General features: G+C 69.3%; 228 protein-coding genes and 3 pseudogenes (2 of these 231 only partly in view). 104 read left to right on the top strand and 127 right to left on the bottom strand.

Features of this window, described 5'->3' with window-relative positions:
- On the bottom strand, positions 1 to 322 hold the beginning of the coding sequence (locus tag AORI_RS46855; protein ID WP_016331570.1) for a DUF4142 domain-containing protein. The gene continues 329 nt to the left of window position 1, outside the view; only the first 322 of its 651 coding nucleotides appear in the window; it begins with the start codon at positions 320 to 322; its stop codon lies beyond the left edge, outside the window.
- A 246-nt stretch (positions 323 to 568) separates the two neighbouring features.
- On the opposite strand from AORI_RS46855, the gene AORI_RS46850 reads away from it, so the two are divergent.
- From AORI_RS46850 to sfnG, 4 genes are read left to right on the top strand one after another with little or no spacing between them, the layout of a single operon-like run.
- Positions 569 to 1123, top strand: a complete 555-nt coding sequence (locus AORI_RS46850) for a sigma-70 family RNA polymerase sigma factor (RefSeq protein ID WP_016331569.1) — start codon at positions 569 to 571, stop codon at positions 1121 to 1123.
- Between the two features lie 11 nt (positions 1124 to 1134).
- The gene (locus AORI_RS46845) at positions 1135 to 1494 is read left to right on the top strand and encodes an anti-sigma factor family protein (RefSeq protein WP_228688304.1); all 360 of its coding nucleotides are present in this window, start codon (positions 1135 to 1137) and stop codon (positions 1492 to 1494) included.
- A gap of 31 nt (positions 1495 to 1525) precedes the next feature.
- Positions 1526 to 4351, top strand: coding sequence for a BREX system ATP-binding domain-containing protein (locus AORI_RS46840; protein ID WP_016331567.1), 2826 nt, complete (start codon positions 1526 to 1528; stop codon positions 4349 to 4351).
- Positions 4352 to 4384: 33 nt separating this feature from the next.
- Positions 4385 to 5476 carry a dimethylsulfone monooxygenase SfnG gene (gene sfnG / locus AORI_RS46835; RefSeq protein WP_016331566.1) on the top strand — a complete coding sequence of 364 codons (1092 nt, stop codon included), beginning with the start codon at positions 4385 to 4387 and terminating at the stop codon, positions 5474 to 5476.
- Here sfnG and AORI_RS46830 read toward each other — a convergent pair.
- From AORI_RS46830 to AORI_RS46815, 4 genes are all read right to left on the bottom strand, one after another.
- On the bottom strand, positions 5473 to 7209 hold the full coding sequence (locus AORI_RS46830; protein WP_016331565.1) for a hypothetical protein: 1737 nt from the start codon (positions 7207 to 7209) through the stop codon (positions 5473 to 5475). The two genes, sfnG and AORI_RS46830, sit on opposite strands and share 4 nt — an antisense overlap.
- A 112-nt stretch (positions 7210 to 7321) precedes the next feature.
- Positions 7322 to 8431: a bifunctional RNase H/acid phosphatase gene (locus tag AORI_RS46825; RefSeq protein ID WP_016331564.1), complete on the bottom strand. Its 1110-nt coding sequence runs from the start codon at positions 8429 to 8431 to the stop codon at positions 7322 to 7324.
- Positions 8428 to 9165 carry a zinc ribbon domain-containing protein gene (locus tag AORI_RS46820; RefSeq protein ID WP_016331563.1) on the bottom strand — a complete coding sequence of 246 codons (738 nt, stop codon included), beginning with the start codon at positions 9163 to 9165 and terminating at the stop codon, positions 8428 to 8430. The genes AORI_RS46825 and AORI_RS46820 overlap by 4 nt, the downstream gene beginning before the upstream one ends.
- A gap of 17 nt (positions 9166 to 9182) precedes the next feature.
- Positions 9183 to 10004: a Nif3-like dinuclear metal center hexameric protein gene (locus AORI_RS46815; protein WP_016331562.1), complete on the bottom strand. Its 822-nt coding sequence runs from the start codon at positions 10002 to 10004 to the stop codon at positions 9183 to 9185.
- Between the two features lie 31 nt (positions 10005 to 10035).
- On the opposite strand from AORI_RS46815, the gene AORI_RS46810 reads away from it, so the two are divergent.
- A complete protein-coding gene (locus AORI_RS46810) occupies positions 10036 to 10590 on the top strand; it encodes a chorismate mutase (protein ID WP_016331561.1) in 555 nt (184 codons plus the stop codon).
- Positions 10591 to 10631: 41 nt separating this feature from the next.
- Here the strand turns inward: AORI_RS46810 and AORI_RS46805 are convergent, their stop codons facing one another.
- Positions 10632 to 10952 carry a hypothetical protein gene (locus AORI_RS46805; protein WP_016331560.1) on the bottom strand — a complete coding sequence of 107 codons (321 nt, stop codon included), beginning with the start codon at positions 10950 to 10952 and terminating at the stop codon, positions 10632 to 10634.
- A 130-nt stretch (positions 10953 to 11082) separates the two neighbouring features.
- Here AORI_RS46805 and AORI_RS46800 point away from each other — a divergent pair, with 130 nt between their 5' ends.
- From AORI_RS46800 to AORI_RS46790, 3 genes are read left to right on the top strand one after another with little or no spacing between them, the layout of a single operon-like run.
- Positions 11083 to 11544 (top strand): low molecular weight protein-tyrosine-phosphatase, encoded by a 462-nt coding sequence (locus tag AORI_RS46800; RefSeq protein ID WP_016331559.1) that lies wholly within the window; start codon positions 11083 to 11085, stop codon positions 11542 to 11544.
- Positions 11545 to 11567: 23 nt separating this feature from the next.
- Positions 11568 to 12389: an SURF1 family cytochrome oxidase biogenesis protein gene (locus tag AORI_RS46795; protein WP_016331558.1), complete on the top strand. Its 822-nt coding sequence runs from the start codon at positions 11568 to 11570 to the stop codon at positions 12387 to 12389.
- 54 nt (positions 12390 to 12443) lie between these two features.
- The gene (locus AORI_RS46790) at positions 12444 to 13064 is read left to right on the top strand and encodes an FMN-binding negative transcriptional regulator (protein WP_043848588.1); all 621 of its coding nucleotides are present in this window, start codon (positions 12444 to 12446) and stop codon (positions 13062 to 13064) included.
- A gap of 282 nt (positions 13065 to 13346) precedes the next feature.
- Here the strand turns inward: AORI_RS46790 and AORI_RS46785 are convergent, their stop codons facing one another.
- Together AORI_RS46785 and AORI_RS46780 are read right to left on the bottom strand one after the other, a co-directional pair.
- Positions 13347 to 14300, bottom strand: coding sequence for a cobalamin biosynthesis protein CobD/CbiB (locus AORI_RS46785; protein WP_016331556.1), 954 nt, complete (start codon positions 14298 to 14300; stop codon positions 13347 to 13349).
- A gap of 38 nt (positions 14301 to 14338) precedes the next feature.
- Complete coding sequence (locus AORI_RS46780; protein ID WP_016331555.1) at positions 14339 to 15034, bottom strand: FadR/GntR family transcriptional regulator; 696 nt, start codon at positions 15032 to 15034, stop codon at positions 14339 to 14341.
- 103 nt (positions 15035 to 15137) lie between these two features.
- On the opposite strand from AORI_RS46780, the gene AORI_RS46775 reads away from it, so the two are divergent.
- The 4 genes from AORI_RS46775 to AORI_RS46760 are packed head-to-tail and all read left to right on the top strand — an operon-like array spanning position 15138 to position 17872.
- Positions 15138 to 15629 carry a gluconokinase gene (locus tag AORI_RS46775; RefSeq protein WP_016331554.1) on the top strand — a complete coding sequence of 164 codons (492 nt, stop codon included), beginning with the start codon at positions 15138 to 15140 and terminating at the stop codon, positions 15627 to 15629.
- A complete protein-coding gene (locus AORI_RS46770) occupies positions 15629 to 16996 on the top strand; it encodes a GntT/GntP/DsdX family permease (RefSeq protein WP_016331553.1) in 1368 nt (455 codons plus the stop codon). The genes AORI_RS46775 and AORI_RS46770 overlap by 1 nt, the downstream gene beginning before the upstream one ends.
- A gap of 43 nt (positions 16997 to 17039) precedes the next feature.
- Entirely contained in the window at positions 17040 to 17366 is a 327-nt protein-coding gene (locus AORI_RS46765; RefSeq protein WP_016331552.1) for an ArsR/SmtB family transcription factor, read from the top strand.
- A complete protein-coding gene (locus AORI_RS46760) occupies positions 17363 to 17872 on the top strand; it encodes an SRPBCC family protein (protein WP_016331551.1) in 510 nt (169 codons plus the stop codon). Before AORI_RS46765 ends, AORI_RS46760 begins: the two co-directional genes overlap by 4 nt.
- 63 nt (positions 17873 to 17935) lie before the next feature.
- Here AORI_RS46760 and AORI_RS46755 read toward each other — a convergent pair whose 3' ends face one another.
- From AORI_RS46755 to AORI_RS46725, 7 genes are all read right to left on the bottom strand, one after another.
- Entirely contained in the window at positions 17936 to 18940 is a 1005-nt protein-coding gene (locus tag AORI_RS46755) for an N-acetylglucosamine kinase (protein WP_016331550.1), read from the bottom strand.
- Complete coding sequence (locus AORI_RS46750; protein WP_016331549.1) at positions 18925 to 20190, bottom strand: 6-phospho-beta-glucosidase; 1266 nt, start codon at positions 20188 to 20190, stop codon at positions 18925 to 18927. Before AORI_RS46750 ends, AORI_RS46755 begins: the two co-directional genes overlap by 16 nt.
- The gene (locus AORI_RS46745) at positions 20187 to 21080 is read right to left on the bottom strand and encodes a carbohydrate ABC transporter permease (protein WP_016331548.1); all 894 of its coding nucleotides are present in this window, start codon (positions 21078 to 21080) and stop codon (positions 20187 to 20189) included. The genes AORI_RS46750 and AORI_RS46745 overlap by 4 nt, the downstream gene beginning before the upstream one ends.
- Entirely contained in the window at positions 21077 to 22066 is a 990-nt protein-coding gene (locus tag AORI_RS46740; protein WP_016331547.1) for a carbohydrate ABC transporter permease, read from the bottom strand. The genes AORI_RS46745 and AORI_RS46740 overlap by 4 nt, the downstream gene beginning before the upstream one ends.
- Positions 22067 to 22070: 4 nt before the next feature.
- Complete coding sequence (locus AORI_RS46735; RefSeq protein ID WP_043847917.1) at positions 22071 to 23453, bottom strand: extracellular solute-binding protein; 1383 nt, start codon at positions 23451 to 23453, stop codon at positions 22071 to 22073.
- A gap of 10 nt (positions 23454 to 23463) precedes the next feature.
- Positions 23464 to 24714: an ROK family transcriptional regulator gene (locus AORI_RS46730; protein WP_016331545.1), complete on the bottom strand. Its 1251-nt coding sequence runs from the start codon at positions 24712 to 24714 to the stop codon at positions 23464 to 23466.
- 277 nt (positions 24715 to 24991) lie between these two features.
- The gene (locus AORI_RS46725) at positions 24992 to 25237 is read right to left on the bottom strand and encodes a hypothetical protein (protein WP_016331544.1); all 246 of its coding nucleotides are present in this window, start codon (positions 25235 to 25237) and stop codon (positions 24992 to 24994) included.
- A 140-nt stretch (positions 25238 to 25377) separates the two neighbouring features.
- On the opposite strand from AORI_RS46725, the gene AORI_RS46720 reads away from it, so the two are divergent.
- Together AORI_RS46720 and AORI_RS46715 are read left to right on the top strand one after the other, a co-directional pair.
- Positions 25378 to 25755: a TetR/AcrR family transcriptional regulator gene (locus AORI_RS46720; protein WP_016331543.1), complete on the top strand. Its 378-nt coding sequence runs from the start codon at positions 25378 to 25380 to the stop codon at positions 25753 to 25755.
- Positions 25752 to 26108 (top strand): hypothetical protein, encoded by a 357-nt coding sequence (locus AORI_RS46715; protein WP_016331542.1) that lies wholly within the window; start codon positions 25752 to 25754, stop codon positions 26106 to 26108. Before AORI_RS46720 ends, AORI_RS46715 begins: the two co-directional genes overlap by 4 nt.
- Positions 26109 to 26214: 106 nt before the next feature.
- Here the strand turns inward: AORI_RS46715 and nudC are convergent, their stop codons facing one another.
- The 5 genes from nudC to AORI_RS46690 are packed head-to-tail and all read right to left on the bottom strand — an operon-like array spanning position 26215 to position 33239.
- The gene (gene nudC / locus AORI_RS46710) at positions 26215 to 27228 is read right to left on the bottom strand and encodes an NAD(+) diphosphatase (protein ID WP_016331541.1); all 1014 of its coding nucleotides are present in this window, start codon (positions 27226 to 27228) and stop codon (positions 26215 to 26217) included.
- Positions 27228 to 28604: a M16 family metallopeptidase gene (locus AORI_RS46705; RefSeq protein ID WP_016331540.1), complete on the bottom strand. Its 1377-nt coding sequence runs from the start codon at positions 28602 to 28604 to the stop codon at positions 27228 to 27230. The genes nudC and AORI_RS46705 overlap by 1 nt, the downstream gene beginning before the upstream one ends.
- Complete coding sequence (locus tag AORI_RS46700) at positions 28601 to 29905, bottom strand: M16 family metallopeptidase (RefSeq protein ID WP_016331539.1); 1305 nt, start codon at positions 29903 to 29905, stop codon at positions 28601 to 28603. Before AORI_RS46700 ends, AORI_RS46705 begins: the two co-directional genes overlap by 4 nt.
- Positions 29906 to 29926: 21 nt before the next feature.
- Positions 29927 to 31510 (bottom strand): DUF2207 family protein, encoded by a 1584-nt coding sequence (locus AORI_RS46695; RefSeq protein WP_228688303.1) that lies wholly within the window; start codon positions 31508 to 31510, stop codon positions 29927 to 29929.
- Positions 31511 to 31523: 13 nt separating this feature from the next.
- The gene (locus tag AORI_RS46690) at positions 31524 to 33239 is read right to left on the bottom strand and encodes a DUF2207 domain-containing protein (protein ID WP_476692325.1); all 1716 of its coding nucleotides are present in this window, start codon (positions 33237 to 33239) and stop codon (positions 31524 to 31526) included.
- Positions 33240 to 33549: 310 nt separating this feature from the next.
- On the opposite strand from AORI_RS46690, the gene AORI_RS46680 reads away from it, so the two are divergent.
- Entirely contained in the window at positions 33550 to 34809 is a 1260-nt protein-coding gene (locus AORI_RS46680) for a neutral zinc metallopeptidase (RefSeq protein WP_016331536.1), read from the top strand.
- A gap of 578 nt (positions 34810 to 35387) precedes the next feature.
- On the opposite strand, the gene AORI_RS46675 is transcribed toward AORI_RS46680, so the two are convergent.
- Complete coding sequence (locus AORI_RS46675) at positions 35388 to 36269, bottom strand: RDD family protein (protein ID WP_016331535.1); 882 nt, start codon at positions 36267 to 36269, stop codon at positions 35388 to 35390.
- Positions 36270 to 36330: 61 nt separating this feature from the next.
- Between AORI_RS46675 and AORI_RS46670 the strand changes: the two genes are divergently transcribed.
- Positions 36331 to 37338: a stage II sporulation protein M gene (locus AORI_RS46670; protein WP_016331534.1), complete on the top strand. Its 1008-nt coding sequence runs from the start codon at positions 36331 to 36333 to the stop codon at positions 37336 to 37338.
- A 17-nt stretch (positions 37339 to 37355) separates the two neighbouring features.
- On the top strand, positions 37356 to 38429 hold the full coding sequence (locus AORI_RS46665; protein ID WP_016331533.1) for a hypothetical protein: 1074 nt from the start codon (positions 37356 to 37358) through the stop codon (positions 38427 to 38429).
- 71 nt (positions 38430 to 38500) lie between these two features.
- On the opposite strand, the gene AORI_RS46660 is transcribed toward AORI_RS46665, so the two are convergent.
- The 6 genes from AORI_RS46660 to AORI_RS46635 all read right to left on the bottom strand — a co-directional run bounded on the left by AORI_RS46660 (position 38501) and on the right by AORI_RS46635 (position 44500).
- Complete coding sequence (locus AORI_RS46660) at positions 38501 to 39283, bottom strand: hypothetical protein (RefSeq protein ID WP_016331532.1); 783 nt, start codon at positions 39281 to 39283, stop codon at positions 38501 to 38503.
- Positions 39284 to 39371: 88 nt separating this feature from the next.
- Complete coding sequence (locus AORI_RS46655) at positions 39372 to 40658, bottom strand: DUF58 domain-containing protein (protein WP_016331531.1); 1287 nt, start codon at positions 40656 to 40658, stop codon at positions 39372 to 39374.
- Positions 40658 to 41617, bottom strand: coding sequence for an AAA family ATPase (locus tag AORI_RS46650; protein WP_016331530.1), 960 nt, complete (start codon positions 41615 to 41617; stop codon positions 40658 to 40660). Before AORI_RS46650 ends, AORI_RS46655 begins: the two co-directional genes overlap by 1 nt.
- 17 nt (positions 41618 to 41634) lie before the next feature.
- Positions 41635 to 42759: a DUF4350 domain-containing protein gene (locus AORI_RS46645; protein ID WP_016331529.1), complete on the bottom strand. Its 1125-nt coding sequence runs from the start codon at positions 42757 to 42759 to the stop codon at positions 41635 to 41637.
- A complete protein-coding gene (locus AORI_RS46640; RefSeq protein ID WP_016331528.1) occupies positions 42756 to 43397 on the bottom strand; it encodes a DUF4129 domain-containing protein in 642 nt (213 codons plus the stop codon). Before AORI_RS46640 ends, AORI_RS46645 begins: the two co-directional genes overlap by 4 nt.
- Entirely contained in the window at positions 43391 to 44500 is a 1110-nt protein-coding gene (locus AORI_RS46635; RefSeq protein WP_016331527.1) for an integral membrane protein, read from the bottom strand. Before AORI_RS46635 ends, AORI_RS46640 begins: the two co-directional genes overlap by 7 nt.
- 216 nt (positions 44501 to 44716) lie before the next feature.
- Between AORI_RS46635 and AORI_RS46630 the strand changes: the two genes are divergently transcribed.
- Positions 44717 to 45802 carry a neutral zinc metallopeptidase gene (locus tag AORI_RS46630; RefSeq protein ID WP_016331526.1) on the top strand — a complete coding sequence of 362 codons (1086 nt, stop codon included), beginning with the start codon at positions 44717 to 44719 and terminating at the stop codon, positions 45800 to 45802.
- A gap of 151 nt (positions 45803 to 45953) precedes the next feature.
- Here AORI_RS46630 and AORI_RS46625 read toward each other — a convergent pair whose 3' ends face one another.
- Both AORI_RS46625 and AORI_RS46620 read right to left on the bottom strand, forming a co-directional pair.
- The gene (locus AORI_RS46625) at positions 45954 to 46358 is read right to left on the bottom strand and encodes a hypothetical protein (protein ID WP_016331525.1); all 405 of its coding nucleotides are present in this window, start codon (positions 46356 to 46358) and stop codon (positions 45954 to 45956) included.
- Positions 46359 to 46529: 171 nt separating this feature from the next.
- On the bottom strand, positions 46530 to 47606 hold the full coding sequence (locus AORI_RS46620) for a potassium channel family protein (RefSeq protein WP_016331524.1): 1077 nt from the start codon (positions 47604 to 47606) through the stop codon (positions 46530 to 46532).
- Positions 47607 to 47694: 88 nt separating this feature from the next.
- Between AORI_RS46620 and AORI_RS46615 the strand changes: the two genes are divergently transcribed.
- Positions 47695 to 48081 carry a DoxX family protein gene (locus tag AORI_RS46615; protein WP_016331523.1) on the top strand — a complete coding sequence of 129 codons (387 nt, stop codon included), beginning with the start codon at positions 47695 to 47697 and terminating at the stop codon, positions 48079 to 48081.
- On the opposite strand, the gene AORI_RS46610 is transcribed toward AORI_RS46615, so the two are convergent.
- Both AORI_RS46610 and AORI_RS46605 read right to left on the bottom strand, forming a co-directional pair.
- Positions 48078 to 51335, bottom strand: a complete 3258-nt coding sequence (locus tag AORI_RS46610; RefSeq protein ID WP_016331522.1) for an ATP-dependent helicase — start codon at positions 51333 to 51335, stop codon at positions 48078 to 48080. The two genes, AORI_RS46615 and AORI_RS46610, sit on opposite strands and share 4 nt — an antisense overlap.
- The gene (locus AORI_RS46605) at positions 51332 to 54556 is read right to left on the bottom strand and encodes an ATP-dependent helicase (protein WP_200870957.1); all 3225 of its coding nucleotides are present in this window, start codon (positions 54554 to 54556) and stop codon (positions 51332 to 51334) included. The genes AORI_RS46610 and AORI_RS46605 overlap by 4 nt, the downstream gene beginning before the upstream one ends.
- 54 nt (positions 54557 to 54610) lie before the next feature.
- On the opposite strand from AORI_RS46605, the gene AORI_RS46600 reads away from it, so the two are divergent.
- Together AORI_RS46600 and AORI_RS46595 are read left to right on the top strand one after the other, a co-directional pair.
- A complete protein-coding gene (locus AORI_RS46600; RefSeq protein WP_016331520.1) occupies positions 54611 to 54934 on the top strand; it encodes an MGMT family protein in 324 nt (107 codons plus the stop codon).
- A gap of 14 nt (positions 54935 to 54948) precedes the next feature.
- Positions 54949 to 55776, top strand: coding sequence for a siderophore-interacting protein (locus AORI_RS46595; protein WP_016331519.1), 828 nt, complete (start codon positions 54949 to 54951; stop codon positions 55774 to 55776).
- Positions 55777 to 56129: 353 nt separating this feature from the next.
- Here the strand turns inward: AORI_RS46595 and AORI_RS46590 are convergent, their stop codons facing one another.
- The 3 genes from AORI_RS46590 to AORI_RS46580 are packed head-to-tail and all read right to left on the bottom strand — an operon-like array spanning position 56130 to position 59244.
- Positions 56130 to 57419: a sensor histidine kinase gene (locus AORI_RS46590; protein ID WP_016331518.1), complete on the bottom strand. Its 1290-nt coding sequence runs from the start codon at positions 57417 to 57419 to the stop codon at positions 56130 to 56132.
- 54 nt (positions 57420 to 57473) lie between these two features.
- Positions 57474 to 58283 carry a uroporphyrinogen-III synthase gene (locus AORI_RS46585; protein ID WP_016331517.1) on the bottom strand — a complete coding sequence of 270 codons (810 nt, stop codon included), beginning with the start codon at positions 58281 to 58283 and terminating at the stop codon, positions 57474 to 57476.
- Positions 58276 to 59244, bottom strand: coding sequence for a helix-turn-helix transcriptional regulator (locus AORI_RS46580; protein ID WP_016331516.1), 969 nt, complete (start codon positions 59242 to 59244; stop codon positions 58276 to 58278). Before AORI_RS46580 ends, AORI_RS46585 begins: the two co-directional genes overlap by 8 nt.
- Positions 59245 to 59304: 60 nt before the next feature.
- Between AORI_RS46580 and AORI_RS46575 the strand changes: the two genes are divergently transcribed.
- The 3 genes from AORI_RS46575 (at position 59305) to AORI_RS46565 (ending at position 62103) form a co-directional block, all read left to right on the top strand.
- Positions 59305 to 59700 carry a DUF3224 domain-containing protein gene (locus tag AORI_RS46575; RefSeq protein WP_016331515.1) on the top strand — a complete coding sequence of 132 codons (396 nt, stop codon included), beginning with the start codon at positions 59305 to 59307 and terminating at the stop codon, positions 59698 to 59700.
- A gap of 9 nt (positions 59701 to 59709) precedes the next feature.
- The gene (locus tag AORI_RS46570; RefSeq protein ID WP_016331514.1) at positions 59710 to 60828 is read left to right on the top strand and encodes a DNA glycosylase AlkZ-like family protein; all 1119 of its coding nucleotides are present in this window, start codon (positions 59710 to 59712) and stop codon (positions 60826 to 60828) included.
- 93 nt (positions 60829 to 60921) lie between these two features.
- Entirely contained in the window at positions 60922 to 62103 is a 1182-nt protein-coding gene (locus AORI_RS46565; RefSeq protein WP_167337760.1) for a Kelch repeat-containing protein, read from the top strand.
- Positions 62104 to 62165: 62 nt separating this feature from the next.
- Here the strand turns inward: AORI_RS46565 and AORI_RS46560 are convergent, their stop codons facing one another.
- The 6 genes from AORI_RS46560 to AORI_RS46535 are packed head-to-tail and all read right to left on the bottom strand — an operon-like array spanning position 62166 to position 70995.
- Positions 62166 to 63269: a uroporphyrinogen-III synthase gene (locus AORI_RS46560; protein WP_016331512.1), complete on the bottom strand. Its 1104-nt coding sequence runs from the start codon at positions 63267 to 63269 to the stop codon at positions 62166 to 62168.
- Complete coding sequence (gene nirD, locus AORI_RS46555; RefSeq protein WP_016331511.1) at positions 63266 to 63613, bottom strand: nitrite reductase small subunit NirD; 348 nt, start codon at positions 63611 to 63613, stop codon at positions 63266 to 63268. Before nirD ends, AORI_RS46560 begins: the two co-directional genes overlap by 4 nt.
- Positions 63610 to 66114: a nitrite reductase large subunit NirB gene (nirB, locus tag AORI_RS46550; protein WP_016331510.1), complete on the bottom strand. Its 2505-nt coding sequence runs from the start codon at positions 66112 to 66114 to the stop codon at positions 63610 to 63612. Before nirB ends, nirD begins: the two co-directional genes overlap by 4 nt.
- Complete coding sequence (locus tag AORI_RS46545) at positions 66114 to 67472, bottom strand: nitrate/nitrite transporter (protein ID WP_016331509.1); 1359 nt, start codon at positions 67470 to 67472, stop codon at positions 66114 to 66116. The genes nirB and AORI_RS46545 overlap by 1 nt, the downstream gene beginning before the upstream one ends.
- A 29-nt stretch (positions 67473 to 67501) precedes the next feature.
- On the bottom strand, positions 67502 to 68929 hold the full coding sequence (locus tag AORI_RS46540) for an FAD-dependent oxidoreductase (protein ID WP_016331508.1): 1428 nt from the start codon (positions 68927 to 68929) through the stop codon (positions 67502 to 67504).
- On the bottom strand, positions 68926 to 70995 hold the full coding sequence (locus AORI_RS46535) for a molybdopterin oxidoreductase family protein (RefSeq protein WP_016331507.1): 2070 nt from the start codon (positions 70993 to 70995) through the stop codon (positions 68926 to 68928). The genes AORI_RS46540 and AORI_RS46535 overlap by 4 nt, the downstream gene beginning before the upstream one ends.
- Positions 70996 to 71268: 273 nt before the next feature.
- Here AORI_RS46535 and AORI_RS46530 point away from each other — a divergent pair, with 273 nt between their 5' ends.
- The 3 genes from AORI_RS46530 to AORI_RS46520 are packed head-to-tail and all read left to right on the top strand — an operon-like array spanning position 71269 to position 74729.
- Entirely contained in the window at positions 71269 to 71793 is a 525-nt protein-coding gene (locus AORI_RS46530) for a PadR family transcriptional regulator (RefSeq protein WP_016331506.1), read from the top strand.
- Positions 71794 to 71808: 15 nt separating this feature from the next.
- The gene (locus tag AORI_RS46525) at positions 71809 to 72489 is read left to right on the top strand and encodes an ABC transporter ATP-binding protein (RefSeq protein WP_016331505.1); all 681 of its coding nucleotides are present in this window, start codon (positions 71809 to 71811) and stop codon (positions 72487 to 72489) included.
- Entirely contained in the window at positions 72486 to 74729 is a 2244-nt protein-coding gene (locus AORI_RS46520) for an ABC transporter permease (protein WP_016331504.1), read from the top strand. Before AORI_RS46525 ends, AORI_RS46520 begins: the two co-directional genes overlap by 4 nt.
- Position 74730: 1 nt before the next feature.
- On the opposite strand, the gene AORI_RS46515 is transcribed toward AORI_RS46520, so the two are convergent.
- On the bottom strand, positions 74731 to 75528 hold the full coding sequence (locus AORI_RS46515) for a TIGR02569 family protein (RefSeq protein ID WP_016331503.1): 798 nt from the start codon (positions 75526 to 75528) through the stop codon (positions 74731 to 74733).
- Positions 75529 to 75633: 105 nt separating this feature from the next.
- Here AORI_RS46515 and AORI_RS46510 point away from each other — a divergent pair, with 105 nt between their 5' ends.
- Positions 75634 to 76602 carry a hypothetical protein gene (locus tag AORI_RS46510; protein WP_123798295.1) on the top strand — a complete coding sequence of 323 codons (969 nt, stop codon included), beginning with the start codon at positions 75634 to 75636 and terminating at the stop codon, positions 76600 to 76602.
- Positions 76603 to 76713: 111 nt separating this feature from the next.
- On the opposite strand, the gene moeZ is transcribed toward AORI_RS46510, so the two are convergent.
- From moeZ to AORI_RS46495, 3 genes are all read right to left on the bottom strand, one after another.
- Entirely contained in the window at positions 76714 to 77892 is a 1179-nt protein-coding gene (moeZ, locus tag AORI_RS46505; RefSeq protein WP_016331501.1) for an adenylyltransferase/sulfurtransferase MoeZ, read from the bottom strand.
- Positions 77893 to 78010: 118 nt separating this feature from the next.
- Complete coding sequence (locus tag AORI_RS46500) at positions 78011 to 79183, bottom strand: DUF3152 domain-containing protein (RefSeq protein ID WP_043848582.1); 1173 nt, start codon at positions 79181 to 79183, stop codon at positions 78011 to 78013.
- An 81-nt stretch (positions 79184 to 79264) separates the two neighbouring features.
- A complete protein-coding gene (locus AORI_RS46495; RefSeq protein WP_016331499.1) occupies positions 79265 to 80122 on the bottom strand; it encodes an alpha/beta fold hydrolase in 858 nt (285 codons plus the stop codon).
- Between the two features lie 244 nt (positions 80123 to 80366).
- On the opposite strand from AORI_RS46495, the gene AORI_RS46490 reads away from it, so the two are divergent.
- Entirely contained in the window at positions 80367 to 80990 is a 624-nt protein-coding gene (locus AORI_RS46490; RefSeq protein WP_037332079.1) for a TetR/AcrR family transcriptional regulator, read from the top strand.
- A 72-nt stretch (positions 80991 to 81062) separates the two neighbouring features.
- Here AORI_RS46490 and AORI_RS46485 read toward each other — a convergent pair whose 3' ends face one another.
- Positions 81063 to 82484 (bottom strand): amidohydrolase family protein, encoded by a 1422-nt coding sequence (locus tag AORI_RS46485; protein WP_123798293.1) that lies wholly within the window; start codon positions 82482 to 82484, stop codon positions 81063 to 81065.
- A 35-nt stretch (positions 82485 to 82519) separates the two neighbouring features.
- A complete protein-coding gene (locus tag AORI_RS46480; protein ID WP_016331496.1) occupies positions 82520 to 83560 on the bottom strand; it encodes an amidohydrolase family protein in 1041 nt (346 codons plus the stop codon).
- 97 nt (positions 83561 to 83657) lie between these two features.
- Between AORI_RS46480 and AORI_RS46475 the strand changes: the two genes are divergently transcribed.
- Positions 83658 to 84194, top strand: a complete 537-nt coding sequence (locus tag AORI_RS46475) for a carboxymuconolactone decarboxylase family protein (RefSeq protein ID WP_016331495.1) — start codon at positions 83658 to 83660, stop codon at positions 84192 to 84194.
- A gap of 277 nt (positions 84195 to 84471) precedes the next feature.
- Here AORI_RS46475 and AORI_RS46470 read toward each other — a convergent pair whose 3' ends face one another.
- Both AORI_RS46470 and AORI_RS46465 read right to left on the bottom strand, forming a co-directional pair.
- Entirely contained in the window at positions 84472 to 85395 is a 924-nt protein-coding gene (locus AORI_RS46470) for an alpha/beta fold hydrolase (RefSeq protein WP_016331494.1), read from the bottom strand.
- Positions 85392 to 86300 (bottom strand): AurF N-oxygenase family protein, encoded by a 909-nt coding sequence (locus tag AORI_RS46465; RefSeq protein ID WP_016331493.1) that lies wholly within the window; start codon positions 86298 to 86300, stop codon positions 85392 to 85394. The genes AORI_RS46470 and AORI_RS46465 overlap by 4 nt, the downstream gene beginning before the upstream one ends.
- Before the next feature lie 50 nt (positions 86301 to 86350).
- Here AORI_RS46465 and AORI_RS46460 point away from each other — a divergent pair, with 50 nt between their 5' ends.
- Both AORI_RS46460 and AORI_RS46455 read left to right on the top strand, forming a co-directional pair.
- Positions 86351 to 87118 (top strand): TetR/AcrR family transcriptional regulator, encoded by a 768-nt coding sequence (locus AORI_RS46460; RefSeq protein ID WP_038519016.1) that lies wholly within the window; start codon positions 86351 to 86353, stop codon positions 87116 to 87118.
- A complete protein-coding gene (locus AORI_RS46455; RefSeq protein ID WP_016331491.1) occupies positions 87115 to 87441 on the top strand; it encodes a DUF4873 domain-containing protein in 327 nt (108 codons plus the stop codon). The genes AORI_RS46460 and AORI_RS46455 overlap by 4 nt, the downstream gene beginning before the upstream one ends.
- A 73-nt stretch (positions 87442 to 87514) precedes the next feature.
- Here the strand turns inward: AORI_RS46455 and AORI_RS46450 are convergent, their stop codons facing one another.
- The 3 genes from AORI_RS46450 to AORI_RS46440 form a co-directional block, all read right to left on the bottom strand.
- On the bottom strand, positions 87515 to 88795 hold the full coding sequence (locus AORI_RS46450; protein ID WP_016331490.1) for a heparan-alpha-glucosaminide N-acetyltransferase domain-containing protein: 1281 nt from the start codon (positions 88793 to 88795) through the stop codon (positions 87515 to 87517).
- Between the two features lie 114 nt (positions 88796 to 88909).
- Entirely contained in the window at positions 88910 to 89140 is a 231-nt protein-coding gene (locus AORI_RS46445; RefSeq protein ID WP_016331489.1) for a DUF3107 domain-containing protein, read from the bottom strand.
- A gap of 60 nt (positions 89141 to 89200) precedes the next feature.
- On the bottom strand, positions 89201 to 89854 hold the full coding sequence (locus AORI_RS46440; protein WP_043848581.1) for a ferritin-like fold-containing protein: 654 nt from the start codon (positions 89852 to 89854) through the stop codon (positions 89201 to 89203).
- Between the two features lie 464 nt (positions 89855 to 90318).
- Here AORI_RS46440 and AORI_RS46435 point away from each other — a divergent pair, with 464 nt between their 5' ends.
- The gene (locus AORI_RS46435; protein ID WP_016331486.1) at positions 90319 to 91917 is read left to right on the top strand and encodes a DEAD/DEAH box helicase; all 1599 of its coding nucleotides are present in this window, start codon (positions 90319 to 90321) and stop codon (positions 91915 to 91917) included.
- 35 nt (positions 91918 to 91952) lie between these two features.
- Positions 91953 to 93347, top strand: coding sequence for an Rv3212 family protein (locus tag AORI_RS46430; protein ID WP_016331485.1), 1395 nt, complete (start codon positions 91953 to 91955; stop codon positions 93345 to 93347).
- A gap of 41 nt (positions 93348 to 93388) precedes the next feature.
- Here AORI_RS46430 and AORI_RS46425 read toward each other — a convergent pair whose 3' ends face one another.
- The 7 genes from AORI_RS46425 to AORI_RS83825 all read right to left on the bottom strand — a co-directional run bounded on the left by AORI_RS46425 (position 93389) and on the right by AORI_RS83825 (position 97992).
- Positions 93389 to 94072: a hypothetical protein gene (locus AORI_RS46425; RefSeq protein ID WP_016331484.1), complete on the bottom strand. Its 684-nt coding sequence runs from the start codon at positions 94070 to 94072 to the stop codon at positions 93389 to 93391.
- A 118-nt stretch (positions 94073 to 94190) separates the two neighbouring features.
- Positions 94191 to 94529: a hypothetical protein gene (locus AORI_RS46420; protein ID WP_016331483.1), complete on the bottom strand. Its 339-nt coding sequence runs from the start codon at positions 94527 to 94529 to the stop codon at positions 94191 to 94193.
- A gap of 34 nt (positions 94530 to 94563) precedes the next feature.
- Positions 94564 to 95424 carry a RecB family exonuclease gene (locus tag AORI_RS46415; protein ID WP_016331482.1) on the bottom strand — a complete coding sequence of 287 codons (861 nt, stop codon included), beginning with the start codon at positions 95422 to 95424 and terminating at the stop codon, positions 94564 to 94566.
- A gap of 281 nt (positions 95425 to 95705) precedes the next feature.
- Positions 95706 to 96335: a MarC family protein gene (locus AORI_RS46410; protein WP_016331481.1), complete on the bottom strand. Its 630-nt coding sequence runs from the start codon at positions 96333 to 96335 to the stop codon at positions 95706 to 95708.
- Complete coding sequence (locus tag AORI_RS46405) at positions 96332 to 97195, bottom strand: PHP domain-containing protein (protein ID WP_016331480.1); 864 nt, start codon at positions 97193 to 97195, stop codon at positions 96332 to 96334. Before AORI_RS46405 ends, AORI_RS46410 begins: the two co-directional genes overlap by 4 nt.
- 51 nt (positions 97196 to 97246) lie before the next feature.
- The gene (locus AORI_RS46400) at positions 97247 to 97807 is read right to left on the bottom strand and encodes a PH domain-containing protein (RefSeq protein ID WP_016331479.1); all 561 of its coding nucleotides are present in this window, start codon (positions 97805 to 97807) and stop codon (positions 97247 to 97249) included.
- Positions 97808 to 97830: 23 nt separating this feature from the next.
- Positions 97831 to 97992, bottom strand: a complete 162-nt coding sequence (locus AORI_RS83825; protein ID WP_005167589.1) for a hypothetical protein — start codon at positions 97990 to 97992, stop codon at positions 97831 to 97833.
- Between the two features lie 186 nt (positions 97993 to 98178).
- Between AORI_RS83825 and AORI_RS46395 the strand changes: the two genes are divergently transcribed.
- Entirely contained in the window at positions 98179 to 98592 is a 414-nt protein-coding gene (locus AORI_RS46395; protein ID WP_016331478.1) for an NUDIX hydrolase, read from the top strand.
- A gap of 607 nt (positions 98593 to 99199) precedes the next feature.
- Here AORI_RS46395 and AORI_RS46390 read toward each other — a convergent pair.
- Both AORI_RS46390 and AORI_RS46385 read right to left on the bottom strand, forming a co-directional pair.
- Complete coding sequence (locus AORI_RS46390) at positions 99200 to 100303, bottom strand: DUF2332 domain-containing protein (protein WP_016331477.1); 1104 nt, start codon at positions 100301 to 100303, stop codon at positions 99200 to 99202.
- A 33-nt stretch (positions 100304 to 100336) separates the two neighbouring features.
- Positions 100337 to 100915, bottom strand: a complete 579-nt coding sequence (locus tag AORI_RS46385) for a MaoC family dehydratase (RefSeq protein WP_016331476.1) — start codon at positions 100913 to 100915, stop codon at positions 100337 to 100339.
- A 250-nt stretch (positions 100916 to 101165) separates the two neighbouring features.
- On the opposite strand from AORI_RS46385, the gene corA reads away from it, so the two are divergent.
- The 3 genes from corA to AORI_RS46370 all read left to right on the top strand — a co-directional run bounded on the left by corA (position 101166) and on the right by AORI_RS46370 (position 103916).
- The gene (corA, locus tag AORI_RS46380) at positions 101166 to 102254 is read left to right on the top strand and encodes a magnesium/cobalt transporter CorA (protein WP_016331475.1); all 1089 of its coding nucleotides are present in this window, start codon (positions 101166 to 101168) and stop codon (positions 102252 to 102254) included.
- A 178-nt stretch (positions 102255 to 102432) separates the two neighbouring features.
- Entirely contained in the window at positions 102433 to 103080 is a 648-nt protein-coding gene (locus tag AORI_RS46375) for a metallophosphoesterase family protein (RefSeq protein ID WP_016331474.1), read from the top strand.
- The gene (locus AORI_RS46370) at positions 103077 to 103916 is read left to right on the top strand and encodes a ParB N-terminal domain-containing protein (protein ID WP_016331473.1); all 840 of its coding nucleotides are present in this window, start codon (positions 103077 to 103079) and stop codon (positions 103914 to 103916) included. Before AORI_RS46375 ends, AORI_RS46370 begins: the two co-directional genes overlap by 4 nt.
- A 139-nt stretch (positions 103917 to 104055) precedes the next feature.
- Here AORI_RS46370 and AORI_RS46365 read toward each other — a convergent pair whose 3' ends face one another.
- Entirely contained in the window at positions 104056 to 105579 is a 1524-nt protein-coding gene (locus AORI_RS46365) for an MFS transporter (protein WP_016331472.1), read from the bottom strand.
- Positions 105580 to 105701: 122 nt separating this feature from the next.
- Here AORI_RS46365 and AORI_RS46360 point away from each other — a divergent pair, with 122 nt between their 5' ends.
- The gene (locus AORI_RS46360; protein ID WP_016331471.1) at positions 105702 to 106382 is read left to right on the top strand and encodes a TetR/AcrR family transcriptional regulator; all 681 of its coding nucleotides are present in this window, start codon (positions 105702 to 105704) and stop codon (positions 106380 to 106382) included.
- A 284-nt stretch (positions 106383 to 106666) separates the two neighbouring features.
- On the opposite strand, the gene AORI_RS46355 is transcribed toward AORI_RS46360, so the two are convergent.
- The gene (locus tag AORI_RS46355; RefSeq protein WP_016331470.1) at positions 106667 to 107593 is read right to left on the bottom strand and encodes a hypothetical protein; all 927 of its coding nucleotides are present in this window, start codon (positions 107591 to 107593) and stop codon (positions 106667 to 106669) included.
- Between the two features lie 199 nt (positions 107594 to 107792).
- Here AORI_RS46355 and AORI_RS46350 point away from each other — a divergent pair, with 199 nt between their 5' ends.
- Positions 107793 to 107993 (top strand): PspC domain-containing protein, encoded by a 201-nt coding sequence (locus tag AORI_RS46350; protein ID WP_034313416.1) that lies wholly within the window; start codon positions 107793 to 107795, stop codon positions 107991 to 107993.
- A gap of 3 nt (positions 107994 to 107996) precedes the next feature.
- On the opposite strand, the gene AORI_RS46345 is transcribed toward AORI_RS46350, so the two are convergent.
- From AORI_RS46345 to AORI_RS46315, 7 genes are all read right to left on the bottom strand, one after another.
- The gene (locus tag AORI_RS46345) at positions 107997 to 108758 is read right to left on the bottom strand and encodes an NPP1 family protein (RefSeq protein ID WP_016331468.1); all 762 of its coding nucleotides are present in this window, start codon (positions 108756 to 108758) and stop codon (positions 107997 to 107999) included.
- 278 nt (positions 108759 to 109036) lie between these two features.
- Positions 109037 to 110215 (bottom strand): ABC transporter ATP-binding protein, encoded by a 1179-nt coding sequence (locus tag AORI_RS46340; RefSeq protein ID WP_016331467.1) that lies wholly within the window; start codon positions 110213 to 110215, stop codon positions 109037 to 109039.
- Positions 110216 to 110218: 3 nt separating this feature from the next.
- A complete protein-coding gene (locus AORI_RS46335) occupies positions 110219 to 111061 on the bottom strand; it encodes a carbohydrate ABC transporter permease (protein WP_016331466.1) in 843 nt (280 codons plus the stop codon).
- A complete protein-coding gene (locus AORI_RS46330) occupies positions 111061 to 112011 on the bottom strand; it encodes a carbohydrate ABC transporter permease (RefSeq protein ID WP_016331465.1) in 951 nt (316 codons plus the stop codon). Before AORI_RS46330 ends, AORI_RS46335 begins: the two co-directional genes overlap by 1 nt.
- Entirely contained in the window at positions 112008 to 113330 is a 1323-nt protein-coding gene (locus AORI_RS46325; protein ID WP_016331464.1) for an ABC transporter substrate-binding protein, read from the bottom strand. Before AORI_RS46325 ends, AORI_RS46330 begins: the two co-directional genes overlap by 4 nt.
- Positions 113331 to 113555: 225 nt before the next feature.
- Positions 113556 to 114071, bottom strand: coding sequence for a YflT domain-containing protein (locus AORI_RS46320; protein ID WP_016331463.1), 516 nt, complete (start codon positions 114069 to 114071; stop codon positions 113556 to 113558).
- A gap of 60 nt (positions 114072 to 114131) precedes the next feature.
- Positions 114132 to 115328 (bottom strand): acyl-CoA dehydrogenase family protein, encoded by a 1197-nt coding sequence (locus AORI_RS46315; protein WP_016331462.1) that lies wholly within the window; start codon positions 115326 to 115328, stop codon positions 114132 to 114134.
- 193 nt (positions 115329 to 115521) lie between these two features.
- Between AORI_RS46315 and AORI_RS46310 the strand changes: the two genes are divergently transcribed.
- Together AORI_RS46310 and AORI_RS46305 are read left to right on the top strand one after the other, a co-directional pair.
- On the top strand, positions 115522 to 115896 hold the full coding sequence (locus tag AORI_RS46310; RefSeq protein ID WP_016331461.1) for a DUF4190 domain-containing protein: 375 nt from the start codon (positions 115522 to 115524) through the stop codon (positions 115894 to 115896).
- Between the two features lie 49 nt (positions 115897 to 115945).
- Positions 115946 to 116584 (top strand): DUF4190 domain-containing protein, encoded by a 639-nt coding sequence (locus AORI_RS46305; RefSeq protein ID WP_043847914.1) that lies wholly within the window; start codon positions 115946 to 115948, stop codon positions 116582 to 116584.
- Positions 116585 to 116602: 18 nt separating this feature from the next.
- On the opposite strand, the gene AORI_RS46300 is transcribed toward AORI_RS46305, so the two are convergent.
- Both AORI_RS46300 and AORI_RS46295 read right to left on the bottom strand, forming a co-directional pair.
- The gene (locus tag AORI_RS46300) at positions 116603 to 117691 is read right to left on the bottom strand and encodes a hypothetical protein (RefSeq protein WP_016331459.1); all 1089 of its coding nucleotides are present in this window, start codon (positions 117689 to 117691) and stop codon (positions 116603 to 116605) included.
- A gap of 74 nt (positions 117692 to 117765) precedes the next feature.
- Entirely contained in the window at positions 117766 to 118596 is an 831-nt protein-coding gene (locus AORI_RS46295) for a slipin family protein (RefSeq protein WP_016331458.1), read from the bottom strand.
- Positions 118597 to 118684: 88 nt separating this feature from the next.
- Between AORI_RS46295 and AORI_RS46290 the strand changes: the two genes are divergently transcribed.
- The 4 genes from AORI_RS46290 to AORI_RS46275 all read left to right on the top strand — a co-directional run bounded on the left by AORI_RS46290 (position 118685) and on the right by AORI_RS46275 (position 122746).
- Positions 118685 to 119596: an aminoglycoside phosphotransferase family protein gene (locus tag AORI_RS46290; RefSeq protein ID WP_016331457.1), complete on the top strand. Its 912-nt coding sequence runs from the start codon at positions 118685 to 118687 to the stop codon at positions 119594 to 119596.
- Positions 119597 to 119640: 44 nt separating this feature from the next.
- Positions 119641 to 120939 carry a magnesium transporter MgtE N-terminal domain-containing protein gene (locus AORI_RS46285; RefSeq protein ID WP_016331456.1) on the top strand — a complete coding sequence of 433 codons (1299 nt, stop codon included), beginning with the start codon at positions 119641 to 119643 and terminating at the stop codon, positions 120937 to 120939.
- Complete coding sequence (locus AORI_RS46280; protein WP_005155380.1) at positions 120932 to 121441, top strand: DUF1003 domain-containing protein; 510 nt, start codon at positions 120932 to 120934, stop codon at positions 121439 to 121441. Before AORI_RS46285 ends, AORI_RS46280 begins: the two co-directional genes overlap by 8 nt.
- Before the next feature lie 159 nt (positions 121442 to 121600).
- On the top strand, positions 121601 to 122746 hold the full coding sequence (locus AORI_RS46275) for an Mrp/NBP35 family ATP-binding protein (protein ID WP_016331455.1): 1146 nt from the start codon (positions 121601 to 121603) through the stop codon (positions 122744 to 122746).
- 89 nt (positions 122747 to 122835) lie between these two features.
- Here AORI_RS46275 and tatB read toward each other — a convergent pair whose 3' ends face one another.
- Entirely contained in the window at positions 122836 to 123246 is a 411-nt protein-coding gene (tatB, locus tag AORI_RS46270) for a Sec-independent protein translocase protein TatB (RefSeq protein ID WP_016331454.1), read from the bottom strand.
- Between the two features lie 55 nt (positions 123247 to 123301).
- The gene (locus tag AORI_RS46265; RefSeq protein ID WP_043848579.1) at positions 123302 to 124843 is read right to left on the bottom strand and encodes a S1C family serine protease; all 1542 of its coding nucleotides are present in this window, start codon (positions 124841 to 124843) and stop codon (positions 123302 to 123304) included.
- Between the two features lie 161 nt (positions 124844 to 125004).
- Here AORI_RS46265 and AORI_RS46260 point away from each other — a divergent pair, with 161 nt between their 5' ends.
- The gene (locus tag AORI_RS46260; RefSeq protein WP_043847913.1) at positions 125005 to 125661 is read left to right on the top strand and encodes an LppU/SCO3897 family protein; all 657 of its coding nucleotides are present in this window, start codon (positions 125005 to 125007) and stop codon (positions 125659 to 125661) included.
- Positions 125662 to 125670: 9 nt separating this feature from the next.
- Here AORI_RS46260 and AORI_RS46255 read toward each other — a convergent pair whose 3' ends face one another.
- Entirely contained in the window at positions 125671 to 126348 is a 678-nt protein-coding gene (locus AORI_RS46255; RefSeq protein ID WP_016331451.1) for an anti-sigma factor family protein, read from the bottom strand.
- Positions 126345 to 126965, bottom strand: coding sequence for an RNA polymerase sigma factor SigE (gene sigE, locus AORI_RS46250; protein ID WP_034313360.1), 621 nt, complete (start codon positions 126963 to 126965; stop codon positions 126345 to 126347). The genes AORI_RS46255 and sigE overlap by 4 nt, the downstream gene beginning before the upstream one ends.
- Positions 126966 to 127143: 178 nt before the next feature.
- Here sigE and AORI_RS82760 point away from each other — a divergent pair, with 178 nt between their 5' ends.
- Positions 127144 to 127794, top strand: a complete 651-nt coding sequence (locus AORI_RS82760) for an O-methyltransferase (RefSeq protein ID WP_038519085.1) — start codon at positions 127144 to 127146, stop codon at positions 127792 to 127794.
- Positions 127795 to 127817: 23 nt separating this feature from the next.
- Here AORI_RS82760 and AORI_RS84700 read toward each other — a convergent pair.
- Positions 127818 to 128987: pseudogene (locus AORI_RS84700) on the bottom strand (MFS transporter); the annotation flags it as partial.
- 105 nt (positions 128988 to 129092) lie between these two features.
- Between AORI_RS84700 and AORI_RS46240 the strand changes: the two are divergent.
- Together AORI_RS46240 and AORI_RS46235 are read left to right on the top strand one after the other, a co-directional pair.
- Entirely contained in the window at positions 129093 to 129977 is an 885-nt protein-coding gene (locus tag AORI_RS46240) for a LysR family transcriptional regulator (RefSeq protein ID WP_016331448.1), read from the top strand.
- Positions 129978 to 130046: 69 nt separating this feature from the next.
- Entirely contained in the window at positions 130047 to 130658 is a 612-nt protein-coding gene (locus tag AORI_RS46235; protein ID WP_016331447.1) for a phosphatase PAP2 family protein, read from the top strand.
- A 7-nt stretch (positions 130659 to 130665) separates the two neighbouring features.
- Here AORI_RS46235 and AORI_RS46230 read toward each other — a convergent pair whose 3' ends face one another.
- Complete coding sequence (locus AORI_RS46230; protein WP_016331446.1) at positions 130666 to 132129, bottom strand: leucyl aminopeptidase family protein; 1464 nt, start codon at positions 132127 to 132129, stop codon at positions 130666 to 130668.
- Positions 132130 to 132219: 90 nt separating this feature from the next.
- The gene (locus AORI_RS82755; RefSeq protein WP_005155393.1) at positions 132220 to 132387 is read right to left on the bottom strand and encodes a DUF3117 domain-containing protein; all 168 of its coding nucleotides are present in this window, start codon (positions 132385 to 132387) and stop codon (positions 132220 to 132222) included.
- 195 nt (positions 132388 to 132582) lie between these two features.
- On the opposite strand from AORI_RS82755, the gene AORI_RS46225 reads away from it, so the two are divergent.
- Positions 132583 to 133377: an enoyl-CoA hydratase/isomerase family protein gene (locus AORI_RS46225; RefSeq protein ID WP_016331445.1), complete on the top strand. Its 795-nt coding sequence runs from the start codon at positions 132583 to 132585 to the stop codon at positions 133375 to 133377.
- 288 nt (positions 133378 to 133665) lie between these two features.
- Here the strand turns inward: AORI_RS46225 and AORI_RS46215 are convergent, their stop codons facing one another.
- Genes AORI_RS46215 through AORI_RS46185 form a run of 7 tightly spaced genes read right to left on the bottom strand, consistent with a single transcriptional unit; the run spans position 133666 to position 137282 of the window.
- Complete coding sequence (locus AORI_RS46215) at positions 133666 to 134238, bottom strand: DNA-3-methyladenine glycosylase I (protein WP_016331443.1); 573 nt, start codon at positions 134236 to 134238, stop codon at positions 133666 to 133668.
- Complete coding sequence (locus tag AORI_RS46210; protein ID WP_016331442.1) at positions 134231 to 134680, bottom strand: SRPBCC family protein; 450 nt, start codon at positions 134678 to 134680, stop codon at positions 134231 to 134233. The genes AORI_RS46215 and AORI_RS46210 overlap by 8 nt, the downstream gene beginning before the upstream one ends.
- Entirely contained in the window at positions 134677 to 134979 is a 303-nt protein-coding gene (locus AORI_RS46205; RefSeq protein ID WP_043847912.1) for a DivIVA domain-containing protein, read from the bottom strand. Before AORI_RS46205 ends, AORI_RS46210 begins: the two co-directional genes overlap by 4 nt.
- Positions 134976 to 135650: a permease prefix domain 1-containing protein gene (locus AORI_RS46200; RefSeq protein WP_016331440.1), complete on the bottom strand. Its 675-nt coding sequence runs from the start codon at positions 135648 to 135650 to the stop codon at positions 134976 to 134978. The genes AORI_RS46205 and AORI_RS46200 overlap by 4 nt, the downstream gene beginning before the upstream one ends.
- Positions 135647 to 136297 carry a permease prefix domain 1-containing protein gene (locus AORI_RS46195; RefSeq protein WP_016331439.1) on the bottom strand — a complete coding sequence of 217 codons (651 nt, stop codon included), beginning with the start codon at positions 136295 to 136297 and terminating at the stop codon, positions 135647 to 135649. The genes AORI_RS46200 and AORI_RS46195 overlap by 4 nt, the downstream gene beginning before the upstream one ends.
- Positions 136294 to 136959 (bottom strand): permease prefix domain 1-containing protein, encoded by a 666-nt coding sequence (locus AORI_RS46190; RefSeq protein WP_016331438.1) that lies wholly within the window; start codon positions 136957 to 136959, stop codon positions 136294 to 136296. Before AORI_RS46190 ends, AORI_RS46195 begins: the two co-directional genes overlap by 4 nt.
- Positions 136956 to 137282, bottom strand: coding sequence for a helix-turn-helix transcriptional regulator (locus AORI_RS46185; RefSeq protein ID WP_016331437.1), 327 nt, complete (start codon positions 137280 to 137282; stop codon positions 136956 to 136958). The genes AORI_RS46190 and AORI_RS46185 overlap by 4 nt, the downstream gene beginning before the upstream one ends.
- A 140-nt stretch (positions 137283 to 137422) precedes the next feature.
- Between AORI_RS46185 and AORI_RS46180 the strand changes: the two genes are divergently transcribed.
- The 4 genes from AORI_RS46180 to cydC are packed head-to-tail and all read left to right on the top strand — an operon-like array spanning position 137423 to position 142713.
- On the top strand, positions 137423 to 138601 hold the full coding sequence (locus AORI_RS46180) for a cytochrome ubiquinol oxidase subunit I (RefSeq protein ID WP_016331436.1): 1179 nt from the start codon (positions 137423 to 137425) through the stop codon (positions 138599 to 138601).
- 3 nt (positions 138602 to 138604) lie between these two features.
- Complete coding sequence (locus tag AORI_RS46175; protein ID WP_016331435.1) at positions 138605 to 139597, top strand: cytochrome d ubiquinol oxidase subunit II; 993 nt, start codon at positions 138605 to 138607, stop codon at positions 139595 to 139597.
- 9 nt (positions 139598 to 139606) lie between these two features.
- Entirely contained in the window at positions 139607 to 141166 is a 1560-nt protein-coding gene (gene cydD / locus AORI_RS46170; protein ID WP_016331434.1) for a thiol reductant ABC exporter subunit CydD, read from the top strand.
- On the top strand, positions 141163 to 142713 hold the full coding sequence (cydC, locus tag AORI_RS46165) for a thiol reductant ABC exporter subunit CydC (protein ID WP_016331433.1): 1551 nt from the start codon (positions 141163 to 141165) through the stop codon (positions 142711 to 142713). The genes cydD and cydC overlap by 4 nt, the downstream gene beginning before the upstream one ends.
- On the opposite strand, the gene AORI_RS46160 is transcribed toward cydC, so the two are convergent.
- Positions 142702 to 143604 carry a glucosyl-3-phosphoglycerate synthase gene (locus AORI_RS46160; RefSeq protein ID WP_016331432.1) on the bottom strand — a complete coding sequence of 301 codons (903 nt, stop codon included), beginning with the start codon at positions 143602 to 143604 and terminating at the stop codon, positions 142702 to 142704. The genes cydC and AORI_RS46160 overlap by 12 nt on opposite strands.
- A 51-nt stretch (positions 143605 to 143655) precedes the next feature.
- Here AORI_RS46160 and AORI_RS46155 point away from each other — a divergent pair, with 51 nt between their 5' ends.
- Positions 143656 to 144330 (top strand): lysophospholipid acyltransferase family protein, encoded by a 675-nt coding sequence (locus AORI_RS46155; protein WP_016331431.1) that lies wholly within the window; start codon positions 143656 to 143658, stop codon positions 144328 to 144330.
- 364 nt (positions 144331 to 144694) lie between these two features.
- On the opposite strand, the gene AORI_RS46150 is transcribed toward AORI_RS46155, so the two are convergent.
- From AORI_RS46150 to AORI_RS46140, 3 genes are all read right to left on the bottom strand, one after another.
- Entirely contained in the window at positions 144695 to 145273 is a 579-nt protein-coding gene (locus tag AORI_RS46150; RefSeq protein WP_016331430.1) for an LOG family protein, read from the bottom strand.
- Complete coding sequence (locus tag AORI_RS46145; protein WP_016331429.1) at positions 145273 to 146058, bottom strand: LOG family protein; 786 nt, start codon at positions 146056 to 146058, stop codon at positions 145273 to 145275. Before AORI_RS46145 ends, AORI_RS46150 begins: the two co-directional genes overlap by 1 nt.
- A gap of 112 nt (positions 146059 to 146170) precedes the next feature.
- Positions 146171 to 148033, bottom strand: a complete 1863-nt coding sequence (locus tag AORI_RS46140) for a glycoside hydrolase family 9 protein (protein WP_043847910.1) — start codon at positions 148031 to 148033, stop codon at positions 146171 to 146173.
- A 176-nt stretch (positions 148034 to 148209) separates the two neighbouring features.
- Between AORI_RS46140 and AORI_RS46135 the strand changes: the two genes are divergently transcribed.
- The 4 genes from AORI_RS46135 to AORI_RS46120 all read left to right on the top strand — a co-directional run bounded on the left by AORI_RS46135 (position 148210) and on the right by AORI_RS46120 (position 155014).
- On the top strand, positions 148210 to 149535 hold the full coding sequence (locus tag AORI_RS46135; protein WP_016331427.1) for a helix-turn-helix domain-containing protein: 1326 nt from the start codon (positions 148210 to 148212) through the stop codon (positions 149533 to 149535).
- Between the two features lie 277 nt (positions 149536 to 149812).
- Positions 149813 to 152080: a M4 family metallopeptidase gene (locus AORI_RS46130; RefSeq protein WP_016331426.1), complete on the top strand. Its 2268-nt coding sequence runs from the start codon at positions 149813 to 149815 to the stop codon at positions 152078 to 152080.
- Between the two features lie 88 nt (positions 152081 to 152168).
- Positions 152169 to 153755 (top strand): M28 family peptidase, encoded by a 1587-nt coding sequence (locus AORI_RS46125; RefSeq protein WP_016331425.1) that lies wholly within the window; start codon positions 152169 to 152171, stop codon positions 153753 to 153755.
- Between the two features lie 203 nt (positions 153756 to 153958).
- Complete coding sequence (locus AORI_RS46120) at positions 153959 to 155014, top strand: chitinase (RefSeq protein WP_016331424.1); 1056 nt, start codon at positions 153959 to 153961, stop codon at positions 155012 to 155014.
- Between the two features lie 187 nt (positions 155015 to 155201).
- Here AORI_RS46120 and AORI_RS46115 read toward each other — a convergent pair whose 3' ends face one another.
- Entirely contained in the window at positions 155202 to 155963 is a 762-nt protein-coding gene (locus AORI_RS46115) for a DUF3152 domain-containing protein (protein ID WP_016331423.1), read from the bottom strand.
- 111 nt (positions 155964 to 156074) lie between these two features.
- Here AORI_RS46115 and AORI_RS46110 point away from each other — a divergent pair, with 111 nt between their 5' ends.
- On the top strand, positions 156075 to 157328 hold the full coding sequence (locus AORI_RS46110) for a helix-turn-helix domain-containing protein (RefSeq protein ID WP_043848575.1): 1254 nt from the start codon (positions 156075 to 156077) through the stop codon (positions 157326 to 157328).
- Positions 157325 to 158212, top strand: coding sequence for an aminoglycoside phosphotransferase family protein (locus tag AORI_RS46105; protein ID WP_016331421.1), 888 nt, complete (start codon positions 157325 to 157327; stop codon positions 158210 to 158212). The genes AORI_RS46110 and AORI_RS46105 overlap by 4 nt, the downstream gene beginning before the upstream one ends.
- Here the strand turns inward: AORI_RS46105 and dapE are convergent.
- Positions 158205 to 159278, bottom strand: a complete 1074-nt coding sequence (gene dapE, locus AORI_RS46100) for a succinyl-diaminopimelate desuccinylase (RefSeq protein WP_016331420.1) — start codon at positions 159276 to 159278, stop codon at positions 158205 to 158207. The two genes, AORI_RS46105 and dapE, sit on opposite strands and share 8 nt — an antisense overlap.
- A 48-nt stretch (positions 159279 to 159326) precedes the next feature.
- Here dapE and AORI_RS46095 point away from each other — a divergent pair, with 48 nt between their 5' ends.
- From AORI_RS46095 to AORI_RS46085, 3 genes are all read left to right on the top strand, one after another.
- On the top strand, positions 159327 to 159716 hold the full coding sequence (locus AORI_RS46095) for a hypothetical protein (RefSeq protein WP_016331419.1): 390 nt from the start codon (positions 159327 to 159329) through the stop codon (positions 159714 to 159716).
- 28 nt (positions 159717 to 159744) lie between these two features.
- Positions 159745 to 160731, top strand: coding sequence for a 2,3,4,5-tetrahydropyridine-2,6-dicarboxylate N-succinyltransferase (gene dapD, locus AORI_RS46090; protein WP_016331418.1), 987 nt, complete (start codon positions 159745 to 159747; stop codon positions 160729 to 160731).
- Between the two features lie 117 nt (positions 160732 to 160848).
- Entirely contained in the window at positions 160849 to 161817 is a 969-nt protein-coding gene (locus AORI_RS46085) for a CHAD domain-containing protein (protein WP_016331417.1), read from the top strand.
- Here the strand turns inward: AORI_RS46085 and AORI_RS46080 are convergent.
- On the bottom strand, positions 161793 to 163196 hold the full coding sequence (locus AORI_RS46080) for an FAD-dependent monooxygenase (protein ID WP_016331416.1): 1404 nt from the start codon (positions 163194 to 163196) through the stop codon (positions 161793 to 161795). The two genes, AORI_RS46085 and AORI_RS46080, sit on opposite strands and share 25 nt — an antisense overlap.
- A gap of 81 nt (positions 163197 to 163277) precedes the next feature.
- Here AORI_RS46080 and AORI_RS46075 point away from each other — a divergent pair, with 81 nt between their 5' ends.
- The gene (locus AORI_RS46075; RefSeq protein ID WP_016331415.1) at positions 163278 to 163886 is read left to right on the top strand and encodes a TetR/AcrR family transcriptional regulator; all 609 of its coding nucleotides are present in this window, start codon (positions 163278 to 163280) and stop codon (positions 163884 to 163886) included.
- A gap of 1 nt (position 163887) precedes the next feature.
- On the opposite strand, the gene dapC is transcribed toward AORI_RS46075, so the two are convergent.
- The 3 genes from dapC to AORI_RS46060 form a co-directional block, all read right to left on the bottom strand.
- Positions 163888 to 164979, bottom strand: a complete 1092-nt coding sequence (gene dapC, locus AORI_RS46070; protein WP_016331414.1) for a succinyldiaminopimelate transaminase — start codon at positions 164977 to 164979, stop codon at positions 163888 to 163890.
- The gene (fdxA, locus tag AORI_RS46065; protein ID WP_016331413.1) at positions 164976 to 165296 is read right to left on the bottom strand and encodes a ferredoxin; all 321 of its coding nucleotides are present in this window, start codon (positions 165294 to 165296) and stop codon (positions 164976 to 164978) included. Before fdxA ends, dapC begins: the two co-directional genes overlap by 4 nt.
- 110 nt (positions 165297 to 165406) lie before the next feature.
- The gene (locus tag AORI_RS46060) at positions 165407 to 165598 is read right to left on the bottom strand and encodes a hypothetical protein (RefSeq protein ID WP_016331412.1); all 192 of its coding nucleotides are present in this window, start codon (positions 165596 to 165598) and stop codon (positions 165407 to 165409) included.
- A gap of 53 nt (positions 165599 to 165651) precedes the next feature.
- On the opposite strand from AORI_RS46060, the gene AORI_RS46055 reads away from it, so the two are divergent.
- From AORI_RS46055 to AORI_RS46020, 8 genes are all read left to right on the top strand, one after another.
- Positions 165652 to 166386 carry a GNAT family N-acetyltransferase gene (locus AORI_RS46055; protein ID WP_016331411.1) on the top strand — a complete coding sequence of 245 codons (735 nt, stop codon included), beginning with the start codon at positions 165652 to 165654 and terminating at the stop codon, positions 166384 to 166386.
- A complete protein-coding gene (gene cofD / locus AORI_RS46050; RefSeq protein ID WP_016331410.1) occupies positions 166383 to 167381 on the top strand; it encodes a 2-phospho-L-lactate transferase in 999 nt (332 codons plus the stop codon). The genes AORI_RS46055 and cofD overlap by 4 nt, the downstream gene beginning before the upstream one ends.
- Complete coding sequence (locus tag AORI_RS46045) at positions 167374 to 168711, top strand: coenzyme F420-0:L-glutamate ligase (protein WP_043848573.1); 1338 nt, start codon at positions 167374 to 167376, stop codon at positions 168709 to 168711. The genes cofD and AORI_RS46045 overlap by 8 nt, the downstream gene beginning before the upstream one ends.
- On the top strand, positions 168708 to 169253 hold the full coding sequence (locus AORI_RS46040) for an NUDIX hydrolase (protein ID WP_016331408.1): 546 nt from the start codon (positions 168708 to 168710) through the stop codon (positions 169251 to 169253). Before AORI_RS46045 ends, AORI_RS46040 begins: the two co-directional genes overlap by 4 nt.
- Positions 169254 to 169283: 30 nt before the next feature.
- Positions 169284 to 169946, top strand: coding sequence for a hypothetical protein (locus AORI_RS46035; RefSeq protein WP_228688301.1), 663 nt, complete (start codon positions 169284 to 169286; stop codon positions 169944 to 169946).
- A 74-nt stretch (positions 169947 to 170020) separates the two neighbouring features.
- Positions 170021 to 170803 (top strand): hypothetical protein, encoded by a 783-nt coding sequence (locus AORI_RS46030; protein ID WP_043847909.1) that lies wholly within the window; start codon positions 170021 to 170023, stop codon positions 170801 to 170803.
- 33 nt (positions 170804 to 170836) lie between these two features.
- A complete protein-coding gene (locus tag AORI_RS46025; protein WP_016331405.1) occupies positions 170837 to 171238 on the top strand; it encodes a GntR family transcriptional regulator in 402 nt (133 codons plus the stop codon).
- Positions 171239 to 171292: 54 nt separating this feature from the next.
- On the top strand, positions 171293 to 171481 hold the full coding sequence (locus AORI_RS46020; protein WP_016331404.1) for a hypothetical protein: 189 nt from the start codon (positions 171293 to 171295) through the stop codon (positions 171479 to 171481).
- A gap of 1 nt (position 171482) precedes the next feature.
- On the opposite strand, the gene AORI_RS46015 is transcribed toward AORI_RS46020, so the two are convergent.
- On the bottom strand, positions 171483 to 172379 hold the full coding sequence (locus AORI_RS46015; RefSeq protein ID WP_016331403.1) for a DNA-3-methyladenine glycosylase family protein: 897 nt from the start codon (positions 172377 to 172379) through the stop codon (positions 171483 to 171485).
- Positions 172380 to 172453: 74 nt separating this feature from the next.
- Here AORI_RS46015 and AORI_RS46010 point away from each other — a divergent pair, with 74 nt between their 5' ends.
- Both AORI_RS46010 and AORI_RS46005 read left to right on the top strand, forming a co-directional pair.
- Positions 172454 to 172906 carry an HldE family cytidylyltransferase gene (locus AORI_RS46010; RefSeq protein WP_016331402.1) on the top strand — a complete coding sequence of 151 codons (453 nt, stop codon included), beginning with the start codon at positions 172454 to 172456 and terminating at the stop codon, positions 172904 to 172906.
- Positions 172907 to 173094: 188 nt separating this feature from the next.
- A complete protein-coding gene (locus AORI_RS46005; RefSeq protein WP_016331401.1) occupies positions 173095 to 173532 on the top strand; it encodes a hypothetical protein in 438 nt (145 codons plus the stop codon).
- A gap of 81 nt (positions 173533 to 173613) precedes the next feature.
- Here the strand turns inward: AORI_RS46005 and AORI_RS46000 are convergent, their stop codons facing one another.
- Positions 173614 to 174654, bottom strand: coding sequence for a serine hydrolase domain-containing protein (locus AORI_RS46000; RefSeq protein WP_016331400.1), 1041 nt, complete (start codon positions 174652 to 174654; stop codon positions 173614 to 173616).
- Positions 174655 to 174712: 58 nt separating this feature from the next.
- On the bottom strand, positions 174713 to 175576 hold the full coding sequence (locus AORI_RS45995; RefSeq protein WP_016331399.1) for a glycosyltransferase family 2 protein: 864 nt from the start codon (positions 175574 to 175576) through the stop codon (positions 174713 to 174715).
- A gap of 128 nt (positions 175577 to 175704) precedes the next feature.
- Here AORI_RS45995 and AORI_RS45990 point away from each other — a divergent pair, with 128 nt between their 5' ends.
- Positions 175705 to 176238, top strand: coding sequence for a hypothetical protein (locus AORI_RS45990; protein WP_016331398.1), 534 nt, complete (start codon positions 175705 to 175707; stop codon positions 176236 to 176238).
- Positions 176239 to 176364: 126 nt separating this feature from the next.
- Here the strand turns inward: AORI_RS45990 and AORI_RS45985 are convergent, their stop codons facing one another.
- Together AORI_RS45985 and AORI_RS45980 are read right to left on the bottom strand one after the other, a co-directional pair.
- On the bottom strand, positions 176365 to 177501 hold the full coding sequence (locus AORI_RS45985) for a glycosyltransferase family 4 protein (RefSeq protein ID WP_016331397.1): 1137 nt from the start codon (positions 177499 to 177501) through the stop codon (positions 176365 to 176367).
- 70 nt (positions 177502 to 177571) lie between these two features.
- On the bottom strand, positions 177572 to 178627 hold the full coding sequence (locus AORI_RS45980) for a glycosyltransferase family 4 protein (RefSeq protein ID WP_016331396.1): 1056 nt from the start codon (positions 178625 to 178627) through the stop codon (positions 177572 to 177574).
- A 19-nt stretch (positions 178628 to 178646) separates the two neighbouring features.
- On the opposite strand from AORI_RS45980, the gene AORI_RS45975 reads away from it, so the two are divergent.
- From AORI_RS45975 to AORI_RS45965, 3 genes are read left to right on the top strand one after another with little or no spacing between them, the layout of a single operon-like run.
- Positions 178647 to 179558: a glycosyltransferase family 2 protein gene (locus AORI_RS45975; RefSeq protein WP_016331395.1), complete on the top strand. Its 912-nt coding sequence runs from the start codon at positions 178647 to 178649 to the stop codon at positions 179556 to 179558.
- Positions 179559 to 179590: 32 nt separating this feature from the next.
- Positions 179591 to 182104 carry a glycosyltransferase gene (locus AORI_RS45970; RefSeq protein ID WP_016331394.1) on the top strand — a complete coding sequence of 838 codons (2514 nt, stop codon included), beginning with the start codon at positions 179591 to 179593 and terminating at the stop codon, positions 182102 to 182104.
- The gene (locus AORI_RS45965) at positions 182097 to 183185 is read left to right on the top strand and encodes a glycosyltransferase family 4 protein (protein WP_016331393.1); all 1089 of its coding nucleotides are present in this window, start codon (positions 182097 to 182099) and stop codon (positions 183183 to 183185) included. Before AORI_RS45970 ends, AORI_RS45965 begins: the two co-directional genes overlap by 8 nt.
- A 58-nt stretch (positions 183186 to 183243) precedes the next feature.
- Here the strand turns inward: AORI_RS45965 and rfbD are convergent, their stop codons facing one another.
- Both rfbD and rfbB read right to left on the bottom strand, forming a co-directional pair.
- A complete protein-coding gene (gene rfbD, locus AORI_RS45960) occupies positions 183244 to 184116 on the bottom strand; it encodes a dTDP-4-dehydrorhamnose reductase (RefSeq protein WP_043848571.1) in 873 nt (290 codons plus the stop codon).
- Positions 184117 to 184120: 4 nt separating this feature from the next.
- Entirely contained in the window at positions 184121 to 185104 is a 984-nt protein-coding gene (gene rfbB, locus AORI_RS45955; protein ID WP_016331391.1) for a dTDP-glucose 4,6-dehydratase, read from the bottom strand.
- A gap of 151 nt (positions 185105 to 185255) precedes the next feature.
- Between rfbB and AORI_RS45950 the strand changes: the two genes are divergently transcribed.
- From AORI_RS45950 to AORI_RS45940, 3 genes are all read left to right on the top strand, one after another.
- Positions 185256 to 186785 carry an LCP family protein gene (locus AORI_RS45950; protein ID WP_016331390.1) on the top strand — a complete coding sequence of 510 codons (1530 nt, stop codon included), beginning with the start codon at positions 185256 to 185258 and terminating at the stop codon, positions 186783 to 186785.
- 88 nt (positions 186786 to 186873) lie between these two features.
- Complete coding sequence (locus AORI_RS45945) at positions 186874 to 188199, top strand: LCP family protein (protein ID WP_016331389.1); 1326 nt, start codon at positions 186874 to 186876, stop codon at positions 188197 to 188199.
- Positions 188200 to 188209: 10 nt separating this feature from the next.
- On the top strand, positions 188210 to 188917 hold the full coding sequence (locus AORI_RS45940; RefSeq protein WP_016331388.1) for a TIGR03089 family protein: 708 nt from the start codon (positions 188210 to 188212) through the stop codon (positions 188915 to 188917).
- A 64-nt stretch (positions 188918 to 188981) separates the two neighbouring features.
- On the opposite strand, the gene AORI_RS45935 is transcribed toward AORI_RS45940, so the two are convergent.
- Positions 188982 to 189407 (bottom strand): DoxX family protein, encoded by a 426-nt coding sequence (locus tag AORI_RS45935; protein ID WP_016331387.1) that lies wholly within the window; start codon positions 189405 to 189407, stop codon positions 188982 to 188984.
- A gap of 134 nt (positions 189408 to 189541) precedes the next feature.
- On the opposite strand from AORI_RS45935, the gene AORI_RS45930 reads away from it, so the two are divergent.
- Complete coding sequence (locus tag AORI_RS45930) at positions 189542 to 189994, top strand: hypothetical protein (RefSeq protein WP_043847907.1); 453 nt, start codon at positions 189542 to 189544, stop codon at positions 189992 to 189994.
- Here the strand turns inward: AORI_RS45930 and AORI_RS45925 are convergent.
- Together AORI_RS45925 and AORI_RS45920 are read right to left on the bottom strand one after the other, a co-directional pair.
- Positions 189942 to 190370 carry a hypothetical protein gene (locus AORI_RS45925; protein WP_016331386.1) on the bottom strand — a complete coding sequence of 143 codons (429 nt, stop codon included), beginning with the start codon at positions 190368 to 190370 and terminating at the stop codon, positions 189942 to 189944. The genes AORI_RS45930 and AORI_RS45925 overlap by 53 nt on opposite strands.
- A 169-nt stretch (positions 190371 to 190539) precedes the next feature.
- Entirely contained in the window at positions 190540 to 191712 is a 1173-nt protein-coding gene (locus AORI_RS45920; protein ID WP_016331385.1) for an acyl-CoA dehydrogenase family protein, read from the bottom strand.
- Positions 191713 to 191817: 105 nt separating this feature from the next.
- Between AORI_RS45920 and AORI_RS45915 the strand changes: the two genes are divergently transcribed.
- Positions 191818 to 193467: a class I adenylate-forming enzyme family protein gene (locus tag AORI_RS45915; RefSeq protein WP_016331384.1), complete on the top strand. Its 1650-nt coding sequence runs from the start codon at positions 191818 to 191820 to the stop codon at positions 193465 to 193467.
- Positions 193468 to 193470: 3 nt separating this feature from the next.
- Here the strand turns inward: AORI_RS45915 and AORI_RS45910 are convergent, their stop codons facing one another.
- From AORI_RS45910 to AORI_RS45880, 7 genes are all read right to left on the bottom strand, one after another.
- A complete protein-coding gene (locus AORI_RS45910; protein WP_081809638.1) occupies positions 193471 to 194094 on the bottom strand; it encodes a DUF3558 family protein in 624 nt (207 codons plus the stop codon).
- A gap of 28 nt (positions 194095 to 194122) precedes the next feature.
- A complete protein-coding gene (locus tag AORI_RS45905) occupies positions 194123 to 194740 on the bottom strand; it encodes a DUF3558 domain-containing protein (protein WP_123798281.1) in 618 nt (205 codons plus the stop codon).
- A 188-nt stretch (positions 194741 to 194928) separates the two neighbouring features.
- Positions 194929 to 195426: a 5-(carboxyamino)imidazole ribonucleotide mutase gene (gene purE, locus AORI_RS45900; protein ID WP_016331381.1), complete on the bottom strand. Its 498-nt coding sequence runs from the start codon at positions 195424 to 195426 to the stop codon at positions 194929 to 194931.
- Between the two features lie 12 nt (positions 195427 to 195438).
- Positions 195439 to 196623, bottom strand: coding sequence for a 5-(carboxyamino)imidazole ribonucleotide synthase (locus AORI_RS45895; protein ID WP_016331380.1), 1185 nt, complete (start codon positions 196621 to 196623; stop codon positions 195439 to 195441).
- A gap of 13 nt (positions 196624 to 196636) precedes the next feature.
- Complete coding sequence (locus AORI_RS45890) at positions 196637 to 197842, bottom strand: glycosyltransferase 87 family protein (RefSeq protein WP_016331379.1); 1206 nt, start codon at positions 197840 to 197842, stop codon at positions 196637 to 196639.
- Positions 197817 to 199169 carry a glycosyltransferase 87 family protein gene (locus AORI_RS45885; RefSeq protein ID WP_016331378.1) on the bottom strand — a complete coding sequence of 451 codons (1353 nt, stop codon included), beginning with the start codon at positions 199167 to 199169 and terminating at the stop codon, positions 197817 to 197819. The genes AORI_RS45890 and AORI_RS45885 overlap by 26 nt, the downstream gene beginning before the upstream one ends.
- 81 nt (positions 199170 to 199250) lie before the next feature.
- Complete coding sequence (locus AORI_RS45880) at positions 199251 to 200123, bottom strand: nucleotidyl cyclase domain-containing protein (protein ID WP_016331377.1); 873 nt, start codon at positions 200121 to 200123, stop codon at positions 199251 to 199253.
- Between the two features lie 257 nt (positions 200124 to 200380).
- Between AORI_RS45880 and AORI_RS82615 the strand changes: the two are divergent.
- The 9 genes and pseudogenes from AORI_RS82615 to AORI_RS45835 all read left to right on the top strand — a co-directional run bounded on the left by AORI_RS82615 (position 200381) and on the right by AORI_RS45835 (position 208381).
- A pseudogene (locus AORI_RS82615) lies at positions 200381 to 202633 on the top strand (sigma-70 family RNA polymerase sigma factor).
- A 10-nt stretch (positions 202634 to 202643) separates the two neighbouring features.
- Positions 202644 to 203159, top strand: coding sequence for a GtrA family protein (locus AORI_RS45865; RefSeq protein ID WP_016331374.1), 516 nt, complete (start codon positions 202644 to 202646; stop codon positions 203157 to 203159).
- 179 nt (positions 203160 to 203338) lie between these two features.
- A complete protein-coding gene (locus AORI_RS45860; RefSeq protein ID WP_016331373.1) occupies positions 203339 to 203878 on the top strand; it encodes a GtrA family protein in 540 nt (179 codons plus the stop codon).
- A 237-nt stretch (positions 203879 to 204115) separates the two neighbouring features.
- Positions 204116 to 205474 (top strand): MDR family MFS transporter, encoded by a 1359-nt coding sequence (locus AORI_RS45855; protein ID WP_016331372.1) that lies wholly within the window; start codon positions 204116 to 204118, stop codon positions 205472 to 205474.
- Between the two features lie 11 nt (positions 205475 to 205485).
- Positions 205486 to 205803: pseudogene (locus AORI_RS84135) on the top strand (SDR family oxidoreductase); the annotation flags it as partial.
- A gap of 68 nt (positions 205804 to 205871) precedes the next feature.
- Positions 205872 to 206327: a Rossmann-fold NAD(P)-binding domain-containing protein gene (locus tag AORI_RS84130; protein WP_228688438.1), complete on the top strand. Its 456-nt coding sequence runs from the start codon at positions 205872 to 205874 to the stop codon at positions 206325 to 206327.
- A 220-nt stretch (positions 206328 to 206547) separates the two neighbouring features.
- Entirely contained in the window at positions 206548 to 207195 is a 648-nt protein-coding gene (locus AORI_RS45845) for a response regulator (RefSeq protein ID WP_016331369.1), read from the top strand.
- Positions 207196 to 207330: 135 nt separating this feature from the next.
- A complete protein-coding gene (locus AORI_RS45840) occupies positions 207331 to 207963 on the top strand; it encodes a helix-turn-helix transcriptional regulator (RefSeq protein ID WP_016331368.1) in 633 nt (210 codons plus the stop codon).
- Between the two features lie 4 nt (positions 207964 to 207967).
- On the top strand, positions 207968 to 208381 hold the full coding sequence (locus AORI_RS45835) for a Pvc16 family protein (protein ID WP_016331367.1): 414 nt from the start codon (positions 207968 to 207970) through the stop codon (positions 208379 to 208381).
- Here AORI_RS45835 and AORI_RS45830 read toward each other — a convergent pair.
- The 3 genes from AORI_RS45830 to AORI_RS45820 all read right to left on the bottom strand — a co-directional run bounded on the left by AORI_RS45830 (position 208359) and on the right by AORI_RS45820 (position 210926).
- Positions 208359 to 208829, bottom strand: a complete 471-nt coding sequence (locus tag AORI_RS45830) for a hypothetical protein (RefSeq protein ID WP_016331366.1) — start codon at positions 208827 to 208829, stop codon at positions 208359 to 208361. The two genes, AORI_RS45835 and AORI_RS45830, sit on opposite strands and share 23 nt — an antisense overlap.
- A gap of 107 nt (positions 208830 to 208936) precedes the next feature.
- Entirely contained in the window at positions 208937 to 210220 is a 1284-nt protein-coding gene (locus tag AORI_RS45825) for an ATP-binding protein (protein ID WP_016331365.1), read from the bottom strand.
- A gap of 1 nt (position 210221) precedes the next feature.
- On the bottom strand, positions 210222 to 210926 hold the full coding sequence (locus tag AORI_RS45820) for a response regulator transcription factor (protein ID WP_016331364.1): 705 nt from the start codon (positions 210924 to 210926) through the stop codon (positions 210222 to 210224).
- Between the two features lie 42 nt (positions 210927 to 210968).
- Here AORI_RS45820 and hisN point away from each other — a divergent pair, with 42 nt between their 5' ends.
- Positions 210969 to 211754 (top strand): histidinol-phosphatase, encoded by a 786-nt coding sequence (gene hisN, locus AORI_RS45815; RefSeq protein ID WP_016331363.1) that lies wholly within the window; start codon positions 210969 to 210971, stop codon positions 211752 to 211754.
- Between the two features lie 224 nt (positions 211755 to 211978).
- Here hisN and AORI_RS45810 read toward each other — a convergent pair whose 3' ends face one another.
- The 6 genes from AORI_RS45810 to AORI_RS45785 all read right to left on the bottom strand — a co-directional run bounded on the left by AORI_RS45810 (position 211979) and on the right by AORI_RS45785 (position 215851).
- Entirely contained in the window at positions 211979 to 212254 is a 276-nt protein-coding gene (locus AORI_RS45810) for a hypothetical protein (protein WP_016331362.1), read from the bottom strand.
- Positions 212251 to 213051, bottom strand: a complete 801-nt coding sequence (locus AORI_RS45805; RefSeq protein WP_016331361.1) for a TNT domain-containing protein — start codon at positions 213049 to 213051, stop codon at positions 212251 to 212253. Before AORI_RS45805 ends, AORI_RS45810 begins: the two co-directional genes overlap by 4 nt.
- A gap of 69 nt (positions 213052 to 213120) precedes the next feature.
- Complete coding sequence (locus AORI_RS45800; RefSeq protein WP_016331360.1) at positions 213121 to 213342, bottom strand: hypothetical protein; 222 nt, start codon at positions 213340 to 213342, stop codon at positions 213121 to 213123.
- 82 nt (positions 213343 to 213424) lie between these two features.
- Positions 213425 to 214357 (bottom strand): hydroxymethylglutaryl-CoA lyase, encoded by a 933-nt coding sequence (locus AORI_RS45795; RefSeq protein ID WP_016331359.1) that lies wholly within the window; start codon positions 214355 to 214357, stop codon positions 213425 to 213427.
- Positions 214357 to 214929, bottom strand: a complete 573-nt coding sequence (locus AORI_RS45790; RefSeq protein ID WP_016331358.1) for a PH domain-containing protein — start codon at positions 214927 to 214929, stop codon at positions 214357 to 214359. Before AORI_RS45790 ends, AORI_RS45795 begins: the two co-directional genes overlap by 1 nt.
- A 97-nt stretch (positions 214930 to 215026) precedes the next feature.
- Complete coding sequence (locus tag AORI_RS45785; protein ID WP_016331357.1) at positions 215027 to 215851, bottom strand: biotin--[acetyl-CoA-carboxylase] ligase; 825 nt, start codon at positions 215849 to 215851, stop codon at positions 215027 to 215029.
- Positions 215852 to 215931: 80 nt separating this feature from the next.
- On the opposite strand from AORI_RS45785, the gene AORI_RS45780 reads away from it, so the two are divergent.
- The gene (locus tag AORI_RS45780) at positions 215932 to 217047 is read left to right on the top strand and encodes a C40 family peptidase (protein WP_016331356.1); all 1116 of its coding nucleotides are present in this window, start codon (positions 215932 to 215934) and stop codon (positions 217045 to 217047) included.
- 119 nt (positions 217048 to 217166) lie between these two features.
- Here the strand turns inward: AORI_RS45780 and AORI_RS45775 are convergent, their stop codons facing one another.
- Positions 217167 to 217997 carry an alpha/beta fold hydrolase gene (locus AORI_RS45775; protein ID WP_043847905.1) on the bottom strand — a complete coding sequence of 277 codons (831 nt, stop codon included), beginning with the start codon at positions 217995 to 217997 and terminating at the stop codon, positions 217167 to 217169.
- Positions 217998 to 218024: 27 nt separating this feature from the next.
- On the opposite strand from AORI_RS45775, the gene AORI_RS45770 reads away from it, so the two are divergent.
- The 5 genes from AORI_RS45770 to AORI_RS45750 all read left to right on the top strand — a co-directional run bounded on the left by AORI_RS45770 (position 218025) and on the right by AORI_RS45750 (position 220493).
- The gene (locus tag AORI_RS45770; RefSeq protein ID WP_016331354.1) at positions 218025 to 218420 is read left to right on the top strand and encodes a nitroreductase/quinone reductase family protein; all 396 of its coding nucleotides are present in this window, start codon (positions 218025 to 218027) and stop codon (positions 218418 to 218420) included.
- Positions 218421 to 218462: 42 nt separating this feature from the next.
- Positions 218463 to 218858: a MerR family transcriptional regulator gene (locus AORI_RS45765; RefSeq protein WP_016331353.1), complete on the top strand. Its 396-nt coding sequence runs from the start codon at positions 218463 to 218465 to the stop codon at positions 218856 to 218858.
- On the top strand, positions 218859 to 219194 hold the full coding sequence (trxA, locus tag AORI_RS45760) for a thioredoxin (RefSeq protein ID WP_016331352.1): 336 nt from the start codon (positions 218859 to 218861) through the stop codon (positions 219192 to 219194).
- Between the two features lie 203 nt (positions 219195 to 219397).
- Complete coding sequence (locus tag AORI_RS45755) at positions 219398 to 220021, top strand: LysE/ArgO family amino acid transporter (RefSeq protein ID WP_043848567.1); 624 nt, start codon at positions 219398 to 219400, stop codon at positions 220019 to 220021.
- A 46-nt stretch (positions 220022 to 220067) separates the two neighbouring features.
- Complete coding sequence (locus AORI_RS45750; protein ID WP_016331350.1) at positions 220068 to 220493, top strand: VOC family protein; 426 nt, start codon at positions 220068 to 220070, stop codon at positions 220491 to 220493.
- On the opposite strand, the gene AORI_RS45745 is transcribed toward AORI_RS45750, so the two are convergent.
- From AORI_RS45745 to AORI_RS45725, 5 genes are read right to left on the bottom strand one after another with little or no spacing between them, the layout of a single operon-like run.
- Positions 220490 to 222250 carry a S9 family peptidase gene (locus AORI_RS45745; protein WP_016331349.1) on the bottom strand — a complete coding sequence of 587 codons (1761 nt, stop codon included), beginning with the start codon at positions 222248 to 222250 and terminating at the stop codon, positions 220490 to 220492. The two genes, AORI_RS45750 and AORI_RS45745, sit on opposite strands and share 4 nt — an antisense overlap.
- Before the next feature lie 4 nt (positions 222251 to 222254).
- Positions 222255 to 222695, bottom strand: a complete 441-nt coding sequence (locus tag AORI_RS45740; RefSeq protein WP_016331348.1) for an SRPBCC domain-containing protein — start codon at positions 222693 to 222695, stop codon at positions 222255 to 222257.
- Positions 222692 to 223009, bottom strand: a complete 318-nt coding sequence (locus AORI_RS45735) for an ArsR/SmtB family transcription factor (RefSeq protein WP_016331347.1) — start codon at positions 223007 to 223009, stop codon at positions 222692 to 222694. The genes AORI_RS45740 and AORI_RS45735 overlap by 4 nt, the downstream gene beginning before the upstream one ends.
- Before the next feature lie 59 nt (positions 223010 to 223068).
- Complete coding sequence (locus tag AORI_RS45730) at positions 223069 to 223767, bottom strand: lysoplasmalogenase family protein (RefSeq protein WP_016331346.1); 699 nt, start codon at positions 223765 to 223767, stop codon at positions 223069 to 223071.
- 52 nt (positions 223768 to 223819) lie between these two features.
- Positions 223820 to 224830 carry a GlxA family transcriptional regulator gene (locus AORI_RS45725; RefSeq protein ID WP_016331345.1) on the bottom strand — a complete coding sequence of 337 codons (1011 nt, stop codon included), beginning with the start codon at positions 224828 to 224830 and terminating at the stop codon, positions 223820 to 223822.
- A gap of 43 nt (positions 224831 to 224873) precedes the next feature.
- Here AORI_RS45725 and AORI_RS45720 point away from each other — a divergent pair, with 43 nt between their 5' ends.
- From AORI_RS45720 to AORI_RS45710, 3 genes are all read left to right on the top strand, one after another.
- On the top strand, positions 224874 to 225644 hold the full coding sequence (locus tag AORI_RS45720; protein WP_043847904.1) for an NAD(P)H-dependent oxidoreductase: 771 nt from the start codon (positions 224874 to 224876) through the stop codon (positions 225642 to 225644).
- A gap of 52 nt (positions 225645 to 225696) precedes the next feature.
- Positions 225697 to 226515, top strand: a complete 819-nt coding sequence (locus AORI_RS45715) for an SRPBCC family protein (protein WP_016331343.1) — start codon at positions 225697 to 225699, stop codon at positions 226513 to 226515.
- Between the two features lie 68 nt (positions 226516 to 226583).
- Positions 226584 to 227050 carry the 5' portion of a sensor histidine kinase gene (locus tag AORI_RS45710; protein WP_016331342.1) on the top strand. 685 nt of this gene lie beyond the right edge of the window, so only the first 467 of its 1152 coding nucleotides appear in the window; it begins with the start codon at positions 226584 to 226586; its stop codon lies off the right edge, out of view.

Below are 227050 nucleotides of genomic sequence, written 5' to 3'. Positions count from 1 at the left end.
CTCCGGTGATCTCGTCGCTCCAGGAACGCTGTTCCTCGGTGGGCTCGGCGGGGAGTTCGACGCGGACCTTCGAAGCGAGCGCGCGGACCTGGGCGTCGAGCCGGTCGTGGTCGTCGGCGAGTTTCCGCCCGACCTCCCGTACCCGCTGCCCGCTCCCGCGCTGTTCCGCCTGACGACTGATCGGCCCTTCCCACAAACTCCCTTGGCGGACCCGCACGAGCAGTTCCCGGTCATGGGCGTCGATTTCCGCGAAGGCGTGGGTGGGCGTTCCAGCCCATATCACCAAGCAGGCGATCACCAGTCCGAACAGTCGATAGATCATTTCACCCGTCCCCGTCCTCGAAGTGCCTCACTGGGAGTACGGCGAACCGGAGCGGCCGGTTCGATCTAGCCGGAGCAGGCCAGTGTGATGTGCATCACACAACATATTTAGAACCGTTTATCACCGCGATACGTACCGGCCGGCTAAATGTAAACGAATCACTACTGCACATGGCTCACGGCGATAGTCTGCGCTACGGTGTACGAACCCGTGAAATCCTCCACCGCCGGGGAGGTGGCGAACTTTATGGAAGCAGTGGGCAGAGGATGCCGGTTCGATGGCGGCCATCGGCCGGGCGAGGTTCCAGACGAGTTCATTTCGGTGCTGTACAAGGATTTCCGGGACACCCTGTTCGGGCAGGTGATGTACCTGACGGGCCATGATCAACAATGGACGGAAGACGTCGTCCAGGAAACACTGATCCGCGCCTGGCAGCATTCGGACACGTTGAACCGCGAGCCGGGAATGTTACGTGGCTGGCTGCTCACGGTCGCCAAGCGGATCGTGATCGACGGCTGGCGAAACCGGCGTGCCCGGCCACAGGAGGTCGAGCTGGACAGTTCCGAAAACGCCGAAATAGCGGACCGGACCGAACAGTCACTGTCCGCACTCGTCATTTCCGAGGCGCTGCGTTATCTGGACAGCAAATATCAGGCTGTCATCTACGAGACGTATCTGACCGGGCATACGGTCCGGGAGGCGGCGGTGATATTGGGGATCCCGGAGGGAACGGTCAAATCACGGCTGTACGCGGCCATGAAGACATTGCGACGGTCGTTAGGAGAACTGGGGTCCCGATGAGGAAGCGAAAGGTGAAACACACCGATGTGGCGGCGTACGTACTCGGTGTGCTCGACCGAGCGGAGGCACACGCCTTCGAAAGGCATTTGAAGGGTTGCGCGCGATGTGGACGGCAGGTCGCGGAATTCGCGTCGGTGGAAGACGCGCTGGCGAGGGCCGATCTGCGCTACCTGTCCCCCGTCGCCGCGCGATGTCGCGGCCGGCTGTCGATGATCACGGCCAACCTGGTCGTGCTCTTCCTGGCGTGCGTCGTCGCGGCCTTGATGTCGTCGCAACGATCGTCCCGGCGGATCTCGTCGGATGCGGACATCCCGGCTCCTGCTCCCCTCGACGACCAGCGATCACTCCCGTTACCGCTTACATGCGAGTAGTCTGCCGCAAGCCGACACGAAGGTCTCTACGGTGCATACCGAAGTAAATCCCGAGAGTCCCTTCGGCGGGCCTTCGGTACCGAAGCGCCGCGCCGCCGGGTTACTGGGTCGAGACGGCGAACTCGACACGATCACCGGCCTGTGCCGCGCCGCCCGGCAGGGCCGCGCCGTCAGCGCGGTGGTGGTCGGCGAGTTCGGGATGGGCAAGTCGTCGATGCTCACCGCGGCCGGTGAGCTCGCCGAAGCGGCCGGATTCACCGTCGCGATCGCCACCGCGTCCCGGCTGGAAACCCACCTGACCGGAGGTGTCGGCCGTCAGCTGGTCGAAGGGCTCACCCACGCGCCCGCCGAGCCCGGATCGCCGCGGCCGCGCACGCCGCACGCGACCGAAATCCTGCCGGATCACCCGCCCCGGACCGAGCGGGAACAGACGGAGGCGCTCGACGCCTTCTTCCACACCGTCCGCCACGCCGCCGAACAGGGACCGGTCTTCCTCGGCATCGACAACATCCACCTCGCCGACCCGTGGTCGATGCGCTGTCTCGCCTACATCCGGCATCGGGTCGAGCAGTTGCCGGTGCTGGTGGTGCTGACCTCGTTGATCGGGCACTTGCAGACCGGCGAGGTCGCCCTGCTGGAGATGTCCGGCTGCACCCCGGCGACGATCCGGCTGCGCGGCCTCGGGACCCGGCACGTCGCCGAGTTCCTCCGGGTCTCCGCCGGGCGGTTCGCCGAGGAATGCCGCGAGGTCACCGGCGGCAACCCGTTCCTGCTCGGCGCGCTGCGCCGCCGCCTGGTCCCGGGGATGGACCTGGCCACCGCGGGATCGGCGATGATCGGCGAGGTGCTGCGGGTCCGCATGCACGAGTACACCGCCGCGCCGAAAGTGCTCGAAGCCGTCGCGATCCTCGGCGAGGACGCGAGTTTCGACCTGCTGGCACAACTGGCCGGGGTCGACGAGAGCACGGCGCTGGAGGCCATCGACACGATGGTGCGCGTGCACCTGCTGACCAACAGCCACCGGCCGTCGCTGACGTACCGGTTCGTCCGCAACTCGGTGCTCGCCGACATGCCGCTCACCACCAGGGCCGTCACCCAGGCACGGGCGGCGCGGCTCCTCCACGACGCGGGTGCCGCGCCGGAACGGGTCGGCGTCCATCTCCTGGAGGCGACCGCGATCAGGATCCCGTGGGCGGTCGACGTCCTGCGGCTGGCCGCGCGGCATTCGGTGATCGAGGGCGACCCGGAGCTGTCCGTCCGGTTCCTTTCGCGTGCGCTCGAAGAACGGCTCAGCGAACGCAAGCGGATGGCGATCCTGCTCCAGCTCGCGCACGCGGAATTCCACTGCGACCCGGATTCGGCGCCGGCCAGGGTGCGCGAGGCCGTCGACCACATCGACGACCGGGACACCGCGGCCTTCGTCGCGACGGCCATGATCCTTTCGCTGTGCTGCGGCCCGGACGCGCGGCTGGCGATCAACTCCGCCGGCCAGTTCGCCGCGCGGCTCGACGCGGGCGGGCGCGACGCCGTCTGGCCGCTGCTGTGCATGACCTATCTCGCCGAAGCCGGCAGCAGGCTCGGGCCACCGCCGGACTTCCGCGACTTCGAACAGCAATGGGCGCCGCTGAACGATCCCGCCGCGCAACAGAGCCGATCCGGTCTGCTCGCGCTCGACACGGTGCGCGAGGGGAAGTCGTCGGCGAACGCCGTCCGGCATTTCGGGGAGGCGTTGTCCGGAGAGCAGCCCGAACTGTTCGAACAGCCGTATTTCTTCACGCTCGCGACGGCCGCGCTCGCCGACGAACCCGCGCTCACCGACAAGCTCTGCCAGGTGCTCGACACCGAACGCCTGCCGTGGGACTTCCACGTGCCGAAAGGCGCCCTCGCCACCCTCGCCCGCGGGATCGCCCTGCAGGCGGGCGGCGACCTGGTGCGCGCGAGTGTCCACTTCGAATCGCTGGTGCGGCAGTTCGACGAACGCGGGGTCACCAGCCGATGCCCGATCGCGGTGCTCTGCGCGGCGAGACTGATCGAGGTCTCGGTCGACCTCGGCCGCCACGACATCGCGAAAACCCTGCTGGACCGCATCGATTTCGGGGCCACACAAGCACTTTTCACGCACAACTACCTGCTCTACGCCCGTGGCAGGCTCCGTGCGGCCACCGGCGAACCGGAGCTCGGGTACGAAGACCTGCGTGGCTGCGGCCGCCGTCTGGAGCACCACGGCATGCGCTTCCCCGGCTTCGCCCCTTGGCGGGCGCACGCCGCCCGCACCGCGCTGGCGCTCGGCCGCACCGACGCGGCGGCCCGGCTCGCCGAAGAGGATCTCGAGGCCGCGGAACGCTGGGGAGCGCCGAGGATCCTCGGCGGCGCGCTGACCACGGCAGGCCTCGTCCGCGAGGACGAAGAGGGCGAACGCCTGCTCACCAAGGCCGTCGACGTCCTCGGCGAGTCGACCGCCAAACTCGCGTTGGCCGAGGCGCTCACCGAACTCGGCGTGCTGCAGGCCCGGCACGGGCAGGCCGAGAAGGCGGTCGGCACGCTGCGGATGGCCGCGCGGTCGAGCAAGCACTGCGGGGCGCGGCCGCTCGCGCGACGGGCCGCCGAGGCGCTGCGGGACGCGCGGACGAGTCTCGCCACGGCGAAGGACAACGAACACGGTCTCACCAAACAGGAGTACCGCGTCGCGCTGATGGCGTCACAAGGTCTCACCAACCGGGAGATCGCCGAAGCACTGCACCTGACCCGCCGCACCGTCGAACTGCATTTGTCCGGCGCCTACCGGAAACTGGGGATCACCGGGCGCACCGAATTGAGTTCCGCGCTCGGGCGGTCTCAGCGCGTGGACGCCGATTGACGGTATCCGGGGGCAGCGGGTTCACTCCGCCGCATGCCGGAAATCGCATCCGAACCACTCAAATTCGCCTATTGGGTCCCCAATGTGAGCGGCGGTCTGGTCACCAGCGACATCGAGCAGCGCACCGACTGGGGATACGAGTACAACCGGGATCTCGCCGTCCTCGCGGAGAACAGCGGCTTCGAGTACGCGCTGAGCCAGGTCCGCTACACGGCCAGCTACGGTGCCGCCTACCAGCACGAATCGACCGGCTTCAGCCTCGCGCTGCTGCTCGCGACGCAGCGGCTGAAGGTGATCGCGGCCGTCCATCCCGGACTGTGGCATCCCGGCGTGCTCGCGAAGTTCATCGCGAGCGCGGACGTGATCTCCGGCGGGCGCGCGGCGGTCAACGTGGTCAGCGGCTGGTTCAAGGACGAATTCACGAACCTCGGCGAACCGTGGCTGGAACACGACGAACGGTACCGTCGCTCGGAAGAATTCATTCGCGTGCTGAAGGAACTCTGGACGAACGACCACGCCGAATTCACCGGCGATTTCTATCGGATCCACGATTTCGACATCAAGCCCAAACCGGTCGGGCGGCCGCATCCGGAGATCTTCCAGGGCGGCAACTCCACCGCGGCGAGGAAGCTCGCGGGCCGGGTCTCCGACTGGTACTTCAGCAACGGCAAGGACTTCGACGGGTTCAGCGAGCAGGTCGAGGAGGTCCGCGGCTACGCGGCCGCGAACGACCACGCCGTCCGCTTCGGGCTCAACGGCTTCGTGATCGCGCGGGAGACCGAGAGCGAGGCGAAGGCCGTGCTGCGCGAGATCGTCGAGAAGGCGAACACCGAGGCCGTCGAAGGCTTCCGCGGCGCCGTCAAGCAGGCGGGAAGCTCCACATCGGACAAGAAGGGGATGTGGGCCGACTCGGAGTTCAAGGATCTGGTGCAGTACAACGACGGCTTCCGCACCGGGCTCATCGGCACGCCGGAGCAGATCGCGGACCGGGCCATCGAGTACAAGAAGCGCGGGGCGAACCTGCTGCTGCTCGGCTTCCTGCACTACCTGGAGGACGTCGAGCACTTCGGGAAGCACGTGCTGCCCGTGATCCGGGAGAAGGAGGCCGCCCTCGAACGCGTTTAGTGGACGTAGACGGTCTGGCCCGGGTGCATGGTCGGGCCGCAGTCCTTGAGCGGGCCGCCGAAACGCGCCTTCTCCACGTCAGGCATGGTCTTCGCTGCGTAGTCCCGCACGGCCTTCAGCTTCTCCGGACTGGAGACGGCGTCCTTGCGCACGAAGTCGCCGTTACGCGGCCCGCTGCCCGGGTACACGAAGATCGGCTCGTAGTCACGATCGACCCGCGGGTCGACCGTGATGCCGTTGCCCGCGGCCCATGGGCCCCACGAGTGGATGAAAGTCGGCTTGACCTTGTCGAACACGTAGTCGCGCAGCCCCGGCAGGTCGCCCTTCTTGAGGAAGTCCGCGACGTCCGCCTCGACCAGCCCGGCCATGTCGACCAGGTGCAGGCGGCTGGTCATCGACGAGCCGCCGAGGTCCGGCAGCAGCAGCGACGCCTGCTGCAGGCCCAGGATGTCGGCCATGGTGTTGAAACCGCGGCCGAAGCGGTCGGCGATCAGGCACGCGGGCACCGTCGGGACCTCTTGGAACTTCTTCGACGCCGACGCGAAGCCCATCCCGGACGGGATCGCGGCCGCCACCAGCACGAGCACCACGACGATCCGCAGCACCGCCCGCGAACGACGCATCAGTTCACCGGCGGCCAGCGTCCCCGCCAGCACGGAGAGGATCCAGATCGGGGTCGCGAACCGGTGCTGGCCCATCCAGTCCGGGACCATCACGCCGTACGCGATGATGCCCAGCGCCAGCGGCACCAGCAGCGCGATCAGCGCGCGCCGCCATTCCGCGCGGACCAGCGCGTACCCGATGGTCAGCGCCAGCAGGATCGTGCCGGCGACACCGGCGTAGCCGACCAGCTCGAACGGCTGCTTCAGCGCCGAAAGCCCGGGCAGCCCCTGTCCCTTGGCGATGGACGGGTTCGCCAGCAGCCTGCCGAACTCCGTGATCCGCCAGGCGAGGTACGCCCCGAACGGGATCGCGAACGCGACCACGGACACCACGACGAGTTTGACGCTCTGCCCCAGCAGCGGCTTCCGCAGCTGGAACAGGACGACGAGCGGGTACGCGCCGCCGTAGATCAGGCCTTCGGGGCGGGTCAGCGCGGCGAACGCGACCAGGATCCCGGACCAGACGGCGACCTTCGCGGTGAGCAGGGTGTCCTTGCGCACGGCCACGAACAGCAGCGCGGCGAGCCAGGCGACGGCCATCCCGAACAGCGAGTTCTCCAGGCCGGAGATCGTCCAGATGACGAACGACGGGATCGCGGCCAGCGTCAGCCCGACGACCAGCGTCGCCAGCCACGCGAAGCGCGCGAAGATCTGCTTCGCCGCGATGTGGCAGGCGGCCAGCGTCCCGGCGGTGAACAGGAGCCCCAGCAGCTTCGGGAACAGCACGTAGTCGGGAAGGCCGAACAGCATGCCGCTGTCGAAGACGCCGACGAGCTTGCCGAGCACCAACGCCACCAGCCACGTCGAGTTCGACCAGCCTTCGACCGACGGCTGCCCTTGCTGCAGCACCGGCCCGAGGCCGTCGGCGAAGCTGCGCGCGTAGGAGAAGGTGATGGCCGCGTCGTCGACGATCCAGTGGCCGTAGAGGGTGGCGTGCCAGGCGACGGCCGCGACACCGGCGAGAACCGCCAGGTACGGCGCGACACGGGCGGCCAGGCCACGACGGGCCGGCGTCTCCGCCGGGTCGGGCACGTCTTGTTCGGAAGCTTCGCTGAGTGCGCTCGCCGTCATGTCCCCGTCTTTGCCTTTTCGCTCACGTGCCGTCGCCGAAACTGTAGCCAATACCCCATCGGCCGCCCGCGACACGTCATATCCAGGCGTGATCCGCGCCACATTCTCCAGGCTAGGAGAGGTGCGAAATGTCGTTCACCAGCCGGACCGAGGCGTTGCCGTCCGGATAGAACTCGACGATCGACAACGAGGCCAGGTCCAGGTGCAGCCGGAACAGCAGCGACGGCCCGGCGTCCAGGCCCATCCGCAGCAGCGCCTTGATCGGCGTGACATGGCTGACCAGCACCAGCGTCCGGCCGCCGTACTTCGCGATCAGCTCGTCGCGGGCCTTGCGGACCCGCCGGTGGACGCCGTCGAAGCTCTCCCCGCCCGGCGCCGCGATCGAGGTGTCGGAAAGCCAGCTGGTCTGGAATTCGGGGTCGCGGTCCATGGCCTCCTTGAAGGTGAGGCCCTCCCAGTCGCCGAAATCGGTCTCGATCAGCCCGGGGTGGGTCTCGACCCGGCCGCCGAGCGCGTCCGCGATCGCCTGCGCGGTCTGCTGGGTGCGGATCAGCGGCGAGGCGATGATCGGGGCGACCTCGCCGTCGACGACCAGGCCCTCCATCGCGCCGAGGCGTTTCGCGGCGGCGGCCGCCTGCTGCTTGCCGTGCTCGGTGAGGGGCACGTCGCCGCGGCCGGAGTACCGCTTCTCGACCGACATCGCCGTCTGGCCGTGCCGCACGAGGAGCAGTTTGGTCGGGGTGCCGGTCGCGCCGGTCCAGCCGACGGGGCTGACCCTGTCCTGTTTCACGGTCTTCTTCGGCGCTTCCGCCTGCTTCCCGGCGTCCATCGCCTCGTTCGCGAGCCCGTCCGCGTGGGAGTTCTCCGCGCGCGGGATCCACTCGTAGCGCACGCGCGAGAACCGCGCCGCCAGCTCCTTGGCCTCGGCGTTCAGCGGCTGCATCGACGGGTGCTTGACCTTCCAGCGCCCGGACATCTGCTCCACCACGAGCTTCGAGTCCATCCGGACGTCCACTGTGGACGCTCCGAGCTCGGCGGCCGCGGCGAGCCCGGCGATCAGGCCGCCGTACTCGGCGACGTTGTTGGTCGCGATGCCGACGTAGGCCTTGCGCTCGGCGAGCACCTCGCCGGTGGCCGCGTCCTTCACGACCGCGCCGTACCCGGCGGGCCCCGGGTTGCCCCGCGAACCGCCGTCGGCCTCGACGAGCACGTGGTCGGTCACAGGCCGGACTCCAGCGTGCGCACCAGGATGGCGCCGCAGTTCTCGCACTGGATGACGTTGTCCTCCGGGGCCGCCTTGATCTCGGCGATCTCACGGCGGTCGATGTCGAGCTGGCAGGCACCGCAGCGGCGGGCCCGCAGCAGCGCCGCGCCGATGCCCTTGTGCGCGCGGACGCGCTCGTAAAGCTTCAGCAGGTCTTCCGGGAAGCGCGGCAGGAGCTTGGCGCGGTCTTCGTCGCGGCGTGCCTTCGTGGTGTCGAGGTCGGTGAAGTGCTCGTCGCGGCGGCTGACGGCTTCGGCGACCTCGCCCTCGGCCTTCGCGACCTCGGCGCTGGTGCGCTGGGCGTCGAGTTCGAGCGCCTCACGGCGTTCCATCAGCTCCAGCAGGTCGTCCTCCAGCGCGGACTGACGACGGCTGAGGCTGTTCAGCTCGTGCTCGATGTCGGTCATCTGCTTCGCCGCGACGGAACCGGATTCGAGGAGTTTGCGGTCGCGGTCTCCGCGAGCGCGCACCGACTCGATCTCCTTCTCCTGGCGGGCGATCTCGCGGTCGAGGTCGGACGCCGCCGTCTGGACCGAGACCAGCGCGTCACGTCGTTCGCGCACCGTCTTCTCGCCCGCGTCGATCTCGGCGATCTCCGGCAGGGTGCGGCGACGGTGGGCGGTACGCGCGAGTTCCGCGTCCACCTTCGCGAGTTCGAGCAGCTGGCGCTGGACGGCGGGGTCGGCCTTCACGGTGCTCCTTGGAGTTCTTAGTGCTCGGTTCGGGTGGCCCGTAGCGTCCACGGGTCGGTGCACCGCGTGGAGACGTGAACGTCGACGTTACCCGCAAACGCGGCACGGACGACGCCCGAGGCTTGCTCGCACCACGGCCACTCGCTCGCCCAGTGGGTGACGCCGACCAGGGCGGGGACTTCGGCGATGTCGGCGAGGTGCTCGCCGGCGGGATGATGCCGGAGATCGGCGGTGACGTACGCGTCGACCCCGGCGGCAGTGGCGCGCTTGAGATAGCTGTCGCCGGAACCGCCGGAAACGGCGACGCGGCGGATCGGCCGGGCCGGATCGCCCGCGCCGTAGACGCCGGGCTCCGTGCGGGGCAAGGCGTTCGCGACGCGTTCGACGAAAGCGGAGAACGGTTCGGGCGCGGGCAACTCGCCGATGCGGCCGATGCCGGTGACCCCGTCTTCGCGCGGGTCGAGCGGGCCGAGAACGGTCAGGCCGATGGCGTCGGCGAGCGCGTCGGAGACGCCGGGGGACGCGGAATCGGCGTTGGTGTGCGCGCAGTAGAGGGCGACGCCCGCGCGGATCAGGCGGTGCACGAGGCGCCCCTTCGTGCTGTCCGCCGGCACGCCGTGGACTCCGCGCAGCAGCAGCGGATGGTGCGCGACGATCAGCTGCGCGCCCCCGGCGATCGCCTCGTCGACGGTCTCGTCGACCGGGTCGACACAGAACAGGACCTTGTCCACGTGCTCGGCCGGGTCGCCGCAGACGAGCCCGACGGCGTCCCACGATTCGGCGAGTTCGGGCGGATACGCCTGCTCCAGGGCGGCGATGACTTCGGCTAGCGCGGGCACCCGGGGATTTTCGCATGTAGCGTTTACGGGCATGCGACTTCGGGTGCTCTGTGCCGCTTCGCTGCTTCTCGTGGCGCTACCCGCGCCGGCCTCGGCGTCTCCGGGCCTCTGGGAACTGACCGACCTGGCCGCTCAGCGCGTGCAGATCGCGGACAAGGTCGCGGCCGCGAAATTCGGCACGCCGTCGCCGATCGACGACCCGGTGCGCGAACAGCAGATCCTCGACTCGGTCGCCGCGAAGGCACCCGGCCTCGGCCTCGACCCGGCCGGGGTGGTGCGGTTCTTCCGCGACCAGATCGAGGCGAACAAGGTCGTGCAGCGCGGCCTGTACGCGCGATGGACCGAGCACCCCGGCACGCGGCCGCCCGGACGACCCGATCTGGGGACCGAGGTGCGGCCGGTGATCGACCGGCTCAACACCGGGCTGCTCGCCGAACTCGCGGAGACCCGGGCCGCGCGGGCGCGGCGGTCGTGCGACGTGCGGCTCGCGGTCACGGTGCGGCTGACCGACGCGCGGCGCGGGCTGGACCGGCTGCACTCCGGGGCGCTTTCGGAGGCCGTGCGGTCGGCCTGCTCACGCTCCTGACCTGGGGATAAGGAGCAAGGGACCTTTGCTACCACCCCGACTCAGTCCAGGGCCTTCGCATCCTTGCTGATCGCCCAGCGGCCGGCCGCGCGCATCACGCGCCCCGTCCACAGCACCGCGCGATAGGCCTTCGTCGTCTGGTCGGGGATGTCGGGCCGGACGACCTGGTACGGCGCGACGGACGCGCTCGACCGCACGTGCAGCGGCATCCTGGTCATCGCCTCTTTCGGCGATCTCGCCTGGACGAAGTGGTGCTCCGACAGGATCCGCCCGACCTCGTAGGGGTGCGGAAGCTTGACGGTGATGCGGTACCAGCGGAGCCCGGTTGCCGGCGACTCGACGCTGGGTGTTGGTGCGCTCATACGCGACCTTCCTGCGTGTTTCCCTCCAGGAGGTCTACTCCCGCTTCGTCCCGGCTTTCCAGCTTCGCGCGCCCGGTAGCCGTTCGGAGCCGGTGAGCGGTCGATCTCCACCGGCCTTCACACTGATCAGGTGCTGCACATCGTCTTCGTCTGTTCCGGCAACATCTGCCGCTCCCCGATGGCCGAGCTCGTCTTCCGCGCGAAGGCCGAGGAGGCGGGTCTCGATCACCTCGTGCAGGTGTCCAGCGCGGGCACCGGCGGCTGGCACGTGGGCGAGGCCGCGGACAAGCGGGCCCGCGCGAAGCTGGCCGAACACGGGTACCCGACCGGCCATGTCGCGGCCGAGGTCGACCGCGGACATCTGGCCGCCGACCTGCTGCTCGCGGCGGACGCAGGGCACCTGGCGTTCCTGAAGCGCAAGGTGTCGGATCCGGCGAAGGTCCGCCTGCTGCGCGAGTTCGATCCGGCCGCGCCCGAGGGCGCCGAGGTCCCGGACCCGTACTACGGCGAAGACGACGGTTTCGAGGACGTCCTCGGCATGATCGAGCGGGCCGTTCCGGGCCTGCTCGACTGGGTGCGCGCACACGCCTGAGGCCGACCGCTTACCGTGGTGGGGTGCGGTTGAAGTTCCTGCTGAAGCCCGGGTGGCTGGCATTGACGTTGGTGGTGTTCACCTTCGCCATCACTTGCTTCACCCTGCTGGCGCCGTGGCAGTTCTCCCGCAACACCGAACGCGAGCACCAGAACGCGGCGCTGCGGGAGTCGTTCTCCGGGCAGCCGCGCTCGCTGGAGGAGCTGCTGCCCAATGGAGCCGTGCCTGATCAGCGCACCGAATGGCATCTGGTCGCGATGAAGGGCACGTACCTGCCCGAGGGCGAGGTCATGGCGCGTCTGCGCTCCGTACAGGGCGAAGCGGCCTTCGAGGTCCTGACGCCGTTCCGGACCGTCGAGGGCACGATCGTGCTGGTCGACCGCGGGTACGTCCGGCTCGACGACAAATCGCGCGCGCTCCCCTTCGCCCCGCCTCCCGCCGGAACGGTCGACATCGTCACGCGGGCGCGTCACGACGAGAAGGACGGGAAGAACCGCGACGCCTTCGCCGACGAGTCGACCGGCGGGAAGCTGCAGAGCTACGTCGTCGATTCCCAGGTCGTCGCGCGGGCCGCGAAGCTGGACATCCGTCCGGGTTACTTCCAGCTCGACGTGAACCAGCCCGGCGTGCTGGGCGCGCTGCCGCTGCCGCAGACCGACGCCGGACCGTTCTTCTCCTACGCCCTGCAGTGGATCGCGTTCGGCGCGATGGCACTGATGGGATGGCTGTACTTCACCGTCCGCGAGCTGAAACCGGGCGGCGCGCTGGCCACGGAGCGGCCACAGCGGCGCAAGAGCGTCGCCGAGATGCTGGCCGAGGATGAACGTTCCGAAGTGGCCACCTGATTCGACCCGAAAATGGACCTTTCGCAGGTCCATTTCTCGTGTTCCGCTTCGGGCATGCTGATTCACCCGTGGGACGCCGCCCACGACGACGCCGAATGGCGGGCCTGGCTCTCGACGCACGACTTCGGCCAGCTGATCGCCGGCGGCGCGGGCCGTGACCTGCCGATCGTCAACCCGGTGCATTTCGTCTATGACGGCGACCGAACGGTCCTGCTGCACCTCGCCCGCCCCAACCCGGTCTGGCCACTGCTGGAGGAACACCCGCGCGCGCTGCTCGCGGTGATCGACGACCACACCTACATCCGCTCCGGCTGGAACACCCCGGCCGACCCGCCGCACGGGGTGCCGACGTCGTATTACTCGTCGGTCCAGCTCGAATGCGACGTCCGGCTGATCGACGACGCCGCGGAGAAGGCCGCGCTCCTGGACCGGCAGCTCGCGCATTTCGAGCCCGGTTCGGACAGGCTGGGGGTAAGCGTGACCGAGGCACCGGACAAGCGGCTGCTCCCCGGCATCCGCGGGGTCGAACTGACCGTGACCGGGGTGCGGGCGAAGTTCAAGTTCGGCGGGAACAAGCAGCCGGCCGACCGGTCACGGATCGACGCGGAGCTCGCGCGGCGCGACGGGCCGATGGACGCACGGGCGCGGGCGCAGCTGGCGCGGCGGGAGCGGTAGCAAAGGTCCCTTGCTCCCTTTTGCGTCACGCCGCCAGGATTGCCCACGGCACCGTGTGGATTTTGGGACGTCAGATGTCCCAAAATCCACACGGTGACAGCAAGGGTCCCTTGCTCCCCGTCTCAGCGACTGTGTGGATTTCGGGTCACCCAACGCAACAAAATCCACACGGTCACCACCCCGCAGTAGCGCGTGTGCGGAAATAGGGACACTCAACGTCCCTAATTCCACACACCCCCGCCCCAAAGTGGTAGCAAAGGTCCCCTGCTCTCTTTCCGCAGGTCAGCACCGTCGCCGCAGCCCGACGAGACCCGCCAGCACCACCGAGCTGATCGCGCCCAGCCACCCGACCACCCGCGAGAGCTCCACGGCCCGCGTCACGTGCCCGGCGTCCGGGTTGCGCCCGATGCCGAGCACCGGCAGTTCCTCGACCCCGTGCGGATACACCGTCCGCCCGCCGACCCGGATCTCCAGCGCCCCGGCGAAAGCGGCCTCGACGCGGCCGGCGTTCGGGCTCGGGTGCGCGGTGGTGTCCCGCCGCCACGCCCGCCACGCGCCGCCGGCCGAGCCGCCGACGACCGGGGCCGCGAGCACGGTCAGCCCGGCCGCGACCCGCGTGGGCACGAGATGGACGATTTCATCCAGCCGGGCGACGAGCCACCGGTACCGCTCGGGGCGCCCGCGGCCGATGCCGCGCAGCAGGCTGATCGCGCGCGAGCCCAGCAGGCCGGGGACACCGGCCAGCGCTCCCCACACCAGCGGCGCGATGACGACGTCCGCGGTGTTCTCGGCGAGGGTCTCCACCGAAGCACGCGAGAGGCCGATGACGCCGAGGTCGTCGGCGACCCGAGGGTCCAGTGTGGACAGTGTGCCGCGCGCGGTCTCGAGTTCGCCTTCTTCGAGGTCCCTGGCCAGTGAGGTGCCGTGCGCGGCCAGTCCGGCGGCGCCGAGGACGGCCCAGGTGGTCACCGCGGTCGTGGTCGCCTGGAGGACGGGACTGCGCCGCCCCGCCCGCTCGGCGAGCACGCCCGCCAGCACGGCGGAGCCCGCGAGGCCGCCGGTCCACAGGACACCGGCCACCGGGTGTTTCGACCGGACCTTCGCGTCCACCGCCGAAGCCGCCCTGGCGAACGCCGTCACCGGACGCCGCGACCGAGGGTCCCCGATCGCCCCGTCCGCGGCCACCCCCAACACCAAGCCGATCGCGCGCGCCGCGCTCACCGTCGCCCCCTGCATGCAGTATCCCTCGAAGACCTGCAGAGATTACTCGAAGATCATCCGTCCAGAAGGACGGCCATCTCGTCACGCGCCTGGATGACGATGTCCCGCATCGCGCGTTCGGCCCGGTCGGGGTCACCGGCGTCGACGGCCACCGCGACCTCGACGTGCAGGGCGACAGCCTCGGGCTGCGGCTCCTCGGGCATCAGCCCGTGCCCGGTGCGCCCGGCGAGCACTTCGGCGACGACCGCCGAAAGCTGCGCGAACATCGGATTCCGCGACGAGGACAGCAGCAGATCGTGGAAAGCGACGTCGTGCCCGAGGAACGTGTCGAGGTCCCGCCGGTGCGCCGTCTCCTCAAGCCGCTTCGCCAAAGCCCGGAGACGGCCGCCCTCCTCCGGCGTCGCCCGCAGCGCGGCGTACCGGGCGGCGCACGGCTCCACGCCGGAACGCAGTTCGGTCAGGGTGCGCAACGCGGTCTTCCGCTCGGAGCCGTCGAGTTGCCAGCGGAGCAGCCTCGGGTCGTAATGGTTCCACTCGCTCGGCTCGCGCACGATCACCCCGACCCGGCGTTTGCTGCTGGTCAGGCACATGGTTTCGAGGACGCGCACCACCTCGCGCGCGACCGTGCGCGAGGCGCCGAACCGCTCTTGGAGCTCCTCCGAGCGCAGTACGGAGCCCGGCGGGAGCTCCCCGTTCGCGATCGCGGAGCCGAGCGCGTCGAGCACCTCGGCATGCCTGTCGTTGCCCACCAGGCGACTCTAACGTTCTGACTCGATTAAGTAGTACTTGATGTTGCTTAAGTAGTACTTTTGAGCTGTACTCGTCCCGGCTACAACGACGTGGGAGGTACGGATGACCGTCATCGTGGTGATGGGCGTTTCCGGCTCGGGGAAGACGACCGTGGGCACGGCACTCGCCGAACGCCTCGGCGTCGACTACGCCGAAGCGGACACGTTCCATCCGAAGGCGAACATCGACAAGATGAGCTCCGGCCACCCGCTGAACGACGAAGACCGGCACCCCTGGCTCGAAGCCATCGCCACCTGGATCCGGGACCACCAGTGCTCCGGCGGCGTCGTCACGTCTTCCGCGCTCAAGTATCGCTACCGCGACATCCTGCGCAGCGGCGGGAAAGTCTGGTTCCTGCACCTCCACGGCGACCGCGACCTGCTCGCCAATCGGATGAAGACCCGCTCCGGCCACTTCATGCCGGTGTCCCTTTTGGACTCCCAGCTCGCCGACCTCGAACCGCTTCAGCCGGACGAGCACGGCCTCGTCGCCGACATCGCGAAGAAGCCGGCAGAGATCGTCGAAACCGCCCTTTCCGTTTTCAAGGACCGCTGATGACCACCACCCTCGCCGCCGCCTGGACCGGACACGACACCCGCCTCATCGGCGCGACGGTGCTCGCCATCGCCGTGATCGTCGTCCTGATCACCAAGGCGAAGCAGCATCCGTTCCTGGCCCTCATCCTCGGCTCCGGCGTGCTCGGGCTCGTCGGCGGCATGCCGGTGGACAAGCTGATCAAGAGCTTCAGTTCCGGCGTCGGCTCCACCGTCGCGTCGGTCGGCGTGCTGATCGCGCTCGGCGCGATGCTCGGCAAGCTGCTCGCCGATTCGGGCGGCGCGGACCAGATCGTCGATACCATCCTGCGCCGCGCGGGCGACCGCGCCCTGCCCTGGGCGATGGCGCTGGTCGCCGCGCTGATCGGGCTGCCGATGTTCTTCGAGATCGGCCTGGTCATGCTCATCCCGGTGATCCTGCTAGTCGCCAAGCGCACCGGGAAACCGTTGCTGATGCTGGGAATCCCCGCGCTCGCCGGGCTTTCGGTGCTGCACGGCCTCGTCCCGCCGCACCCCGGCCCGCTCGCCGCCGCGGGCGCGCTGAACGCGAACGTCGGCCTCACCCTGGCCTTCGGCCTGCTCGTCGCGATCCCGACGGTGATCATCGCCGGACCGCTGTTCGGCAGGCTGGCCGCGAAGATGGTCCCGGACGCCGTCGCGCCGGAGCGCCTCATCCCGGAATCGTCCTCTTCGGACGGACGGCGGCCGGGTTTCCTCGCGACGCTGTCCACGGTGCTGCTGCCGGTCGTGCTGATGATGGGCAAGGCGCTCGCGGACATCCTGCTGGAGAAGGAGAACCACGTCCGCCGCGTGCTCGATTTCATCGGCGACCCGCTGGTGGCGCTGCTCGCCGCGGTCCTGCTCGGCATGCTCACCCTCGGCAAATCCGCGGGCTTCACGCGGGACAAGCTGTCGTCCACGGTGGCCGATTCGCTGCCGCCGATCGCCGGCATCCTGCTCATCGTCGGCGCGGGCGGCGGGTTCAAGCAGACCCTGGTCGACGCCGGGGTCGGCAACGTCATCACCAGCCTGGCCACCGGCGCGAACCTGTCGCCGCTGCTCCTCGGCTGGCTGGTCGCGGTCGCGATCCGGCTCGCCACCGGCTCCGCGACGGTCGCCACCGTATCCGCCGCGGGCATCGTGGCGCCGCTCGCGGCGACCATGGATCCGTCGCACAGCGCCCTGCTGGTGCTGGCGATCGGCGCGGGTTCGCTGTTCTTCTCCCACGTCAACGACGCCGGGTTCTGGCTGGTCAAGGAGTACTTCGGGCTTTCGGTCGGGCAGACGCTGAAGAGCTGGTCGATCATGGAGACGGTGATCTCGGTGGTCGCGATCGCGCTGATCCTGCCGCTCGGTGCCTTGTTGTAGCTCCGGCTTGACACGTGACCTTTTAGTCACCTATTCTTCCGACGTGCCCGACGACGACCTGGTTTTCAAGGCCCTGGCGGATCCGACTCGCCGGTTCCTGCTCGACCAGCTGTTCGCACGTGACGGCCGGACGCTGACCGAGCTCGAGTCCGAAGTGGACATGAGCCGGTTCGGCGTGATGAAGCATTTGAAGCTGCTGGAAGAAGCCGGACTTGTCGTCACGCGCAAGGAGGGCCGGGAGAAGAAACATTTCCTCAACCCGGTGCCGATCCGGCAGATCCACGACAGGTGGATCGACAAGTTCACGGAGCGCAACGTGACCGCGTTGCTCGACCTCAAAGCCGAACTCGAGACCGAGGAGCCCTCATGACCGACACCCAGGTCTACCGCGTGTACATCAAGGCCACCCCGGAGAAGATCTGGGACGCCATCACGAAGCCCGAGTGGTCGCGGAAGTACGGCTACACCGGCCTGGTCGACTTCGACCTGCGGCCGGGCGGCAAGCACGTCACCCATCCGACGCCGGAGTACGTCGAAGCGGGCTTCACCAACGATTTGGTCGACGGCGAGGTCCTGGAGGTCGACCCACCTCGCAAGCTGGTCATCACCTGGAAGCTCCTGATGGACCCGTCCTTCGACAAGGAGCCCTACACCAAGCTCACCTACGAGATCGAAGAGACGAAGACCGCGGGCACCCGGCTGACCGTCACCCACGACGTCACCGACGCGCCCACGACGGCCGCCCTGGTCAACGGCTCGCAGGAGGACATCAACGCCGGGCCGGGCGAGAACGCCGGCGGTGGCTGGGCCTGGATCCTGTCGGACCTCAAGACGCTGCTGGAGACGGACGAGCCGCTCGTCCCCGCCGCCTCCTGAGCCGTTGTCCGTGAAGGCCTCCTTCCCTACGCTCAAGGTAGGGAAGGAGGCCTTCACGGACTTTCAGACCCGCTTCGTGGCGGCCTTCAGGGCGACTTTGGCGGCGGTGGTAGCGCCGATGGTGTCCAGCCCGAACAGCGCCGCACCCACCACCGGGGCCACGTCGACCACCTGGATCGAAGCCTGCGGAGCCACTTTCAGGCACCGCCGTTCGATCTCCGCGATCACCTGTGCGCCGACCCCGGTCAGCACTCCCCCGCCGAGGATCACTTCGGGTGCCTCCTCGGTGAGTTCGAGCCGCCGCAGGATGACCGAGACCAGCAGGGCGACCTCTTCGACGAACCGGTCGACCACGTCCTGCGCCACCTCGTCGCCGTCCGCCGCGACGGCGAACAGCAGCGGGCACAGGCCGTGGATCGAATCGGAGTGCAGATCCTGGAAATGCAGGCGCTGCACGACTTCCAGCACCGAGGACGCCTCGAAATGCGCGGTGACAGCCGCCTGCAGAGCCGTACTCGGACCGCGGCCGTCCTCGGCGCGGACGGCCCACCACAAGGCCTCCTCACCGAGCCGGTAGCCGCCGCCCCAGTCGCCGGAGATCTTGCCCAGCGCGGGAAACCGGTGCTCACGGCCGTCGGCGCTGACGCCGGCGCCGTTGATCCCGGCGCCGCACACCACCGCCACGCCCGTCCCGTCGGAACTGCCCGCGCGCAGCAGCGCGAGCGTGTCGTTGCCGACGATCAGCGTGTCGCTCCAGCCGCGTGCCGCCAGCGCGGCGTGCAGGATCGCTTCCTCCCGCGGGAAATCCAGCCCCGCGAGATAGGCCGACGTATGTGTCGCGAAAGGACGTTCGTCGGGAAGCCCTGCCCCGCGAAGGGCTTCCAGGACCAGCTTCTCCAGCGCCTGGACGCTGCCGTCGACCCCGATGTTCTGCGGGGACGCGCCCGGTCCTCGCGACTGCCCGAGCACCCGTCCGTCCCGCGAGACGATCAGGACGTCGGTCTTGCTGTTGCCGCCGTCGATCGCGACGACGACGTCCTGTGAGCCGGCCGTCATGCCCCCGCCCACGGCAGGAACTCACGGTTGATCTTCACCAGCGAGTCGGCGAGCTGATCGGCCTTCGTGTACTGGCCGACCAGCGGATGCGCGAGCAACGCGTCGGCCACCCGGTCCCGGCCGCCCTTGATCGCCGCCTCCAGCGCGAGATGTTCGTACGCGGTCACCCCGGCGATGAGCCCGGCGAACCGCTGCTCCACCGGCGGCTGCGCGATCGGGCGCGGGCCGTTTCCGTCCACAAGGGACGGAACCTCGATGACCGCGTCGTCCGGCAGGAAGTCGAAAGTGCCTTCGTTGCGGACGTTGACGACGTGCTCCTCCGCGGGACCGCCCGAGGTGAGCGCGTGCACGAGCTGTACCGCGGCCTCGGAATAGTAGGCACCGCCCCGCTTTTCCAGCTGCTCCGGTTTGGTCACCACCTCCGGGTCGAGGTACACCTTGAGCAGTTCCTCCTCGACGTCGCTCACGACGTCCGCGCGCGGCCGCTCCGTGCGCTGCTTGGAGACCTGCTCGTCGTGCCCGTAGTAGTACTTCAGGTAGTACGACGGCACGACGTTCATCCGCCGCATCCATTCCACCGGCGCGGTGACGTGCTCGCCGAGGAATTCCGCGTGCTCCGCCAGCAGTTCCGGCAGGCGGTCCTCGCCGTTGACGAGCACCTTCCGTTCCCAGCTCAGGTGGTTCAGTCCGGTGTGGACGAGTTTGACCTCGTCGATCCCGGCGCCGAGCAGATGTGCGAACGTGCGCTGGAGGTGGATCGCGACGTTGCAGAGGCCGACGGCGCGGTGGCCCTCGTTCAGCAGCGCGCGCGTGACGATGCCGACGGGGTTGGTGAAGTTGACGATCCACGTGTCGTCCCCGGCGATCTTCCGCACCCGGTCGGCGATGTCGAGCACCACCGGCACGGTGCGCAACGCCTTCGCGAGGCCGCCTGCGCCCGTGGTCTCCTGCCCCACACAACCGCAGGCGTGCGGGAACGTCTCGTCCCCGCGGCGGGCGCGCTGCCCGCCGACCCGCAGCTGGATCAGCACCGCCGACGCTCCGTCGACGCCCTCTTCGAGGCTCGATGTGGTGCGCACCCGCGCCGGATGCCCGGCGTGGCTCAGCAACCGGTTGCTGAAGTCCCCGACCGCCTCCACCCGGTACGCGTCCGGATCGATCAGCACGATCTCGTCGACGTCCAAAGTGGACCGCCGCCCGGCGATCCCGTCGATCAGCTCGGGCGTGTAAGTGGACCCACCACCGACGACTGCCAGTTTCATCCCTTGACCCCTGTGAATGTGATGCCCTTGACGAAGGACTTCTGCGCGAACACGAACAGCACGATCACCGGCAGCATGATCAGCGCGGTGGCCGCCATGGTGAGGTTCCATTCCACGTGGTGCATCCCGCGGAACGACGCGATCGCCAGCGAGAGCGGCCAGTTGTCGCGGGTCTCACCGGTGTAGAGCAGCGGACCGAAATAGTCGTTCCAGGTGAACAGGAAGCAGAACATCGCGGTGGCCGCGATACCCGGCTTCGCCATCGGGATCAGCACCTTGACCATCGCCTGGAACTCGTTGCAGCCGTCGATCTTCGCGGCTTCGAGGTAGTCCTTCGGAATGGTGAGGAAGAACTGCCGCAGCAGGAAGATCGAGAACGCGTCGAAGAAGAAGTACGGCACGATCAGCGGGACCAGGGTCCCGGTGAACCCGAGCCGCACCCACAGGTCGTACAACGGCACGACGGTGACCTGCGGGGGCAGCATCATCGCGGCCATTGTCAGCATGAAGAACAGGTTCTGCCCGCGGAACTTCAGCTTCGAAAGCGCGTACGCCGCCGGGATCGCCGAAACGAGCGCCCCGACGGTGGCCAGCGTCGAATACAGGATGCTGTTGCCGAAGTACTGCAGCAGCGGTGCCTTCTCGAACACCTCGATGAAGTTCTCGAAGTGCCATTCCTTCGGCCAGAAGTTCGACGACAGCGCCTGATCGCTGGACATCACCGCGGTGAGGAACACGAACAGGATGGGCAGCATGAAGATCACGCCCATCGCGATGCCCACGCTGTGCGTCGCGATCCAGTACAGCTTCTTGTCCCATTGGCGCCGCACCCGCACCTTCGGCGGTTCGGACGCCGGGGCGGTGTGCCTGGGCTCGGCCAGTGTGGTCATCCGCCCTCCTCCTGGTGCTGGGTCTTGCGCAGCTGCCGGACCAGGATCCAGGTGAACCCGGCCGACACGATGAACAGCAGGACCGCCATCGCCGCCGCGTAACCCATGTTGAAGTACCGAAATCCCTGGACGTACAGCCAAACCGGATAGGTCAGCGTCGAATTCTGTGGTGCGCCGATGAATCTCGTGTTGCCCGCGACGTCGGCCGCGCCCGCGGCCGCCGATCCCGCGACGATCGCCTGCGTGAAGAACTGCAACGCGAAGATCATCGAGTTGACGATGCCGAACAGCAGCACCGGCGAGATCGACGGGAGCGTGACGTGCCAGAACCGGCGGACCGGCCCGGCGCCGTCGAGTTCGGCGGCCTCGTACTGCTCCTGCGGCACGTCGAGCAGCGCCGCCAGGATGATGATCATCAGCTCGCCCGAACCCCACATCACCAGCAGGGTCAGCGCGGGCTTCGACATCGCCGGGTCGTTGAACCACAGGCCGCCGTCGATGCCGACCGCCCGAAGGAACGCGTTGACCGGCCCGTATTCCGGGTTGAACAGGAACACGAACGCCAGGGTCGCCGCGGCGGGCGGGGCCAGCGAGGGCAGATAGCAGAGCGTCCGCACCAGGCCGACGCCCGATTTCAGCCGCGAGATGATCGACGCCACGCCGAGCGAGAACACGACCCGGCAAAACGTCAGCACGATCACCAGCCACAACGTGTTGTACGCGGCGGTGCCGACCAGCTGTTCGCTGGTGAACATGCGGATGTAGTTGTCGAAGCCGATGAACTCGGGCGCGTTGATCAGGTCGTAGCGGGTGAACGAGTAGTAGACCGTGGCGATCAGCGGGTACCCGAAGAAGATCAGGAAACCGAGCGTCGCCGGTGCGATGAAGTAGAAGACGGTGCGACGGCGGCGCGCTGCGTTCCCCTTCCGCGTCCGGGTGGACGCGGAAGGGGAGGCGACCGCCCTGGAATCCAGGGTCGAAGTCATGCGATCAGCCGCCGGCGCGTTTCTGGGCCAGCTCGTCGTTGATCTGAGCGTCGACCTGCTTGAGTCCCGCGATCATGTCGGGGACGTTGCCCGCCTGCCACTTCTCCGCGAAGTCGTTGACGGCCTTGAGGTGCGCGTCACCGATCGGGGTCGACGGGTTGGGCATGAGCTTTCCGCCGTTGTACAGATCGAGGAACGTCTTGAACTCCGGCGTGACCTCGAGCTTCGGGTCGCTCAGCGCGGCCTTGGTGCTCGGGACGTTCTTCAGGCCGTTCGACAGCTCGACCAGCGTCGAGGTGTCGAGGGTGACCTGCTTGATCAATTCCCAAGCCGCGCCGGGGTTCTTGGCGCCCTTGGGGATCGCGATGATCGTGCCCGTGGTGAACGCGCCGCCGTAGCGGTCCGGCTTGCTGTCGAGCACCGGCGGGGCCGCGGTGCCGAACTTGAGCTCCGGTGCCTGGTCCTTGATGAACGCGGTGCGGTACTCGCCGTCGATCATCATCGCGAGCTTGCCGCGCTGGAAACCGTGGTCCGCCGAGTACTCCTCACCGAGACCGGCCTTGAACTGCTCGACCTTGGCGTGGCCGCCGTAGAAGTCCACGAGCTGCTTCTGGAAGTCGAACATCGCCTTCCACTCGGGGCTGTCGGCGAGGTGGGACTGACCGTCGGGGCCGATGTAGGTGGCGCCGAAGTTCGGGGCCCAGTACTGCGCCATGTTGGCGTAGAACGGCATCGACGGCAGGAAGCCGGCGACCTTGATGGAGCCGTCCGCGTTGAACTCGGTCAGCTTCTTGGTGGCCTCGAACAGTTCCGAAGTCGTCTTCGGCGGCGACGTGATGCCCTTCGCCGCGAACATGTCCTTGTTGTAGTAGAAGCCGTAGACGTCCGCGAGCAGCGGCATGGCACAGCGCTTGCCCTGGTATTCGGTGTAGCTGCGGACGGCGTCCGGGATCTGGTTCAGGTCGATCTTGTCGCGGTCGATGTAGGGCTTGAGGTCCTGGAAGCTGCCCGTCGAGCACCACGCGCCGAGGTTGTCGGTGAAGAACGAGATCGCCACGTCCGGCGGGTTGCCACCGCGGATGGACTGGGTGATCTTGTCGTCGTCCTGCTGGCCTTCGTGCTTGATCTCGATGTTCGGGAACTTCGCCTTGAGCTTGTTGAGCCCGGCGGTGACCACGTTGTACTCGCGGTCGGTGAACTTGCTGTAGACGGTCAGCGTGAGCTTCGCGTCCGCGGCGGGGGCGGCCGCCGCGTCGCCCGACCCGCCGTTCGGGCCGCTTGCGGCGCCCGAACAGGCGGACACCAGCGCGGCGACGGTGACCGCGCCGAGCACTATCGAGCCGCGCCAACGGCGGCCGCTTCTCCGAACCTGGGTCGTGGAACTCATGACCCTCCTCCTAGTTGGTTGGGGCGGGAGACGGTGGTTCTGTTCGTGATTCCGGGACAGCCACGATCGGGTTCGGCTCTCCCGCCCCGGACCGTCTCGGCCCGAGGAGCGAAGGGGTGTTGACGCCGAAGACGTCCCTGCGCACGGTGGCGAGCGCCGATTGGAGCGCGCCCGCGCGGACCGCGTTGCCCTGCACCGAAGCGACCCCGACCGGGGTGCGGGGCAGGACCAGTTCGTGCAGCCTTTTCGCGACCAGTGCGGCGAATTCGTCGCCACCGGCCCGGCTGGTGTCGCCGGAAAGAAGCACGAGTTCGGGGTCGACGACCGCGATCAGGCTGGCCGCTCCGCCCGCGACACGACGGGCGAGGTCGTCGAGGAAGGCTTCGTTCCCGCTTTCGCGGGCCTTGGCGACGGCGTCCGCGCCGGTCTCGGCCTCGAAGCCGTGCGCGGCGGCCAGCTCGACGACGGCCGGCGACGCGACAAGGTCACCGAAACGATCTCCCCCGCGCGCCGTTTCCTTCCGCGTGGCAACGGAAACCGGATCGGGGACACGCATCCAGTCGATCTCGCCGCCACCGCCGGTCGCACCGCGCAACAGCCGGCGGCCGACCACCACCGCGCCGCCGACGCCGTCGCTGAGCCAGATCATCACGAAGTCGTCGAGCCCGACGGCCTGGCCGACCGTCATCTCCACGATCGCGACGAGGTTGACGTCGTTCTCGATGGTGACCTCGACGCCGAGCTCCCGGCTGAGCCTGCCCGGCACGTCGAACCCGAGCCAGCCGGGGATGTGCGGCGCGGAGGAGAGCAGGCCGGTGCGCGGATCGAAGGCGCCCTGCGCGCCGATGACGACGTGGCGGAGATCGGTGGCGGCGAGCCCGGCGCTGTTCGCGACGTGGGTGAGCGCCGCGCCGAACGAGCCGACGACGTCCGCGCCCTCGTGGACCGGCAGCGGGACCTGGTACTCGGCGAGCACCGCGCCCGTGACGTCGGAAACGACGAAGTCGGCCTTCTGCGGGGTCAGATCCACGGCCGCGACGTAGGCGACGCCGCCGTTGACCTGCCAAAGCTGCGCCCTCGGGCCGCGGCCTCCGCCACGCACCCCGGCCTTGGTGACGATGTCGTCCTGTTCGAGGCGGGTGAGCAGTTGCGCCGTCGCGGGCTTGGACAGGCCAATCGCGACTTCGAGCTCGGAGCGCGTCAGCGGGCCGTCCCTGAGGAGGACCTCGATGGCCGCGCGATCGTTGATCTCGCGCAGCATTCGCGGACTGCCGGCTCGCACTGGAGGTCACTCCCGACTTCGTTAGGAAACTTTACAGACGGTTTCCGGGGACTGTAGTGAGCCGAGCCACAGCCGTCAACGGGGTCGGGAAACGGGGAGGTAACGCTTGCCGTGTTCCGCACAGCGGGTATGCGTACCGGCGCGGAGGGTGTCCGTTCGAGCGGACCTGCCTGGCGAGTGGTACGCGCCGAACGACGAAGGGCCGCTCAGGAGGTTCGAAGCCTCCCGAGCGACCCTTCGGCGACGCGGTGGTGGATCAGAAGTTGGGCTGCACGTACAGGTCGTACACCCAGGGGAACGTGGGCGAGGGGTAGCACATCCACCCGTTCCAGTCCCCGGCGATCTGGCCGTGGTGGCCGGTGATCCCGCAGTCCTCCTGGCTGTACGAACCGAAGTACTCGTAGTCCGAGGCCTGCGCCGCCCCCGCGGTCACGGCGCTGATGGAGGCGAAGGCCGCCACGGCGGCTCCGGCTACGGCGAATCGCCGCAAGGTGTTCTTCATGTTTTCCCCAGTGTCCTAACTCGATGGTCCTGGAAACGGACAGCAGGAGGATAGCGGGCACGGCACCGCCTTGAGGGCGAATCACCAACCTTCGCCGGGAGTTCTTGACTGGTCATTCTTGAATGACTATTCTCAAACCCATGGCCCGACCACGCCAGTTCGACGAGACGACAGCGATCGAAGCCGCGGCGGCGGTCTTCCGGCAGCGGGGATACAACGCGACTTCGGTCGATCACCTCGTCGAAGCGACGGGTGTCCACCGGGGAAGCCTGTACGGCGCGTTCGGCAGCAAGCACGGCTTGTTCGCCCGGGTGCTGGAACACGGCACCGCGGACCGCGACGAGCAACTCGACCTGCTGCTGGTCGCACTGCTCGAACTCGCGCCCACCGACGAGCGGCTGCGCGCCCGGGCCCGGGCCGTCATCCAGGACCTCGGGACGGCCCCCGACGAGCTGGGACGACGGCTGCTGGCCCGCGCCCGTGTGCAGGACATCGACGACGAAGGAGAAAAGACATGAGCAACAACCGGGTCACCATCAGCGGCGACCGGCTCGTGGTCGAACCCGTGGGGATCGACAAGGTCTGGTCGTTCACCCGGCGCCTCGAATTCCCGCTCGCCCACGTTCGCGGCGCGACACACGATCCGGGCATGCGCGACGAACCGAAGGGCTGGCGCGGGCCGGGTCTCCGGATCCCCGGCAAACTCTCCGGCACCTTTCACGCCGACGGCGACCGGCAGTTCTGGAACGTCTCCGGGTACGACCGCACGGTCGTCATCACCCTCGACGAGGCCGAGGACTTCAACCGGCTCGTGCTCACGGTCGACGATCCCGCCGAGATCGTCACCGCGGTCAACAACGCGATCGCGTGACGACCCGCTCGAATCCGTGAAGGCCTCCTTGAGGGACCCAGATTCCCTCAAGGAGGCCTTCACGGAAAGAGTCGGAAAAGTGGTAGCAAAGGTCCCTTGCTACTCGTCAGACCCCGGCCCAGGCCGCCAGCATCACGCGCGCGATCGACGAGTTCCCCGGCAGCACCAGCTGCCGCGTTCCGCCGGCGATCGGGGTCGGCACGGCGCCCGCGTTCCGCAGCTGACTGTTCGCGAAGGCGGCCCGCACCTCCTCGCGCGAAACCCAGAACGCCTCTTCGATCTCGCCCTCCGCGGGCACGATCGTCGAAGAGATGTCCGCCCGCGCGGTGAAGCCGAGCATGATCGACCGCGGGAACGGCCACGGCTGGCTGCCGAGATAACGCACGTCGCGCACCTCGACGCCGACCTCTTCGCGGATCTCCCGCTCGACACACCCTTCGAGCGACTCCCCCGCCTCGACGAAACCGGCGAGGATCGAGTACCGGTCCGGCGGCCAGATCGGCTGCCGCGCCAGCAGGACGTGCTCGCCGTTGACGCCGGCGTCGTCGTGCACGAGGCAGATCACCGCCGGGTCGGTGCGCGGGTATTCCTCCCGGCCGCAGCCGGTGCACTTGCTCGCCCAGCCCAGCTGGATCAGTTCGGTCAAGCTGCCGCAGCGCGTGCAGAACTTCGCCTGCCGCCGCCAGGCCTGCAGCGCCTGCGCGGTGGTGAACAGCCCGGCCGACGTGTCGTCGAGCAGGTCGCCGTAGCCACGCAGGTCGACCCAGATCTCGCCTTCGTGGCGGGCGACCTGTTCGATGACGCCCCAGCTGCCCGCCATTTCGACGGTCTCCGTCTCCCCGGCGGGGCGGCCGGGCATCGACCAGTAGTCGGTGCCCTGCCACTCCCCCAGGAAGACCGCCTCGGCGGGCGGCGCGGTGCCGAACTCCTGCGACTTGCGGGTCGCGAGCGTGCCGGAACCCTCCACCACCGGGGTGCGCGCGTGCTCGTCGAGCAGCACGATCCGGGCGTTCGGCCAGCGCTCGGCGAGCCTGTCCGGGTTGGTGCGCAAGGATTCCTGACGGTCCGCCGTGGAGCGCGAAAGCGTCGGGAGCGCCCCTAACCCGAACGGCGTCTCCATCAGGCTGGCTCCCCGACAGTCACGTCGCCCAGCGCCGTCAGCTTCGGCGCGAGGACATCGGCGTCGCCGACGACGACCCCGGTGAACCGCTTGGGCGCGAAGAACTCCAGCGCCGCGTTCGCGACGTCCTCGGCGGTGACCGCGGCGAGACGCTCCGGATGCCCGGCCAGCCATTCGACGCCCAGCCCCGTCGCGGCGAGCGCGGAGAGCTGCGCGGCCAGGCCGCCTTGCGACGACGCGGCCGTGACCAGCGAACCGATCGCGTACTGGCGCACCGACTCGACCTCTTCGGCGGTCGGCGGCACGAGGCCGAGCCTGGCCAGCTCGTACCGCGTCTCCATGAGCGCGGCGGCGGTCGCGTCGGTCGCGGTGTCCGCGTCGACATTCACCACGGCGGTCTGGTCGGTGAACTCGAATCCGGAGTGCGCGCTGTAGGTGTAACCCTTGTCCTCACGGATGTTCTCGACCAGCCGCGACGAGAAGTACCCGCCGTAGACCAGGTTCGCCAGCTGCAGCGCCGGGTACCGCGGGTCCGTGCGCGACACGGTCTGCGCGGACAGCCGGATCTGCGACTGCACGGCGCCTGCCCGCGGCACCAGCAGGACGTTGCCGCCGGTGAGCTCGGGCAGCGCGGGCAGGCGGACGGCGGAGCGGTCCGAAGCCCAGCCGCCGAACGCCTTCTCCAGGTCGCCGATGACGGTCTCGGGGTCGATGTCGCCGACGATCACCAGCACGGATCCCCGCGGCAGCACCGAAGCCCGGTGCAGCGCGCGAACCTGTTCCGGCGTCACGACGGCGACGTCTTCGGCCTGCGGGACCTCGCGCACCGCCGGGTGGTCGCCGTAGCGGTGCTTCTGCAGCGCCTCACGGGCGATCGTCCTCGGCTGCGTGCGGGACACGGCGATCCGCTCGATGAGCCGCTCGCGTTCCCGCTCGACCTCGGCGTCCGCGTACGACGCGCCGGTGAGCGCGTCGGCGAGGACGTCGAGCATCGTCGGGAGGCCGTCGGCCAGCGAGGTGCCGGTGACGACCAGGCGCTCCGGGTCGACGCCGGACGCGAGGTCGCCGCCGATCAGCGCCAGATCCGCGTCGATCTCGATGCGGTCGCGGCGGGCGGTTCCGGTCAGCAGGGTCTCGGCCAGCACTTCGGCGGTGGCCGGGTGCAGCTTGTCCTCACCGGCGAACGGGATCCAGACGCGCAGCTCGACCAACGGCACAGTCGGCTTCCGGACGGCGAGCACGCGCAGCCCGTTGCTCAGCGTGGTGTCCACATGGGACAGATCCGCGGCGGCGCGCTGCGTCCCCAGCGACGGGACCGGACGCGGCCCGGCGGCCGTGCGGCCGATCTCCTCGGCGGTGCGGTGCGGTGCGCTCACTGCTCGGAACCTTCCTGATCGGAATCGGCACTACCGGGGCGGACGACGAGGACGGCCCGCGAGTCCGGCCGCAGCGCCTTCGCCGCCGCCGAAACGGCTTCCGCGGTGACCGCCGACATCTTCTCGGCGAGCCGGTACACCAGTGACGCGTCGCCGTAGAGCAGCTCGAACGAGCCGAGGGCCAGCGTGCGGGACACCAGCTTGTCGTGCTCGGAGTGCAGGCTCGCGGCCCAGCGCGCGGTGACCTTCTTGAGTTCCTGGTCCTCCGGCGGCGTGGCCGCCAGCTTCTCCAGCTCCTCGTCCAGCGCGGCGAGGACCTGGTCGGTGCTCACCTCGTGCGGGTGGATCGCGGTGATGGTGAAGGTGTCCGGGTCGCGCGCCTCGAACGGGCCGAACAGCCCGGCGCCCGCGCCGATGTCGACGACCAGCGGCTCACGGTGCACCAGCCGCTGCTGGAGCCGGGAGCCGTCGCCGTCGGTCAGCACGCCGGCGAGCACGAGGTTCGCCAGGTAACCGTCGAGGTCGTTGATCGGGTCCGGCATGCGGTAGCCGACGCCGACCGCGGGCAGCGGGGCGTGCGGGTCCACGTGCTCGCCGCGCAGTTCGCCCTCGGGGGCGGGCTCGGCGAACGACGGACGCTGCGGCGCGGGCCGGTGCGGCACGTCGCCGAAGTGCTTCTCGATCAGCTCGCGGGCCTCCTCGACGGTGAAGTCACCGGCGACGGTCAGCACCGCGTTCGCGGGCGAGTAGTAGGTGTCGAAGAAGGCCGCGCAGTCGTCCAAGGTGGCCTGTTCGAGATCCTCGAAACCGCCGTAACCGTTGTGCGCGTTGGGGAACGTGGAGTACAGCACCGGCGGGAGCAGGATCCACGGGAACCCGCCGTACGGCCGGTTCAGCACGTTGAGGCGGATCTCCTCCTTGACCACGTCGATCTGGTTGGCCAGGTTCTCCTGCGTCAGCTTCGGCGCCCGCATCCTGTCCGCTTCGAGGAACAGGGCGCGCTCGAGAGCCGCGGCGGGGAGGACCTCGAAGTAGTCCGTGTAGTCCGGATGGGTGGAGCCGTTGAAGCTGCCACCACTCGACTGGACGTACCGGAAGTGCGCGAGCTTCTCCAGGCTCTCGCTCCCCTGGAACATCAAATGCTCGAAGAGGTGCGCGAAACCGGTGCGCCCTTCGGGCTCGGAACGGAAGCCCACGTCGTAGTGGACGCTGACACCCACCACCGGAGCGGTCGCGTCGGGCGCGAGCACCACGCGCAGACCGTTGTCGAGGGTGAATCGGACAAGCTCGGGATCGGCCATGCGCACCACCCTACGGGCTACTCAGGCCTCCAGGCGACGACCCTGGCGGGTCGCGGCGAAGGTTCCCACTAGCGCGGCGGTGAAGTCGCCCACCCGCGCGATCGGGACCTCGCCGTCGTCTTCCTTGCCGTACCAGTAGATCTTGGGCGGACCCTTCAGCTCGGCGAATCCGGCGACCCACCGTTCTTGTTCGCCGAGAGCGAGCGCGTACGGCAGCGCCCGGGAAAGGAGCACCTCGCGTTCGAGCTTCGGGACGTCCGCCGCCTTGGTCGCCAGCAGCGCCTCGCGGACGCCGAGCAGCCGCCGGTGCAGCACCACGCCGGCGCCGGTGCGCACCGGCAGCCACCGGGCGGCGACGGCGAGTACCGCGCCCGCGGCGATGACGATCAGCCCGAGCTGGGCGTAGCCGACGGTCAACGCCAGCAGCACGGTGAGGAACAGGCCGTAGAGGCAGATCCGCAGGCCGGCGCGGGGCAGCCTGCCCGGCAGCCGCGAATACCAGCGGCGCTCGACAACGCTGTCGTCCAGCGCCTCCCGCACAGATTCGACGCCGATCCGCGCGGCCTGGATCTCCGACAGCAGCACTGACTCGCTTTCGCCGGGCAGGAGGAGATCGAACACGGCGCGCTCGTAAGTGGTCAGCTGCTCGTCCGGCGGGTTGCGGCGGACGAGCCGCCAGGTGGTCAGCTCGCCGGGCACCTCGCTCACCCAGAGGTAGTTCCGGACGGCGAGGTCGACGACCGTCGCGGCCAGGTCGACGGCGTCGGCTCGGCCCGAGAGGACGGTTCCGACCTGTCCGGGAAGCACACCGTCGGGTGACGAGAACGCCTTCCCGGCGAGCAAGCGGACCGGGAGCGCATCACCCGGGTGCCTGTCCCGCCTCCGCAGGAGGGCCAGCCCGACGGCGGCCGCGATCAGCGCGAGCACGAAGCCGCCCCATGCCCAGCCGACCGGGGCGGTGAGCACGAACGCTCCGGCGAAGGTCTTCGACGGCTCCAGGCGCGCGTTCGCCGGGACGGTGCCGCCCGGCAGTTCGACCGAGATCTCCATCCGCTGACCCGGTGCGAGGTTCTGCTGACTGAACCGGGTCAGTCCGGAATGCGCGATCTGGGCGGTCGCGCAGTGCGCGCGCGAGGCCTCGGGCCCGGCGTAGCAGGTGACCGCGTTCGGGATCGACGGCGCGGCGAAGCTCGCCCGCACGAGTTCGAGCCGGGCGTCCCAGCCGCCCGCGAGCTGCCAGCTCACCCTGGTCAAGCCGTCGGCTTCGGCGACCGCACCGTCCACTGTGTACCGGACGATCGAGGTGCCGCCCTTGAGCTTGACGGTGAACTCGTCATCGGTCAGTTCGGAGTTGCCCGCGCCCTCGATGACGACGTCACGGATGCCGATGATCCGGTCGCGGTCGCGCGGGGCGGCCGTGCGGAGCGGGATCCGGCGGGTCATCGTCGCCTCGCTCGGCACGGACACCGCCTCGACGACCGTGAGCGCGCCGTCGCGTTCCACCTTGAGCGAGATCTCCGCGCTGTTCGGCAATGCGGGCAGTTGCGGTTCGCTCTGCGCTCCCGCCGGTGCCGCGCCCAGCACCAGCAGGAGACCGACCAGCAAGCAGATCTTCACGTCAGGCGGGGACCGGTTCCGGGCGCAGCGAACGCAGGTGACCGGATTCGGCGAGCAGACCGTCCAAAGCGGACAGGAACGACGGCAGATGCGCGGCGAAGCGGCGCAGATCCCGATCGCCCTCGAGCCCGCCGAACCAGTACAGCCCGGCCGAACCGTCCGCCGACGGGTCGAGCGCCTCGAACGTCCGGAGCCAGTGCTCGGTGTCGCCGAGCACGATGGCGTACGGCAGCGACCGGGAGAACACCATCTCCCGGTCCCCCAACGGAATGTCGGCGACCTTGACGGTGTGCAGGTATTCGAGCAGCCCGCGCACCTGGCCGACCAGACGCCTGCCGCGCGTAGTCCTCGGCGGCACCCAGGAGGCGCCCAGCAGCGTCGCGATCCCGGCGAGCGCGACCGCGACACCGAGCAGCGCGTGGCCGGCCGTGAAGGTCAGGACGACCGTCGCCACGAGTCCGAGCGCGATCAGGCCGACACCCGCCCACGTGAGTTTGCTCTTGCCCTTGTCCGGGCGCCGGGAGAACCAGCCCTTGCGCACGACGTCGGCGTACATCGCCTCGCCCGCGACACGGAGGTCGACGGTGCCGCGGCCGCGGAGTTCCGACAGCAGCACGGAATCGGTGCCCTCGGGCAGGAGCGCGGTGTAGATCTCGCGCTCGAACGCGGCGAGGTGCTCGTCCGGCGCGTTGCGGCGCGCGATCTGCCAATCGACCGTCCCGGCGCCGCGGACTTCGGCGATCCACAGGTAGTTGCGGACCGCGAGGTCGACCACCGTTCCGCTGACGTCCACGACGTCGACCGTCTCGTCGACGACCGTCCCGACCTGTCCGGGCAGGACACCGTCGGGTGAGGCGAACGAGACCCGGCCTCCTTCCCGCATGAGGACGTCGACCGGACCGGTGCCCGCGGTGAGCGCGCCCCGGTCACGACGGCGCAGCAGCCAGACGGCGAGCACGCCGAGGACGAGGAACAGGGCCAGCGCCCCGAATCCGAGGCCGGCGAGGGTGGTGAGGGCGAAGGCGCCGCCGACCGAGGCGATCTGCTCGAACCGCGCGTTCGCGGGCACCGTGCCGGCCGGGAGCTGGACGGCGAGGTCGACCCGTTCGCCCGGCGCGAGCTTGTCCTGCTCGATGCGGACGACGCCGCTGTGGTCGGTCTCCGCGAGCGAACACTGCTTGTCCGAACCGAGCGGCCCGGCGAAACAGTCCACTGTGGGCATTTCGCGCGTCGGCGCGCTGAACGAAGCGGACACGCGGGACAGTTCGCCGTCCCAGCCGCTCGCGACCTGCCAGCGCACCTGCTGGGCGCCGTTGACGTCCGCGACCGCGCCGTCCACTTTGTACTTGAGGGTGGACGCGCCACCGTCGAAGGTGGCGACCAGCTGTTCGCCGTTCGGCTCCGTCTTGCCCGCACCCTCGACCGAAACGTCACGGATCCCGTAGACGCGGTCCTGTTCCTCGCCCGCGGGCACCTTGAACGGGATCCGGCGCACCAGATGCTGTCCACCCGGGACGGTCACCTGCTCGGTGATCGACAGCGAACCGTCGCGTTCCACCTTCACCGCGACGTTCGTGAACGCTCCGCTCGGCGGCTGGAGCAGCCCGAGCTGACCGCGCGCGCCCAGCGGCGGCGGCTTCGGCAGCTGTGGCGCGTTGGTCAGCGAAGGGCCCGCTCCGGGCGCCTCCGGCACGTTCGTATCCGACGGCGGGGCCATCAAGGCCGAGCTCGCCGCGACGGCCACGACCGCCGTCCCCCATTTCGTCAACACAGCCACACACTCTAGGGCAGCCGATCTATGCTGACCGCCGAAACGCCGAATCCGCCACCTGGGCGAACGGCGTTGCCGAACAGCATGGGGGATCCACTCGATGAACCAGCAGCCGCCCGGCCCGCCTGATCCGCGGCGCCGGCCGACTCCGCCACCACCCCGGCCGCCGCAGGGTGGCCGACCGCTCCCACCGCAGGGTGGGCGTCCGCTCCCGCCGCCGGGAGCACGTCCGCTTCCGCCGCGCGGGGGCCCGCCGATGCCGCCGCCGAACCGGCCGGGCCCCGTCCCGCCCGGTCGTCCGCCGATTTCCCGGCCGACGCCGGTTCCGCCGCCGTTCCGGCCGGGTCCGCCGAGCGGCGGCCTGCCGCTGCCCCCGCCGGGCGCGGCACCGCTGCCGCCGCCGCAGATCGGCGCGCCGGTCCCGTTCCGGCCCGGTGCCGTCGGCCCGCCGCAGCTTCCGTACGGACCGCGTTTCGCTCAGCCCGCTTTCGCGCCCTACGGCGGATATCAAGCCAAGAAGTCGAACGGCGGGGTGATCGCGGCGATCGCGATCGTGGCGGTGATGGCGGTCATGGGCGGACTGCTGATGGTGATCACCATCGCGAACGGCAAGTCGAAACACGTCGCGGACGTCGGCTACTCCAGCTATTCGGAAACCTCCACTTCGGACTACACGACGACCAGCGACACGACGTCGTCGACGACGACCACCAGCTCGCGGGACTCGACCGGCACACGTGAGACGTCGACCGGCTCCACCCGGGAGACCTCCGCCAGCCGTGCCCCGTCCGGCCCGCAACCACACCACAAGCTGGCGGACAACCCGCTGTGGCTCGATTCCCAGGTCGGCCTGCCGAACCAGCCGTGCAACCTCTCGCGCTGGGCGAACAATCCGGACGCGGCGGCAGCGTTCTTCGAGAGCGCGCGGCCCTGTCTGGACAGCGTCTGGCAGCAGGTCATGAACTACACGAAACTGCCGTTCCGGGTCCCGACCGTGAAGTACCCGTCCGGCAAGAACTGGTCAAGCCCGTGCGGTGACGCCAGCGGCGGCTCGGTGGCGGCGTTCTACTGCTCGCAGAACGAGACGTTGTACATGCCGTACGAAGGCCTTCAGGTGCCGCAGTACGGCAACCGGCCCGGGGTCTATCTGGCGGTCTTCGCCCACGAGTACGCGCATCACATTCAGGCGCTTTCGGGGATCTCGGAGGCCTACTGGGACGCACGGTACGAAGCGGGCACCGACTCGGAGGCGGGCCTGGAGATGTCGCGGCGCAACGAGCTTTCGGCGCAGTGTCTTTCCGGGACGTTCCTGGGGTCGACGGTGGGACGCGGCGGCTCGGTCGATCAGGCGATGTACCGCGATGCCTGGCAGACCCAGGACCGCGGCGACCACAACGGCGGCCCGCGCGACCACGGCTCCGACGCGCACGCGTCCTCGTGGTGGCAGCACGGCGCGCAGAAGAACCGGATGTTCCAGTGCAACACGTGGGCGGCGAAATCGGCCGACGTTTCCTGATTCGCGACTGTCCGACGGGCGAGTACGGCGGCGGGTTCGCGTGACCAGCGGGACGACACGCGTGACTGGACGGACGGCACAAGGCGGCACCCCGGCCGCGCGAGTGTCGTCCGCCTGGCCACGTGTGTCGTCCGTCTGATCACACGTGCCGTCCACTCAGTCACGCGCGAGTGCCGACCTGGGCCGCGTGGGTCACGAGTGGCAACTGTCGTTCTATTGAGGGGTAAGTCAGAGGTGGCGTGATGGAGTCGGCGGTGCGAGCTCGTCATCGAGACCCGGCCCCGTGCCCTCAGACTGTCCCGAAAGGACAATTTCCGAAATCAAGGCGTCCGATTTGAGTACTTTGCGCAGTATTGCCCCGGGTCGTGAGTGGAAATGGTCGTTCTAACCCTCTTTACCACTCACGACCTCCCGCGAAAACGGACTTACAGACATAAAGCGGGCGCATGCTGCCCGGGAAGTGACCACTGTGGACACCAATGCCTCAGACGGCACAACGCGCCGCATCTGGCTTACCCCTCAATAACCCTCTTTACCACTCACGACCCACCCGAGCGGCGGCTATGCGACGTTGCCGATCAGCCCGGAGGCGCGAAGGGGTTTTCCGGGGCCGGTTCCGCCGGCGGCTGGGGTTGGGCGACTGGGGCGGGTGCGGTCGGCTGCGGGTAGGACTGCACGACAGGCGGCCCGTACTGGACCGCGGGCTGCAACTTCGCCTGATCCCGCTGCCGCCGCTCGGCCAGCACCGCCGACAGGTACGCCCACGACGGCACCCCCGGCGGCACCGGCGCCCCGATCGCCGCCGCGACCTGCTGCGCGAGCCCGTACCCGAGCGCTTCGGCCGCTTCGGGGCGAAGCTCGCTCGTGCGGCTCAGGTACTGACGGACGGCCAGCGCGAGATCGTTCGGCAGCCGGGTCAGGTCCAGCTGCGAAGCCCAGTACGCCAGCTGCGGCGGCATCCCGACGTACGGCGCCCGCGCCGCGGGCATGCGTTCCCGGATCACCAGCGTGCCGGCCAGGTAGTCGCCGACGCGGCGGCCGTTGGGCGACAGCAGCGACGTGACCACCGCCACGACGCCGAGCATGCCCAGCGCCCAGAAGTCGATGAAGAACCCGGCGAGCCCGCGGACCAGCGCGTGCCGGAACCGCACGGGGCCGCCGTCGGTGCGGACCACCCGCAGCCCCAGCGCCATCTTCCCGAGCGTGCGGCCGCGGCTCAGTGTCTCGCAGATCACCGGGTAGCCGACCATGATCAGCACGAGGGTCACCAGGAACAGCGTCAGTGCCAGCGCCTCGTCACCGAAGGCGGCGACCTGGCTGAGCACCAGCATCGCGACGATCAGGGCGACCAGCTGGAGGGCGACGTCGAGCATCATGGCGAGCCCGCGGCTGGCCAGTTTCGCCGCGCGCACGTCCAGGACGACGGCCTCGCCGGTGACGAGTTCGGACTCTTGTTCCACCTGGCAAGCGTAGTGACGAATAGGCTGGGCGACCAAGGACGATCGCCGGGAGGGCTCCGAGTTGGACGTGGACGTGTTCGTCGCCGCGCACCAGGCCGAATGGAACCGGCTGCGTGATCTCGTCGGCCGCGCCGGGAAGCTCAGCGGCCCGGACGCCGACGAGCTGGTGACGCTGTACCAGCGCGTCGCGACGCATCTTTCGATCATCCGCTCGGTCGCGCCCGACCCGGTGCTCGTGGCGCAGCTGTCCGGCCTCGTCGCGAAGGCGCGCTCGGCCGTCACCGGTTCGCACAGCCCCGCGTGGCGCGAGGTCGGCCTCTTCTTCACCCACCGGTTCCCGGCCGCGCTGTACCTGAGCCGTCGCTGGTGGCTGGCGTCGTCGGCGGCGTCGATCGCGGTGATGGCGATCGCGGCGGTGTGGATCGCCGGAGACCCGCAGGTGCTCGCGTCGCTGGCCTCGCCAGAGGAGTTCAAGGACCTGACCGCGCCGGGCGGGAAGTACGAGACGTACTACACGTCCGACCCCGCGGGTTCCTTCGCCGCGCGCGTCTGGACCAACAACGCGTGGGTGGCCGCGACCTGTCTGTTCCTCGGCGTGGTGCTGGGCGTCCCGGTGATCTACGCGCTCTGGGCGAACTCGCTGAACCTCGCGATCGGCGCGGCGCTGATGTCCTCCGCCGGACGGCTCGACGTGTTCTTCGGGCTGATCCTGCCCCACGGCCTGCTGGAGCTGACCGCGGTCTTCGTCGCGGCCGGGACGGGCCTCAAGCTCGGCTGGACGGTCATCGACCCCGGCCGCCGCTCCCGGACGGCGGCGCTCGGCGAACAGGGGCGCTCGGTCGTGGTGATGGCGCTGGGACTGACCGTCGTACTGCTGATCTCCGGCGTGATCGAGGGTTTTGTGACCCCGTCGGGCCTGCCGACCTGGGCCCGCATAGGAATCGGAGTAATCGCCGAGGTCGCGTTCTTACTTTACGTGTTCGTCGTCGGGCGTCGCGCCGCGAAAGCGGGCGAAGTGGGTGATGTCGACTGGCGATACGCTGGAGATTCTCGACCGGAAGCGGGCTGACCTGGTTAGCTCCTTTCATGGGGAGAAAACGGTTACGCGCCTTCGCGATCGTCGTCCTGTCCGTACTCGCCTCGACGCTCCTCGTCGGCGCGTCCCAGGCTCGGACCGTGTCCGCGCCGTCGGGCAAGCAGAACTGGGTGGTGAGCGTCGGCGGATTCCGGACCGACGCCGACCGCAATTACGTCCGCCTCGGCTATCTCGTGTTCAACTCGGCCGACAACACCGTCGCGCACAACTTCTGGACCTGGAGCCAGGCGGGCTTCCCGGTCCCGGTCGACAGCGGCGACGTCTATTACTGCGGTGACTGGGCGCCGGGCACCAATCCCCGCAACAACTGCCCGATCAAGACCGCGCCCGGCTTCACCGGCGCCCCGAACGGCCATTTCACCGGCACCTACACCGAGAACTCCGGCCAGGTGGCCATCACCTGGACCAGCAGCACCGTCGACGGCACCACCACTCCCGTGAACCTCACGGAGACGTGGGCCGTTTCGGAGCCGAGGCCGGGTCTCGGACGTCTGCAACTGGTAAGCGACAACTACTCGATCACCAGCGGCATCGCCTACGGCAGCAACGCCTCCCTCGCGCAGACCAGCAAGGCCCCGATGAGCTCGGTCCGCGCGACCCAGCGGTCGTACCTGCTCGAAGGGCAGGGCGTGAACCGCCGCGCGATCACGAACTGGACCCGCGGCAGCAGCGGTGCTTTGGGCGTCGGCCCGGGGTGGAACAAGTGCGACGACGGCTCCTGTCTCGGGTACGTGCAGTACGACTCCGGATGCGACCCGTCCTCCTGCTGCCCCGCCGGCCCCGGATACGAGGCCTGCGCGAAGAAGATCATCGACACCGGCGACAGGCGGTTCTACTACCTGAGCGACGCTTTCGGCGGACGGCGCAACAGCTACGAGTTCTGGTGCGAATGCCTGTCCTACAACGGTTGCTACCTCGGCAACAGTCACGTCCGCCCGCTGCTGCAGGTGATCGACGACGCGGGCGCGTTCCAGGGCTGGGTCGGCGCCGAGGTCAGCCCGGACCGGAGCGGCTCGCGGGATCCGTCGGGTGAGTACTACTCGAGTTTCGCGCTGGTGGCTTAAGTCCCGCGTGGGCTGAGTGGGTCGTGAGTGGCGTTTCGGGTTAGAACCCGAAACGCCACTCACGACCCCGCTCAGCAGGTGCAGCTGCCCTCGAAGGTGATGCTGTTCCCGTCCTCCAGGCTCGCGCTGCCGGTGAACCGGATCTCGAATTCGCCCGGTTCGGTCAGCACGATCTTCGGGCTCGTCGCCGAACCGTCGGCGCCGGTCTTGGCCGTCGCCGTCTCGGCGCCGCCTTCGAAGACCAGCACGTTCTTCGGCCGTGCCGCGCGGACGAAGAAGTTCACCGGCACGTCGGCCGCGGGCTGGCCGTTCTCCCCGATCACGCGCACCACGAACGGCTGCCCGGGCGTCTTCGTGGACAGCCGCTGCCCGTTCCCCGACAGGATCGCGAGTGTCCGCACCCCGGCCGCCCAGGTGTTGGACAGTCCTGGCAGGGAACAGACCTCCTGATACAGACGCGCTCCCACCGTCGGCGCCTCCGCGGTCAGGCAGCGCGCGGTCGCCACGTTCGCCAGCAGCACCAGCCCGGGCAGCCCGGCGTTGCGGCGCCACTGCTGGAGACGGTCCTTGCCGTCGCACGCCACGAGTTTGACGCCGACCCCGTCGACGGGGCTGATCGCCGCCAGGCACTGTCCACTCGCGACATGCTTGTACGACAGCGCCGCCTTGTCGTACACCCATTGCGCGTTGGCGTCCTTCGCGTCGGCGAGGGAGAGCTTGCCGTCGGCCGCGGCCAAGGAGACGGTCCCGCCGCCGTCGGCGAGGTGGACGGGCTTCCCGGCGGGCTGCGCGGAAGCCGGTGACACGAGCAGCACCGCCGGAAGTACCGCGAAGAACAGCACGAGCTTGCGCAAATCTGACCCCCATCGCGTCGGTCCGGACTTCCGAGCTAACCGTCCGCGCGCCCGCACGCCAACCGGCACCACTCCATCGGGTTCGGCGTCAAAGCCGTCCGGCCGCCTTCAGCGCGAGATACCGGTCCGCCAGCCGCGGCGGCAGATCTTCGGGCACGGCGTCGACGACCTCGACCCCGTGCCGCGCCAGCCGCGCGGTGACCTGGCGCCGTTCGGCCAGCACCCGCTCGGCCGCGGCCGCGTCGTAGACGGCTTCCGCGTCGCCGCGGCCCGCCGCCATCTCGGCGACCCGCGGGTCCGCGACCGAAGCGATCATCAGCTGGTGCCGCGAGGTCAGCTTCGACAACACCGGGAACAGGCCTTCCTCCAGCGGCGCCGCGTCCAGCCCGGTCAGGAGGACGACCAGCGCGCGCCGCCGGGTGCGCCGCAACACCTCCGCGACCATTCCCCGCGCGTCGGTCTCGACCAGCGACGGTTCGAGCGGCGCCATCGCGTTCACCAAGGCGGGCAACAGATCCGTAGATCCCTGGACCGCCGCGTGGACCTGCCGGTCGTACGCCAGGAGATCGACGCGGTCACCCGCGCGGGAGGCGAGCACGGCCAGCAGCAGGGCCGCGTCCATCGCCGCGTCGAGGCGCGGCGCGTCCCCGACCCGGCCCGCCGAAACGCGGCCGGTGTCGAGCACCAGCACCACGTGCCGGTCGCGTTCGGGGCGCCAGGTCCGCACCATGACATCCGACGCGCGCGCCGAAGCCCGCCAGTCGATCGACCGGACGTCGTCGCCGATCACGTATTCGCGCAAGGAGTCGAATTCCGTGCCCTGGCCCCGGATCAGCACCGCGTTGCGGCCGTCGAGCTGCTGCAGCCGCGCCAGCCGCGACGGCAGATGCTTGCGGCTGTGGAACGGCGGCAGCACCCGCACGGTCCACGGCACGTCGTGCGAACCCTGCCTCGCGGCGAGCCCCAGCGGCCCGGTCGACCGGACGGTGACCCGGACCGCCGTCCGGTCGCCGCGACGGGCCGGCAGGAGCCGCGTGGTCACGACCCGGCGTTCGCCCGGGGGCAACGTCAGGCGGTGCCGGTCGTCCGCGCCGGCGCTGGGCGGCCAGGCGTCGCGAAGCCACGCGCGCACCGGGCGGCCGCCGGGATTGGCCACGGTGAGCGTGACCTCGCACTCCTCCCCCAGCCGCACGGACGTCGCGCCGGACCGCGCGAACTGAAGCCGTCGCACACTCCCGGCGAGGATGAGATCCAGCACCACCACCAGCAACAGCACCGCCGCGGCCAGCCCGATCCCGGCCCACGAGGGCAGCAGGAAACCGACCGCCGGCGCCGCGAGGAGCGCCAGCAGCCCGAGCCGCCCGGTGACGGCCATCAGCGCGGAACGGGTACGGACGCGAGGACGCGGTCCAGCACGCCGTCGGCGGTCGCGCCTTCGAGTTCGGCCTCGGGCCGCAGGTCGAGACGGTGCCGCAAGGACGGCCGCGCCAAGGCCTTGACGTCGTCCGGGGTGGCGTAGTCACGGCCCGCGAGCCACGCCCACGCCCGGGTCGCCGCCAGCAGCGCGGTCGCGCCACGCGGGGAGACCCCGAGCCGCACGGACGGCATCGACCGTGTCGCCCGGCAGACGTCGACGATGTAGGCGAGCACCTCGGGCCGCACGGTGACCCCGGCGACGGCGCGGCGCGCGGCGTCGAGCTGGGCGATCCCGGCGACCGGCGCGACCCCGGCCGCGCCGAGGTCACGCGGGTCGAAACCCTGCGCGTGCCGGGAAAGGATGCCGAATTCGTCCTCCCGGGACGGCATCGGCATGGTCAGCTTCAGCAGGAACCGGTCCAGCTGCGCCTCGGGCAGCGGGTACGTGCCTTCGTATTCGACCGGGTTCTGCGTCGCGATGACGATGAACGGGTCGGGCAGCGGGCGCGTCTTGCCGTCGCTGGAGACCTGACGCTCCTCCATCGCCTCCAACAGCGAAGACTGCGTTTTCGGCGGTGTGCGGTTGATCTCGTCGGCCAGCAACAGGTTCGTGAACACCGGGCCCTCGCGGAAGGAGAACTCGCCGCTGTGCGCGTCGTAGACGATCGAACCGGTGATGTCGCCCGGCATGAGGTCCGGCGTGAACTGCACCCGGGTCGTCTCCAGGTCCAGCGCGGCCGCCAGCGCCCGCACCAGCAACGTCTTCGCCACCCCGGGAACGCCTTCGAGCAATACGTGTCCCCGGCACAGCAACGCGATGATGAGCCCGGTGACGGCCGCGTCGTTGCCCACCACGGCCTTTCCGACCTCGGCGCGCAGGGCGATCAGCGCCGCCCTGGCATCGGCCGCACCGTCCATACTGGACTGATCGCTACTCAAGACCGCTCCACCTCTCGTTCCACGACATCGAGTCCGTCCGCCAGCCGCACCAGCGCGGCGTCGTCCGCCGGCGGGTCCCCGTACAACAGCGCGCCGACTTCGGCGGGTGCCCGGCCGGTCCGTACGGCGACGGACTCCACCAGAGCGGCCGGTTCGGCGTCGCGGGTGAGCCCCAGCAACGGCCGGAGCCGCGTGCGAGCCGCCTCACGCAGGGTTTCCCCGGCGTGCGCGGCGGCCTTCGCCTTGCGATACAACCTCGCCCTGCCCTCGGTGGCCTCGGCCGCGCGGACCACGACCGGGATCGGCTCGGTCACCACCGGGCCCAATCGCCGCGAACGCCACAGCGCCAGCAGTACCACCGCGACGCCGGCCTGCAGTGCCGCGTACGACCAGCCCGCCGGGATCAGTTCGGACAGCGGCTTCTTCTCGGGCTCCAGCGACGGGTCGGCGGGCGTCGGCAGGTACCAGACGAGCCGCTCGTGCTTGCCGAGCATCCGCATCGCCAGCGCCGCGTTGCCTTCGTCGGCCAGCCAGTCGTTGGTCAGCGGGGTGGGGGTGCCGAGCACCGTCACCGTCCCTTGTGGACTCGGAACCTCGAGATACGTACCGCCGTAGCATTCCAGCGCCCGCGGCTGCGTGGCCGAATACGTCAGGCCGCCCATCGTCGCGCTCCCCGCCGCGACGGGATCCGCGGCCTCGCAATCCGGCGAGCGGGTCTCGGTCTCGACCTGGCCGCTCACCCGCACGCCGGGAAGGACTTCCTCGACCGTGCCGGAGCTCGGCTGCACCAGCACGACGTGCTCGGCGCTCTGGCGGATCTCCGCGAATGTGCTCTTGGGCACGTAATCGGGTTTTGTGATCAGGACCGTCGCTTCCCTCGCGACCCCCTTGGCCTCGGCGGCGGTGCGCACGATCGGGATCTTGACGCCTTCCCGTTCCAGCAGGGTCGCCAGCGCGCGGCCGCCGGCGGGCTCGTAGGAACCCGGTTCGAGCGCGCCGGTGGTCCGCTCGCCCTGGAAGAGCACGAGCAGCGTGCCGGTCAGCACGATCAGGAGGACCACCGCGAGCGGGAGCCGCACCCCGCGCCAGATCCGGCGGGCGTCGGGCGAGACCGAGGTCATCCGGCCGCCAAGGCGACGGGCCGGGCACGACGGCAGCGTTCGTCCAAATCGGACAGTGACCGGTAGCCGTCCGCCGTGGCCGGGATACCGCCGTAGTGGACGTCGTCGAACAGCCGGGCGCCGGCGCGCAAGGGCTCGGCGAAGTCGGGAAGCAGCCGCCCGGCTTCAATGGCGGCCTCGTCCGCGGTCCGCCCGGACTTCTCGTCCAGCAGCGCCCGCTCCTCCAAGGACCGCACCACGGCACGGAACCGTTCACGGACGGCGTCGTCGAAGTCGCCCCGCGACGCGGCCTCCTCGGCCGCCTTGCGGTGTTCACCGGATGCCTTGCGCTGCCCGGCGAACACGGCGCGCCCGCTCTTGGCCGACGTCGCCAACGGCCCGGACTTCAGCCGGATCACCACCACCAGCACGATCAGCACGACGGCCAGCAGCACCACGGCGAAGATCCCGCCGGGCACGGCTCCGTTGACCGTTTCGAGGAAACGCAGCAGTTTCTCGACCACCCAGTCGAACGCCTCGGACAGCCAGCTCGGTCTCGCGGCCTGGTAGGCCTGGCCCGAGAGCTCCTCGGCGGCGCGCAGCCGGGCGGTGTCCCGGTCGATGTCGACCGGGACCTCGGCGAGGAAGCGCGTCACCATGCCTGCGGCGGGGGCGGCGCCTGGATCCCGGCCGCGCGGGCCAGCTCGATGTCCATGCCCTCGCGGCGCATCCGCTGGTCGATGTAGAGGATCACGGTGACCAGCGCGGTGAACGGGCCGACGATGGTCTCGGCGATCATCGTGCCCACCGACTGGAGGACCAGATCACCGGTCGACGGGATGTACACCTCGTCGATGTTGCCGAAGATGCCCAGGAACGCGCTGAAGCTGAACGGCGTCTCGATGATCCCCTTCAGGAACCCTGAGATCACCACGGTCAGCAACAGGATCCCGAAGACCCGCCAGAACATTCCCGAAACCAGCTTCACCGACCGGCGGAGCGACTCCCGCACGGTGCCGCGTTCCAGCAGCAGCGCCGGGCTGGCCAGCGCCCAGAAGGTGAAGGGAACGACCGCGGGCAGGACGCAGAACAGGAACGCGACCATGGTCGCCAGCGCGTAGAGCAAGGTCAGGCCGAGCAGCGGCAGCAGCCGGGAGGCCGCCTCCTTGAGGGTCTCCTTGAAGTCGACCGGCTTACCCAGCGCGGCCTTCCCCATCAGAATGGTCAGGAATCCGGTGAGCAGCGTCGTCCCGAGCAGGGTGACGACGGTCGACACGAGCGCCGCGAGCAAGGTGCCGCCGAGGCCGCCCAGCATCGCGTCCAGCAGTTCCTGGTCGGTGGCCGCCGGCCCCAGATCGCGCAACCGCTCCAAATCGCCCGACGTGTCGATCAGCAGGAGCCCGATCAGGCTGAGTCCCGCACTGAGCACCGCGACCACGGCGGCGGAACCGAAGACCATCCGCCAGTACCGCCGCATGGTGGTGACCGCGCCGTCGAGGATGTCGGTGAGGTTCAGCGGGCGCAGCGGGATGACGCCGGGCCTGCCGAGGCCGACCTTCCAGTTCGGGTACTGCTGCTGCGGCGGGGGCTGGTACGACGGCAGCGGAGGCGGCGGCGTCGCCCCGGAGGGTGACTGCCACTGCTGCGCCGCTTCCCCCCGCGGCGGCGTCGGCGAGTCCGCCTGCGGCTGTGCCGGTTGGTCCGCCTGCGGCTTCGGCGTCTCGGTGCCTTCCGGCCCGGACGGTCCGCCGGTCTCCGTCATGCGACAGCCCCTTACCCGTTCACGTTGCTTACGAACACTCTTCCAGAGGGTCCGACACCCAGCCAGAGCTGGGGGGACGACACTGATGGGTGACCGCTCGCCTCACGCTGGATACCCTCTGCAGCCGAGCTGTGGGTGGGGACGCCGTTAGCTCGTTATGCTGAACATCGGACCGGGTGCCCCCGGTTCGCCCCTAGAACCACCGGGACCGACTTGATGACGCAACCGCCCCACGGCCAGTGGCCGCCACGCGGCGCCGTCCAGCCACCGCCGGTGCACGGCCAGCCTCCTGCCCAGTGGCACGGCGCGCCGCACCACTTCCCGCCTCCGCCGCCACGCCGGTCCGTTGGCGCGATCGTCGGTATCTGCCTCGGCGCGGTCGCCGTCCTGGTCCTCGGCCTGGTCGCGATCGTTTCACTCAATCGTGACGACTCCGATCACGTAGCGAATGCGGGCTACAGCACCCTGCCGAACACGCCTTCGCAGGCCGGACTGCCGCCGAGCGGGTCTTCGTCGCCCTCGTCGTCGACGAACCCGTTCCCGTCGTCACCGACCAAGGCGCCGTCTTCGTCGAGTGGGCCGCAGAAGATCCTCAAACTCGGTGACCACCCGATCCTCCAGGACCCGAACGCCGGCCTGCAGAACCGGGTCTGCACGCTGCCGCAGTGGCAGAGCAGCCAGCAGGCCGCCGAGGCGTTCTTCACCGCGGCGGGCAAATGCCTCGACAACGCCTGGGGCCCGTTCCTCGAAGCCTACGACCTGCCGTTCACCCCGCCCGCCCTGCACTTCCCGACCGGGGCCAGCTTCGAAACCGAATGCGGCACCATCCAGGTGGGCATCGCGACGGCGGCGTACTACTGCGAGAACAACCTCTACGTGCCGTTCCGCGGTCTCCAGACCGACCAGTACGGCAACAACCCCGGCGTCTACCTGGCCCTTTTCGCGCACGAGTACGGACATCACGTCCAGGAGGTCGCCGGGCTGATGGACGCCGCCTGGCAGAAGATCTACGACGCCGGCCAGAACAGCCCCGCCGGGCTGGAGATGTCGCGGCGCAAGGAACTGCAGGCGCAGTGCTTCTCCGGGATGTTCCTCGGCGCGCACGTCGACCAGGGCGGCACGGTCAGCCGGGACATGTACAACAAGGCCTGGAACGACCAGGAGACCCGCGGCGACAACACCTCACGCAGCCAGGACCACGGGACGAACGCGCACTACGCGTCGTGGTGGCGGGCGGGGGCGAGCAACAACCGGATCGCCGACTGCAACACCTTCTCGGCTCCCTCGAGCGCCGTTTCCTGAGTCTCGTTAGTACGTGAAGGCCCCCTTCATTGCGTCTAGCGCAATGAAGGGGGCCTTCACGTACTTGGTGGGGCGCGGCTGGTCACCGGGGTCGTGAGTGGCGTTTCGGGTTAGAACCCGATACGCCACTCACGACCACCTGGACCGACGATCAGGCCGTCACCGGAACCCGAGGCCCCCGCAACACCAGGAACACGTACATCCCGCCCGCGAAGCAGCTGAACACCAGCAGCGCCAGCCCGAGCGGCCGCCGGGCGTCGCTCGCTCCGGCCGTCGCGTCGGCCGCGTGCACCGACACGGCGTCCCCCGCGGCCCCGTCCGGGACGACGACCTCGATGCGCTCACCCTGGCCGTGTCCGCAGCCGTTGAGCGAACCTTCCATGGGCGCGCCGCCGAATTCGAACTTGACCCTCTCGGTGGCGCCGCCGGTACAGGGTGCGGGCTGAACGACCTCCGCCCGCACGGTCGTCCCCTTCGTCTCGTTCGAGATGCCGAACAGCCCCGGCCCGGCGAGCCAGGCCAGGAAGACCACCAGCAGGCCGACCCCGGCCGCCACGGCCAGGGAGTTCCACCCCGGGGTGAGCCCTCTGGCGGGGTCCGATCGCTTGCGCACGAACGCCATGCTCCCAGAACCTGGCGGCAAAACACAGGAGCCCGCGAGCGTGGTAGCAGCGGCAGAACAAGAGGAGCCCACTTGTCCAGGCAGGGTGATAGCAAATAGCCCCTGCTACCGCTCGATCGTCTCCGCAGAGGTCACCTTCCGGATGTACAGCAGCTTGTCCCCCGGCTCGATCGCGTCCGCCTGCGGCGCGTCCACCCGGTACAGCACGCCGTCGCGGACGACACCCAGCACGATGTCCGGCAGATGCCGCGGCGACCCGCCCTCTTCCGACGGTTCCACCGGGCGTTCGGCGATCGCGAGGCCGGACTCGGGGGTGAGCAGGTCCTCGACCATGTCGACCACCAGCGGCGTCGACGTCGCCATGCCGAGCAGGCGCCCGGCGGTCTCGCTCGACACCACGACCTGGTTCGCGCCCGACTGCTTGAGCAGGTGGACGTTCTCCGCCTCCCGCACCGACGCCACGATGTGCGACTTCGGCGCCAGCTCACGGGCGGTCAGCGTGACCAGCACGGCGGTGTCGTCCCGGTTCGGGGCGACGACGACGGCCCGTGCCCGCTGCACCCCGGCGACGCGCAGCACGTCGGCGCGGGTGGCCGAGCCGTGCACGGTCACCAGCCCGAGTGCCGTGGCCGCTTCGAGGGCCTGCTGGTCGGTGTCGACGACGACGATGTGGTCGGGTTCGACGTTCTCGTCCCCGAGCAGCGCGTTGACCGCCGACCGGCCCTTCGTGCCGAATCCGACGACGACCGTGTGGTCCCGCACCTTCGTCCTCCACTTTTGGATCTTGAAAGCCTGCCGCGAGCGCTCGGTGAGCACTTCGAGTGTGGTACCGACCAGGACGATGAGGAAGAGCACCCGCAGCGGGGTGATCACCAGGACGTTCACCAGCCGCGCGGACGGCGTCGCGGGCGCGATGTCACCGTAACCCGTGGTCGACAGCGACACCGTCGCGTAATAGAGGCTGTCGAGGAAGGTGAGCCCGTCGCCGTTGGCGTCGCGGTAGCCGTCCCGGTCGAGGTAGACGATCAGCACGGTCGCGAGCAGGGCGAGCACCGCGCCGATGATCCGTTTGAGGATCGACCGCAGCGGGCTGACCGTCAGTTCCGGCATCCGGATCACACCGACGAGCTCGTGGTCCGGGCGGTCGCTCAGCCTGACCGGGAAACGCTTGAGAACCCTCATGCACAGGCTCCGGCCTGGTCCGCGTCACTCACGGTCGGGAGGATAGCCGAAGAACGTTCCGTTCAGCTCGGTATGCGAAGCTCAGGGCATGTCTTCGGATTCCCGACCGTCTCAGCGGCCCGCCCATTTCCTCGCCGGTCTGCTCGGCGTGGCCGGTGTGCTGCACTTCGTCCAGCCGAAACCGTTCGACGCCATCATCCCGAAGCAGCTTCCCGGCTCCCCTCGCGCCTGGACCTATGGTTCCGGCGTCGCCGAGCTGGGCGTGGCCGCCGCGGTCGCGAACCCGAAGACCAGGCGGCTCGGCGGGCTCGCGGCTGCGCTGCTGTTCGTCGTGGTCCTGCCGGGGAACGTGAAGATGGCCGTCGACGCCGACCGCCGGAAGGCCCCGAAGCACTGGCGAGCGGCCTTCTGGGCCCGCGTCCCGCTTCAGATCCCGCTGGTGGCCTGGGCTCTGAAGGTCCGCGACCGCGCCTAGACCGTCGGGACGCTCCGCAGGAGCTGCCGTAGTCCTTCGGCGTCCAGCAGATCCGCCGGGCGGACGGTCTTGTCGTGTTTCACGTAGTGGAACGCCGCCCGCACCTTCTCCACCGGGATGTTCTTCAAGGCCGCCCACGCCAGCCGGTACGCCGCCAGCTGCACGGCCAGCGATTCGAGCCGGTCGGCCTCCGGGACGGCACCGGTCTTCCAGTCGACGACGGTCCAGCCGCCGTCCGCGTCGGCGAACACGGCGTCCATGCGCCCGCGCACCGTCACGCCCACGACGTCCGCCGAGAACGGCACCTCGACCGCGTGCGGAACCCGATGCGCCCACTCGCTCTTCTCGAACGCGGCCTGCAGCGCCTCCAGCTCGGTGTCGGGCGCCTCGTCGACGTCCGCCGCCCCCGGCAGGTCGTGGATCTCCAGCAGTTGCTCGCCGCCGAACCGCTGCTCCAGCCAGCCGTGGAACGCCGTCCCCCGCCGCGCGTAGGTGTTGGGGCGTACGGGAAGCGGCCGTCGCAGCCGTTTGGCCAGCTCGGCGGGATCGGCCGACAGCTCGACCAGCTGACTCACCGAGAGATGCGGCGGCAGGACGACCTGCTGCACGCGGTCCCGCGCCCGTGCCCGCTCCTCCAGCAGCACCTTGGTGTCGGAGATCCAGCCGTCCGGATCGTCCTCTTCCTCCTCCTCGGCATGCTCGGCGTCTTCCATCGCCCCGAGCACCATGTCGACGCCGTTCGTGACGCCCTCGCGCCGCGGCCACAGCGGATCGACCGGCCATCGCGACCGGCGCGAGTCGGCGACCAGCGGGTTCTCGCCGTCGGTCTCGGGCTCGTCGGCCCAGTGCTCGATCCGGCCGACCGAGTTCGCCCGCATCACCTCGCCGATTTCCAGCAAGAACTCCGACGGGCCCTTCGGCCGCGCGCTGCTCTCGTTCCACCAATGGCCGGAGATCAGCATGGTGTGCTCGGAGCGGGTCAGCGCGACGTAGCAAAGCCGCCGCTCCTCGTCGGCTTCACGCGCGACGAAGCCTTCTTCGTGCAGTTCCAGCGCTTCCTGGACTTCCTTGCGGTCCGCGCCTTCGGGGATCCGCAGCTCCGGCAGGTCCTCCGAGTCGCCGCGGAGCGCGGCGGGCAACGAGGTCGACGTCCGCAGCCACGACGAAGAACGCCGCCGCCCCGGGAAGACCTCCTTGACCAGATGCGGGATCGCGACGATGCGCCATTCCAGCCCCTTGGCCGAGTGCACCGTCAGCACCTGGACCCGATCCGGGACCACCTCCACCTCGCCGGGGGTGAGCCCGTCTTCCGCGTGCGCGGCCGTGTTCAGATAGTCCACAAAGGACAGAAGGGTGGCCGTCGGCGAGGTCTCGGCGAAATCCGTGACGACGTCGGCGAAGGCGTCCAAGTGCGCGCGTCCGGCGGGGCCGGGGCGGGCCAGGGACTCGACGTCGAGCAGCATCGTGCGTTCCACGTCGGCGACCAGTTCGGGCAGCGACTGGTCCAGCCGCCGTCGCAACGCCGAGAGCTCGGCGCCGATCCGCCGGATCCGCCGGTAGCCCTCGGGTGAATAGCGTTCCGGCGCCCCGGGATCGTCGATGGCGTCGGCGAGCCCCGCTTGCTCGACCCGCTCGGTCACCAGGACCGGTTCGTCCACATCGGACTTCCCCGACGGCGGCACCGGCGACGAGAGCTCGCCTGCCCGGCGCCACAACGCCGCGAGGTCGGCCGCCGCGATCCGCCAGCGCGCCCCGGTCAGCAGCCGGGCGGCCGCGCTGCCCGCGAGCGGGTCGGCGAGCACCCGCAACGTGCTCACCAGATCCGCGACCTCGGGTTCGTCGAGAAGACCACCGAGACCGACGACCTCCACCGGGAGCCCGCGCGCCCGCATCTCCGCGGCGATCGGTGCCATGTCGGCACGACGGCGCACCAGCACCGCCGCGGTCGGCGGTTTGCCGGTCTCCTCCATGGTTTCGAACCAGCGTTTCGCCACCGCGTCGGCCACCCACTCGCGTTCGGCGCGGATATCCGGCAGCAGCGCGGCGGCGATGTCGGCGGTTCCCGCGCCTTCCAGCGCACGCAGCCGCGCGACACCGAGACCGCGTTCCCGCAACGGTTCCGAGATCGCGTTCGCGAGTTCGAGCACCTCGGGCGGGTTGCGGAAGCTGGTCAGCAGCCCGAAATCCAGGGCCGGGACGAGCCGTTCGCCGTTGTCACGCGGGAAGTCCGTGGTGAAGCGGGGCAGGTTCGCCGCGCTCGCCCCGCGCCAGCCGTAGATGGCCTGCGCCGGGTCGCCCACCGCGGTCACCGGCATCGGCGGATGTTCGACGCCGCCGAACAGCGAACGCAGCAGGATCCGCTGGGCGTGCCCGGTGTCCTGGTACTCGTCGAGCAGGACGGCGCCGTAACGCTCGCGTTCCCCCGCGACCACCGCCGGATAGCTGCTGGCGAGCTGCGCGGCCAGCGACATCTGGTCGGCGAAGTCGAGCGCGCCTTCCGCCCGTTTCCGCGCGTGGTACGCCTCGACCAGCGGCAGGAGCGCGAGCCGGAACCGTTGCGCCGTCATGACTTCGGCCAGCTTCTGCGGCAGCGACGCGCGCTGCCCCTTCGCCCGCGGCGCGTTCTCGATGACCTCGCACAGCCAAGACGTGTACTGCGCCAGCCTTTCGGTCTCGACCAGATGCTCGCCGAGCTCCCCCGCCAGCGCCAGCAACTGCGCGGTCACCGTGGAGGGCACGCGATCGGTGTCGAGGTCGTTGTCCCAAGTGGACACGACACGATGCGAGAACTGCCAGGAAGACGTCTCCGAAAGCAGCCGGACACCGGGCTGGACGGGCAGTCTCAGGCCGTGTTCGGACAGCAGCCGTCCGGCATACGCGTGATAGGTGAGCACCGTCGGTTCGCCCGCGGTCACCGTCGTGCGCAGATCACCGGTCGGGTCGATCTTGTCGAGCAGGCCCGAACCGACCAGGCGGCGCAACCGGGTGCGGACACGGTCGGCGAGCTGGCGGGCGGCCTTGCGGGTGAAGGTCAGGCCGAGCACGCGTTCCGGCGGGACGACACTGTTGGCCACCAGCCAGACGACGCGCGCGGCCATCGTCTCGGTCTTGCCCGCGCCCGCGCCGGCGACGACCAGCGACGGCTCGATGGGCGCGGCGATGACCTCGGCCTGCTCGTCGGTCGGGCTGTGCAGGCCGAGCGCGCGGGCGATCTCACCCGGCTCGACCTGGCGGCGCTGGAGTTCGGAGATCAAGGACCGGTCACCTGCCTGCCCTCGGGGCGCAGCGGACAGCAACCCCTTGCCGGGCAACGATCACAGTCCGGGTTCTCGGTGACGCCGTACTCCGGGCCCGCGGCGGAGCCCGCCGCCGAACGCACCAGCTCAAGCCATTGCTTGCCGCCGTCCTCGTCCAGCGGCGCCTGCTCGCGCTGGGTGGATCCGGTCTTGTTGTTGGACTTCGCGACGTAGACCAGCCGTGCGCCGCCGGGTTTCGAACCGCCCTCGACCGCGCCGAGCAGCACGGCGAGCTGATACGCGGCCAGCTGCGGATGCTGTTCGGCGTCGGCGGCGGAGATCGGCACCTTGCCGGTCTTGATGTCGATGACGACCGGACGGCCGTCCTTGTCCATCTCCACGCGGTCGACGCGGCCGCGCAGAAGCACGCGGACGTCGCTGGTGTCACTGTCGCCGACCGGCAGCTCGACCTCGATGTCCTGCTCCACACCGGCTTCGATCAGCTCCTTGCGGCTGGATTCCAGCCAGGAGATGAAGTTCCGCAGCATCTGCTCGACCCGCGACCGCTCGCGGCGCGAGAACCAGGGCGCCCCGGCGTCGACCCGCACCCAGGCCTCGTCGAGAGCCGCGCGGATCTGCTCGTCGCTGCTGCCGCCGGCGACCGCCTGCGCGAGCCCGTGCACGAGTGTCCCGGTGACCGCCGCGAGCTGTGCCGGGTCACTGCCGCCGTGGCGTTCGATCAGCCACCGCAGCGGGCATTTGACCAGAACCTCCACAGTGGACGGTGAGATGCGGATCAGGTCGCCCGGCCCGTGCACGGGTTCAGCGGTCGAGGGTTCCAGCAGGCCGTACCAGGTGCCCGGATGCGCGCCCGGCACCCCGGCGGCGGCCAGTTTCGCGAGCTGTCGGGCCGCCCGCTGCCGCCTTTCCGGATCGCTCGACTCGTCACAGACGACTTCGCGCAGCTCACCGACGAGTTCGGCCAGCACCAGCGAACGTCCCGCCGGTTTCATCCGCGAGTCGAGGCCGCCGTCGTCCGCGCCGTTCTCCTCCAGGTCGTCGATGAAGCGTGAGGGCTGCTCGTCCTCCCCCGCGACCGCGCTGACCAGCAGCGTTTTCCGCGCACGGCTCGCGGCGAGATAGAACAGCCGCCGCTCTTCGGCGAGGATCGGCGCGGTGGCGGACACCTTTTCGTCGTCGACGCCGGACATGAGGTCGACCAGCCGCTCGACGCCGAGCACGGAACCGCGCAACCGCAAATCCGGCCAGCTGCCCTCCTGGACACCGGCGATCGACACGACCGTCCACTCACGACCGGCGGACGCGTGCGCCGTGAGCAGCGAAACGCCGTCGCTCTTCATAGCGGCGGGGGCCAGCGTGTCACCCGCGATGTTCTGCGAGGACAGGTAATCCGCGAACGAGGCGACACTTGCCTTCGGCAATCTGTCGACATAACGACCGGCGGCGTCGAAGAGCGCGACGATCGCGTCGAGGTCGCGGTCCGCTTGGGAGCCCAGCGATCCGCCACGATCGACCAACCGCAGCAAACGCTGTTCCAGACCGCTGGCCTGCCACAGATCCCACAGCACCTGCTCGACGCCGTCACCGCGCACCACGGCTTGGTGCGCCGCGTGCAGCAGGCCACCGATCCGGCGCATCGGCAGCGCCTCGGCTTCGGCGAGACCGGTGAGGACATCGTTGGTACGCAAGGCTTCCACCAGCAGCTCGTCGCTCGACCGCTGCCCGCCACCCGCGAGCTCCAGCCTGCGCAAACCGCGCCGCAGCCGCCGCAGGGCGAGCGGATCCGCGCCACCCAAGGGCGAGGAGAGCAGCATCTCTGCGAGGTCGACGTCGAGCAGTTCCGGGTCCGCGGCGAGCCTCAGCATCGCCAGCAGAGGACGAACCGCGGGCTGCTTCGCGAGCGGCAGCTCCTCGGTGGCCGAACCGATCGGCACACCTGCCGCGCGCAAAGCACGTTGCAATACAAGGAAAGTACGGGCGGGCGACCGGACGAGCACCGCCATCTCCGACCACGGCACGCCGTCGACGAGATGCGCGCGGCGCAGCTGATCGGCGATCCAGCTCGCCTCGGCGGCCGGGGTCGGCATCAGGCGGACACGGACGACACCGCCCTCGGCGTCCGGCGCGTCGACGAGCTTGCGCTGCGGCGACGAACCGGGCAGCACGGAACCGAGTTTCGTGACGGCCGTGCGGATCACCGGGGCGTGCCGATGCGCCGTGGTCAGCAGGACCGTGCGCTCGCCGTCCTCGTCCGCGTCGGCGAACAGGCGGGGATCCGCGCCGCGGAAGGAGAACACGGACTGATCGGGGTCGCCCGCGACGACGAACTCGTCGGCCGCGTGCCCGATGAGCCGGACGAGCTGGGTCTGCAGCGGGTCGAGATGCTGCGCGTCGTCGACGAACAGGTGCCGGACGCGGCGCTGCTCGCGTTCCCGCAGTTCGGGATCGTCCTCCAGCGCGAGCAGGGCGGAAGTGACGAGCTCCGCCGCGTCCAGCGCGGGCGCGCTCGCCACGCCGAGCGCGTTGCCGCCCGCGCCCTGCAGCAGGGTGACCTCTTCGTACTGGCTCCAGAAGCGTCCGGCCGCGATCCACTCCTCGCGGCCGCGGCGCCTGCCGAGCTCGACCAGATCCTCCGGGCCGAGCCCGCGTTCGGCGGCGCGGAGCAGGAGGTCTCGCAGTTCCTCGGCGAAACCGGGGACGCTCAGCGCGGGGCGCAGCTGCTCCGGCCAGTCGAGCGCGCCCTCCTCGAGGTCACCGGCGAGCAGATCGCGGACGACGACGTCCTGCTCCGCCCCGGCCAGCAGGCGGGGCGGCGGGAGGTCGTCGGCCTGCGCCTCCATCCGCAACAGCGCGTACGCGTACGAATGCACCGTGCGCACGAGCGGCTCACGGATCGTGCGCGGCAGCGGATCCTCTTCCGGATCGGTGGTGAGCCGATGCGTGATGTCGGCGCGCAGGACCTCGGCCGCCTTGCGGGAGGTGGTCAGGATGAGCACGCTCTCCGGGTTCGCGCCCTCCGCGATGCGCCGCGACGCCGCCGACGCCAGCAAGGCCGTCTTGCCCGTGCCGGGGCCGCCGAGGACCCTGCGGAACCCGTCCGGGGCGGCCAGCAGGCGGCGGGCGCCGGAATCCCACTGGAAGGACGGCGTGCCGGTGACCGGCGTGCGGACCAGCCGCGCGTCGGTTCCTGCCGCTGTTCGCCGCCCGTTCACGCCCACGATGGAACCACGCCCCGCCGACACAACCTCGCAGCGGCACGGCAAAGTGGTCCCATGGATGACGAACTGCACGAGCGGGTGCGCGAGGTCATCGCGAGCGTGCCCGCCGGCTCGGTCGCGACTTATGGGGATATAGCGTCGGTTTCGGGCGCGCCGTCGCCGCGGCTGGTCGGCCGGATCCTCGGCGAGGACGGACAGGACCTGCCCTGGCACCGCATTCTGCGGGCCGACGGGACACCCGCTCCGCATCTGGTCGACGAGCAGCTCCAACGACTGCGGGCGGAAGGCGTCATGTCCGACGGACAGCGCGTCGACCTGCGGAAATACCGGTGGCAACGTGATCCCGCCGACGACGCTGGTTCTGGCGCCCTCTTTTAGGTTAGCCTCGCCTAATGAGTTACATCGAGGCGAAGGTGACCGGCGTCAGGCGGCTCACCCCGCATATGAGCAGGGTGACCTTCTCGGGGGCGTCGCTGGTGGACCAGGCGCCCGACCAGTACCTGAAGGTGTTCTTCCCGCAGCCCGGCCAGGCGGAGCCCGTGCTGCCCGCGCCGCTGACCGGCGACGAAGTGCTTTCCTGGTACCGGACCTACCTCGCGATGCCCGACGACGTCCGCCCGCCGATGCGCACGTACACCGTGCGCGCGCTGCGGCCGTCCGTACAGGAGGTCGACATCGACTTCGTGCTGCACGGCGACGAAGGCCCCGCCTCCGCGTGGGCTTCGCGCGCCTCCGAGGGCGACAGGGTCGCTTTCCTGGGGCCGCACGGGCTCTACAACGTGCCTTCGGAGACGAACTGGCAACTGCTGATCGGCGACGAGACCGCGATCCCGGCGATCGGCGCGATCGTCGAGGCGCTGCCCGCCGGAACGCGAGCGCTGGTCTACATCGAGATCAGTGATCGCGAAGACCGGCAGGTCTTCGAAACCCAGGGAACCGTGGAACTGCACTGGGTGGTGCGGGGTTCCGGTGACGTCGGCTCGGCGGTCCTGGAGGCCGTGCGGAAGGCGGAGCTGCCGGGCGGGACGGCCTACGCGTGGATCTCCGGCGAGGCGAACATGGTGAAGCTGGTGCGGCGTCACCTCGTGCGGGAGCGCGGGATCGACAAGCGGGCGATCTGCTTCACGGGGTACTGGCGGCAGGGGGTCAGCGAAGAGGCCGCTGGGCGTGAGGCGATGCGGCAGGCGGAGGCTGGGGAGGCTCCTGCCGAGGAGGACTGAGCGCTTCTCGCGTTGTGTCATGAAAGGGTCGTTCAGGACGTTTTGTGTCCTGAACGACCCTTTCATGACATGGGGCACGCCCTGAAGGCCACCTTTGGGACGTTGGACGTCCTGAAGGGCCCCTTTGAGACATCGACATCTGCACTAGCAGAGCCTGACCTGCGAAAAGGGAGCAAGGGACCTTTGCTACCACTTACGTAGCCATGCTAACCAAGCGAGAGCAAAGGTCCCTTGCTCCCGCCCGGGAAGTACGTGAAGGCCTCCTTACCTACCCTCAAGGTAGTGAAGGAGGCCTTCACGGACTCTGGGTCCCTCAAGGAGGCCTTCACGCGCGCCAAACAGAACCAAAGACCTCAGTGCGGAACCCAAAGCGTCACCCGAGTCCCCCGCCCCGGCTGCGAATCGATCGTCCCCCGCCCGCCGACCTCCGCCAGCCGCGCCATGATCGACTGGCTGATCCCGAAGCCCGGCGGCCGGTCCAGCATGCTGAAACCGGTCCCCTGATCCCGCGCGATGACCGCGACGCCGCCTTCGCACTCCTCGACGCGAAGCACGACCTGTTTCGTCCCGGCGTGCTTCACGGTGTTTCGGAGCGCTTCGCGGACGGCGTCACGGATGGCGGTCCGGCGCGCGTGCGAGAGGCGGTAGTCCTCTTCGGTCTCGGCGGCGACGAGCTGGGTCCGGAGGCCGTCGCGCGCCATTTCGGTGGCGACCTCGGCGAGGTCCGCCGCGAGGCCCCGGGCCGAGGGCGCGTCGGGGCCGGTCAGTTCGCGCCGGAGTTCGGCCGCCTGCGCCCGCGCCGTCGCGCGCATCTCCGCGAGCCGTTCCGCGGCGGCGGAATCGTCGTCCGGCGCTTCGAGCCCCATCGCCTCCAGCGTCTGCAACACCGAATCGTGCATCACCCGCTGGGTCCGCAGACGTTCGGCGCGCTGCCCCCGGCGCATCCCGATGCCCAGCGCGAACCGGGTCCCGACCCCGAGCAGGATCAGGATCCCGGCCGTGGTCACCATCGCCACGACGAGCGCGACCATGCACCCCACCGATCGGCTCATCGCGAGCGGATGGTCGAGCGGCAGCCCGCCGGCCCAGGTCAGGAAGGCCCGGAACGGCACGGCCGCGATCAGCAGCAGACAAGCGGCGGGCAGGCCGAACGACAGCGTCCACAACGCCACCGTCCCGACCATCCACGTCCACGCGACATCGATGGCGAACGGCTGGATCTCAGTGGGCGCCGCGGCGGCCACGATCGTCGTGAGCACCACGCCCACGACGAGATCCGCGTACATCAGCCGCCCGGACGTCTTCGCCCGGATCCCGCGGCCGCGCACCACCCACCACACCGCGAAGGCGTTGAGCAGCATCCCGATGATCGTCGTGCCCAGCACCGGCACGATGCCCGCCGAGCCGTTCGCGACCAGGAAACCGATGTACACCTTCGGAAACGCGGCCACGCGGTAGAAGATCGGGCCGAGCGCGGAATAACGGATCGCGCGCGTCAGCAGCGTGTCCGCGGAGTCCTCACGATAGCGCCAGTCCGGCACCGAATCCGGGTCGGGTGCTTCGTCGGCCGGGCTGGCCGACAGGACCGAAGAGCCCTTTCGCAACATCGCGCGCACGAACGTGACCGATTGAGACTCGGACATCCGCCGCCCTCCCCGCGTCCGATGTGTCGAGCCTGGCAAAGCGGACTTCCCGCGTCAAGACGGCCGAATGCGCAGTTCCGCGACGAGAAGTTTGACCAGCGCGCCGAGCCGCTGACGTTCGGGCTGCACGGTCGGCACCCCGGCGGCTTCCAACGGCGCCGCGGTCACCGGCCCGACGCACGCGCACAGCACCGGACCTCGCAGTGCGGCAAGGAGTTCTTCACGACGCGGGCCCGCCAGGATGAGCAGGTTCGCCGCCGCCGGCGCGGAAGTGAAGGCCAGAGCGTGCACACGTCCGGCGATCACGCTTTCGACGAGTTCGTGCACAGGTGCGACGTCCGCGGGCGAAAGCCAGCGATAGGGCTGCGCCTGGACGACGTCCGCGCCCGCGTCCCGCAGTGACGCGGTGAGTTCGGGCAGCAGGGTGCCGTGCAACTGGACCGCGACCCGTTCACCGCGAACCCCGGCGTCGCGCAACCCTTCGAACAGTTCGGCATTGCTCTCCTCAGGCGCGGAAAACTCCTCCCGGAGGCCGAAACCACGCACCGCGCCCACCGCCTTCGGCCCGCGCGCGAAGATCCGCGACGCCGCCAGCCGTTCCAACAACGGCTCGCGCAGTCCCCAGCCTTCGGCCGCCGAGAGCCAGCCACGGAATCCGGCGCCGGTGGTGACGGCGGTGAACCCGACCGGCCCGGCCAGCACGGCGTCCGTCGCCGCGCGCAGTTCGGTGTCGTCGGGCAGCGGGACGATCCGGATGGTGGGCGCGTGCAGCACCGTCGCGCCCTGCCGGGTCAGCGCGCCGATGAAGTCGTCGGCCCGCCGCTCCGCGGTGATCCCGATCGTGATGCCGTCCAGGTCAGCCATAAACCGCGCCCATCTTCCTGATCTCCTCCGCCAGCCGCTCGCGCAGCTCCGGCGGTTCGAGCACTTCGAGGTTCCCGCCGAACCGCAGTAGTTCGCCGACGGCCGATTCTCCCGGTTCCACGGGCAGTTCCATCGTCAGCCAGCCGTTTTCGTCGGGCTCCGCGGGTGTTTCCCGCAACGCCCGAGCACCGACGGCTCCGAGGTAGAACGGCAGCAGTATGCGGGCGAACTCGTTCAGCCGCACCACCGCCATCCGTGAGTACATCCGCTTTTCGAACTGCTCCGACCATTCGTGCCAGTAGCGCGCGAGGTCGAAGTCCAGCGGCCGCTCGAAGGTCTCGCCCAGATCTTCGAGCTCTTCGATGCGGGAGATCCGGTACGTCCGGTCGGTCCCGTCGCACCGCGCCGCGAGATACCAGTTCCCCGCCTTGAGGATCAGGCCCAGCGGGTCGAGCACGCGATCGACCTTCCGCTGCCCCCAGCGTTCGTACCGGACCTTGATCCGCCGCCCGTGCCAGACCGCGTCGGCCAGTTCGGACAGTCGCGGCAGGCTTTCGATCCCGCGATGCCAGCCGGGGACGTCCAGGTGGAACCGCTCGGAGATCTTGCCCGCCCCGGCACGCAGCTCCGACGGCATGGCCGCGTGCAGTTTGAGCTGCGCGGCGGCGAGGACCGCGCCGAGCCCGAGTTCGGTGGCCGCGCCGGGCAGCCCCGCCAGCGAAAGCGATTGCGCCTCCTCCTCGGTCAGCCCGGTGAGCCGCGTGCGATAGCCGTCGACCAGCTGATAGCCGCCCGTGCGCCCGCGATCGGCGTACACCGGCACGCCGGCCGCGGACAGCGCCTCGACGTCGCGGTACACCGTCCGGACCGACACCTCCAGCTCGGTCGCCAGCTCCTCGGCCGTCATCCGGCCGCGGTTCTGCAGCAGGAGGAGGACCGACAGGAGTCTGCTCGCGCGCATGAATCCAGTATCCCCGAAAACCTGACACATCCTGACAGGTATGGCTGACAGGGTGAACCCATGAACACGTTCGCCATGAAGAACTGGGAAGAATCCGTCGTCAGCGGCACGGAGGGTGCGCCGCGAGTCGCCTACGCACACGCCACGCTCACCTACAGCGGGCTGATCGAAGGCGAGTCGGTCCTCGATTACCTGCTGTACTACGCGGGCGAAGGCTACGACGGCGGCGACACGACCTCTCCCGGCCTCGAACGGATCGAAGGCAGCGTGGACGGACGTAAGGGAAGCTTCGTGATCAAGCACGACACCGGGTTCGACGCGCAGGGCATCTCGTCGGCGTTCGAGATCGTCAAGGGCTCCGGAACGGGTGAACTCGCCGGGATCACCGGCAGCGGCACCACGACGGGCGCCCTCGGCGAGCCGACGATGTCGTACACGCTCGAATACGCGCTCTAGGGAGAAAAAGTGCTCGACGTCGATCGCAAGCAGGTGCTGGCATACCGGATCGCCGCGCACGGTCTGCACCGCGAGAAGACGGATCCGGCCGCGGCGGCCGTATTCGACCTCGGGCTGCAGGATTCCGTGCGGGACACCGCCCTGCTGGGCCTCGCCGCCCGGATCGACGGCGATATCACGCCCGGCGTCTGGGACGACGACCGTTTCGTGCTCGCGTGGACGCATCGCGGCGCGCCGCACTTCCACCGCCGCGCGGAACTGGACGCGATCCGGGCCGCCCTCGTGCCTCTCGACGAGAAGGACGCGATGGCCCGGATCCTCTGGCAGCGCAAGCAGGTCGACGACGCGGGCATGTCCGCGACGGACGCGTTGTTCACCGCGGCGAAGGCGATCCGCGAGGTCGTCACCGGCGTCCAGACCAAGGGCGCGGTGAGCGGCGCGGTCACGAAACTGATCCCCGACGGCCTCTCGTACGCCTGCCGCGGCTGCGGTGTCGTGCACGTCTACGAGCAGTTGATGCGGGTCGCGTCGATCCACGCCGGGGTCCGGCTGGAGCCGGGCGCGACCCCGGCGACGTTGGCGCCACTGGAAAAGCGAGGCAGGCTCAAGACGTCGCCCGACGCCAAGGCGGCGACCCGCGTCGTCGAGGGTTACCTGCGGATCAACGGTCCCGCCGCTCCCGGCGACGCCGCCGCCTACGTCGGGACCACCCGCACCGGGGTCGACGCGATGTGGCCGGACGGCCTGGCCGAGGTCCGCGTCGACGGCAAGAAGGCCTTCATGCCGGAAGACCGGCTGGCCCTGCTGGAGAACCCGCCGGAGCCGGACGTGGTGCGCCTGCTGCCGCCGCTCGACCCGTTCGTCCAGGCGCGCGACCGCGCCGTGCTGGTACCGGACAAGGCCCGGCAGAAGGAGGTCTGGAAAATCCTCGGCAGCCCCGGCGCGCTGCTGGCCGACGGCGAGATCTCCGGTGTGTGGCGGGCCAAGGCGAGCGGGAAGAAGCGGCTCGACTTCACCGTCACCGCGTTCGACGCCCTCCGCCCGGCCGTCCGGAAGGCGGCCGAAGAGGAGGCTGCCCGCGTCGCCGCCGCCAGGGAGTTCGCCGACTTCCGCGTCGCCTGGTCCTGAAGGCGGTCCGATCGGTCCCGTTCCGGGTGCCCAAGAGGTAGGCCATCGCGCAACCGCTTGCCGCGGAAGGACACGGCGGCGACCGTCGAGGACATGAGCACACAGACGGAACCCCGGACGACGGCGAGCGGCTGGGCGGCCACCGGCGACCTGCCCTGGGCACGCCAATGGGACGGCATGAACGAAGGCCCGGTCCTGCTGCCGGACGGACGTGTCCTCGCCGCGGGCGGTGGCGACAACCGCGGCGCGGTGACGTACGCCGACGCCGCGCTCTACGACCCGGGCAGTGGCCAGTGGGCGGTCACCGGGTCGCTCGCGACCAGCCGCCGCCTGCATTCGCTGACCGTCCTGCCGGACGGCAAGGTGCTGGCAGCGGGCGGTTTCCACGGCCATCCGTCCACTTCGCCCAACATCCTCACCTCCGCGGAGATCTTCGACCCGGCGACCGGGACCTGGAGCCCGACCGGCTCGATGCACACCGCCCGCTGCAACCATCACGCGATCGCGCTGGCCGACGGCCGGGTGCTCGTGATGGGCGGCGGGAGCGAACGGCCGCCCATCGATTCCCTGGTGATCGCGGCGGCGGAGATCTACGACCCGGCGACGGGCACCTGGACCGAGACCGCGCCGATGATCCACGCCAGGGCGGCGTTCCCCGCGGCGTTGCTGCCGGACGGCAGGGTGCTCGTCGCGGCGGGCCTCGTCGAAACCGGCGGCGACCTCGTCGGCCTGACCTTCTGCGAGATCTACGACCCGGTCGCCGGCACGTGGAGCCCCACCACACCGATCGGCACTTCGGTCCCGCTCGAAACGGGACGGCCGCGTGTCGGCGCGCAGATGGTCGCGCTCGCCGACGGGACCGTGCTGCTCACCGGCGGCCACACCGGCGGGCCGCAGAACTGGAACTACGCGCCGTTCAGCCTCGGCGAATCCGAACGCTACGACCCGGCAACCGGCAAATGGACCGACGCGGCGGCGATGAGGATCCCACGCGACGAATTCCGCCTGCTCCGCTTGGACTCCGGCAAGGTGCTGGCCATCGGCGGCCTCGAATACGGCGGGTACGACGCCGGCTACCAGAATTCCGAGATCTTCGACCCCGCGACCGGGCAATGGGGGCCACTGCTCGGGCTCACCATCGGCAGGGCGAAGTTCGGCGCGGTCAAACTCGCCGACGGCCGCGTCCTCATCGCGGGCGGCGCCGCCGTGCTGGCGAACGCCGGCCCGGACGGCAACCACGTCCTCATCACCAAGACCGATCTCTTCACCCCGTGACCCATCCCCCGCATTTCGTCCTCTGAATGCGGTATTCGCCTTCAGAGGACGAAATGCGGGCGTCAGGGGTCGACGGCCAGCCGGTAGCCGCGTTTCACCACCGTCTGGACCAGTTTCGGCGTGCCCAAAGAATTCCGCAGGCGCCCGATGGCGGTCTCGACGGCGTGTTCCTCGCCGCCGTCGGGGAGCGCGGAGACCAGTTCCCGCCGGGAGAACACCCGCCCCGGCGATTCCGCCAGTGCCCGCAGGATGCCCATCGGCGCGGGTGCGATGTCGCACCACTGCCCGTCGACCAGCGCCGCCTGACCCCGTAGTTCGATACTCCGCCCGCCCGCGGTCAGCCGCGGCGAACGGGCTTCGAGCGTGTCGGACACCGTCCGGGCCAGCGCCCCGATCCGCGACCGCGCGGGCTGCACCGTCGGGATCCCGAGCGCGGCCAACGGCGCCGCGGTGATCGGCCCGACGCAGGCCGCCACGACCCGCTTCTCCAGTGCTCCCACCACTCCAGGCAGCCGTCCGGTCCGCTTCGCCACCGCCAGCATGGACGCCACCGCGGGCGCGCTGGTGAACGGCAACGCGTCCACCGAACCGTCGAGGACACCGTCCAGCAGCCGGTCCAGCGGGCCGGGATCGGACGGCCCGACCCACCGGTACACCGGCACCTCGATCACTTCGGCACCCGCCGCCCGAAGACTGTCCACAAAGTACGGAAGCGGCTCGCCGTGCAGCTGCACCGCGATCCGCTGACCGTCCACACCGGAATCCAGCAGATGTCTCAGCACCTCGGCGTTGCTCTCCGAAGCGGGCGAGTAATCCTCCGAAAGCCCGGCCGCGCGGATCGCGCCCTTGGCCTTCGGGCCGCGTGCGAGCAGCGAAGACTTCCCCAGCCTGTCCAGCAGCTCCTCCCCCAGCCCCCAGCCTTCGGCCGCCTCGACCCAGCCGCGGAAGCCGATCCCGGTCGTCGCGACGACGACGTCGGCCCGGTCTTCCAGCAGGCGCGTGGTGGCCGACCGCAGTTCGGTGTCGTCGGCGAGCGGCACGATCCGGATCGCCGGGCCGTAGCGCACGGTCGCACCTTTACGCACGAACAGCGCGCCGAGCTCGTCAGCCCGTCGCGCCGCCGTGATCCCGATGACGAATCCCGCCAGGGGAAGGACTTCTGTCACGGCGAGAATTCCACCTCCACCACACCACCGGTGACCCGGACCCGGTACGCCGCGACCGAGACCCCTTCGGCGTCGAGACAGGATCCGTTCCGCAGATCGAAGCGTTCCTTGTACACCGGCGAGGCCACCACGGGAACGCCGCCCGCGTCGCCGACGATGCCTCGCGAAAGCACCGCCGCACCGCTGATCGGGTCCACATTGGACAGCGCGTACCACCGGTCGCCGGGGAGGCGGAAGATGGCCACCTGCGTCCCACCGTCGAGCAGGGCCGCGACACCGGACCATTCGGCGACGGCGCCCGCCGCGCAGACCGCGGTCCAGGTGCGTTCGATCGACGTCGTCACTGTTTCACCTCCGGGATGCCCAGCAGCACGGGCACCTTCTGGTCGCGTTCGGTGCGGAACGAGATCGTCGGGTCCGGGGTGCCCGGCGCGTTGACGAACGAGCTGAACTTCGCCAGCTTCTCCGGGTCCTCCAGCACACCACGCCACTCGTCGGCGTAGTCGCCGACGTGTTTGGCCATCGCCGCGTCGAGGTCCTCACAGATGCCGAGCTTGTCGTCGACGATCACCGCGCGCAGGTGATCGAGCCCGCCCTCCATCTCCTCGACCCACGGCGCGGTGCGCTGCAGGCGGTCGGCCGTGCGGACGTAGAACATCAGGAACCGGTCGATCGTGCGGATCAGCGTCTCGGTGTCCACTTCGGACACCAGCAGATCGGCGTGCCGAGGGGTCGCGCCGCCGTTCCCGCCGACGTAGAGGTTCCAGCCCTTGTCGGTGGCGATGATGCCGAAGTCCTTGCTCCGCGCCTCCGCGCATTCCCGCGCACAGCCCGAAACGGCGGACTTCAGCTTGTGCGGCGAGCGCAGGCCGCGATAACGCAGCTCCAGCTCGATCGCGAGCCCGACGCTGTCCTGCACGCCGTAACGGCACCACGTCGAACCGACGCACGACTTCACAGTGCGCAACGACTTCCCGTACGCGTGGCCTGACTCGAACCCGGCGTCGACGAGCCGCCGCCAGATCAGCGGCAGCTGGTCGACGGTGGCGCCGAACAGGTCGATCCGCTGCCCGCCGGTGATCTTGGTGTACAGCCCGAAGTCCATCGCCACCTGCGCGATCACCATGAGCTTCTCCGGCGTGACCTCGCCGCCGGGGATCCGCGGCACCACCGAGTAGGTGCCGTTGCGCTGCAGGTTCGCGAGGAACTTGTCGTTGGTGTCCTGCAGGGTCGCCTGCTCGCCGGCGAGGATGTGCCCGTTGCCCAGCGTGGCCAGGATGGACGCGATCGCCGGTTTGCAGATCGCGCAACCGGTGCCGGTGCCGTAGCGGTCGATCATCTCGCTGAACGTGGTGATCCGGGTGGCCTGCAGGATCTGGAACAGCTCCGCGCGCGACTGCGTGAAGTGCTCGCACAGCGCCTTCGACTGCTCGACACCGCATGCCGTCAGCAGCTTGCCCAGCAGCGGGACACAGGAGCCGCAGGCGGTTCCGGCCCGGGTGCAGCCCTTGATCTTGGCGACCGAATCGCAGCCCTCTTCGGTGATCGCGTGCGTGATCGCGCCCTTGGAAACCGCGTTGCACGAACAGATCTGCGCCGCGTCCGGCAACGCGTCGACACCGACCGCCGCTCCGCCACCGGCCGGGGCGAGAATCGCGCCCGGTTCGGCGGGCAGCGGCCTGCCGACCATCGCGCGCAGCGTGTTGAACTCGCTCGCGTCGCCGACCAGGACACCGCCGAGCAACGTCTTCGAGTCGTCCGAGACGACGAGCTTCTTGTACGTCCCGGCGACGGCGTCGTTGAACGCGACCTCCAGCGCGCCCTCGGTCGCCGCGTGCGCGTCACCGAAGCTGGCGACGTCGACGCCCATGAGCTTGAGCTTCGTCGACATGTCCGGCTCGGGGAACGTGCCCTCGCCGCCGGTCAGCCGCGCCGCGACGATCTCCGCCATCGCGTAGCCGGGCGCCACGATGCCGTACACCTTGCCGTCCACGGCCGCGCATTCCCCGATCGCGTACACCGCGGGGTCGGACGTCCGGCAGGTGTCGTCGACCAGGATCCCGCCCCGGGCACCGACTTCCAGGCCGGACGAGCGCGCCAGATCGTCGCGCGGCCGGATACCGGCGGAGAAGACGACCAGATCGACGTCGAGTTCCGTGCCGTTACCGAGCCGCGCGAGGTAGCGTTCGCCGTCCGGTTCGATTGCGTCGGTCGACGTTCCCGTGTGGACGGTCACGTCGAGGTCGGTGATCAGCCGCCGGAGCAGCCCGCCGCCGCCCTCGTCGACCTGCAGCGGCATCAGGCGCGGCGCCATCTCGACCACGTGCGGCGAGAGACCCATGTCCCGCAAGGCCTTCGCCGCTTCCAGCCCGAGGAGCCCGCCACCGATGACGACCGCCGAACGACGTCCGCGACCGGGCCGCTGCGCGGCTTCCCGGATGGCGTCGAGATCCTCGATCGTCCGGTAGACGAAGCAGCCGGGAAGATCGTGACCCGGCACCGGCGGGACGAACGGCCGCGAACCGGTCGCCAGCACGAGCGAGTCGTACGGCTGCTCGTATCCGGCCTCGGTGACGACGACCTTGCGCTCGCGGTCCACCGTGGCGACGGCGTCACCGAGCCGCAGCTCGACCAGCGGATCGTCCGCGTAGTCCGCGCCCTCCAAGGCGAGTGAAGCGGGATCCCAAGTGTCCACATAGGACGTCAGGGCCACTCGGTCGTACGCGGGACGCGCCTCCTCGGCGAGCACCACGACCTGCCACTGACCGGCCTTGTCCTCCGCGCGCACGGCTTCCACGAGCCGGTGCGCGACCATGCCATGTCCGACGACGACGAGTTTCCGCATCAGACCTCCGCTCCGGCGAGCGCCAGACCCCGGGTGCTCGCCACCTCCGACTGCTGTTTGCGCAGATACACCGCCCACGTGACGGCGAAGCACAGGCCGTAGAAGACCAGGAAGGCGACGAACGCGGGCACCCCGCTCTTCGTGTCCGCGAACGACTGGCGGAAGGCCAGGTTGATGAACAACCCGCCGAGCGCGCCGATCGCCCCGGCCAGCCCGATCAACGCGCCGGACAGCTTGCGCGCCTTGAGCATCTCCAGCGTCTCGTCCGCCCCCTCGCTGATCGCGACCTTCGCCTTGGCGCGGAAGATCGCCGGGATCATCTTGTACGTCGAGCCGTTGCCGATTCCGGTGAGCACGAACAGCACGATGAACGCGACGGTGAACAACGCCAGCGAATTCGACGTCGAGGCGAGGATCAGCACCACGGTCGCCGCGGCCATGCCGACGAACGTCACGAAGGTGATCTTGCCGCCGCCGATCCGGTCGGCCAGCCAGCCGCCCGTCGGCCGCGAGAACGAGCCGAGCAGCGGGCCGAGGAACGTCACCGCCGCCGCCTGCAGCGGCGTCCGGCCGAACTGGTTCTGCAGCACCAGGCCGAAAGCGAAGCTGTAGCCGATGAACGAACCGAACGTGCCGACGTAGAGGAACGACATCACCCAGGTGTGCGGGTCCTTGACGACCTCGCGCATCGCCTTGGTGTCGCCCTTCATCGAGGAGAGGTTGTCCATGTAGAAGTACGCGCAGACCGCCGCGACCACGATCAGCGGGATGTAGATCGCGAGCACCACCCGCGGCGCCGTGGCGCCGACGGTGCCGATGACCAGCAGGCCGATCAGCTGGATCGCCGCCACGCCGAGGTTCCCGCCGCCCGCGTTGAGCCCGAGCGCCCAGCCCTTGTGCTTCTCGGGGTAGAACGCGTTGATGTTGGTCATCGACGACGCGAAGTTCCCGCCGCCGACCCCGCCGAGCGCGGCGATCAGCAGGAACGTGCCGAGCGAGGTGCCCGGCTCCATCGCGATCGCCGCCAGGATCGTGGGCGCCAGCAACAACAACGCGCTGACGATCGTCCAGTTCCGGCCGCCGAACTTCGCCACCGCGAAGGTGTAGAGCGGCCGCATCAGCGCGCCGATCAGCGTCGGGGTCGAGACCAGCAGGAACTTGTCGGCGGCGGAGAAGCCGTACTGCGGGCCCATGAAAAGGACCATGACCGACCACAGTGTCCAGACGGAGAAGCCGATGTGCTCGGCGAGGATGGAGAACCAGAGGTTCCGCCGGGCGACCTTCTTCCCGGTCTCCTCCCAGAACTGCTCGTTCTCGGGATCCCAGTGCTCGATCCAGCGCTTTCCACGAGCTGCCATGAGGTCCTCCTTGGTGGATGCGTTCGGGTTCACTGGGCGGCCAGCCATTTCGCGACCCCGCCGACGGCGTCCTTGCAGCCGCCGCAGCCGGTCGTCGCGCGGGTCGCCCCGGCGAGGGCGGCGACGTCGGTGGCGCCGCCGCGCCACGCTTCGACGAGCCGTCCCTTGGTCACCGCGTTGCAGCGGCAGATGACCGCCGACGCGGGCAGATCGGCCGGGCTCGCCGCCGACGGCGCGCCCGGCGGCAGCGAGCGTCCTAAAAGGACCGCCAGCCGGTCTTCGGGCACCGGGGTGCCCCGGTCGTAGAGCTGCGTGATCGTCGCGGCCGCGTCGGGCAGGCCGAGCAGGATCGCGCCGGCCACCCGGTTCTCGCGCACGACGAGCTTGCCGTAGCGGCAGCCCGCCGGGTCGCTGAAGGTGAGCACCTCGGCGGTCGGGTCGTCCGCGCCGGTCATCGTCTCGCCGAGCGCGGTGAGGTCGATGCCGCGCGCCTTGAGCCGGGTCACCGCCTGGGTGCCGCGGTAGCGCGACGCTGACTTGGTACCGGTGACCAGGTCCGCGACGACGGCGGCCTGTTCCCAAGCGGGCTGCACGAGCCCGCCGAACGCGCCGGGATGCTTGGCGCAGTCGCCGATCGCGTGGATCCGGCCGTCGCTGGTGCGCAGCAGATCGTCGACGACGATGCCGCCCTCGACGGTCAGCCCCGCGTCCACGGCCAGTTTCGTCTCGGGCCGGACGCCGGTGGAGACGACGATCAGATCGGCGGGCACGTGCGTGCCGTCGTCGAGTTTGAGCCCGTCGCCGCTGACGTAGCGCGCGGCGCCGACACCGAGCCGGAAGGCGACGCCGAGTTCTTCGAGCTTCCTGGTCAGCACCCGGGCCGATTCCGCGTCCAGCTGACGTTCCATGATGTGCGGCATCGGGTGCACGACGGTGACGAGATTCCCGCGTCCGGCGAGGCCTCGCGCGGCTTCCAGCCCGAGCAGCCCGCCGCCGAGGACGGCGACCGGCGCGCCCAGTTTGGCGGCGTCGAGAATGCGCGCGCAGTCGTCGAGGGTGCGGAACGCGACGACGTCCGGACCGGGTTCGAGCCCTTCGACCGGCGGCATCCACGGGTTGGCGCCGGTGGCGAGCACGAGCGCGTCGTAGTCCACAGTGGACCCGTCGTCGAGGTGGACCCGCCGCGCGTCGCGGTCGATCGACGTCGCGGAGACCCCCCGGCGCAGATCCGCGCGGGTGCGGGACGGCCATTCGTCGTCGTGCAGCCGGACGGCCTCGGGCCGCATGGTGCCGGCGACCACCGACGAGAGCAGCACCCGGTTGTAGGCGGTGTGTTCCTCCGCGCCGACGACCGTGAGCCGCACGCGCTCGCCCTCGGGATCGCGGCGCTGGATCTCGTCCGCGAGCCGCGCGCCCGCCATCCCGTATCCGGCGATGACCACCGACCGGGGGCTCACGCGACGGCCTCGGCCGGGGCGAGCGCGACCGCGCACACCTTGAACTCGGGCATCCGGCTCGTCGGGTCGAGCGCCGGGTTGGTCAGCAGGTTCGCCCTTCCCTCACCGGGGAAATGGAACGGCAGGAACACCAGATCGGGGCGCAGCGAGGCCACGCAGCGGACGCGTGCGACGGTCTCCCCGCGGCGGGAGCGCACGAGCGCGAGGTCGCCCTCGGCCAGCCCCGCGCGGGCAGCGGTGTCGGGATGAACTTCCACGAAGGCCTCCGCCACGACGTCGTTGAGTTCCTTGACCAGCCGGGTCTGTGCCCCGGACTGGTAGTGCTGCAGGACCCGTCCGGTGGTGGCCTGCAAGGGGAATTCGGCGTCCGGCGGCTCGGCCGGGCCGATGTGGTCCACCGGCACGAATCGCGCGCGGCCGTCCGGGTGCGCGAAGGAGTCGAGGAACATCCGCGGCGTGCCGGGATGCGATTCCGCCGGGACGGGCCAGTAAAGGGCTTCGCCGTCGCGGAGCCGGTCGTAAGTGATGCCCGAGTAGTCGGCGACGCCGCCCTTGGACGCGCGGCGGAGCTCGGTGAAGACGGTCTCGGCGTCCATCGGGAAACGTCCTTCGGGCTGTCCGAAGCGTCGGGCGAGTTCGGAAAGCACGTAGAGATCGGTCTTCGCGCCGGACGGCGGATCGATCGCCTTGCGCCGCAGGAGGATCCGGCCCTCCAGGTTGGTCATCGTGCCGTCCTCCTCGGCCCACTGGGTGACCGGCAGGACGACGTCGGCCATCGCCGCCGTCTCCGAGAGGACGAGGTCCGAGACCACCAGGAAGTCCAAAGAGGACACTTTGTCCTGGATGTTCCCGGCGCGGGGCGCGGAAACGACGAGATTGCTGCCGAACACCATCAGCGCGCTCGGCCCGTCTTCGGTGCCGAGCGCTTCCAGCAGCTCGACGGCCGAACGCCCCGGCCCCGGCAGGGATTCCGGCGGCACGCCCCACACCCCGGCGACGTACTCGCGTGCGGCGGGATCGTCGATCTTGCGATAGCCGGGCAGCTGATCGGCCTTCTGCCCATGCTCACGTCCGCCTTGGCCGTTGCCCTGACCGGTCAGGCAGCCGAAACCGGACCCCTCGCGCCCCGGCAGACCGAGGGCGAGCGCGAGGTTGATCCAGGCGTTGACCATCGCGGTGCCGTTGGCGTGCTGCTCGGTGCCGCGCGCGGTGAGGACGTAGGCGTTGCGGGCCGCGGCGAGCTTGGCGGCGACGCGGCGCTGGTCCGCGGCGGAGACGCCGGTGACCTGCTCGACGCGCTCCGGCCACCAGGCCGCGACCGACCGCCACAGCTCTTCGAAACCGTTCGTCCTCGAGACCACATAGGACTTGTCGAGCAGGCCTTCGGCCACGACGGCGTGCAGGATGCCTTGCGCGAGCGCGAGGTCGGTACCCGGCGCGGGCTGCAGGTGCAGTCCCGCCAGTTCGGCGGTCGGCGTGCGGCGCGGGTCGACGACGATCAGATCCGCGCCCCGCAGATGCTGGGTGAACGGCGGCATCGTCTCGGCCGGGTTGGCGCCGATCAGCAAGACGGCGTCGGCGTCGGCGAGATCCGTGACCGGGAACGGCATCCCGCGGTCGGCGCCGAACGCCTTGATCCCGGCGGCGGCCGCCGAAGACATGCAGAACCGGCCGTTGTAGTCGATCTGCGAGGTGCCCAGCGCGATCCGCGCGAACTTCCCCAGCAGGTAGGCCTTCTCGTTGGTGAGCCCACCGCCGCCGAAGACGGCGACCGAGTCAGCCCCCTTGGCCGCGCGGATCTCGGTGAGGCGCTTCGCGACGAGGTCGAGGGCCTGGTCCCAGGTCGCGGGGCGGAGTTCGCCGTCGACCCTGATCAGCGGCGTGGTCAGACGGGACGGCGAGGTGAGCAGCTCCCCCGACGTCCAGCCCTTCTGGCACAGACCGCCGGCGTTGACCGGGAAGTCGCGCGGGGCGACCCGGGCGCCGTCGAGGCTCATCCCGCACTGCAGGGCGCAGTACGGGCAGTGCGTGTCCACCGCGGTCACGGTGGGGGCGGCGAGCGGCACGGGCACCTCCTCCAGGCGTCGATAGCGCTCGAAGGTAGGTAGGCCGTGTTACCTGAAAACTCCTGAATGTTTCAGGCGTTTGACATTGCCCGCCGCCGATGGACGTCACACCGTGAGGTCTGAGGGGCGGGCCTTGGCTGCTGAAGGGGCCCTTCACCGCATGCCACGCGGCGAAGGGAGCTTTCACCACGTCACATGCGGCGAAAGGCCCCTTCGGCAACTATGCACTCGATGTATAGACCGTGCGTATACACACTGTGTATAGTCGCCCGCATGTCCATCGGGAACACCCTGCTCGGCCTGCTCGAAGCCGGCCCGAAGCACGGCTACGACCTCAAACAGCTCTACGACAAGCAGTTCCGCCAAGACCGCCCCCTGCACTACGGGCAGGTCTACTCGACACTGAACCGGCTTCTGAAGAACGGCCTCGTCGAGGAGAACGGCGTCGAGGCGGGCGGCGGTCCGGACCGGAAGCGGTACGCGATCACCGACGCCGGCGTCACCAACGTCGAAGAATGGCTGAAGAGCCCGGAAAACCCCTCCGTCTACCTGCAGAACACGCTGTACACCAAGGTCGTGCTCGCGCTCCTGTCCGGCCGCGGCGCCCAGGACCTGCTCGACGCGCAGCGGAGCTCCCACCTGCGCGCCATGCGCGAGCTCACCGCCCGCAAAACCGACGGTGACCTCGCCGACCAGCTGATCTGCGACCACGCGCTGTTCCATCTTGAGGCGGATCTGCGGTGGCTGGAGCTCACCGCCGCCCGCCTCGACGACCTCGCGCGCCAGCTGACGCGCTGATCTGGGGACCACACAGTGGAAACACCGTTGTTACACGGGCTGAGCCTGCACAAGGCCTTCGGTCCGAACCAGGCGCTGGCCGGGGCCGGGTTGACGCTCGAACCCGGCGAGATCGTCGCGGTCATGGGGCCGTCGGGGTCCGGGAAATCGACCCTGCTGCACTGCCTGTCCGGGATCGTCCGGCCCGATGAAGGCCGGGTGCGCTTCCGCGGGCGTGACCTCGCGAGCATGTCCGACTCCGAACGCAGTGCCCTGCGGCGCACTGAATTCGGCTTCGTCTTCCAGTTCGGGCAGCTCGTGCCGGAGCTGACCTGCCTGGAGAATGTCGCGCTGCCGCTGCGGCTGAGCGGGATGAGGCGCCGCCCCGCCGAGCGGATCGCGCGCGGCTGGCTCGACCGGCTGACGGTCGGCGACGTCGGCGGCAGCACACCCGGCCAGATTTCCGGCGGGCAGAGCCAGCGGGTCGCGATGGCCAGGGCACTGGTCACCGAACCGTCGGTGATCTTCGCCGACGAGCCGACCGGCGCGCTGGACACGCTCAGCGGAGAACTGGTCATGCGCCTGCTGTCCGAGACGGCGAAACAGACCGACGCCGCCGTCGTCCTGGTCACCCACGAACCGCGGGTGGCCGCCTACTCCGACCGGGAGGTCATCGTGCGCGACGGCCGGACACGTGAACCGGCGGTGACCCGATGACCGGGCGCGAAGACCTGATGCTCGGGTTCCGGCTGGCCGTCGGGGGCGGCCGGGGCTCGATCGTCAGGCTCGTCCTGAGCACGGCCGGCATCGGGCTCGCGGTGGCGATCCTGCTGCTCGGCGCCGCCGCGGGCACCGTCAAGGAGAACCGCGACCAGCGCACGTTCGCCTCTTCCGTGCGGAGCGAACCGGTCCCGGGCGTCGCGCCATTGGACTACAGCGCGACGACGACCGACTTCCGCGGCCAGGCGATCTCGCTCGTCCACTTACGGCCGACGGGCCCGAATTCGCCGATCCCGCCGGGAGTGGACCGGCTGCCCGCGCCGGGCGAAGTCTTCCTTTCGCCGAAGCTGGCCGAACTCGTGGCTTCCGACACCAGCGGCCTGCTGCGGCCTCGGCTGCCCGGCAAGCCGGCCGGGCTCATCGCCGAAGAGACCACGCTCAATCCGAACGACCTGCTCGCCTACGTCGGCACGGACGCGATGCGCGACGCACGCACGGTCTACGGTTTCGGCGCCGAACCCGGTTACCACGACCTGATCGAAAACGGGATCCTGGTCCTCCTGCTGCTCGGGCTCTTCGTCCTGCTCACGCCGGTGTTCATCTTCGTCGGGACGGTCTCCCGGCTCGGCGGCGCGGCCCGGGACCGGCGGCTCGCCGCGTTACGGCTGGCGGGCTCGTCCCTCGCGCAACTACGCCGGATCACCGCGGCGGAATCCCTCGCGGGCGCCGCTGCCGGGTTGGTCGTCGGTACCGCACTGTTCCTGCTCTTCCGCGGCGCGGCGGCGGACTTCCAGGTGTTCCGGTTCGGGGTGTACCCGGACGATCTGACGCCGTCGTGGCCGCTGGTGGTGCTGATCGTGCTCGCGGTCCCGGCACTGACCGTGGCGACGGCCTGGGCGTCCCAGCGGCACCTGGTCGTCGAACCGCTCGGTGTCGTCCGCGAGACCGCACCGCCGAAGCGCCGGTTGTGGTGGCGGCTGCTGCCGGTCGTCCTCGGAATCCTGTTGATCGCGCCGGATCTCGGTGTCGCGAGCGAACTCGGCCGCTGGGCGCTGATCGGCGGCGCCGCATTGCTGATGGTCGGGATTCCCGCGCTGCTGCCGTGGCTGCTGGAACGCGCCGTTTCCCGGATCAAGGGCGGGCCGCCGTCGTTCCAGCTCGCGATCCGCCGTCTGCAGAGCGACAGCGGGACCCCGTCACGGGTGGTCGCGGGTCTGTGCGTGGTCCTCGCCGGGGCGATCGCGCTGCAGAGCCTCCTGGCGGGACAGGCCGCGATGGAGGCCGATCGTCAAGACAGCACGGGAGGCCGGATCACCGTCTACGCGGACGGTCCCGTGGCCGATCGGGTGATCGCCGCGGTCCGCGCGATCCCCGGCGCGGCCGATTTCCAGGCGTTGCGCTCGCTGTTCGTCGACGGAAAGCGCCAGGACGGCGCGCTCGTGCTGTTCGCCGTCGCCGACTGCGCCACGATCGAGGTGACGACCACCGCGACCGGTTGCCACGACGGCGACGTGTTCGCCGACCCCGCCTTCCTCCACAGAGGACAGTCGACGAAGGTCACGGGCAACGACAAACGGGAGCAGCCCTGGACCGTTCCGGTCACACCGCGACCGTTCGGGATGAAGCCGTCGAGCGTCGCCGACTCCCTGGGACCGCAAGTGCTCGCGACGCCCGCCGCGGTGGCGGGTGTCGACCTGGCCGCGGCCTCGGTCACGGTGAGCCTGCGCGGGACGACCGGGAATCCGGATTTCGTCGAACTGGTGCGGAATTCGGTGGCGCCATACAGCGGGCAGGTCACTGTGGCGGCCTTCAACGGGGAGCGGGCCTCCACCGAGGCCCAGATGTTCGACGATGCGCGGGACATCCTGCTCGGCGGCGCGCTGTTCGTCCTGCTGCTGGCCGGGGTGAGCCTGCTGGTGCTCGCCCAGGAACAGGTCCGGGAACGGCGGCGGACCCTCGGCGCGCTGTCCGCCACCGGTGTCCCGGTGCGGGTGATCGTCCGGTCCCTGCTGTGGCAGAACGGGATTCCGCTGCTGCTGGGCATCGTGCTCGCGACGGCGACCGGGATCGGCGTCGCCGCGCTGGGCAAGCGGCTGTTCTGGGACGGGCTGTACGTCGACTGGCCCGCGGTCGCGTTGCTCGCCGCGGCGGCCGTCGTGCTGGTGCTGCTGGTGACGGCGTCGACGGTGCCGTCCGTGCGCTCGGCGGCGAAGACGGAGAACCTGCGCACCGAGTGACCTACAGCACGGCGCTCACGTCCCGGGCGGCGGCACGAAGTCCGTCGTGCGCCGCCCGGGTCGACCGCGGGTCGAGGGCGTTGGCCGCCAGGCGGAAGAGGACGGCCCGCAGGAGAAGCTGCGGCCATTCGGGCAGATGTGCCCAGCGTTCGAGAAGATCGATGGTGGCGCCGCCCCAGGCCAGCGCGTCGACCGCGACGATCGCGGCGCCCCATTCACCGGGCCGGTAGTACGGCACGAAATCGACGATGCCGGGGGCCTCGTCACCGTCGAACAGCACGCCGGCGAGCAGCTCCCCATGGACGACCTGGTCCGGCAGTTTGACCGGTCTTCGCGACCCAGCCAGTACCTCGAACCAGCGGCCGCCCTTGTGCTCGTCGAGCGGCATGTCCGCCTCGCCCCAGGCGAGTTTGTCGGCCAGCGCCTCGAGATCGGTGCGCCGTCCCAGGAAATCCGGCCGGGGCAGACCGGCCGTCGCGCGATGCAGCTTGACCGCCGCGTGCACGACCTCGTCGTAGCGGTGCTCGGCCGTGCCGGACACGAACCGGTTCGCCGACCAGCCGCCGACCACCCAACGGCCGTCACTGGACCGGACCGGCTTCGCGACCCGCAGCCCCGGCTCGTCGACGGCTTCCAGCGCCCGTGCCGTCCACAGCGTCCGCGACTTGTCCACGACCGGCTTGAGCACGAGATCGTTGTAGCGCCAGGAATCGGTACCCGGCATCGGTTCCGCGTCACCGGTACGTCCGCCGAACGCCGAACAGACGTGTTCCGGAGGGCTTTCAAGGGTGGCACGCACGGCTCGGCACGTTACCCCGTGTTCCGTGCCACGAACGAGAAGACGCGCTGGTCTTGAGTAGCGATACTCATGACACGATCGCTTCTGACCTGCCATTCTTCGACCGTGATCCCCCGAACGGCGCAGCGGCGCCTCACCGACGGGCAACTCACCGCCCTCGCGCTCGGTTCACTGTGGCTGCTCGGAACGCTGGGCGCGGTCACCGTGGGCCTGTTGCTCCCGCTCGCCGCGTTCCTGCACGTCCCGTGGATCGCGTTGCCGGTCCCGCTCGTGGCGATCGGGGTGGTCTACCTCGTCGGTTTCTTGGCGCCAGAGGCCTTTCCGGCCGTCGCGAAGCCTTGGCCGCGGCTGGCGTGGGCTTTCGTCGCCGGGACTTCCGGCGTCTTCGGCGCGATCTTCGTGCTGGAGGTGGCGGAGGCGTTCGATCCGTGGTTCGCGGTGCCGTTCCTCGGAGTGCCGGTGCTGCTCGTCGCGGGCGTGTTCGCGCGGGGAGTCGGCGTCCAGGTAGGCGCGGGTGTCCTCCTGATGGTGCTCGTGGCGGGAGGGATCGCCGTCCCCGCGTCGCTGCCTTTGGACACCCCCGCGCGACGCCTCGCCGCGACCGGTGTCCCGCACGACCGCACCCTCGCCGCGGACCTCGGCCCGCACCGGCTTCCGACCAAGACGACCGAAGACTCCGGGTCGCTGATCGTCGAGTACGCGCCCCAGCTGTGGATCTCGCCCGTCTGGACCTTCGCGACCGACGTCGTCGAGAGCTGCGAGACAGCGGTGAAGACCTCTTGGCGCCTCGGAAACGCGACGTGCACCCAAGTCGGGGACGGCGAATTCGTGCGGCGGGACGCGGAGCGGATCGAGTTCGTGCAGCGGCGTGGCGCGCTGTCGGTGCACGTCGCGGGCAACCACAACTGGAAACCCGAGGAGCTGCGGGAACTGGCCGGGAAGACCCATCCGCTGACCGACGCCGAGATCATCGCCGCCGTGCCGAAGTCGCGGGGCGGGAACCGGACCGATGTCCTGGCGGGGTTCACGACCTTCGTGCGGGCGATCTTCACCGGCCGCTCGCTCGGCTACTGACGCCCGGGGAGCAAGGGACCTTTGCTACCACTTCGGGCACCCAAGGCTCCGCGCGTGAAGGCCCCCTTCCCTCGACTCAGCCGAGGGAAGGGGGCCTTCACGCGCAAAACGTCAGTAAGTCGGCAGGCTCTGGTCGATCTGCCGCGCCCAGGCCAGCACGCCGCCACCGAGGTGGGTCGCGTCCTTGAACCCGGCCTTGTGCAGCGCCGCCAGCGCCTCCGCCGACCGCGCACCCGACTTGCAGTGCAGCACGATCGGCTTGTCCTGCGGCAGCTCCGAAAGCGCCTCGCCCGAAAGGATCTTGTCCTTCGGGATGAGCGTCGCGCCCTTGATGTTCACGATCTCGTACTCGTGCGGCTCGCGGACGTCGATGAGGGCGAAGTTGTCGCCGTTGTCGAACTTGGCCTTGAGCTCCGCCGGAGTGATCGTGCTTCCCGAAGCGGCCGAAGCGGCTTCGTCGGACACGACGCCACAGAACGCTTCGTAGTCGATGAGCTCGGTGATCTTCGGGGTCTCCGGATCCTTGCGGATCTTGACCTCGCGGTACTTCATCTCGAGCGCGTCGTAGCTGACGAGCCTGCCCAGCAGCGGCTCACCGATACCGGTGATCAGCTTGATCGCCTCGTTGACCATGATCGAGCCGATCGACGCGCACAGCACGCCCAGCACGCCACCCTCGGCGCACGACGGGACCATGCCGGGCGGCGGCGGCTCGGGGTAGAGGTCGCGGTAATTGAGGCCCTTGCCGTTCGGCGCGTCCTCCCAGAAGACGCTCGCCTGTCCCTCGAACCGGTAGATCGAGCCCCACACGTAGGGCTTGCCGGTGAGCACGGCGGCGTCGTTGACCAGGTACCGCGTCGCGAAGTTGTCGGTGCCGTCGAGGATCAGGTCGTACTGCTCGAACAGTTCGAGCGCGTTCGACGATTCGAGCCGGTCGGTGTGCAGGTGCACCTTCACGAACGGATTGATCTCGGCGATCGTCTCCTGCGCCGACGCGGCCTTGAGCTTGCCGATGTCGGACTGTCCGTGGATGACCTGACGGTGCAGATTCGATTCGTCGACCTCGTCGAAGTCGACGATGCCGAGCGTGCCGACCCCGGCCGCGGCGAGGTACAGCAGCGCCGGGCTGCCGAGGCCACCGGCGCCGATGACCAGCACCTTGGCGTTCTTCAGCCGCTTCTGCCCGGTCACCCCGACGTCCGGGATGATCAGGTGACGGCTGTACCGGGCCACCTCTTCCTTGGTGAGCTCGGCGGCCGGCTCGACGAGCGGCGGCAGCGTGCCTGACATCGGGTCCTCCATCTCGCGTGTATCGCGGGTCGCATCCCAGTATCTACAACACCGACAGGCGGAAACGACTTCCCCTGTTTCATATCCTGGGATGTTCCAGCAGGTGAGACGGCTTGGACTAGGGTGTCTGATTCGGCCAGGAGCCCGGCTTGCACACCTTGCCGTCCGCGGGCACCTTGCCGCGGTCGCCGCCGGGGAGATTGTTCAGCTGCGCCACGAAGTCGTTCGAGACGCCGAAGGTCTGCTGCATCATGACGGGCGCGACCGCGCCGTTCTCCGGGCAGCCCACGTGCTTTCCGCCCAAGGCGTGCCCGACCTCGTGATTGATGGCGTACTGGCGGTACCCGGTCATGTCGCTCTCGAAGGCCATCGCCCCCCGCACCCAGCGGGCGAGGTTGATCACCACGCGCTTGTCGAAACTCGAGCGGTAGCAAGACGTCTCATAGGTGATCTGGAACATGCAGACGTCCGCGCGATGCGTGGTGTTCGGTGTGGTGAGACTCACCCGGAAGCTCGGATTCGGGAAGCTCGCGTCGACGCGCTGGAGGGCCTTCTTGCCGTCCCACGTCCAGCTCTTGGGATTGGACAGGGTGCCCTCCACCATCGCGGCGAAGCTGTCGTCACCGCCGTAGCTGGCCTGATCGATGCCGTCCTCGACCTCGATGGTGTACGTGAACAGCTGGCCCGTGCCCACCTTTTCGCCCTTGCCCGGCACCACGTGATAGGTGCCCTTGCCGGACTCGGTGAAGGGGCCACCCTTGGGCAGGTCCGCGGTCGGGATCTTGAGGTCGACCGGTTTGGCGGGGTTCTCCGGGAGGACATCGCCGCCTCCGTCGACCCCCGCGCCCGGCTCGCCGCCGTTGCCGGCGGATCCATCGGCCGTGGCCTGGGTCGTGCCGTCGGAGGCGATCGGCTCGGCCGGGCCGGTGGCGGTGTTGAACACGACCAGCGCGGTGATCACCACGAGGATCGGCAGCGCGTACACGCGCCAGCCGTAGGTCTTGGCGAACTGGCCGATGCCGCCCTTGCCCTTGCGTTTGGCGGCCTTGGCCTTGGCGGCGCCGGTCTCGTGCGGCTTCCAGGAAGCGCTGAGCGGCTGGGCGCTGGTCCGGCGGCCGCCGGGACGGTAACGGTCCTCGTCGAGCCGCTGCGACGGCGGCGGCGTCGGCCGGTACTGGCCCGTGCGCGGCGCGTCGGATGGCCGGGGCTGGGCGCGCGGCGGACGGCGGGCGGATGCGGAGTACTGAGACCGCCGACCTTCGCCCTGCGCGCCTTGCTTTACCCGATCCACGCGCACCAGGGTGCCATAACCGAACTGTGATGTTGTGAGCGACCGGCGCTTCGCCCGGCGTGTCCCGCCCACCCGAATGGGCTACCAGGTGCCCGATTCGACCGATTCCCACATCCCCAAAACGGCCTTCGCTACGACATTCGGGCGTTCCATCTGCGCCACATGGCCGGTTCGGGGCAGAACGAGCAACCGCGCGTGCGGAAGTAGCCGGGCGGTGCGCTCGGCGCGCCGGACGGAGATCACCCGGTCGTGCTGCCCCCACACGACGAGCGTCGGCGCGTCGACGGTCGGCGCGACCGCCCACAGCGACGCCGGGCCGCGTGCGGACCACGTCCGGAAGATGCCGAACGTGCTGCGGGCCAGCGCGGGGGCGGCCCACGCGAACCCGGCCCGGGCGCTGTGTTCCTCTTCGAGCTCGTCCAGCCTGCTCTCCGCGAACCGGCTCGGGTCGGCGAAGCACAGCTTGATGACCTGCATGGCGCGTTCACGCGGGCCGAGCGCGGCGAGCCGTCGGCGGACGCCCGGGCCGATCAGCGGCAGGTACGCGAACGCCATCCTCGGGTCGGACAGCCGCTTCATGCTGGGGCGGAGATCCGGCATCGCGGGCGAGATCAGCGTCAGTGTCTTGACCAGCTCCGGACGGCGAGCCGCGACGAGCAGCGCGACGGCGCCGCCCATCGAGTTGCCGAACAGGTGCACGGGCCCTTCATCGAGGCTTTCGATGTGGCTCGCCACAACCTCGGCGTGCGCGTCGAGGCTGAAGTCGAAGCCGTCGGCCGGCTCCGAATAGCCGAATCCCGGCAAATCGACCGACGTGCCCGCGGCTTGAGGCGCCAGGAGGGCGGCGAGGTCGGTCCAGTTCGTGGACGAACCGCCGAGGCCGTGGACGTAGACGGCCGTCTCCGGGCCGCCCGGCGTCCGGCGGATGTGCAATTTCACCCCGCCGACACCTATTGTTTCCCCGGGCCAAGGGGGCGGCGCCGGGTCCAGCGAGGGCAATGACCTGCGCGAAAGCGGCACATGGGTCAGCGGCGGACGACCCCCGGCGGCACGGGAAACTGGAGAAGACACAGCATCAAGGATGCCTGACCCTTGGCGGTCCGGCTGTACCGGCGAGTAATCTCGAGCTCACTTCACGCGGCGGTGACCCCGCCCCGCGGAGCCCGCGGCTACTGGAGGAACGATGACAGAAATGGCGCGACTGCAGGCCCGAGGTGTCCGCCTGCCCAGAACGGAACGCCGCGCCCAGCTGCTGGCCGCCGCGCAGCGGGTGTTCGCCGCGAACGGATACCACGCTGCCGCGATGGACGAGATCGCCGAAGAGGCCGGCGTCAGCAAGCCGGTCCTCTACCAGCACTTCCCCGGCAAGCTCGACCTCTACATCGCGCTGCTGGAGAGCCACGTCGACGAACTGGTGCGGCGGGTCAAGGACGCGCTCGACTCCACGTCGGACAACAAGCAGCGCGTGCCGGCCACCGTCGGCGCGTTCTTCGACTTCGTGAACAACGACGCGGGCGCCTTCCGCATGGTCTTCGAGTCCGACCTGCGCGGCGAGCCCGCCGTCCAGGAGGCGGTGGACCGGGCGACGTCGGCCAGCGTCGACGCGATCACCGAGACCATCACCGCCGACGCGGGCCTCGACGAGGACAAGGCCCGGCTGCTCGCCGTCGGCCTCGTGGGCCTCTCGCAGGTCAGCGCGCGGTTCTGGCTCGCGCACCACAAGTCGATGAGCCGCGAAGAGGCCGTCGCGCTCACCGCCAACCTCGCCTGGCGAGGCATCGGCGGTGGCTTCCCCCTCCAGCACTGACCCCGCGTTTCGTCCTCTGAATGCGGTCCTTGCGCGGGCGACTACCGCATTCAGAGGACGAATTGCGTCAGGTCACTGCGGCAGGAGCTTCTTCAGGCGGTCCGCGGCGGTCTGGGCGTCGGCGACGACCTTCGCGGTGTCGATACCGACAACGCGTCCTTCGCGCTTGAGGGCGCGGCCGTCGACGAACACCCACGAGACGTTCGCGGGCTGGGTGTTGAAGACCAGCTGATTCACCCAGTCCACCTTCGGCGCGAAGTTGACCGCCTGCGCGTCGACCAGCTGGAGATCCGCCCGCTTACCCGGCGTCAGCGACCCGATCTCCTTGTCCATCCCGAGCGCCTCCGCGCCCCCGAGGGTCGCCATGCGCAGGACGTCCGCCGTGGTCGGGTAGACCGCCGGATCCGTCGTGGTCGCCCGCTGGAGACCGACGGCCGCGCGCATCACGTTGAACATGTCGCTCGTGTCGTTGGTGCCGCCGTCGAGGCCGAGCCCGACCTTCATGTGCCGCTTCTTCATCTCCGGCAGCCGGATGACGCCCGACGCGAGCCGCATGTTCGAAAGCGGGTTGTGCGCCACGCCGACCCCGGCCGCCGCGAGCTCGTCGAGGTCGGCGTCGGTGGTCTGGATGACGTGGTTCGCCACCAGCCCGGGGTGCAACGCGTTCGCGCGCCGGAGCGCGTCCATCTGTCCCGCGGTCAGATCGGCCTTCGATTCGAGCAGGTGCACGTTCAGCGAGACGCCGAGTTCGCGTGCGAGCTTCTCCGACGCTTCGACGCTCGGGAAGTTCCCCGTGGACGGATGCGTGCCGATCTGCAGGCGCGCCAACGGGTTCGGATCGATGACCTCCCGCTTCACGCGGCGGATCTCGTTCTGCAGCGCGGGATCGGTGGTGCCGTTGTAGGAGTAGAGGAACCGCAGCTTCGACTCGCCGAGCGCGCGGAGACCGCCCTTGGCGAAGTCGGTGTTGAACGCGTGCGACCAGTCGGTGACCGTGGTGATCCCGGTCGAGACGACGTCGGCCGCGGCGAGTTTCGTGCCCGCGTACGCGTCCGCGTCGGTCACCGGGGCGCGATACAGCGGGATGACGCATTTGCCGAGCCAGCCGATGAGTTCCTTGTCGGCCGCGCAGCCGCGGATGAGCGACTGCCACAGGTGGTTGTGCAGGTCGACGAAGCCGGGCAGCACGATCTTGCCCCGGCCGTCGACGACTCTCGCGGTGCCCGCGTCGAGGTCCTTGCCGACCTGCTTGATCTTGGTGCCTTCCAGCACGACGTCGGCGTCGGCGAGGGCTCCAAGCGGTCCTTCGCCGAGGCCGGGATCCATGGTGAGGACCATCGAAGCGTCGCGGATGACGACCCGGCCGGTGCCGGTGAATTCCGCGTCGCTCCCGGCTTCGGTGGTCCCGCCGTCCAGGTCGGTGAGCAGGACCGCGCCGAGGACGACGGCGATGGTGAGGCTGAAAACGGACAGGATCGATCTGTTTCGTTTCATCATTCCAACTCCCCAGTCGAAAAGATCACGCTAGCTCATCTGACGCGGACGCCCCGGAGAATCACCGCGATGGGATGTTCCAGCTGTGCCAGGTCCTCCCGCGGATCCTCCGCGTAGACGACGGCGTCGGCGGGCGCGCCGGGAACCAGCCCTGGCAGCCCGAGGTATTCGCGCGCGGCCCACGAACCCGCGGCGAGGGCGTCGTGCGGGCGCAGCCCCGCTTCCGCGAGGGCGCGGATCTCGACGCCCACCTGACCATGCGGCCGGGAATCGGTCCCGGCGAGGATCTTCACCCCGGCTTCCGCGGCCGCCACGACCAGCGCGGGATGCGCCTCCGCCCCGCCGGTGAACCAGCGTTTCCGGGGATTGTCCTCGCGGTTCCGCACCCTCCCCAACGCCGCCTGGAACACCGAAAGCGTCGGGGTGAGCGCGGTTCCGCGGGCCGCCATGTCCGGCAGGTATCCGGGATCGAGCCACATCCCGTGTTCGACGGAGTCGACTCCCGCGGCCACCGCCGCTTCGCCGCCGGCGGCGTGCTGCGAGTGCACCGCGACCCGGCCGCCGACCGCGTGCACCGCCTCGACGACCGCGGTCATGACGTCGGACGGCACGGCGGCGTCCCCCACCCGCCAGTCGGCGATGATCTTGGCCCAACCGGTGCGTTTCGCTTGCGCCGCGGCCAATCCCGGGAGCTCCGCGTGCGAGGCGCGACGGCCCCAGCCGTCGAAGAACTGGCCGTGCTGGGCGATCCACGGTCCGGCGTGCACCGCGCGGGGCAGTCCGGGTTCGGCGCCGAACCACTCGGGCGGCTCACCGGGCAGTCCCGGCGAGCGGATCATCGTGACCCCGGCGTCGACGTGCCGGTGCAGATCGGCGCGCAGGATCTCTTCGTCCATCGGGTCGCCGGGCTCCTCGGCCCCGGGATGGGTGTGGGCGTCGACGAGGCCCGGCAAGAGCCAGCCTTCGGCGACCAGTTCCGCGCCCGGGGCCGGATCGGTGGTCCATCGGTCGCCGTCGGCGTAGAGATCGACGTACTCGCCATCGGGAAGCGCACGCCCCCGGATTCTGATGATCACACCCGCCCCCTCGTGTCGAGCAATCCAGCGGCATCGCGACGAGCCCGGTTTCGGCTATTAATCGAGTGACCGCGTTGCCGATCCGCGAGGAGTCACCATGCCGCATATCGCGCTCGACGAGAACCTTCCCGGCATCACCGGCTTGTTCGCCTACCGGCCGGAGACGGCGGCGCCGCTCGGGCAGCTCGCCGAGGTCCTGCTTCGCGGCCCGAGCAGTCTCAGCGTGGGCGAACGCGAACTGATCGGGGCTGTCGTCTCGCGCGGCAACGACTGCACGTTCTGCTCACGCAGCCATGCCGCCGTCGCCGCCGAAGCGCTCGAAGGCGGCATGCCGGTCGTGGAAGCGGCATGGAAGGACGTCGACGGCACCCCCGTGTCGGCGAAGGTGAGGGCGCTCCTGCACGTCGCGCTCGCCGTCCGCGAAAGCGGGAAGTCGGTGGGCGAGGATCTGATCGAGACCGCCCGCGCGGAGGGCGCGACGGACGTCGAAATCCACGACACGGTCCTGATCGCGGCCGCGTTCTGCATGTTCAACCGCTACGTCGACGGGCTGGCCACGCTCGCCGCCGACGACCAGGACGCCTACCGGGAGGTGGGCGTCCATCTGCTGGCGAACGGCTATACGTCGCTCTGAGAGAGCAAAGGACCTTTGCTACCACCCGCGGTTATTCAGGGGGGCGGTCGGTACAGCGGGCTGAAGGCTCCCTTCGCCGCATCAGACGCGGTGAAGGGAGCCTTCAGCCCACTCTCGACAGCGATGAACCGCCTGGTCAACGGTCGCCCAGCCAACTTCGAATTCCCCGCGAATACCTCACCCGAGGACCTGACCTGCGAAAAGGGAGCAAGGGACCTTTGCTACCACTTGTCTCAATGTCGAGAGAAGTGGTAGCAAAGGTCCCTTACTCCCCTTTTCAGACCCTCGCGGCGCGGCGGACGAGCGCCGCGATGCGGTCCGAAACCTCCTGAGCCCGTTCCTGCGGAAGCATGTGCCCCGCCCCCGGATAGCGCACGAATTCGGCTTCCGGCAGCTCGTCGGCGATGACCTTGGCGTGCGGCGGCGGGCACAGCCGGTCCCGCTCCCCCGCCAGCACGATCACCGGTTTGCCCTGCAGCGCGGCCAGCGTGACCCGGCAGTCGTGCCGCGAAATCGCGTCCTGGAATCCCGCGACGCTCGCCGGATGCGCGCACAGCAACTGCTCGGCGACCGAATCCACGTCGGCCCGCTGAGGCCGCTGCCCGAAGACGAGCAGCCGCGCACCGGGCCGCACCACCGACAGCGGCAGCGGCAAGGCGTCCCGGCGGTTCTTCGCGAGCAGCTTCGCGAGCCTCCGTTCGAACCTCGCCGCGCCGCTGCCCGCGATCCCCGGCAGGCCGAGGGTGATCCGGTCCATCTCACCGGACGACGTGGCGACGAACGCGACCCCTGCGACGCGCCGGGCCACGAGATCGGGGTGCCTGCGCGAAAGTTCCATGATCGTCATGCCGCCCATGGAGTGCCCGGCGAGCACGATCGGCCCGTTGGGGACGCGGTCCTCGATCAGCTCGGCGAGGTCGTCGGCGAGGGTCGCGATCGTGGCCGTGCCCGGTTTCGCCGGCGCGGAACCACCGTGGCCTCGCAGGTCATAGCGCAGGGTCCGGACGGAGTCGCCGAGCCGCGACACCACGCCGTCCCAGGTCCGGTGGTCCTGCGTCCAGCCGTGCACGAGCACCAGCGTGAGCTCGGAGTCGGCGGGCCCGCTCGTCTCGACGTGCAGGGCGGTGCCGTCACCGGTCACGAACCGATGCTGCCGCGACGGGTCCCACGAGACGGCGTCGCGCTGCTTGACGCTCCTCATCGCTTCCCCGGAAGCAGGAAGGACTTGCGCCAGAAGTACATGCCCGGTTTGCCGACCAGCCCGGATTCCTGCAGGAACGGCATGATCTTCTCGCCTGCCCACTGGATGCTTTCGCGCCAGTGCGGGTTGTTCAGCGCGGCCTCGACGCCGTCACGCGGACGGATGCCGACGGCCTTGTAGACGTTCGGGTTGATGAAGGCCCGCGTCACGAAGTACGAGATCAGCGCGATGATGAACTGCTGATAGAGGATTTCCTTCTTCGACAGTTTCGCCATCCCGCGAGTCACCTCTTCGCGGGCGAAGGTGACGTGCCGGGCTTCTTCGAGCACGTGGATCCGGTTGACCATGCGCACCAGCGGCTGGATGTCCGGGTCGTTCATCTGCTCGCGCTGAAGCCGGTCGAGGACCTCTTCGGCGACGAGGATCGCGCCGTAGCGCGCGGGGCCGTAGCTGATGGTCGGCATCAGTTTCGCCAGCCGCCGCAACCACGGCACCGGTCCGTAGGACGGGCAGCCGATCCGCGAAGCCATCCGCGCGAACATCGTCGAGTGACGGCATTCGTCCGCGATCTCGGTCAACGCGTACTGGGCGTGCGAACTGGTCGGGTCTTCGTCGTAGACCTCCTTGAGCAGCATCTGCATCAGGAGGATTTCGAACCACAGCCCGGTCGTGGCGACGCTGGCGACCTCGTGCTTGCCGAGTTCGATGCGCTGCTCTTCGGACAGCGAGTCCCACAATTTCGTGCCGTAGAGCGAAGAACGGTGCGCCGGGATGTACCGCTTCCCGTCGACGAGCGGGGCGGTCCAGTCGATGTCGACGTCGGGATCGTAGAACTTGTTCGCGGAGGACTTGAGCAGCCGCTCGGCCGTCTTCTCCCGGTCTGTTTCCTTCAGCGCCCGCGTCATTGCCGACACACCCCTATCTGTAACTCGTGGTAACAGTTACCTCTGGTAGCATGACTGGGGTGATCGAACGTGTCAAGCGCAACAGCAAGCAGTCGAGCAAGCACCCCACGGCGGGTGAGGCCGACACGGGCGACGCCCGCCGCGACCGCTGGCGCAAGCACCGGATCGCGCGCCGCGCGGAGTTCGTCGAGGCCGCCCTGCGCGCGCTCGACACGCACGGCCCCGACCTCGGCATGGAGGACGTCGCCGCCGAAGCGGGCGTCACGAAACCCGTGCTGTACCGGCACTTCGACGACAAGGCGGATCTGTACGTCGCGCTCGGGCAGCGCGGCACGGAGATCCTCTTCCAGCGGCTGATCCCGGCGATCAACTCCGAGCTCGCCCCGGTCCCCCGGATCCGGATGGCGCTCGACTCCTTCTTCAGCGTCATCGAGGAGCACCCGAACCTGTACCGCCTGCTCGCACGCGGCGGCCTGCAGGAGAAGGTGGTCGTCAAGTCCGACGTCGTCGCCGAGGACAAGGAACTCATTGCCACCGCGCTGACCGCGCTGCTCGGCGACTACATGCGGATGTTCAACATGGACTCCGGCGCCGCCGAACCGTGGGCGCACGGCATCGTCGGGATGGTGCAGAGCACCGGCGAATGGTGGCTGGACCGGCGCTCGATGGGCCGCGACAGCGTCGTCGAGTACCTGACGCAGATCATCTGGGCCGCGATCGACGGCCTCTCCCGGCAGCAGGGCATCGTCATCGACCCGAACCTGCCGCTCGAAGAGAACAAGGTCGTCCAGATGCGGAAGGAATCGGAGGCGCAATGAGCGAGCACGACGAAGACGGTTACGCCGGCGAAGCGGTCCTCGTGATCGACGGGACCGAGATCGCCACCACGGTGGACCTGCGGGGCTATTTCCAGCCCATCGACGGGTACTACCGCTGGTACGGCCGCGTCGCCACCAACGAGCAGGTGTCCGCGGCCGCCGGCGGCAAGAAGACCGCCGTCGAGATCCGTGCGGGCGAGTACAGCGCGAAGGGCGAGCTCTCCGACCCGGACCCGTGGGATCGCTACCGGATCATGGGCACCAGCACGCCGCCCTTCCACGTGCCGACCAGCCTGGAAGAACTGAACGAACTCAACGCCTGACCTCTTAGCGCGTGAAGGCCCCCTTCCCTCGGCTCAGTCGAGGGAAGGGGGCCTTCACGCGCTATCGGGAAATTCAGCCCCGCCGTTGAGCGGGCACCCGCGCACTGGGCAGCAGGTACTTCGGCCAGCTCGACAGCTTGTTCATCGCCCATTCCAGCGGCCCGCGCCCGACGAATTTCCGCCACAGCACCGCGGCGGTCAGCGCCACCACCGAGAACTCGACGAAGTGCAGCACGCTGAAGATCGAGTCGCCGTCGGTCTCGTCCCACAGCAGCGCGATCGCCACGAAATGCAGCACGTACGCGCTCAGCACCCGCCCGCCCAGATCCGAAAGCGGCCGCAGCACGCGCTCGAACCTCGGCATCAGCAGCTGACAGCCACCGATCACCGCCGCCGCGATCCCGATCGAGATCAGCAGGTCGAACGGTGTGTACGAGGTGCCCGTCGGCAGCAGTTCCCAGGCCCAGCTGGTGGTCGGCGGCGTGCCGTGGATCCAGGTCTGGTGCAGGCGCAGGAATTCCGGCGACGTCATCCCCATCTGCGCGGCGGCCGGTTCGAGCGACCGGTAGATCGCCTGCATACCGCCGAGCGGCCCGGTCGCGAGCCAGGAAACGAAATACCCGCCCACCACGAGCGCCGAGCCGCCGAAGAACAGCCGTCGGCACACGCTGCGCGAGGTCAGGTCCATCCGCCCGATCGCCATCCCGGCGAACACGTACGCCATCAGCGTCAACGCGGGGAACGTGCCGGTCAGCACGAGGACGGTCGCGGCCTTCAGCAGCCCGGTCGACGTGACGTCGTCCGCGGTCAGGTCCGGCGCGAAGAAGAGCAGGTCACGGGGCAGTAGCTGCGCCCTGATCAGGTGGGAGAGCAGCGGGCCCGCCACGGCGACGGTGATCGCCGCGATCGCGAGCGTCTTCGCGCCCGCGCGCAGCCACGGGATCGCGAAGAGGAAACAAGCCCCGTAGTAGGCCAGGATCACCATGTAGCCGGTTTCGAGGCTGGTCAGCCACAGCCCCAGCGCCACCAGGAGCGGGGCGCGGGTCGCCAGTTTCAGCGCGACACGGGTCCGGTCGCGGCCCTCTTTGGGACGGCGCCCGCCGGACATCAGCGCGATCGAGACCCCGGCCAGCACCGCGAACAGCGCGGCGGAATGGCCTTCGAACGGTTTGAACAGCACCCCGACGCCGCCTTTGGCCGGATCGGGGCCGACATGCACCGCGTACATGCCGAGGACGGCCAGGCCGCGGGCGACATCGATGCCGGTCAGCCGCCCTACGGCCCGTTTGCCTTGGTCGGGAACAGTGCGCACGCCGTCGACCAGCGCGCGGTCCATCACAGTGACGCCGTCCACCTCATTTCTCGGCTAGCCCCCTGCCGTCCCCGCCTTAGCGTGACGATCAAATCTGAGAGCTGGCTGAGACGCGGCGGTGACGCCACTGTGACATCCGACTACAACCCGATCGGGTTAGTCACCAACAGCGAAGCCGACCTTGCGAACATCCGACGGCGCGATCTCGACGTAGGCGATCCGGTCGGTGGGCACGATGTACTTGCGGCCCTTTTCGTCGTCGAGGCGGAAGATCCCGTCGCCGGCCCTCAAGGCGTTCGCGACCAGTTCCTCGACCTCGTCGGGTGACTGGCTGCTGGACACCACGAGCTCCCGCGGCGTGTCCTTGATGCCGATCTTGACCTCCACGTGGGACCTCCGCTTGAAAGTTCGAAATTCACTGGTGCGCCAAGGCTAGCCGAAGTGACCTCAGCCGAGCCCCAGCACCTGCATGCGCTTGGTGTGCCCCTGCTGCAACCGGCGGAACAGCGCCGCGATTCCCGACAGGTCGCCCGAGCCTTCGACGATCAGCTCGGCGAGCCCGTCCCGCTCGGCGACGACGTACTGGGCCTGCGTCAACGCCTCGCCCAGCAGGCGGCGGCCCCATAGCGCGAGCTTGTCGCGCGCCTTCGGGTCGGCCTCGATGCCGGCCGCGACTTCGCGCTCGGCGAACGCGGAATGCCCCGTGTCGGCGAGCACGGTGAGCACGAGGTCCTTGGTCTCGGGGTCGAGCCAGCTGGCCATCTCGCGGTAGAGGTCCGCGGCGAGCCCGTCGCCGACGTAGGCCTTCACCAGGGACTCGAGCCAGGAACGCGGCGCCGTGGAGGCGTGCCAGGCGTCGATGTGCCCGACGAAGGGCCGCATCGCGTCCTCGATCGCGACGCCGTGCCCCTTCAGATGCTTGGCGAGCAGGTCGTAGTGCCCGATCTCGGCGGCCGCCATCGACGCCAGCGCGGCCCGTCCGGACAGCGTCGGCGCGGTGCGCGCGTCCTCGGCCATGCGATCGAATGCGGACAATTCCCCATAGGCGAGTACGCCGAGCAAATCGACTACGCCTTCACTGATCTGCTTTGCCTCGGTCACGGCGGAAAGGGTATCGCCGAACACACCCGCCCGACCCGGAAGAGACCGATCCCACGCCGCCGACACGCCGGGGGACTATCGAAAAACCGCAGACCAGGTACACTGGCGGCCGGATACGACGGATCTTCCGTCCCGGATCGGGACGCCGCTGCGGCTGAAGGACAGCCGATGTGGCCCCGGTCAGCACAAGAATGATGTGCGTGCACGCCATCCTGCGGCATTCCCACGAAGGGCCGCTCCAGCGCCAGTAGCGCGGAGCCCGAGCGAAATTTCGTGGTCGAGTGTCGATCTGGTGACCAGGGCAGTGCGCGCTGGTCACGAGAGAGGCGAGCACCCTGACCACGAACGAAACCACAACCGAAGAGAACACCACCACCGGCGTCCCGGCCGCCGTCGCGCTGGAGCACAGCGAGACCGGTCCGGCCGCGCTGGACACGTCGCACCCGCTCCAGGCGGGCGCCCCGGTGGAGCCCGAATCCCCCACCTTCGCCTCCTTCGGCGTCAAGCCGGAGATCGTGAAGGCCCTCGGCGAGGCCGGTATCGAGCGCACCTTCGCCATCCAGGCGCTGACGCTGCCGCTGGCCATGGCCGGCGACGACCTGATCGGCCAGGCCCGCACCGGTATGGGCAAGACGCTGGGCTTCGGCGTCCCGCTGCTGCACCGCGTCGAGGTCCCCGGCGACGGCACCCCGCAGGTGCTGGTCGTCGTGCCGACCCGTGAGCTGTGCATCCAGGTCGCGAACGACCTCAAGGGTGCGGGCAAGCACCTCGGCATCCGCACGCTGGCCATCTACGGCGGCCGCCCGTACGAACCGCAGATCGAGGCCCTCCGCAAGGGCGTCGACGTCGTCATCGGCACGCCCGGCCGCCTGCTGGACCTGGCCGAGCAGCAGCACCTGGTGCTCGGCAAGATCCGCGGCCTGGTGCTGGACGAGGCCGACGAAATGCTCGACCTGGGCTTCCTGCCCGACATCGAGCGCATCCTGCGGATGGTCCCGGACGCCCGGCAGACGATGCTGTTCTCGGCGACCATGCCGGGTCCGATCATCACGCTGGCCCGCACGTTCCTGAACCAGCCGACGCATATCCGCGCCGAGGAGAACGACGCCGGCGCAATCCACGAGCGCACCACCCAGTTCGTCTACCGGGCGCACTCGATGGACAAGCCCGAGCTGATCGCCCGCGCGCTGCAGGCCGAAGGCCGTGGCCTGACGATGATCTTCACCCGCACCAAGCGCACCGCGCAGAAGGTCGCCGACGATCTGGTCGAGCGCGGCTTCGCGGCCGCCGCCGTGCACGGTGACCTGGGCCAGGGCGCCCGCGAGCAGGCCCTGCGCGCGTTCCGCTCCGGCAAGGTCGACGTGCTGGTCGCCACCGATGTCGCCGCCCGCGGTATCGACATCGACGACGTCACGCACGTGATCAATTACCAGACGCCGGAGGACGAGAAGACCTACGTCCACCGCATCGGCCGCACCGGCCGCGCCGGGCGCACCGGCGTCGCGATCACCCTCGTCGACTGGGACGAGGAGCCGCGCTGGAAGATGATCTCCGACATCCTCGGGCTCGACAAGCCCGAGCCGGTCGAGACGTACTCGTCGTCGAAGCACCTGTTCAGCGACCTCGGCATCCCGGAGGGCACCACCGGGCGCCTGCCGCTGTCGAAGCGGACTCGCGCCGGTCTTTCGGCCGAGGCCGAAGAAGACCTGGGCGGCAAGCGCCGCGGCCGCGGTCGCGGGGCGAGCGAAGAAGAGGCTCCCCGCAAGCGCAACCGCGCGCCGCGCAAGCGGACCCGCGGCGGCGCGAACGCGGCCGCCAAGATCGAAGCGGCGGACGCCGCGGCGGCGGCTTCGGCGGAGGGCACCGAGGGTGCGGCCGCCGAGACCGCTTCGGAGGGCCGCACGCGGACCCGTCGCCGCAGCCGCGGTGGCGCGAAGCCGAGCCCTGAGGTCAGTGGCCCCGCGGTCGAGAAGGAGGCAGGCGACAGCGCCGAGCGTCCGGCTCGCCGACGCCGCCGTCGCCGTCCGTCGGCGACTTCTGATACACCTGCGTCGGCAGACTGAGCTTTCATACTGCGGACATGGGGAGCTAGGGGCACGTGAGCGAACGCTGGGACGCCACGCCGGACAACGAACCGGCGCGGCCCGTGCCCGCCGATCCCGAGCAGTCGAACGGCAGCGAGCCGGAGACGGCCGAAAACGCGATCGGCACCGAGGACGTGCTGGACGCCGAACCCGCTCAGCCGGTGGCCACCGAGCCGCCGCTGGGCGGGAAACGCGCCCGGCCCTCGCCGTGGAACCGCAAGCGGGATCGCGTGATCGCCGCGGCGATCGTGGTGGTCGTCGCGGTCACCGGTGTCGTCATCGGCGTGACCAGCGACAACGCGGCCACGGTCGCGCAGGTGGCCACCACCCTGCCGCCCGGGCTCCCGCCCGCGCCGGCGCAGGTCCCCGGTTCGCTGAGCGAACTCTGGCAGGCACCGAGCGCGTCGACACCCGTCCCGATCGGCGAGGCCAACAGCGTCGTCACCGCCGACAAGGGCGAGGTTCTCGGCAGGGACCCGTACACCGGCGAAGTCCGCTGGCGTTACTCGCGCGATCTCGAACTGTGCACCGTCGCGCTCGCCGGGATCAAGGTGGACGCGGTGTACCGCAAGGACACCGGCTGCAGTGAGGTCACCCAGCTCGACGCGGGCACCGGGCGCCGCACGGCGCAACGCAACGGCGACGCCGAGCTCGGGACGCGGCTGGTCGTCGACGGATCGCACGTCACCACCACCGGCAAGAAACTCCTGAACACCTGGCGCGACGACCTGGTCAAGAGCATGGAGTACGGCCAGGTCCCCGCCATCGTGAACCCGAACAAGCAGCCGAGGACGGGCTGCACCTACGGCACGGTGGCCGCCGCGGCGGGCAAGATCGGCGTGATCGAGCGCTGCCCCGGCGACCCCGCCGACCGCTTCACCGTCTACCGCGCGACCAATGACGAGGCCGACGACCCCAAGGTCGACTACAGCACCGTGCTCGCCGGGAAGAACGCGAAGGTCGTCGCGATGTCCGGCGATCTCGCGCTGATCGTGCTGCCCGAACAGAAACTGCTGGTCATCTACGGTGGCGACGGCCTGCAGAAGTCGGCGTATCCGCTCGACGTGCCCGAGGCCGAGATCACGCAGGATCCGGTGGGCGGTGTCATGACGACGTCGTGGACCGCGCAGGGCGTCTACTGGTTCACCGGCTCGAAGACCATGGCGTTCTCGCGGGACGATCTGACGCCGCGCTGGACGCTGAACAACTCGACCGGCCCGGGCGTGACCTTCGGGGAGCAGCTGGTCGTGCCCATCCAGGGCGGGCTGGCCGTGCTCGACGAGACGACCGGTGCCACCATCCGCACCGTCGGCGTCGACAGGCGCGGCTACACCGGCCCGGTGCTGCTGTCCTCGGTCGGGCCGGTGCTGCTGGAGCAACGCGGCCCCACCGTCGTCGCCCTCAAGTGAGGGGCGGGTGGTAGCAAAGGTCCCTTGCTACCGGCCCGCGGTCAGCGCGTCGTCGAAGTCCGGGAAGTACGCAGCCGGCTGACTTCCTTCCAGCACCATTTGCCACCTTCGCTGACGAGCGTGCCGGTGGCGGTGCCCGGCCGCCCCGCGACGGTCAGCGTGACGGAGACCGTCGCCTTGGTCTCGGAGACCTTCGTGACCGGGCCGAGCGAAGCGTCCGAGGCTTCATTGACCCGCTCGATGATCTGGTCGATGTCCTTCTCGGCGCTCCCGCACTTCAGCTCCGTCAACGCAGCCCTGTCATGGGCGTTGATGCCGTCGATGATCGCCTGCGCGGTTCCTTCCGGGCCGGAGGCCTTCTCGGCCTTGTCGTCACTGAGGAAGAACCCGGGGGCGACGAACCCGGTGATGCCCAGCGTGAGCACCACCACGGCCGCGGCGGCGATGCCCACGATCAGGCCGGTCTTGTTGTTCTTCGGGGGCGCGGGCGGCCCGCCGAAGCCCTGTCCGTACTGCTGCTGGCCGTAGCCGGGGTATTGCTGCTGGGGGTACGCGCCGCTCTGGTCGTAACCGCCCTGCTGGTACTGCGGCTGCCCCGGGTACTGCTGCTGTTGGCCGGGGTACGGCTGCTGACCAGGCTGCTGTTCCGGATACGGCTGCTGCCCTGGGTACTGCTGCCCGCCATGACCTTGGTCGGGCTGTCCTGGCTGGGGTGGGTAGGTCATTTCAACGGTGCCCTTCGTCCTCGCTGCGGGGCAGCGTGTTCATCTACGACCTGCCCAGTGAGCCATATTTTCGCAGGGACGGGGCGCCTTTTCCGGTCGATGACACCTTCCTGCCGTGTCAGCTCCACCAGAACAGGCTCAGCGCGGCCGTCACGCTCACGACGACAGCGAGACCCGCGAAGCCCGCGACGCGGCCATTACGCGTGTCGGCGACCCGTTGGGCCAGCACGGCGACGACCGCCGCGACCGGATGACCGATCAGCATCAACGGCCCCGGCCCGGGCGCACCGGCGAACAGGCAGACCCCGGCCACCACGAGAACGAACACCGCGAGCACGACCATCCCGGCGGCGAGCGATCCGGTCAGCCCTCGCCAGAACCGGCCGCTTCGGGGCGTCTCGGGCTCATCCGCGGGCGGTGGGGTGGTCGCGAGCTCTTCGGTGTCCGGTGACGACACGTCCTCGCCTGTCCTATCGTCGGGTCTGGAGAATCTAGGGCGCCAGCAACTCCCACGGCTGAGCCGCGGGCCCGGCCTCCTGGCCTGCCGCGCAACTTGGCCGGAAGTCGCACCATGAGCAACGGCGGCCCGGGCGCGCCGGGAACAGGACGTCCTCGTCGCCGCCGGCGTCCAGGGTATCCGTTGCCAGCCGCAGGTCTCCGGCGGTCTCGTCGGCGCGCTGGAGATGCCGCTTCAGGCTCTGCTCGGTGTGCTCCGCGGCCGCGACCGTCCCGGTGGGCACGTGGTGCAGCTCGACCTGGTAGCACGGCGTCCGCAGAGTCCTGGCGGCCGCGACCGCGTACAGCGCCAAGGCCTGCGACGAGCGCGCCTCGTACTCGTCCGGCTCACGACGGCCGGTCTTGTAGTCGATGATCACCAGTTCCCGGCCACGCTGGTCGATGCGGTCGGCGCGGCCCTCGATGATGAGGCTGGGCCCGCTGCCCGGCTCGAGCGTGACCGGCGCCGAAACCCAGCGCTCCAGCCCGACCGGATCGACGCTGACGTCGTTGTGCTCGACGTACTCCGCGACCCAGGCCTTCGCCCTGGCGCGATACCGGGCGGCCTGGTCGGCGTCTTCGAACCCGGCGTCCTTCCAGTGTTCGGCGACGAGCGCCATCGCCCGCTGCGGCACGCGCTTGACCACCGGCAGGTCGAACAACGCCCGCAAAGCGTTGTGCACCACCGCACCCAGCGTGCTGTGCGCCCACGCGCCGGTGCGTGCCGGGGACGGACGGTCCAGATACGACATGCGGTAGCGGCGCGGGCAGTCTTCGAACGTCGCGAGGCGCGCGGGCGAGACCTTCGTCAGCTTGCGCGGCGCCTCGACGCCGAAGTCGAAACCAATCTGCTCCATCGGATCACCCCGCCCGCAACGCTACGCACCCCCACCGACACTTTTCGAGGGGATCCCCGCCGAAGGGAGCAAGGGACCTTTGCTACCACCCGCGGCCGGGCGGCGGTCCGTGAAGGTCGCCTTGAGGGACCCCAGGGGTCCGTGAAGGCCTCCTTCACTACCTTCAGGGTAGGCAAGGAGGCCTTCACGGCACCCGCGTGCAATGAAAGTGTCTTTCCTTGCAAATTTTGCAAGGAAAGACACTTTCATTGCACGCGGCTGGGCGACCCCACAGGCGCCGGTCACGTGCCCGAGATGAAACCCTTCACCGAGTTCGCCACCAGCTCGACCGCGATCGCGGCCAGCAGCAGACCGGCGATCTTCGCCAGCAGCGTGATCCCGCTTTCCTTGATCAGCCGGATGACCACGCCCGAGTACCGCATGCACAGGTACAGCACGAAGTGCACCGTCACGATCGAAAGCGCGAGAGCCACGTACGCGCCGACGTGGCCATCGGCCTGCCGCACGAAGACGATGGTCGCGGCGATCGCACCCGGGCCGGCGAGCAGCGGCGTCCCGAGCGGGACGAGGGCGACGTTGACATCGTCGCCCGCCGCCTCGGCCTCGCCGCCGGTCTTGCCGGTCAGCAGCTGCAGCGCGATGAGCAGCAGCAACAGTCCGCCCGCGCCCTGCAGCGCCGGGATCCCGATGCCGAGGTAGGACAGAATCGCCTGTCCCGCCACGGCGAACAGCGAGATCACCAGCAACGACACCAGCACCGCCTGCCGCGCGGCCTTGGCGCGGAACGCCACCGACTTGCGGCCGGTCAGGCTCAGGAACACCGGCACCGTGCCGGGCGGGTCCATGATGACGATCAGCGTGATCGTCGCGCTCATGAACAGCCGCGCGTCGAAGAAGTCCGTGATCGTCACCGGGTCACGACCTGATAGCCGGTGGACCGCGCGACGAGTTCTTCGAGCGCGAGCGGATCGGTGGTCTCGTCGCCGAGGTCGATCGTCTTGTTCGTGCCGTGGTAGTCGCTCGACCCGGTGCGCACGAGCCCCAGCTCCCCCGCCAGCCCGTGCAACCGGACGCGGGTCTCCTCGTCGTGGTTCGGGTGGTCGACCTCGACCCCGGTGAGCCCGTGCTCGGCCAGCCCGGCGAGCACGTCCACGCTGATGGTCGCCCCGCGCGTGTAGGCGAAGGGATGCGCGATGACGGTGACCCCGCCCGCCGCCGCGATCATGTCGATCGCGTCCTCCACGAGCGTGTCCTGCCGCGCCACGAAATATCCGCTGCCGTTGCCGAGATAGCTGCCGAACGCCTCGTTCACCGAAGCGACGACACCGGCCCGCACCAGAGCCTGCGCGAGATGCGGCCGTCCGGCGGAACCGTCTTCGGGGAGCAGCGACATGACCTCGTCGGGATCCACCGGGAGACCGTCGGCGGCCATCCGTTCGGCCATCACCCGCAGCCGCCATCGCCGCTCCGACCGCAGCCGGGTCTGCTCGGCGACGACCGCCGTCGACTCCGGGTCGAAGAGGTACGCGAGCAGGTGGACGCTGATGTGCCGCCCGGTCACCGGGTCGACGGAGATCGTGGACAGCTCGGCGCCGGGCACCAGGGTGAGCCCCGGCGGAAGTGCCTCGGCGGCCGGGGCCCAGCCGGCCGTGGTGTCGTGATCGGTGATCGCGACGACGTCGAGGCCCGCCTTCGCGGCGGCGGCGACCAGCCCGGCAGGGCTGTCGGTGCCATCGGAGGCGGTGGAGTGGGCGTGCAGGTCGATGCGCATCGCCGCTCAGTATCGACGATGCTCCAGGTCACAGCGACTCCGGGACCTGCGCTAACCGACCTTCTTCTTGCCGCGGGCCGCACGCTGCGCCTTGATCATCGAAAAGCGCTCGGCCTGCTTCTGCTTGTCGCCGAAGACGAGCTCGGAAATGGTGTCGTAGAACTCTTCCGGCTTCGGCAGGTAGTCGATGCGGTTCAGCGCCTGGATCTGACCGGCGGACTCGACCACCATGGTCCCGTACCCCATCATCCGGCCCCACGCCGAACGTTCGTAGGTGAGGTCGGTGACCTTGGTGATCGGCATCATCAGCACCTTGGTGGTGTAGACGCCGGTCGTCATCACGAACCGTTTGTCCGTGACGACCAGTCGCTCGACCCACCACTCCATCACCACGTACGCGAAGCGCAGGATGACGAGCAACGCGGCATACCAGAGGATGTTCTGGATGACCCACGCGGCGGGCGGCAGCAGGTAGGACACCAGGACGCAGATGGCCAGCAAGGCCACCGCCTCGAAGGTGTCCCACAGCAGCACCGCCCAGTGACGGCGGATCCTGATGACCCGCCGCTCGGTGTCGAGGAGATACTCGTCTGGATCGCGTGGGGCGAACATACCGATAGAGTATCCGCCGTCCGCTAGCTGAAGACGTTGCTGACGAAGGTGATCACCGATTCGGCCGAGTCACGCAGGAAGCCGATGATGTTTCCCACGAGGCCTGCGGCCTGACCTGGCTGCGCGATCACGAAGAACAGCACCAACGCGATTCCTGCGAAAGTGAGGAGCTTTTTCGCGTTCACAGCGATCAATCCTGTCTCTTACGGTGACTGACTGCGGATACTGACCATTCATTTTGTACCGCACCTTCCACCGGCGCGGGAGAGAAGTCCCGCGCTTGGGTCAGCCGGCAGGGGGAAGTGTACCGCACGGCTACTCTCCGTGTACAGGACAGCCATTGTCAGGAAGCCCGCGTCTACCATTCGGGAATGAACACCGTTTCGGACAGCACCGTCCGCTGTGTCGGCGGCATCGCCCACGACGAACTCGGCCGGATTCTGCTGATCCGGCGCGCGAATGAACCCGGACGTGGGCTCTGGTCGGTCCCCGGCGGACGCGTCGAACCAGGCGAAACGGACGAAGCGGCCGTCATTCGCGAGATGCGCGAAGAGACCGGACTCGACGTGATACCGGGCACACCTGTCGGCAACGTCCGCCGCGGCCCCTACGACATCCACGACTACGCCTGCACGGTCACCGGCGGCACTCTCCGTGCCGGGGACGACGCCGACGACGCCCGGTGGATCGACGCCGAAACCTTGATCGAACTCGACAAAGGCGGCCGCCTGGCCGAACTCCTGTTCGTCACTCTCCGCGACTGGGGAGTGCTGCCGACCGGGTAGGCCCGAAAGACGCGGGATAAAGCGGTGCGAGAGGTGAAAATTATCCTCGCCGATGCTTTCCCGTCATCTCCGAAGAGCTGAAACGCTAACGGCCAAGACGCCGATGGGGCTCCGGCCGGGTTCGCGCAGACCGCTCACTCACGCATGCCGTCCGTCTGATCACGCGTGACGTCCGCTCAGGCACGCGAAAGTACCGCTCGGCCAGGAGGCCGCGGGTGGCCATTTGGGCTGGCCGCCAACGGCGTCTTGGGCACCTACTGGCGATCTTGCGTGACTGGGGGGACGACACACGTGATCCGACGGACGGCTCGCGTATCTGGAGCCCTGTTGTCCCTCTGTACCTACCGGCCCGAAGTCCGTGAAGGCCTCCTTGAGGGACTCTGGGTCCCTCAAGGAGGCCTTCACGGACTGGGCACACAAGGCGCGGCGTGAGCAAAGCCGGAACTCGCGTGATCAGGCACGGAACTCGCGTGAGTGCGGCGCAACGTGCTCGTGAGTGGCGATTCGGGTTAGAACACGAAACGCCACTCACGACCGGACCGGCACTCACCTGGCCGTCACAACGCCTCTCAGCCCGCCGGCCGCCGTCAGCGACCCAGCGGAAACGCTAAACCGGCAGCCAGGTCATCCGCTGCCCGTGCGGGGCCGTTCTGGCCAGCGCCCGTACGTCCGGGACGCCGGAATCCCAGCGGACGAGACCGAGCACGGCCTGGTCCACCGGTTCGGCCAGGTCGGTCCTGCCGGGCACCAGCGGCTCCAGCGCGGCGGCGTAGAACTCCTCGCTGACCCACCACAGCGGCCGGTCCGCGGCGAGCTCGCGGAGCGCCTCGATGAAGTCGGCCCGCCGCTCCCCCAGGTACGCCAGCACGTGGCTGGTCAGCACGACGAGCGGGGCGTCGGCGGGCAGAGTGGCAGCCGCTGAGGCGAGATCGTCGACGGCGTCACCGGCGATCAGCTCGGGCCGCTGCTTGCCCTGCGCCGCCGCGGCCGTGCGCAGGAGCCGGATCCGGTCCGGCTGGTCGGCCCAGACACAGGCTTCGAGCCAGGCCAGCTCGTCTTCGTCGGTCAGGTCCACCGGGGCGCGGTCGAGGCCGGCGCGGGCGGTGATCGTCAGCTTCTTCGGCACCTTCGGCGTGACGGCGCCGGGCGCGAGGTCCAGCGCGCAGTGCAGGCCGACCGCGGTCTTCGCGGGCCCGGCGGTGAGCTGTTCGCCGCCGTCGCACTGGTAGCGGTAGGCGTATTTGTCCAGGCCGAGGAGCAGGCCCGCGCTGCAGCCGACCTCGAGCAGCGCGATCTTGCCGCCCGCCTCCTTCGCCGCCGCCGTCATCGCGGGGTAGAGCAGCGCGGCCCGGCGGACCTCGTTGGTCTGCGTGTACCGCGAGGAGATGATCGCGCGCGCCTTGTCCGCCCGCTCCAGCAGGAACGAACGGAACAAGGGCCACGTCTCCGAGTCCACGCCGTCGAAACCGCCGACGGACGGGTAGTACCGCGAGAGCGGGTGGATGGGGTCGGCCTGGATGAGGCGGTGCGCGGTCGCCATGAGCAGCGTTCCGCGTGCTTCACCACCGCGGGCGTCCGTCAGCAGCCCCGCGACGTCGTCGTCCTCGGCCGCCTTCGCCGCCAGGTGCTCGTACAGCGGCGAAACACCGGCCGCCTCGACCGTCGCGAACTTCCGCAGGCGGCTCTTGATCTCATCCAGCCCGATGGGCATCGACGCGCTCCCTCTTCCCGTTCGTGACACCCGTTATTCGTGCGGCACGGGACGGCCGGGCTGTTCACCGCCCCTGGTGTCACCGTAAGACCGCTTCGGCACCATCACCTTGCGACGGAACACACAGACGATCGTGCCGTCCTGCTTGTAGCCGCGGGTCTCGACGTAGACGACGCCCCGGTCGTCCTTCGACTTCGACGGCGTCTTGTCCAGCACCTCGGTCTCGCCGTAGATGGTGTCACCGTGGAAGGTCGGCTTCACGTGTTTCAGCGATTCGACCTCGAGGTTGGCGATCGCCTTGCCGGACACGTCCGGCACCGACATCCCCAGCAGCAGCGAGTAGATGTAGTTGCCCACGACGACGTTCTTGCCGAAATCGGTGGTCTCCTCGGCGTAGTGCGCGTCGAGGTGCAGCGGATGGTGGTTCATCGTGATGAGGCAGAACAGGTGGTCGTCGTACTCCGTGACCGTTTTGCCCGGCCAGTGCTTGTAGACCGCACCGACCTCGAACTCTTCGTAATAGCGACCGAACTGCACCCATTCCTCCTGCACGAGTAACGCGGCGTGAGCCTGGAACGACAGGCCTTCGTGTTGAGGAGTACCCTCGACCATTGGTGTCGGGTCGTCAACGCGACCCACACCACTGCGTAACCGTCCGCCGAGCCGAAGGAGGTGAGGAACCCGATGTCCAGTGGCGATAGTCCGCTTCCTAGTAGTCGCAGCGTTTCCGCCTTCACATCTCGCCGGATCCCCACCTGGCAGGGCTGACGAAACCGGGAACGCTGGCCTAGCCGAGCGGCCCCCCGACCGCTTGGCCCGTCGTCTTCGCGCACCAACGCACGACGTCTGCCCAGGAGATCCCATGCCTGCCATTCCCTCGCTCGGCGGCCTTCGCGGCCGGAGCAACGGCCGCGCCAAGAGCGTCCCCGAACGCCCGCTGCCCGTCCCCCTTTCGGCGTACGTCGTCGATTGCGCGGTGTACGTGGACGGCAAGCGCCTGCCCGGCCGCTGGACGCACGCCGAGGCCATCAAGGAGGTGCGCAAACGGCACGCCGGGTTCGTCTGGATCGGCTTGCACGAGCCCGACGCGGTCCAGATCCAGGGCATCGCCGACACCTTCGGCCTGCACGAGCTGGCCGTCGAAGACGCGCTCGAAGCACACCAGCGGCCCAAGCTGGAACGCTACGACGACACGCTGTTCATGGTGCTGAAGACCGTCCGGTACGTCGAGCACGAGTCGCCCGCGACGGCGAACGAGATCGTCGAGACCGGCGAGCTGATGGCCTTCCTCGGCCGCGACTTCGTGATCACCGTGCGGCACGGGAACCACTCGGGGCTCGCGCGGCTGCGCCGCGAACTCGACCAGGATCCGGAGCGGCTCGCCCTCGGGCCGTCCGCGGTGCTGCACGCGATCGCGGACCACGTCGTCGACCACTACCTCGACGTCACCACCGCCATCGAGTCGGACATCGACGAGATGGAGACGCACGTCTTCGCGCCGCGCTCCAAGGTGAGCGCCGAGCAGATCTACTTCATGAAGCGCGAGGTGCTGGAACTGCGCCGCGCGGTCATGCCGCTCGGCACTCCGCTGCAGCGGCTCGCGGAGGGGTACACGCGGCTGATCCCGGACGAGGTCCGCTCCTACTTCCGCGACGTCTCCGACCACTTGACGACCGTTTCGGAGCGGGTCTCGAACTTCGACGAGCTGCTGACCACCCTGGTGGACGCCACGCTGGCGAAGATCACCCTCCAGCAGAACACCGACATGCGCAAGATCACCGCGTGGGCGGCGATCATCGCGGTCCCGACGGCGCTCGCCGGGATCTACGGGATGAACTTCGACTACATGCCGGAACTGCATTGGCGCTTCGGCTACCCGGTGGCGATGACGGTCATCTTCGGCGTCTGCATCCTGCTCTACCGAATATTCAGGAAGAACCGCTGGCTCTGACCTTTCTTCCCCTTTCGGTAGTTCTGGAGTTCCCTCATGCCAAGGATCCTGACCAACCTCAAGTTCTGGGCGCTGGCCTTCTGCGTCGTGTGGCTCGGCATCGTCGTCGCGATCATCGCCAAGGACCCCGCGTTCGCGCACGGCACGAAGTAGCGCCGCCGGGCTTACCCTGGAGCGCATGAAAGCGCTGGTGGTCGCGGACGAGGTCGAAGAGCGGCTGTGGACGTCCGCCGTCCGCAACCACCGGGCCGATCTCGTGATCGGCGCCGGCGACCTGCCGTACGACTACCTCGAGTTCCTGGCGGGCGCGCTCGACGTGCCGTGCGTGTTCGTCCCGGGTAACCACGACCCCGACCTGTCCGGTTACACCCGCTACGGCGGACTGTCCATGAAGGACGGTTTCCCCACGGTGTGGCCGGGACCGGCGGGCGGGGTGAACGCGGACGGCCGGATCGTCGACGTCGGCGGGCTCCGGTTCGCCGGGCTCGGCGGCTCGGTCCGCTACAACGACGGCCCCAACCAATGGACGCAGCGCCAGCAGGCGCGGCGTGCCCGGAGGCTGGTGCGCCGGGCCCGGCTCCGTCGCCTGCGTGACGGGCGGAACGTCGACATCCTGCTCACGCACGCGCCGCCGCGGCACTGCGGCGACCGCGAGGACCCGCCGCACCGCGGGTTCGACTGTCTCCATCGCACGATCGAGTTGCTGCGGCCGAAATGGTTGCTGCACGGGCACATCCACCCGCACGGCGAACCCGTGCCGGACCGGGTGGTCGGCGGGACCACGGTACGCAACGTGGTCGGGCACCGGATCATGGAGTTCGTATGAAGGACACCGGTTTTCCCCGTGCGGACGCGGAACACGACTTCCTCCGCGCGCGACGACGTCAGGTGCTGTCGCGGCTGGCGAACTGGCTGCGCGGCGAACCCGACGACGTCAACATCATGCTGCCGTTCCACGAGGTGGTCGACGCGCTCGGCTATCTCGGCGAGCGGAAGATCGGGGCGCGGGTGATCCGGCTCGACTCGATCGTCGGCAGCGTCGACCGCGGCCGTGATTTCGATCGCCGCTTCCGCCCCACGTCCGGACGGGTGCGCGAACGGTGGGAACGGCTCGCGCTCGCCACCCGGCGCGGCGAGTCGATCCCGCCGATCGAGGTGTACCGCGTCGGCGAACTGCATTTCATCATCGACGGGCACCATCGCGTCTCGGTGGCGCACGCGATGCGACTGTCCACAATAGAGGCGATGGTCACCGAGGTGCGGACCAAACTGGACCCGAGCGGGATCCGGTACCGCGGCGACCTGATCGTCAAGGACTACCGGCGGCTGTTCCTGGAACGCGTCCCGCTTTCGGGGCACGCGCGGGCTTCGGTGGTGTTCACCGATCCGTGGGACTACGCGCGGCTCGGCGAGCACGTGGAGGCGTGGGGTTTCCGGCTGATGCAGGACGAAGGGGCGTACTCGGACCGCGCGACGCTGGCGCAACGGTGGTTCGACGAGGAGTTCGTGCCGGTGGTGGCGATGCTGCGGCAGGCTGACCTGATCGGTGCGCGGACGGACGCCGAGGCGTATCTGTGGGTGGCGTGTGAACGGTACCGGCTGATCCGGACGCACCGGTGGGACGACGAGGTCTTCGAGGCGGTGCGGTCACAGTCCCGCTGACGCCCGACCACGCCGTGCGAAGGACGCTTTGCCCTCATGCCATGCGGGGAAAGTCCCCTTGACACCCCTCCCCGCGCTAGGAAAGGACCGTTCCTTGCAAATTTCGCAAGGAACGGTCCTTTCCTAGCATTCGAGGGACCTACATGTGCACGGCGACCGGCGTAGCGTCCGAAGCGTCTTCGGAAGCCTTCGCCGGAGCACCCGACCGCAGCAGCAGCCCGCAGATCACCGCACCGATGACGAAGATCCACCCGCCCCACACGAAAGCGGTCGTGTAGCTGTGCACTGCCGCTTCGGCCGCCAGCTGCGCCGAAGGCACCTTCCCGGCCGTGAAAGACGTCGCCGCGTTACCGGCCAGCGTGCTCAGCAGCGCGGTCCCGATCGAGCCGCCGACCTGCTGCGCGGTGTTGACCACTGCCGACGCGACACCGGCGTCGTGCGTGTCGACGCCGAAGGTCGCGACGCTCATCGCGGGCGCCATCGCGAGGCCGATACCGACGCCCATGACCATCAGCGGGAACAGCACCCCGCCGGCGTACGTGCTGGTGGTGTCGATCGCCGAGAGCCAGAACAGCCCCGCCCCCGCGATCAGCATTCCCAGTGACACCAACGGTTTCGCGCCGAACTTCGGCAGCAGCACGGCCGTCGCCGACGTCGCGCTGGCCATCAGGGTGGCCACCATCGGCAGGAACGCGACCCCGCTCTGCACCGGCGTGAACTGCAGGTTCAGCTGGATGTAGAAGGTGAGGAACAGGAAGATCGAGAACATCCCGATGGCGAGCAGGAACATCGCGAGGTACGAGCCGCCGCGGTCGCGGTCGAGCAGTACGCGCAGCGGCAGGAGCGGATGCGAGACCCGCTGCTGGATCGCCACGAAAGCGGCGAGCAGCACGACACCGGCGGCGAGGAAACCCCACACCGACACCGAGGACCACGAGTCGCGCTCGGCGTTCGCGAAGCCGTAGACGAGCGCGAAGAGACCGGCCGACGCGGTGATCGTGCCGGGGATGTCGAGCTTCGGGCGCGGGCCGTCGGTCTCGGAGTTCTTCAGCAGCACGGCCGAACCGGCGAACGCGATCACCGCGAAGATGATGTTGACGTACATCGACCAGCGCCAGTCGAGGTACTCGGTCAGCACGCCGCCGAGCAGCAGGCCGATCGCCGCGCCGCCGCCACCGATGGCGCCGAAGACACCGAACGCCTTGCCGCGCTCCTTCGGATCGGTGAACGTCGTGGTCAGCAGCGAAAGGGCCGCAGGAGCGAGAAGCGCGCCGAAGACACCCTGTGCCGCGCGGGCGACGAGCAGCATTTCGACGCTGGTGGCGGCGCCGCCGATCGCGGACACGATGGCGAAGCCGGCGAGCCCGACGAGGAACGCGCGTTTGCGGCCGAAGAGGTCCGCGAGCCGCCCGCCCAGCAGGAGCAGGCTGCCGAACGCGAGCGCGTAGGCGGTGACGACCCATTGGCGGGCGTCGTTCGAGAATCCGAGGTCCTGCTGCGCCGACGGGAGCGCGATGTTCACGACGGTGGCGTCGAGCACCACCATCAGCTGGGCGAGACCGATCATCACCAGGATCAGCCATCTCCTGGCGTGGTGCGGATTGGTGTGCTGCGCGGCCGCGTCCCCCGGCGGCGTGGCGACAGCGGTGGATGAGTCAGGCATACGGGCGGTTTCCTCACCGATAGTGACGAAGAAGCTATGTGGAGTAGGTATCTCCCCTTTCCGCGCCCAAGGTACACAAGAAGTGGAGAAGTGTCCTCTACTTCGTTTGTTAAGCTGGACGAATGGCTCGGGACCTTGCTCCCGCCGCACCGGCGCGGCCGCTGCGGCGGGACGCTGAACTCAATCGGCAACGCATCATCGCGGCGGCACGCGATGTCTTCGGCGAGCGCGGGCTCGAAGCGACGCTCGACGACGTCGCGCATCACGCCGGCGTCGGCGTCGGCACCGTTTATCGCCGCTTTCCCAGCAAGGAACACCTGGTCGAGGCGATGTTCGTCGACCAGTTCGAGACGATCCGTGAGTTCGCCGAAGAAGCGCTACGCGCCGAAGACCCGTGGGAGGGCTTCGCGGACTTCACCTGGCGCGCGGCCGAGCTGCACGCCGGTGACCGCGGGTTACGGGAAGTCATGCTGTCGAACGTCTTCGGCCAGGAGCGCGTCGCCGAGGCGAAATCGCGCATGGTGCCGTTGATCACACAGCTCGTCGAACGCGCTCAGGCGGCGGGTGTCCTGCGGTCGGACATCGTGCCGACGGACATGCCGCTGCTGCACCAGATGATCGGCTCCGTCATCGAGTTCACGCACGGTATCCAGCCGGACCTGTGGCGCCGGTGCCTCGCGATGCTGCTCGACGGCCTGCGCGCCGAGCCCGGCCGCGCGACGCCGTTGCCGCATCCGCCGCTGGACGTCGAAGCGCTGGAAGAAGTCATGTGCTCCTTCCGGCTGCCCAAGCTGCGCTGCTGACCCCGCATTTCGTCCTCTAAATGCGGGGACTTTCGCGTGCTTGAAGGCGCAACACACGTGATTGGACGCGGAACTCGCGTGTCCAGACGGACGGCACGCGCCGAACCCGGCGTCAGGCCCGTCGTCCGCCCAATCACGCGAGTTCCGCCTTCAGTCACGCGAGTTCCGCTTCCAGTCACGCGAGTTCCGGCTTCGAGCACGCGGCCTGGAGTTGAGGGGCCCGCATTTCGTCCTCTGGATGCGGTAGTTGCGCGCGCAAGGACCGCATCCGAGGACGAAACGCGTCAGGGGAGCTTCGGGAAGACGACGGCGGCGACCTCACGTGCCGCCGCGCAGGTGGCGTCCTCCGCCGCCCCGTCGACACCGACCACGGAAAGCGCGGCCTGCTCGACCCGGTCCGGCGTGCCCGGGATCGGCCGGTGCGTGGTCACCTGGCAGAACGCGCCGGAAGTGGCGACCTGGACCTGCCGTCCGCCCAGTGCCTCCGTCGCACCCGGCGTGGTGTCCGCGCCGACGGACAGCGAGAAGCTGACCTTGCCGCGGATGCAGTTGTGCCCGGACAGCGCCGGGGCCGGTTTGGTCTCCGCTCCGGCGGCGGCGTCGAGTTCGTGCTGGTCGAGCAGGGCGCACGGGGCAACGCGGCCCCACGAGCGCTGGTCCAGGTTCAGCCGCCCGACCTTGCGCTCGGTGATCACCCCGGCCGCGCTGCCGACGGTCGCGTCGGCGGTCCGGCAGCGGTCGGCCTGGTCGGCCGGGGCCTTGTCGTCGGAGGTCACGGCGATGGACAGCCGGATCCCGTCGGCGAAGGTGAGCAGCCGCGTGCAGGTGGTGTCCTCGTTGAACGTCGATCGCTGGACGCTGAGCCCTTCCGGCAACGGACCGGCGTATTCGTACGGCTGATTGTTCGGATCCTGCCCGGAGGTGATCGGGCCGGTGGTCACGGTGTAGCGATTGGCACCCTCGACGAATTCGAGGCGGCAGAACTCGAAAGAGGTCAACGGCGGTTTGACCGCGTTTCCGCCGCCGATCACCTTCCGCTGGTCGACAAGGCTGCAGTAATCGAGCGACGAGTATTCGCCGAGCGCCTCGGAAGCGGTCAAGGCCTCGTCGCCCGCGGTGGTCGGCGAAGGCGTCACCGCCGGTTCCGGCGTGGCACAAGCCGCGGCGAGGAACAGGCCGCAGAGTACTGCGCTGAGTCTCTTCGGGGGCACCGGAGCAGTATCGTCAAAAGATCCGGGAACACCACCCCCTACGGGCGAAGAACACAGGGTCCGCCTCGTTTTCCCAGGTGGCTTCTTTACCTCGATTTCACGCCCTTAGGGGTGCGTTTCGTTCCGCGGTGGGATGCGGCCGGGCCGCCGCGCGACGAAAATGGGTTTCACACGCAGTGATGACAGAGAGGGAAGACCCGTGACGAACCCCGTAGCCGCCCGCCTGACCCGACCGCGCCAGGGCCGCATGATCGGCGGCGTCTGCGCCGGTCTCGCCAAACGTTTCGGCACCACGCCGGGCAAGGTCCGCCTGCTCGCCGTGCTGTCCTGCCTGCTGCCCGGCCCGCAGTTCATCGTCTACCTCGTGCTGTGGCTCGCCCTGCCCGAGAGCGAGTACTGAGCCTCAGCCGTTGGGGTCGAAGGGGATGCCCGACGGCTTGGCCTTGCCGAGGTTGTACTCGAACGAGCCGTCCTTGATCGCCAGGCTCGCGCTGCCGAAGTCGGCGCGGACGAGCGTGTCGCGGATACCGGGCGGGAACCGGTCCCAGCTGACGAGATCCGGGTACTGCCAGGCGTTGTAGTGGTTCTCCGGCGGCTCGGTCGCGCTCGCGATGCGGAAGCAGTGGGTGCTCGCGCCGTCCTTATGATAGACGATCTTCGGGTGGGTTCCCTCCCAGGAGACCTTCGAGCGGTCGTAAGTCGAGTAGTTGCCGTGCGCGGACGTCGAGACGTAGCGGGCTTGGCCCTCGTTGACCCAGACGACGACGTGTTCGATGTCGTGCCGGTGCCCGCAGCAGTCGATGCCCGGGACGGCCTGGTCCTTCTCGAAGTACAGGTCGTACAGGTGGGCGCACCAGCCGTTGTTGCATTTCGACCGGGCGTAGGAGTTGGTGTTGTCGAGGTCGGACCGGTCCCGGCACTGACCGTTGAGGGCTCCGGAGTTCTTGAGTCCGGTGGCCACCGCGCCGGTGGGTGAGATCGCGGGGGTCGGGTAGCAGCCGTCGGTGTCGTAGTCGAACGCGGGCTGCCAGGTGCGGTCGGCGTCGGTCGCGTTCGACGGCAGGGCCTGTGGGGGTTCGGCCCAAGCGACGGCCGGGGCGAGCGTGGTGACGAGGACCGCTCCGACCAGGCCCTGCAGGAGACGGCGTGTCAGCTTCTTCGGCAAGGCAGGCGCCCTTCTCTCGGTACCCGGAGGATTCCCGATCACCGCAGGTGACGTAAACCGCCGAAGGTGGGGAAGCGCGTGAAGGCCGCACACGCGTGATTGGAGGCGGAACTCGCGTGATTGGGCGGCGAACTCGCGTGATCGGACGGCGAACTCGCGTGATTGGGCGGCGAACTCGCGTGATTGGAGACGGAACTCGCGTGATTGGGCGGCGAACTCGCGTGAAGGCCCCTTCCCGCGGCTGAGCCGAGGGAAGGGGGCCTTCACGCGCAACAGGACTAGTCGGTGTAGGTCAGGTTCTTGCCGCTGGCCCCGTCGAACAGCTTGATCTTGTCCGCGTCGAACCACAGCTCGACGTTCTGGTTCTCCGCTGCGGAAGACGCCGCCGAGAGGCGGGCGACGATCTGCGACTCGGCGCCCGGAACGTCCGAGGATCCGCTGTCGGCGGCGAGATCCGCGAGGTCGGACGACGACGCGGCCTCACCTTCGACCGAGAAATGCGCGAACTTCTCCGAGCCCATCGACTCGAGGACGTCGACGTGGGCGGTGAACGTCGCACCCTGACGGGCGTTGGCGTCCACCAGCGCGGCGTCCTCGAAATGCTCCGGCCGGATACCGACGATGACCTCACGCGGCGCGTCGGCGGCTTCGACCAGTTGCCGCACCCGGTCGGTGAGCGGGATGTCGCCCAGCGCACTGCGGGCCGTCCCGTTCTCCAGTGTGGCGGGCACGAAGTTCATCGACGGGCTGCCGATGAACCCGGCCACGAACAGGTTCGCCGGGTTGTCGTAGAGGAACTGCGGCGACCCGATCTGCTGCACGTGGCCCGCCCGGAGCACGACGACCCGGTCGCCGAGGGTCATCGCCTCGGTCTGGTCGTGCGTGACGTAGAGCGTCGTCGTGCCCAGCTGTTTCTGGATCTTCGACACCGAGGTCCGCATCTGCCCGCGCAGTTTGGCGTCCAAGTTGGACAGTGGTTCGTCCATCAGGAACGCCTTGGGGTTGCGGACGATCGCGCGGCCCATCGCCACGCGCTGCCGCTGCCCGCCGGAGAGGTTCGCCGGCTTGCGGTCCAGATGCCCGGTCAGGTCGAGGATCTTCGCGGCCTCTTCGACCTTCGCCCGCACGGTCTTGTCGTCGACCTTGGCCAGCCGCAACGGGAACGCCATGTTCTCCCGCACGCTCATGTGCGGGTACAGCGCGTAGGACTGGAACACCATCGCGATGTCGCGGTCCTTTGGCGCCTTCTCGTTGACGCGCTGTCCGTCGATGCGCAGTTCGCCGGAAGAGATGTCCTCCAGGCCCGCGACCATGTTCAGGGTCGTGGACTTGCCGCAGCCGGACGGGCCGACCAGGATGATGAACTCACCGTCGGCGATCGTGATGTCCACTTCGGACACCGCGAGGGCGCCGTCGGGGTACTTCTTGGACACTTTTTCGAGAACGATTTCAGCCATGGGTCAGCCCTTCACCGCACCGGACGTCAGCCCCGCCACGATGCGACGCTGGAAGAACAACACGAACAGGATGATCGGGACGGTGATCACCACGGCGGCCGCGGAGATCGTCCCGGTCGGGTCTTCGAACTGCGAGGACCCGGTGAAGAACGACAACGCCGCCGGGACCGTGCGCGAGGCCTCGGTCGAGGTCAGCGAGATCGCGAACAGGAAGTCGTTCCAGCAGAAGATGAACACCAGGATCGCGGTGGTGAACACGCCCGGTGCCGCCAGGGGCGCGATCACCTTCCGGAACGCCTGCGCCGGGGTCGCGCCGTCCATCTTCGCCGCCTTTTCCAGCTCCCACGGGATTTCCCGGAAGAACGCGGAAAGCGTGTAGATCGACAGCGGCAGCGCGAACGTGATGTAGGGCAGGATCAGCCCCGGCCAGGTGTCGAACAACCCCAGCTCACGTTCGATGTTGAACAGCGGCGTCACCAGCGAGACCTGCGGGAACATCGCGATCAGCAGCGACATCCCCACCAGCACCTGCTTGCCGGGGAAGTCCAGCCGCGCGATCGCGTACGCCGCCATCGTGCCGAGGACGACCGCGATCACCGTCGCGATGATCGCGATGCCGATCGAGTTCACCAGCGCCCTGATGAACTCCGTGGTCTCGAAGATGTCCGCGTAGTTCTGCCACGTCCATTCCGACGGGATGAAGTTCCCGTCGTCCAAGGTCTCCTTGGTCTTGAACGAAAGCGAGACCACCCAGAGCACCGGGTACAGCGCGAACACCAGGACCAGGATGTCGACGAGGCCCCACTTGAGTTTGCGGCCGGGAGTGGCCGCTCCACCGATGGCCATCAGCGCTTACCCCCATTGTCACTGCCGGGTGCGGCCGTGCCGAACACCTTGATGAAGATGAACGCGATGATCGCCACCGTGATGAAGATCAGCACCGCCATCGTCGATCCGATCCCGAGGTTCAACCCCTTGACCAGGTTGTTGTAGGTCTGCATCGACACCGACGACGTGTCCTGCGCGCCGTTGGTGAGCACGAAGATGTTGTCGAAGATGCGGAACGCGTCCAGGGTGCGGAACAGCAGCGCCACCAGGATCGCCGGCTTCATCACCGGCAGCATCACCTTCGTGAACCGCTGCCACGCCGTCGCACCGTCCATCGACGCGGCCTTCAGCAGGTCGTCCGGCACCAGAGCCAGCCCAGCCATCAGCAACAGCGCCATGAACGGCGTCGTCTTCCACACCTCGGCCAGCACGATGATCGCCAGCGAAGGCCAGTACTCGGTCAGCGGCGCACTGTCCGGGAAGAACAGGTTGGCCAGATAGCCCGTGTCCGGCGTCCAGGCGTAGTACCAGGAGAACGCGGCGACCACGGTCACGATGCCGTACGGGATCAGGGCGACGGTCCGCACGAGGCCCCGGCCGACGAGCGTCCGGTGCATGATCAGCGCCAGGCCCATGCCCAGCACGAACTCGATCACCACCGAAACGATGGTCAACCCCATCGTCGTCCCGAACGCCGTCCACCAGTACCCGTTGGACAGCACCGCGATGTAGTTGTCGAGGCCGACGAATTCCTGCTGAGCCGGGAACCTGAGGTCGTAGCGCTGCAGGGAGAGCCAGATCGAGTAGATGATCGGATACCCGGTGACCGCGATCATCACGATCGCCGCCGGGGCGCACAGCCACAATCCGAGCCTGCGCTCGGCCTTCTTTCCTTCGCTGAGAACCGGTTTCGTCTTCTTGCCCGGTTTGCTCGCGGTCGCCGAACCGGCGGTCTCCTGCACGGTCACGGGATCACTCCCTTCGACTGGAGCGCGTCGGCGAGCTGTTCCTTCAGCTTCTCCGCCGTCTTCTGCGGATCGATTTCAGAAGGCGGGGAAAGCACCTTCGACAACACCGTCGAAGCGTTCTGGTACGCCGGGGTCAGCGGACGGACCGCCGCGTCCTTGAGCGCGTCCAGGATCGTCTCCCGCATCGGGTACTTCGTTTCCATACTCGGGTTGTCGTCGCTCTGCGGCGCCGTCGCGTCGAGTGGCAGCGTGTCCGTGTAGAGCGATTCGATCGTCGGCGGGACACCGTCCTTGAGCGCGGAGAACTTCTGGTTCTTCGCGCTGCGCAGGCACAGCGCGACCTCGTAGGCCTCGGCCTTGTGCTTCGAGGTCGAGCTGACCGCCAGGTTGTAGCCACCGATCGTGGTCTTGGCGGGCTTGCCCGCTTCGAACTGCGGATAGGTGGTCCACTTGAAGTGCTTCAGCTCGTCCTTCTTCTCCTTGGCGTAGGAGGCGTAGACGAACGGCCAGTTCAGTTCGAAGGCGGCGTTGCCGCGCTGGAAGGACTGGCGGACCTCGTCCTCCTTCGAGTTGGTCAGCGACGGGTCGGTGATCCCGGCCGTGGTGACCTTCTTGAGCATCTCCAGCGCCTTGACCGCGCCCGCGTCCATCACGACCGACTTACCGTCGTCGGAAAGGATCTTCCCGCCCGCGGACTCGACGAGCGTGTTGTAGATGACGACGAGGCCCTCGTACTGCGCCCCGGTGAACACGACGTTCGCCGGTTTGCCCTGTGCCTTGAGCGCCTGCGCCTGCTGGATCATCTCGTCCCAGGTCTTCGGCGGCGTCGGCGTCAGCCTGTCGTCGTACCAGAGCAACTGGACGTTGGTGTTCTTGGTCGCCGCGTAGAGTTTCCCGTTCCACGTGGCGGTTTCGAGCGGTCCCGGCAGGACGCCCTCGGTCGCCTCGGCCTTCGCCTCGCCCGTCCATTCGTCGATCCAGCCCGCCTCCGCGAACTCCGACACCCACGTGACGTCCAGCCCCAGTACGTCGAGCGAATCGTCACCGGCGGCCAGCCGGCGCACCATCTGTTCCCGCTGGCCGTCGGCCGGTCGCGGGAGCTTGTTGTAGACGACCTCGTACCGCCCGCCCGAGGCCTTCGTGCAATCGTCCACAACGGACTGGAAATTGTCTTCGGGCGCGTAGTAGACGTTGATCTTCAGCCCGGCATCCGAACCGCAACCCGCCAGCAAGCCGGCCGTCAGCGCCACCGCGCCGAGTAGCGAGCCGGTGCGGCCTGGTGAGCGACCCCTCCGGCTCGCGCTCATCCTCTTCCCCATGAGGCCTCCTCACCCGCGCACGCCTGGGGAACGGCGGCACTAGGACGCGTTGAAGAAGCCCGCGCGCCAGCACCCCGACGTGCTAGTGCTCGGGCGGACACGCTGGAGTACATGACCGCCCGACTGGTGTTGTGCAACCTATTCCGGGCGATCACCGCCCGCAAGCAGTATCGGTAACGATTCAGCGGACCGCACGACGAACAGGTGAACGAGTACCGCCGAATGTCATCCGGTGGGGCGGCCGCCCAACGCCAGCTGGGCGAGGAGCTCGCGGCCCTGCTCGGCCGAACGCGGCTGGCAGAGCACGTCGTAGCGGCCGGCGACCAGCTGGCTCGCGGAGGAGAAGTCGCGGCGGGACATGCTGTAGCTGATCGCGGCGAAGACCGTCCACGCCAGGATGCCGAGCACGAGCCCGCCGATCATGGGCTGCCAGGCGAAACCCTGGTTGTTGAACATGCCCAGCAGCAGCCCGATGATCAGGCCGAACCACGCGCCGGACACCGCGCCGGTGCCCAGCACCCGGCCCCAGCTCAGCCTGCCGACGACGCGCTCGACGAGCATCAGGTCGACACCGACGATGGTCACGTCGCTGACCCCGAACTCCTTCTCCGCGAGGAAGCCGACGGCTTGCTGGGCTTCCCCGTACGTCGCGTAGGAACCGATCGGCCAGCCGGTAGGCGGTGTCGGCAGCCTGGGCAGGCCGCCCGCAGCCCGGCCGCTTCCGCCAAAGGGAGCACTCACGTAATCACCTCTCGCCCGTCCTGGTCCATCTTCTCAAGGACGGGCGAAAGGCGCGAACGTTCAGGAGCGGGACTTGTACTCGCGGAGCAGGCCTCGGCTGATGATGGTCTTCTGGATCTCGCTGGTGCCCTCGCCGATGAGCAGGAACGGCGCCTCGCGCATGAGGCGCTCGATCTCGTACTCCTTGGAGTAGCCATAGCCGCCGTGGATGCGGAACGAGTCCTGGGTGACCTCGGCGCAGTACTCGCTCGCGATCAGCTTCGCCATGCCGGCCTCGACGTCGTTGCGCGCGCCGGAGTCCTTGAGGCGGGCGGCGTTGACCATCATCAGATGCGCGGCCTCGACCTTGGTGGCCATCTCGGCGAGCTTGAACGCGATCGCCTGGTGCTCGGCGATCGCCTTGCCGAAGGTCTTGCGCTGCTGGGCGTACTCCACCGCGAGTTCGAACGCGCGGATCGCGATGCCACAGGCGCGGGCGGCGACGTTGACCCGGCCGACCTCGACACCGTCCATCATGTACGCGAAGCCCTTGCCCGGCGCTTCGCCGAGGACCTTGTCGGCACCGATCTTGTAGCCGTCGAACACGGCTTCGGTGGTGTCGACGCCCTTGTAGCCCATCTTGTCGATCTTGCCGGGAATGGTGAGGCCGGGCGCGACCTCGCCGAAGCCCTCGGGCTTCTCGATCAGGAACGTGGTGAGGTTCTGGTGGGCCTTCTCCGCGCCTTCGTCGGTCTTGACGAGCAGCGCGATCAGGTTGGAGCTGCCGCCGTTGGTCAGCCACATCTTCGATCCGTCGATGACGTAACCGTCGTCGGTCTTGCGGGCGCGGGTCTTGATCGCGGCGACGTCTGAGCCGAGGTCCGGCTCGGACATGGAGAACGAGCCGCGGACCTCGCCGGTCGCCATCCGCGGGAGGAAATGCTGCTTCTGCTCCGGCGTCCCGTGCTGCTTGATCATGTGCGCCACGATGAAATGCGTGTTGATGACCCCGGAGACGCTCATCCAGCCGCGCGCGATCTCCTCGACCACGAGCGCGTAGGTCAGCAGCGATTCGCCGAGGCCGCCGTACTCCTCCGGGATGGTGAGCCCGAACAGGCCCATCTCCTTCATCCCCTCGACGATGTCGGCGGGGTAGGTGTCGGCGTGCTCGAGCTCCTGCGCGCGCGGGATGACCTCCTTGTCCACGAACTGGCGGACCGTGGCCAGGATTTCGGACTGCACGTCGGTCAAGCCGGCGGTCTGGGCGAGGCGAGCCATCGCTGCTCCTAAATTCGCGCGCACCGGGCTCCCGGCGCTGGGTTACCGGTGAGTATGACGCCTGGCGTGGGACCTCGCTATGAGCGCAGTCACGCGTACGCCATCCGTGGCCGATCCCGGTCCTGCTCAACGTCGCCGCGAAACACGGGGCTTTCCGGTAGCGATACGGTCCTCGTCTACGAGGGGACCCGGCATGACGAATCCGCACGACCCGTACGGGCATCAGCCGTCCGGGCAGTTCGAGCAGCCCTACGGACTCCAGCCGTACCAACCGCCGCCGCAGCAGTACTACGTCCAGCAGACCTATGTGCGGCCGCCGGATCAGGGCATGGCGGTGGCGTCGCTGGTGTGCTCGCTGATCGGGCTGGTCATGTGCTTCCCGGCGGTCCTGGGGATCATCTTCGGGCACATCGCGCTCTCGAAGGCCAAACGCGGCGAAGCCGGCGGCCAGGGCATGGCGCAGGCGGGCATGATCATCGGCTACGTCGTCACCGCGCTGTGGCTGATCCCGGTCATCCTGTGGTTCGTCTTCGTGGTGCTCGCGATCGGTGCCGCGGGCGTGTCGTGACCCCTTCCCGGATACGGTGGAGTCCCGCACGAACCAGGGGGCCAGCAGGATGAGCAGTTCCGACCCGCAGGACACACCGTCGACGTCGTCCTACACCGACTCGAACACCTTCTCGGATCCGACTTCCGCGTCGTCCGAAACGGTTTCGAGCCCGGCGGAACCGCAGCAGTTCCAGCCGCCCGCGCCGTTCACGCCGCCTCCGCCGTTCGAGCCGCCCGCTCCGTTCGAGGTGCCGTCGGCTTCTGCCCCGGAGCCCGCTCCCGAGCCGGCTTCCGTTCCGGTTCCGGACGAGACGTACGGGCAGGCCATCGACCCGCTGACCGCCGAACCCGTGCCGCCGCCCTACGCGGCTCCGGTTCCGCCGGTGTACACGCCCGTGCCGTTGCCCGCCGCGTATCCGCCGCCGCAGCCCTACAACCCGTACGCGATGGCGGCACCCCCGCGGTCGCAGGACAACGGGATGGCGATCGCCGGGCTGGTGTGCTCGCTCGTCGGGATCTGCTCGTGCGTCACCGTGATCGTCGGGCTGATCCTGGGACACATCGGGCTGGCGAAGGCGAACCGCGGCGAAGCGGGCGGACGCGGCATCGCGCTCGCGGCGGTGGTCATCGCGTACATCGTCATCGCGCTGTACGTCGGGTTCATCGGGACGATGATCATCCTCGGGGTGAACGGCGAGCTCGATTAACGGCGTCGGCCGGGCTGTCTAGAGGTCGGCTGTCGTCACCGCGTTCTCCAAGGAGTGCAGGGAGACATATCGCTGCCGCTGCACGAAAGCCGAGCCTCGTCCAGCGCCGAGATGCGGCAGTGCCTGCCGTAGCTGCCGGTGGTCGGGATGTCCTGGAGCGGTCAGCAGGAAGACCTGATAGCGGCCATCCGTCCAGGTATCGTCCGACGTCTCGATGACCTTCGCGATCTTGCGGTCGAAGCGATCCTCCGAAGCACCAAGCCGCGATGCCTCTTCCGGAGACCACTCGACGTTGTCCCGGCGGTGAAGCACGGCGGGTACTTCAAGCTTGACCTCACGGTCCGCGTAGAACGCCACACGCTCGATCGGCCGAAACGCCCGCCCGGATTGGCACACGTAAGCGGAGCAGGTCTCGTACAACGGCCAAGCGTGCTTCGCCGAAACGACGACGGTGTCGTCGACCGTGACCGGCCGCTGCGCGTAGACGGTCATCAGTCCGCTGCACCGCTTCAGCCAGCGCGCGGCATCCTTGTCGATGTACGCGGCCAGGTCGAAGATCTGGCGAAGCTCGAAGGGTATGTCGACGTTGATCGTCGAGTCGTGGTGCGCGAGCCGGTTCCGGAACTTGCGGACCCGCTCGACAGCGACGGCGACCTCCTTTCGCTTCCCCGACGAGTGCGGGAAGGCGCGATGAAGACAATCGCGCCACAGCTCCTCGTACTTGGGGCCGAGCAGACCTGACCAGAACCCGAAGCTCAATCCGGCGATGATCTGGTGCCGGGTTTCCTTTCGCTGGGGGCGCAGCCGCTCCCGGACGGTGGCCACGGCCTCCGCCACATTGTCCCCGCCGGGAGTCGGCAGCAAGAACCACGGGATGCCGCACTGGTCCTCTCGGAAATGCTCGCGAAGACATCGATCCAGAGCGTTACGAAGGAGCACCTCGAGATGGCCGACCACCTCGAAAGCGGCGGAGGATGTTCGCGCGCTCCATTCGTACAGCCGCAGGGCCGCGACCTTCTCCCCCGACGCTGCCTCGAGGTAGGGAGCCATCCGGGGTTCGGACAGCAGATTCCAGACCATGGGCTCTTCGGTCTCGACGGACTGCACCCGAAGATGCTACCGTCAGTGACGAACGCCCCAGTGTCGCCTCTGATGCAAGCGCCTGGGGCTTCTTCATGCGCTCAGCTGCCTTCCCTGGGCGCCGGCGCCACCTGGCCGTTGCCCTCTGAAACCTCCGGCTCCTCCGAAGGCGCCTCCCGCTTCGGCGTGTTCGCGTCGAGGAAGCGCAGCAGCTCCACCGGGAACGGCAAAACCAGCGTCGAGTTCTTCTCGGCCGAGACCTGCACGACCGTCTCCAGCAGCCGCAACTGCAGCGCCGCCGGAGTGTCGGCCATGGTCGCCGCCGCCTGCGAGAGCTTGTGCGACGCCTGCAGTTCGCCGTCGGCCGAGATGACCCGCGCCCGCCGTTCGCGTTCGGCTTCGGCCTGGCGTGACATCGAGCGCTTCATCGACTCCGGCAGCGCGACGTCCTTGATCTCGACCCGGTCGATGTGGATGCCCCAGTCCAGCGCCGGACTGTCGATCATCAGCTCCAGGCCCTCGTTCAGCCGCTCGCGGTTGGACAGCAGGTCGTCCAGGTCGCTCTTGCCGATGATGGACCGCAGCGAGGTCTGCGCGACCTGGCCGACGGCCGAGCGGTAGTCCTGCACGTTGACCGCGGCCAGCACCGGGTCGATCACCTTGAAGTACACGACCGCGTCCACCCGCACGGTGACGTTGTCGCGGGTGATGCCGTCCTGTGCGGGGATCGGCATCGTGACGATCTGCATGTTGACCTTCTGCAGTCTGTCCGCGATCGGTACCAGCAGCGCGAGCCCCGGCTCCCGGATGGCCGGGCGCACCCGCCCGAACCGGAACACGAGACCGCGTTCGTACTGTTTCACCACGCGAAGGCTGGTCGCGAGCCACGCTCCGCCCGCGACGGCGACCGCACTGAGAATCTCCACCACCATGGCTGCTCCCGGGGTTGTTCTCGCTGTTCACGGTACGCCCGGCGAGTCACGGGCGAAACACGGTGGACAGGCCTGCCAAGGTGGGTTCGTGACCGGTTTCAAGATCCCGCCCAAATTCCTCGACCGCGCCGCCGAACTCGGCCCCGGAGCCGCCGAGTGGCTCGATTCCCTCCCGTTCCTCGCCGAGAAGTACACCGCCAAGTGGCAGCTCGAATACGACGGCGAGGCCATGCACGGCTTCGTCGGCGTCGCGCAGCCCGTGCGCCGCGCGGACGGCTCCCCCGCGATCCTCAAACTCGGCTGGCCGCACGAGGAGTCCGACGACGAACCGCTCGCACTGTCCACTTGGGCCGGTCAGGGCGCGGTCCTGATGTACGACAACGTGCCCGAGGACGGCGTGCTGCTCCTGGAGCGGCTCGACGCCACCCGGTCGCTGGAAACGGAGCCGATCCAGGAGGCCGTCGAGACCGTCGGCGCGCTGGCGCGGCGGCTGGCCGTCCCCGCTCCCGAAGCACTGCGGCGATCCCTGCGCGAAGAGGCCGCGGAGCTGGTCACCGAGCTTCCGGAGACCTGGAGCGAACTGGGCGAACCGTTCGACCGCAAGTACGTCGACGCGGCGGTGGAGATCTGCGTGAACCTCGGGCCGGAAGCCGGTGAGCTGATGGTGAACGAGGATCTGCACTTCGAGAACGTCCTCGCCGGGGCGCGCGAACCGTGGCTGGTGATCGACCCGAAGCCGCTTTCGGGTGATCTGGAGTTCGGCGCGATCTCGATCCTCTGGAACCGGGCGAACGAGTCCACAATGGACGAAAAGATCAAGTGGTTCACCGCGGCCGCCGGGGTGGACGCCGAACGCACGCGGGCGTGGACGCTGGTCCGCGCGGTGCAGAACTGGACCTGGCTGTACGAAGACCTCGCCGAGGGCGCCTCGCCCGAGACCATCGCCGAAGACCCGGCCTACACCGCCGTCCCCGGGATCGCCGCCTGGGCATTGCGGTGATCACAGGAATCGTCGCGGGCCCCGGGAGCGGATAACCTTCGGGCATGGCAGCCGTGAACAGGGTATTCGCAGCTCAGCTGGCCGGTTTGCCGGTTTTCGGCCCCGATGGTGAATCGATCGGCAAGGTGCGGGACCTGGTCGCGGGCCTGCGCCTGGACCAGCAACCGCCGCGGATCCTGGGCATCGTGGTCGAGCTGACGACGAGGCGCCGCGTGTTCGTGCCGATGTTGCGCGTGACCTCGATCGAGCCCAGCGCGGTCACACTCGCCACCGGATCGGTGAACATGCGGCGCTTCCATCAGCGGCCCAACGAGGTGCTGGTGGTCGGGCAGCTCTTCGACGCGTACGCCACGCTCGCGGGCTCCGACACCAGGATCACCGTCGTCGACGCCGCCATGGAACCGACGCGGACACGGGACTGGGTGCTCGCGAAGCTCGCGATCCGCGAACGATCGAGCAGACTCGGCCTCGGCAGGCGGCGTTCGGCGATGCAGGTGCTGCCGTGGTCGGAGGTGTCCGGGCTCGGGCTGACCGATCTGACCGGCCAGACCCAGGGCGCGGCGCAGCTGCTGATGCTGTTCGACACCATGCGCCCGGCCGACGTCGCCGCCACGGTCCGCGACCTGCCCCTCAAACGACGGCACGAGGTCGCCGACGCGATGGACGACGAGCACCTCGCCGACGTCATCGAGGAGCTTCCCGAAGACGACCAGAAGGAACTGCTGTCCTACCTCGCCGAGGAACGGGCCGCCGACATCCTCGAAGCGATGGACCCCGACGACGCCGCCGACCTGCTGGCCGAATTGGCGCCCGCCGAGCAGAACCGGTTCCTGGAACTGATGGAACCCGAGGAGTCGGCGCCGGTGAAGCGGCTGCTGGAGTACTCCTCCGACACCGCGGGCGGTCTGATGACACCCGAGCCGGTGGTGCTGACCCCGGACGCCACGATCGCCGAGGCGCTCGCGCACATCCGCAACGCCGACCTCCCGGTGGCGCTGGCGAGCATGGTGTTCGTCTGCCGTCCGCCGACGGAGACGCCGACAGGGCGCTTCGTCGGCGTCGTCCACTTCCAGCGACTGCTGCGCGAACCACCCGCGGAGATGGTGGCGAGCGCCGTCGACTCCCAGCTGCCCGCGCTGCGGCCGAAGGCCACCTTGTCCGAGGTCACGCGCTACTTCGCCGCCTACAACCTCACCTGCGGGCCGGTGGTGGACGCCGAGGACCACCTGCTCGGCGCGGTCACCGTCGACGACGTGCTCGACCACCTGCTCCCGGAAGACTGGCGCGAGACCGGGCTGCACGACATCACCGGCGAGATCACCGAGGAGGCCGAACGTGCCTGAACTGACGTCCGGGCGGCGGCTCGACCAGCCCCGAGGCCAGAGCCGGTTCAGGCTGAACATCGACCCCGACTCGTTCGGCCGGTTCACCGAACGGATCGCGCGGTTCCTCGGCACCGGCAAGTACCTGTTCTGGCAGACGCTGATCGTCATCGTCTGGATCGTGCTGAACCTGGTCGCGGTCTCGCTGCAATGGGACCCGTACCCGTTCATCCTGCTCAACCTGGCGTTCTCGACGCAGGCCGCGTACGCCGCGCCGCTGATCCTGCTGGCGCAGAACCGGCAGGACGACCGCGACCGCGTCTCACTCGACGAGGACCGGAATCGCGCCGCGCAGACGAAGGCCGACACCGAATACCTCGCGCGGGAGCTCGCGTCGCTGCGGATCGCGCTCGGCGAGGTCGCCACCCGGGACTTCCTGCGGGGCGAGCTCGACCGGCTCCGTGAGGATCTCGACGCCAAGCCGCGCAAGGCCAAACCCGACCGCACGCCTACCGGTACTTGATTTTTGCGGATGAGCCCCCGGCCGCGATCCCGTCGCCAGGGCGCACGCTGGCCGAACAGGGTCACTTCTTGCTCGTCAGGGCGCCCTGCCGCCGTGATCCCGGAGCCTTCGGCCAGGCGGGTTCGTCCAGCTCCGCCTACCGGTACGTAACATGGAGAGGTGACCAGTACGCAGCAACTCCCCAGCGTCGACGATGTCCGCACCGCGCTGAAGGCCGTGTACGACCCGGAGATCAAGAAACCGATCACCGAACTCGGCATGGTCAAGGACGTGGAGGTCGGCTCGGACGGTGTGGTCACCGTCGGGATCTACCTGACGGTCGCCGGCTGCCCGCTGAAGGCGACGCTGACCAACGACACCACCGAAGCCGTCAAGAAGCTCCCCGGCGTCAGCGACGTCCGGGTCGAGCTCGACGTGATGAGCGACGAGCAACGCACTGAGCTGCGGAAATCGCTGCGCGGCGACGCCGCGGAACCGGTGATCCCGTTCGCGCAGCCGGGCTCGCTGACGCGCGTCTACTGCGTCGCGTCCGGCAAGGGCGGCGTCGGCAAGTCCTCGGTGACGGTGAACCTCGCGGCCGCGATGGCCGAACGCGGGCTGTCCGTCGGCGTGGTGGACGCGGACATCTACGGGCACTCGGTGCCGCGGATGCTCGGCGCGCGGGAGAAGCCGACCAAGGTCGACACCATGATCATGCCGCCGCAGGCGCACGGCGTGAAGGTCATCTCGATCGGCATGTTCACCCCGGGCAACACCCCCGTGGTGTGGCGCGGGCCGATGCTGCACCGCGCGCTGCAGCAGTTCCTCGCCGACGTGTTCTGGGGCGACCTCGACATCCTGCTGCTGGACCTGCCGCCGGGCACCGGCGACATCGCGATCTCGGTGGCGCAGCTCATCCCGAACGCGGAGATCCTGGTCGTCACCACCCCGCAGCAGGCCGCCGCCGAGGTGGCCGAGCGCGCGGGCGCGATCGCGCTTCAGACACGGCAGCGGGTGGCCGGGGTCATCGAGAACATGTCGTGGCTGGAGACGCCCGACGGCCAGAAGATGGAGATCTTCGGCTCCGGCGGCGGGCAGTCGGTGGCCGACTCGCTGTCGAAGTCGGTCGGGTCGACGGTGCCGCTGCTCGGGCAGGTCCCGATGGACCCGCGCGTGGTCTCCAACGGCGACGCGGGCACGCCGATCGTGCTGGCCGAGCCGGAAGCACCGGCGTCGCTCGTGCTCAAGGAGGCGGCGAAGAAGCTGACCGTCCGGGCGCGCGGGCTGGCCGGGATGATGCTGAACGTCACCCCCGCCGGCCGCTGACCGTCCCCCTCTCATGCATTTAGTCCTCTGAATGCGGTACTTGCACACGCAAGGACCGCATTCAGAGGACTAAATGCGTGTTGGGGGGTTCAGGTGGCGTCCGGGTCGACCGGAGGGCGCTCGCCGGGCTTCAGCGGCTCAGGCTGCGCAGCCGGCGCCGGGTGGCCGTTGGGCTTGGCTGCGCCATTGGAACCGTTGGTGCCGTTGACGTTGTTGAGCCCCAGCGGATCCGTGTCACCGTCGAACAGGTGCTGGGTGACGACCCGCTTCGGGTCGAAGTTCCGCAGGCCTCGCAGGTCCTCCAGCGGCTTGCGCAGCTGATCGAACTCCGGGCCCATCTCCTCGCGCAGCTGCGTCTTGGCCCCGGTCGCGAAGTCGCGGACCTTGCGGACGCTCTTCGCCACCCACGACGCCGCTTCGGGCAGCCGTTCCGGACCGAGGATGAAAAGACCCGCGACGACGATGATGAGGATCTCTCCCCAGCCGACACTCTCGAACACCCGTGTGAACCTCCGCCTCGGCGTCTTCCCCGTTCAGGGTACCCGGCCGAACTCGCTAGTCCGAGGCCAGTTTCACGTCCACGACAAGTGAAGACCCATCCCGGACAAGCCGGACAGGGACCACTTCGCCGACTTCGCGGGCGCGGACCGCGACGAGCAGTTCCGCCGAGTCGCGCACGAGCCGTCCGCCGACTTCCGTGATGACGTCGCCTTCTTTGATCCCCGCCGAGGCCGCGGGGCCTCCCGGAGCGACGTTGCGGACCTGTGCGCCCATGGTGCTGGAGCCCGCGACGGTCGACGAAGCGTTGATGCCGATGTCGGGGTGGACGACCTTGCCGTCCTTGATGAGTGTTTTCGCGATCTTCACCGCGTAGTCGCTCGGGATGGCGAACCCGATGCCGATGCTGCCGCCTTCGGCGCTGGACGAGCGGATCGCGGAGTTGATCCCGACCAGCGCGCCGGTCGCGTCGACGAGCGCGCCACCCGAGTTGCCGTGGTTGATCGCGGCGTCGGTCTGGATGGCCTCGTAGATCACCGGCGCGCTGCCGCCGTCGCCGCCGGCGGTCACCGGGCGGTTGAGCGCGCTCACGATGCCGGCGGTGACCGAGTTCTGCAGCGCCAGCGGCGAACCGACGGCGATCACCGAGTCGCCGACCGCCAGCTCGGACGATTTCCCGACCTGCAGCGCGGTGAGGTTCTTGACGTCGACCTTGACCACGGCCAGGTCGGTCTTGGGGTCGGCGCCGACGACCTTCGCCTCGACGCGTTTGCCGTCGAAGAAGACGGCGGTGACCTTGGTGGCCGAATCGGCCGTCGCGGCGGAGATCACGTGCTCGTTGGTGAGCACGTAGCCCTGGTTGTCGATGACGACCCCGGAGCCCTGCTGTCCGGCGTCGGCGCCGGGTTTGAACACCTCGAGCGAGACGACGGCGGGCGCCACCCGGTGGGCGATGTCCGCGATCGAGCCCGCCGGGCGTTCCTTGGCCGCATCGGCCTCGGAGATGCTGGCCTGGCCGGTCAGTTCGGTGCCGGTGTCGGCGAACCACCAGCCGATCAGCCCGCCTACCGCGCCGATGACCAGCGCGACCGCGGCGAGCATCGCCAGCGCCTTCGTCTGCACACGCCGCCCGAAGAGGACCTCCGGAAGGCTCAGCAGGGCACCCTGCGGGCGCTTCGCGTCCTTCTCTTCCTTCGCATCCTGCTGCACGGCGGGACCGGCGAGCACCGCGCCGGAACCGGGATCACGCCAGGGGTCCGATGTCGGGGTCCAGAGCGGGTCTTCCGGGCCGTCCGCGGACGACCCGGAGCCGTTGCTCCCGTGCGGCCGCTCCAGCACGATACCTTCGGCGCCCGGCGGGCGGCGGAAGGCTTCGGCGAGCGATTCCGGCGTCGGCGGCGCCAGGTTCAGGCCCGGCGCGGACTGCCCGTTCCTGCCGGGCTGGTACAGCTTGTCGAAGGCGCCGTCGACGCCATGCGGCCTCCCGAACGTGGCCGCCTGCGCCGGATCGACGGCGGGCCGGGCCAGCGGGCGCGGTGCCAGCCGATCCCCCGCCGGGTCACCAGGCTGCTGCGGATTCGCGTTCGGCTGCTCGGTCATCATTCCCCGGGGCTGAGATCAGGTTGGCCGGACGCGAGAGTACGCCAAGCCTCACCGTGGATTCTGCCGTGACCACGGTGAAGTGCGCGTTGATTCGCCGAAGCGGACAGAAATGTGACACTCGCAGCGAACATGTCTCACCTTGTGGCACGCTAACGGCCATGTCGCAGAATCCGGGGGCTCCTTTCCCTCCTCAGAACGTCCCTCCTCAGCAATGGCCTCAACACCAGCAGCAGTGGCCTCAGCAGCAAGGCCGGCCCCAGCAGCCACCCAAGAAGAAGGGCCTGACCACCAAGGTGAAGGTGCTGCTGCTCGTCGCCGCGCTCGTCGTGGCCGGCGGCGGGATCGGCCTCGTCCTCGTGATGAAGTCGGCCGCCGGACCGGAGAAGCAGGCCACCAAGGTGGAGGCCGGCGACTGCGTCCAGCTGACCGGCACCGGGAAAGAGGCGGACGCGGTGAAGGCCGCCTGCGACAACCCGCAGACGCCGTACGTCGTGAGCGTCAAGGGCACGGTCAAGGGCGACTGCCCGGAGGGCTTCTACAGCTACTCGGTAGCGACCCCGCTGCGCGGTGAAGGCGTCGGACTCTGCCTGGGGATCAACGCCCAGGTCGGCCTGTGTTTCGACGACATCAAGACCAAGACCCCGCCGCCGCTGGTGAACTGCTCGGGAGCGCGGCTGAAGATCAGCGAGGTGTTCGACAAGGCCAGCTACGTGAACAGTCCGTGCAAGGAGGGCACGGAAGAGGTGATCTCCTACACGGCGTACGGCGCGACGCAGAAGTTCAAGAGCGCGACGATCTGCTTCGTCAAACCCTGACGAAGCGGATCAGCGGGCCGAGACGGGCATGGGCACGCTGGACGTGCTCGGGCTCGGCGTGGTGCTGCGCGGCGGTTCCGGCTGGGCGCCGCCGCCCAGCTGCGCGGGCAGCAGACCGGCGTTGACGCCTTGCGGCGGGGTGAGGCCGGTGTTCGGCTGCTCTTCGCTGCCGTCACCCGAGGTCGCGACCAGGGCCAGGGCACTCAGGACCAGGCCCGAAACGACGACCCCGGCGCCTTGCGCGTACTTCCGCCGGGCGAGACCGAACCGCCCGCCGCCGAGGACGTTCGGCGACTGGCCCAGCGGCGCCGATGATCCCAACGGCGCGGTACCGCCCAAGACCCCGGTGTCGCGGAGGCCGGCGACCCGGTCGGGCCGCTGGATGGCGACGAGCTGGCCGTCCGCGGTCATCGCCAGGTTGTCCGGCGTGCCGGGGATTTCGGTGTTCTGCGGGATGGAGCAAAGGCTGGCCAGGAAACCCGCCGACATCGACGGGGCTCCCGCCTGCTTCACGGCCGCGACGGCCTGGCGCTGGGCGGTCACCTCGGCGGCACAGGACTGGCAACGGGCGATATGCGCCGAAGCCCTGTCCTGGGCGCCGAGGGTCAGCTCGCCGTCCACGAAGGCGACGATGGCGTCCGGAAGCAGATGCGACTCGGGGAGTCCCCAACCTCGCGGTGCGGTCATACCCCCACCTTCGCAGACTCCTGCGCCGCGGCGCGACGACGCTCCAAAGAAGCACGAAGCGCCTGGCGGCCGCGGTGGATCCGGCTGCGCACGGTGCCGAGCTTGACACCGAGGGTGGCGCCGATCTCCTCGTACGAGAGGCCTTCGACGTCGCACAGCACGACCGCGGCACGGAACTCGGGCGGCAACTCGTCGAGCGCGGCCTGCAGATCCGGGTCGAGGTGCGTGTCCGAGTAGACCTGCTCGGGGCTCGGGTCGTCACCGACGATGCGGTCGGTGTCCTCGGGGAGGCCTTCCATCCGCACGCGGGAGCGGCGGCGGGCCATGTCGAGGAAGAGGTTCGTGGTGATGCGGTGCAGCCAGCCTTCGAACGTGCCGGGCTTGTAGGACGCGAGCGAGCGGAAGACCCGGATGAAGGTCTCCTGCGTCAGGTCCTCGGCATCGTGGGCGTTGCCGGTCAGGCGGTATGCCAGCCGGTACACGCGGTCGGCGTGCTCACGCACGACCTCGTCCCACGAGGGCGGCGTCCATGCGGCCTCGTCCACCGTCACCGGCGTGACCTGGTCCGCGTGCTGGTCCTGCATCGTCTCCTGCATCGGGGAAGTAGGCACCTCCATCAGCGTCTTCTCCCAACTACTCCACCCAACGCGGGCGATGAGCACGGTGTTCCCGTTGTCGAGGACCAGTCTGTCCGGCCTGCTTATGTTTCTAGTGAGACTGGACTGAGAGGAGGCTGAGAAGTCGTTACCAGGAGTCTTCTGCTCTTTTGGCGATAGGCAGCGCTAACCTCCGCGTGTGAATTCCGGGACGCATGCGGGCTCGCCTGCCGAGGCCGCCGACGCCGATCTCGTCGACGGCTACGTCCCCGACGACGAGGTACTGGCCGCCGCGCGGGCGCGGTCGGCCGATCTGGGCTGCGGTCCGCTGAGCGCGGGCGCGGGTGCGACTCTCCGTTTTCTGGCCACGACGCTGCGGGCGAAGGCCGTCGTCGAGGTCGGGACCGGGGCCGGGGTGAGCGGGTTGTGCCTGCTCGGCGGCATGGTCGACGACGGGATCCTCACCTCGATCGACATCGAGCCGGAGTACCACCGCGCGGCGCGGGCGGCGTTCCGCGAGGCCGGCTACCCGCCGGGGCGGACCCGGCTGATCATGGGACGCGCGCTCGACGTCCTCCCCCGGCTCACCCCCGGCGGCTACGACCTGGTGTTCGTCGATTCGGCGCCGGTCGAGTACCCGAGTTGCTACGAGAAGGCCGTCGCGCTGCTGCGGCCCGGCGGGATACTGGCGTTCCACAACGTCTCGGGCACCAGGGTGACCGACCCCTCACGGCGTGATCCGGACACTCTCGCGCTCCGGGAGGTCGCGCGGGCCTTCAGGGAGGACGAGCGGCTGGTCCCGGCGCTGTTGCCGGTGGGCGGCGGGCTGCTGGTCGCCGCGATCGCGTAGCAAGGGACCTTTGCTACCACTTCCCGGACCACCGCGACCACGGCCACCGCGGCGAGGGCCAGCCAGGCGGCGGTGAGCACGATCAGCCACGTCCAGCCCGCGTGCCCGTACACGGTCGCGCCGACGGCGCCGCCGACGCTGCTGCCGAGGTAATACGAAAGCGTGTAGAGCCCGCCCACCTGGCCGCGGGCGTTCTCGGGCGCCTCCGCCGCGGCCCAGCCGTTGGCGACGGCGTGCGCGGCGAAGAACGCGCCGGTCAGCACCACGAACCCGGCGACGACCATGGGCAGCGAGTCGGACAGCGTCAGCGCGGCGCCCGCGATCGTGAGCAGCAGGGCACCGGCGAGCGACCGGCGACGCCCGAATCGGGCGACGAGTTTGCCCGCCGTCGCCGAGGAGACCGAGCCGATCGCGTACGCGAGGAAGACGAGGGACGCGATCGCGGGCGACAGGTTCAGCGGCTCGCCGGTCAGGCGGAACCCTGCGGCGTTGTACAACGCGACGAACGAGCCCATCGCCAGCAGCGCGACCGCGTACTGGACCAGCAGGACCGGCTTCCGGACGGCCGCGCCCAGCCCGGCGAGCACCGCCTTGCCGTGCGCGCGGAACCGCTCTGACCTGCGACGATCCGCGAAAGTGGTAGCAAAGGTCCCTTGCTCCCCCGGCGGCAGGGCCAGCACCGTGACCACCGTGCAGACCAGCCCGACCACCGCGACGACGAGCAGCGCGCCCTGATAGCCGAACGGTCCAGCGGTGAACCCGGCCGCGAGCCGTCCGACCATGCCGCCGACGGTGTTCCCGGCGATCATCGCGCCCACCGCCGCCGCCAGCCCGGCCTTGCCGAGCCGTTCCGCGAGGTAGGCCGCGGCCACTCCGGGGAACCCCGCGATGGCGACCCCCTGCAGCGCCCGCAGCACGAGCAGCGCCGGATAGCTGGGCGCCAGCGGCAGCAGGAAACCGAAGACGACCGACGCGACCACCGAAGCGAGGATCACCGGACGCCGTCCCACGACCTCCGAAAGCGCCGCGATCGGCAGCACGGCGATGGCGAGCGCGCCGGTCGCGACGCTCACCGCGAGCGAGGCGCCACCGGGATCGAGGTGGTACTGCTCGGCCAGTTGCGGCAGCACCGGCTGGGGCGCGTAGAGCAGCGCGAACGACGAGATCCCGGCCGCGGCGACGGCGATCGTCACGCGGCGGGTGGTTCCGGTGGCAGGCACGATCTCGAAGCTAAGCCTGGCTAAACGATACGTCTAATACGTTCATCTGCCACAATCGATACCGTGCTGAATGAAAGGATGACCGCCCAGCTAGCCCCCCAGCTCGCTCTGCTCACCGCACTCCGCCGCACGACGAACGTCACACGCGCGGCCGAGCTGCTCGGTGTCCCGCAGCCCACGGTAAGCCGCCGGATCGCGGCGCTCGGCGAGGCCCTCGGCGCACCGCTGACCGTCCCCGACGGCCGCGGCATCCGGCTCACCCGGGCCGCCGAACTGCTCGCCGACGCCGCGGAACGCGCTCTCGCCGCCGTCGACGCCGGGGTCCGCCAAGCCCGCGAGGAGGTCGACCCGGAATCCGGGCACATCGTCCTCGGTTTCCTGCACCTGCTCGGCCGATCACTGGTCCCCACGCTGCTCCGCGGCTATCGCGCGGACCATCCGGGCGTCCGGTTCACGCTGGTCCAAGGCTCGCGCCAGGACATGGTCGACAGGCTGACCAGCGGCGAACTGGACCTCGCGCTGCTCGCGCCCGCCCCCGTCGACGATCCGCTGCTCGACACCGCCGTGCTGTCCGAGCAGGAGATCTTCCTGTCCGTGCCGACGTCGCACCGCCTCGCCGACCGGCCCAGCGCCGCCATCGAGGACCTCAAGGACGAGGAATTCGTGCTCCTCGAAACCGGCTACGGCCTCCGCACCATCACGGACGAACTGTGCGCCGCGGCCGGCTTCGAGCCGAAGATCGCCTTCGAGGGGCAGGAGTCCGACACGGTCCGCGGGCTCGTCGCGGCCGGGCTCGGCGTCGCACTCCTCCCCCGCTTCGAGCCGGGAAGTCCGGCAGGTGTCGCCGAAGTCCCGCTGGTGCCGCCGGTCGGCCGGACCATCGGGCTGGCTTGGCGCAAGGACGTCGTCCTGCCGCCCGCCGTCCTGCGGTTCCGGGAGCGGGTCCGCGCGCAAGCCCGTTGACGATCGTCAGGGTCGGTTCCTGTCGTTCGTCCACCACGCGAGCGCGTCGTTTTCGCTAACTTCGGGTGAATGTACGACGACATCGTGGAGTTGGCGGGCGGGAGCCCGAACTGGCTTCAGGCGACGGCAATCCTGTTCACCGAAGCAGGACTGCTCGCCTTCGCGGGACTCTTCGCCTGGATGCTGTGGCGGGCGCGCACCTCGCCCGTCCGGATCGCCGCGGCACTGCTGCCGCCCGCCGCGACCGCGATCGCGTACTTGATCAGCGAAGGCCTGAAGAGCGTGATCCAGGAGGACCGGCCGTGCCGGAACCTCGTCACGCTCGTCGACTGCCCGCCGATCGGCGACTGGTCGTTCCCGAGCAACCACTCCACCATCGGGGCGGCGGCCGCCGTCGGGCTGGCACTCGCCTGGCGGCGACTCGCGCCGTGGGTGCTCCCGGGTGCGGTGCTGATGGGGTTCTCGCGGGTCTTCGTCGGCGCGCACTACCCGCACGACGTGCTCGCCGGGCTCGTCCTCGGCTCCGTGACGGCGTGGCTCGTGTTCCGGTACCTGACCGGCCCCGCGACCGGGATCGCCCGGCGGCTCACCGCCCACGCCGGCGACGCGCCGACCCAGCCCATGCCCAGGGTCGACCTGCGGAGTGGTAGCAAAGGTCCCTTGCTCCCACCCCGCAGGTAACCGCAGGTCAGGCGTAGGAAGCGACCAGTTCGACCAGCGTCCGCGCCGCGAACCCGGTGGCCCCCGGCACGACGTCGGCGTAGGTCTTGTCGGCCCGCGCGGGGCCGGCGATGTCGAGATGCGCCCACGGCACGTCCCCGACGAACTCCCGCAGGAACAGCGCCGCGACGATGCCACCGGGGCCGCCCGGCGCCTGCCGGACGTCGCCGAGCGAGCCCTGCACGGTCTCGGCGAGGTCCTCCAGCAGCGGCATCCGCCACCACGCCTCGCCGACCCGCTCGCCCGCCTTCGTGACCCGCTCCGCGAGCGCGTCGTCGGTGGCGAAGACGCCGCCGGTGCGGACGCCGAGCGAGACCTTCATGGCGCCGGTCAGGGTCGCCGCGTCGATCACCGCGTCCGGCTTGTGCTTCTTGATGCCGTAGACGAGGGCGTCGGCCAGGACCATCCGGCCCTCGGCGTCGGTGTTGCCCACCTCGGTGGTCTTGCCGCCGTAGTGCCGGACGATGTCGCCCGGCCGGTACGACGAACCGGACACGTGGTTCTCGGCGGCGGGCACCAGCGCGGTGACCTTGACCGGCAGGCGCAGCGCGGCGATCGCGCGGACCGCGGCGATGATCGCCGCGCCGCCCGCCATGTCGGTGCGCATGAGGTGCATGCCGTCGGCCGGTTTGATCGAAAGGCCGCCGGTGTCGAAGGTGATGCCCTTGCCGACCAGCAGCAGATGCGTTTTCGCCCCGCGCGGCCGGTACTCCAGCTCGATCAGCCGCGGCGGCGCGGCCGACCCGCCACCGACGGCGAGGACGCCGCCGAAGCCCTGCTCGGCCAGCCACTTCTCGTCCCTGGCCGTCACGGTCAGGTTCGGGATGCCGCCGGCGACGCGGACGGCCGTTTCGGCGAGCCAAGCGGGCGTCTTGACGTTCGACGGCGTGTTCGCCAGGTCGCGTGCGAACGCGGCGGCCGCGGCGAGTTCGCGAACCCGCTCCAAGGCGTCCGCGGCGTGCTCGTGCCGTGTGATCAAGCGCACGGTCCGCAGGCTCGGCTTCGGCTCCTCGGCCGTCACCGTGAACCGGTAGCCGCCCAGCAGCAGCCCGAACGCGAGTTCCTCGACGTGCTCGGCGCCCGCGTCCTCGGGCAGCTCGACGGCGAAGGCGCGGAACGCCTTCTGGCCCGCCTTGACGTCGTCTTCGAGCGCCGACGAAACGGCGCGGACCAGCGCGGCACCGGCCTTGCGGTACTGCTTCGGCTCGCCGTCGCCGACGCCCGCCAGCCAGCGGACGCCGCCGGTCGGCACGGTCTGCACGTCACCGGCCTTGCCGGTGGGCCGCACGCCGCCGATCTCCGCGAGCCCGGCGTCACCGTCCTCTTCGGACGGCGCCGCGATCAACGTGGCCAGCGGCGTACCGCGCCTGAGGTCGTCCGAGACTTCGAGTTCGAGCAGCTTCCCCGGAACGGGGGGTAGCGGGTTACGCACAGTGAGCGACCTCCGGGCGCAGATGAACCGCGACCCCGGCCTCCGAAGGGAGACCGGGGTGCGGGTGGTTGAACGTTGGTGCGGTCCGGCTCAGCCGGTGACCTCCTGCAGGGCCGCGCCGAGATCCTTCGCTTCTTCCGCGGAGAGTTCGACGACGAGACGCCCACCACCTTCGAGTGGTACGCGCATCACGAGGCCCCGCCCCTCCTTAGTCACTTCGAGGGGACCATCTCCGGTCCGGGGCTTCATGGCCGCCATAGCGTGCTCCCTCCGTCTCAACCGGCGCGCCCGGGTCGCGCTCGTCAAAGCCAGCCGGGTCTACTGTCCATTGTCCCTCATCAGCGGCCGAGCGCGAACGCGGACCGATCTTTTGCCGCCGTATCGGTGCTGGTATGCGGCTCGCGAGGCTGAAAGACTCGTCTCAGACCGCAGTTTCGCCGACTAGGAGATCCCGTGACCACATCCGACGTTCTGCTGACCGCCGACGCCGATGGCGTGCGCACCTTCACGCTGAACCGGCCGCAGGCGTACAACTCGCTGACCGTCGAACTCAAGGAACTGCTGCTGGCGGGCCTGACCGAGGCCGCGGCCGACGACAGCGTCCGCGCGGTCGTGCTGACCGGTTCGGGCAAGGCGTTCTGCGCCGGTCAGGACCTGAAGGAGCACGTCGGGCTGCTGCAGGCGGGTGACCCCGCGCCGCTACACACGGTCAAGGAGCACTACAACCCGATCGTCAAGACGATCGTCGGGATGCCGAAGCCGGTCATCGCGGCGGTGAACGGCCCGGCGGCCGGCGCGGGCGCGGCCTTCGCGTACGCGAGCGACCTCCGGATCGCGGCGACGTCGGCGAACTTCCTGATGGCGTTCGCGAACGTCGGCCTCGGCCCGGACTCGGGCGCGTCGTGGACCTTGCAGCGGCTGATCGGCCTCGGCCGCGCGGCCGAGCTGATGCTGATGGCGCGCACGGTCGACTCCGCCGAGGCGCTGACACTGGGACTGGTCAGCGAGGTCGTTCCGGACGAGGAACTGGCCGCCCGCGCGCAGAAGGTCGCCGCGAAGCTCGCGTCCGGCCCGACGGTCGCGTACGCGAAGATCAAGAACGTCCTCGCGGTCGCCGCCGAGTCGTCCCTCGAAGAGGCGCTCGACGCCGAAGATGCGGCGCAGTCCGCGCTGGGCGCGACGGCCGACCACACCGAGGCCGTCGAGGCCTTCGTGGGCAAGCGCAAGCCGAACTTCCAGGGCAAGTAGCGCTTTGGGCCTCGTGAGTGGCGTTTCGGGTTCTAACCCGAAACGCCACTCACGACCGGGCCCGGATCGCTTCGGCGCTTGCGCGTGATCGATGAGACGGCGCGTGTGATCAGATGGACGACACACGTGACTGGACGGACGACACGCGCGCAGCCGAGGCCGGTCCTCGAGCCGTCCGCCTGGACACGTGTGTCGTCCGGCTGATCACGCGTGTCGGCCATCCAGTCACGCGACACCGCCACCCGCACATCAGCGGTGAGTGCCCAAGATCGGGACCCGAAACGCCACTCACGAGCCGGCCCGGAAGCAGTCCTTCACGTGGTCGTCGACCATCCCCGTCGCCTGCATCAGCGCGTAACAGGTCGTCGGCCCGAGGAACACGAAGCCGCGCTTCTTGAGTTCCTTCGCCATCGCCTTCGACTCGTCGGTGATCGCCGGGACATCCGCCATCCGCCGCGGCCGGGCGTGCGAAGCGGGCGCGAACGACCACAGCAGGTCGTCCAGCGGAACGTCCAGCTCCGAGATCGCCCGCGCGTTGTTGATCGCCGCCAGGATCTTCGCCCGGTTCCGCACGATCGACGCGTCCGCCATGAGCCGGGCGACGTCGTCGTCGGTGAACAGAGCGACCTTCTCCGGCTCGAATCCGGCGAACGCCTTCCGGAACGACTCCCGTTTCCGCAGGATCGTGATCCACGAAAGCCCGGACTGGAACGACTCCAGGCACAGTCGCTCGTACAGCTCTTCGTCGCCGTGGAGCGGGACGCCCCATTCGGAGTCGTGGTATTCGGCGTAGTCCGGCGCCGAATTGCCCCACGAGCACCGCTTGATCCCGTCCGCCCCCAGCAGACCCGCCTCAGCCAACCCTGTACCCCTCCGCGTACTTCACGAATCTCTGCAGGCTCAACCGCAGTCCCAGTTCGAAGCCCGGTTTCGCGACCGGCCAGCCGAGCCGTCCGACGACGCCGAACGGCGGCCGCAGATGCTCCGCCCAGACGAACGTCGAGGCATGCGGCCCCTTCTCGATCACCTGGAAGACCCCGGTGCCCTGCACGATCTTGCCGAGATGCCGCACGACGCAGCGCAGCGGCGGCTCCCAGCTGGTGATCTCCATGGTGTCGGTGAAGCCGATCCCGGCGACACCGGTGAACGCCGACAGCTTCGAACCCACGCTGCGCCCGTTGCCCTCGACGACCTTGACCTGAGTGCCGAGCATCCATTCGCCCTGGCGTTCCCAGTCGGTCAGGGCGAGCCAAGCCGTCCCGGCCGGTACCGCGACGTCGACGGAGACGACGACATCGGTCACCTGGCGCCCTCGCGCTCTTCCTCGAGTTCGGCCACCTTGGCCCGCAGGTCCTCGATCTCGACGCCGAGCCGCCGCATCACCCAGTCCACTTCGGACATCTTGTAGCCGCGCAGCACCATCTGATAGCGGACGGCGTGGACGTCCTCGGCGGTGATGTCCTCGGCGGGCAGCCTGGTCGGCGAGCCGCCGGGCGGCAGCGGGGCCAGCTCCTCACCCCGGCCGAACACCACGGCGGCCAGCAAAAACACCACGGCGGCCACCAGCAGCATGACTACGAGATAGATCAGGGCGGTCGTCACGCCACGATCGTGGCACACGAACGCCACGATCGTCGCGCCAGCAACGCGAGTCGCACGCTGAGCACCACCCAGAGCACCATGAGGATCCCGCACGGCACCGACAGGAACAGTCTCGACGCGTCGATGAACCCGGTGGCGATCACCAGCAGCGCCACCGAAAGCAGGTTCAGCCCGACGGCCTCGCCGATCAGCACGCCGGCGGTCCTGACCAGCCGGGTGCCGTCCATCCGCCGGGAAAGCCAGCGCATGCTGAGCAACGCGAGCACCCCCAGCATCGGCACGATGAACACCGAGCCGTGGGTGAACTGGGCGACGTACTTGTACCAACCCGGGGTCGGCGTCGCGAGCTGCGACCAGTCGCCGAAGGTCCATTTGCGGGCGAACTCCCAGGCGAGCTGCATCATCGGCACGCCGAGGATCAGCTTCCACAGGGTGCGGGTGCCACTGTGCATCCCCAGTTCGGCCTGATAGTCCCGCGCGATCAGCTGCACCGGCCCGAAATCGTCGACGGCGCGCCGTTGCGCCTCGTACTCGCTCCAGCCGCCGTCGCGATACGCGTCCGCGGCGTCGTTGAGCCCGTCCCGTGCCTCACGCAGCAGATCCCGCTTCGCCGACGCCGGCCCCTCCAGCCGGGCGCGCAATTCGCCCAAATAGGCCTCGATCACCGTCATGCCGTGGCTCTCCGACTCCGTGCGGCGACCGCGAGCCGCATGCTGAACAGGATCCAGGCTCCGGACATGACCGCGCACGGCACGCTGACGAGCATGCGGGCGGGCTCCAGCAGCCCGGTCGCGCCGCCGTAGGTCGCGACCGCGAGCAGGTTCAGTCCCACCGCGCCCGCCAGCGACCAGGAGACCGTGCGGGCGACGGGCGGACCGGCTGCCCGCCGGGAAAGAAGCCGGGCCGCGATCAGCCCGGCGACCGCGACGGCCGGCGACAGCGCGGCCAGCGTGTCGGCCGCGCCGATCGCGCGGTGGTACCAGGACGGCGCGTCGCCGAACCGCGACCAGTCACCGAAGCCCCGTGCGAGATCCCAGCCGAGGATGAGCAGCGGGACACCGGCGATCAGCTCCCACAGCACGCGGATGTCGCGCCGGAGTCCCAGTTCCGCCTGGTAGTCACGGGCGATCAGCTCCGCCGGGCCGAAGTCGGCGACGGCACGGCGTTCGGCTTCCGCCTCGTCGATGCCGCCCGCGCGATAAGCCTCGGCAGCGTCCGTCAGACCGTCTCTCGCCTCGGTGAGCAGGTCGTTCTTCGCCGACGACGGCCCGCGCAAGCGGGCGTCCAGCTCGCCGATGTAGGCCTCGATCGCGTTCATGCGGCGAGCGCGGGCCGGGGCCGGAAAGCCGGTGAGAGCAGCCAGAAACTGAACGCGACCCAGCCGAGCGCCACCAGGTTGCACACGAGGCTCACGTTCATCCTCGACGGATCGAGGACCGTGGTGCTCACGGTGAGCAGCAGCAGCGCCAGCAGGTTCGTGCCCGCCGCGGCACCCACCGTCCACCGCGTCACCTTTCCCAGCCTCACGCTGTCGAGCCTGCGCCCCAGCCGCCGCGCCCCGAAAAGCGAAACCGCTCCGATCACGGCCGGAACGAGGACCAGGACGCCGAAGAGTTCGATGACGGCCATGTACCACTCCGGGTTCGGCTTTCCCGAGCGGCTCCAGTCGCCATAGGTCCAGATCCGCGCCAGCTCCCAGGTCACCTGGATCAGCGGCACACCGACGATGACCTTCCACAGGGTGCCGATGTCGCCGCGCAAGGCCAGCTCGGCCTGATAGTCACGCGCGATCACCGCGACCGGGCCGAAGTCGGCGACGGCACGGCGTTCGGCTTCCGCCTCGTCGACACCGCCCTCGCGGTACGCCTCGGCCGCGTCGACCAGGCCGTCCCTGGCCTCGGTGAGCAGATCGGCCTTCGCCCCCGCCGACCCGCGCAATCTGGCGTCCAGATCACCGATGTAGGCCTCGATCGCGTTCATGCCGTGCTCCCCCCGAGGACACCACCGATCACGGTGGTGAACTCCTGCCACTCCGCCCGTTCCGCCGCCAAGGCCTTCTGCCCGGAGCGGGTGAGCTTGTACGTACGACGTTTGCGGCCGGACACGACGTCCCATTCGCTGGCGAGGTAGCCGGCGCGCTCCAACCGGCGAAGCGCCGGGTAGACGGTGCCGGTCGGCAGGTCGAGCGCACCGTCGCTGCGGAGCTGGAGCGCCTCGATGATGGCGTATCCGTGCAGCTTCCGGCCGTCAAGGACGGCGAGGAGCAGCGCGTCGAGGTGCCCGCGCAGGCTGTCGGCCTTCATAAATAGACAGTCTACACATCGCCGCATGCCAGGGTAGCCGGGACTTTCCCGGACCGGCCTCAGGGAATGTCCCCGAGATCACCCCGATTTCATAGATTTAGTGGCTACATGTAGCCAGCCTACGTATACAGTGCTTCGACATGGACGCACTCCCGATCGCGAGACTCCAGTTCGCGACGACGACCTCGTTCCACTTCCTGTTCGTACTGCTCACACTGGGGCTCGTGACACTCGTCGCGGTGATGCAGACACGCTCCGCGTTCGGCGGCAAGCCGGAGCTCACGCGGATGACTCGCTTCTGGGGCAAGCTTTATGTGATCAATTACGCGCTGGGAATCGTCACCGGAATCGTGATGGAATTCCAGTTCGGGCTCACCTGGACCGGTCTGTCCGCGGTCGCGGGCGACGTCTTCGGCGCCCCGCTGGCCATCGAGACACTGGTGGCGTTCTTCGCCGAATCGACTTTCCTCGGGCTCTGGATCTTCGGCTGGGGGCGACTGAACAAATGGGTCCACCTGGCGCTGATCTGGCTGGTCACGCTGACCGCGTACGCCTCGGCGCTGTTCATCATGGTGGCCAACTCGTTCCTGCAGAACCCGGTCGGCACGCACGCCGAGAACGGTGTGCTGAAACTCGACGACTTCGGCGCGCTGTTCACCAACCCGGCACTGACTAGCTCGCTGCCGCACGTGCTGAGCGCCGCGCTCATGACCGGCGGCTTCTTCGTGGTGGGCGTCAGCGCGTACCACTTCATCAAGCGCACCAAGGAGATCGAGTTCTTCCAGCGGTCGATGCGGATCGGCGTGCTCACCTCGCTGATCGGCAGCACGCTGGTGATCGGCTTCGGTTTCGCCCAATTCGGCCCGCTCGGGGAGTACCACCCCGGCAAGCTGGAAGGAGCGGATCCCGTCGTCGGTGCCTCCCTGGGCTTCATGATCCAGATCGGCTTCATCGCCTTCCTCGCGTCGATCCTCGGCACGCTGCTGCTGTTCCGGAACTGGATCACCAAGGTGCGGCCGCTGCTGTACCTGATGGTGCTGGCCATCCCGCTGCCGTTCGTCGCGGCGATCCTCGGCTGGCTCGTGCGGGAGATCGGCCGTCAGCCGTGGCTGATCCGCGGGCAGCTGACCACCGCGGACGCCGTCGCGTCGATCCCGGCGGGGCAGATCCTGTTCTCCTTCATCGCTTTCACGCTGTTGTTCCTGGTGCTCGCGATCGCCGACTGGGTGCTGATGTCTCGGGTCGCCAAACGCGGCCCCGACGCGAGCGAAGAGGCGCCCGCGCCCCGTGCCGAACTTCCCGTCCTGAGTGGAGTCTGACCGATGGTGATCCTCTGGTGGTGTGTGCTCGGTTTCCTGACGGCCGGTTATTTCGCGCTGGCGGGCTACGACTACGGCGTCGGGATGCTGCTCGGCAGGCTCAGCCGTGACGAGGCCGGGCGGCGGCGCGTGCTCGGCGCCTTCGGCCCGTTCTTCCTGGCCAACGAGGTGTGGCTGGTGGCCGCGGTCGGTGTCCTGTTCGGCGCTTTCCCGCATCTGGAAGGGAAAGTGTTCGCCGGGGCGTATATCCCGGTGGTGACCCTGCTGCTCGGGCTCGTCACGTTCACCGCGGCGGTGCAGTTGCGCAGCAGGCGGCCGGACGCGGGCCGCGGCGCCTGGACGCTGGCGATCACCGTCGGCGCGTGGGTGACGGCGGTGTCCTGGGGTGTGTTCCTCGGCAACCTCGTGCTCGGGCTCCCGCTCGACGCGGCCGGGAAACCGAGCGGCGACGTCCTCGCGGTGTTCAGCCCGTACGCGCTGCTCTGGGGTGCCGGGTTCGTCGCGCTGTTCGCCTTGCAGGGCGCGGCCTTCCTCGCCGTCCGGGCACCCGCGGAATTCACCGCCCGCGCGAACCGGATCGCCAAGGCCCTGCTCGCGCCCGCGCTCGCGTTCCTGGTCGTGGCGGTCGGCTGGGGCGCCGTCGAGACCACCGCGTCGTGGTCGGTGCTGCCCGCGATCGTGCTGGCGTTCGGCGCGCTGGCCGTCGCGGCGGCGGCTTTGCGTGCAGGGCGGCACAAGACGGCGCTGGTCGCCACGATGACGTTGTCCGCGTCGCCGGTGCTGGCGGTCGGAACCCTGCGCCTGCCGGATGCCTTGGTGTCCTCTGTGGACGGAGGCTTCTCGTTGAGCCTGACCGAAGCGGCCACCAGCACCGAGATGCTCGGCCTGCTCACTTTCGTCCTGCCGCCCGCGCTCGTGGCGATCGCCGCCGTGCAGTGGGTGACCTGGCGCAGGCACGACACCCGCGTCGACCAGCGTTCGCTGCTGCACTTCTAGGAGCCCGAGATGCCTCCCCTTCCCGGATTGCGGCGCCACTTCGGCGTACTGGCCGTGCTCGGCACACTGACCGCCGCGGCGATCCTCGTCCAGGCCGACGGTCTCGCGACGCTGCTCACCGGCGGCGGCGTGACCTGGACACTCGTGGCCGCCATCGCGGTGCGGGCGCTGCTCGCGGGCGTCCAGGGTTCCGTCGGCGGCCGGTTCGCCGCGACGGTGAAGTCCGGGCTGCGCAAACGGCTTCTCGGCGCGGAGGCGGAGAATCCCGGCGAGGTCGCGACCCTGGTGACCAAGGGGATCGACGCGGGCGACGCCTACCTGACCGGTTATCTGCCGACGGTGGTGCTCTCGGCGATCGTGCCGGTCGCGGTGCTCGTCCGGCTGTTCGCCGCGGATCTGTCGTCGGCGCTGATCATCACCGCGACGCTGCCGCTGATCCCGGTGTTCGCGATCCTGGTCGGACAGCACACGAAGGCGAAGACCGCCAAGCAGTGGTCGCTGCTTTCCAAGCTGGGCGGGCATTTCCTCGACGTCGTGCGCGGGCTCGGCACGCTCAAGGTGTTCGGCCGCGCGGAGGCGCAGGCGAAGACCGTGCGGGCGATGGCGGACGCGCATACCGACGCGACCATGCGCACGCTGCGGGTCGCGTTCCTGTCCGCGCTGGTGCTGGAGCTCGTGGCGACGCTTTCGGTGGCGCTCGTGGCGGTGCCGATCGGTTTCCGGCTGCTGGAAGGCGGCATGGTCGTGCACACCGCGGTGCTCGTGCTGCTGCTCGCCCCCGAGGCGTACCTGCCGCTGCGTGCCGCGGGGGCGAAGTTCCACGCCAGCGCGGAGGGACTCGCCACACTCCGGGAAGCGCTGGCCGTCCGTTCGGAAGACGTCGCCGGGGGTGCCCGGGTGGCCCGCCACGGTGCGCCGCGGATCGTGCTGGAGAAGGTGAGCGTCGCGTACGGCGAAGAAACCGTACTGTCCGAAGTGGACATGACGATCGAGGCGGGTGAGCACGTCGCGCTCGTCGGGCCCAGCGGTTCCGGGAAGAGCACGCTTCTGGCGGTCTTGCTGGGGTTCGTGACGCCGACGGCCGGCCGGGTCCTCGTCGACGGCGTCGACCTGCGCGAACTGGATCCGGCCGCGTGGCGGGCCGGGACGGCGTGGGTGCCGCAACGGCCGACGTTGTTCACCGGGACCGTCGAGGAGAACATCGCCATGGGCCAGGTGCCGGACGTCCAGGCCGCGGCCCGCGCGGCGGCGTTCGACGAGGTCGTGCGAGGTCTGCCCGACGGCTACCGGACCCGGATCGGCGAACTGGGCGCGCCACTTTCGGCCGGTCAGCGGCAACGGCTCGGTCTCGCCAGGGCGCTGGCCCGCACCGAGGCGGGTCTGGCGCTGCTCGACGAGCCGACCGCCCGGCTCGACGCGGGGACCGAAGCGGCCGTGCTCGGCGCGACCCGTGAACTGCTCACCGGCCGGACCGCGGTGCTCGTCGCCCACCGGCCCGCGATGGCCGCGCTGGCCACCCGCGTCCTCGAAGTCCCCGATGGCGCCGTACGAGAACGGGAACTGGTGTGAACGTCTGGGGTGTGTCCACAAAGGATTTCGTACGCCTGGTCCGTGCCGGGCTGATCGCGGCCGGGGCCGAGCTGGCGGGGCTGGCGCTGATGGCCACCGCCGCGTGGCTGCTGCTGAAGGCGGCCGAACAGCCGCCGTTGGCGTCGCTCACCGTGGCGATCGTCGCCGTGCGGACACTGGCGTTGCTGCGCGGCGGGCTGCGGTACGCGGAGCGGCTCGCCGGGCACGAGGTCGTCCTGCGTTATCTCGGCGCTTTGCGGACTCGCGTGTACACGTCGCTGCTGCCGCACCGGGTCTCGCGGCATTCGGGCGGCGATCTCGTCACCCGCCTGGTGTCCGATGTGGACGCCGTGCAGGACGCGATCCTCCGCTGCCTGCTGCCCGCCGGCGTCGCCGCTTTCGTCGGCGCGGTGGCGACGACGGTCGCGCTGATCGCCAGCCCGGCCGCTGGGCTCGTGCTGGCACTCGGGCTCGCCGTCGCCGGCATCGGCCTGCCCTGGCTGTGCGTGCGGATCACCCGCGCGGCGGCGGAGGCGAGTGCCCCGGCCCGCGCCGACCTCGCCGAGCGGACGGTCGAGCTGATCACCGGGCGCCGCGAGCTGATCGCCTACGGCGTCCATGAGTCCACTGTGGACGCCGCGCACACCGCGGTCGATTCCCTTGCTTCGCGGGATCGGGCGACGGCGAACCGCACGAGCCTGCTGACCGCGGCCGGGATCCTCGTCCAGCTGCTGACCTGCGTCGTGATCGCGCTGACCGCCGGGGTTTCAGCACCGCTGACCGCGGCACTGGCCCTGGGCGCGCTGGCCGTGTTCGAGCTGGTCCTCCCGCTGACCGCGGCCGCCCAGCGCTGGGTCGAGGTCCGCGCTTCGGCCGAGCGGGTGCGCTCGCTGCTGACCGAACCGCCGCCCGCACGAGGGACCGCGAGGCCCGAACCGGGACATCTGCGGCTCGAAGGCGTCGGTGTCCGGTTCGACGGCAGGGCCCCGGCGCTGGACGGCGTCGACCTCGACCTGCCGCCGGGCAAGCGGATCGGGATCGTGGGGCCGAGCGGGGCCGGGAAGACGACTTTGCTGAACGTCCTGCTGGGTTCCGTGGCGCCGACGTCCGGGCGCGCCCTGCTGAACGGGAAGCCGCTGGAGACCTACGACCCGGCGCTGCTGCCGTCGGTGATTTCGGGCGCGCTCGCGGACGCGCACGTCTTCCACACGACGGTCCGGGAGAACCTGCTGCTCGCGAAGCCCGGCTCGTCCGACGCCGAACTGCTCGACGCGTGCGCCACGGCCGGTTTCGATCTGCCGCTGGATCGCGAGGTCGGCTCCGACGGCGACGCGCTGTCCGGTGGGCAACGCCAGCGGCTCATCCTGGCGAGAGCAGTGCTCTCGGCGCCGCCGGTCCTCGTCCTCGACGAGCCAGTCGAAGGGTTGGATCCGGAGCACGGCGACGCCGTCCTGGCCGACGTACTCGCCGCCGCGCGCGGGACCGTCGTCCTCGTGACGCATCGCGAGTCGCAGGTGGCCGGGTTCGACGAGGTGCTACGCCTTTAGACCGCGCACTTCGCGCATCGGCGGCCGGTCGCTGACCGACACCTCGGCCACCTCCGGCAGCCATTCGTCACCCACCTGCGCGAACTGGGTGAGCTGGGCCGGGTCGTCGGACTTGACGCCGCAGCGCGCGAGCGCCGTCCCGAGGATCTGGCGCGCCATCACACCCAGCTGAAGCAGCGAGCGGTTGCGATGCTTGCGTACGCCGAGGTTGACCTGAGCGAGCCCTTCGAGCCCGTAGCGCGCTTCGGCGTCGAGGATGAGCCCGATCTCGACGCCGTACCCGGCCGCGAAGGGCACCGACTCGAGGAACTCGCGCGTCGCGGCGTACTCGCCGCCGAGAGGCTGGATCAGCCCCGAGAGTGACGGGCGCAGCGCCGAGAGGACCGGTCGCGCCAGCAGCTCGGTGACCCGGCCGCCGCCGCTGCTCTCCAGCCGCAGCGGCCGCCGGTAGAAGCCCTTGACCAGGTGGACGCCGTCCTCGCAGAGCAGGGGCCCGAGGAGGGTCGGCACGAACGCCGGATCCGGGTCGACGAGGTCGGAATCGAGGAACACGACGACGTCACCGGTCGTCGCGGCCAGCGACCGCCACAGCACCTCGCCCTTGCCAGGCACCGGCGGCAGGCCGGGGAGCACGTCCTCGCGGTGCACCACGCGCGCTCCGGCGCGGGCGGCGAGCTCGGCGGTGGCGTCGGTGGACCCCGAGTCCATCACGATCAGCTCGTCGACGACCGTGCCCAGCAAGGGGCGGACCGTGCCGACGACTTCGGCGACGGTGTCCTCTTCGTCGAGCGCCGGTAGCACGACCGAAACCGTCCGGTCACCCTTCGCAGCGACGATGTCCTCGACCGTCCAGCCCGGGTTCTGCCAGGTGCGCCGCTCGAACCAACTCATGAGTAGTGATCGTGCCATGCTGGAGTCCGACACCCTGTCGATGGAGGAACCTTGCTACCGCTGCTCGTCCGCTTCGTGCTCGGCCCGCTGGTCAGAGCGCTGTACCGCCCCGAGATCCGCGGCGTGGAGAACATCCCCGCCACCGGGCCGGTGCTGCTGGCACCCAACCATCGGGCGGCGCTGGACACCGGCGTGATCACTTTCACGGCGATGCGGCAGGTCAAGTTCCTCGGCAAGGCGGAGTACTTCACCGGCCGCGGGCTCAAGGGCAAACTGATGGCCGGTTTCCTGGGCGGCCTCGGCTATGTCCCGGTCGAACGCGGCAACGCCCAGGCCGGTCTCGCCGCGCTCGAAGCGGCGCGGAAGGTGCTCGACGCGGGCGGCGCGTTCGCGATCTATCCCGAAGGCACCCGCTCGCTGGACGGGCGGCTGCACCGCGGGCACACCGGTGTCGCGGCGCTGGCGCTGGCGACCGGGGCGAAGGTGGTGCCCGTCGCGCTGACCGGTACCGAAAACCTGCAGCCCGGCGGTAAGCGGATCCCGCGGCGGGCGAAGATCACCGTCACCTACGGCGCGCCGCTGGACTTCTCGCGGTACGAGGGGCAGGACTCGTCGCCGGCGATCCGGCGTTCGGTGACCGACGAGATCATGTACGCGATCCTGGAGCTTTCGGGGCAGGAGTACGTCGACTCTTATCACAAACGGCCTGATCAGAGCGCTGCTTGACGGTCCGCGTGGGGCGCGGGTGGTAGCAAAGGTCCCTTGCTCTCCCACTGCTCGCGGCTCCGCCATTGCACGCGCGAGTTGGACTAAAGGGACATTTGGCGCATTCCGGTGCGGCTGGTGCTGGGTGGAGTGCCGTGAAGGCCTCCTTCCCTACCCTCAAGGTAGTGAAGGAGGCCTTCACGGACTCTGGGTCCCTCAAAGGGGCCTTCACGGACTCGCCGGTCACCCCACGAACACCAACTGCCCCAGTGACTCCACACGTCACAAGTAACTCGCCCTTCGCGGCAGCCCAAGTACATGAAGGCCCCCTTCACGGCGCTAGACGCAATGAAGGGGTCCTTCATGTACCGAGGAAGCCAAAGCCCTACTTAGCCCACTTAGGCCGAGGCGGAGGCACGTAGTCCCCGAAGCCGTCGAGAAGCACCGAAGCGTCCGAGTCGATCGAGAGCATGTCCCGGTACCCGGCCGACAGGAAGCCCTCCGACACCATGTGGTCGGCGAACTTCAGCAGCGGCGCGTAGTACCCGCCGACGTCTACCAGCCCGATCGGCTTCTCGTGCAGCCCGAGCTGGGCCCACGTCCACACCTCGAACAGTTCCTCCAGCGTCCCCGCACCGCCGGGCAGCGCGAGGAAGCCGTCGGACAGCGCCGCCATCTTCGCCTTCCGCTGGTGCATGTCGGCGACGACGTGCAGTTCGGTCAGGCCGGCGTGCGCGATCTCGACGGTGCCCAGCGCCTCCGGGATCACGCCGATCACCTCGCCGCCCGCGGCGAGCGCGGCGTCCGCGACGACGCCCATGGTCCCGACCGACGCCCCGCCGTAGACCAGCCCGATCCCCCGCGAGGCCAGCAGCGTGCCCAGGGCCCGCGCCTCGTCGGCATACCTCGGGTCGAAGCCCATGGACGAGCCGCAGAAGACACAGATCCGGCGCGGCGCCGCCATCAGTGGGTGTCCTCCCATGCCTGGTACGACTCCTGCACGACACGCACGGCGTCGTCGATGTCGTCGGTGACGTGCAGCAGGTCGAGGTCCTTCTCGCCGATCTTGCCCTCGGCGAGCAGCGTCTTGGCGATCCAGTCGTACAGGCCGCCCCAGTAGTCACTGCCGAACAGCACGACCGGGAACTTCGTGACCTTCTTCGTCTGCACCAGGGTGAGCGCCTCGAACAGCTCGTCGAGCGTGCCGAAGCCGCCGGGCAGGCAGATGAACGCCTGCGAGTACTTGATGAACATGGTCTTGCGGGCGAAGAAGTACCGGAAGTTGACGCCGAGGTCGACCCACGGGTTCAGCCCCTGCTCGAACGGCAGCTCGATGCCGAGGCCGACGGAGAAGCCGCCCGCCTCGTTGGCGCCGCGGTTCACCGCTTCCATCGCGCCGGGGCCGCCGCCGGTCATCACCGCGAAGCCCGCGTTCGCGAGCGCGGCGCCGATCTTGCGGCCGAGTTCGTACTCCGGGTGCTCCCTCTTGGTCCGCGCGGAACCGAACACCGTCACCGCGCGCGGCACCTCGGCCAGCGCGCCGAAGCCCTCGACGAACTCGGCCTGGATCCGCAGCACGCGCCACGGGTCGGTGTGCACCCAGTCGCTCGGCCCCCGCGAGTCCAGCAGGCGCTGGTCGGTGGTGCTGCCCTGGTCACGGCGATCCCGCCGCAGCACGACCGGGCCCTTGTGGCGCTCGATCGGACGTTCCGGGTACTGGCCGTCGGGGAACTCGCTTGTCTCACTCACCCCGCCAAGACTACGACGTCGTCACCGTCCGGAGCGGCGGCATCGCCGCGAACAGGAGTTGTCGGGTACGCGAACGCGGGGCCCGCCGGTGAGCGGGCCCCGCGAGCACGCCTCAGGAACGTCCGGTCAGCGCGAACGCGAGCATGGCCGTCGAGGTGAAGTCGATGGCGGGCTCGTTGCTCGGCCACGACGCGAGGTCGTCGGCGTAGCGGGACTCGGGGGTGTCGAAGGCGTCGAAGGGCTTCTTGCAGTCCTTCGAACCCGGCGGGAGCTCCATGTGCTCGAAGTTCTCCGCCCCGTTCGGGCCGTTCACGACGGCGCCGTAGAGCAGCTTCTCCTCGCCGGCGAGGTTCGCCGCCTGGTGGTGCGGGCACCGCGGGTACGTGGTGCCGACGCCGACGACCAGCGAGATGCCCCACGCGTTCGCGCCGAGGGTGAAGTTCCGCTGCTGCGAGCCGAACGCCGCGTACCGGCGGTCACCGGTCAGGTCCGCGTACAGCCGCTCGGTCGCGGCGAACCCGAAGCTCTTGCTGGCCGCGTCGAATTCCTTCACCGAGACGGCGGTCCGGAAAGGACTCTGAGCCGCGCTCGCGACACCTTCGTCGAGCTGACGGCGAAGGTCACCGATCAGCTCCTTCGGGCCCAGTGCCGCACCCGGGACATCGTGCCGCAGGAGCTTCGCCAGTTCGGCGTGCGCCAGCGCGCTGGTGTCGTACAGGTTGAGCGTGCTCTTCTCTTCGACGTCGATGTACGCATTCGCCCAGTGCGCCGCCTGCCGCGTCCATTCGGCCGACCGCGGATCCCGCAGGGCCTTGGCCGCCAGGGCGAGCTGCGTCGCGCCGAGTTCCATGTCGTCCCGCCAGGACGATTCCGGGTAGTACGCGTGCGGGAACGCCGTGACCAGTTCGCCGACGTTCTCGGTCTTGGCCTGCGCGAAAACCGAAGCGGCCTCGGCGAAGTACTTCTTCGCCAGCGAAGGGTTCCGCTTGGCCTCGACCTGCGCGCCGAGCGCGAACGCGGCGGCCACGCGGCCGGCGAGGTTCGGGCTGAGCGCGGAACCGCCGGGGTTCGCCGGGAAGACCGGCCGGTGCTTCACGAAGTACTTGGGGTCGCCCGGCTTCACGTCGAGCGGGTCGTCGTCGTGCGGGTTCCGCCAGACGTCGTGGTCGCCGAGGAAGCCGAACTTGTCGCTGCCGGTCCCGATGCCGACCTGGGCGTAGAGCGTCTTGCTCTTCTCGTCCCACATCTTGTCGAGCCAGTCGAGACCGAGCTTGACCTCCGCGGCCAGCGCCCGGTCGTAGTCCTCGCGGAGCACGTATCCCAGCTCTGCCAGCGAATACGCGGTGTTCGAGGTGAACTTGACGAAGTCTCCCGCGTCGACCCAGCCACCCTCGACGTCGATCGGGCCGCCCGCCGGCTTCAGCGGTTCGGTGATCTCGTCGCCGAATTCACCGCCGAACGCGGGCCATTCGTAGACCGTGGCCTGTTTGTCGGCCAGATGCGAGGGTTTGCGATCGAGCCTGCCGGGGATGATGTCGTCCCCGTCGCGCTGCGCCTGGAAGAACTCGTTGGTGGCGCGGACGAGCGGGGTGAAGAGCCGGTCCTTGGTGTCCACCCGGAACGTCGGCGACGTCGCCTTGGTCTCGCCGGTGACCTCGATCCGGTACTTGCCCGGCAGCCAGACCTTCGACAGGTCCAGCTGGTACACCGCCGGGTATTTCGCGTTCCACGCGCCGAGCGACTGCCCGGTCCGTCCACGATGGACGGTCCGGCCGCGTTCGTCGATCACCGAGAACGAACCCGGCGCGCTGGAGAGGAGATAAGCGTGCTTGGTCTCGGTGATGCCGTAGCCGACCTGATCGACCCGGACCTCACCTTGCACCGCCGCCGCGGCCGAAACCGCCGGAACCGTCAAACCCCCGAGGACCAGTGCCGAAACCGCGGCCACCGTCCGGGACCAGGAACTCACCATCATCGGCGCCCCGCTCACGAATTAGTTAAGAAAGTTTCCTTTTTATGGCGCAAGACGCTAGCGCCCGGAACGCCACCAGTCAATATGTCCGTTTCAGCGGCCGAAAGTCACCGGATCCGGGTGTTGTTGGCGGGTATCTGTCCTGCTCAACCCGGATCCCCGCCGGGAAATCGTCTACCGTGGTCGAGGTGCCGTCCAGCGGGGCAGAACCACTCGGCGCGCGGATCCGGCGGTTGCGCCGGGCACGCGGGCTGACCCAGCGCGAGCTGGCCGAGCCCCGCTACGACCGCGGCTTCCTCGCCAAGGTCGAGTCGGGCGGCCGCCTGCCTTCGGACGACGTGCTCTCCCATCTCGCGCGGCGGCTCGGGCTCACCCCGGACGAGCTCCGCTTCGACCGGCCGCCCGGCGCCGCCGAAGAACTCACCGACGCGCTCGAAACCGCGTACCGCGAGTTGCAGAAGGGCGGACTCGAAGCCGCCGAGCGCGAATTCGCCCGCGTGGAGCGCCGGGCGGCCGGGTACCGGCTACCGGACGTCCAATGCCACGCCCGCTTCTATCTCGGCGAAGTCCAGTGGCAGCGCTACGACATCCCGTTGGCGGACAAGGGTTTCGCGCACGCCATGGAGCTTGCCGACGCCGCTTCGCCCCGACTGCGGGCGATGATCGTCAACCGGCTGGCCGCCTGCCGCGCGTTGTCGGGTGATCTGGGGGCGTCGGTCGCGCTCGTCGAGACGGCGCTCGCCGAGCTTCGCGCCACCGGCGCGACCGATCCGGATGCCGAACTGGCCCTGCTGACCGCGTTGATCCATCCGCTCATCGAAATGGGCGCGCTGCGCCGGGCACGGCGGGCCGCCGAGGAAGGCCGCCGCATCCTCTCTTCCGCTCACCGCAAGGACATCTCGGCCCGCTATCACCGGCAGGCGGCGCAGCTGTGGCAGGAGATCGGCCTGGTCGACCGCGCGGAGAAGGACCTTTCGCGGGCACTGAGACTGTTCACTTCGATCGGCTACGACCGTGACGCCGCCCGCAGCCGCTGGGCCCGCGGCTTCCTGTGGCGACGGCTGGGAAAACTCGACGAGGCGCACGCCGAACTACGGCTCGCCCGTGATCTCCTCGCCAAGGCCGGATCGCAGGAGGGGGTGCTCGGCGCGACCATCGAGCTCGCCGACGTCCGCCGCCGCCAAGGGGAGCTCGACGAGGCGGCCGAACTCGCCGAGGGGATCCGGCCGCTTCTGGATCGATCCCCCGATATCGAGGCGAGAACCGAGGTTCTCCGGTTACTGGGACTCATCGCCCGCGCCCGCGGTGATCTGCCCGAAGCGACCGCGTTGCTCGAAGAAGCCGCCACCGCACAGGAAAAGGCCGAGCTGCGCGGCGCGCTCGTCGCCACCGCGCTGCATTTGGGCGACACGTTGCGGGCCCGCGGATTAATCGAAAAAGCGGCGGAGGCCTATCGGCGCGGTGTGCGCGCGGCCGCTATGTCCGATTCCGGGCCGGCGGTCTGAAAACCATACGAAAGTCGCCATATATCGCACATGGCGGGAAAAACTCTTACTACACAGGGATTTTATTCCTTGCATGTGGATCTTCACCCGGCCCGCTAGGCCATCCGGCCCATTGACGGCCTTGTGAGCGGCTCCTTTACTCGAACGTGTCCATCGGGATAACTCCAGTTATCCGAATGGGCACGCTCCCCGTCCCCCGCCGTGCACCCGCCCCGGTCTGATTCCCCGCCGCGCCACTGGCCGTCCGGGTACGCGGTCCTGCCCATGGAAGGTTCACATGACCGTTCAGCGAGGGCTCAGAACAGGGTTGGCGGCCGTCGCCGGCCTTGCCCTGAGCATGACGTTCCCGGTGACCCCGGCGAACGCGACCACCGCCACCATCCAGCCCGCGAGCCCCGACACCGTCGCCGCGAGCGCGGCCGACCGGGCCGCCGCGGCCGGGGTGGACCACCTGCGGAAGGGAGCCCAAGAGGACTTCCACCGCGTCGGGCTGACCCAGGGTGGCGGAGGACTCTTCTACGCCGCTTACGAACGAACCTACCGTGGCCTGCCGGTCGTCGGCGGGGACGCGGTGGTGGTGGCCGACGGCGCCGGGCGCGTCCGCGGCACCAGCGCCGCGGAGACCGCGGCGATCTCGGTCGACACCAAGGCCAGGATCTCCGCGGCGAAGGCGACCGAGGTCGCCCGCGGTCAGCTGTCCAAAGTAGACAGCGTGGTCGCGCCGAAGCTCGTCGTGCTGGCGGGGAACTCCCCCAAGCTCGCCTACGAGGTCGTCGTCGCGGGCACCAAGGCGACGGCACCGAGCAACCTGCACGTGTTCGTGGACGGCGTCACCGGCGCGGTGCTCGAAACCCGTGACGACGTCAAGATGTCCAACTTCCCCGCCGCCGCACCGAAGGCCACGTCGAACGAGGTCGGCACGCTGGGCGCCGGGAACAGCTACTACGTCGGCAACGTCACCATCGACACGACGAACTCCGGCGGCACGTACACGATGCGCGACCCGCAGCGCACCAACATCAGCTGTGCCCGCCAGAACGGCTCGCCCTTCAGCGGCCCGGACGACAACTGGGGCAACGGCTCCGGCACCGACCTGGAAACCGCCTGCGTCGACGCGCTCTTCGGCGTGCAGACCGAGTGGAAGATGCTGGGCGAATGGCTCGGCCGCAACGGCATCAACGGCAACGGCGGCGGCTTCCCCGCCTACGTCGGCCTCAACCAGGCCAACGCCTACTGGAACGGCTCCTCGACCACCTACGGCCGCTCGCAGGACAGCCAGCGTCAGGCCACCCCGATGGACGTCGTCGCCCACGAATACGGCCACGCCATCTTCCAGACCACGCCGGGCGGCGCGGGCAGCGGCAACGAGAACGGCGGGCTCAACGAGTCCACCGGTGACATCTTCGGTGCCGTCACCGAGCACTACGCCAACAACGCCAAGGACGTCCCCGACTACGACGTCGGCGAGGGCGTGAACCTGGTCGGCCGCGGCCCGATCCGCTACATGAACCAGCCGAGCCGGATCTCGGGCAACCCCGACTGCTACTCCTCATCCATCCCGAACACCGAGGTGCACGCCGCCGCGGGCCCGCAGAACCACTGGTTCTACCTGCTCGCCGAGGGCACCGCGCCGGTCGGCAAGCCGGCCAGCCCGACCTGCAACAACACCTCGATCACCGGGATCGGCATCCAGAAGGCCGCGAAGATCTTCTACAACGGCCTGCTGAAGAAGACCTCCAGCTGGAACCACAAGGCGGCCCGCAAGGCCACCCTGGAGGCGGCGCTCGCGCTGTACCCGGGTTCCTGCACCGAGTTCAACACCACCAAGGCGGCGTGGGACGCGATCAGCGTCACCGCGGCGACCGGTGAGCCCACCTCGTGCACCCCGCAGGGCAACGACTTCTCGGTCGGTGTGACCCCCGCGTCGGGCTCGGTCAAGGCAGGCGAGTCGGCCACCGTCACGGTGAACACCGCGACCGTCAACGGTACGGCGCAGACGGTTTCGCTGAGCGCGAGCGGCCTCCCCACCGGGGCGACCGCGACGTTCAACCCGGCCTCGGTACAGTCCGGCGCCTCCTCGACGCTCACCATCGCGACGTCGGCGAGCACCCCTGACGGCACCAGCACCATCACGGTGACCGGCACCGCGGCGAGCGGCACGCACACCGCGCAGTACAAGCTCACCGTCGGTACCGGCGGCGACCTGCGGACGTACACCAACGACACCGATTACGCCCTGAACGACTACGGCACGGTGAACAGCCCGATCACCTCCACCGCCACCGGTAACGCGGTGTCCCCGGTGAAGGTGACGGTCACCGGGACGCACACCTGCTCCGAGGACCTCCGCATCAGCCTGAAGGCCCCCGACGGCAGCACGTACTCGGTCAAGCCCACCGGCTCCCTGCCCTGCACCGATCTGGGTACGCGGAACTACTCGGTGAACGTGACCAACGAGGTCGCGGCGGGCACCTGGACCCTCGTGGTCTACGACGCCTACGCGCAGGACACCGGCACGCTCTCCAGCTGGTCGATCACCGTCTGATCCCCGTTCCGTGAAGGCCTCCTTCCCTACTTTCAGCGTAGGGAAGGAGGCCTTCACGGACCATCACCCCAGAAAGGAACACCCCGGCATGAAGTGGGGAAAGCGAATAGGAGCGGCCGTCGTCGGCATGGCCGCCGTACTGGGTGTCGTCACCGCGCCCGCGCAGGCGACCACCGCCGCCGCACCGGACATCTCGCTCGCCAACGTCAAGGCGCATCTGAGCGCGCTGCAGACGATCGCCAACCAGAACGGCGGCAACCGCGCCTCCGGACGGCCGGGCTACCCGGCGTCGGTGTCCTATGTGGCGCAGAAACTGCGTGACGCGGGCTACAACGTCACGCTGCAGACTTGTTCGAGCTGCGCGGGTTCGAACCAGAACGTCATCGCGGAATGGCCACAGGGTGACGCGAGCCAGGTCATCATGCTCGGCGCGCACCTCGACAGCGTCAGCGCCGGCCCCGGCATCAACGACAACGGCTCGGGTTCGGCCTCGATCCTCGAAGTCGCGCTGACGCTGGCCCGTGAGAACCCGGCGATGGCCAAACGCGTCCGCTTCGGCTGGTGGGCCGACGAGGAGTCCGGCCTGCGCGGCTCCAAGTTCTACGTCAACAGCCTTCCGCAGACCGAGCGCACGAAGATCAAGACGTATCTGAACTTCGACATGATCGGCTCCGACAACTGGGGCTACTTCGTCTACGACGACGTCGCTTCGGTCAAGGCGGTGTTCGACGAGTACTTCCGCACGATCGGTATCCAGACCGAGGGCGACACCGAAGGCGACGGCCGTTCGGACCACGCGTCGTTCAAGAGCGCGGGCATCCCGGTCGGTGGCCTCGCGACCGGTGCCGGCTACACGAAGAGCGCCGCGCAGCAACAGAAATGGGGCGGTACCGCGGGCAGGCCCTTCGACAGCTGCTACCACCGCGCTTGCGACACGCTGTCGAACATCCCGGACACCCCGCTGGAGAAGAACAGCGACGCGATCGCCTACGCGCTCTGGAAGCTAGCCGTCGGCACCTCGACGGGCCCGGACTTCTCGCTCGGTCTCTCGCCGTCCTCCGGCACCGTCCAAGCGGGACAGTCGACGACCGTAACGGTCAACACCGCGACCACTTCCGGTGCGGCGCAAGCGGTTTCGCTGAGCGCGAGCGGGCTGCCCGCCGGGGCGACCGCGACGTTCAACCCCGCTTCCGTGCAGTCGGGCGGTTCTTCGACGCTCACCATCGCGACGTCGGCGAGCACTCCCAACGGCACCAGCACGATCACGGTGACCGGTGACGGGACCTCGGTGGACCGCACGGCGCAGTACACGCTCACCGTCGGCGACGTCAGCGTGCGCACGTTCACCAACGGCACCGACTTCGCGCTCAACGACTACGCGACGGTCAACAGCCCGATCACGTCCACCGCGACGGGCACGGCGACCTCGCCGGTGAAGGTGTCGATCACCGGGACGCACACCTGCTCCGAGGACCTGCGGATCAGCCTGAAGGCGCCCGACGGCAGCACGTACTCGGTCAAGCCCACCGGCTCGCTGCCCTGCACCGATCTCGGCACGCGGACCTACTCGGTCCCCGTGACCAACGAGGCCGCTTCCGGCACTTGGACGCTCGTGCTCTACGACGCCTACGCGCAGGACACCGGCACGCTCGACAGCTGGACCATCACCGTCTGACCATCCGAATGGCGAAGGCCATCTCACGAGGACACCCGGCCTCGTGAGATGGCCTTCGTGCGTGAGGGAGAAATTCGGGCAACTCTTCGATATCTGGTCTAGACCACCCGATCGTCGGTAGCGCCACTCATGCGCGGCCACCTATGTTGAGCCGAACGGCCGCTTCCTGTTCGTTCAAACCGCTTTCGAGATGGGAGCTGGGTATGTTCGGTCGCGTCTCACGGCTGCTCGCAATCACCGGCGCGGCGGTACTCGCCGTCACCACACTCGTCGTCCTGAGCCCGGCGCAGGCCTCGCCCGACGCCGAGGTCTGCGCGGTCAAATCGAAGCCCGCGGGCAAGGTCCTGCAAGGCTATTGGGAGAACTGGGACGGCGCTTCGAACGGCGTCCATCCGCCGCTGGGCTGGATCCCGATCACCGACGCCCGGATCAAGGACAACGGGTACAACGTGATCAACGCGGCCTTTCCGGTCATCCTGTCCGACGGAACGGCCAAATGGGAGGATGGGATGGACGCGACTGTGAAGGTCGCGACCCCGTCCGAAATGTGCGCCGCGAAGGACGCGGGCGCGACGATCCTGATGTCCATCGGCGGCGCCACCGCGGGAATCGATCTGAATTCGGCCACCGTGGCGGACAAATTCGTCGCGACCATCGTGCCGATCCTGAAGAAGTACAACTTCGACGGGATCGACATCGACATCGAAACCGGCCTCACCGGCAGCGGGAACATCAACACGCTCTCCGCGTCGCAGAAGAACCTCATCCGGATCATCGACGGCGTCCTCGCCGCGATGCCGCCGAACTTCGGGCTCACCATGGCGCCCGAGACCGCGTACGTCACCGGCGGCAGCGTCGTCTACGGCTCGATCTGGGGCGCGTACCTGCCGATCATCAAGAAGTACGCGGACAACGGCCGGCTGTGGTGGCTGAACATGCAGTACTACAACGGAAGCATGTACGGCTGCTCCGGCGATTCGTACCAGGCCGGGACGGTTCAGGGCTTCGTCGCGCAGACCAACTGCCTCGACAAGGGACTGGTGATCCAGGGCCAGACGATCCGCGTCCCCTACGACAAGCAGGCCCCCGGCCTGCCGGCGCAGGCGGGTGCGGGCGGCGGGTACATGTCGCCGAGCCTGGTTTCCCAGGCGTACCGCAGCATCCCCGCGCTCAAGGGCCTGATGACCTGGTCGATCAACTGGGACGGTTCGCGGAGCTGGACCTTCGGCCGGAACGTGAAATCCCTGCAGGGCCGCTAAAGTGGTATGGGCTGAAGGCTCCCTTCACCGAGTCTGATGCGACGAAAGGAGCCTTCACCCCCTCGACCTTGCCCCGTACATGAAGGCCCCCATCCTTGCGCCTAGGTACAGGAAGGGGGCCTTCATGTACCTCAGGCGAGCAGAGCGTCTCGTGAGTGTTTTGGGTCGTTGGAACGACCCAAAACACTCACGAATCGCCACGCGGGATCGGATCGTCGTACTCCCCCGAGGGACCCGTGTACTGCTTCCCGTCGGGATAGGGCCACGGATTCGGGGCGCAGCCGTGCAGGCCGAGCGTCTGCTGCTGCATCACCGGCGCGAGGGCGCCCGGCACCGGGCACCGCTCGTGCCCGCGCCCGAGCCGGTGCCCGACCTCGTGCGTGACCATGTACTGCCGGTAGACCTCCAGCGGGGCACCGTAGCCGGGCACGCCGTGCGCCCAGCGCGCGACGTTGAGCACGACGCTGTTCCCGTTGCGGCACGAGGTGTAGCCGTCCGGCCTGCCGCACAGCACGTCGCGCGTCTTCGGCGTCGCGAGATAGATCGTGAAATCGACGGGACCGTCCGGCCCGGCGCGCTGCAGGCGCCACCGTCCGCCGCCGGTCCAGCCGCGCGGATCGGCCAAAGTGGACTCGACCGTCTTGACGAAAGCGTCCTGGCTTACCCCCACGATGTCGGCTTCGGCGGCGAGCCGGTACCGGAGCAACCTTCCGGCGGACCCGGCGACCTGACCTTCGCCGGTCGGGAACACCCACTGGCCGGATCCCGCCTCCGGGAAGGTGATTTCGGCGGACGGTGGTGCCAGCACCGGCCTCGGCGCGGACGACGGCGTCGTCGAAGGGGCGGAGACCGGCACCGGTGTCACCGCGGGAGGGGCGACGGAATGGTCTTCGCAACCGGCCACCACCAAAGCGCAGACGACGAGGGCCAGCACCCGGCGCGCGGTCATCGGTCCTCCCGGAGGTCTTCGGTCACGTCCGGGGATACGAGCAGGGGCCGGGAGAAGTTGTGGGACCGCGCGCGCAACCTTTCGGCGCGCTCGCCCGTATCGTTCTCGGTCATGGGCGAGGAGGTCGGCGGACGGCTGCGGCGGCTGCGCGCCGAGCGCGGCCTCACCCAGCGCGAACTCGCCGAACCGCACTACACCGCCGCGTACGTCTCTTCCGTCGAGACGGGCGCGCGGACACCCTCCGGCGACGCGGTCCGCCATTTCGCCGCCCGGCTCGGCGTGGACACCGGTGAGCTGCTGGGCGTGACTTCGCCGCGCGACGACGTCCGGCTCGACCTCGACATAGCGGCGGCCGCGGCGGACTTCCTGGCCGGAAACGGTTCTGCGGCGAAGATGCGACGGCTGGCGCGGCTGGCCGAGAAGAGCGGCCGTGACCGCCAGGCCGGGCTCGCCTGGCTGTGGCTCGCGCGCTTCGCCCGGGACGACACCCTGCCGCGGCTGGTGGCCGCCGCTGAAACCGCGCTCGCCGCCGACATCCCGTCGTACCGGGGGCTGGCCGCCGCGCTGCGGGCGAACGTCCTGGTCGGCCGGGGCGAGCCGCACCACGCGATGCACCTGCTCCGGACGGCGCTCGACGCGAGCCTGGAGCGTCACCCGCATCCGGTGCTCCTGCTGACCCTGCACGCGTACCTCGCCGACGGGCAGCTCCGCCTCGGCGAGATCGCCCAGGCCGCGCATCACGCGGGAGAAGCACTGCGGCTGGCTCGCGGCGATGAGGAGATCCTGACCGAACTCGCCGAGAACCAGCGTCGGCTGGCCGAGGCGTATCTCGCCGAAGGCCGGGTGGCCGACGCCGTCGCCGCCGTATCGGCGCTGCACGATCTGCTCCACGAACGAGCCCTGCGCCCGGTGCTGGCCCGATGCCTGTTCGCACGAGCGCTGGTCCGGCGGGCCGACGACCTCGAAGGCGCTCTCGTGGACCTTCGCGCGTCACGCGCGGCAGCGCCCGACCAGGCCGTCACGCTGGAACTCGCCGATGTCTGCCGCGAATTCGGTCGTCTCGACGACGCCGCCGATCTACTCTCCGAAGCGGCTGAAGCCATCCCTGCGGACTCGCCGCTCTCCGCGTCCCTCGTGTTCCAGCAGGGGTCGCTGGCGCTGGCTCGCGGAGACCTCGAAGCAGCCGAAGCGGGCTTCGCGCACGCCATCGACGTAGCGGCCCTCCGCGACGCTCGCGGCGTCTTGGCCGCTTCGGTCGACAAGGCAGGAGAACTGCTTCGCGATCAGGGGCGCTTCGAAGAGGCCGCGGACCTGCTGCGGCGTGGACTGCTCCTTCTCGGAGCCGAGGAGGACGTTCCCCAGTGACCGATGTGGACTTGGAAGACATCAGCACTCGTCTGGCCGACAGGTTCGGCGCCGAGGCCGAAGGGTGGCTCGCCGGCGTCCCCGCCTTCGCCGAACGCCTCGCCGCCCGATGGGACTTCGCGCTCGGTGAGTTGTTCGACAGCGGAGCCTCGTCCGTCGTCTTTCGCTGCCGGTGGTCCGACGGGACACCGGCGGTGCTCAAACTCAGCCCGGACGGGCCGCTGCTGACCAAACAGCTCGAAATGCTGCGGGTGTTCGCGCCGTCTGGCCGGGTGCCCGGCGTCCTCGCCGCCGATGCGGACGCCGGCGCGATGGTGCTGGAGGAGATCCGGCCGGGCACCGAAGCCGAGAACCTGCCACCGTCGACCTTGCCGGGGCGATGGGGAGAGCTGCTCGCCGCCCTGCACGCGGTCACCCCGCCCGAGGGCTGGCCGTGGACCCTGCGCGGCCGGTTCGAGGAGTCGTTCGACCGGATCGGCCGTCGCGTCACCGAACCGGCCATCGCCGCCCGGATCGGTCCGGCCACCTGGCGGCGCGCGATCGACCGCTGCGAAAGGCTGCTGGACACACAGGCCGGCGTCGTGCTGCTCCACGGCGATCTGCACCTCGGCAACGTCCTCGACGGCGGCCCGCGCGGCCTGATCGCGATCGATCCGAAGGCGTGCGTGGGTGATCCGTGCTTCGACGCCGTCGACTACGTGGTGGGCGGCGCCGGACACGAAGGAGTCGAAGCGCGGTGCCAGGTGGTGGCGACCGCGTGCGGGCTCGACGGCGATCGGCTGTACGCCTGGAGCCGCGTCGTCGCCCCCATGTTCGCCATCTCGCACCTCACCTACGGCGGCGCGGAGCAAGCTCTCGACGAATACCTAGCTCTGGCTAGCTGAGAAACGCGCGCAGCACCGAAGCGACCTGCCGGATCTCGCCCGCCCGCACGTTCTCCTGGCGGGTGTGCGCGAGCGTCGGGTCGCCAGGCCCGAAGTTCACCGCGGGGATCCCGAGAGCCGCGAAGCGCGCGACGTCGGTCCACCCCAGCTTCGCGACCGCCTTGCCGCCGGCCGCGGCGACCAGCTCGGCCGCCGCGGGAGCGCTGAGACCAGGCAACGCTCCTGGCGACAAGTCGACAATCTTGACGTCGTAGCCCTCGAAGACCTCGCGAAGGTGCGCCTCGGCCTGCTCGGCGCTCCTGTCCGGAGCGAAGCGGTGGTTGATCGTGAGCACGGCCTCGTCCGGCACGACGTTGCCCGCGACACCGCCGCCGATCTTCGTGGCCTGGAGCCCTTCGCGGTAGGTCAAGCCGTCGATGTCGACCACGCGCGGCGTGTACTCGGCCAGCCTGCGCAGCGGCTCGGCGAGACCGTGGATCGCGTTGACGCCCATCCATCCGCGCGCGGTGTGCGCCCGGGCGCCCTCGACGCGGATCTCGATCCGCATCGTGCCCTGGCAACCTCCCTCGATTCCGCCGTTCGACGGCTCGCCGAGGATCGCGAGGTCGGCCTTCAGCCACTCGGGCAGCTCGCGCTCGATGCGGCCGAGACCGTTCTTCGTCGCTTCGATCTCTTCGCAGTCGTAGAACACGAAGGTGACGTCGTGCTTCGGCTCCCGGAGGGCGGCGGCGAGGTGCAGGAAGACGGCGTCACCGCTCTTCATGTCGACGGTGCCCAGCCCGTGCAGGATCTCGTCGTCACCGGTCCCCTCGCGGCGCACCGGCATGTTCTCGTTGACCGGAACGGTGTCGAGATGCCCGGCCAGCAGTACCCGCGACGGACGGCCGAGGTTCGTGCGGGCGAGGACCGCGTCACCGTTGCGGACCACCTCGAGATGTGGTGCCTGCGCCTGGAGCGCGGCCTGCACGGTGTCCGCGATGACCTTCTCCTCTTCGGAGACACTGAAGATGTCCACCAGCGCGGCGGTGAGGTCGACGGGATCGGCGTGCAGATCGAGCGAAGGCATGCCCGCACCGTACCGCCGGGCGCCCGGGGCTACCGTGAAGGAGTGCGCATGCGAACGATCTTGGTCGCCCTCCTCCTGGTACTCAGCGGCTGCGGATCGGGCGAGGTCCCGGTGAAGGTCCGTCCGACCCAGGGCACCGGGCCGGACGTGCTGCCGATCAAGCTCAAAGCGCTGACGACCGACCAGTGCTACCTGGCGCCGGGGACCGAGTCACCCAAGAGCTGCCAGAAGTACGTCACCGAACTCTCCAGCGCCGCGGGCACCGTCCGCAAGCGCCGCCCGGACCTGTCGTCGCACGCCGACGTCCTCGACCGCCCGATCGCCGCCTTCCGCGCCGCGAACTGCCAGGACGTGGCGGCTGCCGGCGGCCCGTGCGGCCAGGCGCTCGGCGACATGGCGACGGCGCTGACCAGTGTGAAGAGCCTCGTCGGCGGCTGAGGAGGGTCACTGGGTTAACGTTCAGGACGTGAGCGAGCAGACCCCTGACCCCGAAACGACCGGCGCCACCGGCGTCGGACTGGCCACCGTCACGACCGACGGCACGGTGCTGGACACCTGGTTCCCGCTGCCCAAGCTGATCGACGGCGCCGAAGGCACCGCCGGCACGGTGCGGCTGACCGCCGAGGAGGCCTCCGAGGCCCTCGGTGAGGCCGCCGCCGCGCAGCTCGGCCCGGACACCGACCGCGGTGTCGAGGTCGTCGCGGTCCGCACGACCATCGCCCGTCTCGCCGACGCGCCCGGCGACACGCACGACGTCTACCTGCGCCTCCACCTGCTGTCGCACCGTCTGGTCCGGCCGCACGGCGCGAACCTCGACGGCATCTTCGGGCTGCTGGCGAACGTCGTGTGGACCAACCACGGGCCGTGCCCCGTCGAGGGCTTCGAGGCGACCCGGCTGCGGCTGCGGTCGCGCGGCAACGTCACCGTCTACGGCGTGGACAAGTTCCCGCGGATGGTGGACTACGTCGTGCCGACCGGCGTCCGCATCGCCGACGCCGACCGCGCCCGCCTCGGCGCGCACCTGGCCAACGGCACCACGGTCATGCACGAAGGCTTCGTCAACTTCAACGCCGGCACGCTCGGCGCTTCGATGGTCGAAGGCCGGATCTCGGCGGGCGTCGTGGTCGGCGACGGCTCCGACGTCGGCGGTGGCGCGTCGATCATGGGCACGCTGTCCGGCGGCGGCAAGGAGACCATCTCGATCGGCGAGCGCTGCCTGATCGGCGCGAACGGCGGCGTCGGCATCTCGCTCGGCGACGACTCGGTCGTCGAGGCGGGTCTGTACGTCACGGCGGGCACGAAGGTGACCTTCGAGGGCAAGGTCGTGAAGGCGCTGGAGCTGTCCGGCATCTCGGGCGCGGTGTTCCGGCGGAACTCCGGGACCGGCGCCGTCGAGGTCGTCGCGCGCACCGGGGTCGGCATCGAGCTGAACGCGGCTCTGCACGCCAACTGACCTGCGAAAAGGGAGCAAGGGACCTTTGCTACCACTCTCCCCCGGAGGGCGGTAGCAAAGGTCCCTTGCTGTTCTCACGGCCTGGACCACCTTGCCGGTTCACTTAGAATTCATCTTGTGACAGCCGAGACCCTGCCGCGCAAGAACGTCCCTTCGACCACTCCGGCCGCGCTCGGGCTCGGCGACCGTCCCGCGAAAGCGGGGCCGGACGATCCGGCGGCCACCCACGTCCGGGTCAAACTCGACGTCGAGATCCGCGCCCTCCTCGCGCACGAACCCGGTACCAAATCCGGTGCCGACCCCGAAGACCTCCACCAGATGCGGGTCGCGCTGCGCCGCATGCGGAGCGTCCTCAAGCTCTCGGGCCGCCTCGTCGGCCCGGACGCCGAACCCGTGCGCGCCGAACTCGGCTGGCTCGGCCAGTCCCTCGGCGACGTCCGCGACTACGACGTCCTGATCGGACACCTTCGCGAGGTCGTCGCCGAATTCGAGGTGCGCGACCAGCCCGCCGCGCGCCGTCTGGTCTCGAAGTTCGTCACCGAGCGCGGCGTCGCGAAGCGGCGGCTCACCCGCGCGCTCGCCAGCCCCCGGTACGCCTCGATGCTGCAGGACATCGGCCGTCTCGCCCGGCAACCCGCCACCGAAGAAGCCGATGAAAGCCCCCAGACCTCGGCCGATCTCGTCGCCGGTCTCGCGAAGCCGCATCGAAAGCTGGCGAAGGCCGTGAAGGTGCTCCCCGCCGATCCCCCGGACGACGACCTTCACGCGCTTCGCATCTACGGCAAGAAACTCCGCTACGCCGCCGAAATGGCCAAGCCCGCGGCGAAGAAGAAACAAGCGGAACGGATCCAGCGGCTGATCAAGGCCACGAAGAACTTCCAGACCGTCCTCGGGGATCACCAGGACGCCTGCGTCGCCGCCGATCGGATGCGTGGCGTGGTCGCCTCCGTGGACGCGGAAGTCGCGTTCATCGCGGGCCGGATCGCGGAGAAGGAACTACTGCGCCGCGCGGAGGTCCGTGCCTTCTGGCGCGACGTCTGGGCGGAGGTCGACGCGGCCGCTCACGCGGTGAGCCCGCGGATATAGCCGTCCGGACGGATCTCCACCTGCCTTCCGTTCTCGGCTTCGTACGCGGCGAAGGCATGCCCGCCGACGTCCTCGAAGTCCACATCGGACAGTGCGCTGCCCGCGGGCAGGATCCGCCGCGCGCCTTCGGGCGCCGGGCCGTCGCCGAACACCAGCACCGTCGCCTGCGGCCCGCGCAGCAGCTCGAACAGCCGGACGGATTTGCCGTTCGCGTCCTTCAACGGCGCGTCCGGGGCGCGATCGCCGGGCCGGATCCGGCCGGTCGCCGCGGGCGCGAGCGGGCCACCGCGGTAGCCGATGTCCAGCTGACGCGTGTTCTCGCCGCGTTCGTGCGCGTCTTCCGCGCCCTCCTTGTACTTCTCGAGGATCTCGGTGCTGATCTTCAGCACCCGCGCGGCGACCCCGCGACGCTCGGGCTCGTAGCTGTCGAGCAGCTCCGGTGAGCCTTCGGCGAGCTTCCAGCCCAGGTTGTACGCGTCCTGGACGCCGGTGTTGAGCCCTTGCCCACCGGTCGGCGGGTGGACGTGCGCCGCGTCGCCGGCGAGGAACACGCGACCGTCACGGAACCGCTCGGCGAGCCGGATGTTGGGCCGCCACACCGTCGACCAGGCGAGGTCGTGCAGCCGGACCCCGCCGCCGGACAGCTCGTCGAGCCGCGACTGCAGCGTGCCGAGCGACGCCTCGACCTCCTCCTCGCCCAGCGGCGCGCCGAACTGGAAATGCGGCACCCCCGGCAGCGGCGTGAGCACGATCCCCGACATCGGATCCTCGGGCTTCGCGAACCAATGCCCGTACGCGCGATCGAGCCCCTCGGCCTGGACGTCACCCAGCAGCATGCGGACCGACTCGTCGGTGGTGCCCTCGAACGCGATCCCGAGCGCCTTGCGCACGAAGCTCTTCCCCCCGTCCGCGCCGACGAGGTAATCGACCCGGACGCGCTCGCCCGGCAGCTCGGCGGTCACCCCGTCGGCGTCCTGCTCGAAACCGAGCAGCGGGGTGCCGAGCTCCACCTGGACGCCGAATTCGGCGAGCCGCTCACGAAGGATCCCCTCGGTCCGCGACTGGCCGAGGAAGTGGCCGTTCGGGTACGGGACGTCCGGCGTCGGCTCGGCGAGCTCGGCCATCCACCGCTCGCCGACGACCTCGCCGCCCAGATGGATCTTCACCGCCACGGGCGGTTGCCCGGCGGCCAGCACCGCATCCAGGACGCCGAGGTCTTCGAAGACCTCCAGCGTGCGCGGTTGCAGACCGTCGCCGCGCGAGCCCTCGAAGAACGTCTCGGCCTTCTCCACGATCCGCACCCCGACGCCGCGGCGCGCGAGGTCGATGGCCAGCGTGAGCCCGGTCGGCCCGGCTCCCGCGATCAGCACTTCGGTCATCTCACTCCTCCAGTGAATTGCGATTCAGTGAATCTGGATTCACTATGCTCGTTGCTAGCCTTCCGTGTCAAGGAGGTGCTGATGACGGCGATGAGCCGCAAGGAGAAGGCGGCGGAGACCGAGACCGCGCTCAAAGAGGCGGCGAAGCGCGTTTTCGCGGCGAAGGGGTACCTGAACACCAAGATCACCGACATCACGGCGGAGGCCGGACGCGCGGCGGGGTCGTTCTACAACCACTTCGCGAGCAAGGAAGAACTGCTCGAAGCGCTTCTCGAAGATCTCGCGGCGGCGAGCGACGTCGACGCGGCCTCGCCGGAGCACATACCCGACTTCACCGACCCGCAGGCCGTGCGCTGGCACGTCTGCGCGTACTGGGATTTCCACCGCGACAACGCGGCGACGATGCTCGCGCTACGCCAGGCCGCGATGGTCAGCGACGAGTTCGCGCGCACCTATGCCCGCTTCGGCGCCGCCCAGGCGGCAGATCTCCTGGACCACCTCGGGTACATCACCGCGGCGGGGATGGAACTCCCGGCGTCGGAGCGGGTCACGCTCGCGATGATGGCCGAACTGGTCAACGGTTTCGCGCACACGTGGCTGCTCGACCCGTCGGCGATCTCCGAAGAAGAAGCCGTCGACGCGCTGACGCGATTCGTCTACCGGGGTTTCACCGGTCGCGACGTGCGCTGAATCAGGAAGCGAGCCGCTCCACGGCCGCGTCGATCCGCTCGTCGGTCGCCGTCAAGGCGATCCGGACATGGTTCCCGCCGGTCGGCCCGTAGAACGTGCCCGGCGCGGCGAGGATGCCACGTGAGGCGAGCCAGTCGACCGTGTCGAGCGCGGATTCGCCACGCGTGGACCACAGGTACAGCCCCGCCTCGGAATGCGAGATCTCGAAACCGCTGTCCAGCAACGCCTTCCGCAGCACCAGCCGGCGGCGCGCGTAGCGTTCCCGTTGCACGGCAAGCGCTTCGTCGTCCTTCAGCGCGGCGACCATGGCCTCCTGCACCGGCCTCGGCACGATCAGCCCGGAATGCTTGCGGATCTCCAGCAGACCGGCGACGAGCTTCGGGTCGCCGGTGACGAAACCGGCGCGGTAGCTCGCGAGGTTCGCGGACTTCGACAGCGAATGGACGGCCAGCAGGCCGTCGAGCGAGCCGCCGTGCACGTCCGGGTGCAGGATCGACACGGGCTCGCTTTCCCAGCCGAGCGCCAGATAACACTCGTCGGAGACCACGACGACGTCGCGTTCCCGCGCCCAGTCGACGACCTTGCGCAGGTGATCGACACCGAGCACGCGCCCGGTCGGATTGGACGGCGAGTTCAGCCACAGCATCGAAGGCCGCTGCGGACCGAGCGCGAACGTGCTGTCCGCGCGCAGCAGCGAAGCACCCGCCAGCAGCACGCCGACCTCGTAGGTCGGGTACGCCACCTCGGGGATGACGACGAGGTCACCGGGGCCGAAGCCCAGCTGCCGCGGCAGCGAAGCGACCAGTTCCTTCGAGCCGATCGTCGGCAGCACGGCGGCCTCGGGAACCCCGTCGATACCGTGCCGCCGCGAAAGCGCGTCGATCGCGGCGGCCCTGAGCTCGGGGATCCCGTGCGTGGTCGGGTACCCCGGGATCTCCGACACGGACGCGAGCGCCGCGCGGATGCTCTCGGGGACCGGGTCCACCGGCGTGCCGATCGACAGGTCGACGATGCCGCCGGGATGTGCCTGGGCCTTCGCCTTGGCCTCGGCGAGGGAATCCCAGGGAAAATCGGGAAGAGCGACCCGGCTCATTCGCCCTGCGGGGGAAGAGCCTTGATGAAGGCGGGGTCGTGACTGGTCTTGCCGACCTTGGAGGCGCCACCGGGCGAGCCGAGTTCGTCGAAGAAGTCGACGTTGGCCTTGGTGTAGTCGTTCCACTCGTCGGGGACGTCGTCCTCGTAGTAGATCGCCTCGACGGGGCAGACCGGCTCGCAGGCACCGCAGTCGACGCATTCGTCCGGGTGGATGTACAGCATGCGGTCACCCTCGTAGATGCAATCCACGGGGCACTCGTCGATACACGCCTTGTCGAGCACGTCGACGCAGGGCTCGGCGATCACGTAGGTCACTGCGTACTCCTGCTTTATCTCTGCTTCACCAGTCTGCAACGGACATTACGCGCCCACGGGCGCGACCGGCCCGCTTAGGCCACCCTTATCCGTACCTCGGGTATGGGCTTTCAGCGGTCTTTCCGGCGCGGCGGCGGAGTAGCCCTGCTGTCCCCAGTGATGACGAACTGCGGCGGGGCGGGCTTCGCTCCCGCTGCGTCCTTCTCGACGGCCTTTTCCGCGCCCAACGCCCGGTTGAAGCCGTCGGAGATCTCGCGAACCAGGTCTTCGTTGTGCCTGTCGTCCTTGCGCGCGATGCTCATCGGGGTCCCTCCACTGCCTTCCTTGGCACAATCTAACCGTGAACAGTGCGGAAATGCTCGAGCTCACCTGTAGCCAGGCTTGGACTCCCCTGCTGGAGAGCCGGATCGGCGACTGGCGGCTCCGCTGGGCGGACGGGTTCACCGCCCGGGCCAACAGCGCCCTGGCGATCGGTGACCCGGGAAAACCGCTGCCAGACGCCCTGCGGGGGGTCTGTGACTTCGCCCACGATCATGCCATCCCGCCGGTCGTTCAGGTGATCCAGAACACGTCCATCGAGGACGAGCTCGCCGCCTCCGGCTGGGTCCACTATGTGGAACACCGGCCCGCGCACGAGGTCCGCCTGCTCACCGGACCGCTGGCGCGCGGGACCTCGGCGGGAGCGGAGATTCTCGACGAGCCGACGTCCGGATGGTGGGAGATGACGGCGGGCAGCGCGGACCCGCCGGAGGCGCCGCGGCACGTCCTCGGCACCGGCAAGGTCGGCTTCGGGATCGTGGAGCTGGACGGCGTCACCGCCGGCGCGGTGCGCGGAGCGGTCGTCGGCGAGTGGCTGCACATCGCCCGTTTGGAGGTACGACCGGAGTTCCGGCGGCGAGGGCTGGCCCGCGGGCTGATGAACGCCGTGGGCGCCTGGGGCGCCGGTCAGGGCGCGAACGGGATGCTCCTGCAGGTCGCGATGGCGAACTCCGGCGCGCTGAAGCTGTACGAGAGCCTGGGCTGTACGGAGCACCACAGGTACCGCTACTGGGCCCCGGGACCCGGCGCGTGCGAGGATCGCCCGTCGTGAAGGTCGTCATTTTGGTCGGCGGAGTGGGCGGGGCCCGCTTCCTGCTGGGGGTCAAGCAAGCACTGGGTCTGCCCGCGACCGGTTCCTCGCCGGAGTCGCCGCACGAGGTGACCGCGCTGGTGAACACCGGGGACGACGTGTGGATGCACGGTCTGCGCATCTGCCCGGACCTGGATACCTGCATGTACACCCTCGGCGGGGGGATCGACACCGAACGCGGCTGGGGCCACGCCGGCGAGACCTGGACGGTCAAGGAGGAGCTCGCCGCCTATGGCGCCGAGCCGACCTGGTTCGGCTTGGGCGACAAGGACATCGCGACACATCTCATCCGTTCGCGGATGCTGCGCGCGGGCTATCCGCTGTCCCAGGTCACCGAGGCGCTGTGCGATCGCTGGCAGCCCGGCGTGCGCCTGCTGCCGATGTCGGACGACCGCGTCGAAACGCATGTCGTGATCGACGACCCCGAAGATCCGGACCAGCGCAAGGCGATCCACTTCCAGGAGTGGTGGGTGCGCTACCGCTCCGAGCCGAAGGCGCATTCGATCATCGCCGTCGGCGCCGACGAGGCCAAGCCGGCGCCGGGCGTGCTCGACGCGATCGCGGCCGCCGACGTCGTGCTGTTCGCGCCGTCCAATCCGGTGGTCTCGGTGGGCACGACGCTCGGCGTCCCGGGAATCCGCGACGCGCTGCGGAAGACGCGCGCCAAGGTCGTCGGTGTCTCGCCGATCATCGGCGGGAAGGCGTTGCGCGGCATGGCCGACGCGTGCCTGACCGCGATCGGCGTGGAGACCTCGGCCGAAGCCGTCGGGCGGCATTACGGCTCCCGCAAGGAATCCCCGGACGGGGTGCTCGACGGCTGGCTGGTCGCCGAGGGTGAGACCGTCGACGTGCCGGGAGTCGCGGTCCGCGACGTGCCCCTGCTGATGTCCGATGTGGACGCCACGGCCGCCATGGTGCGTGCCGCCTTCGATCTGGCGGGAGTTTCCGTTGACTGACCATGCTTCGGCGAAGATCGAGATCATGCCGGTCGAAGGCCTGCCGGAGTTCCGGCCCGGCGACGATCTGACCGGCGCCATCGTCGAGGCGGCCCCGTGGTTGCGTTCAGGCGACGTCCTGGTCGTGACGAGCAAGATCGTCTCCAAGGCCGAGGGCATGCTGATCCGCGTCCCGTCCGATCCCGAGGAGCGTGACGCCGCCCGGCGCAAACTCGTCGAGGAGGAGTCCGTCCGCGTGATCGCGCGGATCAACCGGACGGTGATCACCGAGAACAAGCTCGGCATCGTGCAGGCGGCGTCCGGGGTGGACGCGTCGAACGTGGCCGCCGGTGAGGTCGCGCTGCTGCCGTCGGATCCGGACGCGTCCGCGCTCGCGCTGCGGAACGGGCTGCGCGAACGGCTCGGCGTCGAGGTCGCGGTCGTGGTCACCGACACGATGGGCCGGGCGTGGCGGGTCGGGCAGACCGACGCCGCGATCGGCGCGTCCGGCCTGCGGGTGCTGCATTCGTACGCGGGCGAGGTCGACAGCCAGGGCAACGAACTCGCCGTCACCGAGGTGGCGATCGCCGACGAACTCGCCGCCGCGGCGGATCTGGTGAAGGGCAAGCTCGGCGGGACCCCGGTCGCCGTCGTACGCGGCCTCCAGCTCACCGACGACGGTTCGACCGCCCGGAAACTGCTCCGGCCGGTCGAGGAGGATCTGTTCCGCCTCGGCACCAACGAATCCATCGCGCAGGGCCGCCGGGAAGCCGTGCTCGCGCGGCGCTCGATCCGCTCCTTCACCGACGAGCCGGTCGATCCCGAGGTGCTGCGCCGCGCGGTCGGCACCGCGCTGACGGCACCCGCGCCGCATCACACGAAGCCGGTCCGGTTCGTGTGGCTGCGCGAGGAAGGCTTGCGCCGCAAGCTTCTCGACGCGATGAAGGCGTCGTGGCAGGCGGATCTCGAAGGCGACGACTTCACTCCCGAGCAGGTCGCGAAGCGGCTCAGCCGCGGCGACATCCTGTACAACGCGCCCGAGGTCGTGGTGCCGTTCCTCGTCGCCGAAGGCGCGCACACCTACCGCGACGACCGCCGGAACGCTTGTGAGCACACGATGTTCACCGTCGCCGGCGGAGCGGCCGTGCAGGGCCTGCTGGTCGCGCTCGCCGCCGAAGACCTCGGCTCGTGCTGGATCGGGTCGACGATCTTCGCGGCCGGCATCGTGCGCGACGTCCTCGGCTTGGACGCGCGCTGGGAACCGCTCGGCGCGGTCGCGATCGGCCATCCCGCCGCCCTCCCGCCCGCGCGGGGCCCTGTCGAACCCGGTGAAGGACTTCTCGAACTGTGACCCTGCACGACGACGTCGTGTCCACATTGTCCGGTTGGCGACCGGCGGACGCGGCCCAGGAATCCCTGCGCCAGGCCTATCTCGGCTTCCTCGCCGCACGAGACGACGTCTGCCGCCGCGAATGCGCGGCCGGGCACATCACCGCGTCGGCCGTCCTTCTCGACGCCGACGCGGAGAACGTGCTCCTCACCCTGCATCCGCGGGTCGGGCGCTGGTTGCAGCTCGGCGGGCATTGCGAACCCGGCGACGCGACGCTCGCGGACGCCGCCCTTCGTGAGGCACGCGAAGAATCCGGCATCGACGACCTCGTGATCGACCCGGCTCCGGTGCATCTCGACGTCCACCCGATCACCTGCTCGCTCGGCGTGCCGACCCGGCATTTCGACGTGCGGTTCGTGGTGCGCGCACCACGCGGAGCACAACCGGTCCAAAGCGACGAATCGGACGATCTCCGTTGGTGGCCGGTGGATTCACTCCCGAAAGGGTCGGAAGATCTCGCCGAACTGATGGAAGCCGCCGTGCCCGCGGCGTCCGCCCGTTAGGGTGTCGGCTGACGTTCTTAAGGGGGAATGATGCTGACGACGCTGACGCCATACCTGGACCGGGTCCGGGTCCACAGCAGCGGTGACGGTGACGGCTTCGGCTGGTTTCTGCTGATCTTGGCGATCATCGTCATCATCATCGTGATCGTGGTGATCATCGTGAAGGTCAACCAGGCGAAGAAGCCGCCGATGACCTTCCCGCAGAACCCGAACTTCGGTGGTGGCGGCCCGGCTCCGGGCTTCCCGCCGCCGCCCCCGCCCGCCGGCGGCCCCGCGCCGCAGGGCAACTGGCAGCAGCCCGGTTTCCCGCCGCCCCCTCAGCCCGGCTTCGGCCAGGCGCCCGGCTTCCCGCCGCCTCCGGCTCCGGCGGGTTTCGCGCCGCCGCCCGGCGCCCCGGCGCCCAGCCCGTTCGGCGCGCCCGGCATGCCCCAGCCCGGTTTCCCGCCGCCTCCTCCGCAGGCCGGGCCGCCGATCGACGCCCATGCGGACCGCACCCAGGTCGTGTCCCCGCAGCAGCAGGCGGCCGCGGACCGCACGCAGGTGGTCTCCCCCGCGAACGCCGACCGCACGCAGGTCGTTTCGCCCGCGAACGCCGACCGGACCCAGGTGGTGTCCGGTGGCACCGGTGACGCCACCCAGGTCGTGCCCGGTGGCGGCGGCGACCGGACCCAGGTGGTCCCGCCCGCGCAGTAGTCGCTTGTCTTTGTGTCAGTGATTGTGTCATCATGGCGATACGATCACTGACACAAAGGGGGAGTGGCGTGGTGATGGAACTCAGTGAATCCCAGCGGCTTCAGCTGGCCAGGATGAAGCTGCGGAGCCGGATCAAAACGCAGACCGTCGTCGTGGCCGTCGTGTTGTTCGCGGCGACCTGGGGAACCTGGTTCCTGCTGAGTCAGGAGTTCTTCGTCCGGACTTCGGACGGCACGCCGGGGCTTTACTCGCGCCGGAAAGCCGACTGGCCGACGGTCTCCGCATCAGTGGGCATGATCGCGGTTCTGGTGAGCTTCGTCGTGCTGGCAGGGCTCGTCTCCTGGACCTTCCTGCGAGTGCGCAAGGCGGAACGGCGGCTGGCACGGTCGCTGCCGCGCCGGATCGCGCACGGGAAGAAGCTGGGCGTCCCCGACGTGGCAGGCCTAGGGTCGTTCGGGCTGTGGCTGCTCAGCACGATCGGCGGGATCGTCATCGGGCTCGGCATCGGCCTGTTCGCCGACGCGGCCGCGACCCGCCTGCTCGGCTTCACCTACGCGGCGGGCGTCGTCGTGCTCGGGGGGCTGTCGCTCGTTCTCGTCCGTCAGGTGATCGAGCAGCCCGCCCTGGCCGACGACGAACGTTCCCTGCGCACGGACGACGCTCTCCGCCGGAAGGACGCGCAGCTGGCCCTGGTGCCCGCCGGAATCTACCTCGGACTCCCCATGACCTCCGCGGTTCCGGAGTTCGCCGAGTGGCTGTGGTGGTTTCTCGTGGGATACGCCGCGATCGTCCTCATCGGCGCACTGGCGGCGTGGATCCGCAGGCTGGCACAGCGCCCGCCGAGCACGGTGCTCTAATCAAGCCCGCCGACAAGAGACCTGGAGCACGAAGTGATCGTCAGCGTCGACACGAACTCACCCGTCCCACCGTACGAACAGGTACGGGCCGCCTTCGCCGCGCAGATCACGGACCGGACGCTTCCCGTCGGAACGAAACTCCCGACGGTCCGCAAACTGGCCGAGGATCTGGGCATCGCCCCCAACACCGTCGCCAAGGCGTACCGCGAGCTGGAAGAGGCCGGCCTGATCGAAACCCGCGGCCGGGCGGGCACCTTCGTCGGGGACTCGGGCGACCAGAACCGGAAACTGGCGCAGAACGCGGCCGCCGAGTACGCGGCGATCACCCGGAAGCTGGGGTTGAGCCAGGGCGAGGCGAGCGCCATCGTGAACGCCGCACTGACCGCGAACGTCACCGCCTACCGCACGCGGCTGCAGGAACGCCCCGCGCACTGAGCCCGGCCCGATAGCCGCCGCGCCGGTGGCCGCACCGCGGGTTAGTCTCTCGGCATGGTCTTCCTTCTGGTGCTGGTGGTCGGCGTCCTGATCCTGGCCGGTATCGGCGTCGGGATCTACTTCCTGGTGAAGTCGAACAGCAAGCCACAGCCGCCCGCTCTGCCGTACCAGCAGTACCCGCAGCAGCAGCCGCAGTACCCGAGCCAGCAGCAGCCCTACCCGCCGCAGGGCTGGGGCAACTGAGTCACATCGCCCGGTAGTCGCGGAGTTCGATCTTCGGCCCGAACCTCGGCCGCCGGAAACCGGCCGTCGACAGGTAGCGCACCGCGCGCTGCCGCTGCGGCGAATACGGCGCCAGCACTTCGGACATCCCGACGTCGTCGAGTTTCGTGCCGACGAGCGCGTGCCCGACCATCGACGGGATGTTGTAGTCGCCGAAGCTCACCGCGTCCGGGTCGCCCCAGGCGCGCTGCGCGATCTCCGCCGCCGTCCACACGCCGATGCCGGGCACCTTCCGCAGCCAGGCCCGGCCTTCGACACCCTTCAGTTCCACCGCCTTCTCCAGCCGGGGCGCGACACGGGCCGCCGCGATCAGCGTCGTCCGCCGTTTCAGATCCACCCCGGCGCGATGCCATTTCCAGTCCACAATGGAGCGGATGGCGACGGGCGTCGGCGGCACGCGCAGCCGCGACGGTCCCGGCCCTGGCGCCGGTTCGCCGAACCAGCGGCACAGTTCACCCCACGACCGCAGCGCCTCCGTGCTGGTCACCTTCTGCTCCAGCACGGCGAGCACCAGCGCGTCCCACACCCGGCCGGTCGAGCCGAGGCGCAGCCCCGGGTTCCGGCGCCGAGCCGACGCGATGACGTCGTGATGCGCGACGAATTCGGAGTCGTCGTCGTGTGCGCCGAGCATCGCAGGGACACCTTCGAGCAGCCTGTCCGCGCCGGGGCCCCAGGCCTCCGCCTCGATCTCGCCGTCCGCGCGCCGCAGCAGCGCGAGCGTGCCGGCGCCGTCCGCGGTGTTCGCGGCCAGCCAGGTGACCCCGCTCTCGGTCCGGACGACGTTGGGCGAGCGCGACCCACGGCTCAGCGGGCCCAGAACCGTGTCCAGGTCCAGCTCGAAGGCAGGACGGAATCGCACACACGGAAACTACCCGGCACTCGGCTAGGGTGAGCGGGCCACCCGAAACCGTAAGCCTATGGAGGACACCGACGATGACCGAGCGACCGGCGAAGGCCTCGATCGTCAGCGGGTACTTCAACCCGCTCCACCAGGGCCACCTCGACCTGTTCGAAGCCGCTCAGGCCCGGTCCGGCTACCTGATCGTCATCGTCAACAACGATCACCAGCAGGTCCTCAAGAAGGGCAGGGTGATCCAGGTCGAGGACGTCCGGGCTCGGATCGTCCGCGCGCTGCGCATCGTCGACGACGTGTACATCGCCGTCGAGCAGGGGCCGGGCATCAACGAGTCGTTCGACCTGATCCGCGCGGCGTACCCGGACACGGAGCTCGAGTTCTGCAACGGCGGGGACCGGCGCAACGTCGACGAGCTCCCGGCCGACGAGGTCGAGGCAGGGGCCCGGAACAACATCTCGATGATCTACGGCATCGGCGGCACGGACAAGGCCGACTCCAGCACCCGGATCCTTTCGGACATGGAAGCCTGACACCGACATTTGTCGGAAGACGTTCGCGGGTCTGCTGACGGCGGCCGCTCCTAGGGCCTACCCTAGACAACACACAGTCGGCCCTGAACCCAGAGGGCCCCAGGTCAGTCGGGAGGCCTAGGGGAATGGACCCCCGTGCTCGGGCGGACGCCTTGCTCGCACGCGCAAGCGCGCGTGGAGCCTTCGTCGTGACACCGGACAACGCGACGTCTCCGATGGACTCCGCGAACACTCAGCAGATCCCCCGGTCGGTGGTCGCCGAGATCGACCGTTCGTCGGACCCGGACACGACCACTCAGCTACCGGCTTCGCTGATCGCGGAGAACGACCACCCGCTCGCGGGGCCCGAACCGACGACACGGCTGGATCTGCCGGCGGTGCGGGGCGAGGGCTCGACCCAGCCGCAGCCGTACCCCCGGCGTCCCGGCACCCCGCAGCAGACCAGACCGCTGCCGCAGGCGACGACCCCGCTCACCCGGCGGCCGCCCGCCGCGCCGGTGCAGAGCCCGCTGATCGAGCAGCCGGAGCAGGAGACCGTCGAGAACGAGGTCGGCGGCTTGGTGCCGACGGTGAAGCAGAACCCCTCGGGGCGTTCGAACCTCTCGCGCCGGCTGGACGGCATCTAGCCCCTCCACGCACATGTCATGAAAGGGTCGTTCAGGACATCTTTTGTCCTGAACGACCCTTTCATGACATAGGGACCCGCCTCAGAAAGCGCGGATCACCCGATCGATCTCCTTGATCGCCGCTCCCCCGCCGTACGTGGCGTTGGACAGCATCGCGACATCCAGCCCTTCGGCCGGATAGTGCCGCATGAGCGAGCAGACGCCGACGTTCCCGCCGTCCTTGTAGTAGTGCCGCACCGAACCGTCCGGCTCCAACACGAATTCGAGGCCGAAGCCGTACCAAACGCCGCTGCCGTGGAGCACCTGCGGGGTGAGGAACTCCTTCGTGCGCTCAGGACTCAAGAGCCGCTCCTCGCGGATCGCGCGCAGAAGCCGGACGAGGTCGCCGACGGTGCAGTACGCCCCTCCGTCGGGTGAACCGATCGGCGGGTAGCTGAAGATGTTCTGCTTCCAGCCGGTGATCCGCTCGCCGTCGAGGATCGGATCCCAGCCTTCGGCGACCCTCGGCTGCGGATCACGCCGGTCGAAGAACCCCGAATCGGTCATCCCCGCGCGGTCGAGCACGGTCTCCCGGACGTGGTCGCGATACGGCCTCCCGGTGATCTCCTCGATCACCAGCCCCGCGAGGACATACCCCGAATTGCAGTACCGGCAGCCCTCACCGGGCGCGAAATTCGGTGTCCGGTAAGCGAAATTGGGCAGATGGTCACGCGTCTCGACCACCGAGTACACCGGCTTGTCGACCCACAACGCCTCGTAACTCTCGCCCGCTTCCTCGTCCGCGTCGTCGGCGATCCCGGACGTGTGCGTGAGCAGATGCCGCGTCGTCGCCCCGGGCGAGATCACCGTGCCGTCGAGGTCGATGATCTCGCCGATCGGGCGATCGAGGTCCAACCGTCCCTCGTCGGCCAACCGCACTGCGGCGATCGAGGTGATGACCTTGGTGATCGACGCGGTGTCGTACCGGACGTCCGGCGCGTTCGGCACCGACCAGCGGCGGCTGGCCAGGCCGTAGCCATGTTCGAACAGCGTCTCATCGCCCCGCCGGATCAGCACGGTCCCGGAGAAGCGGTCCTCCCCGGCGCGTTCCGTCAGCCAGGCGTCCAGTGCGGCGAAGTCCATGCACCGACGGTAACGACGACAGGGAGCCCGGTCGCGTGAATTCCGGTGGCCGGAACGGCTACTTCCGGCGCGTTTCGAGCTTGAGGCGCAGCGCGAGCCCGGCCTTCACCGCGAGCATGACCGGCTTCCACAGGAGACCGCGGTGACGGTCCGCGAGGTAGCGGTACGCGCTGTCGTGGTGCGCACGCAGCATCTTCGCCGAAGCCTGCGAAGTCGAGTGCCCGCCGATGTGCATGACGCTGGACGAAGGCGCGTACACGTTCAGCCAGCCGGCGCGGGCCAGCCGGTCGCCGAGGTCGACGTCCTCGAAGTACATGAAATAGCGCGTGTCGAATCCGTCGACCGAGTCGAAGGCCTCGCGACGGAACAGCTGACATGACCCGGAAAGCCAGCCCGCCGTGCGCTCGACCGGGGTGCCGGTCTCCTGCCGGTACTGCCGCGTCCACGGATTGCCCGGCCAGATCTTGCCGAACACCGCGTGCCCGATCCCGCGGCCGAACGACGGCAGCAGCCGGGCCGACGGGTACACGGTGCCGTCGAGATCGTGGATGAGCGGGCCGAAGGCGCCACCGCGCGGCCAGCGCTCGGCCACCTCGAGCAACGCGTCGAGCGAACCGGGCTCCCATTCGAGGTCCGGGTTCACCACGACGACCCAGCCGTAGCTGTCGTCGAGCTCCGCGACGCCCCGGTTGGCGGCCGTGCCGTAACCGACGTTCTCGCCGATGCTGAGCAGCTTGACGTTGTCCCGGCGGGCGGCCTTCTCCGGCGCGCCGTCCGTGGAGGCGTTGTCGGCGACGACGACCTGGACGTCCCGGTCCGTCGCCTTCTCGAGGGTGTCGAGGAACTTCTCGAGGGTCTCGCCGGGGAAGTACGTCACGGTCACGACGGCGATCCCGTCGCCGTAGCTGGGGTGCTCAGTCACGCGGCCATTGTCCACCCGTCACCGAACGCGACTTCGGCCCACCCACCTCGGCGACGGGGGTTGCACGGCCGCAACGGAGCGTGTGCACCCGACTGCTTTCCGCAATCAGCGGCAGGCAGAATGGACCGATGCCCGTGCACGCCTTCATCGACGAGTCGGTGCGAGACCAGCGGTACCTCCTGTGCATGACGCTGGTGCCGCCGGCCCAGCTCGCGCCGTCGCGGCGAGAACTGACCGCACTGCTTCTGCCTGGTGCGCGGGAACTGCATTTCAAGAAGGAAAAGGAACCCCGTCGCAGGCAACTGATCGACCGCATAGCCGCCTTGGAAGTCACGACGATCTTGTATCTGGGCTCGTGTACCGGGAAAACAGAGGAAGAGACCCGGCAGAAATGCCTTGAACATGCTGTCGCCGATCTGCTCGCCAAGAACGCGCACCGGTTGGTTCTCGACTCGCGCGACCATCGCGATGTCCACGATCGCAGGACATTGCAGCAAGCTCTCGGCTACCGGCCCTCCAAGACCGAGCTCACCTACGAGCATCTGAACTCGACCGCCGAACCACTGCTGTGGATTTCCGACGCGGTGGGATGGTGTTTCGGCGCGGGCGGTCACTGGCGCCGGAAAGCAGCCCGGCTCATCGATGCGATCATCGAACCTTGAACAGCGAAAAGCCCGCGAGACGACCGTCCGGACGCGTCACGGGCCTTCATACTCGGCCCCACCGGGGCCTCGCACCTCAAGTATACCCCACACGCCCCGAACGGCTCCTCTGGCGGAAGCGGGACCTCAGCTCGCCCGTCGCTGCGAGTGCCGATACCAAGCCTTCGCGTAAGCCTCACGATGCCGCTCCGCGGTCGTCGCCCACGAGAACTCCTTCGCCCGCCGAAGCGCCGCTTCAGCCAGCTCGGCCCGGCGGGCCGGTGCGTCGAGCAGCTCCGAGATGGCCGCGGCGACGTCTCCGGCGCCGACACCGCAGTAGGCGACCGCGTCCCCGCCGACCTCCGGCAGCGAAAGCCGTCGCGTCGTGAGCACGCTCGCGCCGCACGCCATCGCCTCCAGCACCGGCAGCCCGAAGCCCTCGCCGAGGCTCGGATAGGCGACCAGCTCGGAGCCACCGAGGAAACCGGCGAGCGTGTCGAACGGCAGATACCCGGCCCGGATCACCCGCAGCCGGTGCGGCACGGCGTCCAGCGCGCGTTCGACCTGCGAATCCCAGCCCGGCTGCCCGGCCAGCACCAGGGCAGGCGGGTTCGGCCTGCCGATCACGGCGTGCGCGAAGCCGCGGATCAGCGCGGGCACGTTCTTGCGCGGTTCCAGCGCGCCGAGGAAGGCGACGTACGGCGTCTTCCCGAGTCCGACGGCCTTGCGCGCGGCCTCGATCTCCGCGGGCGAGGGCGGGTGGAACCGATCCGGTTCGACGCCGTGGTGGATGATTTCCAGCTCGGCTGTGCGGACCTGGCCGACGCGTTCCAGCTCGGCCGCCGTCGCGATGCTCGGTACGACGCACAGCGTCGCGCGGCGAAGCGCCGTCGAGGTCCAGGCGCGGAAGAAGCGCGCCTTCACCGAAGAGTGCAGGACCGCGTCGGTGAAGAAGGTCGCGTCGTGCAGCGTCACCACCGAAGCGGCCGGGCTGGCCAGCGGCATCGTGTAGTGCGGTGAATGGACGACATCGGCGGCGAGCCGGCGGACCAGCCGGGGCAGGGTCGCCTGTTCCCAGGTCAGCCTGGCCGTCCTGGTCGATGTCGACGGCGAGGTGGGCACGATCCGCGCGCCGGGCGCGAGCCGGTCGTACAGCACCGCGTCCCGCGGCTGGCAGACGACGGTGATCCGCGCGCCGTCCTCGTCCAGCGCCGCGACCAGCGAATCCACGTAACGACCGACGCCACCCCGGTCCGCGGGAACGGCAGTCGCGTCGATAAGCACGCGAGGGTCATCGGTCACCCTAGGAGGGTACGGCCGTGCACCGGGTCCGCGGTGGGGAACCGACAAACTGCTAGCGCAGGTGGAGGCTCCACACCGCGGAAGCGGCTCGTTGCCAGGTGAACTCACTCGAACGACTGAGACCACTGTCACGCAGGGCCGCCGCACGCTCCGGATGGTTGAAGACGTCGCGAAGGGCGTCCGCAAGCGCTTGCGCGTCGCCGACAGGGACGGCGACGCCCGCTCCTCCGGCCACTTCGACCAGGGCAGGGGCATCCGAATGCACCACCGGCACCCCGGCCGCCATCGCCTCGATCAGCGGCAGCCCGAACCCCTCCGCCCGGCTCGGCATCGCCAGCACCGACGCGCCCCGCAGCACGAACGCCAGCTCCGCGTCGCTCACCTTCCCCAGCACCCGGACGTCGGCGCCGTGCTCGCGCGCCAGAGCCGGCGGGTCGATACCGCCCCAGCCCGGCTGACCGGCCAGCACCAGCGGGACGCCGAGCCGCCCGACGGCGTCGATCAGCACGTCGATGCCCTTGCGCGGCTCGATCGTCCCGATCGCGAGCACGTACCGCTCCGGCAGCGCGACCTCGGCGAATCCGGCGGGCGGCCGCACCCCGTGCGGGATCACGCGCACCGGCACCGAAACCGGCACCAGCCCGGCGAGCTCGTCCGCAATCGCTTGCGTGGGCACGGTCAGCGCCGTCGCCCGCGACGCGGCCCGCGCGATCACCGCCTTGTGCCACGCGACGCCACGCGGGGTCAGCGTCTCGGGATGCGTCCACGGCACGGTGTCGTGCACCGCGACCGACAGCGTCCGCCCCTTCGGCACCCGGGCGGGCGCGAGCGGGGTCGGCGCGTGGACCGCGTCGCCGCCCGGCCACCACGGCAGGCCCAGCTGCCAAGCCGCGATCAGCCCCCGGGGCGGGATCGGCAGCACGCGCGGCCCCGCGACCCCCTCGACGACCGCGGCTTCGATGTCGGCGTGCCGCGCGACGACGCTCGACACCGTCCAGCCCGCGGGCGCCGTCTCGGCGAGCGCGCGCAGCAGCTCACCGGTGTAGCGGCCGGTGCCGCCGGGGACCGGCGCCAGCAGCTGCTCGGCGAGCACGACCAGTTCGGGCATGGTCTCTATTCTCTCCACCATGACCAGCACCACCGTCGTCGTGGTCACCTGGCGCGGCGCCGCGCATATCACCGCCTGCCTCGACGCCCTCGCCGCGCAGTCCCGCGCGCACCGGACCCTGGTCGTCGACAACGCCTCCGACGACGGAACGGCCGCCCTGCTCGCCGCCCATCCTTCGAAGCCCGAAGTGCTCCGCCTGCGGCACAACGCCGGCTACGCGGGCGCCATGGCCGCCGCACTGGACAAAGTGGACACTCCGCTGATGGCCTGGCTGAACGACGACGCCGCGCCGGCCGCGGACTGGCTCGCGACCTGCGAAGACACGCTCGCGAAGGCGCCACTCGCCGCTGCCGTGAGCGCCCGGCTGACCCTCGCCGACGGGACCGTCCAGTCCACCGGCGTCCGCCTGACCGCCGACGGCCACGGCGCCGACCTGCCGGAACCCGCCGGCGAGATCTTCGGCTTCTGCGGGGGCGCGGCCGTGCTCGACGTCGAGGCGCTCCGTTCCGTCGGCGGCGTCCCCGCCTCCTACTTCTGCTACTACGAGGACACCGACACCGCGTGGCGGCTGCGGCTGGCGGGCTGGGACGTCGTCAGCGCCGAAGCCGACGTCACCCATCAGCACGGCGCGAGCACCCGGCCGGGTTCGGTCCGGTTCCACCTGTGGAATGAACGCAACCGCCTCCTCACCCTCCTGCGGTGCGCTCCGCGCGCGGTGGCGATCCGCCAGCTGGTGAAGTTCGCCGTGCTCACCCTGGTCCTGCCCCTCCGAGGGAAACCGGCCGCACCGAACTTCCGTCTGAGTCTCCGGTGCCGCGTCCTGGGCGCCGTCGCCGCCCGCCTGCCGCGCACGCTGGTCGAGCGGCGGGCCGTCGGGCGACGGGCGACACTGGGCCGAGGCGCGGTCTGGGACGCATGGGCCGGGCTTTAAGCTTGGTCCAATCGAGTGCAGGGAGTACGGCTTTGGCGCAGGGGGAAACGCAACCGGTCGTCTCGGTGATCGTCGTGAACTACCGGGGGGCCGCCGACACCGTCACCTGCCTGCGCGCACTCGCTGAACACGATTACCCGAACCTCGAGGTCATCTGCGTCGACAACGCCTCCGGCGGCACCGACGTGGCCGAGATCAAGGCCGCCGCACCGGGCGTCAAGCTCGTCGAATCCCCGGTGAACTCCGGCTTCGCGGGCGGCTGCAACCTCGGCGCGCGGCACGCCACCGGCACCGTCCTCGCCTTCCTCAACAACGACGCACGCCCGGCGCCGGGATGGGTCGGCGCGGCCGTCGCCGAACTGCGCGCACAGCCGGCCGTCGCCGCGGTGGCCAGCAAGGTCCTCGACTGGGACGGCACCGGCACCGACTTCGTCGACGCGGGCCTCACCTGGTTCGGCATGGGCTACAAACGCCACGCCGGCAGCCCGCTGGCCGACGTCCCCGCCGCCGAACACGAGATCGCCAAGGACGTCCTGTTCGCGACCGGTTCGGCGATGTTCGTCCGCGCCGGGGTGTTCGCCGAGCTCGGCGGCTTCGACGAGCGGTTCTTCATGTTCTACGAGGACGTCGACCTCGGCTGGCGGCTGAACCTGCGCGGCTGGCGCGTGCGCTACGTGCCGGAGTCGCTGACCTACCACAAGCACCACGCCACGATGTCCACAGTGGACGCTCCGGATTCCGGGCGTGAGACGTTCTTGCTGGAGCGCAACGCTTTGGCGGCGCTCTACAAGAACCTCTCCGACGAGACTCTCTCGCGTGCGCTGCCCGCCGCGCTGGCACTGGCCGTCCGCCGGGCGACGGCGCGCGGAGACCTCGACGCCACCCGGTTCGATCTCGCCAAGGGGGCCGGCCCGGCCGAAACCGGCCCGGTCGAGGTGCCGAGGACGACGTTGGCCGGGGTGTTGGCGATCGACCAGTTCGTCGAACTCCTGCCGTCGCTCGCCGAGGCGCGCGCCACCGAACAGGCCGCCCGCGTCCGCACCGACGCCGATCTGCTTCCCCTGCTGCGCAAGGCCTTGGAGCCCGCGTATCCGCTGCCGCGCTATCTCGCCGCGCATGACGTCCTGGTCGAGACGTTCGGCATCGACGCGCTCTTCGGGCAGCGCCGCAAGGTGCTGGTGATCACCGGCGACGCGATCACCGAGCGGATGGCGGGCCCGGCCATCCGCGCCTGGAACATGGCCGCCACGCTGGCCACCGAGCACGACGTCCACCTGGTGACGATCAACCCCCTCGCCGACCCGCCGCCCGCGCCGTTCCGGGTCAGCGCGGCGACCAGGCGCGATCTGGAGACACCGATCGCGTGGGCCGACATCATCATCCTGCAGGGGCACGTGCTGGAGCTCGCGCCTTCGCTCAAGAAGCAGTACGCGCACAAGATCGTGGTCGCGGACCTGTACGACCCGATGCATCTGGAGCTGCTCGAACAGGGCAAGGGCGTGCCCGACGACAAACGGGCACTGGACCTCATCGGGGTCACCAAGGTCCTCGACGCGCAACTGGAGCGCGGGGACTTCTTCCTGTGCGCGTCGGAGCGTCAGCGCCACTTCTGGCTGGGCCATCTCGCCGCGATGGGCAGGCTCTCGCCGCGGCTGTACGACGCCGACCCGACCACCCAGTCGCTGCTGTCGATCGTCCCGTTCGGCCTGTCGCCGCAGGCACCGGTCCGCACCGGCCCCGGCCTCCGGTCCACTTTGGACGGTATCGGCGAGACCGATCACGTCGTGCTGTGGGCGGGCGGGGTCTACAGCTGGTTCGACCCGTTGACCCTGGTCCGGGCGATCGAACGGCTGCGGCAGCGCCGCGGTGACGTCCGCCTGGTGTTCCTCGGGATGAAACATCCCAACCCCGAGGTCACCGAGATGGACATCGGCGCGCGCACGATGCTGCTCTCGGACACGCTCGGCCTCACCGGCAAGCACGTGTTCTTCAACCAGCAGTGGGTGCCGTACGAGGAACGCCAGAACTGGCTGCTCGACGCGAACTGCGGTGTCACCACGCATTACGAGCACGTCGAGACGACGTTCGCGTTCCGCACGCGGGTGCTGGACTACCTGTGGGCCGGGCTGCCGATCGTCACCACCGACGGCGACTCGTTCGCCGACCTGGTCCGCAAGGAACGGCTCGGCGTCGTCGTCCCGGCCGAGGACGTGGACGCGCTGGCCGACGCGCTGGAAAAGGCTTTGTACGACGAGGAGTTCGCCGCCGGCTGCGTCGAGCGGATGGCCGCCGTCGCCCAGCGCTACGCCTGGCCCGAGGCGCTGAAACCGTTGGTGGAGTTCTGCCGGAACCCGCGGCCCGCCGCCGACCGGCTGCCCGGTTCGGAAGACCTCGTGGTCACCGCACCGGTGCGGGGCAAGGAAATGCTGCGCCGCGACGTCGACCTGATCCGCGAGTATCTCGCCGACGGCGGGCCGAAGGAACTCGTGCGGCGCGTCGGCGGCCGGGTGGTCAAGGTCGCCAAGCAGAGGCTCGGCCGTGGCTGACCGCCCCTTGCGCGTCCTGCTCGACGGGACCCCGCTGCTCGGTGCCAGGACGGGTATCGGCCGGTACACCGTCGCCCTGTCCGAAGAGCTCGCCTCGATGTCCGAAGTGGACACTCGCGCGGTCGCGTTCACGTTGCGCGGCTGGCGACGGCTGCGGCACGTGCTCCCGCACGGCGTCCGGGCCCGTGGCATGCCGGTGGCCGCACGACTGCTGCGGAAGGCGTGGCTGCGTTCGCAGCTGCCGCCGGTGGAGCTGTTCGCCGGGCCGACGGACGTCGTACACGGCACCAACTTCGTGCTGCCCGGCCGGTTCCGCGCGGCGGGTGTGGTGACCATCCACGATCTGGCCTTTTTGGACGCTCCCGAAGAGCTCGCGCCGAGCGATCACGAGCTGCCGCGGCTGGTCCGGCGCGGTGCCCGGCTCGCCGACGCGATCTGCACGCCCACCAACGCCGTCGCCGACCAGGTCGCCGAACGGCTCGACGTGGACCGCGGCAAGATCATCGTCACCCCGCTCGGCGTGAACCCGGCGTGGTTCACCGCGCGCCCGCCGGATCCCGAACGCCGCAAGGAACTCGGCCTCCCGGACAAGTACCTGCTCTTCGCCGGCGCCCCCGGGCCCCGGAAGGGCCTGCACTGGCTCCAGCAGGCCCACGAGGCCGCGCCGGATCTGCCGGATCTGGTGTTCGTCGGCCCCGGTTCGTTCTCGGTGGGCTCGCGGTCGCGGCACGTCGGCTACCTGTCCGACGTGAACCTCCGGCGGGTCGTCGCCGGGGCCAGCGCGCTGGTGCTGCCGTCACGCGACGAGGGCTTCGGGCTTCCGGTGCTGGAAGCGCTGGCGTCGGACGTTCCCGTGGTGTGCACGGACATCCCGGCGCTGCGTGAGGTCGCGGGCAACTGCGCGAGCCTGGTGCCCTACGAGGACGTCGACGGGCTCGTGGAGGCGCTGCGGATGGCCGTCAGCGACCCGCACGCCGTCGCCACTTCGGCCGCGCGCCGCGCCCACGTCGCGAACTTCACCTGGCGCGCGTGCGCCGAACTCACCGTCGCCGCGTACCGCCAGGCGAGCACGAAACACTGACCTCCCGCATTTCGTCCTCTGCATGCGCCCGCATTCAGAGGACGAAATGCGGGCGGGGTCAGGAAGCGAAGTAGGCCTTCAGCGCGTCGGACCAGTCCCGGAGCGGCGTGAGCCCCGCCTCGCGCCAGGAAGCGTTCGACAGCACGCCATACGCCGGACGCGCCGCCGGACGCGGGAATTCCGCCGTCGTACAAGGCTTCACGCGAGCCGGATCCGCGCCGAGCTCCGTGAAGATCGCCTTCGCGAACCCGCACCACGTCGTCGACCCGCCACCCGTGCAGTGCAGCACCCGCTGCGAAGGCCCTTCGCCCGCGGCGATCCGGCCCGCCAGCTCCAGCAGCCCGGCGGCGAGGTCGCGCGACCAGGTCGGCGAACCGGTCTGATCGTCCACTACGGACAGTTCCTCGCGCTCCTTCTCCAGGCGCGCCATGGTCTTCACGAAGTTCGACCCGGTCTTGCCGTACACCCAGGACGTCCGCACGATCCAGGACCGGGCGCCGGACCCGAGCAGCGCGTCCTCGCCTGCCGCCTTCGTCCGGCCGTAGGCGTTCAGCGGGCCCAGCAGATCGCCGGGCTCGTACGGCGAAGTCGCGTCACCGGCGAAGACGTAGTCCGTGGACACGTGGATGAGCGGCACCCCGCGCGACGAGCACGCCGCGGCGAGCACCCGGGGGCCGTCGGCGTTCACCGCGAACGCCCGCTCCTCGTCGGTTTCCGCCGCGTCCACCGCGGTGTAGGCCGCCGCGTTGATCACCACCGGCGACGTCCCCGTCGCCCGCGCCCGGTCCGCCAGCTCGGTCACCGCGGCGACGACCTGGCCGGTGTCGCGCACGTTCAGGTCCGAAGACGACGGTGCCGCGGCCTGCGGGGCCAGCGCCGCGAGGTCCTGCCCGAGCTGACCGGATCCGCCCGGTACGAGAATGCTCAGCACCTGTTCACGCCCCCGCACGGTTCTTCAGCGGCTCCCACCACGATCGGTTTCCGCTGTACCAGGCGACCGTGTCGGCCAGACCGTCCTCAAAGGACTGACGCGGCGCGTAGCCGAGCTCCGTCGAGATCTTGGTGATGTCGACCGAGTACCGGCGGTCGTGCCCCTTGCGGTCCTCGACCGGCTCGACGCTCTCCCAGTCCGCGCCGACGGCGGTCAGCAGCCGCTCGGTCAGCTCGCGGTTGGTGAGTTCCGTGCCGCCGCCGATGTTGTAGACCTCGCCCGGCCTGCCGCCGTCGGCGACGAGCTGGATGCCGTGACAGTGATCGTCCACGTGCAGCCAGTCACGCACGTTGAGCCCGTCGCCGTAGAGCGGGACCTTCTTGCCGTCGAGCAGATTGGTCACGAAGAGCGGGATGACCTTCTCCGGGAATTGGTACGGACCGTAGTTGTTCGAGCACCTCGTGACACAGACGGGCAACCCGTGCGTGCGGAAGAACGAACGAGCCAGCAGATCCGAGGACGCCTTCGACGCCGAGTACGGCGAATTCGGCTCCAGCGCGTGGTCTTCGGCCCAGGAACCCTCGTCGATCGAGCCGTAGACCTCGTCGGTGGACACGTGGACGAACTTCCCGACCTCGGCCTCGAGCGCGGCCTGCAACAGGGTCTGCGTGCCCAGCACGTTGGTCAGCACGAAGTCGGCCGCGCCGGCGATCGAACGGTCCACATGGGACTCGGCGGCGAAGTGCACGACCAGGTCGACGCCCCGCATGAGCTCGCTGACCAGGGCGGCGTCACAGATGTCGCCCTTTTCGAACCGGTAGCGCGGATTCCCGCGCACCGGCTCCAGGTTCGCCTCGTTGCCCGCGTAGGTCAGCTTGTCGAGCACGATCAGCTCGGCGTCGGCCAAGCTCGGGTACGCGCCCGTCAGCACCTGCCGGACGTAATGCGAACCGATGAACCCGGCACCCCCGGTGACCAGCACTCGCATCCCGCGATCCTCCCTCTACGACTTCACCGACCGGCCGAGTGTGTCACGACCGGGGCAACCTTTCACCAGCCTACGGACGTCTAACACGAGGGTCAGTAGAGTTGTCGGGAAGGCACGCGTGTGCCCTGGGGAGATTCGTGGAGGACCGCACGTGACCGAGTGGCCCGGGCCACCCATTCCGGCGCGCCGTGGCGGCGTCGTGGTGTTCGCCCGCCGCGGTGTGAAGGTCGTGTTCAGCCTGGTCTCGATCACGATCCTGGCGCTGACCTGGTGGGGCTGGCAGTTCATCGGTGACCCGTCGCAGGGCTTCGCGACCACGAACATCTTCGAGGACAACGGCCATCCGCCGGCGAAACCGCTGGACGGCGCGATCGACATCCTGCTCGTCGGCCAGGACAGCCGCACCGACGCGCAGGGCAACCCGCTGCCGCGCGAGGTCCTCGACATGCTGCACGCCGGGGTTTCGGACGGCGAGCGCCAGACCGACACGATGATCCTGGTGCACATCCCCCAGAACGGTAAGAAGGCGGTCGCGATCTCCTTCCCCCGCGACTCGTGGGTCGAGATCACCGGCGGTTTCGGCAAGCACAAGCTCAACAGCGCGTACGTGTACGCCTACAACGACACGTCGAAGACGCTGCAGCAGCAGGGCAACTCCGACCTCAAGGACGTCGACGCCAAGGCCAAGGACGCCGGCCGCAAGAACCTGATCGCGACGCTGGAGAAGTTCATCGGCAAGCCGAAGATGATCGACCGGTACGCCGAGGTGAACCTGTCGAGCTTCTACGAGATCACCAAGGCGATCGGCGGCGTCGAGGTCTGCCTCAACAACGCGGTCAAGGAGAAGAAATCCGGCGTGGACCTGCCCGCCGGCAAGTCGACCGTCGAAGGCGTGCAGGCGCTCGCGTTCGTCCGGCAGCGCTACGACCTGCAGAACGGCGACCTCGACCGGATCGCGCGGCAGCAGGCCTTCCTGTCGGGGCTGGCGAACAAGGTGCTCTCCTCCGACGTCCTGATGAACCCGGCGAAGATCTCCGACCTGATCGAGGCGGTGAAGAAGTCGGTCGTGCTGTCGGCGGGCTGGGATCTGCCCGAGTTCGCCGCCCAGATGCGCGGCCTGACCAGCGGGAACGTCGAGTTCCACACCATCCCGACCCAAGGTGACGCGAATATCGGCGGCGCCGCCGTGCTCCGGGTGGACCCGGCACAGGTGCAGGCCGAGGTCACCCGCCTGACCGCCGACGGCGAGACGGCACCGGCCGAGACCCCGGCCACCCTGCCGGGCGCGGAAGCGGTGACCGTCGAACTCTTCGACGGGTCCGGCTCGCCCACCGCGGCCACCGAGACGCGGAACCTGTTGCAGGGCAAGGGTTTCAAACTCGCGGCCGACACCAAGCTCAGCACCCGGAACTCGACGGTCATCCGGTACGCGCCGGGCGACGACGACGCGCTGGCGCTGATCAAGCAGGTCTTCGGCACCGCGGTGCAGGCCGAGGCGGACCGTGACGTCGCCCCCGGCAAGGTGCGGGTGCTGCTCGGCAAGGACTACAAGGGCCCGAACGCGCCCACGGCCCCGTCGAAGACTTCGATCCCCTCGAAGCCCGCTCAGCCGCCCTCCAGTGCTCCGGCGGCGCCCAGCACGACGCCGATCGTCGCGGGCAATGTGCCCTGCGTCAATTAATCCCGGGTACTCAGCGTGGCCGACCTCACGGTGGCCTAGCCTTCTCCTACGATCGGACGAGCGGCAGCACAAGGGGAGGTGATCAGGGATGAGCGACGAGGAAAAGAGCGTCAACGCACGTTCTGAGCAGTTGGACGACGAAGAGCCCAAGTCCGAAGAGGACACCGATTCGGACACCGAGAGTGACGAAGAGCCCCGGTTCGTCCCGACGCCGTACCCGCGGAATCCGCCGCTCCCCCAGCCGTCCACCCCGGCCGATGACGAAGACGAAGCTGTCTCGGGCACGCTGGCCGTGCCCGAGCGCCCGCTGCGCCGCGCCGGCCGGATCACCCGCCGGATCGCGGTCGGCCTCGTGTCGCTGCTCGCCCTCGGCACGACGGGCTACGCGTACGTCACCAAGGACCAGCTGCAGAACAACGTCCCCACGACGAACGCCCTGAGCAAAGCCGACGACCCCGCCGCCCCGCCCGCCGACGACGGCGCGAACGACATCCTCCTGGTCGGCAGCGACGCGCGCACCGACGCGCAGGGCAATCCGCTGCCGCTGCGCGTGCTGAAGGAACTGCGCACCGAGGAGAAGCCGGGCGTCAACACCGACACCATCATCATCCTGCGGATCCCGAAGAACGGCGGGAAGCCGTCCGGCGTCTCGATCCCGCGCGACACCTGGACCGACATCCCCGGCCGCGGCCCGAACAAGATCAATTCGGCCTATGGCGCCGCGAAGACCAACTACGCGAACGCGCATCGCGGCGAATCCGATCAGGCGAAACTCGAACGCGATTCCGATCAGGAAGGCCGCAAGGCACTGGTCCAGACCGTTCAGGACCTGACACAGATCCGCATCGACCACTACGCCGAGGTCAACCTGCTCGGGTTCTATCTGCTGACCGAGGCGCTGGGCGGCGTCAGGGTCTGCCTGAATCACTCGACCGAGGACAAGGACTCCGGCGCGAACTTCCGGCGCGGCGAACAGACCGTGTCGGGTGGCGAGGCGCTTTCGTTCGTCCGGCAGCGCAAGAACCTGCCGCGCGGCGACCTCGACCGCATCGTGCGGCAGCAGGCGTTCCTGTCGTCCGCGCTGAACCAGGTGCTCTCGGCGGGGACGCTGACCAGCCCGTCGACGATGGCGGGCCTGATGGACGTCGTGCGCCGGTCGATCGTCCTGGACGAAGGGCTGGACCTGCTGGAGTTCGCGCAGCAGGCGAAGGGGATCGCGTCGGGCGACCTGACGTTCACGACCATCCCGGTGGTGAACATCAACGGCCGCAGCGCCGACGGCCAGAGCATCGTCGAGATCGACCCCGCCGCCGTGCGGTCGTTCGTCTCCGGCCTGGTGGGCCGGGGCGGTGGCGGCGGGGCGCCCGGGGCGGCTCCGCTGCTCGCCGCGTCGAGCGTTCCCTGCGTGAACTAGCGTTGGGGGCGTGAGCCTCACCGAACTGCTGCTGCGGCCCGTGCTCGGGTCGCCCGCGAAACCGCTGATCACGCACTACGACGACAAGCAGGGCAGCCGGGTCGAACTGTCCGTGGCGACCACGGTGAACTGGGCCGCCAAAACGGCGAACTGGCTGGTCGACGAGTTCGACGTCGAACCGGGCGACGAGGTCGCCGTGGTGCTGCCGTCGCATTGGCAGACCGCCGGTGTGCTGCTGGGCGCGTGGTGGTGCGGCGCCAGGGTGGTGACTGAGACCGCGGGCGCCCGGGTGGCGTTCGTCGCTCCGGGCGGCGCTTCCGAAGCGGCCGCGACCGCCGTCGTCTCGCTGCACCCCATGGGTCTCGGGCTGCCCGCCGGCTCCGTACCCGATGGAGCGATGGACTACCTGACCGAAGCCAGGCTTTCGGGTGACCAGTTCAGCCCGCTGTTCCCAGTGCCCGGCGACACTCCCGCCCTGGGCTCGTCCACTGTGGACGAAGTGCTCGCCGAGGCGCGTTCCCGGGCTTCCGGGCTGGGGCTGTCCGCCGACGACCGCGTTCTGTCCACTGTGGAATGGGTTGGCGCGGAAGGGATCCTGGCGGGTTTCCTGACGCCACTGTCGGCGGGTGCGCATCTGGTCCAGGTCACCGACGCGGATCCGGCCAAACTCGCTTCTCGGCGCGAAGCGGAGCGGACTACCGCGGATCTTCCCTCCTGAAGTGTCATGAAAGGGTCGTTCCTGACATATTTCGTCAGGAACGACCCTTTCATGACATACGGGGTCAGGCGTCCTGGAGCTGCTTCGCCTCACGCTTGCGTCCGAAGAGCGCGTGGTCGAGCGACAGTTTGCCGGGGTTGAAACCGAGCGCGAGCCCGGCGACCGCCAGGACCAGGACGAGCTCGTAACCGCCCTGACCGGTGAGGCCGTTGTCGAGGTGCACCGAGAGCAGCGCGCCGACGGAGACCACGACGAAGCCGAGGCCCACCAGCGGCGTCAGGAAACCGACGATGAACAAGATGGCTCCCACGATCTCCACCGCGATGGCGAAGATCGCCGCGAGCGTCGGGAGCGGGATTCCGGTCTGCTCGAAGAACTTCGCGGTGCCGTCGATCCCGTTTTCCCACTTCTGCAGGCCGTGTGCGAGGAAGACCACACCGACACCGATCCGGCCCAGCAGGAGGGCGACATCCTTGAAACGAGCGAACATCGGGTATCAGCTTTCTGGTCGGTGAATATTCAACTTACCCGGATCACGGTAGGGCACCGAACGCCTCCGGCGGCACCTCCGGAGCGTGATCGACAGGTACCCGACAGGAACTCCCGTACGGCAAAATCCCCTCCGTGACGGACGAACGGCTGACCGGCCTCTGGTCGGATGAGATCGTGTATCCGGGCAGCGTCGAGTCCGTCGACCTGGCGTTCCGCGATGACGGGTCCGGGTGGCTCTATTGGTCGAGCTGGAGCACAGAATTCGCGGTGTCCCGCTTCACCTGGGCGACTCCGGGCGAACTGGTCTTGAAGTTCTATCGAAACCTCGATGGCAGGTGGTCGATCGAAAACGGTGTCACCCGCCATGAAGTCGAATCCGACGAGGAAGAAGAATCCGTCATCGAGCTCGGCTACGAAATCGCGCCCGGCGAGGACCCGTTCGGCAATCCGGTGACCCTGCTCTCGCTGGACCGCCCGTTGGACGAGCACCTCGCGGGATCGCGGTTCGCCAGGGTCGAGAAACCGGAGTCGCTCAGCGACCCGTCCGCCGATGCTCCGCGGCCAGACCCGTCCAGCCGCCGCTGACGGCCAGCAACTCGAGCACCCGCTCCGCCTGTTCGGCGAACCCGGCCAGATCGGCGTGCAGCAACGCTATCCGCTCGGCGTCGAGCGGGACCTCGTCGTCGGCCCACAGCTCGACGACCGTGCTGACGGTCCACACGAGGAACTGGATGATCCGGATGAACTCCTCGGACGGCTCGTCGACGGCGCCGCGGTAGCCCGTCTCGATCTCGTCGCAGGCCGCCACCAGCTCACGCAGCGGCCTGACGACGTCGGCCGCCGTCCCGTCCCACGCGGCCGATGGCCACGTGCGATCCCCGAGTTCGAGCCACAACCGCCAGCCGGCGATCAGCTCGGCCTCGTCGTGCGGTGTCCACGACACCGGAGCGAACCAGAACATCCTTCGAGAGTGACACCGGCGGCCCATGATCGCCGTACTTCCGTGAAGCATCTCACCGAGGGCCGATCTCACCTGCGCATTTCGTCACCTGATGGCGAACGCCTAAAGCGCGTGAAGGCCCCCTTCCCTCGACTGAGCCGAGGGAAGGGGGCCTTCACGCGGGAATGAATCAGCCCTTGAGCAGGGCGCGCGCCATGACCATGCGCTGGATCTGGTTGGTGCCTTCGTAGATCTGGGTGATCTTCGCGTCGCGCATCATGCGCTCCACCGGGAAGTCGCGCGTGTAGCCCGCGCCGCCGAAGAGCTGGACGGCGTCGGTGGTCACCTGCATCGCGATGTCCGACGCGTACGCCTTCGCGGCCGCGGCCATGTAACCGCCGCGCGAGTCGCCACGCTCGGTCGCCGCGGCGGAGGCGTAGACGAGGTTCCGGGCGGCTTCGATCTTGATGCCCATGTCGGCCAGCATGAACTGGACACCCTGGAACTCCGAGATCGCCTTGCCGAACTGCTTGCGCTCCTTGACGTACGCGATGGAGGCGTCGAGCGCGCCCTGCGCGATGCCCAGCGCCTGCGCGCCGATGGTCGGGCGGGTGTGGTCGAGGGTGCGCAGCGCGGTCTTCAGGCCGGTGCCGGGCTCGCCGATGATGCGGTCCGCCGGGATGGTGCAGTTCTCGAAGTGGATCTCGCGGGTCGGCGAGCCCTTGATGCCGAGCTTCCGCTCCTTCGAGCCGACGGTGAAGCCGGGGTCGTCCTTGTGCACGACGAACGCGGAGATGCCATTCGCCTTCTTCTCGGCGTTGGGGTCGGTCACCGCCATCACGGTGTACCAGGACGATTCACCCGCGTTGGTGATCCAGCACTTGGTGCCGTTCAGCACCCAGTGGTCGCCGTCGAGCTTCGCGCGGGTGCGCATCGAGGCGGTGTCCGAGCCGGCTTCGCGCTCCGAAAGCGCGTAGGACGCCGATGCCTCACCGGAGGCGATCGAGGGCAGCACGAGCTTCTTGAGGTCTTCCGACGCCGAAAGGATGATCGGCACCGTGCCCAGCTTGTTGACCGCCGGGATGAGCGACGCCGACGCGTCGACGCGGGCGACCTCTTCGATGACGATGCAGGCGGCGATGGCGTCCGCGCCCTGGCCGTCGTAGGCCTCTTCGATGTGGACGGCGTTGAAACCCGACTTGACCAGCGCGTTGTACGCCTCGATCGGGTAGCGCTCGTTCTCGTCGACCTCGGCCGCGTACGGCTCGATCTCCTTCTCCGCGAGGGCACGCACCGCGGCCCGCAGCTCCTCGTGCTCTTCGGCAAGCTGGTACAGACCCGGGCCGTCAGACACCTTCGTCACCTCTTCTAACCGCGTTTGGGAGTTTGACCGATGTTAGCGCTCGTTCACATGGTGCGACATCGCGAGCGCTTGTGTCTTTGACCGCAAAGTCCGTACGTTCGAGTGATGGAGCTCACCCCGTTCCCCCGGTCGCTCGATTATCCCGAGGTCCCGGTCGGCTCGGTGCTCGCCGGCGCCGCCGCTCGCTGGGGCTCCCGCACGGCCTTCGCCCACGGAGACCAGAGCCTCACCTTCGCCGAGACGTACAGCGCGGCCTGCCGGTTCGCGAACGCCCTGCGCGCCGAGGGCATCGGGCGGGGCGACGTCGTCGCGCTCCACCTCCCGAACTGCCTGGCGTACCCGGTCGCGTACTACGGAACGCTGCTCGCCGGGGCCACCTTCAGCCCGGCGAATCCCCTGCTTCCGCCCGAGGACCTCGCCCTCCAGCTGGCCGATGCCGGGGCGGTCGCCGCCGTCACCGTCGGCCCGGTCGCACGCGTGCTCGCTTCGGTGCGTGATCGGACGTCGGTCCGGCTGACCATCGTCGTTCACCCGCCGGAGGGGCTTGGGCAGGGCGAGGTCGAGTTCACGGAGTTCCACTCCGGTCACTCCGACGAGCGGCCGGACGTCGAGATCGACATCTACCGCGATCTCGCCCATCTGGCGTACACCGGCGGCACCACCGGACGCTCGAAAGGTGTCCGCCTGCCGCATCGGAACGTGGTGGTCAACAGCCTGCAAAGCTCCTGCTGGCGGCTGGGCGCGGTTCCCGCCGTCGACGAGTCGGGAGAGGTGATCGTCGACCAGCTCGGCGGCCCGGACGAGTGGCCGTCGCGGATCGGCACCGGGATCGCCCTCAACCTGACGCCCTGGTTCCACGCCATGGGCACTATCGCCGCGCTCAACGTGCCGCTGCTCGACGGCGGCACCGTCGTCCTGCACGACCGCTTCGACCCGGCCGCGTACGTGGCCGACGCCGAACTGCTGCGGGTCACCACGATCGGCGGCGCGCCCGCGCTGTTCGCCGCGTTGCTCGCCTGTCCCGAGTTTCACACAGCCGACCTGTCTTCGGTACTGACCATCGGTTCCGGCGCGGCGCCGATGAACCACGAGATGATCCGCGCGCTGCAGAAACGCTTTCCCGGTGTGCTCATCATCGAGGGTTACGGCCTCACCGAGGTCACCATGGGAGCCGTCATCGCGCCGGCCTACCGGTCCGCCGTCCGGAAAGTGGGTTCGGTCGGCCTTCCGCTCCCCGACACGGAGATCAAGATCGTCTCGGCCGAAGGCGGCGAAGATCCTTTGCCCGCCGGAGAAAGCGGCGAGGTCTGCCTGCGCGGACCGCAGGTGATGATCGGCTATCGCGACCGCCCCGAGGAGACCTCCGCCGCGCTCGTCGACGGCTGGCTGCACACCGGCGACATCGGCATCCTCGACGAGGACGGCTATCTGTCCATTGTGGATCGCAAGAAGGACATGCTGCTGTACAAGGGATACAACGTCTTCCCGCGCGAGCTCGAAGAGCTGCTGATCACCCTGCCCGGCGTCTCGGCGGCGGCCGTCGTCGGCAAACCGGACGCCGAGGTCGGCGAACTGCCGGTCGCGTTCGTGGTGCGCAGCGACGAGAACGTCACCGCCGAACAACTACTGGAAGCCGTCGGCGCACGCGTTCTGCCGTACAAACGGCTGCGGGCGATCCACTTCGTCGACCAGATCCCGGTCTCGGCGGCCGGGAAGGTGCTCAAACGGGAACTGCGGAAACAGCTCGCCGACTGACGCTCAGCGGCCGCGGAGGTTGCCGATCACGAACTCCGCGGCCTTGAGCGCCACCGCACACCGGTCGTCGCCCCAGTACTGCGACTTGGCGTCGTTGACCTGGGAATATCGGAACTCCAGCAGTTCGGTGTCCGTGACTCCGACCTCGACAGTGCAGGCTTTGAGCGTGGAACCGTTGTACTCGAAGGCCGGCGGATTCCCGACCTGTTCGACCGCGGGAAGACCGCTGATCGACAACTCCCGCCAGTGGGAAAACTTCGACGGATCCCGCTTGTGCTGGTCCACCCGCTCCTCGAGACTGCCCGTGGCCGCCCGGGGAATCCCGACGGTCAGCGAGCCCGCACGGAACTGGTCCCATTTGCAGGCGCGGTCGTATCCGAAGGAGTACCGCTCCGCTTTCACCTTGTCCGGCGGATCAGCGATCAGCGCGGCGACTTCAGCACGATCGAGAACACCGCAAGGGTCCACGTTGAAGGAATCCAAGGGCAGTGGATCCTGCACCGGCGCGACGGGGATCGCAGGCCCCGTCAGAGCACGCACCGGCGGTGCGTCGAGGACCTCGCCGAATCCACAACCCACAACAAGCGATGTCGGCAAGATGCAGATGCCCAAGAACAAAGATCGCATATTTTGTCCTTCCAGCACTCGCAGAATGTCAACGGCCGCGAAGATTGCCGATCACCAGCTCCGCGGCCTTGAGCACACCCGCACACCGATCGGTGCCCCAATACTGCGAATCAACCCCATCGGGATACATGTAGTCGAACTCGAGAGCCGTATCGTCCGACACACCGACCACCATCGCGCACGACTTCATGTCTCCGAGCAAATGGTACTGCGCCGCGGGCAAACCTTCGATCGACAGTTCCCTCCACCCGGAGTATGTGCCCTGATTGCCGGCACTGAGCGCCGTCAGTCCGGCAAGGCTTTTTTCTTTCACTGCCGGGATCTGCACACGCAACTGCGGGGCGTCCCGGATGACCCACGCACACCCCGTCAGAGGAGAATCAGCCCGGCTGGGCTTGACTCGATCCGGGGGATCGATGACCAGCGCGGCGATATCCTCACGTTTCAGCGCACTACAAGGGTCTGCCCGAAAAGACGCAAGATCAACGGGCTGCTCGACCGGCGTAACCGGGATCGCGCCTCCCGCTTTGGCCGGCGTCGGCCGTTCCTTGAGCAACGGGTCGGGCTTGCCAGGACCGCACCCGCCGATGAGCACAGCCGCCGCGAGTACGGCGACGGCCACGAACCTGGTGAGACGGGCTTCCATCACCCGCGCCTGATCCCGAAACACTCCTTGATCACGTGCTCCCCTCCCCACCGCCGGCCATTCTGACCTGCAGTGCCCGCACGACACCTTACTGTGACGACTCACGCCCGCAAGCAGGGTTCCAAGAAGTCAACTACTCGTGCTGGTTCGATGGCGAACCACCGCATTCAGAGGACGAAACGCGGGTATCAGCCTTCGACGCGTTTCCGCAGCGCAGCGTCCTTGTCGAGTACCAGCTGCTCCAGATCCGCCTGGAATCGCGCCATTTTCGCCTGAAGCTCCGCATCGGACGCGGCGAGGATGCGCACGGCGAGCAGCCCCGCGTTGCGCGCCCCGCCGACGGAGACCGTCGCGACCGGGACACCGGCGGGCATCTGCACGATCGAGAGCAGCGAGTCCATGCCGTCGAGGTACTTCAGCGGCACCGGCACCCCGATCACCGGCAGTACGGTCGCCGAAGCGACCATGCCCGGCAGGTGCGCGGCCCCGCCGGCGCCCGCGATGATCACGCGCACACCGCGCGAAGCGGCCGAGGTCGCGTAGTCGAGCATTCGCTGCGGAGTGCGGTGCGCCGAGTAGACGCCGACTTCGTATTCGATGCCGAACTCGGCCAGCGCCTGTCCGGCCGCTTCCATCGTCGGCCAGTCCGAATCGCTGCCCATGATCAGGCCAACCTGCGGCGACATACTCAGTTACTCCTAGTGGATCTCGTAGCCGTCGAGCCAGACGGCGTGGGAAAGCCAGTGCGCGGCGAGCAGCGCGCGGTCGCGCAGCTCCTCCATGCGTTCGCCGACGAGGTTGACGTGGCCGAGTTTGCGGCCCGGACGCTCTCCCTTGCCGTACAGGTGAACGCGGATGTCCGGGTACCGCGCGAACAGGTGGTGCAGCCGCTCGTCCGGGCCCATCTCCGGCGTCTCGGGCGCGCCGAGGACGTTCGCCATCACGCAGGCGGGGGCGATCAGATCGGTCACGCCGAGCGGGTAGTCGAGCACGGCCCGCAGGTGCTGCTCGAACTGCGAGGTCTTCGAACCGTCCTGGGTCCAGTGGCCCGAGTTGTGCGGGCGCATGGCGAGTTCGTTGACCAGCAGGCCTTCGTCGGTCTCGAACAGCTCGACGGCGAGCAGGCCGGTCACGTTCAGCGTCGCGGCGATCCGCAGCGCCAGGTCCTGCGCCTCCTGCGTGCGCTCGAGGCTCAGCCCCGGGGCCGGGGCGAGCACCTCGGTGTTGATCCCGCCGGACTGCACGGTCTCCACCACCGGCCACGCCGCGCCCTGCCCGAACGGGGACCGGGCCACGAGCGCGGACAGTTCGCGCCGCATGACGACCTTTTCCTCGACCAGCAAGGGGGTTCCGGCGTCGAGCAGTTCGGGGACGGTCTCGCGGGCGTGCTGCGCGGTGTCGAGCATCCAGACGCCGCGGCCGTCGTAGCCGCCCTGCGCCGCCTTGAGCACCACCGGCCACGAGTGCTTGTCACCGAAGGCGAGCACATCGTCCACAGAGGACACTTCGGCGAAGGCGGGGCCGGGGATCTCGAGCCCGGCCATCATCTCGCGCATGACGAGCTTGTTCTGCGCCATCGACAACGCGGCCGGATCCGGCCGGATGGTGACGCCTTCCATCGCGAGCGTCAGCAGGTGCTCGCCGGGAACGTGCTCGTGGTCGAAGGTCAGCACGTCGACCCCGGCGGCGAACGAGCGCAGCGCTTCGAGGTCGGTGTGGTGCCCCTGCACGACCTCGCCCGCGACGAGGCCGGCGGATTCGTTCTCCCCGGCGGCGAGCACGCGCAGGGACTGGCCGAGGGAGATCGCCGCCTGGTGGGTCATCCTGGCCAGCTGTCCGCCGCCCACCATGCCCACGATCGGAAGACCGGTTCGTTTGTCCATAACGTCGTGCAGATTACTTGGCCGCCACCGCCACGACCTGGGCGGACCCGCGTCGCAGCTCCCGCACGGCCAGGCCTGTGATGGCGATCGCAGCGGTGAGGACGTAGACGTTGCCGAGCAGCGACCAGCCCAGCCCCCAGCCGAACTCGGTGTCCCCGCCGTTGGGCACGAACATGATCACGCCGCTCGCGAACAGCACCGCGACGCCCGCGGCCGGAACCCACGCTCGGCGGACGACGAGCAGGACGAGCAGCGGCACCGTCCACACCCAGTGGTGTGACCACGACACCGGCGAGAGCAACAGTCCGTAGAAGGCGGTCACCAGCAATGCGCCGACCGGGTCACCGCGGCGGTGCAGGCGCACGACCAGCCAGACGGCGGGAACGGCCAGGACGGCGGCGACGGCGATGGCCACCGCCAGTGACCACGACGCGAGTTCCGAAGCGCGGTTCACCAGCCCGTTGAGCGACTGGTTGAAGATCCAGTGCACGGAGCCGACCCGGCTGGGATCGGTCGCCGACTCGGTCCAGAACCGGACCGCGTCGCCGGGGATCACCGCGAACATCACGGCTTCGAGCCCGGCGAATGTGCCGAGCGCTCGCAGCGCGTCCTTCCAGCGGCCGGTGAACAGCAGATGCGGCACGAAGATCAGCGGCGTCAGCTTGATCGCGGCCGAGATCCCGATCAGCACCCCGGCCCAGCGCGAACCGCGTGCCGAAAGCACCAGGACGTCGAGGACGATCAGCGCCATCAGGATGAGGTTGATCTGCCCGAGGAAGATCGTCTTCCAGACCGGCTCCAGCGCCAGCGCGCCCGCCGTGGCCAGCGGCAGCACCCACCATCGGGTGAGCGGGGCGCCGCAGGCGCGGGCGACCACGGAGATCACGACGCTGAGGCAGACCAGCGACAGGGCGCCGACGACGCCCCAGGTCAGCCCGGCCGGCACGATCGCGAGCGGCAGGAACAGCGGCGCCGCGGCCGGGGTGTAGGTGAACGGCAGCAGCACCCACGGCGGCAACGTCGTCAGCGCCTCGCGGGTGTAGAGCGGTTCGCCCTTCAGCAGCGTGAGGGCGCCGGCGCGGTAGACGGCGCTGTCCGCGCCGAGGTGCCATTCACCGAGCCAGGCGACCACACCCAGCGTGAGCATCGCCAGCGCGAGCACACCCGCCAGCGTGATCCCGACGAGCCGGGCCTCAGCCGCCGGACGTGACTTCAGCATGCTTTCCGGTGTCCCCCGTGCCCTGCTTCCGCCGCAGGTACCACCAGCGTCCGGCGAGCGCGAGCGCCAGCACCAACGGCATGAAGATGTACGCGCTGCCGAGGATGTTCTGCCACACCTTCCAGTGCAGCTCGACGTTGCGGCCGTTCGGCAGGATCAGCAGCACACAGCTGATGAAGACGAAGAACACCGCGAAGGTGCCGAGCCAGCGTTTCCACGCGGTGGCGGGGGTGGTCTTCGGCAGGCGCGAGACCAGCAGGACGACCAGCGGCGCCACCCACACCCAGTGATGGGTCCAGGAGATCGGCGAGATCAGCAGGATCCAGAACGCGGTCACCAGCATCGCCGCGAGCGCCTGGCCCTTGCGGTGGAAGCGCAGCACCAGCCAGATCGCCGGGATCGCGAGCAGCGCGCCGATCCCCATCGCCGCCTTCGACGCCCAGGGCGCGAGCTCGGTGAAGCGGTTCATCAGCGCGTTCAGCGACTGGTTGCCCGCCCAGTGCACCGGGCCGATCCGGCCGGTGTCGGGCAGCGTGTAGGTCCAGTACCGGGCCGCGTCGTGCGGGATGATCAGGAACATCAGGCCCTGCATCACGACGAACGTGACGAGCCCGCGCACGGCGTCCATCCGGCGGCCGGTGATGAAGAGATGCCCCAGGAACACGATCGGGGTGAGCTTGACCGCGGCCGCGACGCCGACGAGCACGCCGCCCCAGCGGCTGCCCCTGGCCCCGATGACCAGGATGTCGAGCATCACCAGCGCCATCAGGATGATGTTGATCTGGCCGAGGAAGATGGTGCGCCACACCGGCTCGAGGCCGAGGAAGACCAGGAAGAACGCGATCGTCGACCGGGCGGGCGAGGCCCACCAGCGGGGACCGTCGGTCGAGGGCTTCGGCAGCGCGCCGATGGCGATGCGGACGCACAGCGCCAGCGCGAGCAGCGAGACCGCGGTCAGGAGCCCCCAGGCGACCTGCGTCGGGACGATCGCGAGCGGGATGAACAGCAGCGCGGCGGTGGGCGGGTAGGTGAACGGCAGCAGCGCCCACCACGGCTCCACCGGAAGGGTGTTCGCGTCGTACAGCGGGTCGCCGTTCAGCAGCGTCTCGGCACCCGCGCGGTACACCGCGCTGTCCACGCCGAGCACCCAGTCGTGCTGCCATCCCCAGATGCCGAAACCGATCGCGACCAGCGGGATCACCGAGAGGATGAGGATCGATCTCGGCCGGACGGACAAGCGGGCGAGCGACTTCCGCAGCGACAGACGATGTTGCGGTCGGCTCGCCGAAACGTCGCCGTTGGCGTCGGCGGGAACAGTCCGGGTCACGCGAACAGGAAATCATGAACCGGGTAGTGCCTGGTCGACAGGGTCGGCCGTGACCTGGAGAACCTCTTACGCTACCCGGTGTCAGGAGCGCGCGAGACTGCCGAGCAGATCGCACGCCAGGTCGTAGGTCGCCGGGAGCCGGACCGCGGAAATCTGCGGACGGCCGGTGTCGCGCAATTGCGCGTCCACCGAAAGCCGCTCATTGAGCGCCCTTCGCAGCGCGACGCCGGACGAAGCGAGCCTCTCGTCCTTCGGCACGAGTGCGCCCGCGACGGACGGCCCGATCGAGGCGACGCTCTCCCCGCCGTCGAACACCTGCTTCAACGCGTCCGCGACCAGGATCATCCCGGTCAGCCGGGGCCAGCCCGCGACCGAACTGAAGTCCATCGAAACCACGAGCAGCGTGTGCGCCTCCGCGACCGGCCGCTCGTCGCGGCGGGCCTGGCGGTACAGCTCACTCAACCGGGTCCTCAGGTACGCGGCGGTGGGCAGGCCGGTGAGGGGTTCGGTGACCTCGGTGTTCACCAGCTGGTCGGTCGCGACGTCCGCCCAGGCCAGCGCCGTCACCCGGAGTAGGCGGGAAGGCGTGGAATCGACATCCGGAGCGAGGAAACCGTCCACCGCGTCCGGGTCGGCGAGCACGGCGTGCAACGCCGCGAGGTCGGCGAGCGTCTCGGCCAAGCCCGCACCCGCGGCGGCCCGTGCCCGGCCCAGCCCCGCGAGGGCGGTCTCCGCCACTTCCGCGGGAGCGACCCGGCCGTTCTTGATCACGGCCGCGCAGACGGCATCGACCTCGGGCAGGCCCCAGTCGCTGGGGAAACGCCAGCCCGCGGCCAGGCTGGCCGTCCGCCAGCGGGCCCGCAGTGCGCGGAGCGTGCGATCTCGTTCGAACCGGTTCCAGGCGGCTTGCCCGTCGGATCCCCCGGACGGCGCACCGGTGGCCGGTACGTCCACTGCCCACCGCCCCTTTCCGTTCCGATCTTTTCGATCTTGCGATCGCTTCACGGTGGGGACGCCCGTCCACGCCGCGCGTGACGGCGTTTTTCAAGGATCTTTCCGAACTCTTCGGTAACCCGTCCCGGGTGATGGCGTTGCGCCCTCCGGGTCATCGAAGGGACCGCGAGGTGACGTGCGTCGCCCGTTCCGTCACACTGAGCGGGTTCGGGCGTTTAAGACAGTAGACCCGCCGAACCAGCAGATGAAGGAGCCCCGTGTCCACCGTTCCCGCCGATCTCTCCGGTAAGAGTGACGCCGAGCTGATCGCCGAGGTGCGTGACGGGAAGATCGCGTCTTACGGAACCCTTTACGAGCGCCACGCCGGCGCGGCGCACAATCTCGCACGCCAGCTCGCCCGTTCCAGTTCCGAGGCCGACGACCTCGTTTCGGAAGCCTTCGCGAAGGTGCTGGACACGCTGCGCGGCGGCAAAGGCCCCGACGCCGCGTTCCGCGCGTACCTGCTGACCGCGCTCCGGCACACCGCCTACGACAAGACGCGCAAGGACAAGCGCGTCGACCTGAACGAGGACATGTCCGACGTCGGCGGTGCCGTCGGCGAAGCGCTGACCGTCCCCTTCTCCGACACCGCCGTCGCCGGGCTCGAGCGCACGCTCGCCGCGAAGGCGTTCGCCCGGCTGCCCGAGCGGTGGCAGGCGGTGCTGTGGCACACCGAGATCGAAGGGCAGACGCCCGCCGAGGTCGCGCCGCTGCTGGGGCTGACCGCGAACGGTGTCTCCGCGCTCGCCTACCGGGCGCGTGAAGGCCTGCGGCAGGCCTACCTGCAGGTCCACCTGGCCGAGAACTCCGCCGAACGCTGCCGCGCGAGCGCGGACAAGCTCGGCGCGTGGACCCGCGACGGCTTGTCCAAACGCGAACGTGCCCAGGTGGAGAACCACCTGGACGAATGCGAGAAATGCCGCGCGCTGGCCGCGGAACTGGCCGACGTCAACACCGGTCTGCGCGGGATCATCGCGCCGATCGTGCTTGGTGGTGCGGCTCTCGGGTAACTGGCGACGACCGGGGCGGGCAAGGCGGGCGCGGTCACCGCGGCCGCGACGGCCGCCGCCGCGGGTTCGAGTTCGGGCGGCGCGGCCGGTGCCGCCGCGGCCGGACCGCGTCAATTCGCCGGCGTGGCCGGATCGAGCGTGGCCATCGTCGCCGCCGTCGCGGTGGCGCTCGCCGCCGGTGGCGGTACCCAGGAGATCCCGGCGGCCGCGGCGGTCCCTCCGCCCGCCGTCGCACCGCCGACCGCCCCGCCCCCGCCTCCGGCCGCCCCGCCGGTCGCGCCGCCTCCCGCTCCGCCCGCTGCGCCGCCCGCCGCGCCGCCCGCTCAGCAGGAGCCACCGCCGGCTCAGGCCCCGGCACCTAACCCGACGCCCACCCCCGCCGAGCCGCCCGCGCCCACGCCGGTGATCCCGGCGCCTCCGGTGATGACGGCGTCGACCCCGCCCGGCGGTGTCCAGCTGAGGCCGGGCGAACCGGCCGACCTGCCGATCACCGTGCGCAACGACGGCGGAACGAAGTCCGAGCCCGTGGCGGTCTCGCTGAATCTGCCGAGGGGGGTGCGGGCCATTCCCGCCGGCGGCGGCGGTGGGGCGATGGGCGCCAACGGCTTCCGGCAGCAGGCATCCGGCCCGATCACGGTGAACTGCCCCGGCGGCACCGGCACGGTCACCTGCCGGACCGGTACCGGTCTCGAACCCGGTCAGTCCGCGGTGCTGAAGTTCCGGCTGCGCGCGGACGGAACGGCCGTGGACGGCAGCGTCGTGACCGGTTCGGTGACGGCGGGCGCGCAGATCAAGGTGTCGATCGAGGTGAAGGTGAAGGTGCCTCCGCCGCCCGCGCCCGTGGACGACCTCACACTGCGCGCCGACGCCGACTGGATGTCCTCGTTCCCCTGGAACCGCAACCCACGGGTGAACATCCACGTCAAGAACACCGGCGAGTCGACGAAGCCGGTGACGATCACTGTCGACCACCGCATTCTCTACTCGTGGAGCTTCTCCGGCATCCGATGCACTCCGACCAGCGAAGGTGCATCGTGCACTTCGCGCGGCTCGCTGGCTCCGGGACGTGAGGCGAACCTGACGGTCGTGCTGAAGGGCCGCCCGGCGGAGGGGATGCCGGTGACGGTGAACGCCACCCTCGGCGTCGCCAAGGCGAAGCCGGCCGCCGTCTACCTCGGCTGCTGGCACCACTGGTGTGACGACAACGCGCTGCTTCCGCCGACTACGGTGCCTTCGCTGCCTTCGGTCACTTCGAAGCCTTCGGCTCCTCCGGACACGACGAAGCCTGGGCGTCCTGGATGGCCTGTTCCGCCGAAGAAGCCTTCGCCGTCCGTGACGCCTTCGGAGCCTGTGCAGCAAGAGCCGGCCCAGCCGACGACGACCACGAGCGCTCCGCCGCAACCCGGCAAGTCCAAGCCGACCACGCGGCCCAACGGAGTGGTCGACCGCGTTTTCCAGTAGCGTCGCCCGCATGCCGGCGAAGCATCGCGAACTGCTGCGGTTCGTCCTGGTCGGGGGCGCGAGTTTCGTCATCACGATGACGATCACCTACGGGCTGAAGTTCACCGTGCTGACCGACAAACCGGTGACCGCGCTGATCATCGGCGTGCTGGTGGCGACGGTTTTCTCGTACGTCGCGAACCGCGAATGGTCCTTTCGCACCCGCGGCGGACGTGAGCGCGCGCACGAAGCGGCACTGTTCTTCCTGCTCAGCGGCATCGCGCTCAGCGGCATCGCGCTCGGCCTCAACGCGCTGCCGCAGCTGGTTTCGCGGTACGTGTTCGAGCTGGAGCAACCGCAGGTCTCGCTGCTGACCCAGGAGGTCGCCGACTTCGTCAGCGGGGTGCTCGTCGGGACCCTGCTCGGTACGGCGTTCCGGTGGTGGTCGTTCAAGAAGTGGGTCTTCCCGGAGGCCGGCGCGCGGCCGCGGCTGCTGCGGGGCGGCGGACGGGAGATTTCCGGCATTCCGGACGATCCGGCCGCCTGACCGCCAGGTGGTAGCAAAGGTCCCTTGCTCCCCCGGTCCCGCGGGTCGTGAGTGGCGATTCGTGTTCTAACCCGAATCGCCACTCACGACCCACGCGCCGAAACGCCCAAAGCGTCATATACCGCGCTGTACATCCCCTGCCGACCCGTTCGACGGGCGACGCGAATTAGACTGATCTGGTGACCGTGGTCGAATCCGTCCTCTCCAGGACGCCCGAGCCGCTCCGATCGGTGCTGATCAAGCACCGCGAGCTGTTGAAGTTCGCGATCGTGGGCGGCACGACGTTCCTGGTCGACAACGGCGTCTGGTACCTGCTGAAACTCAGCGTCCTGGAGTCGAAGCCGACCACGGCGAAGGCCATCGCGATCATCGTCGCGACGATCGTGTCGTACATCCTCAACCGCGAGTGGTCCTTCCGCACCCGCGGCGGCCGCGAGCGGCATCACGAGGCGGCGCTCTTCTTCGTGATCAGCGGTATCGCCGTGGTGGTCAACCTGATCCCGCTCTACACGTCGCGCTACATCTTCGATCTCGAAGTGCCGCACGTGACGCGGTTCGTCCAGGAGTTCGCGGACTTCACGAGCGGGTCGATCATCGGCATGCTGCTGGCGATGTTCTTCCGCTTCTGGGGTTTCAAGAAGTGGGTCTTCCCCGATGAGCTGGGCAAACGCCGCCGGGACAGCGACGAGCCGGACGACGACGTCGTTCCCCTCCACTGAAACACTTGTCAAAAGACATGTGATTGCCTAAGGTCATCCATGTCAACGTTCCTTCACTGATGACGCCGGCCGGGTTCGTACGGTCGAGCGGGACGAATTCGAGGTGATCGCCAAGCGCGAAGAGGACCGCATCCGGTTCGGATGACGGTTGAGCCTTTTCCCGTCTTGGCGGGGATCCGGAGTGCTGCTCCGCGTCCCTCGCGTTCCCTCGTTTCTTCCAGTGAACGGATCTCTTTCTTGAGCACCACTCTCGGCGCGCCTCCGCGCGCCCGAAACACCCTTGCCCTCGCCGGGCTCTTCGCCGCCGTGTTCCTGGCGATGCTCGACGCCCAGGTCGTCGCGACGGCCCTGCCTCGCATGGTCGGCGAACTCGGCGGAGCCACGTCGTTCGCCTGGGTGACCACGTCCTACCTGCTGGCGGGCAGCGTCAGCGCACCCGTCTACGGAAAGCTCGGCGATCTCTTCGGCCGCAAGCGCGTCGTCCTCGTCGCGATCGCGCTGTTCGTCCTCGGCTCCCTCGCCTGCGCTCTCGCGCCGACGATGCCGCTGCTGATCGCCGCCCGCGTCCTTCAGGGCATCGGCTCCGGCGGCCTGTTCGTCGCGGTCGCCGCGATCATCGGCGAACTGTTCCCGGGCCGCGAAGGCGCCCGCTACTTCGCCTGGTTCTCGATCTGCTTCGCCGGGTCCTCGCTGGCGGGTCCCGTCGTCGGCGGCGTCCTGACCGACCTCGCGGGCTGGCGGTCGATCTTCGGCCTCAACGTGCCGATCGGCCTGGTCGCGTTCGGTGTCGTCGCACGGTTCCTGCGGCTCGAACGTCGCCGGACGGCCGCACCGTTCGACTTCGCGGGCATCGTCGTCCTGTCCGGCGCGATCGTCGGCCTGACCCTGGCGACTCCGCTGTCGGCGTCGATCGGCGCGGTGCTGCTCGTCGCCTTCCTGCTCATCGAGCGCCGCGCGGCCGAACCGGTCGTCCCGCTCCGGCTGTTCCGCTCCAGGATGTTCAGCCTGAGCGTGCTGGCCAGTGCCGCGGCCGGGTTCGTCTTCCTCGGTTCGGTCAACTACCTCGCGCTCTTCCTGCAGACCGCGGGTGGCGCCGGACCTTCCGAAGCCGGGCTCCTGCTGCTGCCCATGACGCTCGCGGTCGCCGCGTCGTCGATGGTCGCGGGCCGGATCATCGCCAGGACCGGCGCGTACCGCTGGGCGCCGATCCTCAGCATGACCCTCGGCCTCGCGGCCGCGCTCGCCATGTCCACAATGGACGAAACGACGCCGTTGCCGCTCGTCGTCACCTACCTCGTCGTGTTCGGCGCGGCCGCCGGACTCAACATGCAGGTGCTTTCCATGGCGGCCCAGCAGAACGTCGCCAGGACCGATCTCGGCGCCGTTTCGGCGACCGTCGGCTTCCTTCGCTCCCTCGGCACCACTGCCGGGCTGACCGTTTTCGGCGCGGTGTTCACGAACGCCTTCACCGACGACAGTCCCGCCGGCTACTCGTCCGCGCTCGGCGGCGTCTTCCTGGTGATGCTCCCCGCCCTCGCCGTCGGACTCGCCGCTTCCCTCTTCCTGCCGCGCGTTTCGTTGCGGCGCAACCACTAAGGAGTCTTCCGATGATCCTCGTTCTCGGTTCCACCGGCAAAATCGGCCGTGAACTCGTTCCCGCACTGTTGGACAGGGGCGCTCGAGTCCGCGCCCTGACGCGCGATCCCTCCCGCGCCCGGATCGATCCGCGTGCCGAGGCCGCCGCCGGCGATCTCGACGCCTTCGACCCCGCGCTGCTCGACGGCGTCGAGCGCGTGTTCGTCCTGACCTCCGGCCACGGCTCGGACCCGCTCGCGCAGGAACAAGCTGTGCTCAAGGTCGCCACCGGCGTCTCGCACGTCGTCAAGCTCTCCACCACCGGCGTCCACTTCGGACAGACCGACCCGATCTCCCTCGTGCACGCCGAGGCCGAGCGGGCGGTGCGCGAAGCCGGGCCGGACTGGACTGGACGATCTTGCGCCCCGGCACGTTCATGGACAACCGGTTCGCCTGGCTGCACGCCGTTCGCGGCGACGGCGTCATCCGCGTTCCCGAGGGCGACCCGGCGTCCGCGCTGGTGCACGTCCGCGACATCGCCGAGGTCGCCGCGACCGTGCTGACCGGCGACGGACACGCGGGCAAGACCTATCCGATCACCGGCGGCGAAGCGCTCACGACGCGGCGGCAGGTGGAGATCCTCGGTGACGCGCTCGGGCGGCGGCTGACCTACGTCGAAGAGCCCGAAGCCGCTTCGCGCGCCCGGATGCTCGGGTACGGCTGGCCGGCTTCGGCGGTCGACGGGATCTTCGAGCTCAAGCGGCAGTCCGCCGGGAAGGAGGAGATCGTGTTCGGCACCGTTCGTGAACTCCTCGGCCGGGCGCCGCTGACGTTCGCGGACTGGGCTCGCGAGCACGCGGCCACCTTCGCCTGATCCGTGAAGGCCTCCTTCACTACTTTCAGGGTAGGGAAGGAGGCCTTCACGGACTTGAGACCCGAACATGGGCCGAAAGGGTTAATGGGTTGGGCTGGCCTCCGGGATACGCGATACTCATCAGGCGTTTAATTATCACCGGTCCGCTGTCCGGACCTCGCATTGTTCGTGACCGGCCCTCTCGCTTAACGTGCCGCGTCGGGGAGACAGGGGGAACCGTATGAACGAACGTCTTCGCGTGCTCGTGGTCGACGACCATCCGCTGTTCCGGTTCGGGGTCTGCACACTGCTCGACAACGAACCGCTGATCGACGTGGTCGGCGAGGCCGCGAGCGGCGCGCACGCGATCAGCGCGGCGAGCGCCCTCACGCCCGATGTCGTGGTCATGGACCTGCATTTACCCGACATCAGCGGCGCCGAGGCGACGCGGCACATCGTCGCCGAACGGCCCGGCGTCGGCGTGCTCATGCTGACGATGGCCGACGAAAGCGAATCCGTTTTCTCCGCGATGCGGGCCGGAGCCCGCGGATATCTGCTGAAAGACGCGGAACCCGACGAAATCATCCGCGCCGTGCACGCCGTCGCGAGGCGCGAAGCGATCTTCGGGCCCGACATCGCGACGCGGGTTCTCGGCTTCTTCAATCACACTCAACCGGCCACGGACACGGTGTTCCCGGAACTCACCGTGCGCGAACGAGAGGTCCTTTCGCTCATCGCGGGCGGGCACAGCAACACCGCCATCGCCAGCACTCTGTGTCTCAGCCCGAAGACGGTGCGGAACCATATTTCGAACGTCTTCAGCAAGCTTCACGTCGCGGATCGCGCCGAGGCGATCGTGCGCGCCCGCGAGGCGGGGCTGGGTCGCTGAAAAAGCGACCCCGATAAGGGCGGCTTTTCGGGCAATTCCGGGACCGGAGTCCCATGCGCTCGGGACACCTCACCCGGCAGGGTGAGTAGCGCGAGGGGTGGGGCCCTCGCACAGTTCGAGGGGAATGGGAATCACATGTTCGAACCGAACCGGACACCGGTGGTCGTCCGCGCCACCGATCCGATCCTGCACAACGGCGTCTGCATGACGCTCCGCTCCCGTGACGACGTCTGGCTGGTGGACGGGGAGACCGCCGACCCGACCATGGTGGCCCTCCTGGTCACCGATCGCCTCGACGAGGCGATGACGCAACTGCTGTCCGCCTTGCACCACCAGGGGTTCACCCGCATCGTGCTCATCGCGGGTGAAGTCGACGACAACGAGATCCTCAGCGCCATCGAACACGGCGTCTGCGCCGTCGCCCGCCGTTCCGAGGCGGGCGCCGACGTCCTGGTCCGGCTGATCAAGGCGGCCGCGGCCGGGGAGGGCGCGCTGCCGCCCGACCTGCTCGGCAGGCTGCTGCACCGGGTCTCACGGCTGCAGCGTCAGGTGTTGCAGCCGCGCGGCCTGCACCTCGGTGGCATGAGCAACCGGGAGACCGAGGTGCTCAAGCTGGTCGCGTCGGGGTTCTCGACGCAGGAGATCGCCGACCAGCTCTGCTATTCGCAGCGCACGGTGAAGAGCATCCTGCACGACGTGACCAACCGGTTCCAGCTCCGGAACCGCTCGCACGCGGTGGCTTACGCACTGCGTGAGGGATTGATCTGACCCCGTGATCAGCCAGGTCGACGAGGCATTGTGCCGTCTCATCGCGCCTCATCTGCCGGAGGGGACGGTGGTCCGGCTCGATCCGCCGAAACCCACCTGGCAGACCGAGACGCGGGTGTCGAGCGTCGATCTGTTCCTCTTCGCCCTGCACGGCGCCGGCCCGGGAACCGGCGCCGTGCGGGCGAAGCGGTGCCGACTGTCCTATTTGGTCACGGCACGGGCGGACAAGGTCCGCGACGAACACACGCTGCTCGACCGGTCGCTGGGGGTCCTGATCGGGACGGAGTTCCTCGTGGTCGGCGAGCAGCCGTTGCCGATCACCCTGGAGGAGACCGATCCGACCGGGCTGTGGGTCAGCCTCGGCATGCCGGCCCGTGCGGCGTTCGTCGTCACGATCACGGCGGAGTACCGAGACTGAGCACCGACGACCGGCGCAGGACCACCCCGCCGATGGACGCCAGCTCCCCGCCGAAGAGGTCGCACCACTCGGCGGCGTTCCCCGGCGGGCCGCAGTCACCCGCCCGTCTCGCCCACTCCGCGCGGACTTCGAGTCGATAGCCGAGGATGCCGGTCAGGGTCAGCCCGTTCCGGCTGACGCCGACCCCGCACATGCCCCGGTAGAGCCTGCCGTCCGGCGGCTCGAACTCGGCGCTCTGCTGGACGAACCGATGGCCCGCCGCCCCGGTGACGGTCGCGACCGGGGTGTCGATCCCGCTGACGAACAGGCCTTTGGAGAGCAGGTCGAGGGCTTCGGCCTCCATCCGCTCCACCACGCCGGGAGGACGGCGGCACGCGTACAGCGCGCCGTCGAAGGACAGCCGCACGGTGATCGCCACCTTGCCGATCTCCAGGGTCGCCGCGGCCACCGGACTCACCGGTGGGCGGTACCGGAACGCCGACGCATGCACACCCCCGACGGTAAGTCGCCGCGCCGCCGCGGCCTTGCCCGATCGGGACGTTCTTGGGGCGGCGCTTAGCGAGGGACTCGCTCGGCCGGCCACCGCACTTCGGCCACGTCACCCGGCCGGGGCACCTTCAGGAAGAGGCTGAACACCGCCGGCTGCTTGCTCGACAGCTCCAGCCTGCCACCGTCGGCCTCGATGAGCGCTCGCGCGAGCGCGAGACCGACACCGGTCGATCCGCCGCCGGAGAAGCCGCGTTCGAAGATGTGCGGCGCCAGCTCGTCGGGCACCCCCGAGCCGGTGTCGGCGACCTCGACGACGACGGTGCCTTCCGTGTCACCGCGCCGGGCGGCGAGCGTGACCGTTCCCGCGCCGTGGCGCAGCGCGTTGTCGAGCAGGACGCCGACGACCTCGCGCAAGCGGCCGGGCGTCGCCCTCGCCCTCAGCCCGTCGGAGACACGGATCCGCAGATGCCTGCCCTCGGCGCGAAGCAGCTGTCGCCACTCTTCGGAAACCTCGGGGAGCACTTCCGCCAGGTTCACCGGTTCCGCGCCGACCTCACGCGCCGCCCGCGCGGCGGCCAGCAGCTCGTCGAGCGCTTCGGCGAGCCGGTCCGCCTGTTCCTGCGCGGCCTTCGCCTCGTCGACGACGTCCTGGTCGGAGTGGACGGTCAGCGGTTCGAGCCGCAGCTGCAACGCGGTCAACCGGCTCCGTAGCTGATGCGAGACGTCGCCGACGAGCTGTCGTTCCCGCTGGACGAGCTGCGCGAGCGCCGAGCCGGACGCGTCGAGCGCTTCGGCGACCATGTCGAGCTCGCCGACACCGTAGCGCTTCGGATCCGGCCGGAAATCCCCGCCGCCGAGTTTGACCGCGCGATCCGCGACGTGTCTCAGCGGTTTCGCGAGCCTTCGCGCGGTCACCGTCGCGACCACGGTGCCGGTGCCCACGGACAGCACGACCAGCAGCACCACCAGCAGCGTCACCTGGGTCTGGCGGGTGCGCATCGGCCCGGCGGGCACGGACAGCTCGACCTCGCCGTGCAACGCGATCGGCGCCCGTTCGGACACCACGTCCGAGCCGGGGTCGGAGCCGTAGCGCTTCTCGATCTGCCCTTGCGCGCGGACGGTCAGCAGACCGCCCTGCGGCACGGCGACCCGGACCAGGTCGAGGTTGATCGGCTGGCCGACGGCGATCTCGTTGTCCAGCGTCGCCGCGATCCCGCGGGCCGAGGACGCGAGGTTCTCGCGGTTGAGGTTCTCGACCAGCTGCCACGCGGTGATCCCCAGCGGGATGCCCAGCACCGCGGCGGTGACCGCGACGGCGAGCAGGATCGCCAGGAGGATGCGGCGGCGCATGCTATTCCGCGTTGAAGCGGAAACCGACGCCGCGGACCGTGGCGATCCGCCGTTCGCCGTCGCCGTTCCCGCCGGGTTTGCCCGCGCGGCCTGCCGCCTCGTCGGCCGCGATGGAGAGCTTCCGGCGGAGCCACGACATGTGCATGTCGAGCGTCTTCGAGGTCTTCGATTCGAGGTCGTTCCAGACCTCGGCGAGGATCTCGTCGCGGCTGACCACCTGGCCGGCGCGGCTCATCAGCACCCGGAGCAGCTCGAACTCCTTGTTCGCCAGCTGCACCTCGTGCAGGTCGACGGTGACCATCCGGGCGCCGAGGTCCATCCGCACTCCCCCGGCTTCGAGGACGTCGGGCGCCCGGCGGCGGAGCAACGCCCGGATGCGGGCCAGCAGTTCGGCGAGCCGGAAGGGCTTGGCGACGTAGTCGTCGGCGCCGGCGTCGAGCCCGACCACGAAGTCGACCTCGTCCGTGCGCGCGGTGAGCATCAGCACCGGGACCTCGGTGCCGCTGGCGCGCAGGCGGCGGCACACCTCGAGCCCGTCCATGCCCGGCAGGCCGAGATCGAGGACCAGCAGATCCACGCGGTCGCTCTCGGTCGCGTCGAGGGCGGCGGGCCCGTCACCGACGACCCGCACCTCGTACCCCTCCCGCTGGAGTGCGCGGGAAAGCGGATCGGCGATGGCCGGGTCGTCCTCGGCGAGTAGCACCATGCTCACCTGGCCAACTCTACGACTGCCGGGCGTGAAACCATCGTGACCGTGCCCGGCTACGAGAATGATCTTGAACTCGCCACTCGGCTGGCCGACGCCGCCGACGCCATCACCACCGCCCGGTTCCGCGCGCTCGACCTGGCCGTGGAACGCAAACCCGACCGGACGCCGGTCACCGACGCGGACACCGCCGTCGAGGACGCCATCCGGGCGATCCTCGCCACGGACCGGCCGGACGACGCGGTGCTCGGCGAGGAACGCGGCGGCACCGCCGCGACCGGGCGGGCCTGGGTGCTCGACCCGATCGACGGGACCAAGAACTTCCTGCGCGGCGTCCCGGTGTGGGCGACGCTGATCGCGCTGGTCGAGGACGGCGACCCCGTGGTGGGCATGATCAGCGCACCGCTGCTCGGCCGCCGCTGGTGGGCCGCCACCGGGGACGGCGCCTGGATGAGCGACTCCGCCGGGGAACGCCGCATCTCGGTGTCGAAGGTCGCGGCGCTGGAAGACGCGTATCTGTCCACAACGGACCTGAACTCGTGGGTGGAGTACCACTCACGCGAGAAGTACATCGACCTCGTCGACGCTTGCTGGGAAAGCCGCGCTTTCGGCGATTTCTGGCACCACTGCCTGGTCGCCGAGGGCGCGCTCGACGTCACCGCGGAATGCATCGTGAACCCGTGGGACGTCGCCGCGGCCCAGGTGCTGGTCACCGAAGCCGGTGGCCGCTTCAGCGACCTGAACGGCGAAGCGCGCTACGACAACGGGTCGGCGCTATCGACGAACGGGCTGCTCCACGATGAGGTCTTGGCGATCCTGAAGCGCTGAACGCGCGCTCACGGCGTCGGAGCATGTCACGAAAGCCACTTTCGGGACATCAGATGTCGCGGAAGTGGCTTTTGCGACACACGCCCAGACCATGGAGCTTCACTACAACCTGGGCCGACCAGTTTCCGGAGGTTGCGAAAGCCACTTTCCCCACCTCCAACGTTGCGAAAGTGGCTTTCGCAACACACCGCCCTCGCCGCGCCCCTCCTTCTGAACGCGCGTGGTCACTGCGCGCCGGGCAGCAGCCCGACGGCGCCACGCGCGACCTGCGACCAGGCCAGACGGCCGAAGAGGTAGTGGCAGGCGACCTGTTCGCTGGTGAACCGCGCCCAGTCGTACCGGTTGCCCTGCTCCCGCCAGAAGACCTCCCAGGCGGGCTCGGCGCCCTCTTCCTCGGTGCGCATGAGGCACCAGGCGTTGTCCGCCTCCGCGCCGACCGAGACCACTTCGGGCGGCACACCCAGCGCGGCCAGCCACCGCAGGATCGTCCCCGTGTTCACCGAACCTCCCCCGTGACGTCCGCCAGGAAGCCCAGCGTGACGAGTTCATCGGCGCCCAGCACCGTACGGAAACGCACCCCGCCGCCCGGCTGGCCGAACCATCCCGCGGTCACCGAACGCCAGACCGGCAGCGGCCGGACGACGCGGTACCGCCGGTAGGCGCCGGCCCGGTCGGGCGGCAGCGAGCGCATGGGGAACAGGGTCGCGTCCTCGGCGAACACCCGGCCGTGATGATCCCCGAAGCGGTCGAGATGAGTGCCGGCTTCGAGCATCGTCGGCGTCGCCGGATCGCCGTCGGACGGCCACAGGTAGCCCGTTCCGGTCACGAAGCGCTCTTTCCAGTCCTCTTCGGACATTTCGCCCCACGGATGGTGTCCCCTGGTCAGCTCCGGCGGCGGAACCGCGGCCGGAGTCGTCGGCGAACGCCGGAATCCGCTGCTGACATGGGACAACGCGTCCAGGTCGTCGAGCACGTCCGCCTCGGGATGGTCCTGCGGGCCGGAACCGCCGTCGGGCAGCGGCAGCTGACGCGCGGGTTTGCCCATGGCGACCGGAAGATGCCCGATCGGGAACATGTGCACGAGGAACAGCGCGATCACGCTTTCCCGTTCCGTCCGCAACGCCCCCATCGGCGGCGGGGCGGCGGGCTTCGGCGGGAAGGGCACCCGCAAAGGCGCCACCGCGGGTGGCCACGGCGAAGGCGCGTACGGTGCGCGAGCCCCGTGCGGCGGTGTCGGGGCGTCGAACTCGACGGGCAGCCGGATCGGGCCCGTCCCGGCCTCGCTCGGATCGGTCACCGCACCTCCCCCAAGGAATCGGTTCCCACCGGTGGACGGGGGAGGCAGCGGACAGGACGCGCTACGACCTTAGCGCCGGACGGCGTTCCCGTCGGCGGATACCCGAAAGCGCATCAACGCCCGAGACGGCGGACGACGTTCGACGAGTTCGAAACCCGCCTTCGCGAACGTGCTCACCGTGCCGTGGTACAGATCCGCGCCCGGTCGCTTCCCGAAGACCTCGACCGGGTAACCCTCGACGGTCCGGGCCCCGCGACCGGCGACCCAGCCGACCGGCTCGTGGTCGACCAAGGCCAGCAGCCGCCCTGCACGCCTCCGGGCCCGACCAACCGCTCGAAAAGCGGCCAGGTCTCGCCGGTGAGTTCCGCGAACCTCATCCGGCGAGCGCGTTGACCACCCGCGACGGACTCGGCCTGCCCAGCTTCCCGGCCATCCACTTGCTCGTCGCCACCAGCGCGTCGAGATCGACGCCGGATTCGACGCCGAGACCGTCGAGCATCCACACGAGATCCTCGGTCGCGAGGTTCCCGGTGGCCGATTCGGCATACGGGCAGCCACCGAGGCCACCGGCCGACGAGTCCACAGTGGACACACCGCATCGGAGGGCCGCCAGCGTGTTCGCGAGCGCCTGGCCGTACGTGTCGTGGAAATGGACGGCCAGCGCGCCGACGTCGGGGAACTCCCCGATCAGTGTCTCGACTTGGCCCGCGGTGGCGACACCGATCGTGTCGCCGAGCGAGAGCTGCGAGCAGCCGAGGTCCAGGAGCCGTTTGCCCACTCCGGCGACCTGCGCGGCCGGGACGGCGCCCTCCCACGGGTCACCGAAGCACATCGACACGTACCCGCGGACGTCCAGTCCCGCGGCCCGCGCCCTGGTGACGACCGGCTCGAACATCGCGAACTGGTCGTCGACCGTCGAGTTGAGGTTCTTCTTGGCGAAGGTCTCGGTGGCGCTGGCGAAGATCGCGATATGCGAGACACCGGCCTCCAGCGCCCTGTCCAGCCCGCGCTCGTTCGGTACGAGCACCGGGTACCGGACGCCCTCGCGCCGGTCGAGCCCGGCCAGGAGCTGCTCGGCGTCGGCCAGCTGCGGCACCCATTTCGGGCTCACGAAGCTGGTCGCCTCGAGCATGGTCAGCCCGGAATCGGCGAGCCTGTCCAGGAATTCGAGTTTGACCTCGACCGGGACGATCGACTTCTCGTTCTGGAGACCGTCACGCGGGCCGACCTCCCAGATCGTCACCCGCTCCGGCAGGGAGTGGACGGACGCGACCTTCTCGGGCAGCCCCAGCTCTCGCGTGCCCATCAGCGGCGCCGGTTTCCGCGCGGCGGGTGCCCCTGCGGCGGCAGCGGCTCGGTCTGCTGCGGGCCCGGCGCGAAGTCGTCGTACGGGTTGTCGTTGACTTCGCGGTAGATGACCGTGTGCACGCGCTCGACCTTGGGGATGTCGTCGAACTTCAGCGGTTCGTCCGAAGCGGACTCGATCACCAGCGTGCCGCAGCCGAACACGCGGTCCAGCAGCCCGTGCTCGAACTGGACGCTGTTGATACGCGACAGCGGGATGTCGATGCCGGTCCGCTTGAGCACACCCTCGCGGGCGATCAACCGGTCCGTGGTGACGATGAAATGCGTCGTGCGCCACCGGACGAACGGCGCCAGGAACAACCACACGACGAGACCGAGCCCGACCGCGGCGATCGCGATCTCGGAGATCAGGTCCCACGGGGCCGTCGCGTCCTTCGCGATGACGGCCAGCCAGATCCCCGCGCCGAGCGTGACGATCAGCGCGAGGAACGGGAAGATCAGCATCTTGAAATGCGGGTGACTGTGCACCACGACGTGCTCGTTCTCGCTGAGCAAATCGTCCGGATAGGCCACGACGGACGCTCCCAAAGTGTGTTCGGCGCTGGTGAGCTCACCGTACCGGCGAACGGTCCCCGCGGAAGAGGAGACGCCGGAAATCGAGACGCACGGATCAGGCCTTGGCGGGCCGCACGTGGACGACGTCTCCGGCGAACACCGTGTACCGCTCACCACCGGGAACGTCGACCTGGAGCTGGCCGGCGGGATCGATGTCGGCTGCGCGTCCGGTGAGGGCCGACCCGTCGGGCAGCTGGACTTCGACGTCCTGGCCCAGCGTGGCGCAGTACCGCCGGTAATCCCCGAGCAGACCGGCCTCGGCCAGCGACCCTCCGGCGAGCCGCCAGCGGCGTTCGAGCTCGTCGAACGCGGTGAGCAGCCGGACGGCGATCTCGGCGCGGTCGGTCTCCGTCGCCCCCTGCTCGGCCAGCGAGGTCGCGGGCAGGCCGCCGGGCCCGGCCGGGACGCTTTCGCCGAGCGGCAGCACGTTCAGGCCGACACCGAGGATCACCGTGGTCTCGTCACCGGCGACGGCCTCGGCGAGGATGCCCGCGCATTTGGCGCGGTCCGGGCCGGCGAGGACGTCGTTCGGCCACTTGAGGACGGCGTCGACACCCAGTCCCTCGGCGATCTCCCGGACCGCGAGGCCGGCGACCACGGAAAGTGAACCCAAATTGGCGAACGGAACGCCGCCCGGGCGCAGCAGCACACTGACATAGAGGCCCGATCCCTTCGGCGAAGACCAGTGCCGGGCGCGGCGGCCGACCCCGGCCGTCTGCTCTTCGGCGATCAGCACCGTGCGGTCTTCAGCCCCCTTCGCGGTGGCTTCCCGCAGGTCGGCGTTGGTGGACCCGGTGCTCGCCACGACCTCGATCGCGGCGTACCGGCCGGACAGCGCGGCACTCAGACGCCCGGCGTCGAGCGCTCCCGTCTCACTCATTTGTCCAGAATATGAGAGTCCCCCTAACGTGCAAGGCGTTCGCTCGTTACGCAGAGGTGGTCTCCAATAATCTGGACGGCGTGACCGAGCCCGAGCCCGCGCCGAGCGCGTCCGAATCCAGCCGGAAGAAGTCGTGGGCGCACGGCGTGGCGATGCGCGGCCTGGTCGCCCTCCCGCTGGTCGCGGGGCTCGCGACGGCGGGGTGGCTGCTCGCGGGCGGGAACGACCCCGCCCCGGCGGACGGACGTCAGCCAGTGCCGCTTCCCGCCGCGAAGCAGGATCCGGCCACCGTCGGCGGCGGCGCGGGCCCGTCGGTCCTGGAGGTCAGCGCGCCGGTCAAGGCGCAGGAGACACCGAAGGGCGCCCGGCCGCTCGAAGAGTGGGCCAACAAGCTGGCCGGACCGCTCGACATCCCGGCGAAGTCGCTCATGGGCTACGCGAACGGCGAACTGGCGCTGCGTGGCGAGCAGCCGAACTGCCACCTGTCCTGGGTCACCCTGGCCGGGATCGGCGCGGCGAGCTCGAACCACGGCCGCGGCGGGGACAACCCCCTCGGCCTGTCGGCGCAGCAGTGGAAGAAGCACGGCGCGTCGATCCCCGGCATCGCGAAACCCGCGCTCGCCGATCCCGACTCCGCTTCGGTCGCCGCCGGGCGCGCCCTGTGCGCTTCCGGGGCCGACCTCGGCGGCGGCAACGGCTGGTGGAAGGCCATCGCCGGCTACCAGGGCGGCAAGGGCAACGAGGCCGAACTGTTCCGTCAGCGTGTCCTCGGCAACGCGCAGCTGTACGCGACCCTGTCCCTCGACCCGGCGCGTTCCGCCAGCCCCGCCGTGAAGGCGACGCGTTTCGCCCTCGGCCAGCTGGGCCTCCCGTACGTGTGGGGCGGCAACGGCCCCGAAGCGGGCGCGGCGGGCTTCGACTGCTCCGGGCTGACCAAGGCGTCCTACGACGAGGCCGGTGTCGCGCTCCCGCGGACCGCGGACAGCCAGTTCCGCGCGCTGCCGCAGGTGCCCGGTGAGCCGAAGCTCGGCGACCTCGTGTTCTACGGGAACCCGTCGACGCGGATCCACCACGTGGGGCTGTACCTCGGGAACGGGCTGATGATCAACGCTCCGACGCAGGGCCAGGCAGTCCAGATCCACACGTATCACTCGAAGGGCGACGATTACACGGGTGCGGGGCGGCCCGCGGCCTGACTTGGGTCCAGGTGGTCGTGAGTGGCGTTTCGGGTTCTAACCCGAAACGCCACTCACGAGGCGTTCGGTGGGCTCGTTGCCGGCGCCGGTGCTCCCTTGGCCCTAATCCGAATCGCAGCTCACTGACGAGTGGCCAGCCACTCGAGCGCGCCCGCCCCGTGGCGCAGAACCGAGACGTGCCCGTCTTCGGGGAACACGCGCGACTCGGCCGTGGCGCACTGCCGCGCCAGCCACTCGCCGTGCGCGAGCGGCGCGACCCTGTCCTCGCCACCGTGCAGGAACAGGGCCGGAGCCCGGACATCGGACGGCTGGAAGCCCCACGGCGCGACGTACGCGAGATCGTCGTCGATAAGCGCGCCGGGCCCGCCCTCGACCGCGGGGCCGACGACGTCGAGAAACCACTTCCAGTCGCCTGACAAGGCCGCGTGGTCCGCCGGGGTGAACATCTCCGCGTCGTACTCGGCCGTCGCCTCGTACCGCTCCTTTTCGGCCCTCCCCGCCACGGCGGCCATCAGGGATCCGGCTCCCGCCGCGCCCATTCCCGCGAACCAATCCAGCCCGGCGGCGCCGTACGGGGCCAGGCTCGCGGCGCAGACCAGCGCCGACACCCGGTCCGGCAGCAGTGCCGCGCAGGCGAGCGCGTGCGGCCCGCCGCCGGAATGCCCGAAGACCGCGAAGCGCTCGATTCCCAGGGCGTCGGCGATCTTCTCGACGTCCGACGCCGCCGACGCGACATCCCGGCCGGGCCGCGGCGACGAACCGCCGTAACCGGGCCGGTCGTAGGAGACCCACCTCAGCCCGAGCCGCTCGGCGGCCGGGAACAGCGGGGCGGGCGGGGCGCCGATGTTCGGGGTCCCGTGGTGCCAGAAGACCACCGGACCGGCCCCGCCCGTGTCGTACGTGTGCAATGTGGCCCCGTCCCCCAGGTCCACGTCCGACTCGTCCACCATGGCCCGAGCGTAGGGCACCCTGGAGCCATGTCCCGCTATCACGAGATCAAGCACCGGGTGGCCACGACGTTCCAGCGCCATGTCGGTAACCCGATCCTCGTCCGCCTGCCGAACCAACCGGTCCTGGAGACCACCGGCCGCAAGTCCGGCGAGGCCCGGCGGACGCCGATCGGTGGCCGCCGGGTGGGCCGCGAGTTCTGGATCGTCTCGGAGTTCGGCGAGAAGTCGCAGTACGTCCGCAACATCCAGGCCGATCCGCGGGTCCGCGTCCGGCTCAGGGGCCGCTGGCACACCGGCACGGCGCACCTGCTCCCCGGCGACGACCCCCGCGCGCGCCTCAAGGCCCTCCCCAGGCTCAACAGCGCCGCCGTGCGCGCGATCGGCACGAACCTCCTCACCATCCGGGTCGATCTCGACGAATGAACGTTTGCCTTGACGCCAAGGGCAAGGTTTACGCTCGGGACCATGCGGATCGGCGAACTCGCCGCGCGTACCGGAACCACCACCCGCGCGCTGCGTTTCTATGAGTCACAAGGACTTCTCGACGCACGGCGCGCGTCGAACGGGTACCGGGAGTACGACGAGGACGACTTCCGGCTGGTGAACGAGATCCTGACCCTGCAAGCGGTGGGGCTCAGTCTGGAGGACACCAGGCCGTTCGTCGAGTGCCTGCGCGCCGGGCACGAGACCGGCGACTCGTGCGCCGATTCGATCGAGGTCTACCAACGCAAACTCGCCGAGGTGGACGCCTGTCTGGCCAGGCTCAACGACGTACGGGACAGCCTGCTGACCAAGCTCGCCGGCGCGCTGAAAACGCCGCCGGGACCGTGCGTCGTCGTGCCGCGAACCGAGGAGGCCTGAGTGTCCCTTCCCGTCGTCACCGACGAAACCTTCCAAGCTCTCGTCCTGGACCAGGACAAGCCCGTCCTGGTGGACTTCTGGGCACAATGGTGCCCGCCTTGCCACATGATCGCGCCGGTGCTCGAACAGATCGCCGAAGAACGCGCCGGATCGCTGATCATCCGCAAGCTCAACTCCGACGAAAACCCGCTCACGGCCAGGAATTATCAGGTCATGTCACTGCCGACGCTGATCCTCTTCCGCGACGGGAGTCCCGTGTGGACGACCGTCGGCGCCCGGCCGAAGGCACGGCTGCTGGCCGACCTGGACGCCGTTCTCCAGCCGTCCCTCTCGTGAGTGGTAAGGACGGTTCTAACCGTCCTTACCACTCACGAGCCCCATCGCGAACCGCTCGGTAATTGTGTTGCGCGGGGCCTCGCCCGCTCGCATCCTTCTCCCATGACATCGACCCTCACCTTCCTGCCGCCGTCCACCGTCGTCCGACGGGTGCGGAAGCAGCAGCAGGCCGGGTCCGGGTGGAGGCCGACACCAGTCCGACCGTGAGCGCCGCGTTCGTCGCGGGCCTGCTCGCCGGGTACGGCATCGCCATCCCGGTGGGCGCGGTCGGGACCTATCTCGTGGTGCTGACGGCCAGGGCGGGCCTCAAGATCGGCGTGTACGCCGCGCTGGGGGTCGCCACGGCCGACGGGCTTTACGCCCTGGTGGCGGTCCTCGGCGGGGGCACGCTCACCCCGGTCATCGAACCGATCACCGTGCCACTGCGCTGGATTTCGGTGGTGGTGCTGCTCGGGCTGGCCGTCCACATCGGATTCACCGGGGTCCGGAACTTCCGCGATTCCGCGAAGGCCGAGGTGACCGAACCGGCCTCGATCGGGCCGGTGAAGGCCTACGTGAGCCTTCTCGGAATCACCTTGCTGAACCCGATGACGGTGGTCTACTTCGCGGCACTCGTGCTCGGAAGCAAGGACATGGCCGCGGCGAGCGGAGCGGAACACGTCGTCTTCGTGCTCGCGGCGTTCGCGGCCTCGGCCAGCTGGCAAGTGTTCCTCGCGGGCGGCGGTGCCGTACTCGGCAAGGCGCTGACCGGACGACGCGGGCGGCTGGCGACCGCGCTGGCGTCCAGCGCGCTCATCACCGTGCTCGGCATTCGCCTTCTTCGGTGACGAATCGAGGACTGTAGATGTCCTCATCGCTTGCGAGGCTGTGCCCATGACCGAGACCAAGGAACGTCCCGCCTCCCTCCACTCCTACCTCGCTTACAACGACGCCCCCAAGGCCCTTCGCTGGCTCGAACGCGCCTTCGGCTTCGAGACCACCACGGAGTACCCCGACGACAAGGGGTTGATCCTGCATTCGGAACTGCGGCGCGGCGAAGTCCGGATCATCGTGTTCAGCGCGGAAGAGGACTACGACCGCCCGGCCCGCAAGGGCGAAACGGTCGGCCACGGCCTCTACGTCAGCCTTCCGACGCAAGAGGCCGTGGACGCCGTCTTCGCTTCCGCCGTCGACGCCGGCGCGACGACGGTCTGGAAGCCGGAGAACACCGAATGGGGAAATTACCGTTGCCGCGTCGACGATCTCGAAGGGTACGAATGGACTTTCGGCACGTACGTCCCCGGCGAGCCGCAAGGTTAGAGCAGCCGCGCGAACCAGTCGCGGGTGCGGCGAAGCAGATCCAACTGGTGCGCCCGCCCGCGGATCGAATGTCCTTCGCCGGGATAGACCACGAAGTCATGCTCCACGCCGAAGTGGCGTAGCGCGCGGTGGAAGAATTCCGCTTGGGACAGTGGGACGTTCGTGTCGTCCGCACCGTGCACGATCAGCACGGGGGTCTCGATCTTCGAAGCGAAGGAGATCGGGCTGAGCTGATCGTGCCGGTGCGGGCCGGTCCCTTCCCAGCCGGTGCTCCCGCCGAGCGCCGCTTCGAGCGGGCCGAGCTCGCCGGTCGCGGCTTGCATCCCCCAGTCACAGATTCCGGCGCCCATCAACGCCGCCTTGAACCGCCTGGTCCGGGCGACGGCCCAGGCCGACACGAACCCGCCGTGGCTCCAGCCCGCGATGCCGAGCCGCTCCGGATCCGCCACCCCTTCGGCGACGAGCAGATCGATGCCGGTTTCGAGATCGCTCCATTCCTCCAGTCCGACTCGTGCCCCGACCGCGGCGGCGAATTCGTGTCCGTGTCCTTGTCCCCCACGGGCATTCGGCAGGAAGGCCGCGTGCCCCGCCAATGCGAGCCATTGCGCGGAAGGAAACCAGCCGAGCCGGAAGCCGTCGGCGTACCGATCGTACGGCCCACCGTGCGGCAAGGTGATCAGCGAGAACGGGCCGTCGTCCCGGGTCTTTCCCGGAGGGAGAACGAGTAAACCGTCCAGAGCGAGCCCGTCGGAAGCCTTGTAGGACAAGCGTTCCTGCGTACCCCAAGTGACGTCGGCGAACTCCGGCGCCGTATCGCTCACTCGCACCGGAGGCTCACCGATCAGTCCACAATGGACGTCCTTCGGCCGGTGCGCGGTGCTCAGCACGATGGCCACGACCTCGCCGTTCGACGCGACGGCGTCGGCTTGTCCGCGCCAGAAAGCCACTTCGCCCGATCCGAGCCGGTGGAGGGCCGTGTCGAGCCCGTCTGCGACGAGCATCAGCGGAGCACCGGAATCGGCCTGCACGAGCCTGATCGGGCAGGCCGATTCCGGCGTCAGGTTCCGATGTTCAGCCGTGTCCACGGGCACGTCGAAGACCGCCCAGCCACCGACCATCTCCGGCGTCGCGAGATAGGCGACGTGCCAGTCGTCGCCATCCCGCCACCAGACCGGGCTCGTGGCTTCGACCGCGGTCCTCCCGAGGTCACGCCGCTCGCCGGTTTTCAAGTCCAGAACGGAAAGCCGGGGTTCGAGCCCACTGGGATCGAGCTCCGGGGTGAGCCAGGTCAGCACCGCGAGTGCCCCGTCGTCCTGACGGCGGGCGACGTCGACGACGTGCTCTTCGACCAGTGTCGTGATCTTCCCGGTCCGCCGATCGAAGCTCCGGAGCCGCGCCGGACGGAAGCTCTCGCTCCAGACCCAGATTTCCGCGGCAGGCGCCTCGTCCTCGGCGACGAACACGATCCGGTCGCGCATCGGGAGGAACGCGGTGATCTCGCTCCCCCAGCCGAACAGCGGCCCGTCCACCGTGTGGATCAGGCCGTCCCGGAGGAAGTAGAGCGAATCCGCCGACCACCGGGGCGCGAAACCCTCGGCCGGCTTCCGGGGCTTTTCGCTCCCGTCGACGGCCGCCAGCCAGATCTCGGGGACGCCCTTCGCGATGGTGTCGACCTGGTAGGCGACCCACCGCCCGTCGGCGGAGAGCGCGGGGTTCGACGGGACTCGGCTGTCGACGATCAGCTCAGCGGTCAGCATGTGTTCATACTGCCGACAAAGCCTTCCCCAGTGCGTCGAGCCAGCATCCGGTTCCCTGCTCGCGCCAGGCCGGTTCTTCTTGTCCGTCGAGGAAGGTGCCCTGCTCGATCAGCGTCAGCCGGGTCCCGTCCGCTTCGGCTTCGAGCAGCACCGTCGTGAGCGAGACGGTCGCGAGGACGTCGTCGGTGGACAAGGTCGTGGAGTAGACGATCCGTTCGCTGTCGACGATGTCCTCGTACCGCGAATCGGCGATCAGCTTCCGGCCGTCGCCATTGGGACCCGTGGTGATCTCGCGGCCACCGACGCGGAAGTCCAGGGAATGCTCGCCGCCCGGCACGGTGAACCAGCCGGCTTTCGCGGCGGGATCGGCCCAGGCCGCGAAAACACGTTCCGGCGGAACGGGGTAGACGCGCTCGAGGGTGAACGTGGCGTGTTTGACGGTCATGACCTGTTCCCTTCGTCGGAGTTCAGAAAGCCACCAAGACGATCGAGCCGGTGTTCCCAGCCGGTGCGCTGTCCGCCGAGCCACTCCTCGGCCATCCGCAGGCCGTCCGGTTCGAGATGGCAGGTGCGGACGCGCCCCGCCTTCTCCGACCGGACGAGCCCGCTCGCCTCCAGCACCTGGAGGTGCTGCATCACGGCGGGCAGCGACATCGACAGCGGCTGTGCGAGCTCCCCCACCGAGGCGGGTCCCCGGGTGAGGCGCTCGATCATTTCGCGCCGCGTCCCGTCGGACAGCGCCTTGAACACCTGGTCCATCCGTTGGTTAGGCACATGCTTAACTATCCGCCCACGCCGAGCGATAGTCAAGTAAGTGCTTAACTTTCGGCGGTCATCCCCTCGACGAGTAGCCACTGCGACGCCAGGTACGAGGTCAGCACGAAGGTTTCGAGATTGGCCCGCACCCGCTCACTCGTGACGAAGTCGCGGCGGATCAGGATCGCCAGATCCGAAGCGGAGAACAGCAGCGCACCGGCGGCGATCCAGGTCCGGCGGTCGCCCGACGGGATCACCATCCCGCCCGAGACCTTGGCCTTCGGCGCCAGCACCGGATCCGCCGCGAGGGTCGACGTCGTGCTCAGCAGACCTCCGTAGACCGAAAGCACCGAAGACACCGGAGACGGCTTCGGCAACGCCATCGCGACCGCGGCCGACGCCCACGCCGCCAGCCGCGGCGTCGCCGTCGCCGTGCGCGGACGAGCTCCGCGACGCCAGAGCAGCGCGGAGTACAGCACCTGCATCACGCCGAACGAGGTCGCACCCTTGATCAGCTCGCGATCCTCGTCGGAGCGGCCCATGAAATGGTCACCCGCGCCGGCCGCGATCAACGCGGCGACGAGCAGCCCCTTCTCCCCCGGCGCGAGCCCCCGCGAACGCGCGACCCGGGCGGCGAGCACCGGGACCGCGGCGGGCTTGGTCGCGAGTTGCAGCTTCCGATTGCCCGTTCTGGCGGAGTACACCGTGCCGATCGCGGCGGCGCCGAACAACACCCGTTCGGCGATCTTGAGAGCCTTCACGAACCACCTCCGGAACTTATTTCCGGGTAAGTTACCAGGAGGTCAGTCTGGGCTAGACGGCTTCGCGGAAGGTGTTCCGGTACGCGCTCGGTGAGACGCCCAGCGCGGCCTGCAGATGCTGACGCAGCGACGCGGCGGTGCCGAAACCCGCCTCGGCGGCGACCTTGTCCACCGGCAGATCGGTCTCTTCGAGCAGCTGGCGCGCCCGTTCGATCCGCTGCTGGGTCAGCCACTGCAACGCCGAGATCCCGACCTCGTCGCGGAATCGCCGCGTGAACGTCCTCGTGCTCATCGCCTCTTTCGCCGCCAGCTCACGCAGGGTCAGCGGCCTGTCGAGGTTCTCCAGCGCCCAGGCCCGCGCCGTCGCCGTGGACGAGGACTGCGGTTCCGGGACCGGCCGCCGGATGAACTGCGCCTGCCCGCCCTCGCGATGCGGCGAGACGACCGTTCCGCGCGCGACCTCGTTCGCGACCGCGGCACCGTGATCGCAGCGGATCATGTGCAGGCAGAGGTCGATCCCGGACGCGACGCCCGCCGCGGTCAGCACGTTCCCGTCGTCGGTGTAGAGCACATTCGGGTCGAGGGCGACCTTCGGGAATTTCGCCTGGAAGTCCAGCGCCGAACGCCAGTGCGTGGTCGCCTTCCGCCCGTCGAGCAGGCCGGCGGCGGCGAGCACGAAGGCACCCGTGCAGATCGACGCGATCCTGGCCTCCGGCCGGATCAGCTCCAGCGCCCGCGCGAGCGGTTCGGTGAGGTCGTGCCCCGAGGGTTCGTATTCGGTGGACGACGCCGGGATGACGACCGTGTCGGCCTCGGCCAGCACTTCCGGCCCGTGCGCGACCGAGATGGTGACGTCGGCGTCGGTCCGGATCTGCCCGGGTTCCGGTGTGCAGGTGACGACTTCGTAGAGCGGCTCGCCGTCGGCCGATTTGGCCGTGCCGAACAGCCGGGTGACGATGCCCAGCTCCATCACCAGCATGCCGTGCCGCACCAGCACGGCGACCCGGTGACGGCCGGGATGCGCGAAAAAGCCCATGGCTCGATTCTTGCACATGTTGTCCATCGGGCCACTCGTTTCGGCGCCGGGACCGCGCGACGGTGGGACCATGAACGTGCTGTGGATCTTCGCCCACCCCGAACCCCGTTCCCTCGGCGGCTCATTGCGCGACGAAGGGGTGCGCACCCTCCGCGCGCAAGGCGCGAACGTCCGGGAATCCGATCTGTACGCGATGAAATGGAAGCCCGTCGTCGACGCCGACGACTTCGGCCGGGCGGCTTCCGCGGATCGGCTCATCGTCGGCTCGACGTCGAAGGACGCCTTCCGGACGGGCGAACTCGGCGAGGACATCCGCGCAGAGCACGAAAAGCTGGCGTGGGCGGACACCGTGATCTTCCAATTCCCGTTGTGGTGGTACGGAATGCCCGCGATCCTCAAGGGCTGGTTCGACCGCGTCTTCGTCAAGGGTTTCGCCTACGGCGTCCAACGCCCCGACGGCCGGACGGCGCGCTACGGCGAAGGAGCGCTGGCCGGGAAGCGCGCCATGGTCGTGCTGACCGCGGGCGCGCCGGAAGCCACCATCGGACCGCGCGGCGTGAACGGCGAGATCGGCGATCTGCTGTTCCCGCTGCAGCACGGAACACTGTGGTACGCGGGCATGTCCGTGTTGCCCCCGTTGACGATCTGCGGCGCCGACCGCGTTTCGCCCGCGCGATACGAAGCCGCCGCGGAATCGCTGCGCGAACGACTGCGGACACTGTCCACTCAGGACCCGATCCCGTTCCGCCGCCAGAACGGCGGCGACTACGACGGCGATCTGGTCCTGCGCGAAGACCTGGCTCCGGGACGGAGCGGGATCGGCGTCCACCTCATCGGTTGACCAAGTATTACGTCGCGGTTATATTTCCCTCACGGCACATTAGGAGGTAACCGTGAACGCTCGCGCCCGGTTGGAAACCGTCGGAGAACGTCCGGCGCTGCGGATCGAACGTCGTCTCGCGCATCGGCCGGAACGCGTCTGGCGGGCGATCACCGCACCGTCGGAGCTCGCGAACTGGTTCCCCGCCGCCGTCACCGTCGACCTGCGACCGGGCGGGACCATCGAGTTCACCTTCGAGGGCGAAGAGAAGCCGACTGCGGGTGAAGTCCTCGAAGCCGACGAACCCCGCGTCTTCGCGTTCAGCTGGAACGAAGACGTGCTGCGCTGGGAGATCATCCCGGAGGGTGACGGCTGCCGTCTGCTGTTCACGCATACGTTCGGCCGGGGCGAACCCGCCATCGCCAGGATCGCCGCGGGCCGCACGGCCGCAGGCTGGGACAGCTGCCTCGTCGCGCTCTCGGCCCTGCTCGACGGCGTGGATCACGAGCCGCCGCAGGACTGGGTCGGGCCGATCGAGGCCTACACCGAAGAATTCGGGCTCGCCGAGGGCGAGGTCCTGGAAACCGACGACGGCAAGGTGATCCGCTTCCGCCGCGACCTGATCTGGAAGCCGCTCGACGAGGTCTGGGCACTTCTCGCGTCCGACAAGGCCGAAGGGACGGTCGTCCGCGAAGAACCGCCGCGGCTGCTGGAGATCAGCCTGCCGCGAGGCGGCGTCGTCCGCTGGGAGTTCAGCCACTCCGAGCTCGACGGCACCATGGTCGAGCTGACCCAGACCGTCCCCGCCGGACAGGACGACGTCGTGCCCGAAGCGCTGCGAAGCTGGCGAGAGAGGCTGAAGGAGTTCTTCGCGGCGGCTCACGGGAGCTGATCTCCACCCTGGGGATGACCTCCACCGGACGGACGCGGAAGCGTCGCCCTTCTGGTTGAGTTCGCCGTATGAAACAGCCGTCGGCGCTCTCCCAGCGGGTGGCGTACACGATCGACGGGCTCCTCGCGCTGGTGCTCGTCGTGGCCGTCGGCGGGAACCTCGCCGCGCAGACCTGGACGTTCCTCGTCGTCATCCCGATGTGGCTCGCCTGGGCGACGGTCGCCGCCAGCGGGATCGCGGTCGCGCTACGGCGGCACCGCCCGCTGCTCGCCTACGGTCTCGGCCTGGGCAGCCTCGTCCCGGCGCTGATCGCCGGCAACGGGCTGGCCCCGGCCGCACTCCTGGCCACCGGATGCGCCCTGTACACCGTGGCGCTGGAACACCCGCGGGCCCGCTCGCTGATCGCGATGGGACTCGGGCTCGTCGTCGTCATGGTCTTCGAAGTGCTGCGGCTCGGGCCGAACACGATCGCGTCGACGGCCTTCGCGGGTGGAGGGGTCGCGGGCTCGTGGGCACTGGGCTGGATGACCCGGCA

Source organism: Amycolatopsis keratiniphila, from assembly GCF_000400635.2.
Taxonomy (GTDB): domain Bacteria; phylum Actinomycetota; class Actinomycetes; order Mycobacteriales; family Pseudonocardiaceae; genus Amycolatopsis; species Amycolatopsis keratiniphila.
Note: the sequence above shows the minus strand (reverse complement) of the source record. Positions and strands in the feature narration are given on the sequence as shown.

Coding starts and splice junctions, on each gene's coding strand:
- AORI_RS46850 (WP_016331569.1), top strand. CDS start 569: ATGGAAGCAGTGGGCAGAGGATGCCGGTTCGATGGCGGCCATCGGCCG.
- sfnG (WP_016331566.1), top strand. CDS start 4,385: ATGCCGGAAATCGCATCCGAACCACTCAAATTCGCCTATTGGGTCCCC.
- AORI_RS46830 (WP_016331565.1), bottom strand. CDS start 7,209: ATGACGGCGAGCGCACTCAGCGAAGCTTCCGAACAAGACGTGCCCGAC.
- AORI_RS46810 (WP_016331561.1), top strand. CDS start 10,036: ATGCGACTTCGGGTGCTCTGTGCCGCTTCGCTGCTTCTCGTGGCGCTA.
- AORI_RS46805 (WP_016331560.1), bottom strand. CDS start 10,952: ATGAGCGCACCAACACCCAGCGTCGAGTCGCCGGCAACCGGGCTCCGC.
- AORI_RS46790 (WP_043848588.1), top strand. CDS start 12,444: ATGCTGATTCACCCGTGGGACGCCGCCCACGACGACGCCGAATGGCGG.
- AORI_RS46785 (WP_016331556.1), bottom strand. CDS start 14,300: ATGCAGGGGGCGACGGTGAGCGCGGCGCGCGCGATCGGCTTGGTGTTG.
- AORI_RS46775 (WP_016331554.1), top strand. CDS start 15,138: ATGACCGTCATCGTGGTGATGGGCGTTTCCGGCTCGGGGAAGACGACC.
- AORI_RS46770 (WP_016331553.1), top strand. CDS start 15,629: ATGACCACCACCCTCGCCGCCGCCTGGACCGGACACGACACCCGCCTC.
- AORI_RS46760 (WP_016331551.1), top strand. CDS start 17,363: ATGACCGACACCCAGGTCTACCGCGTGTACATCAAGGCCACCCCGGAG.
- AORI_RS46750 (WP_016331549.1), bottom strand. CDS start 20,190: ATGAAACTGGCAGTCGTCGGTGGTGGGTCCACTTACACGCCCGAGCTG.
- AORI_RS46745 (WP_016331548.1), bottom strand. CDS start 21,080: ATGACCACACTGGCCGAGCCCAGGCACACCGCCCCGGCGTCCGAACCG.
- AORI_RS46740 (WP_016331547.1), bottom strand. CDS start 22,066: ATGACTTCGACCCTGGATTCCAGGGCGGTCGCCTCCCCTTCCGCGTCC.
- AORI_RS46735 (WP_043847917.1), bottom strand. CDS start 23,453: ATGAGTTCCACGACCCAGGTTCGGAGAAGCGGCCGCCGTTGGCGCGGC.
- AORI_RS46730 (WP_016331545.1), bottom strand. CDS start 24,714: ATGCTGCGCGAGATCAACGATCGCGCGGCCATCGAGGTCCTCCTCAGG.
- AORI_RS46725 (WP_016331544.1), bottom strand. CDS start 25,237: ATGAAGAACACCTTGCGGCGATTCGCCGTAGCCGGAGCCGCCGTGGCG.
- AORI_RS46720 (WP_016331543.1), top strand. CDS start 25,378: ATGGCCCGACCACGCCAGTTCGACGAGACGACAGCGATCGAAGCCGCG.
- AORI_RS46715 (WP_016331542.1), top strand. CDS start 25,752: ATGAGCAACAACCGGGTCACCATCAGCGGCGACCGGCTCGTGGTCGAA.
- nudC (WP_016331541.1), bottom strand. CDS start 27,228: ATGGAGACGCCGTTCGGGTTAGGGGCGCTCCCGACGCTTTCGCGCTCC.
- AORI_RS46700 (WP_016331539.1), bottom strand. CDS start 29,905: ATGGCCGATCCCGAGCTTGTCCGATTCACCCTCGACAACGGTCTGCGC.
- AORI_RS46690 (WP_476692325.1), bottom strand. CDS start 33,239: ATGGCCCCGCCGTCGGATACGAACGTGCCGGAGGCGCCCGGAGCGGGC.
- AORI_RS46680 (WP_016331536.1), top strand. CDS start 33,550: ATGCCGCCGCCGAACCGGCCGGGCCCCGTCCCGCCCGGTCGTCCGCCG.
- AORI_RS46665 (WP_016331533.1), top strand. CDS start 37,356: ATGGGGAGAAAACGGTTACGCGCCTTCGCGATCGTCGTCCTGTCCGTA.
- AORI_RS46655 (WP_016331531.1), bottom strand. CDS start 40,658: ATGGCCGTCACCGGGCGGCTCGGGCTGCTGGCGCTCCTCGCGGCGCCG.
- AORI_RS46650 (WP_016331530.1), bottom strand. CDS start 41,617: ATGGACGGTGCGGCCGATGCCAGGGCGGCGCTGATCGCCCTGCGCGCC.
- AORI_RS46645 (WP_016331529.1), bottom strand. CDS start 42,759: ATGACCTCGGTCTCGCCCGACGCCCGCCGGATCTGGCGCGGGGTGCGG.
- AORI_RS46640 (WP_016331528.1), bottom strand. CDS start 43,397: ATGGTGACGCGCTTCCTCGCCGAGGTCCCGGTCGACATCGACCGGGAC.
- AORI_RS46635 (WP_016331527.1), bottom strand. CDS start 44,500: ATGACGGAGACCGGCGGACCGTCCGGGCCGGAAGGCACCGAGACGCCG.
- AORI_RS46630 (WP_016331526.1), top strand. CDS start 44,717: ATGACGCAACCGCCCCACGGCCAGTGGCCGCCACGCGGCGCCGTCCAG.
- AORI_RS46620 (WP_016331524.1), bottom strand. CDS start 47,606: ATGAGGGTTCTCAAGCGTTTCCCGGTCAGGCTGAGCGACCGCCCGGAC.
- AORI_RS46615 (WP_016331523.1), top strand. CDS start 47,695: ATGTCTTCGGATTCCCGACCGTCTCAGCGGCCCGCCCATTTCCTCGCC.
- AORI_RS46600 (WP_016331520.1), top strand. CDS start 54,611: ATGGATGACGAACTGCACGAGCGGGTGCGCGAGGTCATCGCGAGCGTG.
- AORI_RS46595 (WP_016331519.1), top strand. CDS start 54,949: ATGAGTTACATCGAGGCGAAGGTGACCGGCGTCAGGCGGCTCACCCCG.
- AORI_RS46590 (WP_016331518.1), bottom strand. CDS start 57,419: ATGTCCGAGTCTCAATCGGTCACGTTCGTGCGCGCGATGTTGCGAAAG.
- AORI_RS46585 (WP_016331517.1), bottom strand. CDS start 58,283: ATGGCTGACCTGGACGGCATCACGATCGGGATCACCGCGGAGCGGCGG.
- AORI_RS46580 (WP_016331516.1), bottom strand. CDS start 59,244: ATGCGCGCGAGCAGACTCCTGTCGGTCCTCCTCCTGCTGCAGAACCGC.
- AORI_RS46575 (WP_016331515.1), top strand. CDS start 59,305: ATGAACACGTTCGCCATGAAGAACTGGGAAGAATCCGTCGTCAGCGGC.
- AORI_RS46565 (WP_167337760.1), top strand. CDS start 60,922: ATGAGCACACAGACGGAACCCCGGACGACGGCGAGCGGCTGGGCGGCC.
- nirB (WP_016331510.1), bottom strand. CDS start 66,114: ATGCGGAAACTCGTCGTCGTCGGACATGGCATGGTCGCGCACCGGCTC.
- AORI_RS46545 (WP_016331509.1), bottom strand. CDS start 67,472: ATGGCAGCTCGTGGAAAGCGCTGGATCGAGCACTGGGATCCCGAGAAC.
- AORI_RS46530 (WP_016331506.1), top strand. CDS start 71,269: ATGTCCATCGGGAACACCCTGCTCGGCCTGCTCGAAGCCGGCCCGAAG.
- AORI_RS46520 (WP_016331504.1), top strand. CDS start 72,486: ATGACCGGGCGCGAAGACCTGATGCTCGGGTTCCGGCTGGCCGTCGGG.
- moeZ (WP_016331501.1), bottom strand. CDS start 77,892: ATGTCAGGCACGCTGCCGCCGCTCGTCGAGCCGGCCGCCGAGCTCACC.
- AORI_RS46490 (WP_037332079.1), top strand. CDS start 80,367: ATGACAGAAATGGCGCGACTGCAGGCCCGAGGTGTCCGCCTGCCCAGA.
- AORI_RS46485 (WP_123798293.1), bottom strand. CDS start 82,484: ATGAAACGAAACAGATCGATCCTGTCCGTTTTCAGCCTCACCATCGCC.
- AORI_RS46475 (WP_016331495.1), top strand. CDS start 83,658: ATGCCGCATATCGCGCTCGACGAGAACCTTCCCGGCATCACCGGCTTG.
- AORI_RS46470 (WP_016331494.1), bottom strand. CDS start 85,395: ATGAGGAGCGTCAAGCAGCGCGACGCCGTCTCGTGGGACCCGTCGCGG.
- AORI_RS46465 (WP_016331493.1), bottom strand. CDS start 86,300: ATGACGCGGGCGCTGAAGGAAACAGACCGGGAGAAGACGGCCGAGCGG.
- AORI_RS46460 (WP_038519016.1), top strand. CDS start 86,351: ATGACTGGGGTGATCGAACGTGTCAAGCGCAACAGCAAGCAGTCGAGC.
- AORI_RS46455 (WP_016331491.1), top strand. CDS start 87,115: ATGAGCGAGCACGACGAAGACGGTTACGCCGGCGAAGCGGTCCTCGTG.
- AORI_RS46425 (WP_016331484.1), bottom strand. CDS start 94,072: ATGACCTACCCACCCCAGCCAGGACAGCCCGACCAAGGTCATGGCGGG.
- AORI_RS46415 (WP_016331482.1), bottom strand. CDS start 95,424: ATGGAGCAGATTGGTTTCGACTTCGGCGTCGAGGCGCCGCGCAAGCTG.
- AORI_RS46405 (WP_016331480.1), bottom strand. CDS start 97,195: ATGCGCATCGACCTGCACGCCCACTCCACCGCCTCCGATGGCACCGAC.
- AORI_RS46400 (WP_016331479.1), bottom strand. CDS start 97,807: ATGTTCGCCCCACGCGATCCAGACGAGTATCTCCTCGACACCGAGCGG.
- AORI_RS46395 (WP_016331478.1), top strand. CDS start 98,179: ATGAACACCGTTTCGGACAGCACCGTCCGCTGTGTCGGCGGCATCGCC.
- AORI_RS46390 (WP_016331477.1), bottom strand. CDS start 100,303: ATGCCCATCGGGCTGGATGAGATCAAGAGCCGCCTGCGGAAGTTCGCG.
- AORI_RS46385 (WP_016331476.1), bottom strand. CDS start 100,915: ATGGTCGAGGGTACTCCTCAACACGAAGGCCTGTCGTTCCAGGCTCAC.
- corA (WP_016331475.1), top strand. CDS start 101,166: ATGCCTGCCATTCCCTCGCTCGGCGGCCTTCGCGGCCGGAGCAACGGC.
- AORI_RS46375 (WP_016331474.1), top strand. CDS start 102,433: ATGAAAGCGCTGGTGGTCGCGGACGAGGTCGAAGAGCGGCTGTGGACG.
- AORI_RS46370 (WP_016331473.1), top strand. CDS start 103,077: ATGAAGGACACCGGTTTTCCCCGTGCGGACGCGGAACACGACTTCCTC.
- AORI_RS46365 (WP_016331472.1), bottom strand. CDS start 105,579: ATGCCTGACTCATCCACCGCTGTCGCCACGCCGCCGGGGGACGCGGCC.
- AORI_RS46360 (WP_016331471.1), top strand. CDS start 105,702: ATGGCTCGGGACCTTGCTCCCGCCGCACCGGCGCGGCCGCTGCGGCGG.
- AORI_RS46340 (WP_016331467.1), bottom strand. CDS start 110,215: ATGGCTGAAATCGTTCTCGAAAAAGTGTCCAAGAAGTACCCCGACGGC.
- AORI_RS46335 (WP_016331466.1), bottom strand. CDS start 111,061: ATGGCCATCGGTGGAGCGGCCACTCCCGGCCGCAAACTCAAGTGGGGC.
- AORI_RS46325 (WP_016331464.1), bottom strand. CDS start 113,330: ATGGGGAAGAGGATGAGCGCGAGCCGGAGGGGTCGCTCACCAGGCCGC.
- AORI_RS46315 (WP_016331462.1), bottom strand. CDS start 115,328: ATGGCTCGCCTCGCCCAGACCGCCGGCTTGACCGACGTGCAGTCCGAA.
- AORI_RS46310 (WP_016331461.1), top strand. CDS start 115,522: ATGACGAATCCGCACGACCCGTACGGGCATCAGCCGTCCGGGCAGTTC.
- AORI_RS46305 (WP_043847914.1), top strand. CDS start 115,946: ATGAGCAGTTCCGACCCGCAGGACACACCGTCGACGTCGTCCTACACC.
- AORI_RS46295 (WP_016331458.1), bottom strand. CDS start 118,596: ATGGTGGTGGAGATTCTCAGTGCGGTCGCCGTCGCGGGCGGAGCGTGG.
- AORI_RS46285 (WP_016331456.1), top strand. CDS start 119,641: ATGGCAGCCGTGAACAGGGTATTCGCAGCTCAGCTGGCCGGTTTGCCG.
- AORI_RS46265 (WP_043848579.1), bottom strand. CDS start 124,843: ATGACCGAGCAGCCGAACGCGAATCCGCAGCAGCCTGGTGACCCGGCG.
- AORI_RS46260 (WP_043847913.1), top strand. CDS start 125,005: ATGTCGCAGAATCCGGGGGCTCCTTTCCCTCCTCAGAACGTCCCTCCT.
- AORI_RS46255 (WP_016331451.1), bottom strand. CDS start 126,348: ATGACCGCACCGCGAGGTTGGGGACTCCCCGAGTCGCATCTGCTTCCG.
- sigE (WP_034313360.1), bottom strand. CDS start 126,965: ATGGAGGTGCCTACTTCCCCGATGCAGGAGACGATGCAGGACCAGCAC.
- AORI_RS46240 (WP_016331448.1), top strand. CDS start 129,093: ATGACCGCCCAGCTAGCCCCCCAGCTCGCTCTGCTCACCGCACTCCGC.
- AORI_RS46235 (WP_016331447.1), top strand. CDS start 130,047: ATGTACGACGACATCGTGGAGTTGGCGGGCGGGAGCCCGAACTGGCTT.
- AORI_RS82755 (WP_005155393.1), bottom strand. CDS start 132,387: ATGGCGGCCATGAAGCCCCGGACCGGAGATGGTCCCCTCGAAGTGACT.
- AORI_RS46200 (WP_016331440.1), bottom strand. CDS start 135,650: ATGACGGTGATCGAGGCCTATTTGGGCGAATTGCGCGCCCGGCTGGAG.
- AORI_RS46195 (WP_016331439.1), bottom strand. CDS start 136,297: ATGAACGCGATCGAGGCCTACATCGGCGAGCTGGACGCCCGCTTGCGC.
- AORI_RS46190 (WP_016331438.1), bottom strand. CDS start 136,959: ATGAACGCGATCGAGGCCTACATCGGTGATCTGGACGCCAGATTGCGC.
- AORI_RS46185 (WP_016331437.1), bottom strand. CDS start 137,282: ATGAAGGCCGACAGCCTGCGCGGGCACCTCGACGCGCTGCTCCTCGCC.
- AORI_RS46180 (WP_016331436.1), top strand. CDS start 137,423: ATGGACGCACTCCCGATCGCGAGACTCCAGTTCGCGACGACGACCTCG.
- AORI_RS46175 (WP_016331435.1), top strand. CDS start 138,605: ATGGTGATCCTCTGGTGGTGTGTGCTCGGTTTCCTGACGGCCGGTTAT.
- cydD (WP_016331434.1), top strand. CDS start 139,607: ATGCCTCCCCTTCCCGGATTGCGGCGCCACTTCGGCGTACTGGCCGTG.
- AORI_RS46160 (WP_016331432.1), bottom strand. CDS start 143,604: ATGAGTTGGTTCGAGCGGCGCACCTGGCAGAACCCGGGCTGGACGGTC.
- AORI_RS46150 (WP_016331430.1), bottom strand. CDS start 145,273: ATGGCGGCGCCGCGCCGGATCTGTGTCTTCTGCGGCTCGTCCATGGGC.
- AORI_RS46140 (WP_043847910.1), bottom strand. CDS start 148,033: ATGATGGTGAGTTCCTGGTCCCGGACGGTGGCCGCGGTTTCGGCACTG.
- AORI_RS46130 (WP_016331426.1), top strand. CDS start 149,813: ATGACCGTTCAGCGAGGGCTCAGAACAGGGTTGGCGGCCGTCGCCGGC.
- AORI_RS46125 (WP_016331425.1), top strand. CDS start 152,169: ATGAAGTGGGGAAAGCGAATAGGAGCGGCCGTCGTCGGCATGGCCGCC.
- AORI_RS46120 (WP_016331424.1), top strand. CDS start 153,959: ATGTTCGGTCGCGTCTCACGGCTGCTCGCAATCACCGGCGCGGCGGTA.
- AORI_RS46115 (WP_016331423.1), bottom strand. CDS start 155,963: ATGACCGCGCGCCGGGTGCTGGCCCTCGTCGTCTGCGCTTTGGTGGTG.
- AORI_RS46110 (WP_043848575.1), top strand. CDS start 156,075: ATGGGCGAGGAGGTCGGCGGACGGCTGCGGCGGCTGCGCGCCGAGCGC.
- dapE (WP_016331420.1), bottom strand. CDS start 159,278: ATGCCTTCGCTCGATCTGCACGCCGATCCCGTCGACCTCACCGCCGCG.
- AORI_RS46095 (WP_016331419.1), top strand. CDS start 159,327: ATGCGAACGATCTTGGTCGCCCTCCTCCTGGTACTCAGCGGCTGCGGA.
- AORI_RS46080 (WP_016331416.1), bottom strand. CDS start 163,196: ATGACCGAAGTGCTGATCGCGGGAGCCGGGCCGACCGGGCTCACGCTG.
- AORI_RS46075 (WP_016331415.1), top strand. CDS start 163,278: ATGACGGCGATGAGCCGCAAGGAGAAGGCGGCGGAGACCGAGACCGCG.
- dapC (WP_016331414.1), bottom strand. CDS start 164,979: ATGAGCCGGGTCGCTCTTCCCGATTTTCCCTGGGATTCCCTCGCCGAG.
- AORI_RS46060 (WP_016331412.1), bottom strand. CDS start 165,598: ATGAGCATCGCGCGCAAGGACGACAGGCACAACGAAGACCTGGTTCGC.
- AORI_RS46055 (WP_016331411.1), top strand. CDS start 165,652: ATGCTCGAGCTCACCTGTAGCCAGGCTTGGACTCCCCTGCTGGAGAGC.
- AORI_RS46035 (WP_228688301.1), top strand. CDS start 169,284: ATGCTGACGACGCTGACGCCATACCTGGACCGGGTCCGGGTCCACAGC.
- AORI_RS46030 (WP_043847909.1), top strand. CDS start 170,021: ATGGAACTCAGTGAATCCCAGCGGCTTCAGCTGGCCAGGATGAAGCTG.
- AORI_RS46020 (WP_016331404.1), top strand. CDS start 171,293: ATGGTCTTCCTTCTGGTGCTGGTGGTCGGCGTCCTGATCCTGGCCGGT.
- AORI_RS46010 (WP_016331402.1), top strand. CDS start 172,454: ATGACCGAGCGACCGGCGAAGGCCTCGATCGTCAGCGGGTACTTCAAC.
- AORI_RS46000 (WP_016331400.1), bottom strand. CDS start 174,654: ATGGACTTCGCCGCACTGGACGCCTGGCTGACGGAACGCGCCGGGGAG.
- AORI_RS45990 (WP_016331398.1), top strand. CDS start 175,705: ATGCCCGTGCACGCCTTCATCGACGAGTCGGTGCGAGACCAGCGGTAC.
- AORI_RS45980 (WP_016331396.1), bottom strand. CDS start 178,627: ATGCCCGAACTGGTCGTGCTCGCCGAGCAGCTGCTGGCGCCGGTCCCC.
- AORI_RS45975 (WP_016331395.1), top strand. CDS start 178,647: ATGACCAGCACCACCGTCGTCGTGGTCACCTGGCGCGGCGCCGCGCAT.
- rfbB (WP_016331391.1), bottom strand. CDS start 185,104: ATGCGAGTGCTGGTCACCGGGGGTGCCGGGTTCATCGGTTCGCATTAC.
- AORI_RS45945 (WP_016331389.1), top strand. CDS start 186,874: ATGAGCGACGAGGAAAAGAGCGTCAACGCACGTTCTGAGCAGTTGGAC.
- AORI_RS45935 (WP_016331387.1), bottom strand. CDS start 189,407: ATGTTCGCTCGTTTCAAGGATGTCGCCCTCCTGCTGGGCCGGATCGGT.
- AORI_RS45925 (WP_016331386.1), bottom strand. CDS start 190,370: ATGTTCTGGTTCGCTCCGGTGTCGTGGACACCGCACGACGAGGCCGAG.
- AORI_RS45915 (WP_016331384.1), top strand. CDS start 191,818: ATGGAGCTCACCCCGTTCCCCCGGTCGCTCGATTATCCCGAGGTCCCG.
- AORI_RS45910 (WP_081809638.1), bottom strand. CDS start 194,094: ATGCGATCTTTGTTCTTGGGCATCTGCATCTTGCCGACATCGCTTGTT.
- AORI_RS45905 (WP_123798281.1), bottom strand. CDS start 194,740: ATGGAAGCCCGTCTCACCAGGTTCGTGGCCGTCGCCGTACTCGCGGCG.
- purE (WP_016331381.1), bottom strand. CDS start 195,426: ATGTCGCCGCAGGTTGGCCTGATCATGGGCAGCGATTCGGACTGGCCG.
- AORI_RS45895 (WP_016331380.1), bottom strand. CDS start 196,623: ATGGACAAACGAACCGGTCTTCCGATCGTGGGCATGGTGGGCGGCGGA.
- AORI_RS45890 (WP_016331379.1), bottom strand. CDS start 197,842: ATGCTGAAGTCACGTCCGGCGGCTGAGGCCCGGCTCGTCGGGATCACG.
- AORI_RS45865 (WP_016331374.1), top strand. CDS start 202,644: ATGCCGGCGAAGCATCGCGAACTGCTGCGGTTCGTCCTGGTCGGGGGC.
- AORI_RS45845 (WP_016331369.1), top strand. CDS start 206,548: ATGAACGAACGTCTTCGCGTGCTCGTGGTCGACGACCATCCGCTGTTC.
- AORI_RS45840 (WP_016331368.1), top strand. CDS start 207,331: ATGTTCGAACCGAACCGGACACCGGTGGTCGTCCGCGCCACCGATCCG.
- AORI_RS45825 (WP_016331365.1), bottom strand. CDS start 210,220: ATGCGCCGCCGCATCCTCCTGGCGATCCTGCTCGCCGTCGCGGTCACC.
- AORI_RS45820 (WP_016331364.1), bottom strand. CDS start 210,926: ATGGTGCTACTCGCCGAGGACGACCCGGCCATCGCCGATCCGCTTTCC.
- AORI_RS45795 (WP_016331359.1), bottom strand. CDS start 214,357: ATGGGCACGCGAGAGCTGGGGCTGCCCGAGAAGGTCGCGTCCGTCCAC.
- AORI_RS45785 (WP_016331357.1), bottom strand. CDS start 215,851: ATGAGTGAGACGGGAGCGCTCGACGCCGGGCGTCTGAGTGCCGCGCTG.
- AORI_RS45775 (WP_043847905.1), bottom strand. CDS start 217,997: ATGGTGGACGAGTCGGACGTGGACCTGGGGGACGGGGCCACATTGCAC.
- AORI_RS45770 (WP_016331354.1), top strand. CDS start 218,025: ATGTCCCGCTATCACGAGATCAAGCACCGGGTGGCCACGACGTTCCAG.
- AORI_RS45765 (WP_016331353.1), top strand. CDS start 218,463: ATGCGGATCGGCGAACTCGCCGCGCGTACCGGAACCACCACCCGCGCG.
- AORI_RS45750 (WP_016331350.1), top strand. CDS start 220,068: ATGACCGAGACCAAGGAACGTCCCGCCTCCCTCCACTCCTACCTCGCT.
- AORI_RS45745 (WP_016331349.1), bottom strand. CDS start 222,250: ATGCTGACCGCTGAGCTGATCGTCGACAGCCGAGTCCCGTCGAACCCC.
- AORI_RS45740 (WP_016331348.1), bottom strand. CDS start 222,695: ATGACCGTCAAACACGCCACGTTCACCCTCGAGCGCGTCTACCCCGTT.
- AORI_RS45735 (WP_016331347.1), bottom strand. CDS start 223,009: ATGGACCAGGTGTTCAAGGCGCTGTCCGACGGGACGCGGCGCGAAATG.
- AORI_RS45725 (WP_016331345.1), bottom strand. CDS start 224,830: ATGGACAACATGTGCAAGAATCGAGCCATGGGCTTTTTCGCGCATCCC.
- AORI_RS45720 (WP_043847904.1), top strand. CDS start 224,874: ATGAACGTGCTGTGGATCTTCGCCCACCCCGAACCCCGTTCCCTCGGC.